The organism is Micromonospora sp. C41 (assembly GCF_018070485.1).
Classification (GTDB): domain Bacteria; phylum Actinomycetota; class Actinomycetes; order Mycobacteriales; family Micromonosporaceae; genus Micromonospora; species Micromonospora chalcea.
Map to the genome: position 1 here is coordinate 53,843 of NZ_JAGPXP010000006.1, position 222,517 is coordinate 276,359.

General features: G+C 72.2%; 218 protein-coding genes, 3 tRNA genes and 4 pseudogenes. 137 read left to right on the forward strand and 88 right to left on the reverse strand.

All coding sequences use genetic code 11. The features are described from left to right. The first annotated feature begins 90 nt into the window (after nt 1-90). Complete coding sequence (locus KBX43_RS08910; protein WP_043327037.1) at nt 91-360, forward strand: GlsB/YeaQ/YmgE family stress response membrane protein; 270 nt, start codon at nt 91-93, stop codon at nt 358-360. A gap of 72 nt (nt 361-432) precedes the next feature. Here the strand turns inward: KBX43_RS08910 and KBX43_RS08915 are convergent, their stop codons facing one another. The 4 genes from KBX43_RS08915 to KBX43_RS08930 all read right to left on the reverse strand — a co-directional run bounded on the left by KBX43_RS08915 (nt 433) and on the right by KBX43_RS08930 (nt 4,913). Continuing rightward, nucleotides 433-2,025 (reverse strand): DUF4139 domain-containing protein, encoded by a 1,593-nt coding sequence (locus tag KBX43_RS08915; protein WP_210884033.1) that lies wholly within the window; start codon nt 2,023-2,025, stop codon nt 433-435. A 36-nt stretch (nt 2,026-2,061) separates the two neighbouring features. Further along, nucleotides 2,062-2,901, reverse strand: coding sequence for a hypothetical protein (locus KBX43_RS08920; RefSeq protein ID WP_210884035.1), 840 nt, complete (start codon nt 2,899-2,901; stop codon nt 2,062-2,064). Beyond that, nucleotides 2,898-3,407, reverse strand: a complete 510-nt coding sequence (locus KBX43_RS08925) for a SigE family RNA polymerase sigma factor (protein ID WP_043327033.1) — start codon at nt 3,405-3,407, stop codon at nt 2,898-2,900. Before KBX43_RS08925 ends, KBX43_RS08920 begins: the two co-directional genes overlap by 4 nt. Nucleotides 3,408-3,494: 87 nt before the next feature. Then, nucleotides 3,495-4,913: a PLP-dependent aminotransferase family protein gene (locus KBX43_RS08930; protein ID WP_210884037.1), complete on the reverse strand. Its 1,419-nt coding sequence runs from the start codon at nt 4,911-4,913 to the stop codon at nt 3,495-3,497. 108 nt (nt 4,914-5,021) lie between these two features. On the opposite strand from KBX43_RS08930, the gene KBX43_RS08935 reads away from it, so the two are divergent. Beyond that, on the forward strand, nt 5,022-6,302 hold the full coding sequence (locus KBX43_RS08935; protein ID WP_069087845.1) for an MFS transporter: 1,281 nt from the start codon (nt 5,022-5,024) through the stop codon (nt 6,300-6,302). Nucleotides 6,303-6,406: 104 nt separating this feature from the next. After that, nucleotides 6,407-6,748: an STAS domain-containing protein gene (locus tag KBX43_RS08940; RefSeq protein ID WP_231915651.1), complete on the forward strand. Its 342-nt coding sequence runs from the start codon at nt 6,407-6,409 to the stop codon at nt 6,746-6,748. Here the strand turns inward: KBX43_RS08940 and KBX43_RS08945 are convergent. Further along, nucleotides 6,728-7,996 (reverse strand): PP2C family protein-serine/threonine phosphatase, encoded by a 1,269-nt coding sequence (locus KBX43_RS08945; RefSeq protein ID WP_210884039.1) that lies wholly within the window; start codon nt 7,994-7,996, stop codon nt 6,728-6,730. The genes KBX43_RS08940 and KBX43_RS08945 overlap by 21 nt on opposite strands. A 205-nt stretch (nt 7,997-8,201) precedes the next feature. On the opposite strand from KBX43_RS08945, the gene KBX43_RS08950 reads away from it, so the two are divergent. From KBX43_RS08950 to KBX43_RS08970, 5 genes are read left to right on the forward strand one after another with little or no spacing between them, the layout of a single operon-like run. Further along, a complete protein-coding gene (locus tag KBX43_RS08950) occupies nt 8,202-9,800 on the forward strand; it encodes an ABC transporter substrate-binding protein (protein ID WP_069087868.1) in 1,599 nt (532 codons plus the stop codon). Next, the gene (locus tag KBX43_RS08955; RefSeq protein ID WP_043327026.1) at nt 9,797-10,789 is read left to right on the forward strand and encodes an ABC transporter permease; all 993 of its coding nucleotides are present in this window, start codon (nt 9,797-9,799) and stop codon (nt 10,787-10,789) included. Before KBX43_RS08950 ends, KBX43_RS08955 begins: the two co-directional genes overlap by 4 nt. Next, a complete protein-coding gene (locus KBX43_RS08960; RefSeq protein WP_113972122.1) occupies nt 10,782-11,648 on the forward strand; it encodes an ABC transporter permease in 867 nt (288 codons plus the stop codon). The genes KBX43_RS08955 and KBX43_RS08960 overlap by 8 nt, the downstream gene beginning before the upstream one ends. Beyond that, nucleotides 11,645-12,613, forward strand: a complete 969-nt coding sequence (locus KBX43_RS08965) for an ABC transporter ATP-binding protein (RefSeq protein WP_210884041.1) — start codon at nt 11,645-11,647, stop codon at nt 12,611-12,613. Before KBX43_RS08960 ends, KBX43_RS08965 begins: the two co-directional genes overlap by 4 nt. Beyond that, nucleotides 12,610-13,320 carry an ABC transporter ATP-binding protein gene (locus KBX43_RS08970; RefSeq protein WP_069087848.1) on the forward strand — a complete coding sequence of 237 codons (711 nt, stop codon included), beginning with the start codon at nt 12,610-12,612 and terminating at the stop codon, nt 13,318-13,320. The genes KBX43_RS08965 and KBX43_RS08970 overlap by 4 nt, the downstream gene beginning before the upstream one ends. Before the next feature lie 7 nt (nt 13,321-13,327). Here the strand turns inward: KBX43_RS08970 and KBX43_RS08975 are convergent, their stop codons facing one another. Next, nucleotides 13,328-13,768, reverse strand: a complete 441-nt coding sequence (locus KBX43_RS08975) for a hypothetical protein (RefSeq protein ID WP_210884043.1) — start codon at nt 13,766-13,768, stop codon at nt 13,328-13,330. Nucleotides 13,769-13,807: 39 nt separating this feature from the next. After that, nucleotides 13,808-14,968, reverse strand: coding sequence for a peptidoglycan DD-metalloendopeptidase family protein (locus KBX43_RS08980; protein WP_210884044.1), 1,161 nt, complete (start codon nt 14,966-14,968; stop codon nt 13,808-13,810). Between the two features lie 493 nt (nt 14,969-15,461). Between KBX43_RS08980 and KBX43_RS31840 the strand changes: the two genes are divergently transcribed. From KBX43_RS31840 to KBX43_RS09015, 7 genes are all read left to right on the forward strand, one after another. Continuing rightward, nucleotides 15,462-18,326: an AAA family ATPase gene (locus KBX43_RS31840; RefSeq protein WP_282100946.1), complete on the forward strand. Its 2,865-nt coding sequence runs from the start codon at nt 15,462-15,464 to the stop codon at nt 18,324-18,326. Between the two features lie 151 nt (nt 18,327-18,477). Then, entirely contained in the window at nt 18,478-19,503 is a 1,026-nt protein-coding gene (locus tag KBX43_RS08990; RefSeq protein WP_124778776.1) for a hypothetical protein, read from the forward strand. Nucleotides 19,504-19,643: 140 nt separating this feature from the next. Beyond that, entirely contained in the window at nt 19,644-21,920 is a 2,277-nt protein-coding gene (locus KBX43_RS08995; protein ID WP_209959796.1) for a TOMM precursor leader peptide-binding protein, read from the forward strand. Nucleotides 21,921-21,955: 35 nt separating this feature from the next. After that, on the forward strand, nt 21,956-23,461 hold the full coding sequence (locus tag KBX43_RS09000; protein ID WP_210884046.1) for a SagB family peptide dehydrogenase: 1,506 nt from the start codon (nt 21,956-21,958) through the stop codon (nt 23,459-23,461). Next, complete coding sequence (locus KBX43_RS32035; RefSeq protein ID WP_064448581.1) at nt 23,458-24,267, forward strand: HlyD family efflux transporter periplasmic adaptor subunit; 810 nt, start codon at nt 23,458-23,460, stop codon at nt 24,265-24,267. Before KBX43_RS09000 ends, KBX43_RS32035 begins: the two co-directional genes overlap by 4 nt. Continuing rightward, the gene (locus KBX43_RS09010; protein ID WP_051611255.1) at nt 24,264-26,447 is read left to right on the forward strand and encodes an NHLP family bacteriocin export ABC transporter peptidase/permease/ATPase subunit; all 2,184 of its coding nucleotides are present in this window, start codon (nt 24,264-24,266) and stop codon (nt 26,445-26,447) included. Before KBX43_RS32035 ends, KBX43_RS09010 begins: the two co-directional genes overlap by 4 nt. Nucleotides 26,448-26,471: 24 nt before the next feature. Further along, the gene (locus KBX43_RS09015; RefSeq protein ID WP_210884049.1) at nt 26,472-29,504 is read left to right on the forward strand and encodes an ATP-binding cassette domain-containing protein; all 3,033 of its coding nucleotides are present in this window, start codon (nt 26,472-26,474) and stop codon (nt 29,502-29,504) included. Nucleotides 29,505-29,511: 7 nt separating this feature from the next. Here the strand turns inward: KBX43_RS09015 and KBX43_RS09020 are convergent, their stop codons facing one another. Next, on the reverse strand, nt 29,512-30,291 hold the full coding sequence (locus tag KBX43_RS09020) for a MerR family transcriptional regulator (protein WP_158629852.1): 780 nt from the start codon (nt 30,289-30,291) through the stop codon (nt 29,512-29,514). 334 nt (nt 30,292-30,625) lie between these two features. Here KBX43_RS09020 and KBX43_RS09025 point away from each other — a divergent pair, with 334 nt between their 5' ends. The 6 genes from KBX43_RS09025 to KBX43_RS09050 all read left to right on the forward strand — a co-directional run bounded on the left by KBX43_RS09025 (nt 30,626) and on the right by KBX43_RS09050 (nt 37,399). Next, nucleotides 30,626-30,988 carry a hypothetical protein gene (locus KBX43_RS09025; protein ID WP_124778775.1) on the forward strand — a complete coding sequence of 121 codons (363 nt, stop codon included), beginning with the start codon at nt 30,626-30,628 and terminating at the stop codon, nt 30,986-30,988. 144 nt (nt 30,989-31,132) lie between these two features. After that, nucleotides 31,133-31,507, forward strand: coding sequence for a hypothetical protein (locus KBX43_RS09030; RefSeq protein WP_043327003.1), 375 nt, complete (start codon nt 31,133-31,135; stop codon nt 31,505-31,507). 30 nt (nt 31,508-31,537) lie between these two features. Further along, on the forward strand, nt 31,538-32,704 hold the full coding sequence (locus tag KBX43_RS09035) for a YcaO-like family protein (protein ID WP_043327001.1): 1,167 nt from the start codon (nt 31,538-31,540) through the stop codon (nt 32,702-32,704). After that, on the forward strand, nt 32,697-34,094 hold the full coding sequence (locus tag KBX43_RS09040; protein ID WP_166455771.1) for a TfuA-like protein: 1,398 nt from the start codon (nt 32,697-32,699) through the stop codon (nt 34,092-34,094). The genes KBX43_RS09035 and KBX43_RS09040 overlap by 8 nt, the downstream gene beginning before the upstream one ends. 10 nt (nt 34,095-34,104) lie before the next feature. Continuing rightward, nucleotides 34,105-36,237, forward strand: coding sequence for a radical SAM protein (locus KBX43_RS09045; RefSeq protein ID WP_187692268.1), 2,133 nt, complete (start codon nt 34,105-34,107; stop codon nt 36,235-36,237). A gap of 94 nt (nt 36,238-36,331) precedes the next feature. Then, a complete protein-coding gene (locus KBX43_RS09050) occupies nt 36,332-37,399 on the forward strand; it encodes a DUF2855 family protein (protein ID WP_210884057.1) in 1,068 nt (355 codons plus the stop codon). Nucleotides 37,400-37,404: 5 nt separating this feature from the next. Here KBX43_RS09050 and KBX43_RS09055 read toward each other — a convergent pair whose 3' ends face one another. Beyond that, nucleotides 37,405-38,673 carry a GAF domain-containing protein gene (locus KBX43_RS09055; RefSeq protein ID WP_210884059.1) on the reverse strand — a complete coding sequence of 423 codons (1,269 nt, stop codon included), beginning with the start codon at nt 38,671-38,673 and terminating at the stop codon, nt 37,405-37,407. 154 nt (nt 38,674-38,827) lie between these two features. On the opposite strand from KBX43_RS09055, the gene KBX43_RS09060 reads away from it, so the two are divergent. Next, nucleotides 38,828-40,201, forward strand: coding sequence for a glycoside hydrolase family 6 protein (locus KBX43_RS09060; protein WP_210884064.1), 1,374 nt, complete (start codon nt 38,828-38,830; stop codon nt 40,199-40,201). Between the two features lie 194 nt (nt 40,202-40,395). Beyond that, on the forward strand, nt 40,396-40,593 hold the full coding sequence (locus KBX43_RS09065) for a hypothetical protein (RefSeq protein ID WP_069087860.1): 198 nt from the start codon (nt 40,396-40,398) through the stop codon (nt 40,591-40,593). Nucleotides 40,594-40,602: 9 nt separating this feature from the next. On the opposite strand, the gene KBX43_RS09070 is transcribed toward KBX43_RS09065, so the two are convergent. Both KBX43_RS09070 and KBX43_RS09075 read right to left on the reverse strand, forming a co-directional pair. Continuing rightward, nucleotides 40,603-41,256 carry an NADPH-dependent F420 reductase gene (locus tag KBX43_RS09070; RefSeq protein ID WP_210884065.1) on the reverse strand — a complete coding sequence of 218 codons (654 nt, stop codon included), beginning with the start codon at nt 41,254-41,256 and terminating at the stop codon, nt 40,603-40,605. 28 nt (nt 41,257-41,284) lie between these two features. Beyond that, complete coding sequence (locus tag KBX43_RS09075; RefSeq protein WP_210884070.1) at nt 41,285-41,971, reverse strand: SDR family NAD(P)-dependent oxidoreductase; 687 nt, start codon at nt 41,969-41,971, stop codon at nt 41,285-41,287. A gap of 111 nt (nt 41,972-42,082) precedes the next feature. On the opposite strand from KBX43_RS09075, the gene KBX43_RS09080 reads away from it, so the two are divergent. Next, the gene (locus tag KBX43_RS09080; RefSeq protein WP_104115840.1) at nt 42,083-42,703 is read left to right on the forward strand and encodes a TetR/AcrR family transcriptional regulator; all 621 of its coding nucleotides are present in this window, start codon (nt 42,083-42,085) and stop codon (nt 42,701-42,703) included. Between the two features lie 14 nt (nt 42,704-42,717). Continuing rightward, the gene (locus KBX43_RS09085) at nt 42,718-43,287 is read left to right on the forward strand and encodes a nucleotidyltransferase family protein (protein ID WP_210884072.1); all 570 of its coding nucleotides are present in this window, start codon (nt 42,718-42,720) and stop codon (nt 43,285-43,287) included. A 17-nt stretch (nt 43,288-43,304) separates the two neighbouring features. Here KBX43_RS09085 and KBX43_RS09090 read toward each other — a convergent pair whose 3' ends face one another. Continuing rightward, the gene (locus KBX43_RS09090) at nt 43,305-43,796 is read right to left on the reverse strand and encodes a DinB family protein (RefSeq protein WP_210884074.1); all 492 of its coding nucleotides are present in this window, start codon (nt 43,794-43,796) and stop codon (nt 43,305-43,307) included. A 699-nt stretch (nt 43,797-44,495) separates the two neighbouring features. Here KBX43_RS09090 and KBX43_RS09095 point away from each other — a divergent pair. From KBX43_RS09095 to KBX43_RS09130, 9 genes are all read left to right on the forward strand, one after another. Further along, nucleotides 44,496-44,792: a helix-turn-helix domain-containing protein gene (locus KBX43_RS09095; RefSeq protein WP_043326983.1), complete on the forward strand. Its 297-nt coding sequence runs from the start codon at nt 44,496-44,498 to the stop codon at nt 44,790-44,792. 393 nt (nt 44,793-45,185) lie between these two features. Next, a complete protein-coding gene (locus tag KBX43_RS09100) occupies nt 45,186-45,389 on the forward strand; it encodes a cold-shock protein (RefSeq protein ID WP_043326981.1) in 204 nt (67 codons plus the stop codon). A gap of 226 nt (nt 45,390-45,615) precedes the next feature. Next, a complete protein-coding gene (locus KBX43_RS09105) occupies nt 45,616-45,897 on the forward strand; it encodes a hypothetical protein (RefSeq protein WP_043326979.1) in 282 nt (93 codons plus the stop codon). 84 nt (nt 45,898-45,981) lie between these two features. After that, the gene (locus tag KBX43_RS31845) at nt 45,982-46,116 is read left to right on the forward strand and encodes a hypothetical protein (protein WP_255358612.1); all 135 of its coding nucleotides are present in this window, start codon (nt 45,982-45,984) and stop codon (nt 46,114-46,116) included. Beyond that, the gene (locus KBX43_RS09110) at nt 46,100-46,237 is read left to right on the forward strand and encodes a hypothetical protein (RefSeq protein WP_197494984.1); all 138 of its coding nucleotides are present in this window, start codon (nt 46,100-46,102) and stop codon (nt 46,235-46,237) included. The genes KBX43_RS31845 and KBX43_RS09110 overlap by 17 nt, the downstream gene beginning before the upstream one ends. A 347-nt stretch (nt 46,238-46,584) precedes the next feature. Further along, nucleotides 46,585-46,776: a hypothetical protein gene (locus KBX43_RS09115; protein WP_043326977.1), complete on the forward strand. Its 192-nt coding sequence runs from the start codon at nt 46,585-46,587 to the stop codon at nt 46,774-46,776. 281 nt (nt 46,777-47,057) lie between these two features. Beyond that, nucleotides 47,058-47,615, forward strand: coding sequence for a DUF5994 family protein (locus KBX43_RS09120; protein ID WP_051611247.1), 558 nt, complete (start codon nt 47,058-47,060; stop codon nt 47,613-47,615). 360 nt (nt 47,616-47,975) lie between these two features. Continuing rightward, the gene (locus KBX43_RS09125; protein ID WP_043326973.1) at nt 47,976-49,037 is read left to right on the forward strand and encodes an acyl-CoA desaturase; all 1,062 of its coding nucleotides are present in this window, start codon (nt 47,976-47,978) and stop codon (nt 49,035-49,037) included. A 135-nt stretch (nt 49,038-49,172) separates the two neighbouring features. Next, complete coding sequence (locus KBX43_RS09130; protein WP_043326971.1) at nt 49,173-49,601, forward strand: STAS domain-containing protein; 429 nt, start codon at nt 49,173-49,175, stop codon at nt 49,599-49,601. An 80-nt stretch (nt 49,602-49,681) separates the two neighbouring features. Here KBX43_RS09130 and KBX43_RS31850 read toward each other — a convergent pair whose 3' ends face one another. Continuing rightward, nucleotides 49,682-49,984 (reverse strand): lipopolysaccharide assembly protein LapA domain-containing protein, encoded by a 303-nt coding sequence (locus KBX43_RS31850; protein ID WP_197494980.1) that lies wholly within the window; start codon nt 49,982-49,984, stop codon nt 49,682-49,684. Between the two features lie 280 nt (nt 49,985-50,264). Between KBX43_RS31850 and KBX43_RS09140 the strand changes: the two genes are divergently transcribed. The 11 genes from KBX43_RS09140 to KBX43_RS09190 all read left to right on the forward strand — a co-directional run bounded on the left by KBX43_RS09140 (nt 50,265) and on the right by KBX43_RS09190 (nt 61,791). Further along, nucleotides 50,265-51,245 carry a GAF and ANTAR domain-containing protein gene (locus KBX43_RS09140; protein WP_158629851.1) on the forward strand — a complete coding sequence of 327 codons (981 nt, stop codon included), beginning with the start codon at nt 50,265-50,267 and terminating at the stop codon, nt 51,243-51,245. Between the two features lie 97 nt (nt 51,246-51,342). Further along, entirely contained in the window at nt 51,343-52,074 is a 732-nt protein-coding gene (locus KBX43_RS09145) for a GAF and ANTAR domain-containing protein (protein ID WP_043330684.1), read from the forward strand. 128 nt (nt 52,075-52,202) lie between these two features. Further along, on the forward strand, nt 52,203-53,003 hold the full coding sequence (locus tag KBX43_RS09150; RefSeq protein WP_082931161.1) for a SigB/SigF/SigG family RNA polymerase sigma factor: 801 nt from the start codon (nt 52,203-52,205) through the stop codon (nt 53,001-53,003). 51 nt (nt 53,004-53,054) lie between these two features. Then, entirely contained in the window at nt 53,055-53,228 is a 174-nt protein-coding gene (locus KBX43_RS09155; protein ID WP_176722769.1) for a hypothetical protein, read from the forward strand. Then, the gene (locus KBX43_RS09160) at nt 53,225-54,238 is read left to right on the forward strand and encodes a glycosyltransferase family 4 protein (RefSeq protein ID WP_064448566.1); all 1,014 of its coding nucleotides are present in this window, start codon (nt 53,225-53,227) and stop codon (nt 54,236-54,238) included. Before KBX43_RS09155 ends, KBX43_RS09160 begins: the two co-directional genes overlap by 4 nt. Before the next feature lie 119 nt (nt 54,239-54,357). Continuing rightward, nucleotides 54,358-55,494, forward strand: a complete 1,137-nt coding sequence (locus tag KBX43_RS09165) for a glycosyltransferase (protein ID WP_064448565.1) — start codon at nt 54,358-54,360, stop codon at nt 55,492-55,494. A 23-nt stretch (nt 55,495-55,517) separates the two neighbouring features. Continuing rightward, the gene (locus KBX43_RS09170; RefSeq protein ID WP_043330681.1) at nt 55,518-56,543 is read left to right on the forward strand and encodes a hypothetical protein; all 1,026 of its coding nucleotides are present in this window, start codon (nt 55,518-55,520) and stop codon (nt 56,541-56,543) included. Then, the gene (locus KBX43_RS09175) at nt 56,540-58,027 is read left to right on the forward strand and encodes a glycosylase (protein WP_210884076.1); all 1,488 of its coding nucleotides are present in this window, start codon (nt 56,540-56,542) and stop codon (nt 58,025-58,027) included. The genes KBX43_RS09170 and KBX43_RS09175 overlap by 4 nt, the downstream gene beginning before the upstream one ends. A gap of 237 nt (nt 58,028-58,264) precedes the next feature. Next, nucleotides 58,265-58,798: a SigE family RNA polymerase sigma factor gene (locus KBX43_RS09180; RefSeq protein WP_043330679.1), complete on the forward strand. Its 534-nt coding sequence runs from the start codon at nt 58,265-58,267 to the stop codon at nt 58,796-58,798. After that, nucleotides 58,785-60,017, forward strand: coding sequence for a hypothetical protein (locus tag KBX43_RS09185; RefSeq protein ID WP_210884078.1), 1,233 nt, complete (start codon nt 58,785-58,787; stop codon nt 60,015-60,017). The genes KBX43_RS09180 and KBX43_RS09185 overlap by 14 nt, the downstream gene beginning before the upstream one ends. 340 nt (nt 60,018-60,357) lie before the next feature. Beyond that, nucleotides 60,358-61,791, forward strand: a complete 1,434-nt coding sequence (locus KBX43_RS09190; RefSeq protein ID WP_210884080.1) for an alpha/beta hydrolase — start codon at nt 60,358-60,360, stop codon at nt 61,789-61,791. An 826-nt stretch (nt 61,792-62,617) separates the two neighbouring features. On the opposite strand, the gene KBX43_RS09195 is transcribed toward KBX43_RS09190, so the two are convergent. The 4 genes from KBX43_RS09195 to KBX43_RS09205 all read right to left on the reverse strand — a co-directional run bounded on the left by KBX43_RS09195 (nt 62,618) and on the right by KBX43_RS09205 (nt 64,914). After that, on the reverse strand, nt 62,618-63,265 hold the full coding sequence (locus KBX43_RS09195) for a nucleotidyl transferase AbiEii/AbiGii toxin family protein (RefSeq protein WP_210884082.1): 648 nt from the start codon (nt 63,263-63,265) through the stop codon (nt 62,618-62,620). Between the two features lie 2 nt (nt 63,266-63,267). Beyond that, nucleotides 63,268-63,834 (reverse strand): hypothetical protein, encoded by a 567-nt coding sequence (locus KBX43_RS09200; protein WP_064448560.1) that lies wholly within the window; start codon nt 63,832-63,834, stop codon nt 63,268-63,270. A 94-nt stretch (nt 63,835-63,928) separates the two neighbouring features. Further along, a complete protein-coding gene (locus tag KBX43_RS31440; RefSeq protein ID WP_082931159.1) occupies nt 63,929-64,237 on the reverse strand; it encodes a helicase (end) in 309 nt (102 codons plus the stop codon). Continuing rightward, entirely contained in the window at nt 64,234-64,914 is a 681-nt protein-coding gene (locus KBX43_RS09205; RefSeq protein ID WP_231915650.1) for a hypothetical protein, read from the reverse strand. Before KBX43_RS09205 ends, KBX43_RS31440 begins: the two co-directional genes overlap by 4 nt. Nucleotides 64,915-64,975: 61 nt before the next feature. Here KBX43_RS09205 and KBX43_RS09210 point away from each other — a divergent pair, with 61 nt between their 5' ends. From KBX43_RS09210 to KBX43_RS32215, 3 genes are all read left to right on the forward strand, one after another. After that, nucleotides 64,976-65,287, forward strand: a complete 312-nt coding sequence (locus KBX43_RS09210; protein WP_247677252.1) for a hypothetical protein — start codon at nt 64,976-64,978, stop codon at nt 65,285-65,287. A 6-nt stretch (nt 65,288-65,293) separates the two neighbouring features. After that, a complete protein-coding gene (locus KBX43_RS09215; protein ID WP_210884087.1) occupies nt 65,294-66,445 on the forward strand; it encodes a hypothetical protein in 1,152 nt (383 codons plus the stop codon). Nucleotides 66,446-67,086: 641 nt separating this feature from the next. Continuing rightward, nucleotides 67,087-67,206, forward strand: a complete 120-nt coding sequence (locus tag KBX43_RS32215) for an IS3 family transposase (RefSeq protein WP_223201434.1) — start codon at nt 67,087-67,089, stop codon at nt 67,204-67,206. On the opposite strand, the pseudogene KBX43_RS09220 reads toward KBX43_RS32215, so the two are convergent. After that, a pseudogene (locus KBX43_RS09220) lies at nt 67,192-70,023 on the reverse strand (LuxR C-terminal-related transcriptional regulator); the annotation flags it as partial. The gene KBX43_RS32215 and the pseudogene KBX43_RS09220 sit on opposite strands and share 15 nt — an antisense overlap. 110 nt (nt 70,024-70,133) lie before the next feature. Between KBX43_RS09220 and KBX43_RS32040 the strand changes: the two are divergent. Next, complete coding sequence (locus tag KBX43_RS32040; RefSeq protein ID WP_370446775.1) at nt 70,134-73,586, forward strand: M28 family peptidase; 3,453 nt, start codon at nt 70,134-70,136, stop codon at nt 73,584-73,586. 422 nt (nt 73,587-74,008) lie between these two features. On the opposite strand, the gene KBX43_RS09230 is transcribed toward KBX43_RS32040, so the two are convergent. Together KBX43_RS09230 and KBX43_RS09235 are read right to left on the reverse strand one after the other, a co-directional pair. Beyond that, nucleotides 74,009-74,458: a hypothetical protein gene (locus KBX43_RS09230; protein ID WP_124778772.1), complete on the reverse strand. Its 450-nt coding sequence runs from the start codon at nt 74,456-74,458 to the stop codon at nt 74,009-74,011. A gap of 5 nt (nt 74,459-74,463) precedes the next feature. Continuing rightward, a complete protein-coding gene (locus KBX43_RS09235; protein ID WP_091113588.1) occupies nt 74,464-74,811 on the reverse strand; it encodes a hypothetical protein in 348 nt (115 codons plus the stop codon). A gap of 351 nt (nt 74,812-75,162) precedes the next feature. Here KBX43_RS09235 and KBX43_RS09240 point away from each other — a divergent pair, with 351 nt between their 5' ends. The 7 genes from KBX43_RS09240 (at nt 75,163) to KBX43_RS09270 (ending at nt 83,862) form a co-directional block, all read left to right on the forward strand. Next, nucleotides 75,163-76,635: a helix-turn-helix transcriptional regulator gene (locus KBX43_RS09240; RefSeq protein ID WP_051611166.1), complete on the forward strand. Its 1,473-nt coding sequence runs from the start codon at nt 75,163-75,165 to the stop codon at nt 76,633-76,635. Further along, the gene (locus KBX43_RS09245) at nt 76,632-77,174 is read left to right on the forward strand and encodes a flavoprotein (protein WP_046569670.1); all 543 of its coding nucleotides are present in this window, start codon (nt 76,632-76,634) and stop codon (nt 77,172-77,174) included. The genes KBX43_RS09240 and KBX43_RS09245 overlap by 4 nt, the downstream gene beginning before the upstream one ends. A 432-nt stretch (nt 77,175-77,606) precedes the next feature. Continuing rightward, nucleotides 77,607-78,845, forward strand: a complete 1,239-nt coding sequence (gene fxlM / locus KBX43_RS09250; RefSeq protein WP_043330488.1) for a methyltransferase, FxLD system — start codon at nt 77,607-77,609, stop codon at nt 78,843-78,845. Between the two features lie 23 nt (nt 78,846-78,868). Then, entirely contained in the window at nt 78,869-79,006 is a 138-nt protein-coding gene (locus KBX43_RS09255) for an FxLD family lanthipeptide (RefSeq protein WP_082159628.1), read from the forward strand. Between the two features lie 68 nt (nt 79,007-79,074). Further along, nucleotides 79,075-81,816: a lantibiotic dehydratase gene (locus tag KBX43_RS09260; RefSeq protein ID WP_064448554.1), complete on the forward strand. Its 2,742-nt coding sequence runs from the start codon at nt 79,075-79,077 to the stop codon at nt 81,814-81,816. Continuing rightward, complete coding sequence (locus tag KBX43_RS09265; protein WP_043325490.1) at nt 81,813-82,889, forward strand: lanthionine synthetase C family protein; 1,077 nt, start codon at nt 81,813-81,815, stop codon at nt 82,887-82,889. The genes KBX43_RS09260 and KBX43_RS09265 overlap by 4 nt, the downstream gene beginning before the upstream one ends. A gap of 13 nt (nt 82,890-82,902) precedes the next feature. Beyond that, nucleotides 82,903-83,862: a thiopeptide-type bacteriocin biosynthesis protein gene (locus tag KBX43_RS09270; protein WP_210884092.1), complete on the forward strand. Its 960-nt coding sequence runs from the start codon at nt 82,903-82,905 to the stop codon at nt 83,860-83,862. A gap of 1,672 nt (nt 83,863-85,534) precedes the next feature. Here KBX43_RS09270 and KBX43_RS09275 read toward each other — a convergent pair. The 3 genes from KBX43_RS09275 to KBX43_RS09285 all read right to left on the reverse strand — a co-directional run bounded on the left by KBX43_RS09275 (nt 85,535) and on the right by KBX43_RS09285 (nt 89,861). Beyond that, entirely contained in the window at nt 85,535-86,416 is an 882-nt protein-coding gene (locus KBX43_RS09275) for a PfkB family carbohydrate kinase (protein ID WP_051611164.1), read from the reverse strand. Continuing rightward, the gene (locus KBX43_RS31455; RefSeq protein ID WP_046569661.1) at nt 86,413-87,918 is read right to left on the reverse strand and encodes a helix-turn-helix transcriptional regulator; all 1,506 of its coding nucleotides are present in this window, start codon (nt 87,916-87,918) and stop codon (nt 86,413-86,415) included. Before KBX43_RS31455 ends, KBX43_RS09275 begins: the two co-directional genes overlap by 4 nt. Nucleotides 87,919-88,547: 629 nt before the next feature. Next, nucleotides 88,548-89,861, reverse strand: coding sequence for a reverse transcriptase family protein (locus KBX43_RS09285; protein WP_128136113.1), 1,314 nt, complete (start codon nt 89,859-89,861; stop codon nt 88,548-88,550). Between the two features lie 285 nt (nt 89,862-90,146). Here KBX43_RS09285 and KBX43_RS09290 point away from each other — a divergent pair, with 285 nt between their 5' ends. From KBX43_RS09290 to KBX43_RS09315, 6 genes are all read left to right on the forward strand, one after another. Then, nucleotides 90,147-90,683: an RNA polymerase sigma factor gene (locus tag KBX43_RS09290; protein ID WP_091113549.1), complete on the forward strand. Its 537-nt coding sequence runs from the start codon at nt 90,147-90,149 to the stop codon at nt 90,681-90,683. Beyond that, complete coding sequence (locus KBX43_RS09295; RefSeq protein ID WP_091113552.1) at nt 90,680-91,465, forward strand: zf-HC2 domain-containing protein; 786 nt, start codon at nt 90,680-90,682, stop codon at nt 91,463-91,465. The genes KBX43_RS09290 and KBX43_RS09295 overlap by 4 nt, the downstream gene beginning before the upstream one ends. Then, nucleotides 91,462-92,217 (forward strand): ATP-binding cassette domain-containing protein, encoded by a 756-nt coding sequence (locus KBX43_RS09300; protein WP_091113556.1) that lies wholly within the window; start codon nt 91,462-91,464, stop codon nt 92,215-92,217. Before KBX43_RS09295 ends, KBX43_RS09300 begins: the two co-directional genes overlap by 4 nt. Continuing rightward, nucleotides 92,214-93,488, forward strand: coding sequence for a hypothetical protein (locus tag KBX43_RS09305; RefSeq protein ID WP_128136114.1), 1,275 nt, complete (start codon nt 92,214-92,216; stop codon nt 93,486-93,488). The genes KBX43_RS09300 and KBX43_RS09305 overlap by 4 nt, the downstream gene beginning before the upstream one ends. Further along, a complete protein-coding gene (locus tag KBX43_RS09310; protein WP_210884094.1) occupies nt 93,485-94,117 on the forward strand; it encodes a hypothetical protein in 633 nt (210 codons plus the stop codon). The genes KBX43_RS09305 and KBX43_RS09310 overlap by 4 nt, the downstream gene beginning before the upstream one ends. Nucleotides 94,118-94,272: 155 nt before the next feature. Continuing rightward, nucleotides 94,273-94,797 (forward strand): DUF5956 family protein, encoded by a 525-nt coding sequence (locus KBX43_RS09315; RefSeq protein WP_210884096.1) that lies wholly within the window; start codon nt 94,273-94,275, stop codon nt 94,795-94,797. Between the two features lie 320 nt (nt 94,798-95,117). Here KBX43_RS09315 and KBX43_RS09320 read toward each other — a convergent pair whose 3' ends face one another. From KBX43_RS09320 to KBX43_RS09330, 3 genes are all read right to left on the reverse strand, one after another. Then, nucleotides 95,118-96,179: a hypothetical protein gene (locus KBX43_RS09320; RefSeq protein WP_210884098.1), complete on the reverse strand. Its 1,062-nt coding sequence runs from the start codon at nt 96,177-96,179 to the stop codon at nt 95,118-95,120. Next, the gene (locus tag KBX43_RS09325; RefSeq protein WP_210884152.1) at nt 96,172-96,510 is read right to left on the reverse strand and encodes a PadR family transcriptional regulator; all 339 of its coding nucleotides are present in this window, start codon (nt 96,508-96,510) and stop codon (nt 96,172-96,174) included. Before KBX43_RS09325 ends, KBX43_RS09320 begins: the two co-directional genes overlap by 8 nt. 156 nt (nt 96,511-96,666) lie before the next feature. Further along, the gene (locus KBX43_RS09330) at nt 96,667-97,227 is read right to left on the reverse strand and encodes a hypothetical protein (protein WP_210884100.1); all 561 of its coding nucleotides are present in this window, start codon (nt 97,225-97,227) and stop codon (nt 96,667-96,669) included. Between the two features lie 541 nt (nt 97,228-97,768). On the opposite strand from KBX43_RS09330, the gene KBX43_RS09335 reads away from it, so the two are divergent. Next, the gene (locus KBX43_RS09335) at nt 97,769-98,959 is read left to right on the forward strand and encodes an IS110 family transposase (RefSeq protein WP_210884102.1); all 1,191 of its coding nucleotides are present in this window, start codon (nt 97,769-97,771) and stop codon (nt 98,957-98,959) included. Nucleotides 98,960-99,154: 195 nt separating this feature from the next. Then, nucleotides 99,155-99,230: transfer RNA gene (locus KBX43_RS09340), tRNA-Arg, on the forward strand. 374 nt (nt 99,231-99,604) lie between these two features. Here KBX43_RS09340 and KBX43_RS09345 read toward each other — a convergent pair. Further along, on the reverse strand, nt 99,605-100,177 hold the full coding sequence (locus tag KBX43_RS09345) for an Ltp family lipoprotein (protein WP_198033303.1): 573 nt from the start codon (nt 100,175-100,177) through the stop codon (nt 99,605-99,607). Between the two features lie 685 nt (nt 100,178-100,862). On the opposite strand from KBX43_RS09345, the gene KBX43_RS09350 reads away from it, so the two are divergent. Next, nucleotides 100,863-101,339 (forward strand): hypothetical protein, encoded by a 477-nt coding sequence (locus tag KBX43_RS09350; protein ID WP_043326959.1) that lies wholly within the window; start codon nt 100,863-100,865, stop codon nt 101,337-101,339. 108 nt (nt 101,340-101,447) lie between these two features. On the opposite strand, the gene KBX43_RS09355 is transcribed toward KBX43_RS09350, so the two are convergent. The 3 genes from KBX43_RS09355 to KBX43_RS09365 form a co-directional block, all read right to left on the reverse strand. Beyond that, nucleotides 101,448-101,621 carry a hypothetical protein gene (locus KBX43_RS09355; protein ID WP_013283846.1) on the reverse strand — a complete coding sequence of 58 codons (174 nt, stop codon included), beginning with the start codon at nt 101,619-101,621 and terminating at the stop codon, nt 101,448-101,450. Between the two features lie 288 nt (nt 101,622-101,909). Beyond that, on the reverse strand, nt 101,910-102,992 hold the full coding sequence (locus KBX43_RS09360) for a family 43 glycosylhydrolase (RefSeq protein ID WP_307851490.1): 1,083 nt from the start codon (nt 102,990-102,992) through the stop codon (nt 101,910-101,912). Nucleotides 102,993-103,063: 71 nt separating this feature from the next. After that, a complete protein-coding gene (locus KBX43_RS09365) occupies nt 103,064-103,825 on the reverse strand; it encodes a class I SAM-dependent methyltransferase (protein WP_210884111.1) in 762 nt (253 codons plus the stop codon). A 215-nt stretch (nt 103,826-104,040) separates the two neighbouring features. Here KBX43_RS09365 and KBX43_RS09370 point away from each other — a divergent pair, with 215 nt between their 5' ends. Together KBX43_RS09370 and KBX43_RS09375 are read left to right on the forward strand one after the other, a co-directional pair. Further along, nucleotides 104,041-104,817 (forward strand): HAD-IIB family hydrolase, encoded by a 777-nt coding sequence (locus KBX43_RS09370; protein ID WP_104115129.1) that lies wholly within the window; start codon nt 104,041-104,043, stop codon nt 104,815-104,817. A gap of 120 nt (nt 104,818-104,937) precedes the next feature. Then, entirely contained in the window at nt 104,938-106,725 is a 1,788-nt protein-coding gene (locus KBX43_RS09375) for an adenylyl cyclase (RefSeq protein ID WP_210884113.1), read from the forward strand. 44 nt (nt 106,726-106,769) lie between these two features. On the opposite strand, the gene KBX43_RS09380 is transcribed toward KBX43_RS09375, so the two are convergent. Next, nucleotides 106,770-107,360, reverse strand: coding sequence for a ClpP family protease (locus KBX43_RS09380; protein WP_043326952.1), 591 nt, complete (start codon nt 107,358-107,360; stop codon nt 106,770-106,772). 126 nt (nt 107,361-107,486) lie between these two features. Continuing rightward, nucleotides 107,487-108,128: a helix-turn-helix domain-containing protein gene (locus KBX43_RS09385; RefSeq protein WP_043330676.1), complete on the reverse strand. Its 642-nt coding sequence runs from the start codon at nt 108,126-108,128 to the stop codon at nt 107,487-107,489. A 156-nt stretch (nt 108,129-108,284) separates the two neighbouring features. Between KBX43_RS09385 and KBX43_RS09390 the strand changes: the two genes are divergently transcribed. Further along, nucleotides 108,285-109,298: a TrkA family potassium uptake protein gene (locus KBX43_RS09390; RefSeq protein ID WP_043326951.1), complete on the forward strand. Its 1,014-nt coding sequence runs from the start codon at nt 108,285-108,287 to the stop codon at nt 109,296-109,298. A 24-nt stretch (nt 109,299-109,322) separates the two neighbouring features. On the opposite strand, the gene KBX43_RS09395 is transcribed toward KBX43_RS09390, so the two are convergent. After that, the gene (locus tag KBX43_RS09395; RefSeq protein WP_174536704.1) at nt 109,323-109,805 is read right to left on the reverse strand and encodes a MarR family winged helix-turn-helix transcriptional regulator; all 483 of its coding nucleotides are present in this window, start codon (nt 109,803-109,805) and stop codon (nt 109,323-109,325) included. A gap of 86 nt (nt 109,806-109,891) precedes the next feature. Between KBX43_RS09395 and KBX43_RS09400 the strand changes: the two genes are divergently transcribed. After that, nucleotides 109,892-110,539 carry an FMN-dependent NADH-azoreductase gene (locus tag KBX43_RS09400; protein WP_104115126.1) on the forward strand — a complete coding sequence of 216 codons (648 nt, stop codon included), beginning with the start codon at nt 109,892-109,894 and terminating at the stop codon, nt 110,537-110,539. An 80-nt stretch (nt 110,540-110,619) separates the two neighbouring features. Here the strand turns inward: KBX43_RS09400 and KBX43_RS09405 are convergent, their stop codons facing one another. The 3 genes from KBX43_RS09405 to KBX43_RS09415 all read right to left on the reverse strand — a co-directional run bounded on the left by KBX43_RS09405 (nt 110,620) and on the right by KBX43_RS09415 (nt 115,028). Next, a complete protein-coding gene (locus tag KBX43_RS09405) occupies nt 110,620-111,654 on the reverse strand; it encodes a 2-oxoacid:ferredoxin oxidoreductase subunit beta (RefSeq protein ID WP_043326944.1) in 1,035 nt (344 codons plus the stop codon). Further along, on the reverse strand, nt 111,647-113,494 hold the full coding sequence (locus KBX43_RS09410; protein WP_113972096.1) for a 2-oxoacid:acceptor oxidoreductase subunit alpha: 1,848 nt from the start codon (nt 113,492-113,494) through the stop codon (nt 111,647-111,649). Before KBX43_RS09410 ends, KBX43_RS09405 begins: the two co-directional genes overlap by 8 nt. 196 nt (nt 113,495-113,690) lie before the next feature. Next, entirely contained in the window at nt 113,691-115,028 is a 1,338-nt protein-coding gene (locus tag KBX43_RS09415) for a hypothetical protein (RefSeq protein WP_247677287.1), read from the reverse strand. 188 nt (nt 115,029-115,216) lie between these two features. Here KBX43_RS09415 and KBX43_RS09420 point away from each other — a divergent pair, with 188 nt between their 5' ends. Further along, nucleotides 115,217-115,594 carry an NADH-quinone oxidoreductase subunit A gene (locus KBX43_RS09420; RefSeq protein ID WP_030501070.1) on the forward strand — a complete coding sequence of 126 codons (378 nt, stop codon included), beginning with the start codon at nt 115,217-115,219 and terminating at the stop codon, nt 115,592-115,594. A gap of 30 nt (nt 115,595-115,624) precedes the next feature. Here the strand turns inward: KBX43_RS09420 and folP are convergent, their stop codons facing one another. Continuing rightward, nucleotides 115,625-116,494: a dihydropteroate synthase gene (gene folP / locus KBX43_RS09425; protein ID WP_166455791.1), complete on the reverse strand. Its 870-nt coding sequence runs from the start codon at nt 116,492-116,494 to the stop codon at nt 115,625-115,627. Nucleotides 116,495-116,646: 152 nt separating this feature from the next. Here folP and KBX43_RS09430 point away from each other — a divergent pair, with 152 nt between their 5' ends. The 5 genes from KBX43_RS09430 (at nt 116,647) to KBX43_RS09450 (ending at nt 119,873) form a co-directional block, all read left to right on the forward strand. Further along, on the forward strand, nt 116,647-117,261 hold the full coding sequence (locus tag KBX43_RS09430) for a DivIVA domain-containing protein (RefSeq protein WP_104115122.1): 615 nt from the start codon (nt 116,647-116,649) through the stop codon (nt 117,259-117,261). Continuing rightward, nucleotides 117,258-117,758, forward strand: coding sequence for an SRPBCC family protein (locus KBX43_RS09435; protein ID WP_043326933.1), 501 nt, complete (start codon nt 117,258-117,260; stop codon nt 117,756-117,758). The genes KBX43_RS09430 and KBX43_RS09435 overlap by 4 nt, the downstream gene beginning before the upstream one ends. Nucleotides 117,759-117,809: 51 nt before the next feature. Beyond that, the gene (locus KBX43_RS09440) at nt 117,810-118,433 is read left to right on the forward strand and encodes a DNA-3-methyladenine glycosylase I (protein WP_051611548.1); all 624 of its coding nucleotides are present in this window, start codon (nt 117,810-117,812) and stop codon (nt 118,431-118,433) included. Next, nucleotides 118,430-119,053, forward strand: a complete 624-nt coding sequence (locus tag KBX43_RS09445) for a hypothetical protein (protein ID WP_043326931.1) — start codon at nt 118,430-118,432, stop codon at nt 119,051-119,053. Before KBX43_RS09440 ends, KBX43_RS09445 begins: the two co-directional genes overlap by 4 nt. A gap of 67 nt (nt 119,054-119,120) precedes the next feature. Next, nucleotides 119,121-119,873 carry an SDR family NAD(P)-dependent oxidoreductase gene (locus KBX43_RS09450; protein ID WP_043326929.1) on the forward strand — a complete coding sequence of 251 codons (753 nt, stop codon included), beginning with the start codon at nt 119,121-119,123 and terminating at the stop codon, nt 119,871-119,873. Between the two features lie 41 nt (nt 119,874-119,914). On the opposite strand, the gene KBX43_RS09455 is transcribed toward KBX43_RS09450, so the two are convergent. Both KBX43_RS09455 and KBX43_RS09460 read right to left on the reverse strand, forming a co-directional pair. Next, the gene (locus tag KBX43_RS09455; RefSeq protein WP_043326927.1) at nt 119,915-120,706 is read right to left on the reverse strand and encodes an enoyl-CoA hydratase/isomerase family protein; all 792 of its coding nucleotides are present in this window, start codon (nt 120,704-120,706) and stop codon (nt 119,915-119,917) included. A 4-nt stretch (nt 120,707-120,710) separates the two neighbouring features. Next, nucleotides 120,711-121,529, reverse strand: coding sequence for a PaaX family transcriptional regulator C-terminal domain-containing protein (locus tag KBX43_RS09460; protein WP_043326925.1), 819 nt, complete (start codon nt 121,527-121,529; stop codon nt 120,711-120,713). Nucleotides 121,530-121,719: 190 nt separating this feature from the next. Here KBX43_RS09460 and KBX43_RS09465 point away from each other — a divergent pair, with 190 nt between their 5' ends. Beyond that, nucleotides 121,720-121,887: a DUF3117 domain-containing protein gene (locus KBX43_RS09465; protein WP_013283866.1), complete on the forward strand. Its 168-nt coding sequence runs from the start codon at nt 121,720-121,722 to the stop codon at nt 121,885-121,887. 143 nt (nt 121,888-122,030) lie between these two features. Then, nucleotides 122,031-123,509: a M17 family metallopeptidase gene (locus tag KBX43_RS09470; protein ID WP_069087217.1), complete on the forward strand. Its 1,479-nt coding sequence runs from the start codon at nt 122,031-122,033 to the stop codon at nt 123,507-123,509. Nucleotides 123,510-123,531: 22 nt separating this feature from the next. On the opposite strand, the gene KBX43_RS09475 is transcribed toward KBX43_RS09470, so the two are convergent. Next, nucleotides 123,532-124,182 carry an O-methyltransferase gene (locus tag KBX43_RS09475; protein ID WP_255358665.1) on the reverse strand — a complete coding sequence of 217 codons (651 nt, stop codon included), beginning with the start codon at nt 124,180-124,182 and terminating at the stop codon, nt 123,532-123,534. 211 nt (nt 124,183-124,393) lie between these two features. On the opposite strand from KBX43_RS09475, the gene KBX43_RS09480 reads away from it, so the two are divergent. Both KBX43_RS09480 and KBX43_RS09485 read left to right on the forward strand, forming a co-directional pair. Further along, on the forward strand, nt 124,394-125,698 hold the full coding sequence (locus KBX43_RS09480; protein ID WP_176722725.1) for a S1C family serine protease: 1,305 nt from the start codon (nt 124,394-124,396) through the stop codon (nt 125,696-125,698). A gap of 73 nt (nt 125,699-125,771) precedes the next feature. Beyond that, complete coding sequence (locus KBX43_RS09485; RefSeq protein ID WP_043330672.1) at nt 125,772-126,182, forward strand: preprotein translocase subunit TatB; 411 nt, start codon at nt 125,772-125,774, stop codon at nt 126,180-126,182. A gap of 63 nt (nt 126,183-126,245) precedes the next feature. Here the strand turns inward: KBX43_RS09485 and KBX43_RS09490 are convergent, their stop codons facing one another. The 3 genes from KBX43_RS09490 to KBX43_RS09500 all read right to left on the reverse strand — a co-directional run bounded on the left by KBX43_RS09490 (nt 126,246) and on the right by KBX43_RS09500 (nt 129,354). Next, nucleotides 126,246-127,394: an Mrp/NBP35 family ATP-binding protein gene (locus tag KBX43_RS09490; protein ID WP_030501083.1), complete on the reverse strand. Its 1,149-nt coding sequence runs from the start codon at nt 127,392-127,394 to the stop codon at nt 126,246-126,248. 72 nt (nt 127,395-127,466) lie between these two features. After that, entirely contained in the window at nt 127,467-128,075 is a 609-nt protein-coding gene (locus tag KBX43_RS09495) for a DUF1003 domain-containing protein (RefSeq protein WP_064447572.1), read from the reverse strand. Further along, nucleotides 128,068-129,354: a magnesium transporter MgtE N-terminal domain-containing protein gene (locus KBX43_RS09500; RefSeq protein ID WP_064447753.1), complete on the reverse strand. Its 1,287-nt coding sequence runs from the start codon at nt 129,352-129,354 to the stop codon at nt 128,068-128,070. Before KBX43_RS09500 ends, KBX43_RS09495 begins: the two co-directional genes overlap by 8 nt. A gap of 33 nt (nt 129,355-129,387) precedes the next feature. Here KBX43_RS09500 and KBX43_RS09505 point away from each other — a divergent pair, with 33 nt between their 5' ends. Continuing rightward, nucleotides 129,388-130,257, forward strand: a complete 870-nt coding sequence (locus KBX43_RS09505; RefSeq protein WP_064447573.1) for a PhzF family phenazine biosynthesis protein — start codon at nt 129,388-129,390, stop codon at nt 130,255-130,257. Between the two features lie 112 nt (nt 130,258-130,369). After that, nucleotides 130,370-130,903, forward strand: coding sequence for a hypothetical protein (locus tag KBX43_RS09510; protein ID WP_187694423.1), 534 nt, complete (start codon nt 130,370-130,372; stop codon nt 130,901-130,903). 63 nt (nt 130,904-130,966) lie between these two features. Here KBX43_RS09510 and KBX43_RS09515 read toward each other — a convergent pair whose 3' ends face one another. Beyond that, nucleotides 130,967-131,662 carry an HAD family hydrolase gene (locus KBX43_RS09515; RefSeq protein WP_069087214.1) on the reverse strand — a complete coding sequence of 232 codons (696 nt, stop codon included), beginning with the start codon at nt 131,660-131,662 and terminating at the stop codon, nt 130,967-130,969. 106 nt (nt 131,663-131,768) lie between these two features. On the opposite strand from KBX43_RS09515, the gene KBX43_RS09520 reads away from it, so the two are divergent. Continuing rightward, nucleotides 131,769-132,761 (forward strand): DMT family transporter, encoded by a 993-nt coding sequence (locus KBX43_RS09520; protein WP_210884117.1) that lies wholly within the window; start codon nt 131,769-131,771, stop codon nt 132,759-132,761. A 66-nt stretch (nt 132,762-132,827) separates the two neighbouring features. Continuing rightward, nucleotides 132,828-134,963, forward strand: coding sequence for an APC family permease (locus KBX43_RS09525; RefSeq protein WP_223201249.1), 2,136 nt, complete (start codon nt 132,828-132,830; stop codon nt 134,961-134,963). A gap of 3 nt (nt 134,964-134,966) precedes the next feature. On the opposite strand, the gene KBX43_RS31460 is transcribed toward KBX43_RS09525, so the two are convergent. The 3 genes from KBX43_RS31460 to KBX43_RS09540 all read right to left on the reverse strand — a co-directional run bounded on the left by KBX43_RS31460 (nt 134,967) and on the right by KBX43_RS09540 (nt 136,850). After that, the gene (locus KBX43_RS31460; RefSeq protein ID WP_247677256.1) at nt 134,967-135,611 is read right to left on the reverse strand and encodes a hypothetical protein; all 645 of its coding nucleotides are present in this window, start codon (nt 135,609-135,611) and stop codon (nt 134,967-134,969) included. Between the two features lie 84 nt (nt 135,612-135,695). After that, nucleotides 135,696-135,983, reverse strand: coding sequence for a hypothetical protein (locus KBX43_RS09535; protein ID WP_043326906.1), 288 nt, complete (start codon nt 135,981-135,983; stop codon nt 135,696-135,698). Between the two features lie 42 nt (nt 135,984-136,025). Further along, nucleotides 136,026-136,850: an SDR family NAD(P)-dependent oxidoreductase gene (locus KBX43_RS09540; protein ID WP_166455797.1), complete on the reverse strand. Its 825-nt coding sequence runs from the start codon at nt 136,848-136,850 to the stop codon at nt 136,026-136,028. A gap of 124 nt (nt 136,851-136,974) precedes the next feature. Between KBX43_RS09540 and KBX43_RS09545 the strand changes: the two genes are divergently transcribed. Further along, entirely contained in the window at nt 136,975-137,931 is a 957-nt protein-coding gene (locus KBX43_RS09545) for a CoA ester lyase (RefSeq protein WP_043326903.1), read from the forward strand. A gap of 44 nt (nt 137,932-137,975) precedes the next feature. Here KBX43_RS09545 and KBX43_RS09550 read toward each other — a convergent pair whose 3' ends face one another. Continuing rightward, nucleotides 137,976-138,527, reverse strand: coding sequence for a DUF4190 domain-containing protein (locus KBX43_RS09550; RefSeq protein WP_043326901.1), 552 nt, complete (start codon nt 138,525-138,527; stop codon nt 137,976-137,978). Nucleotides 138,528-138,641: 114 nt separating this feature from the next. On the opposite strand from KBX43_RS09550, the gene KBX43_RS09555 reads away from it, so the two are divergent. Next, nucleotides 138,642-139,532, forward strand: a complete 891-nt coding sequence (locus KBX43_RS09555) for an SDR family NAD(P)-dependent oxidoreductase (RefSeq protein ID WP_036342954.1) — start codon at nt 138,642-138,644, stop codon at nt 139,530-139,532. A gap of 3 nt (nt 139,533-139,535) precedes the next feature. On the opposite strand, the gene KBX43_RS09560 is transcribed toward KBX43_RS09555, so the two are convergent. Further along, the gene (locus KBX43_RS09560) at nt 139,536-139,937 is read right to left on the reverse strand and encodes a DUF4190 domain-containing protein (RefSeq protein ID WP_043326898.1); all 402 of its coding nucleotides are present in this window, start codon (nt 139,935-139,937) and stop codon (nt 139,536-139,538) included. 177 nt (nt 139,938-140,114) lie between these two features. Here KBX43_RS09560 and KBX43_RS09565 point away from each other — a divergent pair, with 177 nt between their 5' ends. Further along, on the forward strand, nt 140,115-141,311 hold the full coding sequence (locus KBX43_RS09565; RefSeq protein WP_013283885.1) for an acyl-CoA dehydrogenase family protein: 1,197 nt from the start codon (nt 140,115-140,117) through the stop codon (nt 141,309-141,311). Between the two features lie 3 nt (nt 141,312-141,314). Here the strand turns inward: KBX43_RS09565 and KBX43_RS09570 are convergent, their stop codons facing one another. The 6 genes and pseudogenes from KBX43_RS09570 to KBX43_RS09595 form a co-directional block, all read right to left on the reverse strand. Beyond that, complete coding sequence (locus KBX43_RS09570) at nt 141,315-142,058, reverse strand: hypothetical protein (RefSeq protein WP_069087211.1); 744 nt, start codon at nt 142,056-142,058, stop codon at nt 141,315-141,317. 32 nt (nt 142,059-142,090) lie between these two features. Continuing rightward, nucleotides 142,091-142,513 carry a CoA-binding protein gene (locus tag KBX43_RS09575; RefSeq protein ID WP_043326894.1) on the reverse strand — a complete coding sequence of 141 codons (423 nt, stop codon included), beginning with the start codon at nt 142,511-142,513 and terminating at the stop codon, nt 142,091-142,093. Between the two features lie 136 nt (nt 142,514-142,649). Next, a pseudogene (locus tag KBX43_RS09580) lies at nt 142,650-142,772 on the reverse strand (IS3 family transposase); the annotation flags it as partial. 77 nt (nt 142,773-142,849) lie between these two features. Beyond that, a complete protein-coding gene (locus KBX43_RS09585; RefSeq protein ID WP_064447582.1) occupies nt 142,850-143,398 on the reverse strand; it encodes a hypothetical protein in 549 nt (182 codons plus the stop codon). Beyond that, a complete protein-coding gene (locus KBX43_RS09590; protein WP_043330670.1) occupies nt 143,395-144,492 on the reverse strand; it encodes a helix-turn-helix domain-containing protein in 1,098 nt (365 codons plus the stop codon). Before KBX43_RS09590 ends, KBX43_RS09585 begins: the two co-directional genes overlap by 4 nt. A gap of 77 nt (nt 144,493-144,569) precedes the next feature. Next, nucleotides 144,570-146,696, reverse strand: coding sequence for an intein-containing Rv2578c family radical SAM protein (locus tag KBX43_RS09595; RefSeq protein WP_307851492.1), 2,127 nt, complete (start codon nt 146,694-146,696; stop codon nt 144,570-144,572). Here KBX43_RS09595 and KBX43_RS09600 point away from each other — a divergent pair. After that, entirely contained in the window at nt 146,695-147,114 is a 420-nt protein-coding gene (locus KBX43_RS09600) for a thiol-disulfide oxidoreductase DCC family protein (RefSeq protein WP_043326890.1), read from the forward strand. The genes KBX43_RS09595 and KBX43_RS09600 overlap by 2 nt on opposite strands. Before the next feature lie 18 nt (nt 147,115-147,132). Here the strand turns inward: KBX43_RS09600 and KBX43_RS09605 are convergent, their stop codons facing one another. The 3 genes from KBX43_RS09605 to trxA form a co-directional block, all read right to left on the reverse strand. After that, nucleotides 147,133-148,041, reverse strand: a complete 909-nt coding sequence (locus KBX43_RS09605) for an HTTM domain-containing protein (protein WP_043326888.1) — start codon at nt 148,039-148,041, stop codon at nt 147,133-147,135. After that, on the reverse strand, nt 148,038-148,478 hold the full coding sequence (locus KBX43_RS09610) for a hypothetical protein (RefSeq protein WP_064447585.1): 441 nt from the start codon (nt 148,476-148,478) through the stop codon (nt 148,038-148,040). The genes KBX43_RS09605 and KBX43_RS09610 overlap by 4 nt, the downstream gene beginning before the upstream one ends. 140 nt (nt 148,479-148,618) lie before the next feature. Then, nucleotides 148,619-148,981, reverse strand: a complete 363-nt coding sequence (gene trxA, locus KBX43_RS09615; protein WP_018789069.1) for a thioredoxin — start codon at nt 148,979-148,981, stop codon at nt 148,619-148,621. Nucleotides 148,982-149,509: 528 nt separating this feature from the next. Between trxA and KBX43_RS09620 the strand changes: the two genes are divergently transcribed. The 11 genes from KBX43_RS09620 (at nt 149,510) to KBX43_RS09670 (ending at nt 157,751) form a co-directional block, all read left to right on the forward strand. Next, complete coding sequence (locus KBX43_RS09620; protein WP_338013367.1) at nt 149,510-150,043, forward strand: MaoC family dehydratase; 534 nt, start codon at nt 149,510-149,512, stop codon at nt 150,041-150,043. Between the two features lie 95 nt (nt 150,044-150,138). Further along, the gene (locus KBX43_RS09625) at nt 150,139-150,630 is read left to right on the forward strand and encodes a hypothetical protein (protein ID WP_043330668.1); all 492 of its coding nucleotides are present in this window, start codon (nt 150,139-150,141) and stop codon (nt 150,628-150,630) included. Between the two features lie 34 nt (nt 150,631-150,664). Beyond that, nucleotides 150,665-151,288 (forward strand): RNA methyltransferase, encoded by a 624-nt coding sequence (locus tag KBX43_RS09630; protein WP_043326883.1) that lies wholly within the window; start codon nt 150,665-150,667, stop codon nt 151,286-151,288. Nucleotides 151,289-151,387: 99 nt separating this feature from the next. Beyond that, entirely contained in the window at nt 151,388-152,074 is a 687-nt protein-coding gene (locus KBX43_RS09635) for a TFIIB-type zinc ribbon-containing protein (protein WP_307189064.1), read from the forward strand. Between the two features lie 117 nt (nt 152,075-152,191). Further along, the gene (locus KBX43_RS09640; RefSeq protein WP_013283898.1) at nt 152,192-152,350 is read left to right on the forward strand and encodes a hypothetical protein; all 159 of its coding nucleotides are present in this window, start codon (nt 152,192-152,194) and stop codon (nt 152,348-152,350) included. Between the two features lie 6 nt (nt 152,351-152,356). Next, the gene (locus KBX43_RS09645; RefSeq protein ID WP_043326880.1) at nt 152,357-153,211 is read left to right on the forward strand and encodes a PH domain-containing protein; all 855 of its coding nucleotides are present in this window, start codon (nt 152,357-152,359) and stop codon (nt 153,209-153,211) included. A 93-nt stretch (nt 153,212-153,304) separates the two neighbouring features. Then, the gene (locus KBX43_RS09650; protein ID WP_043326878.1) at nt 153,305-153,997 is read left to right on the forward strand and encodes a SigE family RNA polymerase sigma factor; all 693 of its coding nucleotides are present in this window, start codon (nt 153,305-153,307) and stop codon (nt 153,995-153,997) included. A 56-nt stretch (nt 153,998-154,053) separates the two neighbouring features. Then, nucleotides 154,054-155,271, forward strand: a complete 1,218-nt coding sequence (locus tag KBX43_RS09655; protein ID WP_223201248.1) for a hypothetical protein — start codon at nt 154,054-154,056, stop codon at nt 155,269-155,271. A gap of 10 nt (nt 155,272-155,281) precedes the next feature. Then, the gene (locus tag KBX43_RS09660; RefSeq protein ID WP_104113810.1) at nt 155,282-156,148 is read left to right on the forward strand and encodes a PHP domain-containing protein; all 867 of its coding nucleotides are present in this window, start codon (nt 155,282-155,284) and stop codon (nt 156,146-156,148) included. Between the two features lie 31 nt (nt 156,149-156,179). Further along, on the forward strand, nt 156,180-156,794 hold the full coding sequence (locus tag KBX43_RS09665) for a MarC family protein (protein WP_064447588.1): 615 nt from the start codon (nt 156,180-156,182) through the stop codon (nt 156,792-156,794). Between the two features lie 123 nt (nt 156,795-156,917). After that, entirely contained in the window at nt 156,918-157,751 is an 834-nt protein-coding gene (locus tag KBX43_RS09670; protein ID WP_223201448.1) for a PD-(D/E)XK nuclease family protein, read from the forward strand. 13 nt (nt 157,752-157,764) lie between these two features. Here KBX43_RS09670 and KBX43_RS09675 read toward each other — a convergent pair whose 3' ends face one another. Further along, nucleotides 157,765-158,616 (reverse strand): oxygenase MpaB family protein, encoded by an 852-nt coding sequence (locus KBX43_RS09675; RefSeq protein WP_166455805.1) that lies wholly within the window; start codon nt 158,614-158,616, stop codon nt 157,765-157,767. A gap of 73 nt (nt 158,617-158,689) precedes the next feature. Further along, a complete protein-coding gene (locus KBX43_RS09680; RefSeq protein WP_030501115.1) occupies nt 158,690-159,118 on the reverse strand; it encodes a Fur family transcriptional regulator in 429 nt (142 codons plus the stop codon). Nucleotides 159,119-159,278: 160 nt separating this feature from the next. Here KBX43_RS09680 and KBX43_RS09685 point away from each other — a divergent pair, with 160 nt between their 5' ends. Beyond that, nucleotides 159,279-159,761, forward strand: coding sequence for a DUF2231 domain-containing protein (locus KBX43_RS09685; protein ID WP_043330667.1), 483 nt, complete (start codon nt 159,279-159,281; stop codon nt 159,759-159,761). Nucleotides 159,762-159,771: 10 nt separating this feature from the next. On the opposite strand, the gene KBX43_RS32045 is transcribed toward KBX43_RS09685, so the two are convergent. Next, complete coding sequence (locus KBX43_RS32045; RefSeq protein ID WP_187693262.1) at nt 159,772-160,242, reverse strand: hypothetical protein; 471 nt, start codon at nt 160,240-160,242, stop codon at nt 159,772-159,774. A 483-nt stretch (nt 160,243-160,725) separates the two neighbouring features. On the opposite strand from KBX43_RS32045, the gene KBX43_RS09695 reads away from it, so the two are divergent. Then, nucleotides 160,726-160,902, forward strand: a complete 177-nt coding sequence (locus KBX43_RS09695; RefSeq protein ID WP_166455806.1) for a hypothetical protein — start codon at nt 160,726-160,728, stop codon at nt 160,900-160,902. Between the two features lie 13 nt (nt 160,903-160,915). On the opposite strand, the gene KBX43_RS09700 is transcribed toward KBX43_RS09695, so the two are convergent. Further along, nucleotides 160,916-161,323, reverse strand: coding sequence for a flagellar biosynthesis protein FlgA (locus tag KBX43_RS09700; protein ID WP_223201247.1), 408 nt, complete (start codon nt 161,321-161,323; stop codon nt 160,916-160,918). A gap of 285 nt (nt 161,324-161,608) precedes the next feature. Between KBX43_RS09700 and KBX43_RS31470 the strand changes: the two genes are divergently transcribed. Then, nucleotides 161,609-161,965: a hypothetical protein gene (locus KBX43_RS31470; protein ID WP_247677288.1), complete on the forward strand. Its 357-nt coding sequence runs from the start codon at nt 161,609-161,611 to the stop codon at nt 161,963-161,965. A gap of 14 nt (nt 161,966-161,979) precedes the next feature. On the opposite strand, the pseudogene KBX43_RS31475 reads toward KBX43_RS31470, so the two are convergent. Then, nucleotides 161,980-162,186 (reverse strand): annotated as a pseudogene (locus KBX43_RS31475) (FmdB family zinc ribbon protein); the annotation flags it as partial. Then, nucleotides 162,183-162,830: a 5-formyltetrahydrofolate cyclo-ligase gene (locus KBX43_RS09710; RefSeq protein ID WP_043326862.1), complete on the reverse strand. Its 648-nt coding sequence runs from the start codon at nt 162,828-162,830 to the stop codon at nt 162,183-162,185. The pseudogene KBX43_RS31475 and the gene KBX43_RS09710, both read right to left, overlap by 4 nt. Nucleotides 162,831-162,913: 83 nt before the next feature. On the opposite strand from KBX43_RS09710, the gene KBX43_RS09715 reads away from it, so the two are divergent. The 6 genes from KBX43_RS09715 (at nt 162,914) to KBX43_RS09740 (ending at nt 169,325) form a co-directional block, all read left to right on the forward strand. Further along, nucleotides 162,914-165,103, forward strand: a complete 2,190-nt coding sequence (locus tag KBX43_RS09715) for a diguanylate cyclase (RefSeq protein WP_199495934.1) — start codon at nt 162,914-162,916, stop codon at nt 165,101-165,103. A gap of 9 nt (nt 165,104-165,112) precedes the next feature. Then, the gene (locus tag KBX43_RS09720; protein WP_166455808.1) at nt 165,113-166,102 is read left to right on the forward strand and encodes a UTP--glucose-1-phosphate uridylyltransferase; all 990 of its coding nucleotides are present in this window, start codon (nt 165,113-165,115) and stop codon (nt 166,100-166,102) included. Then, complete coding sequence (glp, locus tag KBX43_RS09725) at nt 166,099-167,412, forward strand: gephyrin-like molybdotransferase Glp (RefSeq protein WP_043326858.1); 1,314 nt, start codon at nt 166,099-166,101, stop codon at nt 167,410-167,412. The genes KBX43_RS09720 and glp overlap by 4 nt, the downstream gene beginning before the upstream one ends. 52 nt (nt 167,413-167,464) lie before the next feature. Continuing rightward, entirely contained in the window at nt 167,465-168,106 is a 642-nt protein-coding gene (locus KBX43_RS09730; protein WP_210884118.1) for a GNAT family N-acetyltransferase, read from the forward strand. A gap of 169 nt (nt 168,107-168,275) precedes the next feature. Continuing rightward, nucleotides 168,276-169,058 (forward strand): hypothetical protein, encoded by a 783-nt coding sequence (locus KBX43_RS09735; protein ID WP_176722722.1) that lies wholly within the window; start codon nt 168,276-168,278, stop codon nt 169,056-169,058. Nucleotides 169,059-169,251: 193 nt separating this feature from the next. Continuing rightward, nucleotides 169,252-169,325, forward strand: a tRNA-Ala gene (locus KBX43_RS09740). Between the two features lie 57 nt (nt 169,326-169,382). Here the strand turns inward: KBX43_RS09740 and KBX43_RS09745 are convergent. The 6 genes from KBX43_RS09745 to KBX43_RS09770 all read right to left on the reverse strand — a co-directional run bounded on the left by KBX43_RS09745 (nt 169,383) and on the right by KBX43_RS09770 (nt 174,395). Continuing rightward, complete coding sequence (locus KBX43_RS09745) at nt 169,383-170,078, reverse strand: proteasome protein (protein WP_069087203.1); 696 nt, start codon at nt 170,076-170,078, stop codon at nt 169,383-169,385. A gap of 122 nt (nt 170,079-170,200) precedes the next feature. Further along, complete coding sequence (locus tag KBX43_RS09750) at nt 170,201-170,644, reverse strand: DUF3592 domain-containing protein (RefSeq protein ID WP_140946572.1); 444 nt, start codon at nt 170,642-170,644, stop codon at nt 170,201-170,203. Nucleotides 170,645-170,680: 36 nt separating this feature from the next. Then, a complete protein-coding gene (locus KBX43_RS09755) occupies nt 170,681-171,481 on the reverse strand; it encodes a methyltransferase domain-containing protein (protein ID WP_210884119.1) in 801 nt (266 codons plus the stop codon). A 52-nt stretch (nt 171,482-171,533) separates the two neighbouring features. Continuing rightward, nucleotides 171,534-171,917 carry a hypothetical protein gene (locus KBX43_RS09760; protein ID WP_210884121.1) on the reverse strand — a complete coding sequence of 128 codons (384 nt, stop codon included), beginning with the start codon at nt 171,915-171,917 and terminating at the stop codon, nt 171,534-171,536. A 33-nt stretch (nt 171,918-171,950) separates the two neighbouring features. Beyond that, complete coding sequence (gene rox, locus KBX43_RS09765; RefSeq protein ID WP_210884123.1) at nt 171,951-173,384, reverse strand: rifampin monooxygenase; 1,434 nt, start codon at nt 173,382-173,384, stop codon at nt 171,951-171,953. Nucleotides 173,385-173,456: 72 nt separating this feature from the next. Beyond that, nucleotides 173,457-174,395: a helix-turn-helix domain-containing protein gene (locus tag KBX43_RS09770; RefSeq protein ID WP_210871357.1), complete on the reverse strand. Its 939-nt coding sequence runs from the start codon at nt 174,393-174,395 to the stop codon at nt 173,457-173,459. Nucleotides 174,396-174,489: 94 nt separating this feature from the next. On the opposite strand from KBX43_RS09770, the gene KBX43_RS09775 reads away from it, so the two are divergent. Continuing rightward, nucleotides 174,490-175,497, forward strand: coding sequence for a saccharopine dehydrogenase NADP-binding domain-containing protein (locus tag KBX43_RS09775; protein ID WP_210884126.1), 1,008 nt, complete (start codon nt 174,490-174,492; stop codon nt 175,495-175,497). Nucleotides 175,498-175,552: 55 nt separating this feature from the next. Here the strand turns inward: KBX43_RS09775 and KBX43_RS09780 are convergent, their stop codons facing one another. After that, complete coding sequence (locus KBX43_RS09780) at nt 175,553-176,011, reverse strand: lamin tail domain-containing protein (RefSeq protein WP_064447599.1); 459 nt, start codon at nt 176,009-176,011, stop codon at nt 175,553-175,555. Between the two features lie 288 nt (nt 176,012-176,299). Between KBX43_RS09780 and KBX43_RS09785 the strand changes: the two genes are divergently transcribed. Both KBX43_RS09785 and KBX43_RS09790 read left to right on the forward strand, forming a co-directional pair. After that, on the forward strand, nt 176,300-178,435 hold the full coding sequence (locus tag KBX43_RS09785; RefSeq protein WP_210884128.1) for a cellulase family glycosylhydrolase: 2,136 nt from the start codon (nt 176,300-176,302) through the stop codon (nt 178,433-178,435). 110 nt (nt 178,436-178,545) lie between these two features. Then, entirely contained in the window at nt 178,546-179,415 is an 870-nt protein-coding gene (locus KBX43_RS09790; RefSeq protein ID WP_210884133.1) for an alpha/beta fold hydrolase, read from the forward strand. A 6-nt stretch (nt 179,416-179,421) separates the two neighbouring features. On the opposite strand, the gene KBX43_RS09795 is transcribed toward KBX43_RS09790, so the two are convergent. After that, a complete protein-coding gene (locus KBX43_RS09795; protein WP_210884135.1) occupies nt 179,422-179,886 on the reverse strand; it encodes a hypothetical protein in 465 nt (154 codons plus the stop codon). 103 nt (nt 179,887-179,989) lie between these two features. Between KBX43_RS09795 and KBX43_RS09800 the strand changes: the two genes are divergently transcribed. After that, nucleotides 179,990-180,445 (forward strand): hypothetical protein, encoded by a 456-nt coding sequence (locus KBX43_RS09800; RefSeq protein ID WP_210871349.1) that lies wholly within the window; start codon nt 179,990-179,992, stop codon nt 180,443-180,445. Nucleotides 180,446-180,670: 225 nt separating this feature from the next. Here KBX43_RS09800 and KBX43_RS09805 read toward each other — a convergent pair whose 3' ends face one another. The 4 genes from KBX43_RS09805 to KBX43_RS09820 all read right to left on the reverse strand — a co-directional run bounded on the left by KBX43_RS09805 (nt 180,671) and on the right by KBX43_RS09820 (nt 183,709). Then, nucleotides 180,671-180,862 (reverse strand): hypothetical protein, encoded by a 192-nt coding sequence (locus tag KBX43_RS09805; protein ID WP_043326835.1) that lies wholly within the window; start codon nt 180,860-180,862, stop codon nt 180,671-180,673. Nucleotides 180,863-180,979: 117 nt separating this feature from the next. Next, nucleotides 180,980-181,699 (reverse strand): VOC family protein, encoded by a 720-nt coding sequence (locus KBX43_RS09810; RefSeq protein ID WP_210884137.1) that lies wholly within the window; start codon nt 181,697-181,699, stop codon nt 180,980-180,982. Between the two features lie 129 nt (nt 181,700-181,828). Next, entirely contained in the window at nt 181,829-182,977 is a 1,149-nt protein-coding gene (locus KBX43_RS09815) for a hypothetical protein (RefSeq protein WP_210884140.1), read from the reverse strand. A 75-nt stretch (nt 182,978-183,052) separates the two neighbouring features. Next, entirely contained in the window at nt 183,053-183,709 is a 657-nt protein-coding gene (locus KBX43_RS09820; RefSeq protein ID WP_043326831.1) for a 4'-phosphopantetheinyl transferase, read from the reverse strand. Between the two features lie 129 nt (nt 183,710-183,838). On the opposite strand from KBX43_RS09820, the gene KBX43_RS09825 reads away from it, so the two are divergent. Next, nucleotides 183,839-184,108: a hypothetical protein gene (locus KBX43_RS09825; RefSeq protein ID WP_043326829.1), complete on the forward strand. Its 270-nt coding sequence runs from the start codon at nt 183,839-183,841 to the stop codon at nt 184,106-184,108. Nucleotides 184,109-184,159: 51 nt separating this feature from the next. Here the strand turns inward: KBX43_RS09825 and KBX43_RS09830 are convergent, their stop codons facing one another. The 3 genes from KBX43_RS09830 to KBX43_RS09840 form a co-directional block, all read right to left on the reverse strand. Further along, complete coding sequence (locus KBX43_RS09830; RefSeq protein WP_043326828.1) at nt 184,160-184,933, reverse strand: hypothetical protein; 774 nt, start codon at nt 184,931-184,933, stop codon at nt 184,160-184,162. A 2-nt stretch (nt 184,934-184,935) separates the two neighbouring features. Beyond that, complete coding sequence (locus tag KBX43_RS09835) at nt 184,936-186,231, reverse strand: VWA domain-containing protein (protein ID WP_043326826.1); 1,296 nt, start codon at nt 186,229-186,231, stop codon at nt 184,936-184,938. A gap of 286 nt (nt 186,232-186,517) precedes the next feature. Next, entirely contained in the window at nt 186,518-188,197 is a 1,680-nt protein-coding gene (locus KBX43_RS09840; RefSeq protein ID WP_043326824.1) for a dolichyl-phosphate-mannose--protein mannosyltransferase, read from the reverse strand. A gap of 92 nt (nt 188,198-188,289) precedes the next feature. Here KBX43_RS09840 and rsmI point away from each other — a divergent pair, with 92 nt between their 5' ends. Beyond that, nucleotides 188,290-189,129, forward strand: coding sequence for a 16S rRNA (cytidine(1402)-2'-O)-methyltransferase (gene rsmI, locus KBX43_RS09845; protein ID WP_064447607.1), 840 nt, complete (start codon nt 188,290-188,292; stop codon nt 189,127-189,129). Between the two features lie 60 nt (nt 189,130-189,189). On the opposite strand, the gene KBX43_RS09850 is transcribed toward rsmI, so the two are convergent. Further along, a complete protein-coding gene (locus KBX43_RS09850) occupies nt 189,190-190,017 on the reverse strand; it encodes a hypothetical protein (RefSeq protein ID WP_205796080.1) in 828 nt (275 codons plus the stop codon). Between the two features lie 127 nt (nt 190,018-190,144). Here KBX43_RS09850 and metG point away from each other — a divergent pair, with 127 nt between their 5' ends. Continuing rightward, on the forward strand, nt 190,145-191,947 hold the full coding sequence (gene metG / locus KBX43_RS09855; RefSeq protein ID WP_043330658.1) for a methionine--tRNA ligase: 1,803 nt from the start codon (nt 190,145-190,147) through the stop codon (nt 191,945-191,947). 57 nt (nt 191,948-192,004) lie between these two features. Here the strand turns inward: metG and KBX43_RS09860 are convergent, their stop codons facing one another. Then, on the reverse strand, nt 192,005-192,856 hold the full coding sequence (locus tag KBX43_RS09860; protein WP_043326820.1) for an alpha/beta fold hydrolase: 852 nt from the start codon (nt 192,854-192,856) through the stop codon (nt 192,005-192,007). Nucleotides 192,857-192,917: 61 nt separating this feature from the next. Further along, nucleotides 192,918-194,162 (reverse strand): hypothetical protein, encoded by a 1,245-nt coding sequence (locus KBX43_RS09865; protein WP_210884142.1) that lies wholly within the window; start codon nt 194,160-194,162, stop codon nt 192,918-192,920. Between the two features lie 81 nt (nt 194,163-194,243). Here KBX43_RS09865 and KBX43_RS09870 point away from each other — a divergent pair, with 81 nt between their 5' ends. The 6 genes from KBX43_RS09870 to KBX43_RS09895 all read left to right on the forward strand — a co-directional run bounded on the left by KBX43_RS09870 (nt 194,244) and on the right by KBX43_RS09895 (nt 200,136). Further along, complete coding sequence (locus KBX43_RS09870; protein WP_210884144.1) at nt 194,244-195,149, forward strand: TatD family hydrolase; 906 nt, start codon at nt 194,244-194,246, stop codon at nt 195,147-195,149. A gap of 79 nt (nt 195,150-195,228) precedes the next feature. Continuing rightward, entirely contained in the window at nt 195,229-196,098 is an 870-nt protein-coding gene (gene rsmA / locus KBX43_RS09875; protein WP_030501155.1) for a 16S rRNA (adenine(1518)-N(6)/adenine(1519)-N(6))-dimethyltransferase RsmA, read from the forward strand. 84 nt (nt 196,099-196,182) lie between these two features. Further along, on the forward strand, nt 196,183-197,136 hold the full coding sequence (locus KBX43_RS09880; protein WP_043326815.1) for a 4-(cytidine 5'-diphospho)-2-C-methyl-D-erythritol kinase: 954 nt from the start codon (nt 196,183-196,185) through the stop codon (nt 197,134-197,136). A 63-nt stretch (nt 197,137-197,199) separates the two neighbouring features. Then, complete coding sequence (locus tag KBX43_RS09885) at nt 197,200-198,999, forward strand: ABC-F family ATP-binding cassette domain-containing protein (protein ID WP_064447612.1); 1,800 nt, start codon at nt 197,200-197,202, stop codon at nt 198,997-198,999. Between the two features lie 97 nt (nt 199,000-199,096). Continuing rightward, nucleotides 199,097-199,552, forward strand: a complete 456-nt coding sequence (locus KBX43_RS09890; RefSeq protein ID WP_043326811.1) for a DUF4383 domain-containing protein — start codon at nt 199,097-199,099, stop codon at nt 199,550-199,552. A 116-nt stretch (nt 199,553-199,668) separates the two neighbouring features. Then, a complete protein-coding gene (locus KBX43_RS09895; RefSeq protein ID WP_043326810.1) occupies nt 199,669-200,136 on the forward strand; it encodes a DUF4383 domain-containing protein in 468 nt (155 codons plus the stop codon). 24 nt (nt 200,137-200,160) lie between these two features. Here KBX43_RS09895 and KBX43_RS09900 read toward each other — a convergent pair whose 3' ends face one another. Beyond that, entirely contained in the window at nt 200,161-200,829 is a 669-nt protein-coding gene (locus KBX43_RS09900; protein WP_043326808.1) for a TetR/AcrR family transcriptional regulator, read from the reverse strand. A gap of 78 nt (nt 200,830-200,907) precedes the next feature. Between KBX43_RS09900 and KBX43_RS09905 the strand changes: the two genes are divergently transcribed. From KBX43_RS09905 to KBX43_RS09945, 9 genes and pseudogenes are all read left to right on the forward strand, one after another. Then, a complete protein-coding gene (locus tag KBX43_RS09905) occupies nt 200,908-201,645 on the forward strand; it encodes a hypothetical protein (protein WP_051611235.1) in 738 nt (245 codons plus the stop codon). A gap of 47 nt (nt 201,646-201,692) precedes the next feature. After that, nucleotides 201,693-201,763: transfer RNA gene (locus tag KBX43_RS09910), tRNA-Gln, on the forward strand. A 33-nt stretch (nt 201,764-201,796) separates the two neighbouring features. Continuing rightward, nucleotides 201,797-203,362: pseudogene (glmU, locus tag KBX43_RS09915) on the forward strand (bifunctional UDP-N-acetylglucosamine diphosphorylase/glucosamine-1-phosphate N-acetyltransferase GlmU); the annotation flags it as partial. A 56-nt stretch (nt 203,363-203,418) separates the two neighbouring features. Beyond that, nucleotides 203,419-204,399 (forward strand): ribose-phosphate diphosphokinase, encoded by a 981-nt coding sequence (locus KBX43_RS09920; protein WP_030501163.1) that lies wholly within the window; start codon nt 203,419-203,421, stop codon nt 204,397-204,399. Between the two features lie 284 nt (nt 204,400-204,683). Beyond that, nucleotides 204,684-205,379 carry a 50S ribosomal protein L25/general stress protein Ctc gene (locus tag KBX43_RS09925; RefSeq protein WP_013283957.1) on the forward strand — a complete coding sequence of 232 codons (696 nt, stop codon included), beginning with the start codon at nt 204,684-204,686 and terminating at the stop codon, nt 205,377-205,379. Nucleotides 205,380-205,480: 101 nt separating this feature from the next. Then, a complete protein-coding gene (gene pth / locus KBX43_RS09930) occupies nt 205,481-206,071 on the forward strand; it encodes an aminoacyl-tRNA hydrolase (RefSeq protein ID WP_043326805.1) in 591 nt (196 codons plus the stop codon). A gap of 39 nt (nt 206,072-206,110) precedes the next feature. Then, nucleotides 206,111-206,944, forward strand: coding sequence for an inositol monophosphatase family protein (locus KBX43_RS09935; RefSeq protein ID WP_210884146.1), 834 nt, complete (start codon nt 206,111-206,113; stop codon nt 206,942-206,944). A 79-nt stretch (nt 206,945-207,023) separates the two neighbouring features. Further along, a complete protein-coding gene (cysD, locus tag KBX43_RS09940; protein ID WP_030501167.1) occupies nt 207,024-207,935 on the forward strand; it encodes a sulfate adenylyltransferase subunit CysD in 912 nt (303 codons plus the stop codon). Then, nucleotides 207,935-209,236, forward strand: coding sequence for a sulfate adenylyltransferase subunit 1 (locus KBX43_RS09945; RefSeq protein WP_030501168.1), 1,302 nt, complete (start codon nt 207,935-207,937; stop codon nt 209,234-209,236). Before cysD ends, KBX43_RS09945 begins: the two co-directional genes overlap by 1 nt. Before the next feature lie 100 nt (nt 209,237-209,336). On the opposite strand, the gene galK is transcribed toward KBX43_RS09945, so the two are convergent. Both galK and galE read right to left on the reverse strand, forming a co-directional pair. Then, nucleotides 209,337-210,491, reverse strand: a complete 1,155-nt coding sequence (galK, locus tag KBX43_RS09950; protein ID WP_210884148.1) for a galactokinase — start codon at nt 210,489-210,491, stop codon at nt 209,337-209,339. After that, on the reverse strand, nt 210,488-211,474 hold the full coding sequence (gene galE / locus KBX43_RS09955; protein WP_187693952.1) for a UDP-glucose 4-epimerase GalE: 987 nt from the start codon (nt 211,472-211,474) through the stop codon (nt 210,488-210,490). The genes galK and galE overlap by 4 nt, the downstream gene beginning before the upstream one ends. A 177-nt stretch (nt 211,475-211,651) precedes the next feature. On the opposite strand from galE, the gene KBX43_RS09960 reads away from it, so the two are divergent. The 6 genes from KBX43_RS09960 (at nt 211,652) to KBX43_RS09985 (ending at nt 216,218) form a co-directional block, all read left to right on the forward strand. Then, on the forward strand, nt 211,652-212,668 hold the full coding sequence (locus tag KBX43_RS09960) for a hemolysin family protein (protein WP_247677257.1): 1,017 nt from the start codon (nt 211,652-211,654) through the stop codon (nt 212,666-212,668). A 33-nt stretch (nt 212,669-212,701) separates the two neighbouring features. Continuing rightward, nucleotides 212,702-213,727, forward strand: coding sequence for a tryptophan--tRNA ligase (gene trpS, locus KBX43_RS09965; RefSeq protein ID WP_043326798.1), 1,026 nt, complete (start codon nt 212,702-212,704; stop codon nt 213,725-213,727). A gap of 17 nt (nt 213,728-213,744) precedes the next feature. Continuing rightward, nucleotides 213,745-214,332 carry a 2'-5' RNA ligase family protein gene (locus KBX43_RS09970; RefSeq protein WP_043326796.1) on the forward strand — a complete coding sequence of 196 codons (588 nt, stop codon included), beginning with the start codon at nt 213,745-213,747 and terminating at the stop codon, nt 214,330-214,332. Nucleotides 214,333-214,388: 56 nt separating this feature from the next. Continuing rightward, entirely contained in the window at nt 214,389-215,330 is a 942-nt protein-coding gene (locus KBX43_RS09975; protein WP_043326794.1) for a YhjD/YihY/BrkB family envelope integrity protein, read from the forward strand. Beyond that, nucleotides 215,327-215,701, forward strand: coding sequence for a GntR family transcriptional regulator (locus KBX43_RS09980; RefSeq protein WP_043326793.1), 375 nt, complete (start codon nt 215,327-215,329; stop codon nt 215,699-215,701). Before KBX43_RS09975 ends, KBX43_RS09980 begins: the two co-directional genes overlap by 4 nt. 73 nt (nt 215,702-215,774) lie before the next feature. Beyond that, on the forward strand, nt 215,775-216,218 hold the full coding sequence (locus KBX43_RS09985) for a hypothetical protein (RefSeq protein WP_043326791.1): 444 nt from the start codon (nt 215,775-215,777) through the stop codon (nt 216,216-216,218). Between the two features lie 6 nt (nt 216,219-216,224). On the opposite strand, the gene KBX43_RS09990 is transcribed toward KBX43_RS09985, so the two are convergent. The 3 genes from KBX43_RS09990 to KBX43_RS10000 all read right to left on the reverse strand — a co-directional run bounded on the left by KBX43_RS09990 (nt 216,225) and on the right by KBX43_RS10000 (nt 219,741). After that, complete coding sequence (locus KBX43_RS09990; protein WP_043326789.1) at nt 216,225-216,587, reverse strand: VOC family protein; 363 nt, start codon at nt 216,585-216,587, stop codon at nt 216,225-216,227. 162 nt (nt 216,588-216,749) lie between these two features. After that, the gene (locus tag KBX43_RS09995; RefSeq protein ID WP_043326786.1) at nt 216,750-218,384 is read right to left on the reverse strand and encodes a glycoside hydrolase family 13 protein; all 1,635 of its coding nucleotides are present in this window, start codon (nt 218,382-218,384) and stop codon (nt 216,750-216,752) included. A 277-nt stretch (nt 218,385-218,661) separates the two neighbouring features. Continuing rightward, on the reverse strand, nt 218,662-219,741 hold the full coding sequence (locus KBX43_RS10000; protein ID WP_043326785.1) for a LacI family DNA-binding transcriptional regulator: 1,080 nt from the start codon (nt 219,739-219,741) through the stop codon (nt 218,662-218,664). A 199-nt stretch (nt 219,742-219,940) separates the two neighbouring features. On the opposite strand from KBX43_RS10000, the gene KBX43_RS10005 reads away from it, so the two are divergent. Then, nucleotides 219,941-221,194 carry a maltose ABC transporter substrate-binding protein gene (locus tag KBX43_RS10005; protein WP_043326783.1) on the forward strand — a complete coding sequence of 418 codons (1,254 nt, stop codon included), beginning with the start codon at nt 219,941-219,943 and terminating at the stop codon, nt 221,192-221,194. After that, the coding region (locus tag KBX43_RS10010; RefSeq protein ID WP_210884150.1) for an ABC transporter permease subunit at nt 221,194-222,517 on the forward strand (1,324 nt) is incomplete at its 3' end. The genes KBX43_RS10005 and KBX43_RS10010, both read left to right, overlap by 1 nt.

Sequence of the window (222,517 nt, forward strand, 5' to 3'; positions counted from 1 at the left end):
CTGTGACGAAATCGGACCGTACGTTTGGCCGGACGGTTGATCGGGGCAACCAGCGAGGCGCCAACACATCCGAGGGAAGGGACGCCTCTCGTGGAGATCACGGGCTTCTTCACCGCGCTCATCATCGGCCTGGTCATCGGTGCGCTCGGGCGCCTGGTGGTGCCGGGCAAGCAGAACATCCCGATCTGGCTGACCCTGCTCATCGGTGTGGTCGCCGCGCTCGTCGGCACCCTGGTGGCCGGCGCGTTCGGCGTCGCCGACACTCCCGGCATCGACTGGATCGAGCTGGCGCTCCAGGTCGGCTTCGCGGCCATCGGCGTCGCGATCTTCGCCGGCCTGTACGGTCGTCGCCGCGTCTGACCGGACCGAAGGAAGGGCCCCTTCTTAACGCATTCTGCATAAGAAGGGGCCCTTCCTAACGCCTGCGTGCGGCTACTCCCGCCAGCCGGTCAGCTCGACGCCCTTGGCCAGCTCCACCCGGAAGCCCAGCGCGATCTCGCCGCTCTCGCCCGGCGCGAGCGACAGCCGCCAGGTCAGCTCGCCCAGCTCCGTACGCTCGGCGGGCGGCGGCGTCAGCGTCGTCTCGCGTACCACCACGGACTCGTCCCGGGACACCGGCAACTGGTCGCGCACCTCGACAGTCGCCGGGCGGGGCGTGTGGTTCGCGACAGTCATCTGGTACTCCACCTCCCGCCGCCGCGTCGACCCGAGCGTCGCCCTGCTCTCGGTACGCCGGTGCAGCTTCCGCTCCACCCGTACCCGGTCGTCTACCCCCAGCGCCAGCTCGGTCTCCTCGCCCGGCGCCCACATGGTCAACCGCGTCGCCGCGACGAAGTCCGCGCCGTGGAACACCGACGCCGGGCCGGGCAGCAGCGTGTGGTCGGACGTGTTGCGTACCGTCGCCCGCAGGTGCGCCTCGGCGGCACGTACCGGCACGCTGACGTGGTCCAGCCGGGCCGGCAGCTCCAGCGCCGCGACCGTCACCCGGTGCGCGCTGCCGTCGGCCGGCACCGCCACCGGCCGGGCGGGCCGGTAGGTCGCCGCCGTGACGCCCTGCTCGACCTCGGCCACGCTCTCCCGCACGGCCGGCCGGACCGCCGCCGATCGGGCCACGCCGGCCCGGCCCGCCGGCGGCGCCGCGCCGGGCGCCGGGGGTGGCAACGTCCCGTCGAACGACGCGGCCGACACGGCCATCGGCGGCTGCGGGCGGAGCCGGTCGAGATACCAGGGCGACAGTTCGGGTACGCCGCTCGCCGCCGCCGGGCGGGCGGTGGAGAGCAGGAGTTCGCACTCCGGCCAGTCCTCCCCGGTGCCCTGGCTGATCAGCCCGAACCAGGTGACGGTCATGGTGTCGCCGACCAGCCGCAGGTCGTAGGAGGGGGTCCAGCGGGCGCCGTCCACCAGGTAGGTCAGCTCCAGCTCCACCTCGGCGTCGTCGGCGTCCACCGAGACCGACACCTCGGCGGCCAGCCGGTCCGGCGTCCGCTTGCCGCGCGCCGCCGCCAGCTCGCGGTCGACGGCGGCCAGCTCCTCCGCCAGGTCGGTGCGCCGCCGGGCCAGCCCGCGCCGCCGGGCCCGGGACTCGGCGAGCTGACCGGACACCGACTCGGTGAAGGCCGCGACGTCGGCCGGGGCCGCGTCGCCGGCGGCCAGGGCCCGGGCGTACGTGCCGCCGGCGCGCTCGGCTAGCCGGGTGAGGAACTCGCCGCGCTGGGCCTCGATCGCGTCCGTGTCCTCGACCTCGGCCACCTCGTCGGCGAGTTCCCGCCGCCGCCGTTCCAGCTCGACGACCTGCGCGTCGGTGCTGCGGGCCTGCCGGTGGGCGGTCACGTCGACACCGAGCACGGTGGCCGGGCCGTGACCGCCCACCCGGATCGAGTCCCGCCGCAGGCCCAGCGGGAGCGGCGCGACGCGTACCCGATGTTCCCCTGCGGCGAGCCGGAGGCCACCCCGGCGGGTGACCCGCGCGCGGTCCGGGTAGACGGTCACACCGACGACTGGCGCATCGATCTCCACAGTGTTCACGGGCGCGAGGGTAGTTCAGCCGCGCCCACCTCGGGGCTACCCAAGGTGCAGCCGCTGGTCGACGGCGAGCGTCGCCAGTTCGCGCGCGGTGAACGGCAGCGGGGACGCGGATGTCTGCCTGTTGTACGCGCCCTGCGCCACGAAGACCACCATGCCGTCGGGGTGCCGGTAGGCCGCCCACTGGTCGAACCGGTCGTCCGCGCCGGGACGAACCACCACACCCACAGTCGCGTCGCCGACGGTCATCGGCTGGCACTCGCCCCCCATGCCCCCCATGCCCCAGAACGCGCGCGCCAGGCCACACGGTTCGGTCGGCAGCGGGTTCCCCGGTGTGTGCACCTCGGTGAGCAGGCGTCCCCTCCACGTCCCCTTCGCCACGTCGACCGAGGCCGTGTAGCTCCACAGCTCGGCGCCGTCGGCCCGTCCGATGAAGTTGGCCTCGTGCGTGCCCAGCGTCTCCTTCCCGGTCTTGCTGGAGACGGTCTTCTCAGTGGTGTAGCCGGCGGGCACCACTGTGACGAGCTGGTCGAGCAGCAGGACGGCCTTGTGGTACCGGGTGCCCGCCCGCGCGGTGCGGTCCTCCTGGGGCAGGCCGTCGGGCCCGGTCGGCATCGGCTCGGCGCTGTCGTCCGGCGACGGGGCGGTCTGCGGCAGCGCGGCGGGCGGGCGCCGGTCGCCGCCGTCCGGGGTGGCGAGGGCCACGACACCCGCGACGGCGAGTACCGCCGTCGCCGATCCGGCACACGCCCGGATGACCCGGCGCCGGTTGCGTGCCCGGCGGGCGGAGCGCAGCATGCCGTCCGTGCTCGGTCGCGGCGGCGCGGCGACGCCGAGCATCTCGTCGCGAAGCGCCTCGCGCAGCTGGTCTCCGTTCATCGTTGCCCCTTCTCGCTCGATGAGTGCATGGGTGACAGGAGGCCGCGCAACGTGTCCAGGCCCCGGGCGGACTGGCTCTTCACCGTTCCCGGCGAGCAGTTCAGCAGCGCCGCCACCTCGTCGACCGGCAGGTCCTCCCAGTAGCGGAGGACCAGGACGGCGCGCTGCCGGGGCGGTACGGCGGCGAGCGCCTGGAGCACCACGAGCCGGTCCTCGGACGGACTCGCGGGCGCCGGTGGATCGGCGTCGGGCGTGCCCACCCGTTCCCGCCGCCACCAGCCCCGCCGCCGTTCGTCGAGGAAGGACCGGACGATGATCTGGCGCACGTAGGAGTCGAGCGCGTCGTGCCGGTCGACCCGGTTCCAGACCAGGTACAGCTTGGTGAACCCGGTCTGGACCAGGTCCTCCGCGCGGTGCCAGTCACCGCAGAGCAGATACGCGGTGGCGCGCATGGCGCGGTGCCTCGCCGAGAAGTACTCCGCGAACGCCGTGTCGCGATCACTCATCCGGACCTCCGATCAGATTCGGGATAGTCACGCCAGGTGAGGCTCCCGGGGTTGCTCGAAGCCCGGAGGAATCCGCGTCGCCGACGGTCAGCCACGGAAGCTGCGCGCGAGCAACCGGAGCCCGTCGGGCACGTCGGCGGTGCCGACGGCGCCGTAGCCGAGCACCAGACCGGTCGGGCCGGGCGGGCCCGCCCGGTAACCGGCGATCTCGCGTACCGTGACGCCGGCCTCCGCCGCCCGGGCGACGACTTCCGGCAGGTCGACGCCGGTCTCCGGGCGCAGCCGCGCGCACAGGTGCAGGCCCGCCGTCGACGGCACCGGGTCGAGCCAGTCGGCGAGGTCGGATCGCAACGCGGCGTCGATCAGGTCGCGCCGCTCGGCGTACACCCGGGTCGCCTTGCGGATGTGCCGGGCCAGTTCGCCGGAGTCGATGAACCGGGCCAGCGCGGCCTGAGTGGTGTGGTCGCCGTGCCAGTCGGTGAGCTGCCGGGCGGCCAGCAGCGCCGGGCGAAGCGACGCCGGGGCGACCAGGAAACCGAGGCGCAGCATGGGCAGCAGGGTCTTGGAGAACGTGCCGACGTAGACGACCTTCCCGGCCCGGTCCAGCGTCTGCAACGGGTCCAGCGGGCGGGCCGAGAAGCGGAACTCGGTGTCGTAGTCGTCCTCCACGACCACCGCGTCCCGGGCCGCCGCCCAGTCCAGCAGCGCCGCCCGGCGGGCCGGGGACATCCGGACGCCCAGCGGGAACTGGTGGGACGGGGTGACGTAGACCAGCCGCGCGTCGCCTGGTAGCGCGCGAACGTCGAGGCCCTGGTCGTCGACGGGCACCGGCACGACCCGCGCGCCGTGGCCGGTGAACAGCCGCCGGGCGGGGGGATAGCCGGGCTCCTCCACCGCCACCCGGTCGCCCGGTTCGAGCACCACCCGGGCGATCAGGTCCAACGCCTGCTGGGCGCCGTGGGTGACGACGACGTCCTCGGGCGCGGCCCGTACCGCGCGGGCGAGTCCCACGTAACGGGCGACAGCGGTACGCAGGCCCTGGTGCCCGGCCGGGTCGGCGTATCCGCCCCGGATCGTCGCGGTGCGCAGTTCCCCGGCGACCAGCCGCCGCCAGGTGGCCAGCGGGAACAGCCCGGTGTCAGGGGTGCCGGCCCGGAAGTCGTGGCCCGGTCGGGGCGCGGCGGTGGGGGCCGGCGCGGCGGACGCCCAGAACCCCCGCGGGCGTACGCCGCCGGCCGGTGCCGGACGGGGCCGGGCGCGGGCGACCGGCTCGCCGGCGACGAACGTGCCCGCGCCGACCCGGGCGGTGAGCAGGCCCTCGGCGGTCAGCCGCTCGTAGGCGACGGCGACCGTGTTGCGGGAGACGTCGAGCCGCCGGGCCAGCTCGCGGCTGGGTGGCAACCGTTCGCCGGGCCGCAGCCGGCCGTCCAGGATCGCCTCCAGCAACTGCCTGTGGATCCGGGTGGCGCGGTCGCCGGGGCCGGCCAGGCTCACGTGTACGTCCACCGCGACGACCCTACATTGGCCCAATCGAATCGCCTGGAATCGGCGCTTCTGTGAGCCAATCCGCAGGTCTTGGATGGAGGAAGGAGCACGGCGAACGGGGGACGAGCAATGACCGATGTCGACACCGGCCGCCGGGTCCGGGTGCTGGCCCTGGCCCAGCTCGCCAACTCGGTGGGTGACGGCGCGTTCTACGCCTGCTCGGCGCTGTTCTTCATCCGGGTGGTCGGGTTGTCCCCGGCGCAGGTCGGGATCGCCCTCACCGTGGGCTGGTCGACGGGCATCCTCGCCGGGGTGCCCGCCGGCCAGCTGGCAGACCGCTACGGCGCGCGGCGGATGACAGTCGTCTTCGCCGTCGCCACCGCCGCCGCACTCAGCGGCTTCCTCGTGATCCGTTCCTTCCCGCTGTTCGTGCTGCTCGCATGTTGCTACGCCGCCTGCCAAGCCGGGCTCACCGCCAGCCGGCAGGCGCTGCTGGTCGGGCTGATCGAGCCCGCGCGGCGCACCGCGGTACGGGCCCGGTTGCAGTCGGTCTCGAACGCCGGCCTGGCCGCCGGGGCCGGGCTGGGCGCGCTCGTGCTCTGGGCGGACAGCCGCCCGGCGTACCTGTCCGCCTTCGCGCTCGACGCGGCGAGCTTCCTGGCCGCCGCCCTGCTGGTGCGCCGGCTGCCCGAGGCGGCGGCGCCGGTCCCGGCCGGACCCGAGCCGGGCCGGCTGGCCGTGCTGCGCGACCGCCCGTACGCGCTGATCACCCTGCTGAACGCGGTGATGTGCCTGAACATGCCGCTGCTCAGCCTGGCGTTGCCACTGTGGATCGCGGAACGGACCGACGCCCCGGCGCCGATGGGCGCGATCGTGCTCACCGTGAACATGCTGTGCGTGGTGCTGTGGCAGGTCCGGGTGGCCCGCCGGGTGACCGATCCGGGCACGGCGGCGCGGGCCAGCGGGCACGCCGGTTGGGTGCTGCTTGTCGCTTGCGGCGCGTACGCGGTCTCCGGGATGGTCGGCGGCGCGTGGGTGGCCTCGGCGGTGCTGCTGGGCGCGGCACTGGTGCAGGTGTTCGGCGAGATGGTGCAGGCGGCCAGCGGCTGGGAGGTCGGCTTCACCCTGGCCCGACCCGACCGGCAGGGGCAGTACCAGGGCTTCTTCGGCATGGCGCCGCAGCTCGCCCGGATGCTCGGCCCGGTGCTGCTGACCTCGCTGCTGCTCGGCTGGGGCACCCCGGGCTGGCTGGTGCTCGGCGGGCTGTTCGTGCTCGCCGGCCTGGCGATGCGGCCGGCGGTACGCCTCGCCGAGCGCCGCCGGGCCGCCGCCGAGGTGTGGATCCCCGCTCCGGTACCGGGCTCGACCGGCACTGAGGTGTCCTCCACCACGTCGCGGCGCGGCCGCTGAGCCGTCGCGCACCTACGGGAGGCGATCAGGGCGGATATCTGGCACGGTGGGTAGAAGTGTGGTGCCGTCGGTGGCGCGGTTGAGGGGGCGTGGTGGAGTTCTCGGTGACGACCCGGCAGGGGCGCGTCGGCCCGGTGATCGAGGTCGTCGGCGATCTGGACATGGCCAGTGCGCCTCAGTTGCGTGACCGGCTGCTCGAGGTGGTGGAGACCGGTGCGCGGACGGTGGTCGTCGACCTGACCCAGGTCGGATTCGTGGATTCCAGCGGCTTGGGCGCGCTGGTGCTCGTCTACAAGAACCTGCGGGAGCGCGACGGCTGGCTCGGTCTGGCCGTCGTACGCCAGTCGATCCGCAACGTCTTCTCGATCACCTCGGTGGACCGCGTCATCCCGCTCTTCGGCACGGTCCGCGAGGCCGAGGACGGCTCACCGACGGCGGTGCGCTGAGCGCTCCTCGTCCGGGCTGACGCGGGCGCTGTCCGCGCCGGCGGTGCTGCGGCGTGGCCCGTGGCCGCCGTACCAGTCGACGACGAGCAGTGTGGCGTCGTCGGCCAGAGCCGGCCCGGCGATCTCCAGCATCGCGTCGGACAGTGCCCGGACCGCCTCGCGGGGATGCAGGTGGGCGAGGCGGAGCAGGGCGGCGGCCAGGTCGAGGTCCGCGGCGTTGCGTTCGCGCATGCCGTCGGTGACCACCACCAGCCGGTCGCCGGGCAGCAGCGGTAGCTCCGCGCTGCGGTAGCTCTCGCCGGGGAACATCCCGAACGGGAAGTTGCCCGGCAGTTCCACGGGTACGACCCGGCCGTCCCGGACCAGCAGCGGCGGGACGTGCCCCGCGTTCAGCAGCTCGCAGCGCCCGGTGGTCAGGTCGATACGGCCCAGCACGGCGGTGACGTACGCGCCGCGTACGTTGGCGTGCTCCGCGACCGCCCGGTTGGCCTCCTCGGCCTGCGCGACGAGACCGAGGCCGCGCCGGCGGGTGTTGCGCAGGCTGCCCACGCCGAGGGTGGCGGTGAGCGCGCTCGCCACGCCGTGGCCCATCGCGTCGGTGACGCTGAGGTGCAGCAGGTCCCGGGCCAGGCTGTAGTCGAAGGTGTCGCCGCCGACGCTCGCGGCGGGTTCCAGCCAGCCGGAGAGAGCGAAGGCGCCGGCCTCGCAGGTGAACGAGGCGGGCAGCAGGCGGCGCTGGATCTCGGCGGAGAGGGTGAACGGGGTGGTGCGCTGTCCCCACTCGAACAGGTCGGTGTGCCTGCGGTTGGCGATGACCACGAACGCCAGCGCGTGCGCGGTACGGGCGACCCAGTTCACCACGTCGCCGTCCGGCTCGTCGGGCAGGTCGATCTCCAGCAGGCCGATCGCCTCACCGCGGTCGGTGACCGGCGCCAGCACGGTCCACGTGCCGTCGCCGGGGACGACCTCGGGGGCCTGCTGACGGAGTGCGCGTTCGTGGGGCCCGCCGTCGAACGGGAGGACCTCGGCCTCCTCCTCGCCGTGGCGTCGCCCGGCGCCGCCGCCGTCCGGCTGGTGGGTCAGCCGCACCAGCGCGCGACCGCTGAGGTCGGCGATCAGCAGCGAGACGCCGCGCGCGTTCAGCGCCGTGGCGATGACGCCGGTGACGGCCTCGACCGCCTGCACCGGGGCGGCGTCCTCCGCCGACTGCAACATCCCGGTCAGCACCGCCTGCTCGCTGTCCTCCACCCCTCGAGCATATTCAGCGGGCAGCGCGGCCGCCTTGTGAGCGAGACCGGGGGCCGGCGGGTCACCGCCATCGACCGGCCGGTATTGCATATAGTTGGCAACTACAGAAGAGTGGCGGTAGCGGGCGCTCGGGCACGCGATGATCGATCCTCGCCGGAGCGCCCGCCCGGCTGCCATCCGCAGACGAGTGTTCGAGGGGTTGCCGGTGGCGATCAGACCCAAGCCCGTACGCGTGGCAGCGGTGCTCGCCGCCGCCCTGCTCGTCGCCGCCGGCTGCTCGTCACCCACGGCGTCGACCGGCGGCCCGGGCAACTCCGGCACGCTCGTGGTCGCCACCGCGGGCGAGCCGGACACGCTCAACCCGGTGCTCAACTACGGCGTCGACGGCGCGTCGCTGATCTTCGACGGGCTGGTCGCCCGGGACGCCCGCAACGACCTGGTGCCCGCCCTGGCCCGCGAGCTGCCCACCGTCTCAGCGGACGGGAAGACAGTCACCGCGAAGCTGCGCGAAGGCGTGCTGTTCCACGACGGCAGCCCGCTGACCGCACAGGACGTGGTGTTCACCTACCAGGCGGTGCTCGACCCGGCCGTCGACTCCACGCTGCGGTCCGATCTGGACATGCTCGCCTCCGTCACCGCGCCCGACCCGGCGACGGTCGTGTTCACGCTGAAGTACGCGTACGCGCCGTTCCTGCAGCGGCTGGCGCTGGGGATCGTCCCGGCGAAGGCGTTCGCCGGGCAGGACATCAACAAGGCGACCTTCAACCGCAAGCCGGTCGGCACCGGCCCGTACCGGTTCACCTCCTGGACCCCGGGTGACCGGCTCGTGCTCGCGGCGAACGAGACGTACTGGGACGGCAAACCGGCGAACTCGGGCGTGGTGGTGGCGTTCGTCGCCGACGACAACGTCCGCGCCCAGCGGATGCGGGCCGGCGAGTTCGACGCGGCGGAGCTGGCGCCGAAGCTCGCCTCCGGCTTCGAGAGCCGCGACGGCTACCGGGTGCACAAGGTGCCGACCGCCGACTACCGGGGCGTCATGCTGCCGATGGGCAACCCGGTCACCGGCGACCCCGCGATCCGGAAGGCGCTGAACGTCGCGGTGGACCGGCAGGCCATGGTGACCGGCGTGCTCGGCGGCGCGGGGGAGCCCGCGTTCGGGCCGGTGCCGCCCACGTCGGAGTACGCCGAGCCGACGATCGCCGGCAAGCCCGGCGCCGACGTCGCCGCCGCCACGGCGGAGCTGGACGCCGCCGGGTGGAAGCCCGGCCCGGACGGCATCCGGGTCAAGGACGGGCGGCAGGCCGCGTTCACGATCCTGTACCCGGCCACCGACAGCCTGCGCAAGGAACTCGCACTGGCCGTCACCGCCGACGCGAAGAAGGTCGGCATCAAAGTCACGCCCGAGGGCCTGACCTGGGACGCGATCACGCCGCGGATGAAGCGCGACGCGCTGATCATGGGCTACGGCACGCCGTACGATCCGGACTTCGTCTCCTACAAGCTGTTCAGCTCGGCCTTCGCCGGGCAGGGCTTCTTCAACCCCGGCTCGTACCGCTCGGCGGTCACCGACGCCGCGTTGCAGGCCGGCCGGGACAACGCCGACCCGGCCGCCCGCAAGGCCGCGTACGCCACGTTCCAGAAGCAGCTCGCCGCCGACGTGCCGTGGGTGTTCCTCACCTACCTCCAGCACACCTACGTGCTGAAGGACGCCGTGACCGGGGTGACGCCGCGGGTCGAGCCGCACGAGCACGACGTCGCCAACAGCATCTGGTGGAACGTGCACACCTGGACGAGAGAATCGTGACCGGACGGCGGCGGCTGGCCGGGGCGGGCACAGTGGTCCGGCGGCGGCTGCTGGTCGCCGTGCCGGTGCTGGCCGCCACCAGCATGGGCATGTTCGCCCTCGGCGCCGCCTCCCCGATCGACCCGGCCCAGCAGTACGCGGGCGCGGCGGCGTTCACCACCAGCGAGGAGAACCTGGCGCAGATCCGCGCCAACTGGGGTGTCGACGACCCGCTGCCGGTGCAGTACGCCCGCTGGGTCGGCAACCTGCTGCGCGGCGACCTGGGCTGGTCCACGAGCCGGCACGAGCCGGTCACCTCGGTGCTGGCCTCCCGGGCCGGATGGACGCTGCTGCTCGTCGGCACCGCGCTGGCCCTGGTGCTGGTGGCGAGCGTGCTGCTGGGCACGCTGGCCGCGTACCGGCGTGGCGGCTGGTTCGACCGGGCGCTGCGCGCCGTCGCGTACGCCGTGCAGTCCATGCCGGTGTTCTGGATCGGCCTCGCGGCGATCGCCGTGTTCGCCCTCAGCCTCGGCTGGCTGCCCGCCGGCGGGCTCACCGACATCACCGCCACGAGCACCGACCCGGCCGACGTGGCCCGGCACCTGGTGCTGCCGGTGACGGTGCTGGCGATCTCCCAGGCCCCGTGGTTCGTCCTGTTCGTCCGTGACGCGGTCGCCGAGAGCCTGCGCGACGACCACGTCCTGGCCGCCCGCGCCCGGGGACTGCCCGGCCGGGTCGTCCTGTTCGGACACGCGCTGCGGACCGCGTTGCTGCCGTTCCTCACCCTGGTCGGCACGCACCTGCCCGAACTCGTCGGCGGCGCGGTCCTGGTGGAGACCGTGTTCTCCCTGCCCGGCCTCGGCGCGGTCACCGTCGAGGCGGCGCTGGGCGCCGACTTCCCGCTGCTCGCGGCCACGACCCTGGCCACCGCCGTCGTGGTGCTGACCGCGAACCTGCTCACCGACCTCGCCTACGCCGCCGCCGATCCCCGGGTACGCCTCGATGACTGACCTCGCCCTCCCCGCGCGCGTCCGGCGCCTGCGCCGCCCCGGCAGCGCGGGCACGACTGTCGCCGTCGTGGTGCTCGCCGGTGTGGTGGCCGCCGCGCTGCTCGCCCCGGTCCTGTGGCCGCTGGACCAGAGCGCCGTCGACCTCTCCCGTACCCGGCTCGCGCCGTCGGCCGACAACCTGGCCGGCACCGACGACCTCGGCCGCGACGTGGCGTTGCGCAGCCTCTACGGCCTGCGCGTCTCGCTGCTTGTCGGCGCGGTCGCGGCGCTCGTCGCGGCGGTCATCGGCGGGCTGGTCGGCGCGCTCGCCGGCAGCGTCGGCGGCTGGGTCGACCGGGCGCTCATGCGCGTCGTGGATACCGTCGCCGCGCTGCCGCACCTGCTGCTGGGCATCTTCATCGTGGCGATGCTGCGCCCCAGCCTGGGCGCGGTGATCGCGTCCATCGCGCTGACGCACTGGCTGTCCACCGCCCGGATCGTCCGCTCCGAGCTGCTCAGCCTGCGCAACCGGCCGTTCGTGGACGCCGCCATCTCCGGCGGCGCGAACCGGGCCCGGGTGCTCACCCGGCACCTGCTGCCGCACGTGCTGCCGCGCCTGGCGCTGGCGACCACGCTCATGGTGCCGCACGCCGTCTGGCACGAGACCGCGCTGTCCTTCCTCGGCCTCGGCCTGCCGCCGCACCTCGCCTCGATCGGTAACATGATCAACGACGGGCAGCGGTCGCTGCTCACCGGCGCCTGGTGGGCCAGCATCGTCCCCGGCCTCCTGCTCGTGGCGGCCACGCTGGCGCTCGCCGTGCTCACCGGCCGGTGGCGCGACCGCCTCGACCCGCGCGTACGGGCGGAGCTGCAGCTGTGACCGCCCCGGCGCTGCTGACCGTCGACGGGCTGACCGTCCGCTTCCGGCTGCGTGACGCGCTCGTGCACGCCGTCACCGACCTCAGCCTCACGCTGCGGCCCGGCGAACTGCTGGCGGTGGTCGGCGAGTCCGGGTGCGGCAAGTCCGTCCTCGCGCACGCCCTGCTCGGCCTGCTGCCGCGCAACGCCACAGTCACCGGGCACGCCCGCCTGCGCGCGCCGGGACGCGACGAGGTTGACCTGATCGGCGCGGGGGAGCGGCACCTCGCCCGGCACGTACGCGGCCGGGGCGTCGGGCTGGTCCCGCAGAGTCCCGCCACCGCGCTCACCCCGGTGCGTACCGGGCGGAAGCTGCTGGAGGAGACGCTGCGCGCGCACGGGCACACCCGTCGTGACGCGCCGGCCGCCGCCGACCGGATCGCCGCCGACGTCGGCCTCGACCCGGCCGACCTGGACCGGTACCCGCACGAGCTGTCCGGTGGCATGGCCCAGCGGCTCGCCACCGCGCTCGCGCTCGCGCCCGACCCGCCGGTGCTGCTCGCCGACGAACCCACCACCGGCCTGGACCGCCCGCTCGTCGACCACACGCTCGACCTGCTGCGCCGCCGCTGCGACACCGGCGCGGCCGTCCTGCTCATCACGCACGACCTGGCCGCCGCGCGCCGCGTCGCGGACACCGTGGCCGTGATGTACGCCAGCCGCATCGTCGAACACCGCCCGGCCGGGGCGCTGTTCGACGCCCCGGCTCACCCGTACACCGCCGGGCTGCTCGACGCGCTGCCCGACCGCGCGTTCGTGCCGGTACCCGGCCACCCGCCGGCGCTCACCGACCTGCCCGGCGGCTGCGCCTTCGCCCCGCGCTGCGCCCGCGCCACCGACACCTGCGCGACAGTGCCCCGCCTCGACGCCGAGGGCGCGGGCCGGGTCGCCTGCCACCATCCGCTGCGCGAGGAGGTACCGGCATGACGGTCACGGCTCCGGACGCCACCGACGCCGTCGCCCCGGGCGCCGCGCCGGCCGCCGGGCTCGCCGCGCACCAGGTCTCCGTCGCGTACGGCCGGCAGCGCGTCCTCGACCGGGTCGACCTGCGCATCGCCCCCGGCGAGACGGTCGGGCTACGTGGACCGTCGGGTAGCGGCAAGTCCACACTCGCCCGCGTCCTCGCCCTGCTGCACGCACCGGACAGCGGGCACCTCACGCTCGACGGGAGTCCCGTCCGGGGCGCCCGGCACCGGCTGCCCGCCTCCGTCCGCACGCGTGTCGCGATCCTGTTCCAGAGCCCGCGCGCTGCCACCGACCCGCGGCTCAGCCTCGCCGACATCGTCGCCGAGCCGCTACGTGCCACCGGCACGCCGCGCGAGCAGGCCGCCGCCCGTACGGCGGAACTGGCCGACCTGGTCGGGCTGACAACCGACCTGCTGACCCGCCGCCCGCACGCGGTCAGCGACGGGCAGCTGCAACGCGCCTGCCTCGCCCGGGCCCTGGTCCACCGGCCGGACTACCTGCTCTGCGACGAGGCCACCGCGATGCTCGACGCCTCCACCCAGGCGCACGTCGCCGCCGTCATCGGCGACTACCAGCGCCGGCAGGGCGCCGGGGTCCTGGTCATCACCCACGACCCGGCGCTCATGGCCCGCTGGGCCACCCGGGTGGTGGACCTGCCGGCGGCGTGACGTCGCGTCACTCCTGAACCGGGCGGCGTACGGTGCCCAGCGCCCCGGCGACGACGGTCCCGAACCCGACCGCCATGAGCGGCATCCCCATCTCGAACGGCAGCTCACCGACCCAGTTGATGCTGTCGCGCTCCGGCAGCGCGCCCAGGCTCACCGCGACCACCGCGCCGGCGAGGAACATCCCGGCCACCGCCGCGCCGACCGAGAGCTTGGCGCACGCCACGCTCCGCCCGGCCCAGAGGCCGGCCAGGACGGCAATCGCCAGGGCCACCACGACCAGCCAGGTCCAGCCGCCCTCGGTCTCCAGATAGGCCCAGCCCGAGTACGACCACTGGTGCATGCGGCTGGCGCGGAACCACGGGATCAGGTAGCCGAGCAGCGCGGTGGCGCTGCCGACCAGGAGCAGCACGTCGGGGGCCGGGCGGTACCAGCGAGGGGAGTCGTCCATGCGTCCGGAAGGTAGCAGTGCCATGATCCACGCGCAGGGTCAGCACCAGCCGTTTACCGGCCCGTTGACACCGGTGGAGAGGTAGGCGTCGGACACCCAGCTGCCGTCGCTGAGCCGGTCCCACAGCGCCGTGGTGCCGTAGCGGCCGGTGTGCGAGGTGCCGTTGGCGGAGCAGGAGACGGTGACGGTGGCGCCGTCGGCGACCGACCCGAGGACGCCGTACCCGGTGCCCGGTCCGGAGCGCCGGGTCAGCGTGCCGCCGCCGTTGGCGTCGACGACGCCCTGGTTGAAGCCGAGCGCGCCGTAGTTGTAGACGCCGCCGCCCGCGCCGACGTAGGCGGACCCGTGCCGCGCGCCGCCCTGGTACGCCGCCGCGCCGCTGACGAAGTCCCACTTGCCGATGCCGTGCCCGGCGATCGGGACGTACGCCGAGTTCTGTCGCAGTCCGAAGTGCACGTGCCGGCCGGTGGCGGAGCCGCCGCAGGTGACATCGGTGCCGGTGTTGCCCAGGAACGCGCCCTGGGCGACGCCCGCGCCGTTGACGGAGATGCTGTTCCACAGGTGGTAGTAGTCCGTCGAGTAGCCCCGGTCGTGGATGACCCGGATCCAGCCGGTGCACATCGTGTACGCGGTGCCGGCTCGGGCGGCGCGGACGACCTGGTCGCCGCCGGCGAGGTCGACCGAACTCCACGGCGCGGCGGCGCCGCCCCAGCCGTGCGGCCCGGAGGTGAGCGTCCACGTCTGCCCGACCGCGAACGGCAGCGCCATGCCGGTGCGGAAGTCGCTGCCCGCGTACGTCGGTGTGACAGGCGTGGTGAAGACGGCCTTCTCGGTCTCGCTCACCAGCGGCGACGCGGCGGCCAGGTCGCCGAACGCGGCCTCCCCGTCGAACGCGACGGTCCAGCCCCGGGCGTCGGCCCGGGCGAGGAAGACCGAGCCGGTGGGGTGCGCGTCGGCGGACCGGTCCGCCGGCAGCACCGCGGTGCCGAAGGCCCACCGCCCGTTCGAGCGGGTGACGCTGATCCGGGCCTGCTGCGCGTCCGCCGTACGGGCGGCGGCGTCGGCCGAGCCGAGAAGCTTCGCGGTCACGGCGTCGGCGACGGGGCCGGGTGCCGGGCGGGGAGCGGCGGTCGCGGGTGCCGGGGCTGCTGCCCAGGCGCCGATGGCCGCCAGGGCGCAGGAGAGCATGAGCCGTCGCATGGAGCCTCCTTATCGACATGTGTCACTGAATGGAGGCTATCGACGGTGGTGAAAGTTGTCTACGACTATCGATGCGACGGTGAAGGATCTATGCATCGGGGGTACCCGGAAGTGGATCTTCCGGGTGGCGGGGTTCCGAGGCCGGCGCTGTCGCGCGCGGCTCGACGGCGCGGCATCCGTTTCCGGTCGCCATTTCTGATCCGCCTTCAAAGATTGGCGGAAGTGACAATGCCGGCCGACGGTTGAGTAGAGATTTGACCGCTTCGGGTGGTTCGCGCGGCCGCACGTAATCGTAGTGATGTCGGTATCGTTCCGTCATTGTGGTGACCAGTCCCTTTCTGTGGGTTGTGGTGCGATGTCGGAAAGAATCGGCGTTCCGACATCCGGTGAAACAAAGGCCTGCCGTATTCGAGATCTTCGACATCTCCCGATGCTCCCGACGGTATAGTGCGACCATCCCCTATGGAGTGCCGGAAAGCGTCTGATCTGCGTGATGACACCTGGGCTGGAAAATGCGCCAACGGGCCCGTGCTTCGTCGGGCGGGGAGCACAGTTGGCGCGTATCGGAAAAGCCCAGGCCGCCGCGCTCGGCCACGGCCGGCAGATGGTCTGCGAAGTGGTCGGAGAGCCGGGCATCGGCAAGACCCGCTTCGTCCGCGAGGCCCTGGAACGATGCGCCCCCACGGTCCCGTGGGCCGTCGGGACGTGCGCGCCGGACGAGCGAGGAGTTCCCTTCCATGTGTTCCGGCACGCCCTCACGAAGGGCCAGCCACCCCGCCGCGGACTGCGTGCCGGGCGACCCGCACCGACCTGGGCGGAGCCCGCGGGCGCGGTGCCACCGGCGTCGGACGCCCGGCGGTTCCGGACCTACCAGGCGGCCCGCCGGCTGATCGGCCTGGCCGCCCGGGACGGACTGGTGCTGGTCCTCGACGACCTGCACTGGGCGGACGCCCCCTCCACCGGCCTGATCGCCCACCTCCTGAGGTATCCGGTGCCCGCGCCGCTGCTGCTCGTGCTCGTCTACCGCCCGCGCCAGATGGCGACCCCGATGCCGTTCGGCCCACCGGAATCCGACGAGAACGCCGATCCGGAACCGACGTCCCGTGACCGGATCGAACTCCGCCCGCTCGGCCTCGCCGAGGTCGCGCTCCTGCACCCCCACGTCGACCAGGCGGAGCTGCGAGCCCGGTACGACCTGACCGGCGGCAACCCCGGTTACCTGGCGGCGCTCCCGGCCGGCCCCGCTCCGGCCGGGAGCGACCCGCTCCGGGAGGCGCCTGGTGTTCGGCTGCCCGACGCGGCGGTGGCCGTGCTGCGCCGCGAGTGGGCCGACCTGCCGTCCGTCGAACTGGCCTGCCTGCGAGCCGGAGCGATAGTGGATGCGCCCTTCGCCCCGGACCTGCTGGCCGAGGTCGCGCAGGTGCCGGCGGCACTGGCGGTCGCGGCCGGCTGGCGGTTGGCCCGGCTCGACCTGATCCGCCGCGTCCCCGGCACCGGACGCTTCGCCTTCCGGCACCCGGTGCTGCGGATGGCGGTCGCCCAGGACACCGACCCGGCGTGGCGGGTGGACGCCTGCGCGCGAGCGCTCACCGCGCTCGTCGACCTGGGCGCGCCAGCCGCGGACCGGGCCCGCTACGCCGAGCGCCTGCTCGCCCTGCCGAACGGCCGCTGGGCCGGACGCTGCGTCGACGTGCTCTCCCGGGCCGCCCAGGAGATCCGGCGCGAGACACCGGACCTGGCCATCCGCTGGCTGCGGCTGGCGTTGCGGGCGCTGCGGCCGACGGCCGGTGAAGCCCAACGTCGCCGCGACGTGTCACTCGCGCTGGCCCAGGTCACCGGCGAGGCGGGCGACCTGGCCGAGAGCCGGGCACTGCTCCAGGAGATCGTGCCGCTGTTCCCCGCCGACCCGGAGGGACGACGGGCCCAGGCGGTAGCCCTGTGGGCGCGCGTGGAACGCCTGCTCGGCAACTACGCGGAGGCGGTGGCGATCAGCCGGCGCGAGCTGGCCGCGCTGCCGGCCGGCACCGGGCCCACCGGCGGCTACCGGCTCGCCACCGAGATCGGCGTCGCCGGCATCCTGGCCGGCCGCCCCGTGGCCGGGCTGCCCGACGCGCTCACCGCGGATCCCGGCGGCCCGGGCGTGGACCGGGCCGGCCTCCTGGCCGTACGCGGCCTGGCCGCCGTGCACGACGGCGCGCTCGACGACGCCCGTGGGCTGCTCGACGCCGGCGCCCGGATCGTCGACTCGCTGCCGGACCGGGACCTGCGGGACCACCCCGACTGCCTCACCGCGCTCGGCCTGACCGAGCTGTACCTCGAACGGCAGGCCGACGCGGTGCGGCACCTCGACCGCGGGCTGACGCTCGTCCGCGCCTCGCACCGCGACGACGGGTTGTGTCAGCTTCTGCTCGCGCGCACCGAGGTGGCGTACCACGCCGGCCGGCTGAGCACGGCCATCGGACTGGCCACCGAGGCCGGCATCGTCGCCCGGCGCATCGGCAGCCGCCACCTGCTGAGCTTCGCCCTGGCGTTCGAGGCGGAGGCGACCGCCTGGCGTGGCGGTCCTCGGGACGACGACCGGGCGGTGGCGCTGGCCCGCAGCGCCGTCGGAATCGCCACCGACCCCGCCACCTGGTGCGGTCGTACCGCCGCGACCGCGCTGGCGACGGCGGCGCTGCTGGCCGGTGATCCGGCGACCTGTGCCGAACTCGTGCGCTCGGCCGGCGGCGACAGCCGGCTCAGCCGCCTCCAGACCACCCTCCGTCCGATGTGGCACGAGCTGCTCTGCGCCGCCGCACTCGCCGCGGGCGAGGTGGACGACGCCGAGCAGCAGGCCCGGCAGGCGATGGCCGAGGCGGAGCAGGTGGGCCTGCCGGGGCAGCGGGGCTTCGCCGAGTCGGCGTACGGCGAGGTGCTGCTCGCCCGCGGCGAGGTCCCGGCGGCGCAGCTCCACCTGGAGGCCGCTGCCGACCTGTTCCGCTCCGGCGGCATGGCGCTGCGGCGCAGCCTCGCGCTGGCCTCCCTGGCCCGGGCGGCCGAAGCCGCGGACCAGCCCGGCCCGGCGGCGCGGGCCCGCCGCCGGGCGCTGGAACTGGCCGGGTGGTGCGGTACGGAACGGGTCGCCCTGCGACTGGCGCGTCCGGTCGGCCCGCGCGAGGCCGCCGCGCTGACCGACCGGGAATGGCACATCGCGCGGCTGGCGACGACCGGAGTCACCAGCCGGCTGATCGGGCGGCAGCTCAACATCAGCCCGCGCACGGTGGAAGCGCACCTGACCCGGATCTACCGCAAAGCGGGCGTCGCGTCCCGGTCGGGCCTGGTCGCCTGGGTCGCCCGGCTCGACGACACCGATCGGTGACCGCTGTCCGGGCCGGATGACATCGTTCCGTGCAACGCCCGCGGACCGGGTAGCACGAGGCCGCGCCGCCACCGGCCCGGGCCGACGGTCGCTCACATACTCGACTGCATCGGGCGCGATTCCCGCGCACCGGCTGTGGATGGAGGACGAGATGCTGGGCAGAAGATCCGTCAGGAGCCCGCGTACCCTCGCCGCGCCGGTGCCGGCGATGCCGTTCGCCGCCGCCGCTGCGGCGCTGCTGATGCTGACCGGCTGTGGCGGCGAACCGGTGGACGCGGCCACCCCCGCGCCCGAGGGCTCGGCCGGCTTCGGCCGGGACCGGGCCGCGCTGGTGCTCACCGCCTTCGACCAGGCCGACTCGGCCGCCTCGGTGGCCGGCGACATCGAGACGCTGCGGACCCAGGAGGTTCCGCCCTCGCTGGACCTCAGCGTCGCCGCGGTCCGCCGGGCCGCCTACAACCAGCAGGCGCAACCGTCGTTCCAGCACATCAACCCGGCGTTCGCGGTGCCGCCCGGCGACCCGGCGTGCTTCCTCGTCACGGCCACCCTCAAGCTGGCCGGCTCAGAGCTGGCCCCCACCGACGTCAGCCAGTTCGTGCTCGGCACGGACGGCCAGTGGAAGCTCAGCCACAACGTCCAGGTCACCCAGCCTGCGCTGGTGGCCGCCCGGAGCATCGACGGCCGGCCGGCCACCGAGGGCGGCACCGCCCTGGACGAGACCAGCCGCCGGGCGCTCGCCGCCGAGGTGTTCGCCCGCAGCATCGGGTCGACCACCGGCAACCGGTCCCTGATCGCGTCCAGCCCGCTGCTCGACGGCCAGTTCGCCGGCGGCTGGGAGGTCTACGGGCAGCAACTCGCCGGCGTCGGCGCGGAGGTCCGGCGAACCCTGGACCGGGCGGAGTGGTCGGACTGCGCGGTCACGACGCCGACCGGCACGCTGACCTTCCTGACCGTCCACGCCACCGACACGCTGCGCCCGGCGCCCGGCGGTCCGGCCACCGTCCGGATGGTGCCGCAGAGCCCGGACCTGATCGCCACCGGTCATCGCACGGCGGTGAGCGGAAAATCCATCCGGGTCAACCGGGTGGAGACCTTCCTGCTGCTCGTACCGGAGCAGACCACCGGCACGTCGGTGCTGGGACTCAACGACACCGCGTTGACGGTCACCGCCGGCTGACCGCGCACCGACCCCGCCGACGGCAGAAACCGGTGGCATCACTCGGGATCGGAGGCCGCGGACCGCGACGATGACAGCAGCCGTGATCGCCGGCGGGGCCGGTGGTACCCGCGGCCCGGCCACCAGGCTCGGGAGGAACCATGTGGCGTCCGCGCTTCCGATCGGACTACGTGCCGGTGCGGCTGCCCGACGGCCCGCTCGTGGTGCTGGGGGAGACCCGCAGCCTGCTCGTCGACGATCCGGTCGCCGCGGACCTGGCCGACCAGCTCGACGGCGCCGCGCCGCTGGCCGACGTGGTGGCCCGGCTGGCCACCCGGCACCCGGTCGCCGCCGTCGCCACCGCCCTCGCCCGGCTGCGTGACCACGGCCTGCTCACGTCCGGCCCGGCGCACACCTCGCCGGCCGAGGCCGCCGGCTGGGACGCCCGGGGCGTCCCGCCCGAGGCGGGGCGGCGGTGGATGGCCGGTGGCCCGGTCACCGTCGTGGACCTCGGGGCGCCCCGGGTGGCCGAGACCGCCGACGCGCTGCGCGCCCTCGGACTCGCCGTGACAGTGGTCGGGCCGGACGGACCGGACCCCGGCCCGGACGACGCCCAGGTGCTGGTGCTGCCGTCGTCGATGCTCGACCCCCGGCTGGCGTCGATGAACGACCGCCACCTGGCCGCCGGTCGCGCCTGGACCCTGGCCCGGCCGCACGGCAACGTCGTCTTCCTCGGCCCGCACCTGGTGCCGGGCCGTACCGGCTGCTGGGCCTGCCTGCGGCAACGCTGGCAGGAGAACGAGCAGGTGAACGCGTTCCTCGGCGGGCAGGACCTGGCCGGTCCGCTGCCGCAGCCCGGACGGGCGGTCCTGCCCGGACTGGCCACCACCGCCGCCGGCCTGCTCGCCGCCGAACTCGCCGTGCTCGCCGTGCGGGGTACGTCGCCCCGCCTCACCGGCCGGATGGTGGCCCTGGACACCCGGGACCTGAGCACGGAGAGCCACCAGCTCGTACGCCAACCGCAGTGCCCCGCGTGCGGCGACCCGGACCTCGTCCGCAAGGCCGAGCCCCGGATCGACCTGCCACCGAGCGGCGCCCAGCCCAGCCGGGCCGGAGACTCCCGTACCCGGGAACCCGCCGAGACGTACGCGGCACTCGCCCACCACGTCAGCCGGTACCTGGGCGTGGTGAGCCGGCTGACCCCGCTGGAGGCGACCGACAACGGCGTCACCCACACCTACTCCGCCGGGCACAACTTCGCCCAGCCCCGCGAGCTCGCCGGGCTGCGCCGCAACCTGCGCGGGCAGAGCGGCGGCAAGGGCCGGACCGACCTCCAGGCCCGGATGAGCGCGATCGGGGAGGCGGTGGAGCGCTACTGCGGGGTGTGGCGTGGCGACCGACCGGTGCACCGGGCGACCTACCGGCAGCTCGGTCCGGACCGCGCGGTGCACCTGCGCGAGCTGCTGCTGTTCTCGGACCGCCAGTACGCCGACCGGGACCGGCTCAACCGCGACCTCGGCCACCTGCACCGCGTTCCCCGCCCGTTGCCGGAAGACGTGGAGCTGGACTGGACGACGGGCTGGTCGCTGACCCGGCAGACGCCGCGCGAGCTGCCCGCCGCGTACTGCTGGTACGGCCACCCGGAGCTGACCGGGCTGGGGGTGTGCTCGGCCGACTCGAACGGCTGCGCGGCCGGCGGCAACCTGTCCGAGGCGATCCTGCAGGGCTTCTGCGAACTCGTGGAGCGGGACAGCGTCGCCCTGTGGTGGTACCACCGCTCCCGGATGCCCGGCGTGGACCTCGCCTCGTTCGCCGACCCGTGGACCACCGCCTGCGTCGACCACCACGCCACCGCCCTGAGCCGCGAGCTGTGGGCCCTCGATCTGACCGCCGACCTCGGCGTACCCACGTTCGCCGCGGTGTCCCGGCGGGCCGACGGCGGGACGGAGGACGTCCTGGTCGGCTTCGGCGCGCACCTGGACGCGCGGGTCGCGCTGACCCGCGCGCTCACCGAGGTGAACCAGTTCCTGCCCGCCGTGCCCGGACCCACCTCCGAGCGCAACCGGTACGGCGGCGACGACCCGGACACCGCGCGCTGGTTCGGCACGGTGCGGGTCGCCGAACAGCAGTGGCTGTCCCCGGATCCGACCCGGCCGCCGCGCACCGCCGCCGACCACCCGACGCTGACCACCGGCGACGTGGGCGACGACGTGCGCCGGTGCGTACGCCGGGCGGAGCGGGCCGGCCTGGAGGTGATCGTCGTCGACCAGTCCCGCCCGGACGTCGACCTGGCCGTGGTGAAGGTCGTCGTGCCGGGCCTGCGGCACTTCTGGCGCCGGCTCGGCCCCGGTCGGCTGTGGGACGTGCCGGGCCGCCTCGGCCGGGACCCGCTGGCCGCCGACGAGACGTCGGCCAACCCGCTGAACGTGTTCTTCTAGCCGGCGCTCCCGGCCCGCCGGTGAACGTGGAAGGGATGGTGGGGGATGACCACAGTTGCGGACCCGACCGGTCGGCGGCGGTCGTCGTGAACGGCGCCGGCGGCGGTCCTCCGGTCCAGGAGTCGTACCGGCTGCGCCGTGACGCGGAGCTGCGACTCGGTGAGGACGGCTCGCTGCTGCTGCAGCAGACCCGCTTCCGGCTCACCCTGGAGCGACCCGGCATGGGCCGGCGGGCGCTGCTGCTGCGCCTCGCCGCCGACTGGGTCGGCGACGTCGAGGTCGGCCGGCTGATCAGCGGCCTGGAGGGGGAGAGCCGGGTGCTGCCGGCGCAGTTGCTGCTGCGCCGGCTGCTCGCCCACTCCTGGCTGGAGCGCCGCGTCCAGGTCGACGACCGGGCGCTGCTCGACCTCGTGCCCACCGGGCTGGGCCGGGGCAGCCTGCCGGAGAGCCGCCCGCACACCCCGGGGGTCCGCTACCGGCTCTCCCGCTTCGCCACCCTCCAGCACGATCGGGGGATGCTGATGGCCGCGTCGTCGCTGAGCACCCTCACCGTCGGTTGCGCCGACGCCGCCGTCGGCGCGGTGCTGGCCGCCGCCGTGCCGGGCCTCGGACCCGACACGGTGGCCCGCATGCTCGGCGTGCCGCCGGAGGCCGCCGGGCGGGTGCTCGACGAGCTGGCCACCGCCCGGATCCTGGTCACCGACGCCGAGTACGAGGCGGAGCACGACGACGCGCCGCTCGCCTACTGGTCGCCGGAGGAGCTGCGGCTGCACCACCGCTCCCGGGCCGGCCGGCACGCGCTGCCGGTGGGCGGCACCTACCGGATGCGGGAACGCTTCGCGCCGCAGCCGCTGCGCCGCCCGTACGACGGGGGCCGGGCGGTCGAGCTGCCGCTGCCCGACCTGGCGACGATCGCCAAGGCGGATCCCGCGTTCAGCCAGGTCGTCGCGGACCGGCGCAGCGTGCGCGAACACGACGACACCTCGCCGCTGCCCCTGGAGCGGCTGGCCGAGTTCCTGTACCGGTCACAGCACACCACAGTCGTCGGCGAGGCCGGTGGACAGGAGGTGGGCCACCGGCCCTACCCGGGCGGCGGCGGTGTCTACGAGCTGGAGATCTATCCGCTTGTCGCGCGCTGCGCCGGGCTCGACCCCGGGCTCTACCACTACGACGGCGTCGGGCACCGGCTGGAGCCGGTCGCCGGCTGGGGCGCGGCCGCCGACCGGCTGCTGGCGTACGCCCGGGCGGCCGGCGCCATGCCCCGGCCGCCGCAGACGGTCCTGGTGGTCACCGCCCGGGTCCAGCGGCTGATGTGGAAGTACGAAGGGATGAGCTACGCCATGATTCTCAAGGACGCGGGTGTGCTGACCCAGCAGATGTACCTCGTCGCCACCGCCATGGGGCTGGCGCCGTGCGCCCTCGGCGCCGGGGACTCCCAGGCCTTCGCCGAGTTGTCCGGGCTCGATCCGCTCGTCGAACCGAGCGTGGCCGACTTCCTGCTCGGCTCGCGCCGTCCCGCCGACACGGGGGCCCGGCCGTGAAGTTCCGGCGGCAGGCGCTGCGTCAGCTGGAGGCGCCCGAGCAGCTCGACCGCGCGGTCCGGCTGACCACAGTGCCGAACTGGCTGGCCACCGTGGCGCTGGTCATCGTCGTGGTGGCCGCCGGGGTCTGGTCGGTGCGTACCGTGGTGCCCCGGACCGTCGAGGCCGCCGGGGTGCTGATCCACTCCAACGGGATCTCCGCCCTCGACGCGCTCGACAGCGGCCAGGTCACCAAGGTGTGGGCGTCGCCGCACCAGCGGGTCACGAAGGGCACGCCCCTCTACAGCCTGCGCACCATGGACGGCAAGGTGCGGGTGGAGAACGCGCCGGGTGACGCGTACGTCGTGGCCTGGCTGGTCTCGGAGGGCGAGATCGTCACCCCCGGCACGCACCTGGCCGACCTGGAACGGCTCGACACCGCCGGGGACGCGTTGCAGGCCGTCGTCTACGCTCCCGCCGTCGCCGCGCCCCTGCTGCAACCGGGCGTACCCGTCGAGGTGGCCGCCGCGGCGGCGCCCCGCAACGTGTTCGGCACCCTGGCCGGCCGGGTGACCACCATCGGCGCCTTCCCGGAGACCGAGGCCTCGCTGCGCGCCTTCCTGGGCACCGGGCCGGACGTCCGGCGGCTGCTCGCCCGGGGCAGCGTGGTCCGGGTGACAGTCACCCTGGAGCCCGACCCGGCGGCCCCGGGTGGCCTGCGCTGGACCAAGTCCCCGCCGCCGTTCCAGCTCAACTCGGCCAGCGAGGTCACCGCCTGGTTCACAGTGGACCAGGAACACCCGATCGACTGGTTGCTGGGACGATGAGCGCGCCCCCGACCGCCGCCACCGGAACGCCGGAGCCTCCCCGCATCCGGCGTCGACGGGTCCGTACGCCCACCCTGATCCAGATGGAGGCGGTGGAGTGCGGCGCCGCCGCGCTCGGCATCCTGCTCGCCCACCACGGCCGGCACGTACCCCTGGAGGAGCTGCGCCGGGTGTGCGGGGTGAGCCGGGACGGCTCCACAGCGGCCACTGTGCTCCGGGGCGCCCGCCGGTACGGGATGGTGGCGAAGGGCTTCCAGATGGACCTGGCCGGCCTGGCCACGGTGGCGCTGCCGGCGGTGCTGTTCTGGCGGTTCGAGCACTTCGTGGTGCTGGAGGGGCTCGGCCGCAAGGTCTTCATAAACGATCCGGCCACCGGCCCCCGCGCGGTGAGCTGGGAGGAGTTCGACGGCGCCTTCACCGGCATCGCGCTCACCATGGAGCCCGGCCCGGAGTTCCGGCCGGGCGGCACCCGCTACCGGCTGGTGCGGGCGCTGGCCGAACGGTGGCGCGGCCCGGGCTCGGCGATCGCGCAGATGCTGCTGCTCGGCCTGCTGATCGCCGTGGTCGGCTTGACCATCCCGGTGATGGCGAAGGTCTTCGTCGACCGGGTGCTGCTCCAGGAGGACCGGGCCGCGTTCGCCGGCCTGGTGGCGGCGGTGGCGGTGGCCACCGTGCTGACCTTCCTGGCCGGCCTGCTCCAGCAACGCCTGACCGTACGCGCGGAGACGGCGCTCGCCCTGAGCAGCGCGGCCCGGTTCTTCCGACATCTGCTGCGGCTGCCGCCGGCCTTCTTCGACCAGCGGCAGGCCGCCGACCTCAGCCAGCGGGTCCGGGGCAACGAGGTGGTCGCCGAGGTGCTCACCCGCCGCGCGGCCACCACGGTGGTGGACACCGGCCTGGTGCTGGCGTACGGGGCGCTGCTCTGCCAGTACGACCTGCTGCTCGGACTCTGCGCGGCGGTCCTCGCCGGGCTGAACGTGAGCGTGCTGCGTTACGTCGCCTCGACCCGGTCGACAGCCGTCGCCGGGCTCCAGGCGGACCGCAGCAAGCTGGTGACCACCGTCTACACCACGGTCCAGATGATCGAGACGGTGAAGGCCGGCGGCGAGGAGGAACGCGCCGTGGCCCGGTTCGCGGCGCGCCACGCCACAGTCGCCACCCGCCAGCAGCGGCTGGGGGTGCCCACCGCTGTGCTCTCCGTCCTGCCCGCGTTCCTCGCCTCCGGGACCACCGCCGTGCTGCTGGGGCTGGGCAGCCGGCAGGTGGTGGCGGAGGCGATGAGCGTCGGCGTGCTGGTCGGCATGCAGAGCCTGGCCGCCGCGATGAACCGGCCGTTGGGCAACCTGACCGCGCTGGGCTCGCGGCTGCAGGACATGAGCGCCGACCTCAACCGGCTGCGGGACGTGGAGCGGTACCCGCTGCCGTCGGCCGGGGACCGGCCCGCCGGGCCGTTGGCGCCGATGGAGGGGCACCTGCGCATCGAGGACGTGACCTTCGGCTACAACCCGCTGGGCCGGCCGCTGCTGGAGAACTTCAGCCTGGACCTGCCGCCGGGTGCCCGGGTGGCGCTCGTCGGGCGGTCGGGCAGCGGCAAGTCGACAGTGGGCCGGCTGGTGGCCGGGCTCTACCGCCCGTGGACCGGGCGGGTCACCGTGGACGGCCTCGAACGGCCGGGGACCGACGACGGCCTCTGGGCGGCCACGGTGGCCATGGTGGACCAGGACCAGCGGCTGTTCGAGGGCACGGTGCGCGACAACGTCACCATGTGGGACCTCACCGTCGCGGACGAGGACGTCGTCACCGCGCTGACCGACGCCTGCCTCTACGACGAGGTGGCGGCCCGGCCGGGCGGCCTGGCCAGCCCGGTACGGGAGAACGCCCGCAACTTCTCCGGCGGGCAGCGGCAGCGGCTCGAGATCGCCCGCGCGCTCGTCCGCAATCCCCGGGTTCTCGTGCTCGACGAGGCGACCAGCGCGCTGGACGCCGAGACCGAACGCCAGATCGACAGGCACCTGCGGCGGCGGGGGGCGACCTGCCTGATCGTGGCCCACCGCCTGTCCACGGTCCGCGACTGCGACCTGATCGTCGTGCTGGACGGCGGCCGGGAGGTGGAGCGCGGCACCCACGAGCAACTGGTCGCCCGCGACGGCGCGTACGCACGCCTGGTCCGGGACCACTGACCACGACGACCCGAGGAGACGCTGATGAGCGGCGCGGTGGAGAATCCCTCGCCCGGCAATCTGATCGGCTTCTGCGCCGACGGCGTACGCCAGGTCTGCCGCCTCGACGACACGGTGGCGGGCTGGCTGGTGACCGGCGGCGAGGCCGACCTGTTCGCGGTGCGCCGGGCCGGGACGAACCCGTCGCGCCGGCACCACGTGGCCCGGCTGCCGGCGGGTGGCCTGGTGCCGACGTCCACCGCGATCGGTGTGTGGCAGCTGATCCTGGTGCCGCTGCCCGGCACGGACCTGCGCGGACTGTCCCGGCCCCACCTGTCGCTGCTGGAGCGGCAGGTACGGCCCGGCCTCCCGGCGGACGAGGAGGTGTCGCCGCGGGCGCGGCGCGCCGCGGCGGAGCTGGTCGCGGCGGTGGACCTGGTGCTGGTGGCCGTCGCCGACGCGCTGCGCCGCGGGCAGGCGCCCCGGGAGGCGTCCACCCTGAGCGGGCGCGAGATCGTGTCGCTGGCGCAGGGGAGCGCCCTCGTCTCCACCGGCGGTGCCTGGTGGCTGCGCAGCGCCGGCGGGCAGTTGCGCCGCAACGACGGCGGTCCGGCGGAGATGTCGGGGGAGCGGGAGCTGTTGCTGGTCGCCGAGCGGGACTGGGTGGTGGCCGAGTCGCCGTGCGCGGTGGAGAGCCACGGCAGCTGGGACCTGCTGGTCAGCGGTCAGCTCCGGTCGGCGGTCGACCAGCACGTGGTGCGGCTGCTGCGGATGGTGGAGACCCGCGTCGAGGAGGCCGACGCGGCCCTGCTGAGCGGCGTGGAGCGGCGCCGGCAGATCGACGCCGAGGTGCTCGCCGCGGCGGCCCGCCGGTCGCTCGGGGTGATCGGCGCGGGCGGTTCGCTCCCGGTTCCGGACACCGAGGCCGGCTTCGACAGGTACGGGCGGGCGGCCTCGGTGGTCCGGGTGGTCACCGAGGGGATGGGCAGCCCGGTCAACGAGCCGGCCGACCGCAGCGGCGCGCCACTTGACGACCGGGTGGCGGTGCGTGCGGTGTCCCGGGCGTCCAGCCTGTTCCTGCGCGAGGTGCGGCTTCCGGACCGGTGGTGGCGGCGGGACCTGGGGCCGCTCGTGGGGTGGCGGACCGGCGACGACCCGTCCCGGGCCGTCGCGGTGCCGCTGGTGTTCCGCCGGGGCCGCTACCACCACGTCGACCCGGAGACCCGGGCGTACGGGCCGATCGACGCGACGGTCGCCGCGACGTTCGCCGCCGAGGCGACCCAGGTGCAGGCGCCGCTGCCGCAGGCCGCCCGGATGCGCCACCTGCTGCGGGCCGGGCTCGTCGGTGCGGCCCGCGACGTGCGCGGGCTGCTCGTCGCCGCCGCCTGCGTGGCGCTGCTGGGCCTGGGCGTGCCGCTGGCCACCGGCGAGGTGCTGGGCCAGTTGGCCCGGCAGGGCGAGGTGGACGGCCTGTTCGGTTTCCTCGCGCTGATGCTCAGCGCCGCTGTGGTCGCGGGACTGGTCGGCGTGGTGCAGAACCTGCGGTTGCTGCGGTTGGAGGGCCGGTTGCAGTCCGGCGCGCACCTGGCGCTCTGGGACCGGCTCATGCGGCTGCCCGCCCGGTTCTTCACCGGTCGCAGCAGTGGTGAGATCGCCAACTCGATGTTGGGGATCTCGTTCGTCGGCGAGGCGCTGAGCGCGCTGCTGCCGCAGCTCGTCTCCGCGGCCGCGACCGTCGCGGTGACCCTCGGCCTGCTCCTGGTGGTCGAGCCCGTGCTCGGGCTGTGGGGGGCGGGGATCGTCGCCGTCACCATGCTGGCCTTCGGCGCGTTCGCCGTCCTGATCGTCCGCCGGCAACGGATCGCGCTTCCGGCCGAGCACCGGGCGGCGGCGATGACCAACCAGTTGCTCGGGGGAATCGTCAAGATCAAGGTGGCGGCCGCCGAGGCCCGGGCGCACGCCCGCTGGTCGGAGGTGGCCGCGGTGGCCCGGGCGGCGCTGCAACGGGTCCGGCAGAGCCAGGCGGGCCTGGTCGCGTTCGCCACGGTGCTGCCGGTCGCCGGTCAACTGGTCCTGTTCGCCGTGCTGATGGGGCCGCTCGCCGGCCGGGTCACGCCGGCCGACTTCTTCGTCCTCAACGTCAGCTTCGCGATGCTGCTCGGCGCGCTGCTCGTGCTGGTGTCGGCCGGGGTCGAAGTGATCGCGGCGGTGCCCCGCCTGGGCGGCCTGCGGGACATCCTGCGCGCCGACCCCGAGGCCCGGCCGGACCGGGTGGACCCGGGCGAGCTGCGCGGTGAGGTCGCACTGCACCGGGTCACCTTCGCCTACCAGCCGGACGAGCCGCCGGTGCTCGTCGACATCGACCTGCACGTGCGCCCGGGTGAGTTCGTCGCCATCGTCGGGCCGAGCGGCTGCGGGAAGTCCACACTGCTCCGGTTGCTGCTCGGTTTCGAACGCCAGCAGCAGGGCGCGGTGCTCTACGACGGCCAGGACCTCGCCGAACTCGACGTGCACGCGGTCCGCCGGCAGTGCGGGGTGGTCCTGCAGGACGGCCAGCTCTTCGCCGGCTCGGTGCGGGACAACATCTGCGGCGCCGGCAGCTTCCCGCTGGACCAGGTCTGGGAGGCGGCGCGGATGGCCGGCCTCGCGGACGACCTGGAGGCGCTGCCGATGGGGATGAGCACCATGGTGCCGTTCGGCGGCGGGACGCTCTCCGTCGGGCAGCGTCAGCGGGTGCTGATCGCCCGCGCGCTGGCTCCCCGGCCCCGGATCATCTTCCTCGACGAGGCGACGAGCGCGCTCGACAACCGGACCCAGGAGGTGGTCACCAGGAGCACCGCGGACCTGGCCGCGACCCGGCTGGTGATCGCCCACCGGCTGTCCACGGTCCGCGCGGCGGACACCATCGTGGTGCTCGAAGCGGGGCGGATCGTCCAGCGGGGCACCTACGACGAGTTGATGGACCAGCCCGACGGGCTGTTCCACCGGCTGGCGCGACGGCAACTCGTGGACCAGCCGGAACGGTCCGACGCCGTGGTGGAGAGCCGGCAGCCGGACGGGCAGCCCGCGACGGGCTGAGGGCCGGTCAGCCGTTGTCGATGACCGCGCCGTCCTCCACGCACACGTCCGTGCCGAGGTGGTTCTCCAGCAGTTCCGCGACGTGCGCCTCGGCCTGGTTCTCCACGGCCAGCCGGAACGCCTCGGTGAGCACGCCGACCACGCCCTGGGTCAACAGCAGGGTCTCCCGGTCGAGGTCGGCCCAGGACGATCGGTTGCCGCTGCGCACCAGCTCCGGCGCGAGGGCCAGCAGCCGGGCGGTGACGGCGGCGACCAGATCGTCGGCGACCGGCCGGAGGCTGTCCAGCACCTCGCTGAGGGTCTGCAACGCCGGCACCGTGCCCACCCGTACCCGATGCAGGTCCAGGGCGGCGCGCAGCGGACGTGGCCGGGAGGTGCGGACGGTGCCGTCGTCGGCCCGTCCGATCACGCCGTGCCGGGTCAGCGCATGGGCCAGCGCGGGACGGTCGGCGGCCAGGCGCTGCAGCATCGCGGTCAGCCCGTCCGGCGCCTCGTCACCGGCCCGGACCCCGAGCATGGCCTCGATCGAGACCAGGTTGAAGCCCTGCCGCTGCAGGGCGAGGATCGCGTCCAGCCGGCGGACGTGGGAGTCGTCGTAGAGCGCGGCCCGGCCGTGCCGAACCGGTGGGGGCAGCAGCCGCCGGGCCTGGTGGGCGCGGATGTTGCGCGGCGACATGCCGACCTTGCGGGCGAGTTCGTCCACGCTGTACCCGGCCGGGCCGCCGGGTGTCGTCGTCACCTCGTCGATGGTCACGGTGGCCTCCGGCAGCACTCGGTGACGGAACACGGCAGCCGCCGGACCGCTGTCACGGTGGGCGATCCGACGATCGCAGCGTAGGTGCGGGCGCCGCGCGGGTGACAGGCGAGGAATTACTACTTGTTCACACTGATGACAATCATTAGAATCGCCAATCCGCGTCACGCCGTTGATTTCCATTACCCGGCTTTCGCCGCGGCGCGGACCGGTCGCGGCCGCATTCGATGAAATTCCCACTCGTCGGGCGGGCCGGAACGGCCGGTGGCCCACGATGAATCGGAACCGGCGGCCCGGACCCTCCCGCGCTGCCTGTCGCCGCCCCCGGTGTCGTCGTGGGCGGCCGACCGTCGAAGGGAGCAGGGGTGTGACAAATGTCGATCGAGCGGTCTTCGTGGCCGCGTACAGCCGGCTGGTCGCCGACGTCTGGGCCGACCCGGCCAAGGAGCAGGCGCTCGACCGGGACCCACGGGGGTTCCTCGCCGGCTACGGCCTTCACCTGCCCGAAGAGGTGCAGGTCCGGGTGGTCCGGGACGTCGCCGACGCCGATCCGGACCTCGAGGTGCAGGTCAAGTCGTGGGAGCTGGCGGAGTCCAGCGGCGCCTTCGTGCTCTTCGTGCCCTCGCTGCTGCCGGTGGCCGAGGCGGAGCTGGCCGAGGACGAGCTGGACAGCGTCGTTGCCGGCCTGGACTCCAGCTGCGCGTGCTGCTGCCCGTGCTGCTGCACCTGACACCGATGTCTGCCGCCCGCCGGCCGGCACGGCAGATTCTGATGGCAGTCAGCGGAAATCCTTGATTGCCGAACCTCGATCTTCCTAGCGTTCTCGCCACAGCAATTAACCGCCCGGCCCGCAGCCCCAGGAAAGGACCGAACGATGAGCAACGACGAGCAGGAATACGGCGCGAGATTCGTGACCAAGTACTCGGAACTGGTCACCGCGGTGTGGCGCAGCGACGAGGAACTGCAGCGGCTCCTCGCCGACCCGACCGGCTACGCGACGGCGGCCGGCCTGCCGGTCGCCCCCGGCGCCACCGTCGAGGTCGACCGCGCCCAGCCCGCCACGCTCTACACCAAGGAGCAGATCGTCGCCGACTGGTCCGGTACGCCCGGCCGGCACGTGCTGCACGTGCCCGAGGTGCCGCTGGTCGACCTCAACGAGCTGACCGAGGCCGAGCTGGAGACCGTCGCCGGCGGCGTGGCGCCGGCGGCCGACAACAACGTCAACATCATCGCCGTCCTCATCGTCTGAGTTCCCCTCCGCACCCCGCCGGGAGCCTCGATGACTGACACGACCGAGACCATCGCGTTCCGATCCGGCACCTACCGGACGGCCACTGTGGAGCAGACCTGGGCACGGGTCGGCGGCATGCTCGACCGGTTCCGGATCACCCGGGTCGCCGACATCACCCGGCTCGACGAGATCGGCCTACCGGTGCACGTCGCCTACCGGCCGGTCGGAGCCACCATGGCGGTGAGCGTCGGCACCGGCGCCACGGCGACGCAGTCCCGGGTCAGCGCGGTGATGGAGAGCATCGAGTCCTGGCATGCCGAGAACCTCCGGCCGGGGACCGCCGTCCGGTCCCCGGCCGAGGCGCTCGACCTGCCGTACGACGTCCGGTGGCTGCACCTGGCGGAGCGGTCGCCCCTGACCCCCGCCGTCGAACTCGACTGGGTGGCCGGCCGTGGGCTGGTGACCGGAGCGCCCTGCCTGGTGCCGCGCGCCACGATCGAACTCGACTTCACCGTCCGGCGGGGCTGGGACCGCGCCCTGTTCACCCCCAGCAGCAACGGGCTGGCCACCGGCAACACCTTCGCCGAGGCCAGCCTGCACGCCCTGCTGGAGGTCGTCGAGCGCGACTGCATCGCCCCGTACTGCACCTCGCCGCTCGCCGAGCGCACCTACACCGACCCGGGCACCGCCACGAACGCGATGACCCGCACCGTGCACGAGGCGCTGGTGCGGGCCGGCTGCTGGGTGGAGGTCTGCGACATCACGAACGCGGTCGGCGTGCCCTGCTACGCCGCCTCGATCTGGTCCCCCGACCTGCCGGTCACCTTCGGCGGCTTCGGCTGCCACGTGGATCCGGAGATCGCTGTCGGCCGGGCCATGTCGGAGGCGGCACAGTCGCGGCTGGTCATGGTCTCCGGGGCCCGGGACGACATCGACGCCACCGCGTACCACGACGTCGGCGCGCCGCCGGTGCCGCCACCCACCGTCGACCGGCCGGTCCGGCCGGTCCGCCGCGACCCCCCGCCCGCCGGGGACGTGACCCAGGTGCTGCGCGAGCTCGCGTCGCGGGTGCAGCGGATAACCGGCGTCGAGCCGTTCAGCGTCGACCTGACGCACGACGACATCGGCATCCCGGTGAGCAAGGTGTTCGCCCCCGGCCTGCGGATGTTCGACGAGCGGGCCCTGAGTACCCGACCAGGAGTGCCCCGTGACTGACGTCGTCTTCATCGGTCCGAGCCTGCCGGCCGACGAGGTCGGCCGGCTGCTGCCCGACGCGGTGGTGCTGCCGCCCGTCGCGCACGGCGACCTGCTCCGCCTGGACGTCGGCCCCGGCGACCGGGTCCTCGTCGTCGACGGGTTCTTCCTGCAACACCCGCCCGTACGCCACCGGGAGATCCTCGACCTGCTCGACCGCGGGGTGACAGTGGCCGGCGCGGCCAGCATGGGTGCGCTGCGCGCCGCCGAGCTGTGGCCGTTCGGCATGCGTGGCGTGGGCGAGGTGTTCCAGCTCTACCGCGACGGTGTCGTCACCGGCGACGACGAGGTGGCGGTGGTGCACGGGCCCGCCGAGGAGGGCCACCGCACGTTGAGCGAGCCGCTCGTGAACATCCGGGTCGAGCTGCGCCGCGCCGTCGCCGCCGGGGTGCTCGGCCAGGCCGAGGCCACGCTGTTGCTGGACGTCGCCCGGGACCTGCCGTTCCGGCGGCGGTCGTACCGCGCGCTGGAGCGCACCGCGCCACCCGGGGCCGCGGCCGTGGTGGACCGGTTCCTGACCTGGCGCCGGCACGACCCCTGGGACGCCAAGGGCGCCGATGCGCGGCTGCTGCTTTCGATGGCGGCGGCAGACGCGCCGGAGCTGTGCCCGGCGCACGCCGGCGACCAGCCGATCGACAACCTCCACACCCGCTTCCTCGACAGCTGGCGGTCGCGGTTCGCCGGGAAGCCGGTCGGTGGGCACTGGGTCAGCGACCGGGACGCCGCGGCGGTGCTGATGCTGCTGCACCCCGAGGCGCCGGCCTGGCACCGGCGTGGGGTGCTGGCCGGGCTGGCCGAGGTCGACATCGCCGACCCGGCGGTCGAGGAACGCGCCCACCAGGCGGCGTGCGAGCGCGGCCTGACCGGCACGGCGCCGGGTGGGTGGGACTGGCTCACCGACCGGGAACGGGGCATCGGCGACCGCGAGGCGGTGCTGCGGGTGCTGGTGCGGGCGTTCGGCACCACGCCGTACCGCAGCCTGGCGCTGTGGATGGTCGCGGCGCCGCTGCGTACCCCCGCGTTGCTCGCCGCGGCGCGGCAGGTCGCGGCGACCGCGGCGTCGCTGAACGAGACGCTCGTCCCGCGTACGACGGGACACCGCCGCCCGGGCGGCCGGCTCCACTTCCGCACCGAGGTGGTCGACGAGTGCTTCGCGCGGTTGTGGGGCTGCGACGCCGACGGGCTGGAGTCGGCGGCGTGGGACCGGGGCTTCGACGGCCTGGCGTCGTTCCGGTACGCCGCCGAGCCGCTCGTGGCGTACGTCAAGGCGTTCGGCGCCCCGCGACTGCCGGCGGTGGCGCAGGGCGCGCAGGAGGACATTCCGGCCGGTTGCACGGCCCGGGTCGGCTGAGGAGGCGTCGATGAGCGGAACGGTGAAGGCGGCACTGGTCTACCCCCCGCTGACCGACCCCACCTCGGGGTACCACTCCCTGAACTACCTCGACTCGTACGCCCGGGCACAGGGGCACCGGCCGGCGGAGATCATCGACGCCAACATCGAGGCGTTCCACCACTCGTACACGCCGTCGGCGTACGAGTGGCTGCGACGGGAGCTGTCCCGGTCCTCGACCGACGACCTCAGCGGCCCGGACGCGCTGATGGCCCGGGCGAACCACCTCGGCCTGCCCGACCCCGATCCGGAGCGGCTGCGCCGGTCGATCGGGGTGTTGCAGGATCCGAACCTGTTCTACGACTACCGGCACTACCAGGACGCGGTCGAAGGCGTGATCTCCTGGATGGACGCGCTCGGCGCGGTCGGGTTCCCCGGGCAGTTCCGCGCCGGCTTCCGGCTGCAGCCACCGCCGATGATCTCGATCGGCTCGGTGGCCGCGCTCACCGACGAGGCGCTGCTCGGTCGGCTCAACAAGCCCTTCCAGCCGTACTACGAGGACGTGCTGATCCCGCGGCTGGCCGCCGGTGGCCACCAGGTGATCGGGATCAGCGCCACCTATCAGTGGCAGCTTCCGTTCGCGCTCTGGATCGCCCGGCTCGTCCGCCGGGCCTGCCCGGACGTCTTCCTCGTCGCGGGCGGCACGGAGATCTCCGACGTCTGGAAGTGCGCCAGCAGACCCGAGTACGTCTTCCAGGTGCTCGCCGACTTCGACGCGATCGTGGTCGGGGAGGGGGAGACCGCGTACACGGAGATCCTGGACGCGGTGGCGGCCGGCACCCTGCCGGCCGGGCACCCCAACGTCCGCCTGCACCCCAAGTACGGCCGCCAGCGCCAGCTGCCCCTGCGCTACGAGCGTCTGGCGCAGGTGCCGGTCCCGGATTTCTCCGGTCTGCCCTGGGACCTCTACCTCAGCCCGGAACGGTTCGTCTACTACTCGCCGACCCGCGGCTGCTACTGGAACAAGTGCACGTTCTGCGACTACGGCCTGAACACCGACGGCCCGACGAGCCCGTGGCGGCAGGACACGGTCGGCAAGATGATCACGGACGTCACCGAGCTGTCGAAGTTCGCCAAGTTCATCTACTTCTCCGTGGACGTGCTCGCTCCCGCGACCATCCTGCGCTTCGCCGAGCAGGTCGTGGAGCGCGGGCTCGACTTCCGCTGGGGCGCCGAGATCCGGCTGGAGAAGTACTGGTCGGACGAGCGCTGCGAGCTGCTGCGGCGCAGCGGATGCGTGGCCGTGTCGGTCGGTTTCGAGTCCGGCAACCAGCGCATCCTCGACCTGATCGACAAGGGCACCAGACCGGAGCAGGTACGGCGCACCATGACCGCGATGACGAAGGCCAACATCGGCGTGCAGATGATGGGCTTCACCGGCTTTCCCACCGAGACCCGCGAGGAGGCGCTGGACAGCATCGCGTTCCTGCGCGACAACCCCGACCTGTGGACCCTCGGCGGGCTCGGCGACTTCATGCTGACCCCGGGCGCCATCGTCGCCAAGGAGCCGGACCGGTTCGGCATCACGAACGTACGGCCGGTGGAGGGTTCGGACATCGTCCGGATGCTCCGGTACGACGAGCCGGTGACCGAGGCGGCGCAGGCCGAGGTCGCCCGGGCCAAGGCCGACCTCAACCCGGGACACTTCCACCGTCCCTGGCTGGGCAGCACCGACACCCCGCACACGTTCTTCTACCACGACCGGTACGGCACCGCGGTACGTGGTGTGCTCGCCCACGACCGGGTGCGGCACGACACCGACGACCGGACCGAGTTCCTCGCCAACGGCGCGTTCGTGGACCGCGACGACGAGCAGGTCTGGGACGCGTACCGGCGGATCCGGTCCGACGAGCAGGAGGGCGTCCCCGGCGACCTGCCGGCGAACCGGCACCTGTTCCGCCGCACCGACGGCCAGGTGTTCGCGCTCAACCGCAGCAGCCGTCTGTTCCTGGACCTGTTCAGCACGCCGCTCACGCTCGCCGAGGCGCAGCGTCGGCTCTGGATCGTCGAACCGGCGGTCGCCGACCGGGTCTGGCGCACGTTCATCGGGCAGCGGTTGATCCGCCGGCACCAGCTCCCGGCCCCGGCCCGGCCGACGCGGTGACCCGAGCGCCGGTCGGGCCGGCGCACCCCGCCGAGTGGGATTTTGCACTCCCAGTGCACTTGTTTCCGGTTTCGCTGCTGCCTAGCGTCAGGCCATGGCTGACTCGTGGACGTTCGCTGTGGCCCGTGACGACCTCGCCCGCACCACGCTCGCCGACGGCGCGGCGCCCGCCCTCGCCGACGGGGAGGTGCTGCTGCGCGTGGACCGGGTCGGCCTGACCGCCAACAACGTGACGTACGCGGTGCTCGGCGAGGCGATGCGCTACTGGGAGTTCTTCCCGCCCGAGCCGCGCGGGCTCGACCGGCGGTGGGGACTGCCGCCGCTGTGGGGCTTCGCCGAGGTGGTTGCATCCACAGTGTCAGAAGTTGAGCCGGGCGTGCGGGTCTACGGCTACCTGCCGCCCGCCGGCCACCTCGTGGTACGCCCGGAGCGGGTGGACGGGACCGGCTTCCGGGACGCCAGCCCGCACCGGGTCGGGCTGCCCTCGCCGTACAACTCCTACCGGTCGACCACCGGCGACCCCGCGTACCGGGCGGAGCAGGAGGACCTGCTGATCCTGTTCCGGCCGCTGTTCTTCACCTCGTTCATGCTCGCCGACCAGGTCGTCGACAACGACTGGTACGGCGCGGAATCGCTTGTGCTGTCGTCGGCGTCGAGCAAGACGGCGTACGCCGCCGCGTTCGAGCTGCACGGCCGCGGCCATCGCCTGATCGGTCTCACCTCACCCGGCAACCTCGCCTTCACCAGGTCGCTCGGCTGCTACGACGATGTCCTCGCGTACGACGACATCGCGGCGCTCGACGTCGTGCCGACGGTCTACCTCGACCTGTCCGGCGCGCCCGCGCACCGGGCCGCCCTGCGGGCCCACCTCGGCGACCGGCTCGTCCGGGACATCGCCGTCGGCCTCACCCGGCAGACGCCGAACGCCGACGCCGCCGAGGAGGTCTTCTTCGCGCCGGTCCAGATGCGCAAGCGCAGCCGGGACTGGGGCCGCGACGGCCTCGACGCCCGGTTCGCCGACGCCTGGCAGCGGTTCTCGCAGGTGGTGAGCGGATGGCTCGACGTGCGGGCCGGCGCCGGCCCGGAGGCGCTGCGGGACGCCTGGCTCGACGTCCTCGCCGGCCGTACGCCGCCCCGGGTGGGCCACGTCGTGCAGCTCTGAGAGCGTCAGCGGTCGAGGTAGGCGGACAGGCCGCCGAGCTCCTCGTTGGCGATGAAGACCGAACGGACGTTGATGACGGCTTCCTCGACGTGCACCGGGCAGCCCCACGCCGAGTCGCCCCACGAGTCGGCGACCTTGATCTCGGCGGGCGCGGCGCAGCCGTCGCTGCCGCCGAGCTGACACCGCTCGGGGCGGGGAGTGGCGGCCTGCGCGGCGGCGGCGGCGCGCAGCCGGGCGGTGAGTTCCGCCGCCGCGGCGGCGCGCTGTTCCGCCTCGGCCCGTAGCTCCCGCTCCGCCCGCACCACCCGGGCCAGCTCGTCGTGGGCGGCTCGCGCGCGGGCGTCCGCTTCGGACTTCGCCTGTTCGATGTGGTGACGTTCGATGGCCAGGGCGGCGGTGCCGGTGAAGACCCGGGCGAGGGCCAGATCGGTGTCCCGCGGGACGCGCGGGGTGCGGTGGTACATGGCGAACGTGCCGAGCAGGCTGCCGTCGCGGGCCAGGATCGGCGTGGACCAGCAGGCGGCGAGCCCGGCCCGCTCGGCCAGATCGCGGAAGTCGGCCCAGAACGGGTCGGTGGCGATGTCGGTGACGACGACCGGCTCCCGCCGGTGCGCGGCGGTGCCGCACGATCCGACGCCCTCACCGGTGGCGATCCCGTCGATGGCCTCGTTGTAGAAGTCGGGCAGGCTGGGCGCGGCGCCGTGGCGCAGGTGCCGGCCGTCGGCGTCGGCGAGCAGGACGGAGACGAGCACCTCCTGCGGCGCGAGGTTCTCGATGCAGCGGGCCATCCCGTCGAGCACCTCGGTCAGGGGCGCCTGCCGGGCGATCTGCTCCAGCATGGCGCGGTGCTCGGCCATCAGCCGTTGCGCGTGCTTGACCTGCGTGGTCTCCACTCCGATCACGCGGATCCCGGTCACCGTGCCGGCGGCGTCACGGCGCGCCTCGTAGGTGAAGTCGAAGAACGCCTCCCGCGCTTGCGAGCCGGTGCCCAGCATGATCCGGGCGTCGTGACCGGTGTAGGACTCGCCCGTCCGGTAGACCTCGTCCAGCAGGGCGATGAAGCCCTGGCCGTCCAGTTCCGGCATCAACTCGGCGAGCGGAACTCCGGTACGTGCGCGTTCCTCACCGATGGCGGCGAAGAATGCCGGGTTCGCCGCCTCCACCACGTGCGTCGGCCCGGCGAGCGCCGCGAAGACGGCGATGGACTTGCCGAACAGCGTCCGCAGGTCCTCGTCCGCCGGCCTGGGCAGGTCCTGGCCTGGTAGCGCCGTCATGCCTGGTCTTCCTCCCCGCCGCTTCGTCGACCGTCGCAAGATTACGGGTCAGTGACCGACGTTCACATCTTGGCATCGACGTCCGCCTCCGTTACCGTCGTGGGAACGCTCCCACGAACTTAGATACGTCGATGTGATCAGGAGGAAACACGTCGTGGCTATCCTCTCCGCCCGCCGCAGGTCAGCGGCCATCAGCGTGGCGGCCGTAGCGGGTCTCGCCGCCGCCGGCGTCGGCCTCGCCGTCGGCGGCGCGTCCGCCGGCACCGTGTCCGGATCGCTCTACCGCGACCCGTCCTCGGCAGTCGTCCGCTGGGTCGCCGCCAACCCGGGCGACTCCCGCGCCGCCGTCATCCGCGACAAGATCGCCAGCCAGCCGCAGGCCCGCTGGTACGCCAACTTCAACCCGTCGACCATCCAGTCCGAGGTCTCCAGCTTCATCGGCGCCGCCAACGCGGCACAGCAGATCCCGGTGCTGTCGGTGTACGAGATCACCAACCGCGACTGCGGCGGCGCCAGCGCCGGCGGCGCGCCGGACCTCAACCAGTACCAGACCTGGGTGTCCAACTTCGCCCGCGGGCTCGGCAACCAGACCGTCCTGATCATCCTGGAGACCGACTCGCTGGCCCTGCAGACCTGCCTGAGCACCAGCGAGCTGAACGCCCGCAACCAGGCGCTCACCACGGCGACCCAGACCATCAAGTCGGCCAACCCCAACGCCAAGGTGTACCTCGACGGCGGCCACTCCACCTGGAACAGCGCCAACGACACGGCCAACCGGCTCCGCGCGGCCGGCGTGCAGTACGCCGACGGCTTCTTCACCAACGTGTCGAACTTCAACCCCACGTCCAGCGAGGCGAACTTCGGCCGGGCCGTCATCTCCGCCCTCAACGGCATGGGCATCTCCGGCAAGCGGCAGGTCATCGACACCAGCCGCAACGGCGGAGCGGCCGGGGACTGGTGCGCCGACGACAACACCGACCGGCGCATCGGGCAGTACCCCACGACGAACACCGGCGACGCCAACATCGATGCGTACCTCTGGGTGAAGCCGCCGGGTGAGGCGGACGGCTGCCGCTACACGGCCGGTTCGTTCCAGCCGGACCTGGCCTTCAGCCTGGCCAACGGCGCGCCCAACCCGCCGCCCACCACCGCGCCGCCGACGACGGCTCCGCCGACGACCGCGCCGCCGACGACCGCCCCGCCGACCACGGCGCCCCCGACCACGCCGCCGCCGGCCGGTAACGGCTGCTCCGCGTCGGTCGCGATCAACCAGTGGAACGGCGGCTTCACCGCGAGCGTGAACGTCACCGCCGGCTCGGCGAGCATCAACGGCTGGACCGTGACCATCGCGCTGCCCAGCGGCGCGGCGATCACCGGCACCTGGAACGCCCAGGCCAGCGGCACCAGCGGCACCGTCCGGTTCACGAACGTGGGCTACAACGGACAGGTCGGCGCCGGGCAGACGACCAACTTCGGCTTCCAGGGCACCGGCACCGGTCAGGGCGCGACGGCCACCTGCGCCGCCTGACCCGCACGACACCTGCGGGCCCGGCACGGAGGAACACTCCTCCGCGCCGGGCCCGTCCCCGTGCTCCTGGTCGACGCGGCTCGCCCAGGCGGCCGGCGAGGGTTAGGCTGTCGATGCGGGGTATCGACGGCTGATCGCCGACCCCCTGCCCTTCCCACGGTTTCCCAGCCGCGACGACTGAGTCGAGTGCTGCCGTGCAGATTCCCTTGGAGCACGACGTGCCCGACAAGACGTTCGCCCTGAACCCCTTCAGCATCGAGGGGGCCGAGGTCACCGACGAGGAGCGCAGTCCGGCCGCGGACATCAGCGCCGCCTCCATGACCCGCCTGCGCAGCCCGTTCGCCGCGGAGGAGCCCGCCCGCGAGCGGGGCCCGGAGTCCACCGCGCGCTGACGACGAGAGTCACGCCGGCGCGTGGCGCCGCGCTCTCCTCAGGTTGAGGGCCAGCTCCTCGCGGTTCTGGTGCGCGTGCCGGATCCACGCGGGCTGACCCGGGCCGGTGCGCCACGATTCGCTCAGCGGGCTGTTGTCCACGGTGTCGAAGCCGAACTGGTCGTACAGCCGCGTCACCAGAGCAACCGCCTCCGGGAAGTTGCTGGAGACGGAGAGCGCCAGCCGGTCACTGGCGCCGGCGGGCCGGGCGGAGGTGAGCAGGCGGGGCGCCTGGATGTGGGTGAACGCCTTGGCGACCTTCGACGTGGGGAGCTGCTCCTGACGCAGTTCGTGGACCGTCTTCTCGCCCGAGTCGAGGACCGGGATGTGCCCGTCACGCCAGACCATGTAGTTGTTCGTGTCCAGGACGATCTTGCCCGCGAGTTCCTCGGCCGGCATGTCGTTGACGACCTTCAGAGGTACGGCGACGACGGCGAAGTCGCCCGCCGCCGCGGCCTCCCTGGCGTACGCCGCCCGCGCCGACGGACCCAGCTCGGTGACGAGGCCCGCCAACGTCTCGGGCCTGCGCGAGTTGGCGATGACGACCGAGTACCCGGCCGCGATCGCCGCCCGTGCGATCTGGCTGCCGACCTCGCCCGCGCCGATGATGCCGATGGTTGTCATGGGTTCCCCTCCCGGCTGTCGGTCGCGGCTACCAGTTCAGGTGCCCGAACTCGTCCTGGAGCGTCCCGGTCGGGCCGTCCGTGGGCAGCGTCGCCAGACGTACGACGATCCGGGCGCTCTCGGCCGGTGACCTGCCACCGCCGAGCGCGGCGGTCATGTCGGTGGCGGTGAAGCCCGGCTCGACCGCGTTGAACTTGATGCCCGGCTGGGACCGGGCGTACTTGACGGTGATCATGGTGGCGGCAGCCTTGGACGCCGAGTAGAGCGGGAACCCCAGATCGAACTCCGGCCGGTCCGGGTTGTTCGTCGCCCAGAAGGAGCCCGCGCTGCTCGACACCGTGACCACGGTGGGGTTGGCGGATCTGCGCAGCAGGGGCAGTGCCGCCTCGGTGACCCGGATGATCCCGACCACGTTGGTGTCGAACACGCGCAGCGCGGTGGGTCCGTCGACGGGGCCTTCCTCGGCGACGCCCGCGTTGTTGACCAGGACGTCGAGCCGGCCGTGGGCCGCGTCGATGGTCGACAGGGCCTCGGTCACCGAGGCGTCGTCGGTCACGTCCAGGTGCAGGAACCGCGCGCCGAGCGTCGCCGCCGCCTCCTCGCCCTTGCGCTTGTCGCGCGCCCCGATGTAGACGATGTGCCCCAGGTCCAGAAGCTGCCCGGCGGTCGCGAAACCGATGCCCTTGTTCGCGCCGGTGATCAACGTGACGGTCATGCGTCTCCCTCGGTCTTTTGTACTGATCGGTTGTGACGTCACCGTAGCAAGGTTCTGTACCGATCGGTTGGTGCGCTGCGTCACTTCTGTACCGAGCGGTAGAGTGGGTGCATGGGCACTTCGACACCGGGACGGCCGCGAGCCTTCGACGAGCAGACGGTCCTCGACCGGGCCGCCGAGGTCTTCTGGCGGCACGGTTACGAAGGCGCGTCGCTCAGCTCCCTCACCAGCGCCATGGGCATCAACCGGCCGAGCCTGTACGCCACCTTCGGCAGCAAGGAGGAGCTGTTCCGGCGTGCCTTCGCCCGCTACCACGAGACCAACCTGGCCAACGCCCGCGCCGCACTAGAACAACCCACCGCGTACGCCGCCGTGGAGAGCTTCCTGCGCGCCAGCGCCGACGCGCTCACCGCCGACGACCACCCCGCCGGCTGCCTCTCCATCCAAGGAGGGCTCTCCTGTTCCCCGGAGAACACCCGCATCTCCGAGATGCTGGCCGCCGGCCGGGCCGCCACCGAGACCGCCCTGGAGGAACGGCTCTCCCGCGCGGCGAAGGAAGGCGACCTCCCGGAAGGCGTCGACAGCCGGGCACTCGCCCGGTTCGTGATGGCGCTCAGCGAGGGCCACGCCGTGCACGCCGCAGCCGGCGCGAGCCGCGAAGACCTCCAGGCCTCGGTCGACGTCGCGATGCGGGTGCTCAACCTCGTACCCGGCCCGGCGACCCCCACCTGATCTCAGGAGAACCGATGCGGGAGGACGAACTGCGGGACCTGGTGCGGCGCAGCCCCTGGCTGATCCGGGCGCTGGGCGTCGTTCGGGACTGCGGCCTCCCGGACGCCTGGATCGGCGCGGGCGTCATCCGCGACCTCGTCTGGGGCGAGCGGTACGGCCACGGGTTCGACCCCTCGTCGGTGCGCGACGTCGACGTGGTCTTCCTCGACCCGGCGGACCTGAGTCGTGACAACGACGACCGGGCCACCCGGCGACTGGTGGCGGGATGGTCGGATCCGCCGTGGGAGGCGAAGAACCAGGCCGCCGTGCACACCTGGTATCCCGCCAAGTTCGGCGGTGGCCCGGTGACACCGCTGCGCACCATCGCCGACGCGGTCGCCACCTGGCCCGAGTACGCCACCGCCGTGGCCGTACGCCTCGACACGTACGACGAGATCGCGGTGTGTGCGCCGCACGGCCTCGACGACCTGCTCGACGGCGTGTGGCGACGCAACCGGGCCCGGGTCAGCCCGGAGGTCTCCCGGCAGCGACTGGCCCGTCACCGCCCCGCCGAACGCTGGCCCGGCGTCCGCGTCGTGACCTGAGCCGGTGCTCGCCCGGCTCAGCGCGGGCCCAGCCCGGTTCGCCCGTCGACGAGTTCGCGCACGACATCCAGGTGGCCGGCATGTCGGGCGGTCTCCTCGATGACGTGCAGAACAATCCGACGCAGGTCAGTGGTCTGCGACGCCAGCGGCTCCTCCGGGTGCCGGCCGACTGGTTCCGCCGTCAACGGCGCCGCGGCGATGATCGCGTCGGAGATCCGGCACTGGTCGCGATAGAAGTCGAAGACCTGGTCCGGCGATCGAGACGTGCGCAGCGGTGTGTTCTCGTCCGGCCAGGGCAGTGGCTCCACCGAACCGCGAAAGACCTCCTGGAACCAGTGGCGCTCCGCGTGACCGAGGTGCTCCACCAGGCCGAGCGGCGACCAGCCGGAGGGCAGGACGGACGTCCGCAGCGCGGTCGGGTCCAGATCAGCCAGGATGGCTCGGACGCTGGCTCGCTGATATCCGAGGAACTCGCACAGCGTGGCCTTCTCTGTATCGATCTTCGTCACGCCGGCAGGCTAGCGGCCGACGCCGACACTTCCGGGACCGTTGTGGTCTTCGATGAGGTGCGCGGTGGGCTCAGCCGCCGGCGCGGCCCGCACGTGCCTGCTGGGACACACCGCTGACCCTGACGGCGGTCGACCAGAAAATCTGGGTCGGAACGACTAGACATCCTCTGCAGCGTGGAATAATCTTCTTCGAGTCGAGAGAGAAGATCCGTCAAGACGCAGACGGGGCCGCCCGGCCGTGAGGTCACGACGGACGGTGAGAAGCGGAATTCGTTCCGCCTGGAACGGCAGTAGGAGCACGTCAGCCCCAACGTGTGACGCACGATGGGGCACGCAGGTGGGGCCAAGGCTTGCTCAGGGCTCCAGCTGATGTTCGCCGCACGTGTCGGGGCCATGAAGTCGCGTGGGTTCCGGCGCCGGCGGACCGTACGACCGCAAGGGTGAGAAGTAGCAGAGGAAAGGGAGGGCCGTACACCGTTGGATCGCCCGCCAGCAGCTGTCATTCCAGGCTCGGCGGACACCGCAGTTTCCATCGAACGAGAGGTGGTCTCCGGTCACGCATATGCGATCCTCGCACCCGAAGCCTTCGATGGCTGGTGCGGATACGACAAGCCGACTTTCCTGTCGGTAGATGGTGTTCTGACCCGTTAACCCTGGGCCCCGGCGCTTATGCGCCGGGGCCCTCGATGTGGAGGTGACATGGGGCGAAACCCCGATGACATGTTCGGCGACGAGAACACTCCGGCCTACACCATCGGTCAGGCCGCAGAGATGCTCGGCACCACGCAGGACTTCCTGCGCCGCCTGGACGAGGCGAAACTGATCAACCCGCACCGCTCTGCCGGCGGGCACCGCCGCTACTCCCGCTACCAGTTGCGCCTGGCCGCCCGGGCCCGCGAGATGGTGGATCAGGGCACGGCGCTGGAAGCCGCCTGTCGGATCATCATCCTGGAAGACCAGCTCGAGGAAGCCCTGCGGCAGAACGAGAAGCAGTAGCGTGGGGCCACGGCGGCAGACTGGCCGGCCCGCTCCCGGCTCGGTCCTGGTAGCCCGTACTCCTGCTTGTCGCGCCTCTTCGCATCCCGGCGATCGGCCGGGATGTTGCTGTTCGTGACCTACGGCCCGAGGCGGGCCGTAGGCCGCCGGTGCCCGCGCGCGGCGGATCGGCGTGTGCCAGACCCACTCACCGCCATCGGCTCCACGACGGATCATGTGCTACGGTGGCCGGGTTGCAGTTTTGATTTCCGTAGACGTTTTCCGGCGCCTGATGGGGCATCTGAAACCCATCCAGGCGCTTTTCGTTTTTCGTGTCGTTTCGACGCGGGTGATCAACGCGGCGGCGTAAGGGTCCGCACCGTGCGGTCTCTAACAGCCTGCGAAGGAGCAGACATGACTACAGGCACCGTGAAGTGGTTTAACGCCGACAAGGGCTTCGGCTTCATCAGCCCGGACGACGGCGGCGCCGACGTCTTCGCCCACTTCTCCGCGATCTCGGCGAGCGGCTTCCGCAGCCTCGACGAGAACCAGAAGGTGGAGTTCGACGTCACCCAGGGCCAGAAGGGCCCGCAGGCGGAGAACATCCGCCCGCTCTGATCCACACCCGCCGAACGGCGGCCCGACTGATTCAGCGGGCCGCCGTTCGGCGTCTCATGCGCTCACCACGGCCAAGCATCGACCCTTGTCCCTCACGAGCCGGATACCGCACTGCCGCCGCCCTGACGGTCGAGGCACGTACGGTCGCGGTCCAGTTGGAGCACGCCATGGTCGGACTCGACGCCTTCCTCTGTGCACGGCGCTACATTCTGAAGGGTTGATGACAATGACGACGACCTACTCCGGCCCTGCGAGGCTGATCCTGGTCGACGGCGCCTGCATCTCCGGCATGGCTTCCCTCAGTACCAACCAGCGCGGAGGACTCAACGGCTGGGGCGGCACGTTCCGTCCGGACGAGATCACGACAGACCTTCGCAACGCAGACCAGGGGCTGCAATTGGAGCTGCCCTATGATCGGGTAGGGACAGTCGCCGTCACCCGCATACGCAAGCTACTCGCCACGCAGGTATTGATGTCGCTGGCAGGCCGCGGACCCGCACCATTCTGATGGTACGCCGTACGGCCGCCGCTACATCGCGGCTCGACGCGTGCGCGCACCTGGCTCTGTCGGCTCCGCCTCAAAATGACCCCCGTGCGCCAGATGACGGCCGAGATCACCTCGGGGCAGGAGCCGGCCGCCAGGCCGGCGGATGCGGTCACGGACGAGCAGTTGATCGCGATGCTGGCCGATCGGGCTCGCGGTGACGGATTTGAAGCTGACCGATGAGGGTGGACTGCTGCAGCAGATGACGAAGCGGGTCCTCGAATCGGCACTGGGCGGCGAGATCACCGACCACGTCGGCTACGACAAGCACGCGGGGCGGACCCGACCCGGCTGGCGATCGTGAGTCGCGATGTCCCGCAGCCGTGCTGGCCTCGACCGTCCCACCGGCCAGGGCTGTCCTGACGAGAGCTCAACCTGCTCGCCGACCCGCGCCCCCGGGCTCGTCCGCGCCCAGGCCGGCACCCCGGGTGCCGCACCCGGTGACCGGGGGTGTGGAAGCACGCCGCGAGGCGTACGGTGAAGATGTCACCCGAGTCCCCGGTGGCCGCCAAGCCGTCGCCACCACTCTGCCCGGTCGGTCCCGACCGTCACTCTCATCGTGGCAAGCCTGTGGTGCGATCCAGACAGTGCTTTCGCACGGCCGCCCGTGAGTGCGATCCTCTCGGACGGCTCCGCAGGGGAGAGCGTCCTATGACCATCGCCAGACAGCGGATCGTCAGTCTTCTCCGCCGACGCGGCCAGCGGATCAGGGCCGACTGGGTCGAGCGGGAACTGCCGGAGCAGATAGACCCGGAGAAGCACGCCGGGCTGCTCGCCATCCTGCGCCTCGACCCGGCCGATCTCGTCGACCCGCCTCGTACTCCGCTCGGACCGTCCGCCTGACCGCCGAGAGCGATCTGACCAACCGGCCGGCCCGTCGACGCCCCCTGCTCCCTTCCCCAGGAGCCCACCACCATCGAAAGAGGTCCGCGCATGGTCAGGTTCGGTCCCGTCCCCACCGGTGTGCAGTCCGGCCCCGAGATCAACGATCGGCCACGGCCTACGCCGGACGGCCGTGCCGGGAGCCCGGTGACCCTCGTGCACCGCGTCACCCCCTGCACCACCACCCGTTCGGACCTTCCCGGCGCCCGCCCGGACGCCGGCGTACCGGAGAGGCGGATCTGATGGTCCGCTCTGCCAAGGACCGCATGACGTGGGTCTGCACCGGTGAGCCGCCGGTGGCACGCCTGCGGCTGGCCGACTCGCCGTCCAGCCGGTCGATGCTCGACGGCGGCTGGTGGCCGACGTCACGAGAACCGGTTGTCGAGTTGTGCAGCCTCGTCACAGCGCTCACCGCCCGGCGTGGCGGCGTGATCGAACGGATCATGCTTCAGCCCGATGCCTGGGACCGGCACCCCGGCCGGATCGGCGTCGGTGGTGCCGTGGTGAGGGTGGGTTGGTTCACCAGTCTCGCGGCCGAGCTGGTGATTCTTACAGGCCCACGGGATCTGCGAGTCGACCTGGCCGTGGTCGCACCTGGGGCCACCCATGCCGTGGCGACGGCGACCATGCTCGCGGCTTCGCGTCCCGCCGACAGCACGCGCGCCACTGGTGAGACGTCCATACCGTCCCACCCCCGCCAGGGACGGTCGGCGCGAGCCGACGACGACGTCGCCGGCTGGGAGACCGAAGGCGGCCACGTTCAGCGCGATCGCCCACCCACCGCGCCGGCCCGGACCTGAACGCTCCGACTCTGCCGAAGCCACCACTGACCGAATCCCGCCCGGGCCCTTGCAGGTGACCATCAGATGCAGGCAGACGGGGGCGTCGATGGTGTTCGTGCCCACTGTGACGGCGCCGGTCCGGCCGGCGCGCGGCACCGATCCGGTACACGCCGGGAGTCGACGTGGTAACCCTGCTGGGTGAGACGATCCGTTTCCTACGTCGCCGACGAGGGTACTGACCTCAGGCTGCATCCGACGTCCTAGCCGGATCGCGGCGGTCGCCCGGACTCCCGCGGCCTGTCGTCCGCACCTCCCGCACACGCTTGCCGCACTCGGAGACGTGAACCTTCCTGTGCGGTGGGAGATCCGAGGAGTCCCATGTCGAGCTCGACTGCCTGTCCTCCCGTCACCGAATTCGCCGACACTTCACCTCCGCACCGGAAGCCCGCGGGCGGCAGTGACTTCGCCGTGCTCAACCGACGGGTCGTCCGGGCCGGTCTGCTCGAACGGCGTCCCACTTACTACGCCGTACGGATGGTCACGGTGGCATCGATGCTGGTGGCCGGATGGACAGCGTTGTGGTTGGTCGGAGCGTCCTGGTGGACCCTCGCCGTCGCCGCCTTCCTGGGTGTCGCGTTCTCGCATGCGGCTCTGGTGGCCCACGATCTGGCGCACCGGCAGGTGTTCCGCACCGGGAAGCTCAGCGAGCGGGCGGGCCGGATCGCGGCCAACATCGCGGTCGGGATGAGCTACGGCTGGTGGATGGAGAAGCACACCCGCCACCACAACAACCCCAACCATGACGATCTCGACCCGGATGTGGCGTCGGAGGTGCTGATCTGGGCCAGCGGGTCGGCCCGGGGGCGACGCGGGCTGAAGGGATACGTCACCCGTCACCAGGCCGGTCTGTTCTTCCCGCTGCTGACGCTGCTGAGCATCGGCCTGCGGGTGTCCAGCGTCAGGGCGTTGCTGGCCCCCGGGATGAAGCGCCGCGGTCTGGAGGCCGGCTTGATGGGCCTTCACCTCGCTGCCTACGTCGCCGCCCTGCTGTTGGTGCTCACCCCTTGGCAGGCACTGGCGTTCTTCGCCGTTCACCACGCGGTGTTCGGTGTCTACCTGGGGATGACGTTCGCGCCGAACCACAAGGGCATGCCGCATCCGGAGGGCACCGAGGACTACCTGCGCAAGCAGGTGCTGACCTCACGAAACGTGACCGGTGGCCGGCTGACCGACGCCGCGCTGGGCGGTCTGAACTATCAGATCGAGCATCACCTGTTCCCGGCGATGCCGACACCGAACCTTCGCCGGGCGCAACCGATGGTCGAGGCCTACTGCAGGGAGATCGGAGTCGCCTACGAGCAGGCCAGCCTGGTCCAGTCGTACCGGCAGGCGTTGCGGCACCTGCACGAGGTCGGTGCGCCGCTGCGCGACAACCGGTGAGGCGGAGGACCGCCGCGTCCCGCCCGGTCACATCGGCTGTCGGCATCGGGTCGCCGGGCGGTAGCATCAGGACACGGCCTGTTCAGGTCGTTGCCCCAGCCCTCGGCATCAGGTCGTTCATGCCGAGGTGAGGCTATGGCCCAGGTGTCCGGCGCGCATTTCGTCATCACCCTACTGATCTCGCCTCGACGTCCCAGCGCCCTGATCCGCCTGGCGGGTGAGATCGACATGGAGGCCGACCCGGCACTGTCGGGCGTGGTGGAGCGCCTGTCGATCATCGCGCCGACCGAGGTCGTCGTGGATCTGGCCGATGTCACCTTCGCCTCCTCCGCGCTGCCCAGTTTCCTCGCCCGGGCGCATATCGCGCTCGCGGCTGATTCCGCCCTCGTCGTCTGCCGGCCCGGGGGCAGCATCCTGCGGTTGCTGCGGATCACGAACATGGAAGAGCTGGTGACGCTGCGTCCTGACCTGCCGGTGGCCGAAGACTGGACGCCGAGCAGCGCCGCGTCGCTGATCGCCCCTTCTTCCGCGCCGACCGCGCCCGGCTCTACGTCACCATGCTGACCATCGGCTACCTGGTCAGCCGCGGCCTGGCCAAGGCCGGCAGCCGCTCCGCTCCCCACGCCTGATCCCGCGGACACGGCTCAGTCGTCCTGATCCGCTGCGCGGGGCGGCAGCGGGACTACCGTGATGCCGTTCACCGGCGGGGGAGTCGGACGATGCTCGGGCGCGCCGGCTTCCCGCATGCGACGGCGACCCAGCAATCTGAGTTGCACGATCCGGGCGGTGCCGGGGAGTGCGACGAGCAGGACCCCGGAGACCGCGGCCAGCAGCAGGGCCACCCCCATCGGCAGCGTGCCGTGCGCGCCGAGGAACGACACCTCGGCGGGTTGCCCGTTCTGCAGCACGAAGACGAGCAGCAGCAGGAGTACGACCGCGAACACCACGGCAGCGACCCACAGACCCCCGACCCGCGAGCGCTTCACCGCCGGTCGCGGGGGAATCGGGCGAGAGGCATCGGTGCCGCGGTGACCGTCGCGCGGGAAGAATCGAACATGACTGTTCCGGGGTGCGGTCATGAGAACCGCCGCCTTCCGAGGAGTATCCGGCCGGCCTGAGCGCGGTGGTGCGCCGGCGCGTCTGGTTGATTGCGGGCCTGTGACAGACCGTCGCGGTCCGACGTGCGGTGGACGGTGCCCTGCCGGGAGCGAGGGTAGGCCCCGCGACTTGACCGGTCGGGATGGCGTCGCGAACGGGGCGTCCGTCGGCGGCGGGCTGTCAGCCACCGGGGTCCCGAGCGACACTGCCAGCGTACGCTCCCTTGCCTCGATCGGCTCGGCGTCGTCGCGTCCGTTGCCGCCGGTAGCGCGGCGGCGTCATGCGGAGTACCGTTTGCCCTTCGCCCGGGTCCCTGGCGCTGTCCGTAACGTCCGCTTCGAGCGATCCGGGTCGGAGTCAGTGGTGGACACGGACAACCCCGGGCACGGCGATCCGACGACCTCCGATCGCCGGCTGCGGCTGTGGGCCGCTCTCGGCGCTGCCGCCCGAGGTGGCGCGGTCACGGTCGGTCATGTCTGCGCGGCTGCGGTCTCGGCCGCCGACGTCGACTCCGCGGCCGTCGCCGTCGTCCTCGATGCCACGCCGCGCGAACTGGTGCACGCGACGGATCGAAGCGCTGCGGATCTGGAAGACCTAAGCCTCACCCTCGGCGAGGGGCCGTGCGTGGACGCGACCACACACGGGCCTGTCCTTGCCGCCGATCTGACCCTGCCGGAATGCCGGAAGCGCTGGCCGGCGTTCGCGCCGGCCGCGGTGCGCGTCGGGGCCTGTGCGGTGTTCGCGTTGCCACTACGGGTGGGCGGGATCAACCTCGGTGTCCTGGACCTTTACCGGGCCCGCGCCGAGGACCTCGCGGCGGAGGAGCTGGCCGACGTGCTGATCCTGGCGGACACGGCATGCGCGGTGCTGCTGGACGGCGCGACGAGCCACGGCGCGGACCGGAACGATCGGTGGCCCGAGGGGACCGGCCTGCACCACCCCGAGGTGCACCAGGCTACCGGAATGATCATGGCCCAGCTGGAGGTGCCCGCGGCGGTGGCACTCGCCCGGATGCTGGCCCACGCGTACTCCCGGGACCGGCGGTTGCGGGACGTGGCGACCGACATCGTCGCCCGGCGCCTGCGTCTCGGCCCGGACCGGACACGGTGACCGGAAGGGGTGAACGGGGGATCGGCGCCAGGACGGGCGCCGCACGGACCGTCCCGTCGGGTGACCGGTGGAACCATTGATTGGCGAGGTGACCGACATGGCCGAAACCCAGCTGGCCGACGTTTTCGTGGAGATGGCCGACACTCTCGTCGACGACTTCGACGTGATCGAGTTCCTGCACGTGCTGACCGAGAGGTGCGTTGATCTGCTGGGTGTGTCGGCGGCCGGGCTGCTCCTGACCGACCAGCGGGACAGGCTGCAGGTGGTCGCCGCCTCCTCCGAACGCACCCGGCTGCTGGAGCTGTTCCAGCTTCAGACCGACCAGGGGCCCTGCCTCGACTGCTTCCGTACGGGCCGACCGGTGTCGGTCGCCGACCTGGGACTGACCACCGCACAGTGGCCGAGGTTCGCCGCCGCGGCGGCCGAGGTCGGCTTCGCCGCGGTGCACGCCCTGCCCATGCGCCTGCGCTCCGAGGTCATCGGCGCGCTTAACCTCTTCGATGTCCGGCCGGGAGCTGTCGACGAGGACAAGCTCCGCATCGGTCAGGCGCTCGCCGACGTGGCCACCATCGGGCTGCTGCAACAGCGCGCCATCCACCGGCGCGACATGCTCGCCGAGCAGCTGCAGACCGCCCTGAACAGCCGCGTTCTGATCGAACAGGCCAAGGGAGTCCTCGCCGAACGCCTCCAGGTGGACGTGGGTCAGGCCTTCGCGTTGCTGCGCGACGGCGCCCGCAGCCGCAACCGGCGGCTGTCCGACCTGTCCCAGGCGATCGTCGACGGCTCCGAGCAGATCACGCTGGGCCCGGTCGACCACGGGTCCGCCTGACGACCGGTTCGGCACCCGGAACCCGTTCGGGTGTCGGTCCTGGAGATGAAGGCGTACGGTGACGGTGTCGCCCGGGTCCCCGGTGGCGCCAGTCTTGCCGCCACCAGCCCGTTAGGGGCGTTGGAACAATGGTCACCTCCGCCGTGACACCCACAGCCACCTTCTCCCCTCCGACGCCGAACCCGGCCTCGGGGATCAATGAAGACATGTTGCGTCGACGCGCCGCCCTGACCGTCGACGATCCCGAGCGCGTACGGCTACGAAATCGGGTCATCGAGGCGAATCTGCCGATGGCGTGTCGGTTGGCCCGCCGGTACACCGGTCGCGGGGAGTCCTACGACGATCTGGCGCAGATCGGCGCGCTCGGCCTGATCAAGGCCGTCGACGGATACGACGGCGGTCGTGGCGTGCCGTTCGCCGCCTACGCCGTCCCGACCATCCTCGGCGGCATCCGGAAGCACTTCCGCGACTCGGCCTGGGCGATCCGGGTTCCGCGTCCGACCCAGGAACTGGGTGCACGGGTGCCCGAGGCCCGGGGCAGGCTGGCGCAGCAACACGGCCGCCAGCCGACCGATCGAGAGCTCGCCGACGACCTGGAGGTGACCGTCGCCCAGGTCCTGGCCGCCGTCGTCGCCCTCGGTGTCTATCGCCTGGCATCGCTGAACGAGCCACGACTCGCGGCCGACCGCATCGAACGCCACGCGCGCAGCGGCACCGTCGATGCGGGCTACGCGGCCGTCGACGACCACCTCACCCTCGGGCCGCTCCTCGCGGCGCTTCCCCCACGCGAACTCCGGATCCTGACCATGAGGTTCACCGGTGACCTGACCCAGGCGCAGATCGCCGCCCGGGTCGGGCTGTCCCAGATGCACGTCTCCCGGCTGCTGAAGCGCTCGCTGGCTCAACTGAGAACAGGGCTCCTCCGCTGACCCGGCGCCGGCACGCGGAACCACTCCGAACAGCTTCTCGAGAGGCAGATGATGGGGATCGCCAGAAACCGGATCGTCGCGGCGCTGCGCGAGCGCGGTCAGCACGCCAGGGCCGACTGGGTCGAGCGCGACCTACCGGAGCGGGTGGACCCCGCTAAGCACGTGGGGCTGCTCGCGACCCTGCGTCTCGATCCGGCCGACCTCGCCGACTCGCCGTCCCCGTGAGGGTCGCCCTGCTCGGGCCGGTCGCCTGGCGGACACCCCCGCACCACTACGGCCCCTGGGAGCAGGTGACCGGGCTGCTCGCGGAGGGGTTGGTCACCCGTGGCGTGGAGGTGACCCTGTTCGCGACGCTGGACTCCGTCACCTCCGCCGCCCTCGACGGTGTGTGCCCCCGCGGGTACGCCGACGACCCGGCCATGGACGGCCGGGTGTGGGAGGCGATGCACGTCTCCCACGCGATGGCCCGTTCGTCGGAGTTCGACCTGGTGCACAGCCACCTCGACTGGCTGCCGCTCGCCTTCGCCGAACACTGCCGCGCGCCGCTGCTCACCACCGTGCACGGTTTCTCCGGTGCGGGCATCCTCCCCGCGTACGCCCGGGCCCGCTCGTCCTACGTCTCGATCTCCGACGCCGACCGGAACGCGGACCTCGACTACGTCGCCACGGTGCACCACGGTGTCGACCTGACCGGGCTGCCGTTCACCCGCGACGCCGGCCCGGGACTGGCCGCCTTCGGCCGGATCCACCCCGACAAGGGCACCCACACCGCCATCGAGATCGCCCGCCGCGCCGGACGGCCGCTGACCATCTGCGGCATCGTTCAGGACGAGCGGTACTTCGCCGAGCAGGTGGCCCCCCACATCGACGGCGACCGGGTCGTCTTCCTCGGCTCGGTCGGCCCTCGGCGGCGTGCGGAGGTGCTGGGCGCGAGCGCCGCGCTGCTGCACCCGATCGCCTTCGACGAGCCGTTCGGGCTCTCGGTGGTGGAGTCGATGGCCTGCGGCACGCCGGTCGTCGCGTACGCGCGCGGGTCGATGCCGGAGGTCGTCGACGAAGGGGTGACGGGGTTCCTCGTGCGGACCGCCGAGCAGGCCGTCGACGCCGTCGGCCGGGCTGCCGCGCTGGACCGGGCCACCTGTCGGACCCGGGCCGGGCAACGCTTCGGCGCGGACCGCATGGTGACCGACTACCTGACCGTCTACGACCGCCTCACCCGTCGGTCGCACCGCTGAACCCCCGGCCACCACCGCCCGATCCGTTCCGCCGGCCACACACGCTGGCCGGCGTGCGCCGACACCGCGTGAGGCCGCCCCCACTCCGAGGCGGCCGACAACCGGAAGGCCCGACACCCATGCCCAGCTACGGCTTCCTCAGCACGCACCCACCGACCCGATGCGGACTGGCCACCTTCAACTCCGCCCTCGCCACCCACCTGACCGCCGACGGCACGCGCGGCGGCATCGTCCGGGTCACCGACCACGGCGACGACCTGCGGGCCGGACCCGGGGTCGTGCACACCTGGTCGGCCCGTACGCAGACCGGCTGGCGGGACGCCGCGGCCGTCCTCAACACCTTCGACGTGGCCGTCGTGCAGCACGAGTACGGCATCTACCCCGGCGCCGACGGCGAGGACGTCCTGCCGCTGCTGCGCCGGCTCACCGTGCCGAGCATCGTGGTCCTGCACACCGTGCTCCGCCGGCCCTCGCCCAGGCAGAAGTCCCTGCTGGAGCAGATCGTCACCGCCGCGGGAGCGGTCGTCACCATGACCCGCACGGCTCACGACCGGCTGCTCGTCGGCTACGCCGTACGTCCGGACAAGGTCACGGTCATCCCGCACGGCGCCGCCGAACACGTCCACGTGCCCGCCGACCGCCGTACCCGCCCGCACCTGCTGACCTGGGGACTGCTCGGCCCGGGCAAGGGCGTCGAGTGGTCGTTGCGGGCCCTCGCGCGGTTGCAGGACCTCGAACCGACCCCCACCTACACGATTGCCGGCCGGACCCATCCGAAGGTGGTCGAGCACCAGGGGGAGGCGTACCGGGCGGGACTGCACCAGCTCGGCGCCCAGCTGGGCATCGCCCACGCCGTGGACTACCAGAACGTCTACCACGACCAACCCGCGCTCGCCCGGTTGATCCGCTCCGCCGACGTGGTCGTGCTGCCCTACGACTCCCGCGAACAGGTCACCTCCGGCGTGCTCATCGAGGCGGTGGCCGCCGGGGTGCCCGTCGTGGCCACGGCCTTCCCGCATGCCGTCGAGCTGCTCAACGGCGGGCCCGGTCTGGTCGTACCCCACCAGGATTCGGCGGCGCTGGCCGCCGCGATCCGGCGGATCCTGACCGAGCCCGGCCTGGCCGCCCGGCTGGCGGGCCGCGTCCGGCCGCCGGCCGCGGACCTGCGCTGGCCGGCGGTGGCGGCCAGCTACGGCACGCTCGCCGAGCGGCTCGTCGCCGCCCGCCTCTCCGCGGTCAGCGCGGCGTCGGCGTGACCGCGACCACCGATCTGTCCAACATGTCAGGCAGCGGTGGCCGGCATCCGACGCCCCGGCCGAGCTTCGCGCACCTGAGCCGTTTGAGTGACGACACCGGCCTGTTCGAGCACGCCCGACACGCCATCGTCCGCCGCGAACACGGCTACTGCACCGATGACGCCGCGCGCGGGCTGGTCGTCACCAGCCGGGAGCCGGAGCCGACCCCGGAGGTGCTCGGGCTGGCGGAGCGCTACCTCGCGTTCCTCACCCACGCGCAGGACACCCGGGGCGCCTTCCGCAATCGGCTCGGCCACGACCGGCGGTGGACCGACGCCCCCGGGCTCGGCGACTGGTGGGGGCGGGCGCTGTGGGGGCTCGGCACCGCCGCCGCCCGCAGCCCCGCGCCCTGGATCCGGGAGGAGGCACTCGTCGCCTTCGGCCGGGGCGCCAGACGGCGCTCCCCGGCCCCGCACGCGATGGCCTTCGCCGGGCTCGGTGCCATCGAGGTGCTGCGCCGCCACCCGGGCCACGCCGATGCGGCCACACTGCTCATGGACGCGGCCGCCACGATCGGCGCCCCCGGCCCCGACCCGCTCTGGCCCTGGCCGCAGCCGTGCCTGACCTATGCCAACGCGGCCCTCGCGGAGGTCGTCATCGCGGCCAGTCAGCTACGCCACGACGGCCCGCCCCTCGACGACGGCCTGCGGATGCTGACCTGGCTGCGCGACGTCCAGCTCCGTGATGGACACCTGTCGGTCGTACCCGCCGGCGGGTGGCAGCGCGGCGCGGCGCGGCTGCGCCACGACCAGCAGGCGATCGAGGTAGCCGCGTTCGCCGACGCCTGCGCCACCGCCGCCGCCGTCACCGGCGACCCCGGCTGGGAGACCGGCGTCCGGCAGGCGGTGGGGTGGTTCCTCGGCGACAACGACGTCGGTACGCGGATGTGGGATCCGGCGACCGGCGGCGGCTACGACGGGCTGACCCCGCACGGACCCAACCTCAACCAGGGCGCCGAATCGACCCTCGCGCTGATCTCCACCGTGCAGCACGCCCGGCGGTGGTCGTGACCGACACCCTGGCCGTCCGGCACGGCGCCATCCTGGCCCCGGATCCACGCCGGGTCGTCGTCAAGCTCTTCGTCCCGGGTGAGGACGCCGCCCTGGTACGCAGCCGAGCGCGGGCGCTCATCGACCGCGTCGCGCACCTCGACGACGAGGAGACCGGCCGGCTGCTGAGGGAGACCTTCGACCGGTTCGGCACCCGGCACCGCGATCTGGACGCCACGTTCCACCACCACTACGACCTCGTCCGGCACCGCATCGCCCGGGGCCGGGACCTTTCCCCCACCACCCGGCTCCTGATCGGCGCCTACTTCAGCCACGAGTACGCGGTCGAGGCGGCGGCCCTGTGCAACCCGTCGATGGTTGCCCATCCGGACCAGACCGGCCTGATCGCCGGGCAACTGCGCGTCGCGATCAGCCTGCGCCAGATCGGCGAGGGGCACCTGTCGTCCATCGGGTTCGCCACCGCGGTCCTCGGACCCGGACTCCGGCTCACCGTCGCCGACCGGTCCGGGCCGCCGGTCGTCGGACAGCGGACGGCCGTACGACACCGCCGGGACCTCCTCGCCGCCGGCCTGACCGAGGTGGACTGCGACAACGAAATCACCGCCACCGTGCTGCACGCCCTGCCCGAACGCTACGACGAGGCGACCTTCGACCGGGTGATCGGCGATCTGCCACCGGACCTGCTCTCCCGCAGCACCGGACCGGACACCCTCGAACAGGTACGCCGCACCAACGCCGCCAGTTACGCCACGATCTTCCCCGCCGACACCGCCCTGCATCAACGAGTCCTCTGGCCGGCCGTTCCGGCGGAGGGCAACGGCATGGAGGACGCCCGGTTCGTCAGGTTCACCGGCGAGTCCGGACCCTTGTACCGGGCGACCTACACCGCCTACGACGGACGGCGCATCGCCACCCGCACGCTTGCCAGCGTGGACCTGCGCCGATTCGACAGCACCCCGATGCGCGGGCCGGGCGTCCGCAACAAGGGCGTCGCGCTGTTCCCCCGTACCGTGGCCGGACGGCACCTCGCCCTGTGCCGCGCGGACGGCGAGACCATCGGCCTGACCAGCCTGGACGGTGAGAACCGGTGGCGGAGGCCGGTGCCGCTGCACGCCCCCCGGGACAGCTGGGAACTGATCCAGGTCGGCAACTGCGGATCGCCCATCGAGACCGACGCCGGCTGGCTCGTGCTCACCCACGGCGTCGGCCCGATGCGCCGGTACGCCATCGGCGCGCTCCTGCTCGACCTGCGCCGGCCGGAACGGGTGATCGCGCGGCTGCCCGGCGCGCTCCTGTCACCCGACGAGGCCGAGCAGGACGGTTACGTCCCCAACGTCGTCTACTCCTGCGGCGCGCTCGTGCACGACGGCGAGCTGTGGCTGCCGTACGGGGCCGGCGACAACCGGGTCGGGTTCGCCACCGTGCCGGTGGCCACGCTCCTCGCCGCGATGGTGGAATCCGCTCCGGGCGGCCGGGACGGATGAGCGGCCGCCGGTACGACGATCCGGACGGTCGGTGTCGGCCGAATCCTGCTCGGGTGTGGACGGCCTGGACCGGCGGGCGACCACTACCTGCTCGACCGCGACGATGATCTCTTCAGAGCGCGTCGGCGCGACCGTAGAACCCGCTCGATCATCCTGTTGATCCGCCAACTTCTTCGAGCGGTGCAACTTTCCGGGTGGGCGGTTCCGTTCTACCTCCGTCACGAGGAGGCAGCGCACTTGATAGCCGAAGACGAGCAAGCATTCCGCGAGTTCGTGACGTCAGAAATGGCGTCACTGCGCAAGCTGGCGTACGTGACCTGCGGCGACTGGCACGCGGCGGAGGACGCCGTGGCCAATGCTCTGGTCAAACTCTATCCCCGCTGGCGGAAGCTGGACCGGCCCGATCTCTACGTCAAGACCATGGTCTACCGGGCCGCGGTCGACGAGACCCGTCGGCCGTGGCGGCGCGAGCGGTCGGCCGGTGACGCCATGCCGGACATCGCGCTGCGCGACCCCGCCGGTGCGAGCGACGAGCGGATGCGCCTGCGGGCGGCGCTCGACTCGGTGCCACCCCGGCAGCGAGCCGCGGTCGTGCTCCGGCACTACCTGGATCTGAGCCTGGAGGACACCGCCAGCGTCCTGAACTGCACGGTGGGCACGGCCAAGAGTCAGGTGTCCCGTGGCCTGGCGAAGCTGCGCGAGTCACTCGGCGGCGACCGTACCGATCTCAACGGACCATCGATAAAGGAGTGGACCCATGCGGTTGCATGATCTCGTGGACGCGGTAACGGGCGATGAGCCGCCGATGTCCCGCACCGTCGACGACATCATCACGGCAGGGCGGCGGGCGCAGCGCCGCCGTCGGGCCGGATTCGCGTCAGCCGGCGCGGCGGGCCTCGTCGTGGCCGTGGTCGCCGGTGCGTTCGTGGTACCGGCTCTGGGTGCGCAGCAGAGCCCCCCGGCCGCGCCGTTCGTTGCCCGTGCGGCGGCGTCCGAGCCGGCCGGGGCCGAGTGGCCCGACGCCGCGTCGTTCACCTTCACCTTCACCGGGTACGACGCCGGCACGCTGCATGTGCAGGACCCGATCGTCGCGTCCACCGCGTACCAGATCGCTCCCGTCTACTCCGACGGTCACACCTCGAACGACAAGCCCATGACCCGCCAGGAGGTGGAGGAGCAGGGCGACGCGTTCTTGCGGAACAAGGAAAACGGGAAGCCGGCCCTCTTGGCGTACCTGACCGTCTACCGGCCCGGTGCCTTCGACCCGGCCGGGATCAAGGACGGCGCGAACGTCACCGTGGCCGGGCGCAGGGCCGTGCAGGCGACGCTGCCGGTCGGCCTTGACCCGCAACGCCCGGTGGATGGCGGCAACAAGCTCTTCGCCTGGGAGTACGCCGACAACGCCTGGGCGGCTGTCACGTCGTACTCCGGCGACAAGGCCACGCCGAGCTTCGAGGAGCTGGGCGGCCTGGTCGAAGGCCTGAAGCCCAGCAGGCCGACGCCGGCCCTGGTGCCCTTCACGGTGGGCTACCTGCCGGACGGTTACGTGCCGTTGCAGATCGGCACCCACGCCACGGCGGGCCTCGGCGGCATCGCCGCGGCCCGCGGCGGCGACTACGGCGGCGCGACGTACACCAGGTCCGCCGCGCCCACCACTGGGCTGACCGCACCGTACGAGGCGAGCGAGGGTGGCATCAAAGACGGGTTCCACATCTCGGTCATCCCGAGCAGCAGCGCGAACCAGACGCCGGAGCCCGGTGTGACGAAGTGCTACGACGTACCCGACCGGCCCGGGTGGGACGGCCCGCAGGTCGACATCTGGTGCCAGTTCCGGAGCGCCGACGGCGCAGTCGTAGTCGAGGTCAGCCCCGATAGTGCCGGTAACACGCTGCCGCGGGTCGAGCTGGAGAAGATCGCCAAGGGGATCACGGTCGCCGACGTCGAGGACGAGTCGACCTGGACTCCGGCCGCGACCGCCCTGCGGCCATGACGGCCAGCGCCGGCACCACGACGGTGCTGTTCCGCAGGGCCGTTTCAGCGGCTCCTGTCGCGAAGAATGAAGGCTTGGGATGAGACGCAGAGCAAAGGCCGGTCTGATTGCCACGGCAACAGCGGCTCTGTGCGTACAGGTGGTGCCTGTCGCCGAGGCGAACACCGCGCCGAAGTCCGACGCGGTGCCGGTCGGACTGGCGGAGTTCTACGCGCAGCGTCCTGCGTGGGGACCCTGCCCCCGCCCGCCGGTGCCACCGAGGCGGTCACCGGATCCTTCGGCGTCCGCGCTTCCCCGTGCCGGGAGCGCGTCCCCGGCGGTGGAATGCACGACTGTGCGGGTGCCGTTGGACTACCGGCGGCCGGACGGCCCCCGGGAGACCGTCGAGCTCTCCCGGCGTCTGGCGAGCGATCAGCCGAACCGGCTCGGCGTACTGGTCGAGGTCCCCGGTGGGCCGGGCGGGCAGGGAATCTACGCGCCGGAGGACCCGGCGTACGAGGCGCTGTCAACGCGGTACGACATCATCGGGTACAACCCGCGCGGTGTCGGGCAGTCACAGCCTCTGCTGTGCGAGGGCACGAGCGTGCAGTTGTCCGGCAGGACACGCTTCACCGACGCGCAGATGCGGGCGTACACCGAGGAGTTCCGCAGGCGTGATCAGCAATGTGAACGCGCGGACGGTGCCCGGCGTCCCTACTTCACCACCGCCAACAACGCCAGAGATCTCGACATCGTCCGCGCGGTCCTGGGTGAGCGTCAGCTGAACCTGATGGGGAAGTCCTACGGCACGTACGTGACGGCCGTCTACGGCACGCTTTTTCCGAAGCGACTGAACCGCAACGTCCTGGACTCCGCGATCCACCCGCAATGGATATGGCGGGAGGCGTGGAAGCAACAGGCAATCGCCCAACGTAGGACCGCCGACGCCTGGATGACGTGGGTGGCCGAGCGCAACGGAATCTACGGGCTGGGAACCACCCGGTCGCAGGTGCGCGCCACGATCGAACGGACCCGGGCGAAGCTGGAGCAACGCCCGATCGACCAGGGTGATTTCGTGTACGACGGCACCGAGTTCGACGGCCTCATCGGGGCCACCAACGAGGTGGCGTACTGGGACTTCTTCGCAGCGACGGCGAGCCGGCTGCGTCAGCAGGTCGAGACACCCTCGGACGTGCCGGGTGACCTGGGCCGGGCGTTGGCTCTTCAGCAAGAGATCCAGGCCGACCCGCTGCCGACCAGCAATGGCGTCTGGGAGGCAGTCAACTGCGAGGCCGAATGGCCCGCCGACCTCAAGGTGTACTACGCGGACATGCGCTACTTCTCCGAGCACTTCCCCTACGGCTGGGGTGCTTCGGCGGTTTCTCCGCGTGAGTGCACCTTCGGCTCGGTGGAGCGGGTCGAGCCGCTGGTGAAGCTGCGCCGCAGCGGCTACCCGACAGGGCTGGTCGTGCAGGAGGAGTTCGACCCGCAGACGCCGTACGAGGGCGGTCGGGCGATGGCGGACCTGCTCGGGCACCGGCTCCTCAGCGTTCCCCGCGATGGCTACCACGTCGTCCACGGCACCAACGCCTGCGTCGACGCCGCCATCGACGACTACCTGCTGAACGGAAAGCTGCCGAAACGGGGAGCGGAGTGCGAGGGAACGCCGGTCCCCGAGGTTCCGACGGATGGTTCGGCGCGGGTGGGTGAGGGCGACCGCCCGTCCCTCGACGAGCAGACGACTCTCTTGTCCGGCCCTCGTCCGCTTCAGGCTGGTGGTCGTGCGCCCTCCTGATGTCGACGCGTGAGGGCTTGACATCCGCGCTGTTTTGGCCGACGCCTCCGCAGTTCCTTGGTACGTCACGGCTGGCCAGGTGGTGGATCTGTTCCACGGCGCGCAGACCCGCGGGCACGGCGACCTGGAGGTCGCCGTGCCCGCAGCGCACTTTGCGCCCGCGCCACGGTGGATACCGCCGGAGTACGCGCGCTGGTTGATCACCTTGAGGTGGTGGGGGCCCGCTGTTCCCGCCCGTGCGTAACGTCGGCCCGGCCGAGGATCTGGCCGGTGACGGTGTCCCGGGCCTCGAGTCCGATGCGGTAACCGCCATCGGCCAGGCTGCCGGTCGCGCAGCCAGCCCGGCCGGTCGCGGGACAACCCAACGGGCCGGGCATTTCGGCGATTACACACTCCGATCTCTCGGTGTTGATGGGCGGACCGCGCGAGCAAGGAAAGAAACCATCGGCAAGCCATCCTCGCTCTCGCCCGGCGACGCGCGTTGACGTTGTCCGGGCACTCATCCGCGACCCCAAGAATTCACTCGACCGGCACGGTGATCCGCGCCGCAGCCTGAACCAGGCTGCTCGCCGCCGACGCAACCCCACCCGCGCCAGCCGGCCCACCCTGCCCGCCGAGATCAATTGAAGTCACATGGAGACTTCTCAAGCGGATGCCAACCCGGGTCAACCGGTGCCGACGCGGGTCACCGCGACCGACCGCCGGTCGCAACCCGGGGTTCGTGTGCTCCGCGGGTGGTCCTGGGCTGGGCGAACGACGGTCCGAGGAACGTAGGTGGTGGGTACTGCGGGTGCAGGCTCAACGTTGCCGTGAGTCGGAAGCCGAGTCACCCTTCCTCGTAGTCGAGCAGTTCGCGGCGCCACTCGGCGAATCGGCTTAAGAGATCGTCCAGCACTGGGCCGGTGACGCCGTACTGGGTGAAGTCGTCGGGATCGAGTTGGGTGGCTTGTCCGAGGGCGTCGGCGAAGATGCGCGGGTCGAACCCACGGTCGGCGCGCTGCGCGAGGGCGAGGAGGGCGTCGCGGGTGTAGCGGCCGGATCGGAGCGTGGCGTCGATGTCGATGAAGTCGCGGGCGAACGCTCGTCCGTAGAGGGCGCTCATCTTGTTCGCGACCGCGTCGTCGGGGTGGAGGACGGGTCCGATCGCCATGAGGATCGGTTCGTTGGCGCGCCAGTCCACGCCGAGTTCGACCTTGGAAACCCGCGCGCCATCGGTGACTGTGAGCCGGGCGAAGGTGTCGTACTGCCGCTCGGTCTCGACGGTGAGGCCGTCGTCTCGGTAGGCGTGTACGACGGCGGCGACTGCGGCGGTGAATTCGTCGCGGCGGTCCCAGGCGGTGAACAGGTCGACGTCCTCGCTGGGCCGCTCCAGGAGCCCAGCGGCCTGGACCGCGTAACCGCCGGCCAGCGCGAAGCCGTATCGGTCGGCCGCCGCGAGCCCGGTACGGGCGAGGCGTTCGTGGAAGGGGTCCACCGCTATGCCGCGTTGCTGCGTGTGGCGGCGAGTTCGGGGAAGGCGTCCTCCCAGCGTTGGCGGAGCTGGGATGGCAGCCAGAGAGTGGGCCAGAGTCGCCGGAGGAGGTCGGCATCGAGCCAGGTGTGCAGGTCCTCGACGGTGCTGGCTTCGGTGAGCACCACCTTGTACATGCTGGCCAGGCGTGCGGGCCGGTTCAGGTCGTACTCGGCATGCCCGGACCAGTCGAGGTGACGCGGAAGCGTCACGGAGCCGTCGGTCGGGCCGTGCAGATCGGCGAGGGTTTCGGCCACCACGTAGGGCTTCCGGTCGCCGTAGGGCTGGTAGTCCGCTGGCGGCTGGGGTGACATCCTGCGCCGGCTGAGGTTCGTCGCCCGCCGGACTTCCGGTCGTAGCGCCTGACGGATCGTCTCCCGGCTGTACCCGGTGACGCGCTGCAGATCCACCGGCCGCCATCCGGCCGCGTGAAACGCCCGCAGCTGCTCGTCCCGCTCGGTCAGCGCGGCGGCCCGCGTCGCCTCATACCGGGAGACAACCGCCTGCAGCTCATCCTCGGAGAACCGGCCCATGGCCTTTAGCCTACCAGGCTAGGCCCAGCACGCTTGGCGTACGTCATTCTTCGGAAGCCGGCGGACCAGTCATGATGATCGCGAGGGGATGTACTCATGTTCTGGTGAAGCCGAGGGCCCGGTATCCGGGCATGCGGCGTGGGAGTGAGGCGGCGAGGATGGGAGTGGCCGGGTCGTGGTAGTCGTGGACCTCGGCGAGGTCCTTGCCGGGCGCGGCGCGGATGACGCGGCCGGCGCATTGGACGAGTAGGCCGTCGTAGGAGATCGGGCCGGCGAGGAAGAGGGTGTCGAGGGCGGGGGCGTCGAAGCCCTCACCGATGAACGGCGTGGTGCCGATGACGAGCAGGCCGGCCTTGGCGCCGTCGAGCCGGTCAACGACTGTCCGCCGTTCGCGGGTGCTCATCGCGCCTTGGAGCACAAGCGCCGGTCGTACGAGCGGAGGTCCATCGACCCGCGCAGCACCATCGCCTCCCGCAGCAGGACCGTGCCGACGGCCCGCGCGGTGGCCGCGGCAACAGCACCGGTGAAGAAGACCCACACGTGGGCACCACGGCCTGACTGGGAGACCTCCAACGCGGCCGGCACCGCGCTGGCTCGCGCCGCCTTCACGTACGCGAGGGCGTCGAGCATCGCCGTCGGCCCGTCGAAGTCGGCCACGACGAAGTGGCAGGTGTTGCCGGGCATCAGCGGGTATAGGCCCATGAACACGTCGCCGACCAGATGCGCCGCGACGACCTCCGTCGTGCGGGGCAGGTAGGTGGCACCGCGCCGGTCCATACCCTTACGCCAGCCACCGGCGACTGCGGGCATCCACCCGGCAGCGCCGGTACGGGCGTTGTCCCACCGCACGGCGTACACGTCGGCCCGGGCCCGGAACCGGTCGGCGAACAACGCCAGCTTGTCCCGGGTCGGCGAAGCCATGGTGACCAGCCCTGGCGGCTCAACCGGCGCGGACAACTGCTCCGGCGCCGCAGTCGTGTCCTGGCCGCGCAGCTCCAGCAGACGTCCCAGTCGGGCGTTCTCTGCCCGTAACCGCTCCACCTCCCGCCGAAGATCGACGAACTCGGCCACCGAACCCATGCCGACCATCCTCGCGCATCGGGCGTCGAACATCCCGGCACCGGTCCGCTATCCTCCGCCGATGGCATCGAAGGACAACGCCGCGCTGGAGGCGATGATCGAGGAAGCCACCGCCGACACGGACGGTCATGAGGACGAGCGCGCCGGCCTGTTCGCCATGATCGAGGAGCATCTGGCGGTGCCGTTCACCACCACCGTCCTCGGCGTCGAGGCCACCGTACGGAAGGTCGAGCTGGCGGCGGACAACATCGTCGCGGTCTGCGCCCGAGGTCGCCACCGGCAGAGGATCGATCTCCTCGACCTGCCGTTGCCCACCCCCGCGCCGGACGGCGCCGCGTGGATCGACGCCTACCGGCACTGGGCCGGACGGTAGGCCACGGTGAGCGAGTACCAGTACTACGAGTTCACCGCCGTCGACCGGCCCCTCACCGGCCGGGAGCGGGCCGAGCTTCGGTCGCTGTCGACCCGGGCCGACATCACCGCCACCAGCTTCGTCAACACCTACGAGTGGGGCGACTTCAAGGGCGACCCGCGCACGCTGATGGAGCGGTACTTCGACGCGCACCTGTACCTGACGAACTGGGGCACCCGCCAGCTCATGCTGCGGCTACCGAAACACGTGCTCGACCCCGCCACCGTCTCCCAGTACTGCCAAGGGGACAGCGCATCCGCGTGGACCACCGGCAAGCACGTCATCATCGACCTGCACGACGAGGACGAGGACGGCACCGACGAGTGGGACCTCGACGGCCACGGCCTCCTCGCCTCCGTCATCCCGGTCCGGGCCCGCCTCGCCGCCGGCGACCTGCGCCTGCTCTACCTGGCCTGGCTGCGCTGCGTACAGTCCGCCGAGATCGCCGACGACGAGCCTGAACCGCCCGTCCCCGCCCGGCTGGGGACCCTCGACGCGTCCCTCACCGCCGTCGCCGAGTTCCTACGCATCGACCCCGACCTGATCGCGGCCGCGGCGGCCGGACCGGCGCCGGCCACCTCCGGCGAACCGACCGCTGCGCAACTACGCACCTGGGTCGTCGGGCTGCCCGCTCGGGACAAGGACGCCATCCTGACCGACCTGATCACCGGCGGCGACAGCCACCCGCGCAACCGACTGCTGCGCCGCTACCGCGACGCACACTGCACTGATACGCCCACCCCGGCAGCCGCCCGTACCGCCGGGGAACTGCTCTCCACCGCCGCGGGGTTGCGCGCCGAACGGGAACGACGGGACGCTGAGCAACGCGAACGCGACCGGATCCGCCGCGAACGGTCCGCCGCAGCAGCCCGGCAACGGCACCTCGACACCCTCGCAGTCGACCAACCTGCCGCCTGGCAGCGAGTCGACGAGCTCATCGCCACGAAGAAACCCCGCGAGTACGACACCGCCGTGCAACTCCTCATCGACCTGCGCGAACTCGGCGAACGCGACGGGGACAGTTCGTCGTTCCAGCGCCGGCTGGCCGAGCTCCGGGCGGCGCATGCCCGCAAGCCCAGTTTGCTCGAACGCCTCAACCTCGCAGGCCTCGACACCTGACGCATGGTTCCCCGCTGACCGTCGCCAAGGTGCGACGAGGATCGTGGAGGGCCGGTGCGGCGTGCCAGCGTGACACCCCAGACAGTCGACGCCGGCCACTTCATCCTGCCCGCCAAGATCAACCAGAGTCACCTGGAGACTCCTCCAGCGGATGCCGACCGGGGTGAACCGGCGCCAACGTGGGTCACCATGGCCGACCGCCGGTCGCAAACCGGGGTTTGTGTGCTCCAGGTGTGCTCCTGGGCTGCGAGAACGGCGGTCCGGGGAGCGTGGGTGAACGGGGGCCACTCCCTGCCACCCCAGGTGAACCCCAGGTCGCTAGACTGTGCCCTCGCGCCCTCGTAGCTCAGGGGATAGAGCATCGGTTTCCTAAGACCGTCATCTATGCATGTCGGTAGGCCGACTGCCTGCGATTCAGCCGTTCATTACCTCTGTTTGTTGGTCGCATTGGATAGCTGCTGCGCTCCGTTGCTGGCGGTTACAGTAGCAAACCGGCCGCCTCTGTTGCTTTTTGTGTCAACTTTCTCGATTCTAAATCCTCGTCACGGCATTTTGCGACTTGACGTAGCGAGGATGCTGTCCGGGGAAGCACGTGCGATCCTCGCCCAACCCGCTCCTTTACGCCGCACGCCGAGTTACGCCTGGGCACCGGAGTCGGAAGTGGGCGCAAACGCGTTGCCAGGCTGATGCGCCAGGCCGGGCTGCAGGGCTTCTGCCGGCGCTGCCGTCAGGGCTGCAAGGTGCGCGAGTTGGACGCGTGAGTGGATGCCGAGCTTCCGGTAGACGCGGGTGAGGTTTGCTTCGACTGTTTTGACACTGATGGTGAGGGCGGTGGCGATGTCGCGGTTGGTCGCTCCGCTGGCGGCGAGCTCGACGCAGCGCTGTTCGGCGGAGGTGAGGCAGGGGAGCGTACTGCTGTGCGCGGGGACGGGCTCCAGTTGGTGGAGGGTGCGGGTGGCGGCTTCGATCCAGGGGTGTGCCTGGTGCGTGCTGAAGAGGTCGGCGGCGCTCTGCGCCGCGGTGCGGGCGCTGGCGCGTCGGCGTCCGCGTCGTTCGGTGTGGCTGAGGGCCAGGAGGGTTCGACCGTGTTCGATGGGCAGGTGGCGGAGGTGGTCGGCTGCTGCGGTGAGGAGGTCGGCGGCCGCATCGTAGTTGCCCAGGGTGGCTTCCAGGAGTGCCTGGGAGCGGTCGAGCACGGGGAGGACGCAGCTTCTATCTAGATCAGTCGCGGTGCGACGGGTATCGGTCAGCAGTTTGCGGGCTTGGTCGAGGTAGCCGAGGGAGATGAGGGCTTGGGCGAGGTCGGCGTGCCAGCGCAGGACGGACGGGTCGCGGACCTGCTGGCGCTTCTCAAGCGTACGGACCTCTTCCAGCGCCTCCAGGGCTTCTTTCGGACGCCCGGTGACCAGGAGAAGATGTCCGAGGACGAAGAGGTTTCGGGAGAGGAAGACTTTGTTGTCCTCCCGGCGGGAGGTGTCCGCCCCGCGGCGTGCGTGAGCGAGGGCGGAGTCGGTGCACGAGGCGGTGCCCTCGACCAGGGCGGAGGTGTAGCACGTTGGGGCGGGGTCCAAGGCGGCTCTGTCGGTAAGCGACAGGGCGCGGCCGGCGTAGTCGAGGGCCAGTCCGCACCGTCCGGCGCGGATCTCGACTTCGGCGAGGCTGCGCAGGACATCCACGGTGGCTTCGGCGTCTCCGGTCCGCTCGGCTTCGACGAGCAGAGGCAGCAGTGCGCTGCGGGCTTCGTCCAGACGGTCGTCGAAGATGGCGTGCCGGGCGGAGAGCTGTTCGGGCCTGGCGTTGACGGGGATGTGAGTGCTGCGTGGCAGGGACAGGGCGTGGCCGAGCGTGGTCTCGGCTTGGGGGCGGCCGAGGATGCGTTGGATGCGGGCCTGCATCGTGAGGGCCATGGCGGTGGTGGCGGTGTCGCCAGCGCTCCGGGCGAGGCTGGCGGCCCGGGCAGCCTGGGCGCACGCCCGGTCGGGATCGCCGTTGACGTTGGCCCAGATCGCCTGGCGGACGAGGATCTGCGCGGTCAGGTCCGGATGTCCGGCCGCTTCGTGAAGTGCGTCGGCGAACAGCTTGTCGCCGTTGTGCAGGTGCTGTCCGCCTGAGTCGATCAGGGAGATGAGGGCGTTGACGCGGTTGGCGGGGCTGCTGTCGTGGTGCAGGACGAGGCGGACGGCAGCCTGGCCGCGGGGCAGGTCGCCGTTGTGGGCGGCGTCGCGTACGGCGGTCAGCGCCCGTTCGGTGAGCAGGTCGGCGTCGGTCTCCGGGGTACGTTCGGCGGCGAGCAGGGAGAGCTCGGCCGCTAGTGCGGGTTCTCCGCGCAGCCGGGCGCGGGCGGCGGCGCGGTCGGCGCAGTCGGCCGACTGCGGGTCGTTGGTGTCGGCCGCCAGCGTGGTGTGACGGTCGCGGCGGATGCTGTCGCGGCTGGCTTCGGCCAGGCGGGCGTGCAGGAGCCTGCGTGTGGCGACCGGCGGTCGGGCCGCGAGTTCGGCACCGATCGCGGAGGCGGCGAACCGGATCTTCCCGTCGACCTGCCCGATGTTGATCAGTCCGGCTGCCTCGGCCTCTGCGAGAAGGTTGTCGGCGGGCGGGCCGGCGAGGCGGCTCAGCAGTTCGCGGTCGGGCCGGTCGTCGAGTGCGGCGACCGTCAACAGTTCCTGAACTTCGGCCGACACAGTGCCCAGCCATTCGTTCACCAGTCGGCGGGCGGCCGGCGGCAGGACCAGGTCGTCTACGAGACCCTGAGCGGCCGGCAGGTCGGTGGCGCGGCTGCGGGCCCCGGCGAATGCGAGGGCTAGGGCCGGGTTCCCTCCGCTGCGGATGTGGGTCTGCGTGACCTCGTAGGGGGTTAGCCGGTACGGCGACAGCAGGGTTGCGACCTGATCGGGTGTCAGCGCCGGGATGCGTACCGCACAGGGGTCCTCGCCGCACCAGTGGCCTTCGCTCCCCGGGCGCCAGATTCGCTCTGCGGCTATGACGGGAAGGTCGGGAGCCAGGCGCAGTGCCCAACGCAAGACGGCCGCGCTGGCCGTATCCAGCCACTGGGCGTTGTCCACCACCAGTGTCAGAGGCGGGGTGTCCAGCAGCAGGGTGGCGGTCAACCGGCGCAGCCGTAGAGCGGTCCCGGCGGGATCGGCAGAGCCCGGCACTCCGACGGCCTTGTCGATTCCGGTCGCGAGTTCCCGCGCGGCCGGCAGCGGTTGGAGGGCCAGTGCGAGTTCGAGCAGTCCGGTGTAGGGGACCTGGGCGTCCTGTGGGCTCGGAGCCAGCCTTAGGACAGGCATGCCCAGCTGCTGCCCGAGTACACCGGCCGCAGCGGTCTTGCCGATCCCGGGCGGACCGAACAGCACCACCCGACGGGCGCCGCGCACGACGCCCGGTACCACCGGCAGCATGGTGCCGGTGGCCCCCTGATGCGCATTCACTGCCGTCGCAGAATCTGGCACCGGATCATAGTGCGCCCGACGGTCCTTCGCGCACCAGAGCAAGGGGTTGCCCTGATTTCGGCCAGCCTCCGCCGTTCCTAGTGTCATCGCCAAAGCCGAGCTGTCACCGGTTGCCGGAGATCCCATCAACACGGGCCCTGCTGCCACACCCCTCAACCCATCTCGGCGGGAGGATTGCGATGTATCGAAGAACTGCCATGGCGGCCGCTGTCGCGGTTGCGCTTACCCTGGGCACCGTGACCGGGGTGGCCACCCAGTCGACCGCAGCCACCCCGCCCCCTACACCCACGGTTGCGCAGAGCCCGCTGTCGCTGGCGATCTCCGCGGCCGACCGGGCCGCCGACGGCGGTCACGACGCGCTGGCGAAAGGCCCCTTCGAGCAGTACGACCGGCGCATGGTGATCCCGTGGGTCGACGGGCTGTTCTCCATCGCCTACACACGCACCTACCGGGGCCTGCCGGTGGTCGGCGGCGACGCCGCCGTGCTCGCCGACGGCAAGGGCGCGATCCGGGCGATCTCGGCCGCCACCAAGACGAAGATCAACGTGTCGGTGGTGCCGACGGTCGCCGTCGACCGTGCCGAGCAGACCGCCAAGAGCCTGCTCGCGAAGGTCGACCGGGTCGAGTCGCGCACCCTGGTGGTGCACGTCAAGGACAGCACCGCCCGCCTCGCGTGGGAGGTCGTCGTCGCCGGGCGCACCGCCTCGGCGCCCAGCCACCTGCATGTCTTCGTGGACGCGCGCACCGGCCAGGTGCTGGCCAAGCAGGAGGACGCCGCGGCCGGTTCCGGCACCGGCAAGTGGAACGGGCCCAGCCCGTTGTCGATCACCACGTCGCAGTCGGGCAGCACGTACTACCTGCGCGACACCACGCGCACCGGCCTGAACTGCCAGGACTACAGCACCAGTACCGTCTTCTCCGGCGCGGACGACAGCTGGGGCAACGGGGTGGGCACCAGCAAGGAGACCGGCTGCGTCGACGCACTGTACTCGGCGCAGAAGGAATGGGACATGCTGTCGGCCTGGCTGGGCCGCAACGGGCACAACGGCAACGGTGGCAGCTGGCCGATCAAGGTCGGCCTGAACGAGCAGAACGCCTACTGGGACGGCTCCACGATCACGATCGGCAAGAACTCGGCAGGCAACTGGATCTCGTCGATGGACGTGGTCGGCCACGAGTTCGGCCACGGCCTCGACCAGAACACCCCCGGCGGCACCAGCTCCGAAGCCGGCCTCGGCGAAGCCACCGGCGACATCTTCGGCGCCCTGACCGAGGCATACGCCAACCAGTCCGCCACCTACGACGACCCGGACTACCTGGTCGGTGAGGAGATCGACCTCGTCGGCAGCGGCCCGATCCGCAACATGTACAACCCTTCGCTGGTCGGTGGCCACCCGAACTGCTACTCCTCGTCGATCCCGAACACCGAGGTACACGCGGCCGCCGGCCCGCTCAACCACTGGTTCTACCTGCTCGCCGAGGGCAGCGCGCCGGGCGGCGGCAAGCCGAACAGCCCCATCTGCTCGGGCGGCCCGTCGTCGGTCACCGGCGTCGGCATCCAGTCCGCCGGAAAGATCTTCTACGGCGGCATGCTGCTCAAGACCTCCGGCATGACCCACAAGAAGTACCGCACCGCGACCCTGACCGCCGCGAAGAACCTGGACTCCTCGTGCGTCCTGTTCAACCGGACCAAGGACGCGTGGAACGCGGTCGCGGTCCCGGCCCAGACCGGCGACCCGACCTGCACCGCGACCAGCACCGACTTCTCGATGTCGATCAGCCCCACCTCGGGCGGCGTCAACGCGGGCTCCTCGGTGACCGCGACGGTCAACACCGCCACCGTCTCCGGCAGCGCGCAGACCGTGTCGCTGACCTCCTCGGGTGCCCCGTCGGGGGTCACCGTGTCGTTCAGCCCGTCGTCGGTCACCTCGGGCGGCAGCTCCACGATGACGGTGGCGACCACGTCCGGCGCGGCCGCGGGCACGTACACCATCACCGTGACCGGCACCGGGTCGGTCACCCACACGGCCCAGTACACGCTGACGGTCAACGGCGGCACCCCCGGTGGCACCGCGCCGGACATCGACGTCGCCAACGTGCAGGCGCACCTGACACAGCTCAGCACCATCGCCACCAACAACGGCGGCACCCGCCGCTCGACCGGCCAGGGCTACCTGCAGTCGGTGGCGTACGTCAAGGGCAAGCTGCAGGCCGCCGGCTTCACCGTCACCGAGCAGCCCTGCACCTCCGGCTGCACCAGCGGTGCAGGCCCGAACCTGATCGCCGAGTGGCCGGGCGGTAACGCGAGCAACGTCTACATGTTCGGCGCCCACCTGGACGGCGTCTCGGCCGGTCCGGGCATGAACGACAACGGCTCCGGCTCGGCGGCGCTGCTCGAGGTCGCCCTCGCGCTGGCCGCGCAGAACCCGACCATGCTGAACAAGGTCCGCTTCGGCTGGTGGACCGACGAGGAACAGGGCCTCAACGGCTCCAAGTTCTACGTCAACTCGCTGACCAGTACCCAGCGAACGGCGATCAAGGCCTACTACAACTTCGACATGATCGCGTCGAAGAACGGCGGCTACTTCATCAACAACATCACCTCGACCGCGTCGCAGCCGATGAAGGCGTACTGGGACTCCCTCAGCCTGCAGCCGGAGGAGAACGTCGAGGGCCAGGGCCGTTCCGACGACTACTCGTTCCAGAACGCGGGCATCCCGACCTCCGGTTACGCGATGGGCGCCAGCGCCACCAAGACGTCGGCCCAGGCGTCGAAGTGGGGCGGCACGGCCGGTCAGTCCTACGACTCCTGCTACCACTCCTCGTGCGACACCCTCAGCAACATCGACGCCACCGCGCTGAACCGGGCTGCCGACGGCATCGCCTACACGCTGTGGAACCGGGCGGTCGGCACCTCGACGCCGACCAACGACTTCTCGATCTCGGCCAGCCCCGCGTCGGGCACCGTGAACGCGGGGTCCAGCACCACGACCACCGTCGGCACCGCCACCACCTCGGGCAGCGCCCAGACGGTTACCCTGACCGCCAGCGGCGCCCCCACGGGCGTAACGGTCTCGTTCAGCCCGTCGTCGGTCACCTCCGGCAGCTCGTCGACCGCCACCATCGCGGTCGGCTCGTCGGTGGCCGGCGGCACCTACACCATCACCATCACCGGCGCGGGTTCGGTGTCGCACAGCACCACGTACACGCTGACCGTGACCGGCGGGCCGGGCGGCTGCACCGCCGCCCAGCTGATCCTCAACGGCGGTTTCGAAAGCGGCACCTCGCCGTGGACCGGCTCCACCGGCGTGATCGGCACCTCTATCGGGCAGGTGCCGCGCAGCGGCACCCGGTACGCGTGGCTCGGCGGAAACGGCTACACCGCGACCGAGGCCATCAGCCAGACCGTCACCATCCCGTCGGGCTGCACCAGTGCGGTACTGACCTACTGGCTGCACATCGACACGAGCGAGTACTGGGCGCTCGCCTACGACGTGTTCACGATCAAGGCCAACGGCACCACCGTGGCGTCGCTGTCCAACATGAACGCTGCCACGGGCTACACGCAGCGCACCGTCAACCTCGGCGCGTACGCCGGCCAGACGGTCACGCTGACCTTCACCGGCACCGAGGACGCCTACCTGCAGACCAGCTTCGTGCTGGACGACGTGACCCTGCAGATCGGCTGAGTTCAACGGCAGGGTGGGGCGCTCGCCCCACCCTGCCGCAGGTCCTGCGCCCCTGTTCCGCTGCCGGACCGGACCTTAGCCTGAATCCGTGGATTGGATTCTGGGTGCGTTGTCGGGTTGATCTAGCCGATTGGGGGTGTGATGGATCCGCTGGCCCTGGTCTCCGTAGAACGCCAAGTAACCCGGCTCCGCCTTGACCTGGCGAGAGGCGAAGTCCATCGCCTCCGGGCGCAGATCTGCCCAACCTCGCGGGAAGCGGCCGTACCGGTCGTAGAACCTCCGCAACAGCGCGAACCCGGCCGTATCTCGCCATGCTTGGACGCAACCAGGTCCAGCTCAGCAGGGACAAGGGTCCAGTGCTCGACCAGCTCGCCGATGCTCAGAGGAGATCGACTCACAGCGGTCAACCACCGTGGCAGCGATCAGGGACCGCGCAGACCCCCAAAAAGATCAACTATTTGGCCCCTGGTCGCAAGATCGGCGTGGTTGGTCGTGAAGGGCCCGTCGGCGTGTGACCAGGTCCAGCGAAGCCGTCGGTGGGTCAGCCACGCACTAGCCTGGCCGGCGAGGTCGCGGTGCCGGCGCTGGGTCCTGTTGGTGTCGCCGCCGTCGGTGGTGAAGGCGAGCAGGGCGTAGCCGCCGGGGATGCCGGCGTGGGGCTCGCCGGGGTGCCGGCTGCCGTCGACGGGGAGGTGCACGCTGGCCAGGGCCGGTGCGCCCTGTCCGGGCAGGGTTTGCAGCATGTGGACGCGGCCGTGGTCGACCAGGTGCCATCGGCCGTCCAGGGGCAGCCTGAGCACGGTGCGGGCGTGGGCGAACAGTTCGTAGGCGTCGACGGGGTCCTGCACGACGAGGGTGGTGGTCGCGGTCATCGTGGTCACCGGGCCCAGATCGCCAGGGCTGCGGTGGTGGCGGCGCCGGCGTACCCGGCGAGCAGCAGCGGCACGGCGCGGGAGATGGCGGTGTACTTGGCCCGTACGGCGCGGGAGAGCCACCACAACTCGCGGGCGCGTGCGAGGGGGGCGGTCTGGGCTCCCGGGTCGGTGTCGCCACCGACAACGCGGACCAGGACGTCCTGGGCGGTGTCGGTGTCGGCGTAGGCGACGAACCCGAAGTCCCCACCCCGAAATCCCGGTACGCGAAACCCGCGTCCGGCACCGGTGGGGCTACTGAACCGCCGAAAGCCCTTGCGGCAGGGCTGGCGCCGCGCGCCCTTTATGGGCATCACCGAACGCTCTTCCGCGCTCGTCGAAGAGGGCCGATGCCCACCGAACTCGCACATCGTGTCCGGGGTGTCTGTCGGTGACGGCGGCAGGCTGAGGTTGCCGTGCCCGTTGGGCCGGGAGTGGGGATGGCTGAAGTGTGTTCCGCCGTGATCGTGGCTGACGTTCGAGGTGCCAACCCCGCTCCCCCCGCCGGTTTTTTCGACACAGGCGCCCTCTCTGCCAGGCCAGCACGCCATTCGCACCAGCTCCACGCCCAGGTCGCGTGCGATCCGCTAACGTCGAATCGCCGTGCGTCGGGGCGCCGCAACAGTCGGCTCGACGCAGGTCGATGCGAACGGAAAGGCGAGCCCATGATTGATCGCCAGGATCTTCAACAGGCCAGGGACGATCTCGGCCGTAAGCTCGCCGCCCTGCGTAGGTCGAGGGGACTCATTCAGGAAGCCCTCGCACGCCAGGTGCACACGACGCGCAGCACCCTGGGAATGGTCGAGCGGGGCCGGCAGGTCGTGGACCGGATCTTCTGGCTGCAGTGCGACACCCTGCTGGACGCCCAGGGCGAGCTACTCGCCGCCTACGACGCCTACCGACACCTCCAGTCCCGGTTCCAGGCACAGCAGGCCGAGGCGGCACAGCGGGCGCGGTGGGGAGCGGTACCCGAGGCGGTGATGGCAGCCGGCGAGGCCACAGGCGAAAGGTACGGCGAAGTCGGCGACAATCGACGCCCGCCGGACCGGTTCCACGGCGAGCGCCCGGAGGCGGGCCGCACCACACGAACCGGGCAGGTCTCAGTCGTCAACGCGGTAGCAGGCCGTGGCGAGGAAGCCGACCACGATGCCAGGTCGCGACTGCTGGCCGAGCTGCGCCGGCACCTGCTCGCACCTGCCGCACCGAAACAGCCGGTCGAGCCTCTCACGCTTTCGGAGGTCCGTCAGCGGGTGGCCCATCTCCATAGCCTTTACCAGCGTGGCAACTATGCCGAGGCGGTCCGGGCGTTGCCCGACACGTTCGAGCAGGCGAACCTGTTGACCCGGACCTGCACCGGCACGCAGCGCGCCCTGGCCGTCGGGTCGCTGGCGGCGGCGAATCTCGCCGCCGCCAAACTCACCGTGAAACTCGGCGATCCCAGCCTTGCCTGGGTGGCGGCGGACCGTGCCGCTCGTGTCGCCGCCGAGCAGGCCGAGGATGTTGCGCTCGTCGCTGCGGCGGCGTTCTCGGTGGGTACTGCGCTGCTGGCGATGCCGGACCGCGTCGGCGATGCCGAGGAGGTGGTGCTGGCCGCTCTCGATGGTGTGACGGACACGAGGGACTCCGCGTCGACGGGTCCGCGTGTCCTGTCGGCCCACGGGGCGTTGACTCTGCTCGCGGCGCTGATCGCCGCCCGGCAGGCCCAGCCCGCCGCTGTCGAGCGGCACCTCGACGACGCGAACGCCCTGGCCCGGCGGCTCGGCGCCGATCGTAACGACCTGTGGACCGGGTTCGGTCCGACGAACGTGATGATCCACCGCATCAGCATCGCCGCCCGAACGGACCAGCCTCAGCTGGCGATCCACCTTGGAGAACAGCTCGACACCTCGTCGCTGCCGGCGGCCCTGGTGAGCCGCCGCGCCCGGGTCCACCTCGACCTCGCCGCCGCCTACGCCTGCTCGCCCGGCAACGATCCCGCAGCCGTGCTGCACCTGCTCGAAGCCGAACGCATCGCGCCGCAGACGGTGCACGTGCACGGCCGGACGCGCCATCTGATCGGCGACCTGCTCACCCGTGAGCGGCGCGCCGTCACCCCCGGCCTGCGGGCACTCGCCGAACGCGCCGGAATCGCCGCGTGACGTCCGGATCCGCGAATGCCCGTCTGCTCTACCTGGTGGTCTGTGCCGCGCCACCGGCCCGCCGCATCGTCGAGCTGGTCGAGGCGGTGCGGCGCGACGGCTGGGATGTGTACGTCATCGCGACCGAAACCGCGCACACCTGGCTTCCCAACGATCGGCTGGCCGCCGTTACGGGCAGGCCCGTCAGCTACCGGCAGCGGCATCCTGACGAACCGAGCGTCCTGCCACGCGCCGATGCCGTCGCGGTCGTTCCGGCGACGTTCAACACCATCAACAAGTGGGCCACCGGCATCAACGACAGTCTGGCCCTCGGCATCCTCAACGAAGCTCTCGGCGCAGGCATGCCGATCATCGTCTCCCCGTACGTCAAACCCACCCTCGCCCGCCACCCCGCGTTCGACGCCCACCTGCGGCTCCTCGCCGACCACGGCGTACGCCTCACCGCCACCGAGGCGCTGCGACCAGCTCACGACGATCAGCCCTTCCGCTGGAACGTGATCCTCGACGAACTCCACAGGCTGTCCGCCCGCCTGTCGTAGTCGGCCCCCGAGAGGCGCTGGGGCCGGTCTGACCGTGTCGAAATCCCGTGTCGAGGGTGTTCGACACGGTCAGACCGGCGTTGAGTGGTGGACATGACCGCTCGGCGCCCGCCGCTCAGGGGTCCCCGGCACCGCCCAACCCGAGGGGAGTTGATCCGTGTGACCCTGTACCGCAGTTTCTCGCCGCTGCCGAGGAATCCGGGACCGCTGGTGGCCGGGACGGCTCGGACCTCACGTTGACTGCGGCTTGATCGAACCCGGGCCGCCTTGCGTCGCCTTGCCGGTTGGGCACCCGGTGAGTTCGGCCTGCGTCCTGCCCAGCAGGGGAACAGTCCTCGGGCGTCTGAGGCCGTGTTCGTCCTTGGCGGATAACGGAAAGTGCGGGCCGTCCGCAACGGCGGCGGTCCTGACGAACAGGAGAGTGACGCGCACATGAGCGTCGACACGATGAGCAGCGACGACCTCCGTGACGCGATGGTCGACCAGCTGGTCGCTGACCATGCGGCCAAGGGGCTGACGATGCGGCCCGAGGTCGAGGCGGCACTGCGGGTGGTTCCCCGCGAGCTGTACACGCCGGGTGTCCCGATGGAGGAGGCGTACCGCAGCGACACCGCGGTCGTCACCAAGCGGCTCGGTGATGAGACCGTCAGTTCGGTGTCCGCGCCGTGGCTGATCGCGGAGATGCTCGGGCAGGCGGCTGACGCCCTCACCGGTGGCCTGCACGGCCGGCACGTGCTGGAGATCGGATCGGGCGGCTACAACGCGTCGCTGCTGCGCGAGCTGGTCGGGCCGTCGGGTTCGGTCACGACCGTGGACATCGACCCGGAGGTGACCGAGCGGGCGGTGGCGTGTCTGGCGGTGGCAGGTTACGGCGATGTCAGCGTGGTGTGCGCGGACGCGGAGCAGCCGATCGACCTGGGGCGCTGCTACGACCTGATCATCGTGACGGCCGGGGCGTGGGACATCCCCGCGGCGTGGATCGCGCAGCTCGCCGAGGACGGCGTGCTGGTGGTGCCGCTACGGACGTTCGGGATGACCCGGTCGTGGGCGCTGCGCCGGGTCGGTGACCGGCTGGTCAGCCACAGCCAGCGCCTCTGCGGGTTCGTGGCGATGCGGGGCACCGGAGCCCACGAGATGCGGTATGTCGACATCGCCGCCGGTGTCCACCTGCGGCTGGATGAGGGCCAGCAGGTCGACCCGGAATCGGTCGGTGGGCTGCTGTCGCAGCCGCAGGAGCAGGCATGGGCAGGGGTGGGCCTGCCGCCTCGTAGCGTCCTGGCCGACCTGGACCTGTGGCTGGCGGCCCGCCTCGCCGATGAGGTCGACCAGTTCGTGGTGCTCTCGGCGCAGCAGGAGGCCGTCGACGCCGGCATCGTCGCCCCTGCCTGGCGGTTCGGTACGCCCGCCGCCCTGCACGAGGGGACGTTCTCCTACCGGTCGACGCTGCGCTGGACCGACGACACGTTCGACCTCGGCGCCTGCGCTCACGGGCCCGACGCCGCCGCGGCGGCGGGACGGATGGCCGGGCACATGCGCGCGTGGGTGGACGCTGGCGAGCCCTCTCCGGTGCTGCACGTCCTACCCGCAGGTACTCCCGACGGCGCCCTGCCGGCCGGGACGGTGCTGGACAAGCGACACAGTCGCCTCGTCCTCACCTTCACCTCCGCATAGGAAGGAACACGCGAGTGGAGACCATGGAACTCGAGGAGTTCGACCTGGACATCACCCTGGTGGACGCCGGCCCCGCTGCCAGCGGGTACGCCACCAGCACCGACGACGGCTGCGGCTCGGGCAACACGGGCTCGAACGCCTGTTCCGGCGGCAGCAAGTAACCGTCCCTGACGATCCACCCCGGGCCCGGCGTCTCCAGCGCCGGGCCCCCGTCTTCGAGGGTGCGTTCATGTTCCCCACGGCCGGTGCGGCGCTGATCAGAGTTGCCGCCTACCCCAGCGGTCTGACCCTGCCCGCGTGGCCCGACCTGACGACGGATCAGCCCGAGCAGTGGCGGCAGTGGCTGGCCGCAGTGTGGGCGCTGCCGGGATTCGCCACCGCCGTCGCCGCTGCCACACCCCAGTTGGCCGAACAGATCACCCGGACCGTGGCCAGTGCGCCGACCACCGACCGCCGGTTCGGGCGCATGGTCGACTCGACGGTCCGGTACCTGCTGAGGTGGACCACCCGGGCGACACCGTTCGGCACCTTCGCCGGGGTGGCTCCGGTCGAGTTCGGCGCCCGCGCATCGGTTCGGTGGGGCGAGGCGCATCAGGTGGTGACCCGCCCTGACGGGACGTTCGTCGCCGAGCACACCGGGCGCGCCGAGCAGGACCTGGCGGCGCTGCGCGACGTCGCGGTGGTGACGAACTCGGTGGGGTACCAGCGCGGCGAGGTGTGGGTGCTGCCCTGCCTGCGCGGCGACGGCGACCGCAGGTGGGACATAGAGATCCGTCTGACCAGGCCGGTGCGGGCGGCGATCCGCGCGGCGCGTTCCCCGGTCATGTTCGGTGACCTCGCCGCCCGGGTCGCCGGGCCGCTGCCCGCCGCTACCGGGGCGGCCGAACGGATGTTGGCGTCGCTCGTCCAGGCGGGTGTCCTGCTGTCGGCGCTGCGGCCGGCGACGACTGTCACCGACCCGGCCTCCCACCTGGCCCGTCACGTCCCGATGCCCGATCCCGGCGACCGGGTCGCGGTCGACCTGCGTGTCGACGCCTCGGTGACGCTGCCACCGGCGGTGCTCCACGAGGCGGCCCGTGCCGCGTCGACGCTGGTGGCGGTGGCAGCGCCCCTGCCGGGATGGGCGGAATACCACGGCGCGTTCATTCAGCGGTGGGGCCCGGGCGCGGCCGTGCCGTTACGCGACGTCCTGAACGTTCTGGGCTTTCCCGCCGGATACCGGGGTTCCACCCGGCGTGTACCTGCGGTGTTCACCGCCCGCGACCGGCTCCTCGCGCAGCTCGCCCAGCAGTCGGCGCTGAACGACTGTACGGAGGTGATCCTCGACGACGAGCTGACAGGCCGCCTACGAGGAGATGACGACCGGCCGCCGATCCCACACACCGAACTACGGTTCACCCTCGCCGCCGCGACCCCACAGGACCTGGACCGAGGCGCGTTCACGTTGACGGTGGTCAGCGGAGCCCGCCACGCCGGGGTCGCCGCCGGCCGGTTCCTGCACCTGCTTTCTCCCGCCGAGCTGGCGTCGTTCCAGCACGTCTACCGGAACCTGCCGACCGCCCTGCCCGGCGCGGACACGGTGCAACTGTCCGGCCCGCCGCTGGATGCCCGCTTGGCCGCGGTCGCCCGGACACCTGCGGTGCTGCCCGTCCTGCCCGTCGGCGACTTCCACCCGGACCCGCCGTGGACGCTCGCGGACCTCGCGGTGACCGGCGACGGCCAGCGGCTGTGGCTGGTGTCGCGGACCTCCGGGCGACCGGTCGAGCCGCTGCTGCTCAACAGCGTGCTGCTACCCGACCTCCAGCAGCCCCTGATGCGGTTCCTGACCGAGATCTGGACGGCGTGGACGGCTCCGTGCAGCCGATTCGACTGGGGGCACGCGCGTAGCCTGCCGTTCCTGCCACGCCTGCGACGCGGACGCAGCATCGTGCACCCCGCCCGCTGGACCATCGACCGGACCGCGCTCCCCGCCCGCACCCTGGCATGGTCCCACTGGCGCGACGCCTGGCAGCGATACCGTGAACAGCACCGGCTCCCGGACGAGGTCCTGGTCGGCGCCGACGACGTGCAGGTACGTCTGGACCTGAACGACAACACCCACCTGGCAGTGCTGCGCCGGCACGTCGACCGGCACGCCCGCACCACCCTCACCGAGGCTCCCGGCCCGGCCGGCTGGATCGGCGGCCGACCCGCCGAACTCCTCCTCACCCTCGCGCACACCCGTCCGGCCACCCACCCGAGCCGACCAGCGCGGGCCGTGACCGCACAACAGCATCGGCCCGGCCAGTCACCGTGGTTGGAGGCCCGCCTGTACGGCCGGGCCGACGACATCCTCACCGACCTCGCCCACCGGACCGGCAACCTCCCGGCGGCGGGCTGGTGGTTCCTCCGGTACCCGGACCCCGAGCCCCACCTGCGGCTACGCATCCCACTCCAGGACACCACCTTCGCTGCCACCGCCGCATGCCTCGCCGAATGGGCGCAACAACTGGAGCACAAACGCGTCCTGCACGACTACAGCCTGCGCACCTACCGGCCCGAGACCCGCCACGGCACCGGCCCCACCCTCACCGCCGCCGAAGCGGTCTTCGCCGCTGACTCCCGCGCCACCCTGCAGCGGCTGACCGGCGACCGCCAGGCCAGCACCGCCGCCACGATGATCGCCATCGCGGACGCCTTCACCGGCGACGGGCCGCGTTGGCTCGCCGAACACGTCCCCCACCACCGCGGCCCCCGACTCGAACCCGTCCAGCTCGACCTCGCCCGCACCCCCTACCGCGACGACGACCTGGACAAGGCACTGGCCACCTACCGGACACTGGCCCACGCCGACAACCTCGACCTCGACCAGGTACTGACCGACATTCTGCACCTGCACCACGCCCGCATGATCGGCGTCGACCCCGCCTCCGAACGGCACTGCCTCCGCCTGGCCCGCGCCGTCGCCCGCACCCGCCAGGCGACGCCGTGACCGCAGCACAGTCCCTCGCCGAAGGGGCGGCCGGCGTCGCCCTTCTACACCTGGAAACCGGCAACCGGCCCGCCGCCCACGCGGCACTGCGGGCCGCCACCGCCAACGGCGTCAGCATCGCCGCAGGCGCCAGCCTCTTCTACGGCGCACCCGCACTCGCCTTCGTCCTCGCCACCCCCAACCAACCCGGCCTCACCCGAGCACGATCGATCGCCGCCACCGGGACCGCCACGGTCACCCGCCGACGGCTGCACGCCGCCCACCGCCGCATCGACTCCCACCAGCGGCCCCACTACGCCGAGTACGACCTCATCCGCGGCCTGACCGGCCTCGGCGTCGCCCTGCACCGCCTCGGCGACCACGACCTGCTCCGCCAGGTACTCACCTACCTGGTCCGGCTCACCGAACCGGTCAACGACCTCCCCGGCTGGTGGTGCGCGAACGGACCCGACCGACACCAGCCACCACCACCAGGAGGCCACGCCAACCACGGGATCGCCCACGGCATCACCGGCCCACTCGCGCTACTCGCCCTCACCCACCGCGCCGGCATCACCGTCGACGGACACACCGAGGCGATCCTGCGGATATGCCGATGGCTGGACACCTGGCAGCAGCACACCGCCGACACCATCTGGTGGCCGCAGACCCTCACCCTCGACGACCTGCACCACGGCGCACCCGCACAACAACACCCACTACGCCCCTCCTGGTGCTACGGCACCCCCGGAATCGCCCGCGCCCAACAACTGGCCGCCCTCGCCCTGCACGACACCGCCCGGCAGCTCCTCGCCGAGACGGCGTTCACCACCTGCGTGAACGACCCCGCACAGATCCGCCGTCTCACCGACCGCAGCCTCTGCCACGGCACCGCCGGCCTCCTCGCCACCGGCCGGCGCATCGCCGCCGACGCACTCACCCCGACACCCCTCGCCCCACTGACCCGCCTCCACCTGCACGCCACCCCCGCCGCGGACGAACCCACCGGACTACTTGACGGCACAGCCGGTCACGCCCTGGCCGCAGCCTCCACAACCTCAACCTCGTGGGACGCCTGCCTCCTACTCAGCTGACGAAAGGCCCGCCATGAAGGAGACCCCCTGGCAACAGGTGAACATCACCTACCCTGGCCAGAGCCGCCACGAACGCGAACAACACGCGATACCCCACCTCCACCGCGTCCTACCCGCCGCCGAGACCGCCGGCCTCATCACCTCCTGGTGGTTCATCCGCAAAGGACCGTGGCGCATCCGCTACCTGCCCACCACGCCCGACACCGACCCCGGCCCGGTACACGACCTGCTCACCGGAACGCGCGCCTGGACCAGCGACATCTACGAACCCGAGATCCACGCCTTCGGCGGCCCCGACGCGATGGACACCGCACACACCCTGTTCCACCACGACAGCCGCCACCTCCTCACCTACCTTCACCATCAGCCGGCAGACCGACGGGAACGCTCCCTCATCCTGTGCACGGCACTCATGCGCGCCACCGGACTCGACCTCAACGAACAAGGCGACGTATGGGCGCGAGTCGCCCGACACCGCCTGGAACACCGCACCTGGCCCCCCGCCGCCGACCCCGCCACCTGGGAAGCCTTCACCGGCAAGGTCCGTCACCTGCAACTCGGCACCACCCGCACCACCAGCGACTGGCAGACCGCCTTCGAGAACGCCGGCACAGCCCTCCGCCACCTACGCGACACAGGAAAACTCACCCGTGGGCTACGCGCCGTGATCGCAGAGCACGTGATCTTCCACTGGAACCGGATCGGGATACCCGCCACAACCCAGGCCGTCCTCGCCCAAGCAGCCGCGGAAGCCATCTTCGGCCGTGCCCCCGTGCCCCCGTGCCGCCAGGCGAGCAGTGGCCACGCCCGGTCGAACCCGTACCACCATCTGCGGTACCGCCAACAGAGGTCGATGCGCCCAGTCGCGCGGCGCTTGCAAGTTCAAGACACAGCAGACTCCTCACAGAGGGGGCTAGTGCCCAATGGTCGTGAAGCGCTGGCGGGGCCGGACACATCGTCCGGCCCCAAGTAAAGTGCTGGTGCGTGATGGTTGAACCGCTTCGGTCGATCCTGGCCTTGGCGTCCGAAGTGTGCAGTCGGGCCAGTTATCGCCGACCTTTCGTCACGATTGCCCTAACTGCTAGAAGGATCAACGGGACCAGTATCGGTGTAGGCACGGAAATGGCGTCGGGAATTTCATTCACCGAAGCGGCAACCCATGTAACCGCTGCGGCGATTGCGGCTACCAGTAGCCCGGATAGGGTTAGGGCGTGTCGAGCCGTTCGCTTCGAAGGCAGAAACTTTATCTCAATGGCGAATCGCCACCAGGTTGCGAAGAAATTCCCTTCCGTTGATCTTTCTGTTCGGTGATGCGCCCAGACGCGTGCCTTGTCCGACGGTTCGGACTCGATGGGGTCAGTGTGATCGGCCAGGTTGAGCTCTTGGTCAATCTGCTGGGACGGGCAACGCCCCTGGTTCACTGCATAACCCCAATCGTGCAAGCGAACAAGCTTCACTTCCTTCCTGCGTGTTGGATCGGGTGCGGTCGCTGTGCATAAAGACTGACCGACATGGGTCGTAGGACGAGACTCCTAGGCCCATTGTCATGGTCTCAACGTGCATCGCAAGACCCGTCGCACATGGTGTGCGATGTTCCAGCTTGGAGGGACGGTTGACTAGCAGCCCTGAACCCGTGAGTCTGTTGACGGGCGCCCATTGGTAACGCGAAGTGTCTTAAATTTTCCTGGGAACTGTCAGCAGCGATAAAGAGTACCGGGCATGGGAGAAGGGGATATATATGCCAGCGAAGGGGTCTGTTGAAGCGGGCAATGGCGGCGTTCCGAAACGGCGTGAGTCCGATGGCGGCATCACCCCTCCGGCAGTTGCGTCTGGAGGTGCGAGTGGGAGCAGCGGGCCGCTAACCCGTGTAACCGTCAATTTTACTCAAAGGTCAATGTTGGCGCTCGATAGTGCCGTCCGGAAGTCGGGAGATACCAGAACGGACACCATCAACCGCGCAATTCAAGTATATGATCTAGTGCAAGATGTCCTAAAGCGCGGCGATGGCCGAAGCCTGCTGATCAAGTATCCGAATGGCGAATGCGAGCGCCTGCTAATGATGTGACTAGCCGCTCGGCTCTTAACGCATTCGGGCAGATGTTGGACTTGAATGGCACCAATTCTTCCCAAGGGTAGAGCAGGAGCAGTCACCGCCGGGTATAGAAAGTAGGCAGGGCTGACCATCTCGCGGCGGCGGCCATTGGCGACACGGCTGCTGGGGAAAGTCCATTCCGTCTGTCCGTTGTAGTCGTGGCCGCGCGCAGCGCTGCATTATCCTGCCTTGGAGGCCCTCTTGCCGGCGAGACCCCTTGCGGCATCGTTGTAAACCCCTGTGCTCGTAATCGACGGAGCGTCGCTCGTCGACTTTGCCGGCTTCGTCTACGAGTTCTCGCAGCTGCTCTGTCACGCAACCCGAGCGGAAGCCTCGATGCCTTCAGCGACATCCTCTTCGAGCAGGACCCTGGGAGGCTGGCCGTTCTGCTGACCGCAGTCGGTGTGCCAGGCATGCCGCTGCCAGAGGCCTTGTCGGATACGCACTCGAGTTCGAACCGATCGTCCCTCGCGATCTTGTGGAGACTCGGATCAGTGCGGGCGTCTGGCAACCATGAAGGCCAGCGATGTCACCGTCGTCCCGACCTAGTCGCCTAGCGTCTGTCGACCTGCACGAAGGTTGTTGCGGCGGCGACGCCTTTGGCGACTGCGTGGGGTAGCGGCACGTTGTGAGCGAGTCGTGCGGCGAGGGTGCCGAGGAAGGCGTCACCGGCCCCGCTGGTGTTGATGGCCTTGACGTGTGATGCGGGGACGAGTGCGGTGTGGTCGGCATCGCTGTAGGCGGCGCCGCGAGCGCCAGCGGTCACCACCACCGCTCGTGGGCCCAGCTTGCGGAGTTCCTGCGCTGCGATCGACGGATTGGCATGGTGGCGGCCCAGTATCGCTGCCGCTTCGGCCTCGTTCGAAACGAACAGGTCGAGTGGGGCCAGGGCGGTCAGACCGAGCGAGGGATGTGGCACGAGGTTGCCGATGAGCGTCTCTGCGTGGTGATGCCGGAAGACGGCGTCAACGGCATCGGGCTGGAGATCGAGCTGGGTTACCACGATCGGAGCTCGTAGCTGCTGAAGTGCGTTGCGCACATGCTCGCTGGCGAGCTCAGTCTCTGTGGAGTGTGCGAGGACGATGTAGTTCTCGCCGTCGGGGGTGATCTCGATGATCGCGGTACCGGTCGGAGCCGATGGCACGACTTGAAGGAAGGACATGTCGATGGCCGCGTTGGTGAGGGCTCGGCTCAGGGAGGCGCCCCATTCGTCGTCGCCGACGTTGGTGATCAGGCTGGCGCGGACGCCCGCTTGTCGTGCGGCCAAAGCCTGGTTGAGGCTCTTGCCGCCCGGTGTGGTCGTCGCGGGTGACGAGGCGAACGTCGTCCGGCCAGCGACGGGCCGTTGGGGGATCCGCACGGTGATGTCGATGTTGGCGCGGCCGACGAAGGCGACATGCGGCGTACGGACCTGATCGGGTAGTTGGTGACTCATCCGCTGGTGGCCAGCTGGTCGAGGAGCTGTCGCACTTCCGGCTGGCTGGAGAAGGGTTCGAGTCGCCGGGCCAGGGTGGTGACGTTTCGGCGGACCCGAACCGAGCCCGTCGTGGTAGCCGTGGTCAACGCTTCAGCCGCGACGGTGGCGGCCTGGCCTGGTTCCGAAGCCGCCAGGTAGGCGTGCGCCGTGCGGGAGAGGTACACGCCCCGTTCGCGTCGGTAGCGGTCGGGCCACGTGTTGACGGCGTTGGTGAAGCTGTCGATGGCCCGACGCGGTTGGTTGAGGCGGAGCCATCCCTCGCCCTCCTGCGCCGCAAGGTACGGCCGGGTGCAGAACGAACCGAGGGCACTGCTTCCCCCGCTCGGCGGCCTGGCGGTCGCCACGAGTGTGTGGGCACGCTCGACCGCGGCCTGGAAAGCGGAGGCGTCCTGCGCGATGGCGCTGCCGTGCGCCTGCTGGATGGCGGCGAAGGCGTGCAGGAGCGGGGGCGTGTCGGGCAGGCGGGAAGCGGCACGGGCCAGCCCGACGACACAGTCCTCGTCCCCGGTTCCCACCATCCGCTGTGCCTTACGGGTCAGGACGTACGCCCAGAACTCCTGATCGTCGGCTTCCTGCGCCATGCTTCCCGCGCGGTCCAGCCAGCGGTCGCCCGCGGCCCGGTCGCCGAGATCGTCGCTGAGCCAACCCGCGAACTCGCTCCACCGTGCCTCGGTGCTGAGAAGCCGGTTACGAAGCTGTCCACGTGTCTGCCGACGCAGGGCGGCGATCAGCGCGATCTGCTGTTCGACGGTCGACAGGATGGTGAGGCCACCCAGCAGGTCGTCCGCTTGTACGAGGAGCGCGCGAAGCTCCGCGAAGTGATCGACAACGGCAGGGTCGACGGACCGTGGGTGAGAAACGCCTGTGGTGGTGACAACCGGCACGGCGGTGAGGCCAGCGGCCAGTTCCAGCAGAGCCCTCCGGCTTACCCGCAATGACATCGCCTGCCCATCGGACATGACCGCAAGCGTAACCGCGTCACCATCGTGAAAGTCCGTCTCACCTGCCACCGCGGCACCGGCGACCCGCGCGAGTGGTGCCGTCAGGCCGTTCGGACCACCGGCCGTCAGATCCGTGGCGGCGAGGTCGCGCAACGACTCCCGTGCCGGATCCGTCACCGGGACACCGTGAGTGCCAGCCGGTAGTGAGCGGTCCTCGACTTCGCCCCACCGCATGCGTTGTGCCGCTTCGACTTTCTCCTGATCAAGCTGCTGCTTCAGGCGCCGATAGTCGTCGTAGTCGGCCAGCAACTCTCCACCAGCGGCTAGGGCCGCTTCACAGCGCTGCCAGAAGATCCGGTCCGGGCATTGCTGCCCGCGCTCGACGCCCGCGATCGTGGTCCGGGAAACCGGCACCCGCCTCGCCAATGCCAACTGGGTCAGCCCACGCACGTTGCGCCAGGCGGCAAGCCTTGCACCCAGTGCCCGCTTCGCATCGTCTACCCGCTGCGGATCGATCATGACGCCCGTCCCTTCACAACCCCGTACGGACACGACGGCTGCATTGACGCAAAGCGACGTTACCGTAACCGATCTCCGCCAGAACCGGCCAGCGCCTCAACAACCCCGGCGCCGACGTCCTTGTCCGCGCCGAGCAACGTCTATCGGCGGGCGACCCGAGACCCGACTCCGGACCTTCGATGATGTGCGCGGTGTGTGCTCGAGAGCGGATGCCACCGTGGGGCAACCGGTGCCACCGGATGCCACGGCGGGTCAACGGGCCGGGTCGCTGCCGGGGTCCGTGTGCTCGGGGTGTGGTCATCGGTCGGCCCTGACCAGGGCGACGACGTGGGTGAACGTGGGCCACTCCCTGCCACCCCGGGTGAACCGGCAGGCCGCTAGACTGGGCACTCGCGCCCTCGTAGCTCAGGGGATAGAGCATCGGTTTCCTAAGACGACGCTCTATCTGTACCCGGAGGCTGACTACCTGCCGGTTCCTATTCTTCTTGCATATTAATGGGTCGCACGCGGTCCTTGCTGTGCTCGCTTGCTGAAGATCAGCAGAATAGGCGTAAGTCCTGCTCAGGTCCTGCCTCGGTCGGTTCGACGCGTCCTTGCCAAATCTCGCGAAGTTGCCGCGCCGCGTCAGTCTACGGTGCCGCGAGTGCCTGGGCCAGTAGCGCGGTGAGTTTGGCTGCGCGTGCCGGGTGGTGATGACCGACCCAGGCAACTCGCCCGATGAGGTATTGGGCGAAGTCGGGGTGGCCGGTCCTGTTCTGCGCGGCGAGGCCGGTGCGGGCGGCGTTGTGGAGGATGGCGCGGAGCCGGTCGTAGTCGTCGCGTGGTGTGGCGGGGTGGTGGTTGACGACGAGTCCGGCGAGGAGTTGCCGGTCGGCTCGGCCACGGACACGGGTCTTACCTGTGTGGACTTCGAAGCCCTCGTCGCGGGCGATGTGGGTGACGGCGGCGATCAGGTCGTGGATGCGGCGGGTGGTGAGGTCGCCGGAGAAGGCGAGGTCGTCGGCGTAGCGGGTGTAGGTGATCTCGAAGGCGTCGGCGAGGCCGGTGAGGCGTCGGTCGAGTCGGTAGGCACACAGGTTCGCCAGCGCGGGTGAGGTGGGCGCGCCTTGGGGCAGGTGACCGGTGCGCAGCGCGGCGAGCCGCGCCGCCCGCTCCGGTAGGTCGGTGGGTGCGCGGCGCAGGACGGGGTTCGGGGTGCGGGTGGTGCAGAGTCCGGTGAGGGTGTGGGCGACGGGTTCGGGGTAGCCGGCGGTGCGGAACAGTCCGTAGGCGCGGGTGGCGGGGATGTGGGTGAAGAAGGCGAGCAGGTCGATCCGGACGACGACCGGCTGTGCGGTGTGGGCGGCGGCGAAGGTGTGGGCGGAGCGGCCGGGTACGAAGCCGTGGGCGGCGGGGTGGACCGGGATGGGGCCGAGGACCTCGGTGAGGAGCCGGCGTTGCAGGGCGCGCAGCCGGGACTTCGGTGCCTCGATGAGCCGGCCACCCGCGGTCCAGCGGTAGTGGTAGTGGTGCAGCCGGTGGGCGGTGGCGCGTCGGTTCATGGCGCGTCGGTCGGCGTACCAGTCGAGGTACTCAATGCTCAGGTCGAGCGTCGCGGCCAGGTCGCCGACCGTGTCGATGACCGGATTGTGCCAGGGACGGCGGACGGTGCGGGTCGGCGTCACTGGGCGCGTGTGGAGGACGATCGGCCGCTGGTGCTGGCGGGCGGCGGCGACTGCCGCGCGCAGCGGGTCGAGGGTGCTCAGGAACGTGGCGAGCTCGCGTGGCCGGTCGGTGGGTGGGCGTGGGTAGGCGGCCAGCACCGCGTCGGCGACCGGCCACAGCCAGCGGCGTCGCACGCCGAGGACGAGCCCACCCTGGTCGACGAGATCGGCACGGCGCCAGCCCTTGCCGGCGAGGAACGCGTCGGCGAGCGCGGTGGCCAGGGCGTGATTGGTGGTCACGATCGGGCCGATGGTGGCAGCGTGTCCCGACGATGCCCGGTCGTGCGGGTGCACAGGCTCGCGGAGCGTGCCGACGCACCTGTGGTGTGCTGCCGAGGTGAGTGTCGCGTCCCCGGGGTTGCCCCGGAGAGACCGTGACCGGACCCCGCGTGGGGGAGCGGCCTGGTCAGCTCGGGACACGCTGCCATGGGAGCAGCGTAGAGAACGCAGACCGTCATGGGTGTCCGCGATGGGTGTGGCGCGGTGGAGAGAACCGTTTCGCCGGGTGATGCGTCCTAACCTTGCGTGATGGACGTGGACGACGAGGAGCTGTTGCGTCTCGTCGGGAAGGGTGACCGTGGGGCGTTCGACGTGCTGTATGCGCGTAACGCGCCGTGGTTGGTGCTGCGTCTGCGCCGCCGGTGCCGGGATCCGGAGTTGGTCCGGGAGGTGGTGCAGGAGACGTTCCTGACGGTGTGGCGGGCCGCGGCCGGCTACCGCGGGGACGGTGCGGCGGTGGGCTGGCTGTGGTCGGTGGCCGCCGGTCGGTTGATCGACGCGCGGCGTCGCGCGTTGGCCCGTCCGCAGAGTGTGGGGGTGCCGGGCGACGACGTGTTGGCGTGGTCTCCGTCGGCGGAGGACGAGGTCTTGGCGGGCGCGTACGACGCCGAGTTGGAGCGTGCGCTGCATCGGCTGGCTCCGGAGTTGCGGGCGGTGTTGCAGGCGACGGTGCTGGACGGTCTGACGGTGCGGGAGGCCGCGGTGTTGCTGGGTGTGCCGGAGGGCACGGTGAAGACCCGGGCGATGCGGGCGCGCCGCGAGTTGAGGGCGGCCCTGTCATGACCGGGTTTCACGTTGACGCCGGGGTGCTGGCGGCGTACGTCGAGGGACGTCTCGCTGACGTGGACGCGTGGTCGGTGGAGGCGCACCTCGACCGCTGTGCGGCCTGCCGGACGAGCATCGCCTCGGACGCGTCGACGGCTTCTGTGGTGGAGGCGGTCGCGGTGTCGCTGGGCGGCCGGTTGCCGCGGCAGGGGCGGGTGCGACGGGCGACCGGGTGGCGGCGGATCAGGGTGTTGGTGGGTGCGGGGCCCGCAGCGCGGGCGGCGTGGTTGCTGTCGGTGGCGGTCACCGGGGTGCTCACCGCGGGGTTGGCGGTCAGCCCGACGGTGGTTCCGCCGTGGTTGCTCCTGCTGATCGCGCCGGCACTGCCCGCTGTCGGTACGGCCCTGTCGTACGGGCCGCGAACGGATCCGCTGCATGAGCTGATCGCGGGGACACCGCAGGGCGGCCTGCGGATCGTGCTGTGGCGCACGCTGGCGGTCCTCGCGGTCGCCGCGCCCGTCGCGGTCCTGGCCGGCGCGGTGACGGGTATCGGTACGCCGGGGTGGTGGCTGCTTCCCTGTGTCGCGTTGACCGCACTGACGTTGGCGCTCGGCTCGTTGGTCGAGCCCGCGTACGCCGCGCTGGTGGTGGCGGGGGCGTGGGCGGTGGTGGTGCTGGCGCCGCCGGTCGGCGGTCTGGCGGTCCTGGTGTCGGCCGGCCCGGGCTGGCTGGGCGTCACCGCGGCGGCCGCGGCGGTGGTGTACGTGCGTCGGGAACGCGTGGGAAGGCAACCGGCATGACGACGGTGAGCGTCGACGGCCTGCGGGTCAGCTACGGCAAGCGGATCGTCCTCGACGACCTGGACCTCGATCTCGGTGTGGGGGTGCACGGGTTGCTCGGCCCGAACGGCGCCGGGAAGACCACCCTGATGCGGGTCCTGGCCACGGTCCTGCGCCCCGATCGAGGCGAGGTGCGGCTGCTGGGCCACCACCTCGGCGACCCATCGGCGTTGCGGCAGGCGCGCCGCCAGTTGGGTTACCTGCCGCAGGCATTCGGGTTCTACCCGCGCTTCACCGTGCGGGAGTTCGTTGAGTACTTCGCCTGGCTCAAGGAGATGCCGCCGGCGCGGATTCCACTGGCGGTGGACCGGGTGATCGAGCGGGTCGGTCTGCTGGAGCGCGCCGACGACCGGATGAAGCACCTCTCCGGCGGGATGCTGCGCCGCGCTGGCATCGCCCAGGCCATCGTGAACGACCCTCGGCTGCTGCTGTTGGACGAGCCGACCGCCGGTCTGGACCCGGAGCAGCGGGTGCAGTTCCGGGCGCTGCTGCGGGAGCTGGGCCTGGATGCCGTGGTCCTGGTCAGCACGCACCTGGTCGAGGACGTCGTGGCGGCGTGCACCCGGGTCAACCTGGTCGACAGGGGACGGCTGGTCTTCACCGGCCTCCCCGACGAGCTGATCGCCGCCGGTGGGGACGGCGACAGCGGCGACTCCCCGATTGAGCGCGGTTACACGGCGGTGCTGCGTGGCGCGCGGACGGCACCGCGGTGAGGCGCGCGCTGAGGGTGGAGCTACGCCGGGGTACTGCACCACTTGCTGCGGTGGCGATGTTCGGTGCCGGAGTGTGGATGCTGGCCGTGCACCCGGACGACTGGGCCGGCCGGTGGGCGGGCCTTGCCAACTACCTGCGGGTGTCGCTGCTGATCCTGTGCGCTCTCATGATCGCTGCCGGGGCGTGGCAGTCCGGCAGGGAACGGCGGCGCGACATCGACGAGCTGATCGCCTCCACCCCCCGCCCGGGCTGGCAACCACTGGTGATGGCCTGGTTCGCCGTCACCGTGGCCGGTGTCGCCGGGCTGCTGGTCGCGTTCGCCGGGGCGGCGGTGCTGGTCGCCCGGGTCGCGACCTACGCCGGCGGAGGCTGGTGGTGGACGTTGACCGTCGGTGTCCTCGCCCTGGCCGCCGCCGCCGCGATTGGCGTCCTCGTCGGGCGGCTCGTACCGCTTCGGGTGGCGGCCCCGATCGCCGGCCTCGCCACCTACCTGGGCCTGGCCATCATCACCTACTGGGACGGCACGCCCGGCGCGTGGCTCTCGCCCGTCTACGGCGGCTGGGCGGTGTACTCGCGCGTCCCCGGCCGGATCACCGCGTTGCAGGCAGCCTGGCTGGTGGCCCTGACGGTCCTGCTGCTCGCCGCCGCCGCACGGCAGCAGCGAGCAGCCCTGCTGGCCGGCGGACTCGCCGTCGCCGTCGCCGTGCCGATCACCACCGGCCCGGGCACCCACCGCCTCCCGGCCGACCCGGCCGCGGTCGAGCTAGTGTGCACGAGCAGCGGCCCGCAGATGTGCCTCTCCCGGATCAACGCGTTCCTGATCGACGACGTCGCCACAGTCGTGCAGCCGATCCTGGGACGTCTCGACGGGATACCCGGAGCACCCCGGCGGGCAGCCGACCAGGCCGCGCAGCCGGCCGGTCAGTCCATCGAACGGGACGACGGCACGGTCTGGCTCAACCTCGACTACCAGTCCACCGCCCTGGGCGGCCTGGCCAGCCGCAAGAACCTGCGGGCGGACTTCCGGCAGGTGACCCGGACCAGATGCGAGGACCCCTCCGGGACACGCAACATCGACATGCGGGTGTACCGGACCGACACCCTGGCCACCGACTGGATGCTCGACGAGGCAGCCACCCCGGACGACGTGCCCCTCACCGTGCTCCGCGCACTGCCGGAGCCGGCGCAGCGTTCCTGGTTCGCCGCCTACCTCGACGCCGCCCACCGATGCGACATCCCGGCGCTGATTCGCCTCGGCGAGCAGCCGTGACCAGCCGCCTGCTCACGCTTCATCTGCGCTCCCGCGGCGCGACCACGTTCGTGGTCGATGTCGGCGTCATCGCGCTGCTCGCCTGGGCCGCCGGAACATGGCTCGCCAGCCGGCCCTACTTCGACGGGCCCGCCGCCCGCGTCCCCGTGGTCGCACTCGCACCGCTGCTGGCCGCACTCCTGCTCGGCCCCACCCTCGCCGGCGCCGACGAGGACCTCGAACGCAGCACACCCCTGCCGTGGCGGGCCTGGCGAGCCGGTCACCTACTCGTCGCCGCCTTCGTCACCGCCACGGTGCTCAGCCTTGCCGGACTGCGGGCACCCGACACGTACGGTGCACATGCACTGGTGCGCAATGCTCTCGGTTGTATCGGACTGGTCGCCGGCGGGGCGGTGCTGCTCGGCGCGCGGCTGGCGTGGCTGCCCGCCTTCGTCTACGTGTGCGCCGTCTACGCCGCCGCTCCGCGTCAGACCGGCACCGCCGTTGCTGCGTGGGCCTGGCCGATTCAACCCTCAACCTCCACAACGTCCTGGCTCGCCGCTGCCACGATCTTCGTCATCGGTGTCGCCGCATACCTGCACCGAGGGTCCCGTGCCTCGGCTGGCCGCCGCCACCGTCCGAGACGCTGATCGGGGGCCCCGCCTTGCGTCAGCACGGAGTCTGAGCCGCCAGGACATGACCACCGAGGTTCTCGCCGCCGTACGAAGGCAGCCCGTCGCCGTTACGGAACTGGCCTCATCGGACGTCGGCCGTGGTGGCGCAGGCACGGCCGTACGCTGCGAAAATGGACACCGGATACGCCTGGGGCATCGACCAACCGCCTGATCCCGCTGTGGCCAGGGCCGCCGACACGGACGCGGATGGCTTGACACCGGAGCAGCTGCCGGAGGTACGCGAACTGACCGCGCGGGGCTGGCAGTTGGCCCCCGATGCTCCGATGCTGGTCTTCCTTCCCGCGGTGTGGCCCCCGCAGCTGCGCACCTGGGTGCCGGACCGGGCAAGCCGCTACGAGACCTGGACTGAGCTGGACCCGAAGACGTACGAGGTGCTGCGGGAGCGGACCGTGCGGTCAAGCTGGGAGTCCCGCAACGAGGTCGAGAACGACAACGATGCCCTGCTGGCCGACGCGGGCATCACCGGCCGGCCTCGGGGCCGGCTGTGGCTGCTGAAGCCGCCGCCCGGGTTCGCCTCGATCGACGACTTCCTCGCCGAACTCAGCCGGCGCGCTGATACCGCCGGCATCGACGGGGCGTGCAGCCCGGAATACGTACGGCTCACCCGGAACGTGCTGCGAGAAGTGACCGCCTGAGGAACCGTGGGCACGACGGTACCTGCGATTCTGACGGCTGACCGGCACTACCACCCCGTCCTGACTAGACGCAGGACGCTGGGCATGACCAAGACTGTCTTCTGCCCCGCAGACCGGCCGATCCTTGCCGCAGGCAAATACCACCATCGGCGGGAGGCGCGTCGAGGGCATCGGCGACGGCGCCACCGCCAAGCACGCCGACGGGCTACGCGCGAAGTTCGAACGACTCGTGGCCCCACCAGATCGTGGTCGAACCCGAATCAGGCAATCGGGCGGTTGGACAGCGGGAAGTTTGGCTCAGCTTTCGGTGACCTCAGCGGTCACGTTGCTGTGCTCGCGGGTCGAAGCTGGTTGATTCGGGCTGCCGCAGCAATCACGCTGAGGATGCCGGTCAGCGCGAGCGCGATGACGGTGGCCGCCAGTGGGTTAGCGATCTGGTTGGCCAGCGGGTACATGTGATCGGCCGCGAACAGCACGTTGGCGCTGCCCGGATCGGGGAGCGTGCTCAGCACGTTGTCCAGGGTGTTCACCGTGCAGGCCAGGAGGGCCGGTAGGCCGAGCAGCAGGATCAGCCGCCGTGCCGGCCGTGAGGTGCGGGCGATCCGGTGAGCCATCCAGGTCATCGCCTGCCACACCACGATCAGTCCGATGAGAAACCCGGTGACCGCGCCGGCGAGCACGCCGCGAGGCTCGACCGGGTAGGCGCCGACCGTGACACCAGTCTGGTTGTCGTATCCGGACACGCGCAACAGCACCCCGTCTCGAGAGGCCCAGAAGACTCCGCGCGCGCTGTTCACGTCGTCCTGGCTGCTGGCTCCGACCTGGTTGAGGGCGCCGGTGCGCCAGCCCGCGCTCGTCAGTTGCTGGTGAACGTCGGCCAGGACGGCCGATGTGTCGGTGACCTGCTCGTAGATCCGGCTCCGGCCCATCGGCGCCGGCCGCCCGCCGCCCCAGCCCTCCATCGCGAAATCCTGGAACTCGCCGTACGTGCGGTAGGCGTAGGCCATGTCGAGGAGGTTGCCGCCCGGGAGCTCGTAAGCGGACGAGGCCGGGCGGCCGACCAACTCGTCGCTGAAGGCGGCAAGGTCGGGTTCCTCGGGGTTGGCGAGCGCCCAGACGGCGAGGGCGCCGGCCCCGCTGAGCACCACGGCCGCCCAGATCGCGACGAGGCCGGTCGCGAGCCGGCCGATCCAGGTGGGCGGCACGAACCGGTACCGCAGACCGTTCACCAACAGGTGGGCCGCCTCGCCGCGCGATGGCCGGACCTGCCCCGGTTCGGCCGCGTCGAGCAGAGTGGTGAGGATTTCCGGTCCGCGTTCGCGCCGGTAGAAGCCGGGGTACGCCCAGAGCAGACGACGGTAGGCGCGCTCCAGGTCACGCATGCCGAACACCCCCGGTGAAGCCGAACGCCTCGCGCAGCCGGGACGTGGCCACCTGGGCGTTCGACTCAAGCCGTGCCACCGCGGCTTCGAGCGCCGCCCGGCCGTCGTCGGACAGCACGTAGTAGCGACGCAGCCGCCCACCCACGGCCTCTTCCCGGTCGACGGCGATCAGGCCCTCCGCACTGAGCCGGTCCAGCGCCGCGTACAGCGTCCCGGCCTTCAGCTTCACCCGCCCGTCCGACAGCTGATCGACGGCCTGGATGATCCCGTAGCCGTGCAGCGGGGTGGCGCGCACCAGCGCGGTCAGGATGAAAAACGTCGGTTCCTGCATCGCCATGACCGGAACTATAGACCATCTTTATATACAGCTCACCTGAATGTAGACGACTGCCGGCGTGTCGGCCCCTCGCGGCGACACGTGCGGCTTCGGCAGATGGCTGGGGCGATAAGGCAGAGAGGGTGGCGCAATCGGGTTGGGCGTTGGGTCTCACTCGCGGGTCAGCCCCGGTGGCAGCGCGTCTTCGTCGAGTCGGACCTGACGGGCGTTGGCCAGGGGGTCACGTTCGAGGGTGCGGATCAGTTGTTCCGGGCCGCCGAGGCAGGTCCAGGTGTCGTCCCAGAGGGCAGAGACCAGCCATGACCGGTCGGCCGGGAAGAACAGGTCGGGTAGCGCGCCGTGCGGATGGCGGATGTGCCCACCGGTGCGCCAGGTGAGGGCTTGCTCGGGGCCGGCCTCGACCAGCACGTACGGCCAGTTCCAGTAGAGGAACACCCTCCGAGCGTGCGGGAAGACGACGTCGTGGGCGCCGGTGTCGAGGTATGCCAACCACCACGGCTGGTCGGGGGTGTGCGCGCCGAGGTCCTCGACCAGGGCGTGCTCGTAGGCGGCGGCGGTGACTTCGTCGGTCTGGTACGTGGCGGCATAGGCGTCGAAGACCGGCGGGATGGCGGTGGTGATCGAGACGCCGGCAGTCGTGTTACCAGCGATCCAACCCACGTCGGCGGCGGTCCCGATGCGCCAGTCCCGCCCGTCCTTGCTGATCTGCACACCGCTATTCAAGCCGCTGCAACGACGGCTGGCGTGGGAATCAGCCTGGTCGCGGGATCGGCGGCCGGTGGACCGGCGACCATGGGCAGCCATGCTGTACGCCTGCCCAGCGCTCGATGGAGCGCTGATGCTCGCAGGTCTCGCACATCGTGTCCGAGGCGCAGGCTGGCGACGGCGGGAGGCTGGGGTCGCCGTGCCCGCAGGGGCCGGGAGTGGGTATGGCTGTGTGTGTTCCGCCGTGATCGTGGCTGAACTTCGAGGTGCCGCCCGCTCTCGCCTTGCGGACGGGCTGGTTGAACGGGCGCGGCCCTGGTGGCCGTAGACCCTGATGCCCGGAGGCGGTGGGTATGGCTGCGTGTGTTTCGCCCAGATCGCTTGGCTCACGGTAGGAGATGCCACCCGCCGCTTCGTCGTCTGCGAGATTCGGTAGACCGCTGATGGAGACCCGCGACCTGCGTTCGCATCGTTAGAAGATGCCGGCAAACCCGAATCCCAGACGAGGCACATTCGAGCAAACCGACCGACGAAGGAGAGCACGACGGTGGCGAAGCTGTGGATCGGCGTGGACATCGGCAAGACCCACCACCATGTAGCCGCCGTCGACGGCGACGGCCAGCTCGTCTACTCCCGCCGGGTCGCCAACGACGAAACCGCCCTCCTGGCGGTCATGGCGGAGGTGTCGACGCACGGCCGGCCGGTGTGCTGGGCGGTCGACGTCACCACCGGCCTGTCCGCCCTGCTGTTGACCCTGCTGTGGCGGCGGCAGGTCCAGGTCCGCTACGTCTCCGGCACCGTCGCGTTCCACATGGCCGCGGCGTTCGCCGGAGAGAACAAGACCGACGCCCGCGACGCGGTCGTCATCGCCCAGACCATCCGTATGCGCCCCGACATTCCGATCCTGGAACCCTCCGACCGGCTCCTCGCCGAACTCACCGTCCTGACCAGCTACCGCGCCGACCTCGTCGGGCAGCGTGTCGCCACCCTGTTCCGGTTGCAGGAGCTGCTCACCGGGATCAGCCCTGCCCTGGAGCGGGCGGTGGACCTGAACCGCAAAGCCCCGATGATGGTCCTCGCCTGCTGGCAGACACCGGCCGCGATCCGCCATGCCGGCGTCGACCGGATCACCGCCCTGCTCCGGCGCGGGCACGTCAAGAACGCAGTCCAAGTCGCCGAGGCGATGGTCGCCGCCGCCCGGCAGCAAACCGTCACCCTGCCCGGCCAGCGTGCCGCCGCCGTGGTCGTCGGGCAGATGGCCACCGAGATCCTCGCCATCGACCAACGCATCGCCGCCGTCGACGACCTCATCGCCGAACAGCTCGACCAGCACCCCCTCGCGCCGATCATCGGGAGCCTGCCCGGCATGGGCCCACTACTGACCGCCGAACTACTCGTCCACACCGCCGGCATGACCGAATACGACAGCCCCACCAAACTCGCCGCCCACGCCGGCCTGGCACCCGTCTCCCGCGACTCCGGAACGGTCTCCGGCAACCATCGGCAGCCCCGCCGCTACCACCGCAGGTTGCGGCACATTCTCTGGATGGCCGCATTCACCGCTGCTCGAGAATGCCCCACATCGCGCTCCTACTACGAAAAGAAACGCGCCGAAGGCAAGAACCACCGTCAAGCCATACTCGCCCTCGCGCGACGACGTGTCGACGTTCTCTGGGCACTCATCCGCGACCGCAAAACCTTCATCCGACCGGCACTAGCGATCCGCGCGGCTGCCTGAACCAGACTGCTCCCCGTCGGCGAGACCGTGATCCCGCCGGCTACTCCACCGTGCCCGCCAAGATCAACCGGAGTCACATTGAGACTCCGGGTGTGGTCCTGGGCTGGGCGAACGGGGTTCTGGGGAACGTGGGTGAACGCGGGCCACTCCCTGCCACCCCAGGTGAACCCCCAGGTCGCTAGACTAGGCCCTCGCGCCCTCGTAGCTCAGGGGATAGAGCATCGGTTTCCTAAACCGTGTGTCGCAGGTTCGAATCCTGCCGGGGGCACCAGGTCAGGTGTTTGATCAACGATCACTGTGCCGCCTTCCGGAGCTTGCGTGCCCGATCGCCTCGCCGAGATCTGCTGCAGCAACGCGGTTGTGTGAGCGGGACTGACAGCAGCGGCCACCCTCGCTCGTCGCTGACCCGTTCGAAGAACTGCAACAGGTCGTCCTTGCTGACCCCGAATTCCGCACAGACGCCAACGGCCGCCACTAGATGAACCTGGCCTTGAACTGGCCGGAGGCGCGAGGCAGGCGCCGGATGCGGGGCGCTCCTACGACCGACTGACATGGTCTGCGGTCGACCGTAGGTGACACGGCGAGCCATGCCAGAGCCTGCCACCCGCCATGGACAAAGCCGCAACAGGCACCCGCATGCCCTTCTCACATCACCTGATCGACACCGTAGACGGCCTGTGCGTGCGTGTACCCCTCGAATTCCAACTGCTTGATCAGGCCCGAACGAGAGAACGGCTGGGTGTCGAGGTAGTCCTTCGCCATCTTGGCAGCCTGTTTCTTGTAGTCAACCTTCAGAGAATCCACGGCCTGGGTTGCGATCTTCCTCGGGTAGCCCTCGAACTCCAACTGCTTGATCAGGCCGGAGCGGGAGAACGCTTGATATTGCAGGTAGTCGGAGGCGGCCCTGATGGCGTTCTCCTGCTCTACGGACACCTTCGGCTCGGTCGGCGCCTTGGTGGTGGCCTTCGGCTTCGGCTTCGGTGTTGTTGTCGTAGGAGCTGCGGTGGTGGGTGTTGGGGTAGTGGGTGCTGCGGTGGTGATCTCCACCGACGGTGCTGCTGTAGGGCTTTCTGCCGGGACGGACGCGGCAGCGGTCGCCTCCGCGGCGGCGCTCCTTGCGGGGGGTGAGTCGCCACCGCCGACTGCCGCAGCGATGGTCACTCCGCCGCAGCAGAGCACCAAGACACCGCCGACGGCCGCTGCGATGATGAGCCGCACGGGGCGCTTCTTCGGAGGCTGCTGCAAATGCGTAGCTGGGTAACCGGGGGGCGGCGGAGCGCTGTAGCTCACTGATGGGACCCTTCGGGAGACTGTGCGTAACCGCGTATACGGCGAGTCTGCTCAGCCGGGCCATCTATAACCATCCCCGCTTCAGCCGATGATCTCCTCAGCCGTTGCTGGTGGAATGTCGTCCGACCGCTGACGCGTTCTGCTGCATGAGTTGGCCGGCGCGGGACGTGCGGTTGCGATTGCCGTACGTCACTTCGTTCCCGACGGGACGGCAGCGTCCACCCGTGTAGAGGACGCGCGAAGGGGCTCCGTCTCGGAATCGTTGCCGGTCAGTGCGGAAGCGGGTGAAAACCCTGCCGGCGGTGCCTGCATTCACTCATTTCCCGACCGTTCGTCGCGGTTCTGATCATGGCCGGGGCGGCGGGGCACGCTCTGTTCGGCCGTCCCGGCTCACGTGCTCACCCGGGGTTCCAGCGGCGAGTAGGCGACTCTCCCGGGCCAAAACGAGCAAGGTGACAGTGCCCGTCGCGAGGTGCCAGGTGAGGTGGGCGGCCAGATAGCCGATGCGCACACGGTCAAGTCCGAGCCCGGCGACAAGAGTTGCGCATGCTGACCATCCGGCGAGGTGATCGGGGCCGGTACGACGACGCCTGGAGCGGTAGGTTGCACGTCGATGTTTCTCGTCTTCTTCGCACTTGTGCTGCTCGCTCTGGCCTGGCCGGTGTTCGCGGCCGCTGCCCTCGTGTTCGTGGTGGTCGCACTGTTGGCGCTCCGTCGCGACCCGCACCTCCGGGGCAGGGCATGGGCGCTGAGGCGGGCGGGATGGTTCCTGGCCGCCGGTGCGGCGTTCACCGGGGCCGCCGCTTACGGTCGCGGGTTGGCGGCGACGACCTTCGGGATCCTGGATCCCGATGACGCTTGCATGCTGCGGCGGCCGGAAGGCTACAGCCACCGCATCGGCGCGTCGGCTGACGGGTCGTCGAGCATGTGGCCGCTGCGCGACACCACGTGCGGCCCCGACCTGGTGCCCGGTTACGTCAATCCCCTGGTGGCCGGGTCGGCAGGGCTGTTCGTGGTGCTCCTGGCGGTCCTGATCCTGGCGGAGGTCAGGTCCCGGCGGCTGCCGGACGGCGACGCAGCCCGCCGGTGACAGTGGCCGCGACGCGGCGCGCCGGCGACATTGGACGACGAACCGGCGACGAGGCGGTGACGGGGACGGCCCCGCGTCCGGCCGGAGCTCGGGCGCGGGGCCGGCGGGTCAGCGGACCAGCGCTGCCACCAGCGTCCCGATGCAGGCGACGACGGCGGCGATGATCGGACTGAGCGTCTTGATGTACGCCAGGATGAGCCGGTGCCGGTCGGTCGGCTCGGCAACGGTTTCGTCCTCGTCCTCTGGTGTCTCGAAGTCTGACCCGTGAGGGATTACAGTCAACGTGACTCCTTCCGTTGCAGCGGTGGAGTCGAATGCGGCGTCCGGTGGCAGCCGGGCGCCGCCCTCTGTGCGAGGCGACGCTGTGCCGTTCGACGGTTCGAGCATCCTCCCGCCGGACAGCTAGCACAAGAGTGGGCAATTCACTGTCGGGTACCTGACAAGCAGATGCATCGCATCGAGAAAATTTCGGTGCCACCTCTTGCCAAATGCAATTTTCCGTGAACGAGTTCTACCGAACGTGACCAATCCGAAGCTTACGGTGAGCAGTCGTGTCGGCAAGCGCGCCGACTACGAGACGAGGAAGCCGGTGGAGGGGCGGGTCAGGACGCCGGTCATCGGGAAGCGGGTGGAGCCGTTCCACCAGTGCCACACGACGCGCTCGGTGCCGTCGGCGGCGTCGAAGACGTCCATCCCGCCGGGGCCCTGGTGGTTGCCGGGGAGGTCGCGGATCGGATTGAGTCCGGCGCTGCCGGTGTAGCCGAAGAAGGGCCGGGACACGCCTTCGCGGATGGGGGTGCAGCGGGAGCCGGGCAGGGGAGTCGCGCCGCAGCGGGCGATGCCGGTGGAGTAGCGCGCGCTGTCCCAGTTGTTGCCCGAGTACATCAGGTACCAGTCGCCGTCGGCGGCCTTCCACATCGCCGGGTTCTCGACTACGTGCGTACCGCCGCTGATCTTGGCGGTGTCCCAGGTGATGTCGGTGCTCTTGAGCATGTCCCGGCGGGTGTCCCAGATCGCGCGGCCCTCACTGTCGGTGCGGACCGTGGAGATGCCGGTCTCGGCGCCGGAGGCGATGGCGTCGTCCCGGTAGGTCACGTACAGGTTCCCGCCGGCCACGAAGGGGTTCGCATCGAGTGCCCACCGCCCGGCGTCCGGGCACGCCCACTCGCCCTGGTTCTGGAAGGGGCCGCGGGCGCTGTCGGAGACGGCCCGTCCGATGCACTTCTGGCCGGAGCCCTTGCGGGAGGCGGTGTAGAACATGAAGAACCGGTTGCCGAAGCGGGCGACGCCGGGTGCCCAGACCGCGCCGCCGGGCTCGGCCCAGGCGCCCGGGCCGGACGGCAGCGCGTCGTGCGAGGCGCAATCGGCCATGCCGACGCTGCTGCCGGAGCCATGGACGAGGACGGGTACGTACAGCCTGCCGGTCGCGCCGCAGCGCGCGCCGGTCCCGGCGCCGACTGTGGTGCCGTAGGTGACGTAGGTGCCGTCCTTCGCCAGCAGGGTGTCCGGGTCGGCCAGCGGGAAGGTGGACGAACTCGCCAGCGTGGACAGGTCGCTGCCGGGCGCGGCCGTGGCGGGTGTTGCCGCTGTGGTGGTCATCAGGGCGGTCGTCACGAGCGCGACGAGCGCCTCGCGCAGTCGTAAAATTCTCACCGCTCAGCCTCCATCGATGAAGGTAATTGTCGACGCGAGGCTATCGACGGTGAGTGATCGAAGTCAATGAATCAATGCGACGCGAGGTGCGTGGGTCGGGCCGGGAGCCGGTAGATCGACACGTGGGAGCGCGATTCGGCGGTGAACTCCGCGCCGGACCAGTCCGCGTACCGATGCTCCAGGGTGAAGCCGGCCAACTCGCCCATCAGGTCCAGCTCGGACGGCCAGACGTAGCGGTGCGGGCTGCGGAAGACGCGCGCCTCGCGGCCGTCGCCGAACTCGAAGTGGTGCGAGACGAGGTGTTGCCGCAGCACGTCGTAGGTGTCCACGCCGACGTATCCGGGCTCGGTAGCGAAGACCGCCGCCCGCTGGCCGGGCGGCAGTACGCGCAGCTCCGGCGCCTCCAGCTCGATCACGAACCGGCCGCCGGGCTTGAGGTGGCGGGCGGCGTTGCGGAAGCACGCCACCTGTTCGGCCTGTTCGAGCAGGTTGGAGATGGTGTTGTAGACGAGGTAGACCAGGCTGTACTCCCCGGGTGAGGTGGCGGTGGCCATGTCGCCGATCACCACCGGGATCGTCGCCGCATCGGCCTTCGTCCGCAGTCGCTCCACCATCGGTACGGAGAGTTCGATGCCGCTGACCCGCACGCCGCGTCCGGCCAGGGGGACTGCCACCCGGCCCGTGCCGATGGCGAACTCCAGCACCGGCCCGTCGCCGGCGAGCGCGGCGAGCCGGTCCACGGCCGGGTCGAGCACCTCCGGCGCGAACATCCCCGTGCCCGGTGTGTCGTACCGCTCGGCGGTCTCGGCGTTCCAGATCTCGTCCTGGCGCATCCGCTCACCATGGCGATCGGCGCCGGACGCTGTCGACCGCATTTCACCGTCGAGCCCGGTTCCGGAAGGCCCGAACCCGCTGCGGAGCCGCTGTTACGCTCCGTCATGAGGGCCGCGTGGTCTGGTGAGCCCTCCGGTCCGGGCCCTCCAGGTCGGTGCCAGGGTGCGTCGGTACCCTGCTAGTTCTGGCCTGTCCGCGACGACATGAGGTATTCGTGAACGATCTTCGAGTGGTGGCGTTCGACCTGGACGACACCCTGGCGATTTCCAAGTCCCAGATCGATCGTCGGATGGCGGAGCTGCTCGGCCACCTGCTCACCGAGGTGGACGTACTCATCATCTCCGGTGGTCGGTTCGAGCAGTTCCAGTCGCAGGTGCTGGCCCACCTCGACCTCACCGAGCAGCAGCGCGAGCGGCTGCACCTGATGCCCACCTGCGGTACCCGGTACTACCGCTGGTCCGACGGGGACTGGCGGCAGGTCTACGCCGAGGATCTGAGCGAGGCCGACAAGGCGCGTGTCGTTGCCGCGCTGACCGAGTCGGCGCAGGCGCTGGGTCTGTGGGAGGCGAAGACCTGGGGCGACATCATCGAGGACCGGGGCAGTCAGATCACGTTCTCCGCGCTGGGTCAGTCCGCCCCGCCGGCGGAGAAGTACGGCTGGGACCCGGACGGCGACAAGAAGCGGCGGCTGCGGGACGCGGTCGCGGCGAAGCTGCCCGACCTGGAGGTCCGTGGCGGCGGCTCGACCTCGATCGACGTCACCCGCAAGGGTGTGGACAAGGCGTACGGCATGCGGAAGCTGCTGGAGCACCTGGACCTGACCATCGACAACGTGCTCTTCGTGGGGGACCGGCTGGACGTGGGCGGCAACGACTACCCGGTCAAGGCCATGGACATCCGCTGCCACGCGGTCACCCGGTGGGAGGACACCGCCGACTACGTGGAGCGGCTCGTCGACGACCTGGTGAAGCAGCGCGCCGGGCGCGCCTGACCGACGTGCGACGCAGAGCCCACCGGTTCCGGAACCGGTGGGCTCTGGCGGTATCGACGGTGATGAGGTAGGAACAGCCGAGAGAGCGCTCTCCCGTCCCATCACCGAACAGGCAGGCAGATGCGATCACCCGACCCCTCCCGCCGCCGTTTCCTCACGCTCACCGCCTCCGCGGCCTCGCTCACCGCCCTCGGCCTCCCGGCCGGCGCCGCCGCCGCGTCCCCGGCCGCGCGCCCGGCACGCGAGCCCGACTTCGGCCCCAACGTCTTCGTGTACGACCCCGGCACGCCGGTGGAGGAGATCCAGTCCACGCTGGACCGGTTGTTCACCGCCCAGGAACGCAACGAGATGGGCTTCGACAGGTACGCCGTGCTGTTCAAGCCCGGCCGCTACGAGGTGGACGCCCGGCTCGGTTACTACACGACTGTCGCCGGTCTCGGCGCCCACCCGGACGACGTGGAGATCCACGGCGCGGTCCGGGTGGTCGGGCAGCCCGACCCGAACTCGCCGGCCGGCATCTCCGCGCTGACCAACTTCTGGCGTTCGGCGGAGAACCTCGCGGTCACCCCGACCGACTGGTCGAATCAGTGGGCCGTCTCCCAGGCGTCGCCGATGCGCCGGGTGCACGTCAAGGGTGTGCTGTGGTTGGAACCCGGCAACGGCGGCTACTCCAGCGGCGGCTACATCGCCGACTCCAAGGTGGACGGCATCACCATCAACGGCTCCCAGCAGCAGTGGCTCACCCGCGACAGCGAGCTCGGCGGCGAGTGGACCAACGGCGTGTGGAACCAGGTCTTCTCCGGCGTGATCGGCGCGCCCGCGCATGGCTTCCCCGACCCGCCGTACACCACGCTGCCGACCAGCCCGGTGACCCGGGAGAAGCCGTACCTGTTCGTCGACGCCCGGGGCGCCTGGCGAGTCGCCGTACCGCGTCTGCGCCGGAACACCGCCGGCACCACCTGGGCCACCGGCGGCGCGCCGGTGCCGTCGCTGCCGCTGTCCGCGTTTTTCCTGGCCCGGCCCACCGACTCGGCGAAGCGGATCAACGCGGAACTGGCCCGGGGCCGGCACCTGCTGCTCACCCCCGGCGTCTACCACCTGGACCGGGCCCTGCGGGTACGCCGACCGGACACCGTCGTGCTCGGCCTCGGCATGCCGAGCCTGGTGCCGGATCGCGGGGACGCGGCGCTGCGGATCGAGGACGTGGACGGGGTCCGCATCGCCGGGGTGCTGGTGGACGCCGGGCCGGTCGAGTCGCCGGTGCTGGTCGAGGTCGGTACGCGGCACTGCCACCGGTCGCACGCCACGAACCCGATCTCGCTGCAGGACGTCTTCTTCCGCATCGGCGGCCCGTACGCCGGGCGGGCGGTGACCAGCCTCGTGGTGCACAGCCGGCACACGCTGATCGACAACATCTGGGCCTGGCGCGGCGACCACGGCCGGGCCGGCACGATCGGCTGGACCGTGAACACCGCCGCCACCGGCGTGATCGTCAACGGCGACGACGTGACCGCGTACGGGCTCTTCGTCGAGCACTACCAGCGCTGGCAGACGATCTGGAACGGCGAGCGCGGCCGGACCGTGTTCTACCAGAGCGAGCTGCCCTACGACCCGCCCAGCCAGGCGGCCTGGCGCAGCCCGACCGGCAACGGCTGGGCCTCGTACAAGGTGGCCGATCACGTCCGCACGCACGAGGCGTGGGGACTGGGCGTCTACTCGTACTTCAACCAGGGCGTGGACATCCGCTGTGACAGGGGGATCGAGGCGCCGCGCCGGGCCGGGGTGCGGTTCCACGACGCGATCACCGTGTTCCTCGACGGCAGCGGCGGGATCGAGCGCACGATAAACGACGTCGGGACCCCGGTCGTCGGCTCGTACGGCACCAGCACGGTAATCAGCTACCCGTGACGTCAGCGGCGGCCCGGCCGGGTGATCCGGCCGGGCCGCCCGGCTCACCCGGCGAGCTGGTCGACGCGGGAGAGCACCTGGTCGATCAGGCCGTACTCGCGGGCCTCCTCGGCGGTGAACCAGCGGTCCCGGTCCCAGTCGCGCTGGATCTCCTCCAGCGTGCGCCCGCTGTGCCGGGCGATGAGCTCCTGCATGGTCCGCTTCACGTGCAGCATGTTCTCGGCCTGGATGGTGATGTCGGAGGCTGTGCCGCCCATCCCGCCGGAGGGCTGGTGCATCAGGATCCGGGTGTGCGGCAGCGCGAACCGCTTGCCGGCCGTCCCGGCGCAGAGCAGGAACTGCCCCATCGAGCCGGCGATCCCGAGCGCCAGCGTCGCGACGTCGTTCTTGACGTACCGCATGGTGTCGTAGATGGCCATGCCGGCGCTCACCGAGCCGCCGGGCGAGTTGATGTAGAGGAAGATGTCCCGCTCCGCGTCCTCGGCCGCGAGGAGCAGGATCTGCGCGCAGATCTGATTCGCCGACGCCTCGGTGACCTCGGTGCCGAGGAAGATGATCCGTTCCTTCAGCAACCGCTCGAAGACCCGGTCGTCGAACACCGCCTGCCGATCGTCGAGCATCCAGATGCCACCCATCACCGCGCACCTCCGTACCGCCGGTGGGCGGTGGACCGCCCGGGAACCCGGCGGTCTCCAGCGTCCGCCGGGCGCACGGTCGCGGCCCAGGCTTTCTGCCCGGGGCAGATCCGCCCTCGGCAGAAGCTACGCGGCGACCGGCCGCCGCCGGCCCGCGCGGGCCCGCCGCCGGGCCAGCGTGACGGAGGTACGCGGACGGGGGCGGGCGGTCGGGGCGGAGGGAGCCGGCCAGATCCGGATGCCGCCACCGAACCCGATCGGCGTGGCGGCGCCGAGGGGCGCGCCGAGCGGCGCCGGCCCGGGGCCCAGGGGCCGCAGCGTGCCGCCGAGCAGCGGCGTGGCGGTGACCGGCCGACGGGCGACGTGCGGCCGGAGCGAGACGGCGGGCCGGCGGGACACGGGCGGCCGGGACGACACGGCCGGACGGCGCGTGACGGACAGCCGGGGCGGGCCGACCCGCAGCTGCGGCCCGGTGCGTGCGACCGGCACCCGGTCGAACCGGGCCGCCGAGACTCCGGGGACGACCGGCGTCGGCCGCTCGCGGCGCAGCTCGTCACGGGCTTCTTCGAGCAGGTCGGCGAGGTGGATCCCGAGCGCCCGGCAGATCGCGGCGAGCACCTCGGAGGAGGCCTCCTTGCGTCCGCGCTCGACCTCGGAGAGGTAGGGCAGGGAGACGCCGGCGGCCTGGGCCACCTCGCGCAGCGTGCGGCCCTGGCGCAGGCGGATGCGCCGGAGCACCCCGCCGATCACCCGTCGCAGCAACGACATGCCGGCCTCCTCGCGGTCGGGCGCCCCGGACTTACCCATCATGCCCTCTCCACGCCTCCGGCAGCGGCCCCGACGGGTTCCGATCGTCACCCGGCGGGCCGCGTCCCCGCGTACCCGTTATCTTGTGGGCGTGCAGGTGGCGGAGCAGGACCGACGGTGATCCATTTTCCCGCGCAGCGGCGAGGGCCGCTGAGCGCGCTGAGCCTGCGCCTGCTCGCCGCTCTCGGCCTGGTCTTCGCCACGGTGTTCGTGGTGTGGCTCGACCGCGACGGCTACCGCGACGTCGACGACAGCGGCCTGAGCCTGCTCGACTGCTTCTACTACGTGGTGGTCTCGCTCTCCACCACCGGGTACGGCGACATCACGCCGGTCAGCTCGTCGGCTCGACTGGCGAACGTCCTGTTCGTCACCCCCGCCCGGGTGCTTTTCCTGATCATCCTGGTCGGCACCACCCTGGAAGTCCTGACCGAGCAGTACCGCACCGGGCGTCGCCTGTCGCGGTGGAGGAGAACCGTGAAGGACCACGTCATCATCTGCGGCTACGGCACCAAGGGCCGCAGCGCGGTCTCCGCCCTGCTGGAGAACGGCACGGACAAGTCCAAGATCGTGGTGGTCGAGCGCAGTGGCCCGGCGCTTCGGCAGGCCACCTCGAACGGCCTGGTGACGATCGAGGGCTCGGCGACCCGCTCGTCGGTGCTGGAGCAGGCGCACGTGCGTACCGCCAAGTCGGTCATCATCGCGACCGACAGCGACGACGCCTCGGTGCTGGTGGCGCTCACGGTCCGGCAGCTCACCGCCGGTCAGGTGCGGATCATCGCGGCGGTACGCGAGGCGGAGAACGCGCCGCTGCTCAAGCAGAGCGGCGCGCACCACGTGATCGTCTCGTCGGCCACGGCCGGGCGGCTGCTCGGCCTGTCCACCTCGGCCCCGCCCCTGATCGACGTGGTGGAGGACCTGCTCACCCCGGGGCAGGGCATGGCGCTGGCGATGCGGTCGGCCGAGCGCGACGAGGTGGGCCGTTCTCCGCGTGAGCTGGAGTCGCTGGTCATCGCGCTGGTCCGCCGGGGCAAGGTGGTCACGCTCAACGACCGTGCCGGCGCGGTGATCGAGACCGGCGACATGCTGGTCCACGTCCGCGACGACCGGCCGCAGGCCACCACGGCGCTCTGACCCGGCCCCGCTGAGCGCCGGCGGTCAGCAGGCGCCCGGGCCGCCCTCCGCCATCACTTCGCCGCAGGTCGACGACCGGCCCTGGGTGGCCCGTCGCAGCAGGTCGTAGAGCAGGTCCCGCTCGCCGGGCGCCAGCGCGCCGAGAACTTCCTCCTCGGCTCCGGCGAGCGCGCACTCGGCCTCGCGCAGTCGCTTCGTGCCCGCCTCGGTGAGGCGTACCTCGTGCCGGCGGCGGTCCTCCGGGGAGCGGCGGCGCTCGGCCAGGCCGTCCGCCTCCAGGTCGTTGAGCAGCCCGACCACGTTCGTGCTGTCGAGCTGGAGCGTGCCGGCGAGCGCCTGCTGGCTGATGCCGCCGGAGTCGCGCAGCACGGTGAGCGCCACCAGGTGGCGGGGGCGCAGGCCCAGCGGGGCCAGCACCGACTCCGAGCGCAGCCGCATCCGCCGGGCCAGGTGGTCGAGCAGGGGCCCGGAGCGGCGCTCGGACTCCTCGACCGGTGCGGCGGACATGTGACCCAGTTTACGCGCTCCGAGGAACATCGACCTGCTATAAATAGTTGGTTCTACACGAACGATCGTCGGAGGAGGAATCACCAATGGCACACCTACTGCACATCGACTCCAGCATCACCGGGGAGCGGTCGATCAGCCGGCGGCTCACCGCCCGCGCGGCCGCCGCCTGGCGCGCCGCCCACCCGGACGGCACCGTCACCTACCGGGACCTGGGACAGAACCCGCTGCCGCACCTGAACACCGCGAGCGGCCTCGCGCGCATGGTGCCGCCGGACCAGCACACCCCCGATCAGGCGGCGTCCTGGCGGCTGACCGAGGAGGTCGTGGCCGAGGTGAAGCAGGCCGACACGGTCCTGCTCGGGCTCCCGCTCTACAACTACGGCGCGCCCAGCAGCGTGAAGTCCTGGGTCGACCACCTGATCGCCCCCGGCATCGCCTACGACCCGGTGACGAACGCCGGGCTGCTCGGCGACCGCCAGTTCGTCGTCCTGGTCAGCCGCGGCGGCGGGTACGGCCCGGGCACCCCGCGCGAGGGCTGGGACCACGCCGAGCCGTGGCTGCCGCACGGCCTGTCCCTGACCGGCCTGGAGCCGCGGTTCATCTGCGCCGAGCTGACCCTGGCCCCGGTCAACCCGGCGATGGCCGAGCTGATCCCGCTGTTCGAGCAGAGCCTCGCCGCGGCCGAGCGGGCCGTCGACGACCTGTGGGTGCCCGCCTCGGCGGCCGCCTGACCGGGCTGCGTCACACGCGAGAGGGCGGGCCGCTCCACGGGGGAACGGCCCGCCCTCTCGCGTGACGCGTCAGCGGCGGATCAGAGGATCGTCCAGGTGTCGCCGCTGCCGAGCAGCGCGGCGAGCTGCTGCTCCGGGGTCTTGTCCACGCTCGCCTTGGCGGCCGCGACCTGCTCCTGCACCACGCTGTCGTAGGAGGGGCGGCCCACCGACCGGAACACGCCGATCGGGGTGTTGCTCAGATCCAGGCCGGGCAGCCGGGACAGCGCGAACGCGTACGCCGGGTCGGCCACGCCCGCGTCGTGCACCACGATCTCCTCGGCCGGCGTGTTCGCGGTCTCCCGGACCTCCAGGCCGAAGCCGCCCGGCGGGTGGACGACGCAGAACTGCCCGTCCTTGCCGAACGTGATCGGCTGCCCGTGCTCCAACCGGATCAGGAAGTCGTCCCGGGTGGCCGGCTCCTTCAGCGTGTCGAACGCGCCGTCGTTGAAGATGTTGCAGTTCTGGTAGATCTCCACGAACGCGGAGCCCTCGTGCTGGGCGGCGGCCCGCAGCACCGACTGGAGGTGCTTGCGGTCCGAGTCGATCGTCCGGGCCACGAACGTGGCCTCGGCGCCGAGCGCCAGCGACAGCGGGTTGAACGGCGCGTCCGCCGAACCGACCGGCGTCGACTTGGTGATCTTGCCGACTTCGGAGGTCGGCGAGTACTGGCCCTTGGTCAACCCGTAGATCCGGTTGTTGAACAGCAGGATCTTCAGGTTGACGTTGCGGCGCAGCGCGTGGATCAGGTGGTTGCCGCCGATGGAGAGCGCGTCGCCGTCACCGGTGACCACCCAGACCGACAGGTCCGGCCGGGACACCGACAGGCCGGTGGCGATCGCCGGGGCACGTCCGTGAATCGAGTGCATCCCGTACGTGTTCATGTAGTACGGGAAGCGCGACGAGCAGCCGATGCCCGAGACGAAGACGATGTTCTCCCGGGGGATGTTCAGCTCCGGCATGAAGCCCTGCACGGCCGCCAGGATGGCGTAGTCGCCGCAGCCGGGGCACCAGCGCACCTCCTGGTCGGACTTGAAGTCCTTGGCGGTGAGCTTGAGGGCGACGGGCTCAGACATTCTTCAGGACCTCTTCCAGCATCGTCTCCAGCTCGGCGGCGGTGAACGGCAGACCGCGGACCTGGTTGTAGCCGATCGCGTCGACCAGGTACTTCGCCCGGATCACGTGGGCGAGCTGGCCGAGGTTCATCTCCGGCACGACCACCTTGTCGTACCGGGCCAGCACCTCGCCGAGGTTGGCCGGCATCGGGGCCAGGTGCCGCAGGTGCGCCTGGGCCACCGAGTGCCCGCGCTGGCGCAGGCCACGGCAGGCCGCGCCGATCGGGCCGTACGTGGAGCCCCAGCCCAGCACCAGCACCCGGGCGTCGCCGTCCGGGTCCTCCACCTCGACGGCCGGCACCGGGATGGTCTCGATCCGGGCCGCGCGGGTCCGCACCATGAAGTCGTGGTTGGCCGGGTCGTACGAGATGTCGCCGGTCTTGTCGGCCTTCTCCAGGCCGCCGATCCGGTGCTCCAGACCGGCCGTGCCGGGCACCGCCCACGGGCGGGCCAGCGTCTGCGGGTCGCGCAGGTACGGCAGGAAGGTGGTGCCGTCCTCGCCGTTGGGCTTCGTGGCGAACTCGACCCGCAGGTCGGGCAGCGACTCCACGTCCGGCAGCAGCCACGGCTCGGAGCCGTTGGCGACGTAGTTGTCCGACAGCAGGATCACCGGCGTGCGGTAGGTCAGCGCGATCCGGGCCGCCTCCAGCGCCGCGTGGAAGCAGTCCGACGGCGACTTCGGCGCGATCACCGCGACCGGCGCCTCGCCGTGCCGGCCGTACAGGGCCATGTTCAGGTCGGCCTGCTCGGTCTTGGTCGGCATGCCGGTGGACGGCCCGGCCCGCTGCACGTCGACGATGACCAGCGGCAGCTCCAGCGCCACCGCGAGGGAGATCGTCTCGCTCTTCAGCGCCACACCGGGACCGCTCGTCGTGGTGACGCCGAGCGAGCCGCCGTACGACGCGCCGAGCGCCGCACCGACCGCGGCGATCTCGTCCTCGGCCTGCATGGTGACCACGCCGAACTTCTTGTGCTTGCTCAGCTCGTGCAGGATGTCCGAGGCCGGCGTGATCGGGTACGCGCCGAGGAACACCGGCAGCCCGGAGCGCACCCCGGCGGCCACCAGGCCCAGCGACAGCGCCGCGTTGCCGGTGATGTTCCGGTAGGTGCCGGGCAGCATCTTGGCCGGCTTGACCTCGTACCGGACGGAGAAGTCCTCGGTGGTCTCGCCGAAGTTCCAGCCGGCCCGGAACGCGGCCACGTTCGCCGCCACCAGCTCGGGGCGGGCCGCGAACTTGCGCTCCAGGAAGCGCAGCGTGGACTCGTACGGGCGGGAGTACATCCAGCTCAGCAGCCCGAGCGCGAACATGTTCTTGGCGCGCTCGGCGTCCTTCTTGGAGACGTCGTGCTCGGCCAGCGCGCCGATCGTCATCGAGGTGAGCGCCACCGGGTGCACCGCGTACCCGTCGAGCGAGTCGTCGTCCAGCGGGCTGGTCGCGTAGCCGACCTTCGCCAGGTTGCGCCGGGTGAACTCGTCGGTGTTGACGATGATGTCCGCCCCGCGCGGCAGGTCGGCCAGGTTGGCCTTGAGCGCGGCCGGGTTCATCGCCACCAGCACGTTCGGCGCGTCACCCGGGGTCAGGATGTCGTAGTCGGCGAAGTGCACCTGGAAGCTGGAGACGCCGGGAAGGGTGCCGGCGGGGGCGCGGATCTCGGCCGGGAAGTTGGGCAACGTGGAGATGTCGTTGCCCAGCTGCGCCGTCTCCGACGTGAACCGGTCGCCGGTGAGCTGCATGCCGTCGCCGGAGTCCCCGGCGAACCGGATGACCACCCGGTCCAGTTGACGGATCTGCTTGGTCACACCCGCACCTCGCTTCGCTGAGCGCCGTCGCCCCTGCCGGCCCGGCCCGCTCCGATTCTCACGTCAGAGCCTACGTCGCCACGTTAGGGCCACCTTGGTCGAGGTCCGACGTATGGGACTGGTTCGGGCCGCTGTATGCCCCGCTTTGCAGCGTTTAGTACCTGGGTCCGTAACCCAGATCACCACGTATTCATGATCACCGGTCGGTTGCCGGCCGCTCCGGCACCGTGATGTCACTGCGGCGGCGCAGCGAGCGGGTCGCCAGCGTCAGCGCGAGCACGACCAGGAGGCCGGACACGGCGATCAGCGCGATCGCGGTCCGCCGGGTCGAGGCGTCGTCGTCGGCCGGCCCGCCACCGGCGGCGAGCACGCCCTGCGAGGCGGTCGGACCCGGCACGCCCACCGGCGGGGTGGCGTCCGCCGCGGCGGCGCTGATCCGAAAGCTCATCTGCACCTGCCGGTCCCGCCCGCTGCGCGGGTCCAGCCGGCCGATCACCGCGCCGGCCAGCGGGGCACGGCGCTGCGCCTCGGCCGAGGCGGCGAGCGTCAACCGCAGGGTCGCGGTCCGGCCGGCCGGCAGGACGCCCAGCTCGCACCGGGTCCGGTCGGGCGTCACCGCGGCGCAGCCGCTCCCGGTGTCGCCGACCGTGACACCGGCCGGCAGGAGCACCTCGACACGGCCCGCGGCGTCGACAGCGCCGGTGTTGCCGAGCCGGACGGTGAGCGTGCTGGGCGCGCCGCTGATGTCGAACAGCACCTCGTCGGCGCGCAGCGAGATCCCGGGCACCGGCGGCCCGGGCGGGAAGAGCACCGGGAAGCCCTCGTCGTCGTACGCCGCTCCGCTGACCCCCGGCGCGACGGCGGTGACCTGCACGGAACCGGTCAGCGGCATGGTCCGCCAGGCGTCGCCGTCGACCCGTACCCGGATGGTCGCGCTGAACCGGGCGCCCGGCTCGGCGTCCCACCCGACGCAGCTGTGGTTGGCGCCGCCGGTCGGCTGGCAGCCCGGCGTGCCCGCGTCGGTCAGCCCGGGCGGCAGCGTGTAGGCGAGCGTGATCCGCTCCGCCCGGCCGCCGGTGTTCGTCACCGTCACCCGCAGCGTGGCCACCGTGCTGTCGGCGTTCCAGTAGTCGGGGGTGAGCACCACGTCCTCGGTGTTCACCCGTACCCCGAGCGGCCCGCCCGGCGGCTGGGCCGAGGGCGGCGGCGGGGGCTGGACCGGCGGCACGACCGGCGGCGGCGCGCTGGTGGTGTTCGGGGCCGCGCTGGTCGGCGCCGGTTCGACGGGCGGGCTGCTGACCGGCGGGGCCGGCGCGGTGGTGACCGGCGGCGGAGGCGTGCTCGGGGGTGGCGGCGCCTCGGTGGGCGGCGGTGCGGGCGAGCTGGTTCCCGGGTCCGCGGTGGGGACCGGTTCGGTCGGCTCGCCGGCCGGATCGGCGGGTTCGATCACCCGGGCCAGGCCGGCCGGACCTCCGGCGGCGGCCGTGGCTCCGGCCGGCGCCACCGCCACCGCCGCCGCGACCAACGCGGGCACCAGCAGTGCGAGGGTACGACGGAGCGCGGCCCGCCGAACGGGTCGAACGCGCAGGCGGGCCATCTGTCCTCCGGGGCGGGTCAAGGTGTCCCATTATTCGGTGACGCTTGCCATCAGGCACTAGTCCTGCCAGGAAACGAATTCGTAACGTGTCCGGGACATCTGGACGGGACCGGTACGCTCCGCTCGTGACCGGATATCTCGGCTCGTACGCCACGCTCGGTCTGCTGCTGCTCGCCGCCGTGCTCTTCTTCGTGACGGCGTTCTCCGCGAACCGGGTGTTACGTCCGAGCCGCCCGGCCGAGCCGTGGGGCAAGCGGGCCACGTACGAGTGCGGCATCGACCCGGTCGGCGGCGACTGGGCCCAGATGCAGATCCGCTACTACGTCTACGCCTACCTGTACGTGCTCTTCGCGGTCGAGGCGGTCTTCCTGTTCCCCTGGGCGCTGGTGTTCGACCGGCCCGGCTTCGGCGCCACCACCGTGGTCGAGATGGGCGTCTTCGTGGCGATCGTCGCGCTCGGCATCCTCTACGCCTGGCGGCGCGGCGTCCTGCGCTGGACCTGACCCGTCAGGCGCCGCGCGTCACCTGACCTCCTAGGCCAGCCCGCGCCGGGTCGCCGCCGGCGGCCGGTCGCCCCGGATCGAGGCCACCATGTCCAGCACCCGGCGGGTCTCGCGGACCTGGTGGGCGCGGAACACCCGGGCGCCGAGCCAGGCCGAGACCGCGGTGGCGGCGAGCGTCCCCTCCAGCCGCTCGGGCACCGGCAGGTCGAGCGTCTCGCCGATGAAGTCCTTGTTCGACAGGGCCACCAGCAGCGGCCAGCCGGTGTCGGTCAGCTCCGCCAGCCGCCGGGTGATCTCCAGCGAGTGCCGGGTGTTCTTGCCGAAGTCGTGCGCCGGGTCGATCAGGATGCCGTCCCGGCGTACGCCCAGCCCGGCCGCGCGTTCGGCCAGCCCGGTCACCGTGGCGAGCACGTCGGCCACCACGTCGTCGAAGTGGGCCCGGTGCGGCCGGGTACGCGGCGCGAGCCCGCCGGCGTGCGAGCAGACCAGCCCGGCGCCGGTCGCCGCGGCGACCCGGGCCAGCGCCGGATCCGCCCCCGACCAGGTGTCGTTGAGCAGGTCCGCGCCGGCCGCCACCGCCTCCACCGCCACCTCGGCCCGCCAGGTGTCGATGGAGACGACCACCTCGGGGAAGGCGGACCGGACCGCGGCGATGGTGTCCACCGTCCGCCGGATCTCCTCGGCCACGTCCACCTCGTCGCCCGGGCCGGCCTTCACCCCGCCGATGTCGATGATCTCAGCGCCCTCGTCGACCGCGCGCTCCACCGCGCGCAGCGCGCTGTCCTGGGCGAACGTGGCGCCCCGGTCGAAGAACGAGTCGGGCGTGCGGTTGACGATCGCCATCACCACCAGCTCACCGGGGCCGAACGTCCGTCCGCCCAGCCGCAACGCCCCGGTCATGCCCGCCTCCTCGTCGCCCGCGCTCGCCGGCCGGTCCGACGCTATCCGGTCCCGTGCGCGCCACCCCTGCCGGTCCCGTGCGTCGGACGCATTTACCGACCGGACGTCCCGGAGGGCTCGCCCGATCCCGGCCCGCATGCCACGATCTGTGCATGGGTGAGGTTCTGCTCCTCTTGGTCGTCGCGCTGACAGTCGCGGCGGTGGTGTTCGGCGTGACGGTGCTGGTCTCCGGCAAGGATCCGGGCCTGACACCGGCCGAGCCGGACGGGCGGGCCGTGCCCCTGCCGGGCAGCCGTCCGCTCGACGAGTCGGACGTGACAGGCGTCCGCTTCGACACGGCGCTGCGCGGCTACCGGATGGCCCAGGTCGACTCCGCGCTGCGCCGCGCGGCGTACGACATCGGCTACAAGTCCGAGCTGATCAGCGTGTTGGAGGCGGAGAACGCGGCCCTGCGCGACGGCCGCACCGAGGACGCCGACGCGCTGCGCCGGGCGCGCGAGGAGGCCGCCGCGACCCGGCCCGAGACCGAGCAGGCGGTCGACCCGTCCGACCCGGAGCCGGTGGTGATCGACCTGTCCGCGCCCGAGCAGCCGTCCCGTACCGACGCCGACGGACAGCCGGGAGGCACCCCGGCCGAGCCGGGCGTGGCGGAGGCCCCCGCCGCCGCGGCGACCGAGGACACCGTCTCCCCGGCGAACGGGATCGCTGCCGGCTCGGCCGACGACGACCGGGAGCGCGGTTCGGTGGTCCGGTCGGAGTCCGCGTGACCGGCGCCGGCCGCCCGGCCGACGACTTCACCGAGGCGTCCCGGCGCGGCGCCGGCGAGGTCACCGCCACCGTGATCGTCGACGCGCCGGCCGATCGCGTCTTCGCCGCGCTCACCGCCTGGGAACGCCAGTCGGACTGGATCCCGCTGACCCGGGTCCGGGTGGTCGAGGGTGACGGCGGCGAGGGCAGCCTGGTCGAGGCGGTCACCGCGCTCGGCCCGGCCGTGCTCCGGGACGAGATGCGTGTGGTCCGGGTCGACGCCCCGTACGAGGTCGGCGTGGTGCACTGCGGCAAGCTGCTGCGCGGCCCCGGCGTGCTGCGCTGCACCCCGATGGACCGCGACCGCACCCAGGTGGTCTGGCACGAGTGGTTCCACCTGCCGGGTGGCCCGGCCGGGCGGGTGGCCTGGCCGGTGCTCTGGCCCGGCTCGAAGTTCAGCCTGACCCAGGCGTTGAAGAAGTTCGCCCGGCTGGTCGAGCAGGGCCGGCTGCCCTGACCGGCGGTCGGCGCGGCGGGGCTGTCGGTGGCCCGGCCTATCGTGGACGCCGTGACTGACCTGGTGAACGGCCCCGACGGGCTGCCGCGCTGCGCGTGGGGAGCGAGCACCCCCGACTACGCCGTCTACCACGACGAGGAGTGGGGCCGGCCGCTGCGCGGCGACGACGCGCTCTACGAGCGGCTGACGCTGGAGGCGTTCCAGTCCGGCCTGTCCTGGCTGACCATCCTGCGCAAGCGGCAGGCGTTCCGGGACGCCTTCGCCGGGTTCCGGATCGAGTCGGTGGCCCGCTACGGCGAGTCCGACGTGGCCCGGCTGATGGCCGACGCGGGGATCGTCCGAAACCGGGCCAAGATCGAGGCGGCGATCGCCAACGCCCGGGCCGCGTCGGAGCTGCCCGAGGGCCTCTCCGCGCTGCTCTGGTCGTTCGCGCCGCCGCCCCGGGCGGCGCGCCCCCGGTCCTTCGCCGAGGTGCCGGCCACCAGCCCGGAGTCCGCCGCGATGGCCAAGGCGCTCAAGAAGCGGGGCTTCCGGTTCGTCGGCCCCACCACCGCCTACGCGCTGATGCAGGCCACCGGCATGGTCGACGACCACCTGGCCGACTGTCACGTGAGCGGTGACCGGCCGGGGTGTGACCGAGCGCGCCACCTCCGGCGTGATGGGATTGGGACATGACCGACACCGAGCCGCGTACGAGCGGGACGACCGACGGTGAGACCACTACCGGCGCCTGGGCGGTGCTGCTGCCCGCCGAGCGCTTCGAGGCCGAGCGGCTGGTGCACCACGACGTGCTGGAGCTGACCGGGCCGGCCGCAGCGGCCCGCCCGCGCCCCGGCGACCGGGTGGCGGTGCTGGTCGACGAGCCGCTGCGGCTGGTCGCGCTCGGCCGGGTCGCGCTCGCGGCGTCCGGGACCCGGGAGGACCCGGACGATCCGCAGTCCGACCTGGCGGCCGGGCCGCTCGTGGTCGCGTACACCCGGCGGGCGCTGGACGAGCCGGTTCCGGTCGACGGCCCGGCGCCGGACGGACCGGTGGTCGCGCTCGACCCGGCCCGCTGGCGGGCGCTGGCCGACCGGCTCGGCCCGCCGCCGGCCCGCAGCACCTGGCTGGTCAGCCTGGACCTGCCGATCGAGGCGGCGTCGCGGGCCGAGGCGGTCCGGATCTTCTGGTCCTACGTGCAGGAGCTGGGCCCGCGGGAGCTGCCGGCGTTCGTCTCGCCCTACGGCGACGAGCTGGCCATGCAGGCGTTCGTGCTCGGCGTCGAGGCCAACCAGGATCCGGAAGAGGACGACTGACCCCCCGTCCCGGGCGGTAGCGTCCGGGACGAGGGCCGGCGCCGGCCGGCGTGGTCAAGGGGGTGCCATGCGGTTCCGGGACAGGGTCGTGCTGGTGACCGGCGGAGCGTCCGGCCTGGGTGAGGCGACGGCGCGCCGGTTCGCCGCCGAGGGCGGCAAGCTGGTGATCGCGGACATCAACACCGAGGGCGCCGAACGGGTGGCGTCGAGCCTGCCGGACGCGCTCGCGGTGACCATGGACACCGGCGACGCCACCTCCGTCGAGCGCGGCATCGCCGAGGCGGTCGCGCGGTACGGCAGGCTCGACGTGATCTTCAACAACGCCGGCATCGACGGGCAGCAGCAGGCGCTGCACGAGATGGACCTGGCGAACTGGGAGAAGGTCCGCCGGATCAACGGCGACGGCGTGTTCTACGTGCTGCGGTACGGCATCGACGCGATGCTGCGCTCCGGCGGCGGCGCGATCGTCAACACCTCGTCCACGGCCGGGCTGACCGCGCAGGACAACATCTCGCCGTACACGTTCACCAAGGCCGGCATCGTCGGGCTGACCCGGTCCGCGGCCGTCGAGTACGCCGCCCGGGGCGTACGCGTCAACGCGGTCGCCCCGACAGTGGTGATGACCCCGCTCGTGGAGCACTTCATCGCGAACGCGCCGGACCCGGAACAGATGCGCCGGCAGATGGAGTCGTTCAACCCGAAGCCCGGCATCCCGACCGCCGACGACGTGGCGGGCGTGGTGCTCTTCCTCGCCTCCGACGACGCGGCCTGGGTCACCGGGCACACGATCCCCATCGACGGCGGCTACGTGGCCCGCTGAGCGGGCGCGCGAGGGGTGCCCGGCGCCCGCCCCGGCCCGGTTCAGCGGCCCTCGAAGACCGGCTTCTGCTTGTTGACGAACGCCTTGGTGGCGGCGTGGTGGTCGGCGGTGGCGCCGCAGATCGCCTGCGCCTGCGCCTCGGCGGCCAGCGCGTCGGCGAGCGTGCCGGCGTCGGCGATGGAGAGCTGGCGCTTGATCGCCCCGTACGCGACGGTCGGGCCGGCGGCGAGCCGCGCGGCCAGCTCCTGCGCGGCCGGGAGCACCTGCTCGTCGTCGTCCACCAGCCGGTTCAGCAGGCCCAGCCGGCAGGCGTCGTCGGCGCTCACCGGCTCGGCGAGCATCAGCAGCTCGACGGCCTTGGCGTGGCCGACCAGCCGGGGCAGCGTCCAGGACGCGCCGGTGTCGGCGGCCAGCCCCACCCCGGCGAAGGCCATCAGGAAACGGGTCTTCGGGCCGCCGATGCGGAAGTCGGCGAGCAGGGCCAGTGAGGCGCCCGCCCCGGCGGCCATGCCGCGCACCGCGGCGACCACCGGCTTGGGCAGGTTGGCCAGCCGGGCGGCGATCGGGTTGTAGTGCGCCCGGACCGTGCCCAGCGGGTCGGCGTCGGCCGAGTCCAGCGTCTGCACGTGCTCGCGCAGGTCCTGCCCGGCGCTGAACGAGCCGCCCGCGCCGGTCAGCACCACGGCCCGGCAGGAGCGGTCGGTCTCCAGCTCGGCCAGGGTGTCCCGGAGCGCCTCCTTGAGCGCCACGTCGAGCGAGTTCATCGCCGTCGGGCGGTTCAGCGTCAGGGTGACGACGGCGTCGGTGCGGTCGACGAGCAGCGGCTCGGTCACGTTTCTAACGACCCTTCTGTCGTGCCAGGCGGTTGCTCGCGTCGAGGCACTGCTCGACGTACCGGTCGGCGGCCGGCCGGAGCCGGGCGGCGTGCCGGTCGAAGAAGCTGGCCGCGCTGGTGCCCGGCCACCGCTCGGGTAGCAGCGCCGGTGGCAGCTGCGGGTCCCGGAACAGGAACGTACGCCACGCGTGCACGAGCCGGAACCGGGCCGCGTACGCGTCCTCGTCGCTGCTGCGCACCGTGACGCCGGACAGGAGCGGCTTCTGCTCGGCGACGAAACGCTCGTACGCCCGGCCGATCTCGGCCAGGTCCCAGGCGCGGCGGACCACGCCCATCGCGCCGGGCGTGCCGGAGGTGTGTGCGGCGGTGAAGCGCTCGTAGCGCACGCCCGCCTCGTCGAGCAGCAGGTCGACGTCCTCGCCGGCACGGGTGGCGACCCAGGTGCAGTCGTCGAGCGTGCCGTAGCCGAGGAAGCTGAGGTTGGCGGCGAGCCGCTGCCGGTCGCGGCGGGACGCGGGCGGGGTGAGCACCAGGAGGTCGAACCGTCCGTCCCAACTGTGCCGTCCGGTCCGGTAGATCCGCGACGCCGCCTCGTCGAGTCGACGTGCCGCCTTCGGGGTGATCGAATACCCGGGTCCGGAGGCGAGCCGGAGTGGTTCCAGCCAGCCCTGGCGGACCATCCGGCTGACCGCGGTGCGCACCGCCGGTGGGGCGATCCCGAGCGGGGCGAGCAGCTTGACCAGGGCGGCGACGGGTGCGCGGCCACCTCGGGCCCGGAGGTGGTCGCCGTACAGGTCGAAGAGTGCCGACCGTGCCTGCATGACCGCACATTGTGACAGGCCTATCCAAGATAAGCTAGATGCTGTTACATCAATGCTGCTTCGGTTTGGGTCCGGCGGTGTTCATCAGGGAAAATCGTTGGTCGAGCCTCCCGTGATGGTTGCGGTTGGCGTTGGCGAAGTGGCTGTGGGGCAACTCACCGACCCTGGTGTAGGTCTGAGGGGAGACAACATGGCGGCGATGAAGCCGCGGACGGGCGACGGTCCGCTGGAAGTCACCAAGGAGGGCCGGGGCATCGTCATGCGTGTCCCGCTGGAGGGTGGTGGCCGGCTCGTCGTCGAGATGACTCCCGACGAGGCCACCGCGCTGGGTGACGCGCTGAAGGCGGCAGCGGGCTGATTCGAGGAGTGTCCGCGTGGCGTCCGCCGCGCGGGCGGTTCGTCATACCCTGAGCCACCGGCACCGCCGGTGGCTCAGGGCCTTCCTCTGCGGGTGAGCGATGAAACGTCCCCGTTGAAACCATTTCGGAGGTACGGTCCAGCGTGCTGGTCATTCGTCTGGTGAGTGGGCCCGCGGGGTCCGACGCTCTCGTCCTGCCCGTCCGTCCCGGGAAGCCCGACTCCGCGGACTCGTCCGGCTCTCCGGCCGAACTGGTCCCGACCGCCGTCGCGCCCGGCGACGACGTCCGGGCCGAGGCCGCCGCCCTGCTGCCCGCCACCCGGCTCACCGGCGCCGCCGGTGAGGTACGCGAGCACCTGCGTCCCGGCGGCGCTCCGGCACGGCTATGGCTGCTCGGCGTCGGGTCCGGCGACGAGCGCGACTGGCGCACCGCGGGCGCCGCGCTGGCCCGCGCGGCGAAGGATGAGACGCAGATCACCATCGCGCTTCCCGGCGAGGCGACCGAGGCGCTGCGCGGCCTGGCCGAGGGCCTGCTGCTCGGCTCGTACCGCTTCCGCCTCACCGAGTCCGGCGGACGCCCGGCCCTGGCCGAGGCGCTGGTGCTCGTCGACGACCCGGAGGCGCTCGCGGGCACGCTCGACGCCGCCCGGACCACCGCCGAGATGACCCGCCTGGCCCGGGACCTCACGAACACGCCCTCGTCCACCAAGAACCCGGAGTGGTTCGCCGAGCAGGTGGCCGGCGCCGCATCCGGCCGGACCGGCCTGCACCTGCGGGTACGCGGTCCGCAGGAGCTGGCGGCCGAGGGCTTCGGCGGCATCCTGGCCGTCGGCGGCGGCTCCGCCAGCGGCCCCCGCCTGGTCGAGCTGGACTGGCGGCCCGACGGCGCGCGCACCCACGTGGTCCTCGTCGGCAAGGGCATCACGTTCGACACCGGCGGCATCTCGATCAAACCGGTGCCCGCCATGAAGCTCATGCGCAAGGACATGGCCGGCGCCGCCGCGGTGATCGCCGCGACGCTCGGCGCCGCCGAACTGGGGCTTCCGGTACGGGTCACCACGCTGGCCCCGCTCGCCGAGAACATGGTCAGCGGGTCGGCGTTCCGCCCCGGCGACGTGATCCGGCACTACGGCGGGCTGACCAGCGAGAGCACCAACTCCGACGCGGAGGGCCGGCTGGTCCTCGCCGACGCGATGGCGTACGCGGTCCGCGAGCTGAAGCCCGACCTGCTGATCGACCTGGCCACGCTGACCGGCGCGAACGCGGTGGCCCTCGGCAAGCGGCACGCGGCGCTCTACAGCGAGAACGACGCCCTGGCCGGCGACCTGCTCGACGCGATCACCGCGGCCGGTGAGCGGGCCTGGCGGATGCCGCTCGCCGACGACTACGTCGAACACCTGGCCAGCGACGTCGCCGACCTGCACAGCTCACCGGCGCAGGGCGCCGGCTCGGTGGTGGCCGCGCTGTACCTGCGGGAGTTCACCGGTGACCTGCGGGACCGGTGGGCGCACCTGGACATGTCCGCGCCGTCGTGGTCCGACGACACGCACGGCGAACTGGTCAAGGGCGCCACCGGCTGGGGCGTACGCGGGTTGCTGCGCTGGCTGGCGACGCTGGGCTGAATCAGGCGTGCCGGGGCATGATTCAGCTCTTCACGGCGGCGAGCAGGCCGTGGCCGACCGGCAGCAGCGCGGGCACCCAGTTCTCCGACTCGCGGATCGCCTTGATGGCCTCCCGCACGGTGACCGTCTCGACGTCCCGCGCGGCCGGATCGCCGACCCGGCCGGCCGCGAGCGCGCCGTTGAGCGCGAGCACCCCGCCGGGGCGCAGCAGCCGCAGCGCCGCGTCCACGTACGCGGCGAAGCCGGTGGCCGCCGCGTCCACGAAGACCAGGTCGTAGGCGCCGTCCGCGAGGCGGGGCAGCACGTCGAGGGCCCGGCCGGTGATGATCCGGGTACGCCCCGACGGGAAACCCGCCTCCTGGAACAGCCGCCGGGCGATGCGCTGGTACTCCACCTCGACGTCGATCGTGGTGAGCACCCCGTCCGGGCGCATGCCGCGCAGCAGCCAGATGCCGCTCACCCCGGTGCCGGTGCCGATCTCCACCACCGCCCGGGCGTTGCCGGCGGCGGCGAGCAGCCGCAGGGCGGCTCCCGACCCGGGCGTGACCGCCTCCAGGCCCACCTCGTGGGCGAGGGCGCGGGCCGTGCGCAGCACGAGGTCCTCGGTGACGTACGACTCGGCGAAGTGAAGCGCCTGGGCCGTCGAACTGCCGTGACCGGCGACCGTGGCGATGGGACACCTCCGGGGGCGGACTGGTGCGAGGGGCGGTATGCACTGTGAGCGTAGAGGCGGGCCGGTACCCGCGCAGCCGCGAGTCCGCTGTGAAGCGGTCACGGAGGGCAACCCCTGACTCCATTCGCGTCATCCGTGTAATCCTGGATGCGTCCCGCGCGTCACGGTCGTCCGGCTCCGCCGGTCTCCGGCGCGGGGCGAGGGGGACGGAGTGGGAGGCACCGACGTGACCGACGGCTGGGACTGGCGCCGGCCCGGCGGATCACCGGCACCGGGTGGACCGGCGCCGGGACGACCCGCGCAGGACGCCCCGGGTCAGGCGACGTCGCCGTGGTGGTCGGACGCGCTCGCCGACCCGTGGCGGGACCCGTACGCGCCGGCCGCCGTGGTCGTACCGGCGGCGCCGACACCGGGCGCGGGTGAGCCGGAGCCGGTCACCGATCCGGACCTGCCGACCCGGCCGGGGCTGCGCCAGATGGTGCTGATTTCCCTGGTCACCGCGTTGCTGGCCGGTTCCCTGGGCAGCGCCCTGACGTACGCCCTCCTGCGCGGCGGTGACGTGCCGACGCTCGGCGCGCAGTCGGGGCAGGCCCCGGCGCTGGCCCAGCGCAAGCCCGAGTCGCTCGCGGGCGTCGCCGAGCGGGTCCTGCCCAGCGTGGTCACCATCCGGGTGGTCAGTCTCGGCGGCACCAGTGAGGGCTCCGGCTTCGTGGTCAGCGCCGAGGGGCACATCGTCACGAACGACCACGTGGTCGCCGACGGCCCCGGAAAGGCGACGGTCGTGTTCAACGACGGCAGCACCGCCGCGGGCACCGTGGTGGGGCAGGACCCGGAGTCGGACATCGCAGTGATCAAGGTCTCCCGCTCCGGGCTGACGCCGGTGCAGTTCGGCGACTCCGACGCGCTCGCTGTCGGTGACCCGGTGCTCGCGATCGGCTCGCCGCTGTCGCTCGCCAACACCGTCACCGCCGGCATCGTGAGCGCGCTGGACCGGACGATGCAGGCCGGCGAGCCGGGCGGGCCGACCCGCTACTACGCGGCGATCCAGACCGACGCCGCGGTCAACCACGGCAACTCCGGCGGCCCGCTCGTGGACGGCGCCGGCCGGGTGGTCGGGGTGAACTCGACGATCAAGTCACTGGTGGCCGACGGGCAGGAGGCCGGCAACATCGGTCTCGCCTTCGCCATCCCGATCAACCAGGCGAAGCGGATCACCGAGGACATCATCGGCACCGGCAAGGCCCGGCGTACGGTGATCGGCGCCCAGGTCGGCGGCACCGGCGCCACCGGCGGCGGGGTACGCCTCAACGCGGTCGAGCCGGCCGGTCCGGCGGCGGCCGCCGGGCTGCGTACCGGGGACGTGGTGCTGCGGCTGGACGGCCATCCGATGACCGACCCGACCGATCTGGTGGCGCTGGTGCGCAAGTACGCGCCCGGTTCGGTGGTGACTGTCGAGTACCGGCGGGGGTCGGCGCGGCAGAACGCCTCGGTGACGCTCGCCGCCGACGCGAAGTGAGCACCGGTCACCCCCTCCCGGATGGTCACCTGACGTGCGTAGTCTTGCCGTGGACACGGACGAGGAGGCCGCGGTGTTCGAGAACCTGAACTGGTGGGAGATCGGCGTCCTGCTGCTCCTGGCGCTGTTGATCTTCGGGGACCGGCTGCCCAACGTCATCAACGACGGTCTCCGGATGGTCCGCAACCTGCGCAGCATGGCGCGCAACGCCACCGGCGACCTGAGCCGCGAGCTGGGTACGGACATCCAGCTGGAGGACCTGCACCCCAAGGCGTTCATCCGCAAGCACCTGCTCAGCGAGGACGACGAGCAGGCGATCCGCAAGCCGCTGCAGAGCATGTACGACAACCTGCGCTCGGACGTCACCGGCGTGCACGACGAGCTGAAGGACGTCGCGAAGGCCGCCGACCTGCGTACCCCCAGCGTCGCGACCAGCACCCCCACCCCGCCGGCCCCCCGCCCGTCCTACGACGACGCCACCTGAGCCGGAAAAGGGACCGCCCCCTCTCGCGTGCGGCGGGAAGGGGCGGTTGGGGAGCGGTGGGAGCTAGCGGCCGGCGGGCTTCAGGCCCAGGGGCTTGCCGAGCAGGGACTCGCGACGTACGGCCAGGCGGTCGGCGACCTGGAACAGGGCCTTCGCGGCGGGAGCGTCCGGCTGCGCCAGCACGATCGGCTGACCGGCGTCGCCGCCCTCGCGTACCCGGGTGTCCAGCGGGATCTGCCCCAGCACCGGCACCTGCGCTCCGATGGTCCGGGTCAGCGACTCGGCCACCGCCGCGCCGCCACCGGCCCCGAAGACCTCCATCCGGGAGCCGTCCGGCATCTCCAGCCACGACATGTTCTCGATGACGCCGACCACCCGCTGGTGGGTCTGCAACGCGATCGCGCCGGCCCGCTCGGCCACCTCCGCGGCGGCCGCCTGCGGCGTGGTGACCACCAGGATCTCCGCGTTCGGCAGCAACTGGGCCACCGAGATCGCGATGTCGCCGGTGCCCGGCGGCAGGTCGAGCAGGAGGACGTCCAGGTCGCCCCAGTAGACGTCGGCGAGGAACTGCTGGAGCGCCCGGTGCAGCATCGGCCCGCGCCAGACCACGGCGGCGTTGCCGGGGGTGAACATGCCGATCGAGATGACCTTCACGCCGTGCGACTGCGGCGGCATGATCATGTCTTCGACGCGGGTCGGCGCGCCGTCGGCGCCGAGCATCCGGGGCACCGAGTGGCCGTAGATGTCCGCGTCCACCACACCCACCGACAGGCCCCGCGACGCCAGCGCGGCGGCCAGGTTGACGGTCACGCTCGACTTGCCGACACCGCCCTTGCCGCTGGCCACCGCGTAGACGCGGGTCCGCGAGCCGGGCTGGGCGAACGGGATCACCGGCTCGGCAGTGGCGCCACCGCCGCGCAGCTTCGACTGCAGCTCCTGGCGCTGCTCCGGGCTCATCACCCCGAAGACGATCTCCACGCCGCTCACGCCGGGCACCGCGCCCACGGCGGCGGTGATGTCGCTGCGCAGCTTGTCCTTCAGCGGGCAGCCGGCCACGGTGAGCAGCAGCTCCACCCGGACCACGCCGTCGTCGTCCCGCTCGGCGGACTGGACCATGCCGAGTTCGGTGATCGGCCGGCGGATCTCCGGGTCGTTGACGGTGGCCAGGGCGGCCTGGATCGCGTCGGAGACGGTGCTGACGGGTGCTGACATGCCCGCAATGCTACGTCGCGGGTCATCGGCCACCGCCGCTGGCGGGGGCGGTGTGAGCGATTCGATGGCCGGTCAGCCCTCGTAGCGACCGTCCCGCGCGAAGTCGCCGTCCAGCTCGTCCCGGGGCTCGTCCAGCCGATCGGCGCCGGCCGTCCGGCGGGCCTCCCGCTCCTGCTGCCGCCGCTCCAGCTTGCGCCGCCGCTCGGCCGCCTCGTCCAGTTCCTCGCCCAGCCGGGTCAGCTCCGAGCGGAGGAAGTCCCGGGTCGCCACGTCACCCATCGCGATCCGCAGCGCGGCGATCTCCCGCGCCAGGTACTCCGTGTCCGCCTTCTGCAGCGTGGCCCGCCGCCGGTCCTCGTCCAGCGCGATCCGGTCCCGGTCCGCCTGCCGGTTCTGCGCGAGCAGGATCAACGGCGCCGCGTAGGACGCCTGCAGGGACAGGATCAAGGTCAAGAACGTGAAGGTGTACGGGTCGAAGCGCAGGTTCGCCGGGGCCAGCGTGTTCCACAGGAACCAGGCCACCAGGATCAGCGTCATGTAGACGAGGAAGTTCGCCGTGCCCATGCCCCGGGCGATGCCCTCGGCCCAGCGGCCGAACGTCTCCGCGTCGACCCGGGGCAGGCGCAGGTTCCGCGGGGCGCGCGGCTGGTCCAGCCGGTCGCCCCGGCGCTGATCACTCATCGTCGCCGTCCAGGATGCCGTCGTCGGTGGTGGACGAGGGGGATGCCGCGTCCCGGTCCCGCCAGTCCCGCGGCAGGGAATGGTCGAGCACGTCGTCCACCGTCACCGCGCCGACCAGGCGGTTGGCCCGGTCCACCACCGGCATGCCGACCATGTCGTACGTGGCCATCCGGCGGGTGATCTCGGGCAACGGCGTCGACGTCCGCAGCGGGTCGATGTCGTTCACCACGATCCCGCCGAGCAGATCCGCCGGCGGTTCCCGCAGCAGCCGCTGGAAGTGCACCATGCCCAGGTAGCGGCCGGTGGGCGTGGTCAGCGGGGCGCGGGTCACGAAGACCTGGGCGGCCACCGCCGGCGAGAGCTGCGCCTCCCGGATCCGGGCCAGCGCCTCGGCCACCGTGGCGTCCGGCGGCAGGATCACCGGCTCCGAGGTCATCACGCTGCCGGCGGTGCCGGAGGCGTAGCGCAGCAACTGGCGTACCGGGTCGGCCTCGTCCGGCTCCATCAGATCGAGCAGCACGTCCTGCTCCGGCGGGGGCAGCTCGTTGAGCAGGTCGGCGGCGTCGTCCGGCTCCATCTCCTCCAGCACGTCGGCGGCGCGCTGGCGGTCCAGCGCGGCCAGGATCTCCACCTGGTCGTGCTCGGGCAGCTCGCTGAGCACATCGGCCAGGCGCTCGTCGTCGAGCGCTGCGGCCACCTCGTTGCGCCGGGCGTCGGGCAGGTCCTGGAGGGCGTTGGCGAGGTCGGCGGGGCGCATGTCCTCCAGGACGGCGAGCAGGTTCGCCGTACCCCGGTTGTCGCCGACCGCGCCCAGGCCGTGCACCCGGTCCCACTCGACCTGGTGGAGGTGGCCGCGCCGGGTGAGCCGGCCGGTGTGCTCGCGGACGGCGACCCGGCTCAGTGTCCACTCGCCGCCGCGGCTGCACTCCATGGCCACGTCCACCACGGAGCCGGCCCGGCCGCCCTCGACCTGGACCCGGCGGTCGAGCAGTTCCTGGAGCACCAGCAGCTCGTTCGGGCGCTTCTCGAAGCGGCGCAGGTTGAGCGTGCCGCTGCCGAGCACCACCCCGTCGGGATCGATGGAGGTGATCCGGTTGATGGACAGGAAGATGCGTCGTCGCATCGGCATCTCCGCGACCAGGCCGACCACCTCCGGCGGTCGCTGGGTCGCGCGCATCCGCGCCACCGCGTCCCGGACGCGGCCGACCTGATCGCCGTTCGGGTCGAAAACGGCGACTCCGGCGAGTCGAGCGAGGTAGACCCGGTTCGGCGTGCTCACGGGCACCAGCCTAAGGGCCTACTCTCTAACAGCATGTCGACCTTGGGCTACGAGATCGTGGACGTCTTCACCGACCGCCCCTTCGCCGGCAACCCGCTGGCCGTGGTGTTCGGCGCGGAAGGGCTGGCCACCGAGCAGATGCAGGCGCTCGCGCTGGAGTTCAACCTGTCCGAGACGGTCTTCGTGCTCCCGCCGACACAGGTCGGCGCCACCTACCGGGCGCGGATCTTCACCCCCGCCGACGAACTGCCCTTCGCCGGGCACCCGAGCGTCGGCGCCGCGGTGACCGCGAGCCGGCGTGGCGTCTTCGGCGCGGGCCGGGTCACCCAGGAGTGCGGCGCCGGCGTCCTGCCGATCGAGGTGACTGCCACCGGCGCGACGCTCACCGGCGGCACGCCCACGCTCGGCCCGGAACTCGACCCGGAACCGCTGCTGGAGATGGTCGGCCTCACCGGCCCCGACCACGTCGGCCCGCCGCCGCGCGTCGCCGGGTGCGGCCTGGAGTTCCCCTACCTTCCGGTACGCCCGGACGCGGTGGCCCGGGCACGGTTGAACACGGCGGCGGCGGAGCGGTACGGCGTTGAGCACGTCAGCCTCTTCTCCTGGGACGCCGATTCGCAAACCGCGCACGCCCGGGTCTTCGTGCCGGGGCTCGGCGTGCCCGAGGACCCGGCGACCGGCTCGGCCGCTCTCGGGCTGGGCGTGTGGCTGGTCGCGAGCGGGCTGCTGCCCGGCGAGGGGCGCGCGGAGTACACCGTCCGGCAGGGCATCGAGATCCACCGCCCCTCCACGCTGACCTGCACGGTGACCGCCTCCGGCGGGCTGGCGCTGGGAGCGACCGTCTCCGGCCAGGTGATGCCGGTGGCCCGAGGCGAGATCACCGTCCCCCCGTTCATCGGCTGACCCCACCCCACCCCATCCCACCTTGTTGATCAAGGAGTTCGTGTCGGCGAACGGGCCTCTGGAGGACACGAACTCCTTGGTCAACCGGCCGGGGCGGGAGGGACGGGCCGGGATGGGGGAGGATGGCGGGGTGAGTGACGAGGTGGACGAGCGGGTGACTCCTCCGCTGGTGGACGAGGCGGTGAAGAAGGCCGCTGTCTGCTGGGTGAGCAGTGGCGGCGGTCCGGCGTACGCGCTGTGGTGCCTCCCGCTGGACGGCACGCTGCTGGTGGTCACCGGCCCCGGTGAGCAGGCCGCCCCCGGGCTGGCCGACAGCGAGACCGCCGAGGTCACGTTGCGCGGCGACCACGGCGGACGGATCGTCACCTGGTCGGCGCGGGTGACCCGGCTGCGACCCGGCACCGAGGAGTGGGACACCGCCGCGCCGCTGGTCGCGGCGAAGCGGCTCAACGCCTCAGGGGCCGCCGCCGAGCTGGTGGAGCGATGGGTGGCGCAGGGATGCGCGCTCAACCGGCTCGCGCCCGTCGGCGCCGTCGTGACCGGCGCCGGCCTGCCGGACAGCTCGCTGAGTGAGCAGCCCCGGCCGGCCCCCGTGGTGCGGGCCGTCCGCAAGCCGTTCCGCCTGCACCGCGTCCGCCGCCGCTGACCGCGAACCGCCGGGGCGTCAGGCGGCAGCCCGATCCGACCCGGCCACGTTCGACGCGCCCGGTCAGGCGACGGGGACCGGGTCGAGCAGGTCGAGCACGTCCGTCAGCGAGGTCAGCGACGGCCCGTCGAAGCCGTGGTCGGCGTTGAGGACCACATGGCCGGCCAGATCCGGCGCGGCCAGCCGGACCGCGCTCAGCCCGGCCCGTTCCGCGCCGGTCAGTTCCTGGCTGTCGCCGTCGCCGACGTAGAGGCAGTCGGCCGGCGCCTGGCCGAGCCGGTAACACGCGGCGAGGTAGAGCTCCGGGTCCGGTTTGCAGCGCCCGAGGCGTACCGAGAAGATCTGGGCGTCGAGCAGCGGCGCGACCGGGAGCTGCGGCAGGAACGCCGGCAGCTCGTGCGTGCAGTCGCTGACCAGCCCGGTGCCGACGCCCCGGCGACGCAGCGCGGCCAGCACCGGGACCGCCTCGGCGCGCAGCCGGGTGTCGGCGCGTACGGCAAGGTGCCGGGAGGCGACGGCGGCGCGTACCGCCGCGTCGGACGGGTGGACGCCGAGCCGGGCGCACACCCGGCGCATGGTGGACTCGGCGTTACCGAAGGAGCCGCTGGCCCGTTCGTAGAAGCTGCTGTCCAGCACCTCCATCAGGGCCTCGGGGGAGCAGCCGAGCAGTTCGGCGGTGGCGATGTGGGCGGCTCCACGCCGCGCGCCGTGGGTCAGGGTGCCGAAGAAATCGAACAGCACGGCCTGGAATCTGGGCATGAGGGAACGCCTCCGGACGTCGAGGGGGGAGATCGCCGGGACGCATGATCGTAACGGAGTGCTGACTTTCCGTGTCGGTCGGGTGTTCGTGTGAGGATTACCGCTCGTGCCGACCGTTCCGCATCGCCCGCCGCTCGACGTGTTGACGGTGGGCGCGCTCGCCCTGGCTGTCGCCTCGGTGTCGTCCTCGGCGCCGCTCGTGGCGTTCGCCGCCGCCTCGGCGCTCGCTGTCGCGTTATGGCGTACCGCGTTGTCGGCTGCGGTCCTCGGGCCGGTGGCGCTGACCCGTCGACGGGCCGAGCTGCGCGCCCTGACGGTCGGGCCGGGCCGGCGTGAGGGCCTCTACTGCGTACTCGCCGGGGTCGCGCTGGCTGCCCACTTCGCCACCTGGATGCCGAGCGCGCAGCTCACCTCGGTCGCGGCCGCTACCGCGCTCGGCGCGACGCAGCCGGTCTGGCAGGGCCTGATCGCCCGCTGGCAGGGGCGGCGGCTGCCGGCGGCGGTGTGGGCCGGCATCGCGGTGGCCGTGCTCGGCGCGGCGCTCGCCACCGGCGCGGACTTCGGCGTCTCGGGCCGGGCGTTCGCCGGTGACCTGCTCGCGGTGGTCGGCGGCCTGTTCGCGGCCGTCTACACCGCCTTCGGTGAGCGGGCCCGGGCCAGCATCAGCACCACCACCTACACCACCGTCTGCTACGGCGTGTGCGCGCTGGTCCTGCTGGTGGTGTGCCTGGTCGGAGGGGTACGCCTGCACGGCTTCGAGGGCACGACCTGGCTGGCGATCCTCGGCCTGGTGGCCGGCGCCCAACTGCTCGGCCACTCGATGTTCAACTACGCCCTGCACCGGGTCTCCGCGACCACTGTGAGCGTGCTGATCCTGCTGGAGGCGCCCGGCGCGGCAGTGATCGGCTGGGTGTGGCTGGGCCAGCTGCCCCGGCCGCTGGCCCTGCCCGGCCTGGCGTTGCTGCTGGCCGGCGTGGCGGTGGTGGTGCTCGGCGGGGCGCGGGCCGGTCGCCGTGCCACGCCGGTCGCGGCGCCCGCCGACCCGGACCCGCTGGGCGACGCGGAGCGGGCGCGGCGACCCGGCGACGCGCCCGACTGAGCCGGTCGGGGCGAAGTCGCGCCGTTCCGGCCCCTGGACGGTCCCGTTTGCACGAAAGTGCTCAGGGTGGGGGCGGAGCGGGACGACGCGGCACAGGCGGGCACGGTCGTCACGCCCTCGGCCGAGTTCCCGCCGCTCGGCGACGAGGAACGGGCGGCCCTCGGCCGGATCGGCGAGCGGTGGCGCGGCCCGCGCCGCGCCGACGACCTGCCGGTCGACCCGACGCTGGGCCGGCACGACCACCATCCGGCGCCCACCCGCTTCGGCCGGCTGGCGCCGATCGACATGTTCACCGTGGCGCAGCCGGGGGAACTGGTCGCCACCGGCGCGGCGGACCTGCCCGGCAACCGGGCCGGCCGGTCGGTCGCCCGGGTCCGCCGGACCCTGATCGGTCCGCCGTTGTCCAGCGCGTCGGTGCTCTACGAGCGGATGCGCAAGCTGGTCGCGCTGCCGGTGCTCTCCTCGGATCTGCTCAGCTCCGTCGCGTACGGGCCGGAGGCGATGCTCGCGGTGCTGGTGCTGGCCGGGAGCGCCGCGCTCGGGCTGGCCCTGCCGCTGGCCGCCGTGCTGGTGGTGCTGATGGTCGCGGTCGGCCTGTCCTACCGGCAGACCATCCCGGCCTATCCGCACGGCGCCGGCTCGTACATCGTCGCGGGGGACAACCTCGGGCGTACGCCGGGACTCGCCGCCGCGGCCGGGCTGATGCTCGACTACGTGCTGACCGTGTCGGTGTCGATCGCGGCCGGGGTGCACGCGGTCACGTCGGCGCTGCCCGGCCTCGGCCGGTGGACAGTGCCGCTCGGGGTGCTGGTGATCGCCGTGCTGCTCGCCGGCAACCTGCGCGGCGTACGCACCGCCGGGAACATCTTCGTGCTGCCCACGTACGCGTTCGTGGTGGTGCTGCTCGTGGTGCTGGCGGTCGGGTACGCGAAGGCCGCCTCGCGGGGTTTCGCGCCGCTGCCGCCGCCCTCGGCGCCCGCGGCCGAGGGGCTGGGCCTGCTGCTGGTGCTGCGGGCGTTCTCCTCCGGGGCGGTGTCGATGACCGGCATCGAGGCGGTCTCGAACGCGGTGCCCGCGTTCCGCCCGACGGAGTGGCGCAACGCCCGCACCACGCTGGGCTGGATGGTCGCCATGCTGGTGACGCTGTTCGCCGGCCTGATCGGGCTGATCCACCTCGACGGCCTGGCGCCCCGCGCGGACGAGACGCTGCTGTCCCAGCTCGGCCGGGTCACGTTCCCCAGCGGTCCCGGGTACGCGATCCTGCAGGCCACGACCGCGCTGATCCTGCTGCTCGCGGCGAACACGGCGTTCAACGACTTTCCCCGGCTGCTGTTCTTCATGGCCCGGGACGGGCACGCGCCGCGCCGGTTCCTGCACATGGGCGACCGGCTGGCGTTCAGCAACGGGCTGGTGGCGCTGGCGCTGACCGCGGCGGTGGTGTTCGTCGCGTTCGGCGGGCACACCGAGCGGCTGATCCCGCTCTACGCGGTGGGCGTCTTCCTCGCCTTCACGCTGTCCCAGACCGGCATGGTGGTGCACTGGCGGCGCCGCCGGGGGCCGGGCTGGCGTCGCCGGCTAGCGGTCAACGCGGTCGGCGCGACGCTGTCCGGCCTGGTGCTGCTGACCGCGGCGGTAGCCAAGTTCGCCGAGGGCGCCTGGGTGGTGGTGCTCGCGGTGCCGCTGCTGGTGCTGCTGTTCCGCCGGATCCACGGGCACTACGACCGGCTGCACCGCGCGCTGGCGCTGCACTCGCCGCCGTCCGCGCCGCCCGCCGAGTGCGACGAGCTGCCCCAGCAGGTACGCCACCTGGTGGTGGTGCCGGTGGCCCGGCTGAACCGGGCGTCGCTGCGCGCGCTGGCGTACGCGACCTCGCTCGGGCGGCCGACGCTCGCCGTGCACCTCGCTCCGGCGCAGGACGAGGCGGACCGGTTCCGGGACCAGTGGCGGGCCTGGGGCGACCACCTGAAGCTGGAGACGATCGTGTCGCCGTACCGGTCGGTGATCGGCCCGCTGGCGCACTACCTGGAGGCGCTGCACGCCGCGAGCCCGGACCTGACGCTCACCGTGATCGTGCCGGAGGTGGTGCTGCGCCGACGTCGGTACCGGCTGCTGCACAGCCGCGCCGAGCAGCGGCTGCGGACCGCGCTGCGGGCGCTGCCCGGCGTGGTGGTGACGAGCGTCCCGGTGCACGTGTCGCGGTGACGCTCAGAGGTATCCGGCGAAGTGGTCGGCGACCAGCGCTGCGACCGCCTCGGCGTCCCGGCCGAGGTCCACCTCGATCACGCGTACCCCGAGCGCCCGGGCAGCGGCGACCGCGTCGGCGGCGACCAACTCGTCGCGCGCGATCCGATGACGCCACGCCCGCTCCGGGTCGCTCACACCGGGATGCCGGGCCGTCGCCCGCGGCAGCCGTTCCACCTGGTACGCCCGGAACTCCGGCGTCGGCACCAGCACCACCATCTGCCCTGTCGACTCGACGATCGGGGCAACCAGTTCGGGCCGCAGCCCCCAGCCCTCGGCCACCACCCGGCGGCCGCTCACCAGCGCGCTCAGGTCGTCCAGCACCCACTCGAAGCGGCGCGGAAACCCGGCGAGGGTCTCGGCCGCCATCCGCTTGGGGTCGGTCGTCACCCAGGTGGCCTCCGCGTCCGGGCCGTCCGGCGGCTCACCCCGTCGGATCCGGTCGGCGATCCGCCGGTCGTCGTGCCCTCGCGCGTCGTGGCGGTCGTAGAGGTACGCGGTCAGCCCGTACCGCAGTGCCAACGTGACCGCGAGTGTCGTCTTGCCGGCCCACTGCGCGCCGCCGATCCAGAGTGCGCGGCGGGCGGTGGCCAGAGGATCGAAGTCCATGCCCCGACACTGCGCCTCGCCAGCCCCAAGATCAAGTCTTGTTCTCGGCGTCCCCGCGTGATGAAGTGAGTGAGAAGGCGCAGCTCAGACGTCGCGTACCTCAAGCACGCGGGTGGCGGGCGCGGCATCGCCCAGCTCGGCGCGCAGCGCGACGCGGTCCGGGTCGACCAGGAACGCGTCCAGCCCGGCGCGGGCGGCGAACCGGATCACGTGCACCTCGGTCTCCCCGTCGCCGGTACGCAGCCGCCGTTGCAACTCGCCGCCGTGCCGGCCGAGCAGCGCCAGCACCGCGTCCTCGTACCGCCGCCCGGCGTCCGCGTCGGCGCTCAGGTCGACCAGCGCGACCAGCAGGACCTCGTTTCCCGTCGTCATGGCGTCGAGTGTCCCAGCGGACCGGCGGTCGTGGTGACCCGCTCAGGCGTCGACGCCGACGGCCTTCGCGCTGGCCGTCCAGAGCCGCGCGGCCAGCGCCGGGTCGGCCGCCTTGGGCCGGGGCCGGTGCGGCTTGCGGTCGGCGTAGTAGCCGCCGTTCGTCAGCCGGGACGGATCCTGGCAAGCGAGCCAGACCAGCGTCTCGGCTCCCTTCTCCGGGCTGCGGAACGGCAGCAGCCGCATGCCGAGCGCCACGATCCGGCTCTCGTTGCCGAAGCGGGTCCGCACCACGCCCGGGTGGAACACGTGCGCGGGCACCTCCGGCCAGCGCCGGGCCGCCTCGGCGGTGAACAGGATGTTCGCCTGCTTGCTGGTGCCGTACGCGCGGAACGGCCGGTACGAGCGCAGCGCGGAGTTGAGGTCGTCGGGGTCGAGCACGCCGCTGCGGTGCGCGTCCGAGCCGGTGACCACCATCCGCCCGATCCGGTCTCGCAGCAGGTTGCTGAGCAGGAACGGGGCGAGGTGGTTGGCCTGCATGCTCAGCTCGAAACCGTCGACCGTGGTGATCGGCTCCAGCACGATCGCGCCGGCGTTGTTGGCGAGCACGTCGATCCGGTCGTAGCGCTCGCGCAGGCGTTCGGCGAGCCCGCGTACGTCGTCGAGCACCGCGAAGTCGGCGCGGAACAGCTCCGGCTGCTCGCCGCAGCACTCGCGGACCCGCTCGCCCGCGGCGCGCAGCCGGGCCGGGTCCCGGCCGACCAGCACCACCTGGTCACCGCGGCGCGCCAACTCCTCCGCGGCGGCCAGGCCGATGCCGGAGCTCGCCCCGGTCAGCACCACGATCCGACGCTCAGTGAGATCTTCCACAGGTCCATTCACCCCGGTCACGGCACGAGGTTACCGTGGCGTCACCACGCCCTTTGGGATCGTTAAGTTCTCGAAATCCACCGCTGCGCCGGCGCCTGCGCCGGACGCTGGAAGGAGCGCACCCATGACCGCTGTCGGTCGTCCCCGCCGATCCTGCCTGGCGGTGCCCGGCTCCAGCGTCAAGATGCTCGGCAAGGCCCAGGGCCTTCCCGCCGACCAGGTCTTCCTGGACCTGGAGGACGCGGTCGCCCCGCTGGCCAAGCCGGACGCGCGCAAGAACATCGTGGCGACGCTGAACGAGGGCGACTGGGCGGGCAAGACCCGCGTGGTCCGGGTGAACGACCTGACCACGCCGTGGACCTACCGGGACGTCATCGAGGTGGTCGAGGGCGCCGGGGCGAACCTGGACTGCATCATGCTGCCGAAGGTGCAGAACGCCGAGCAGGTGCACTGGCTGGACCTGCTGCTCACCCAGATCGAGAAGACGCTCGGCCTGGAGGTGGGCCGGATCGGCATCGAGGCGCAGATCGAGAACGCGGCCGGGCTGGTTAACGTGGACGCCATCGCGGGCGCCTCGCCCCGGGTCGAGACGATCATCTTCGGCCCGGCCGACTTCATGGCCTCGATCAACATGAAGTCCCTGGTGGTCGGCGCGCTGATCCCGGACTACCCGGGCGACCCGTACCACTACATCCTGATGCGCATCCTGATGGCCGCGCGGATGCACGACAAGCAGGCCATCGACGGCCCGTTCCTGCAGATCCGCGACGTGGACGCGTTCCGCGAGGTGGCGAAGCGCTCGGCGGCGCTGGGCTTCGACGGCAAGTGGGTGCTGCACCCCGGCCAGATCGACGCGGCGAACGAGGTCTACTCGCCGGCGCAGGCCGACTACGACCACGCCGAGCTGATCCTCGACGCGTACGACTACTACACCTCGGAGGCGGGCGGGAAGCTCGGCGCGGTGATGCTCGGCGACGAGATGATCGACGAGGCGTCCCGCAAGATGGCCCTGGTGATCGCCGCCAAGGGCCGCGCCGCCGGTATGTCCCGTACGTCCTCGTTCACGCCGCCCTCGGCCTGATCGCGCGTCGGGCCGCCCCCGCGCCCGGGGGCGGCCCGGTGGCGTCAGTAGCTGCTGCTGGCGCTGGACGCGCCGATCGCGATCACGATCATCACGATGTAGAAGATGATGCCGGCGACCAGCAGAGCGGTCAGGATCCAGCCCACGATGATGGCCGCCGTGGCCATGCCCTCGCCCTGCTCACCGGTCTCCCGGATCTGCTTGCGCGCGACGTGGCCCATGATCGCGCCGATCGGCGCGGTGATGCACGAGGCGAAGCCGACGAGCGACAGGACCAGCGCCACGATGGCCATCGTGTTGGTGCGGGCCGGCGGCATCGCGTAGCCGGGATAGGCCCCCGGCGGCGGGTAGGTGCCCGGGGGCGGGTAGCCGGGCATCGCGGCGGCGTACGGGTCGCCGCCGGGTGGGGCGTACGGGGACTTCGCGCCCGCGTACGGGTCGGCGACCGGCGCGTAGGGATCGGCGACCGGCGCGTACGGGTCGGCCGGGCCCGGCTGGTTCGGGATCGCGGGCATGATCGGGTCGGCCGGCGGCGCCGAGTGCGGCCCGGCCGCCGAGGGGTCCTGCCAACCACCGGGCGGTGGGGGATAGCTCATCTGATCATCTCCAGGTACGTGGTCGGCTCAGGGTAGCCACCGGCTCGCGACACGGAGCACCCTCTTTCCGGGCGCGCGTTGCCCGGCGGGTCGGTACCGGGCAGGATCCTCGGCATGGCACTTGACGCGCGTGGGGGTCGGTCGCGACGGGACATGAGCCGGCCGGGGTCGGTGCGGCGCCCGCGTGGCGGCGAGCCGGTCGGCGCCGCCGACTCCGAACGGCCGGCGCCGCTGCCGGAACCGGCCACCATGCGGCTGGACGGCCGGGTCGCGCTGGTCACCGGCGCGGGCAGCGCCGACGGCATCGGGTACGCGACCGCGCGCCGGCTGTCCGACCTGGGCGCCCGGGTGGCGATCGTCTCCACCACCCGGCGCATCCACGAGCGCGCGGGCGAGCTGGGCGTCACCGGCTTCGTCGCCGACCTCACCGACGAGTCGGAGGTGGGCGCGCTCGCCGACGCGGTGGCCGAGCAGCTCGGCGACGTCGAGGTGCTGGTGAACAACGCGGGCCTGGCCAGCCGGGCCAGCCCGGAGGTGCTGCGGCCGGTGGCCCAGCTGACGTACGACGAGTGGCGCGGCGAGATCGACAGGAACCTGACCACCGCGTTCCTGTGCAGCCGGGCGTTCATCGGTGGCATGGCCGAGCGGGGCTGGGGCCGGATCGTCAACCTGGCCGCCACCGCCGGGCCGGTCAACGCGCTGCCCACCGAGGCGGCCTACGCGGCGGCCAAGGCCGGCGTGGTCGGGCTGACCCGGGCGCTGGCGATGGAGATGATCGCCGACGGGGTGACTGTGAACGCGGTGGCGCCGGGCATCATCCACACCGCGGCGTCCACCATGGCCGAGATCAAGCAGGGCCTGGGTACGCCGGTCGGGCGTCCCGGCACGCCGGACGAGGTGGCCGCCGCGATCGCGTTCCTCTGCTCGCCGGCCGCGTCGTACATCACCGGGCAGATGCTCGTGGTCGACGGTGGCAACAGCGTCCGGGAGGCGCAGTTCCGCTGAGCCTCAGTAGGTGCCGTTGTCGGAGTTGGCCCAGATCGCCAGCCCGATCCAGCCGCAGCAGGCCACCAGGCCGATCGCGGTGAAGATGTAGCTGAGGATCAGTCCCCAGGTGGCGAGCTGGTCGCCGTCCTCGCCGGTCTGCCGGATCTGCCGCTTCGCCAGGTGGCCGCAGACGATGCCAGCGGGCGCGAAGACGAACGCGAAGACCAGTGACAGGATGGCGAGCACGTTCGTGCCGCCGGGGCGTGGCCCCGGCCCGGGTGGGCCGTACTGGCCGTAGGGCGGCTGCGGGGCGTACGGGGGCTGCTGGCCCCACTGCGGATGCTGCTGGCCGTACTGCGGCTGCCCGTACGGCTGGCCGTGCGGCGGCGGCTCGTACGGTGAGGGTGGCTGCTCGTCAGTCACGCGCGCCCCTTTTCCCCAGGTGAACGGGCCCTCTCTCTTGCGGACGCTACCCGTAGCGGTGAACCTTTTCACAGCGGTTGTAGGGACTGGTCACCTTGGCTGCGCCGGTCCCGGGGCCGATACTGACCGAGCGTTCAGTTACCCCTGAGTAATGCGCCGACGACCCCGGAGGCTGAGATGGCCCGACTCGCCCAGACGCCCGGACTGACCGACGTGCAGCGGTCGATCCTGGAAACTGTCCGGGAGTTCGCCGACAAAGAGATCATTCCGCACGCGCAGCGGCTGGAGCACGCCGACGAGTACCCGAGCGACATCCTCGACGGCATGCGCGAGATGGGGCTGTTCGGCCTCACCATCGACGAGGAGTACGGCGGGCTGGGCGAGTCCCTGCTGACCTACGCGCTCGTGGTCGAGGAGCTGTCCCGGGGCTGGATGTCGATCTCCGGCATCGTCAACACGCACTTCATCGTGGCGTACCTGATCTCGCAGCACGGCTCCGCCGACCAGAAGGCCCGGCTGCTGCCCCGGATGGCCACCGGCGAGGTGCGCGGCGCCTTCTCGATGTCCGAGCCCGAGTGCGGCTCGGACGTCTCGGCGATCAAATCGAAGGCCGTCCGCGACGGCGACAACTACGTCCTCAACGGCCAGAAGATGTGGCTGACCAACGGCGCGTACTCGTCGGTGGTGGCCACCCTGGTCAAGACCGACACCGGGGCCGACTCGGTCTACGGCAACATGAGCACCTTCCTGCTGGAGAAGGAGCCCGGCTTCGGTGAGACCGCGCCCGGCCTCACCATCCCCGGCAAGATCGACAAGATGGGCTACAAGGGCGTCGAGACCACCGAGATGGTGCTCGACGGCGTCACCGTGCCCGCCTCCGCCGTGCTCGGCGGCGAGGAGAAGGTCGGCCGCGGCTTCTACCAGATGATGGACGGCATCGAGGTCGGCCGGGTCAACGTCGCGGCCCGCGCCTGCGGCATCTCGATCCGGGCGTTCGAGCTGGCCGTCGCGTACGCCCAGCAGCGCCACACCTTCGGCCAGCCGCTCGCCCGGCACCAGGCCGTCGCGTTCAAGCTCGCCGAGATGGGTACGAAGATCGAGGCCGCGCACGCGCTCATGGTCAACGCGGCCCGGCTCAAGGACGCCGGCCAGCGCAACGACGTCGAGGCCGGCATGGCCAAGCTGCTCGCCTCCGAGTACTGCGCCGAGGTGGTCCAGGAGGCGTTCCGGATCCACGGCGGCTACGGCTACTCCAAGGAGTACGAGATCGAGCGCCTGATGCGCGAGGCGCCGTTCCTGCTGATCGGCGAGGGCACCTCGGAGATTCAGAAGACGATCATCTCGCGCGGCCTGCTCAAGCAGTACAAGCAGTAGCGTTCAGCGTTCCGCCACGCCGGGGGCCGGCTCCGGGGGTGTCACCGGCAACCCCACCGCCAGCGCCTCCGGCGTGGTCCGGAACGCCTCGATCGCGGCGATGAGCCGTTCGTCCGGCACGGCCAGGTCGCGTCCGCCGACCACCGTCCGGGGCAGCCGCTCCGGTTCCAGCCGGAGGTGCACACCGCCGGCGCGCTCGCCGGAGCGCCGGACGCCCCGGATCTCCGACCACGGGTACCAGTCCCCGCCGTACCGGAGCCCGCCGCCGGTCAACGCCAGCCGGCCGGTGAACCGCGTCTCCGCGTAGACCACCCAGCCCAGGCCGAGAGCCACCGCGGCCAGCACCGGCGGTCGCCCCGCCTCGACCTGCGGCCAGCGCTCGGTCAGGACCGAGAAACCGCCGAGGGCCACCACGACACCCGCTGTCACGTCCGCGGTCAGCCCCAGCCATCCCGCCGCCGACCGCCGGGCGACCAGCCCCGGTTCGGCGCCGTGCGGCCCGGCCACCCGGGGCCGCCAGATCAGCCGGCCGTTCCGCCGTGGCCGCCAGTACCGCTGCGCCAGGTGCCCCAGCATCACCAGCCACACCACGCCACGAGCCGCGTCGAGGTGCGACGGATCCAGCGCGAGGAGAACCCGGCCGCTCACCGCGGCCACCGCCGTACCGGCCAGGAGCGCGAACAACCGGCGGGACCACAACCCGTCGCGGTCGGGCACCGCCGCAGCCATCGGGCCGGGACCGGACATGCCCGGAAGGGTACGCGCCGCGTGCCGCGCCGTCAGTCGGCCGTCGGGCCGGAGGTACGGGTCAGTCCGGCGGCGGCCCGCTCCACGATGAGGCACCTGTCCTCGACGTAGTCGAGGCCCGCCTCCTCGGCGATCCGGCGCGCCTCGTCCGAGAAGATGCCGAGCTGCAACCACACCGCCGGGGCGCCGATCGCCACCGCCTGCCGGACCACGTCGACCGCGTCCCGCGCCGGGCGGAACACGTCGACCAGGTCGACCGGGTGCGGGATGTCGGCCAGCGTCGGATACGCCTTCTCGCCGAACAACTCGTCCACAGTCGGGTTGACCGGGATGATCCGCCAGCCGTGCCGCTGCATCTCCAGCGGTACGCGGTGCGCGGCCTTGCCCAAATCGCGGGAGGCGCCCACGACGGCGATCACGGCGGAGTCGGCGAGGATCTGCTGAGCGGAACGCATCCCCCGAGCCTAGCCCCGCCGGCGCGGGTCCTCCCCGCTAGAGGTAATGCTCAGCAGCGTTGTGGGTCTGCACCGGCAGGTGACAGGTGTAGTCACGCGGCCTGACTGGCCGGTGGGTGCATGATGGCCTCGAATTCAACGGGGTCAACCCGGACAGCGACCGCTGGCGTCGGCGGCGGTGATAGGTCCGTTCGATCCAGGTCACGATCGCGATCCGTAGTTGTTGGCGGGTGGCCCATGATCGGCGGTTCAGGACGTTGTTCTACAAGGAGTCCGAAGCCGCCGCGTCGCGCGAGTCGCTACCCTCCCGTTAGGTCAAGAAGCTTTCAGTAGTGACTATAGGAGGTTGTGCTTACGGGCGAAGGCGGGAAACTCAGCTCCCGAGCAGGGCAGACGAGCATCGGTTGCTCTGAGTGCCTCAATGAGGTTCCCCGCAGCCGTAAGGGTTTGTTTGCCGTCCCGGCAGGCCCCCGCGAGAAGCCAGATGGTGCCGTGCACCCGGGCGCCGTGGGCGCGGGCGACCTGCGTCGCGTTCCTGTCGTCCGTGATGGCCACCCCATCCCGCAGTTCGGCGGCAGCGAGGACGGACGCCTCCCCAAGGTCGCGCTCACCCGAGCCGAGCCGCGCGGCCCATTTGGTGAAGCACCGCACCTCATCGAGGGTGTCTAACTGGGCAGTGGTCAGCCAATCCGCCTCGCAAGCGACGGCCAGTTCACGATGATCCGCAGATCCCGCCCGCAACTCCTCCCGAACCACCTGAGTCGTCCAACAATCGGCATCGAGCAGCAGGTCCTGCAAGACGTCCAGCCGGTCAGCGAGAGTGAAGTGGCTGAGAACCATCGTGTCGAGTACAAGGACGGGGTTGGCTTGCGCCGACAGGCTCACGGCGCGATCTCCAGGTCGTCCTCCTGCGGCAGATCCTCGTCGGCGATGTGGCCATGCATCAACTCCAGAGCCCTCGCCCGGGTGATGCGCCTGTTCCGCCACGCGTCCATCACGGCCTGTGCGTAGGCGGGCGGTACCCGCACCGACACAAGGTCGGGCTGCGGCGCCCAGCCCAATGCCTCCATGAACTCCACATGCGTGGGCCGAACCTGGCTCCAGGATCTACGCGTCTCTGCGTCGATGGTCCCTGCCTGCTCAGCCTGCCGCAACGCCAGCAACCAAGAGGTACGGTATCGAGCCGCATAGCTCACGATCTGGTCCCGGCTCACCGTCCCGGGGGCTCCGGCTGCGGCAATCGCTTGCACGGGCAGCAGCAGTTCTGCGGCGAAGGCATCAATCACCGCCTCCCGTTCTGCACGCGAGGCACTCACGCCGAGGTCGGCAGAATACTCATCACCAATGATGAGATGCCCCAACTCGTGTGCAGCGGTAGCCCGACGGCGGCCAGGGTCGCCCGTAGTGCTTACGACAGCAACCGCGATGTCGCCCTCGACGAGCGATGCTCCGTCGCCTGGAAGGTCGGTGACCAGTACCCACTGACCTGCGCGCTCACAGACGTCCATGATGCTGCCGATCGGTGCATCGCCGAGCCCGAACCGCTGTCGCAGCCACCGGGCTGTCTGACGCGCATCATCCTCGGATTCCACTGAGTGCGGGTAGCGAAGCAGCGGACGGGTAAGCAATACGCCAAGATCCAGCAACTGCTGGACGTTGCGCAGCCACTCAACCATGGCGATTTCGAGGCGTTCCGACGATCGTGCTGCCTGAGTGTCCGTTTCCTCGGTCAACGGGGCCGCTCGTCGGGACAACACCGCCGGCGGCGGCTGAATCAAGTACTCCATCGACACTCTTAGTGCCCTGGAAAGCCGAGCCAGCTCCATGCCGTCCAAACGGCGGCTGCCAGCCTCAACCTTGGCCAGCATTGTGCGGTCCAGCCCCACCATCGCCGCGAGATCCTGCTGCGAGATCCCCAGCGACAACCGGGCTCGCCGTACCTGCTCACCGACGAGGGGCCAGACCCAACCATCAGCCATGGTGCGATAATCGCACACTTGGCGCTGGAGTGGGTCAACACACGGAAGTTCAGGGGTCAACCTCAGGGGCATTACCGCTAGAGCAGGGAGAGCTGTTCGGCGGCAGGCGCGGGCGGCGGGGTCTCCGGCAGCCGCCTGTTGTCGCCGGTCTCGCCCCGGTGCAGCCCGTGCCGGCGTGCCGCCATCCGCACCCGCGCGGTCACCTCCCGCTGGTACGCCTGCGGCGCGTACGAGCCGGCCTGGTAGAGCCGCCGGTAGCGGGGCACCAGGTGGGGGAACTCCCGGGCCAGCCAGCGGGCGTACCACTCCCGGGCGCCGGGCCGCAGGTGCAGCGGCAACGGCGTCACACTTGCCGCGCCGGAGGCGGCGACGGCCGCGACGGTGGCGTCGATCGACTCCTCGTCGTCGCTGAGGCCCGGCAGGATCGGCGCCATCAGCACACCCACCTCGAAGCCGGCGTCGGCGAGCTGACGGACCGCGTCCAGGCGGCGGCGCGGGCTCGGCGTGCCCGGCTCGGCCGCCCGCCAGAGCGCCTCGTCCACGAATCCCACCGAGTACGACACCCCGACCCGGGTCACCTCCGCCGCCTCGCGCAGCAGCGGCAGGTCACGCAGCAGCAGCGTGCCCTTGGTCAGGATCGAGAACGGGTTCGCGAAGTCACGCAGCGCCTCGATGATCGGCGGCATCAGGCGATAGCGGCCCTCGGCCCGCTGGTAACAGTCCACGTTGGTGCCCATGGCGACGTGCGCGCCGCGCCAGCGTGGGGCGGCCAGCTCGCGGCGGACCAACTCGCCCGCGTTGACCTTGACGATCACCTTGCGGTCGAAGTCGGCGCCCGCGTCCAGGTCGAGGTAGGTGTGCGTGTTGCGGGCGAAGCAGTTGTGGCTGACCACGCCGTTGGCGATGAAGTCGCCGGTGCCGGTGGTGATGTCCCACAGCGGAAGCTCCAGGCCGAGATCCTCGACGGTGGTCACCTGGAGGTGCGCCGCGCACTTGAGCGCCATGCCCTCGATCGAGCGCCGGGCGGTGACGGCCGGGTCGGTGAGGTGGAAGAAGCGCAGCCGCTCGGGCAGCCCGCCGGTCAGCCGGAGCTGACGCGCCGCGCCCGGCATGCCCGGCACGTCGAGCGCCCACCGGAAGCCGAAACGCTCCAGCGCGCCGGACGTGCGGGCCTGGCTCCCGTCGTCCGCGACGCTGATCCGGAACACGCCCCGGTGGCAGGTGCCGGTGGCGTCGAACATGCCGGCCAGGTAGCCCAGCGACCAGTCGTCTGTCGTCTCGCCCGGCGGGCGCAGCAGGCCGGTGACGACCTCGGCCGGGCCGGACGTGCGTACCACTGTGGTCGTCGGCCGGCGGCCGACCCGGGTGACTGTGGCCCGCTCGACGGTGACCCCCGCGTCGGCCAGGTAGCGTTCGGCCCGCTCCAGCGCCTCCGCCTCGGCGGTGGCCAGCCGGAACCGGGCACCGCCCCGGTCGTCGTCGCGGAGCAGGGCGTGCAGGTAACCCCGGTGGTAGTCGGCCGAGCGCTTCGGCGCCACCGCGAACCGGCCGGTGCCCAGCAGGCGGTTGCGGGTGGTCAGGTGGGGACGGCGACCGCCGCCCCGCATGCTCCCGGTGACGTGTTTCCAGCCGCGTTCGGTCAGGAACCGGTGGTCGCCGCTGGCGACGAGCGTGGTGCCGTCGGCCAGGGTGACCCGGTAGGCGCGCTTCACAGTGGACCACTTGTCGAGCACCGTGGTGACGACGTAGTGGCGGTAGGCGCCGCGCCGCCGGGTGCCGTAGATCCGGTCGCCGGGCTCCAGCTCGCTGATCGCCCTGGTGCGCCCGTCGGCCATCAGGATCGGCGTGTCCCCGCCCAGGCAGTAGACGCAGGCGTGTGAGCAGCCCCGGTAGGGGTTGATCGTCCACTCGAACGGCACACGCGACTGGCCGGGCACCCGATTGATGATCGACTTGGCGCGTACCTCGTAGAACGTCATGTCGGCGAAGTCCGGGGTGTCGAAGGTGCGGGCGACGGCGCCGGGCAGCGCCAGCGGCAGGGGTGGAGCCGCCGGCGCCGCCCGATCGGGAGTCCCCTCGTCCGGGGGAGCGGAGAGGTTGTCCCAGCGCATGGAGCTCATTCGAACATGTGTACGAACAAAGCGCAAGTGACGCTGCGGACACCGCGCGCCGCCGTGCCCCGGGGCGGGGCAGGATGGGGGCATGGAGACGTCGACCTTCGTCTACGACGGCGACTGCGCCTTCTGCACCCGGTGCGCGCAGTTCATCGAGCGTCGGATCCCGACCGGCGCCCGGGTGGTCCCGTGGCAGTTCGCCGACCTGGCGGCGCTGGGCCTGACGGAGGCCGAGTGCGAGGAGGCGGTCCAGTGGGTGGGCGCCGACGGCTCCCGCGCCGCCGGGCCGGACGCCATCGCCCGGCTGCTCGGCGACAGCGGCCCGCTCTGGCGGTTCGCCGGGGCCGGACTGCGCCTTCCCCCGGTACGCGCCGCGGCCTGGCCCGCGTACCGCTGGGTGGCCCGCAACCGGCACCGGCTGCCGGGCGGCACGGCCGCGTGCGCGCTGCCGCAGGAGGCCCGGGAACGGCTGTACGGCCCGACCGGACGCCCGGGCCCGACCGCCTGACCGGCCGGGTGGCCGTGGTCAGGCGGGCGCGGTCGAGGACGGGTCGGGGGCCGGTGCCGGCGAGAGGGGCGCCGTCGCGGGCGCCGTCGGCGCGGCGGGCGGCGGACGGCCGAGCAGACGCCGGACGAACACCACCGGACGGACCTTCTCCAGCGCCAGGAAGCTGGTCATCGCCACCAGGTGCGGCGCGAACGAGATGGTGATCGTCGCGATGGTCACCAGGTGGAACGAGTAGAAGAAGCCGACGGTCATCGTCCGCCACCGCGCCGGCAGCACGAACACCAGCGGGCTGAGCAGCTCGAACGCCAGGATGCCGAACTGCGCCACGATCAGCAGGTGCGGCACCTGCGCGATCAGGTCGGCGAGGTCGGTGCCGCGCCGGATGATCGCGCGGGCCAGCACCGAACCGTTCGCCCAGTCCAGGCCGCCGAAGCGGAACTTGGCCCAGGCGGCGAGGAAGTACGTGCAGATGACCGAGATCTGGGTGACCCGCAGCGCCCAGCCGCCCGCCTCGGTACGGGTCGGGTCGCCGTGCCGGGCGCGGCCGGCGGTGGGCAGCACGGCCAGCGCCACCAGGAGCGCGAAGCGGTCGTGGTCGACCTTGCCGTAGCTCATCGCCACGATCATCCACTCGAAGTACAGCGCGAAGACCGTCCAGCCGAGCAGCCGGTGCGCCCGGCCGGTGGCGGCGAGCAGCGCGGTGACCAGCAGCGCCCAGAACACCACGCCGACCAGGGCGGGGGTGGGGGTGGGCAGCGGGAGCAGCCGGCCGACGAGCAGCGGCTGGTAGAGGTCGCCGGGTACGTCGACCCGGGTGCGTACCCAGGGTGTGAACACCACCAGGTCGGCGGCGACGAAGAGGTAGACCAGGGTGCGGAACGCGGCGATCCGGCCGCGCGGGACCGCCTCGGTCAGCCAGGCGGTCATCCGCCGGTCTCCCAGCGCACGGCCGTCTCGTCGGTCCACCTGCCGGTCGGGCGGCCGCCCTGGATGTCGAACCAGCGGACCACGATGCGCACCTCGACCAGGTCGGGGGCGTCGGGGTGGCGTTCGGCGTACGCGTCGGCGACGGTCCGCAGCAGGCTCGGATCGGCGGCGTAGCGGTTCTGCTGGCCCTCGATCTCGGCGCGGCGGATGCCGGTGGCGTCCTGGCCGAGCGGGACCACCGCGCCGGTGCGGTCCACGCCCTCGACCCGGGTGTCCGGGGCGGGCGCGTTCGGCGGGTCGGAGGTGGAGTACATCCGGAACGGCCCGAACGGGAAGTCGTCGTCGGTGCCGCGCACGGTGCCCAGGAGCAGCAGCGCCAGGCCGAGCAGGGTGGCGCCCACTCGGACCGCGCGCCCGCGGGCGGTCAAGGTCTCCATCGCATGGTGACGATACGGGAGTGAAGCGGCCGAAAGTGTCCCTCAGTCGGCCATTCCTCACTGTCCGTCCCGGCGGTGCGGCGGGCGTGGAAACGCCGCCGGCCGGCCCCTGGCGGGGTCGTCCGGCGGCGTCGGGTACGTCAGTGGTTGTGCTCGGCCAGCTTCTTGCGGACGTCGTCCATGTCCAGCGCCTGGACCTGCTCGATCAGGTTCTCCAGCGCGGACTCCGGCAGCGCGCCCGGCTGGGCGAACACGATCACGCCGTCACGGATCGCCATGATCGTCGGGATGGAGCTGATGTTGAACTTCGCCGCCAGCTCCTGCTGCGCCTCGGTGTCGACCTTGCCGAAGGCGATGTCCGGGTGCTTCTCCGAGGACCGCTCGTAGACCGGGGCGAAGCGCTTGCACGGGCCGCACCAGTCCGCCCAGAAGTCGAGCAGGACGATCCCGTCCTGGCCGGTCACCTCGTCAAAGTTGGCCGTGGTCAGCTCAACCGTTGCCATTGCTCTCTCCGATCACCGCGGATTGTCGTACGCCCGGTGGAACCAGGGTCAGTCCGTCCGAATTCCCGGCACGGTGGGGGCGAAACGCACAGCGCCCGGACGGTGACCCTGGGCACATCGAACTCTATCTGTGCGGGCCGCTCGTGCGGAACGCAAATGCATGCCGCACTTGCGTGACGGGACGTGATGGGAGCGTTTCCAAGGAGATCACGCACAGTTCTGGCTACGAATCAGTAACTTCGGGCTTGACGAGCATCTATCCAGCCTGCGGAGATCGCTTACCGACAGTGCGTCGGTGACTTTCCGTAGTGTTACGAAAAGGTAAATGTGACCTCCGTCTCTGTTGATGTGGTGCGCCGTACGGCAGAATTCTTCGCATCAGAGCGTGGGCGGCGGGTGCCGGGGAGGGCCCCGCCGCTCATTGCGTCCGGACCTCGGTGGCCCTCGGTGTGACATTTCCGCCGCGTGAGCGCCCCGCACCTCGCCTTAACAAGCGATAAGGCATGCTGTGCCGAACTCCATCGCCGCCTGTCGAAGGGGACAAGGATGCAGTTCGGCCGCTACTACGAGGAGTTCGAGGTCGGCGCGGTCTACCGGCACTGGCCGGGCAAGACGGTCACCGAGTACGACGACCACCTCTTCTGCCTGCTCACCATGAACCACCACCCGCTGCACATGGACGCGCACTACGCCGAGTCCGCCTCGCAGTTCAAGCGCAACGTGGTGGTCGGCAACTACATCTACTCGCTGCTGCTCGGCATGTCCGTGCCGGACGTCAGCGGCAAGGCGATCGCCAACCTGGAGATCGAGTCGCTGCGGCACGTCGCGCCGACGTTCCACGGCGACACCATCTACGGCGAGACGACGGTCCTGGACAAGCGGGAGTCGGCCTCCAAGCCCGACCGGGGCGTGGTCGCCGTCGAGACCCGCGGCTACAACCAGGACGGCACGCTGGTCTGCGTGTTCCGCCGCAAGGTCATGGTCCCCAAGAAGGAGTACGCGGCCGCCGCCGTCCCGGACGGCGTCGACCCGGAGCGTCCCAGCTTCCCCGAGCCGCGCTGACCCGCGTCCGTCCGGCTCACCGGGCCTCGTTCTCCGTTCGGCGGGGACGGGGCCCGGATCTCGTCCGGAGGCATATGCTCGGGCTGGAGGTGCCCATGAGCCACTCCGAAGCCGTAGAGCCGCCTTCCGCCGGTCGCCGCGCCGCGCCGCTCACCACCGCCGCGTACTCCGCGACGGAGTGGGACCTGCTCACCGACCTGCCCGGCCGCGTGCTGGTCGCCGCCGCGGCGCCCGGGCCCGGGCGTCCGCCGCGCGGTGTCGCCGCCGGCCTCGCCGGTCTGGACGCGGTGGCCGCCGGACGCGCCTTCGACAGTGATCTCGTCCGCGCCGTGGTGGCCGCCATCTACGCCCGCCACGACGGCGCGACCGAGCGGGACGAGCGCCTGACCGACCTGGTCGACCTGCTGGCCGCCGCCCGGGCCGCGGTACGGGTGCTGCGCCGCCGCGCCGATCCGGCCGACTCGGCGGCGTACCGGCAGTGGGTGGAGTCGGTCGCCGCCCGCGTGTGCCGCGCCGGGCAGACCACGCCGAGTCCCGCCGACCGGCGTTTCCTCGACCGGCTGGGCGGCGCGCTCGACCTGCGCTGACTGTGAGGCTGGCCGGGCCGTACCCTCGGCAACCGTGACCGACGACCAGCTCGACGTGGGTGTGGGGCCGTGGCCCGGTGACCCGCCGGACGACCCGCGCTACGACCCGGAGCTGCTCGTCGCCGGTGACCGGCGCAACGTGGTGGACCGGTACCGCTACTGGCGGCGCGAGGCGGTCGTGGCCGATCTGGACCGGCGGCGGCACGAGTTCCACGTGGCGATCGAGAACTGGCAGCACGACTTCAACATCGGGACCGTGGTCCGCAACGCCAACGCCTTCCTCGCCGCCGAGGTGCACATCGTCGGGCGGCGGCGGTGGAACCGCCGGGGCGCCATGGTGACCGACCGCTACCAGCACGTCCGGCACCATCCGACGATCGAGGAGTTCGTCGCCTGGGCGCGGGACGAGAGCCTGCCGGTGGTCGGGATCGACAACCTGCCCGGCTCACGGCCGATGGAGACCGCCGTGCTGCCGCGCCGCTGCGTGCTCCTCTTCGGTCAGGAGGGACCCGGCCTGTCCCCGGTGGCGCGGTCGGCCTGCGACGCGCTCTTCTCGATCGCCCAGTACGGCTCGACCCGGTCCATCAACGCGGGCGTGGCCAGCGGCATCGCCATGCACGCCTGGATCCGGTCGTACGCCGGGCCGCCGCCGGACTGACGCCGCGGTTCCACCACCGGACGGAAATCCCACGCCGGTCGGCCCGCCCCGCTTGACGCCCCGCCGTGCGGGGGCGACGGTGAGGGTGTGACTGTCGCGGTGAGTTGTCCGAGATGCGCCGGGCCGGTACGCGAGCCGGACCTGATGCACGCCGAGCACCGGTGCCTGCGCTGCGGCCCGGTCGCGCCGCTGCACGTGCCCGAGCGCATCAACGACGAGATCATGGCCAGCGTGGTCGAGCGGATGGCGGCCGACCCCGACCCGACCGGCCGGCTCCGGATGCCGCTGTGGTGCCCGTGGCCGCTCCCACCGGGTTGGACGCTCACCGGCGTGGCCTGGGCGGGCGACGAACGCGCTGGAGTCCGGGCCACGCTGGTCGCCTGCGCCGGACCGGCCCCGCTGGACGGTGGACCGGCCGACCTGATCTTCGTCGCCGAGGAACCCGGCATCGGTCTCGGTTCCCGCTTCGCGGGACTGCCCGGCCCCGATCCCGGTCCCCAGGTGGAGGAGGCGTTGACCGATCCCGGCCCTGGTCATCCCGAGCGGCTGCCGCACGCGAAGATCCGCGTTGGCGGCCATCCGACTCCACTGTGGCTCGTACGCTCCGAAACGGATCGAAGCGCGTACGCCGGCGAGGCTCGGGGAATGTGGCTCCATGCGATAGCCTGGCCGGCGAGTGCGGGTCACCTCCTCGCGGAAGAAGTCGTGCTGCACGACCTCACCGAGTGGACACCGCCCGAACTCGTGTACGGCGCACCGTCTCCGTACCTGCACGGACGGGCCTGACCGCCCGCACCGGTGAGTCGGAGAGCGGACGCAGATATTCACGGTAAGACACCATGCTGATACTCTGGGTGCCGCTGCGGTAAACGGACCCGGCGCCGCGCGAGAGGATGGCCCGCTATGGTCAAGAAGGTCCTCACCTGGGCCGGCATCGCATTCTTGATCTTCTTCGTTGCGTACCGGCCCAACTCCGCCGCCGACGTCTTCAAGTCTCTCGGCGGCGGCATCATGGACATCGCGCAGGGCTTCGGCGACTTCTTCACCAACCTCGTCGCCTAGCCGCCCATGGGAAGCCCCTCCGGTCCACCCTTCGACCCGGACGACCCCGACCGGGCACGCCGGGAGCGCGACACCGAGCCGATCCCCCGGATCGACCCGGACGAGCCGCCCAGCGCCTACGGCCCCGGCCCGTACGCGGACGCGGACGACGCCGGCTACGGCAGCGCGTACACCGGTGAGGGGCGGTCCGGCCGGGCCTGGGCACGGGATCCGGACGGCTTCCCGGACCAGCCGATCTCCGAGGAGGAGCTGGCCGGGCTGCGGTCCGACGCCACCGGCATGGCACCCCGCCGGGTGCTGCCGTTGGAGGACGAGCCCAGCTCGCTCGTGGCGCGTTACCTCTTCCCCACCGAGCGCTACCGGGGCGAGTGGAAGCGGCACTGGATCCACCTCACCACCCCGATCATCGTCGGCGTGGCGGCCACGTTCGTGCTCGGCTACCTCTCCGGCTTCCTCGCCGGGCGGGACGTCGGCGCGCTGACCACCGTCGCCGTGCTGCTCTGGTTCGGCGTGATGGGCTGGGTCGCCTGGAAGGTCGCCGACTGGTGGTACGACCGGTTCATCCTCACCAACAAGCGGGTGATGGTGGTCAACGGGATCATCACCCGCCAGGTCGCGATGATGCCGCTCACCCGGGTCACCGACATGAAGTACGAGCAGAGCCCGACCGGCCGCGCGCTCAACTACGGCACGTTCGTGCTGGAGTCCGCCGGCCAGGAACAGGCACTCCGGGTGATCAAGAACTTGCCCAACCCGAACGAGCTCTACCTGCGCGTGGTCGAGGAGATGTACGAGCCGCAGGCGGTCGAGGCACGGCTGGGCAAGGAGGCCGACGAGGCGAAGGCCGACGACGGAGCTTGAAAGTTTTCGTCCGAACATCGGATGAACTGCACACCTTCCGCCATCGACCTGACCGACCGGGCCGTGGCATCCTGCCAGGCAGGACGGGGGGAGATGAGCGTGGTGAGCAGAGATCCGCTGGAGGAGGAGTTCCGCGAATTCGTCGCGGCCCGGTCCGGCGCGCTGCTGCGCACCGCCTACCTGCTCGCCGGTGACTGGGCCACCGCCGAGGACCTGCTCCAGACCGCGCTCACGAAGACCTACCTGGCCTGGAAGCGGCTCGGCGGGATCGAGGCCATCGAGCCGTACGCCCGCCGGGTCCTGGTCAACACGTCCACCAGCTGGTGGCGGCGCCGCTGGCACGGCGAGCGCCCCACCGAGGTGCTGCCGGAGCACGCCGGCGTCGACGAGATCGAGCAGCAACTCGACCGGGACGCGCTCTGGCGGCACCTGCAGGCGCTGCCCGCCCGGCAGCGGGCCGTACTGGTGCTGCGCTTCTACGAGGACATGTCCGAGGCGCAGACCGCCGCGCTGCTGGAGATCTCCCCGGGCACCGTCAAGAGCCAGACCTCCCGGGCGCTCAACACGCTGCGTCGCCGCCTGGGCTCCGAGGCGGCCCTGAGCCTGCCCGAGCCCGCGTCTCCGCCGCCCGCCCCGGCCGGCCGGCCGGGGCCGCCCGCGCGCGGAAACGAGCAGTCCGTGCCCCGGACCCCGGCGCCGCGACCCGCAGCCCGGGTGCCGCAGCCGGTACCGCCACCGGCGGCCCCGGTCCGCCCCGCCGTTCCGATCCCGGCGGAGAGCCGATGACCGGCATCCGGCACGACTGTGACAACCGGACCGGTGGCCCGGAGCGTCCATTGGCCGTGAGCGACGACGAGCTGGAACGGGCGCTGCGGGAGACGCTGTCCCGCCGCGTCGCCACGTCCCGGCCGCTACCAGTCGACCCGGCCGGAGAGGTGCTGCGCCGGGCACGCCGCACCGGCCGGCGGCGTACGCTCACCGGCCTGGCCCTGGCCGGCGTCGCCACCGTGTTCGTCACCACCGGCGTGGCCCAGTTCAGCGCCTCCGGCGGCGACGGCGGCACCCCCACGGTCGTGCTCGGCGACCCGCCCGGGCTCACCCCGTCCCCGCTGGCCTCGGGGCCCCCGATCACCCGCTTCGGGCCGGTCCGCGCCGAACTCGACCTGCTCGTCGGCGACCGGCTGGACACCAGCGGCGGCGAACGGCGGCAGCTGACCGGGGTCAGCGGCGTCGAACGGGCGCAGCGCGTCCACGACCGCGAGGGCTGGCTGATGACCTCGGCCGCCACCGCCGCCGGTCGTACCCTCTGGTGGGTGCCGGCCAACGGCACCGCGCCGCAGGTCATGCTCGCCGCCGCGGAGGCGGTCGCGATCTCCCCGGACGGGCGGCAGGTCGCCTGGCGGGACGGCCCCGAGGTGATCGCCGCCGGGGTGGTCGCCGGGCAGCTCATCGCGCCGGTCCGGACCCCCGCGCCCGACGGCGCCGTGCCGGTCGGGTTCGCCGGCGACGCCGTGCTGATCCAGCAGCCCGGCGAGGGCGGGGTGAGCGTCTGGGAACGCGCGCTCGGTGGGCAGCCGGCGCCCGCGAACCCGGACGTGCGCGCCGTCTACGGCACCCGGCCCGACGGCCGCCTGGTCGGCCTGATCACCGCCGACCGGCCCGGGCAGCACTGCCTGGCCCTGCTCGACCCGGCCCGCGACCTCGCGCCGGTGCGTACCGGATGCGGGGTGAAGCTGGCCGCCGACGGACTCGGCGGGGTGTCCGCCGACGGCCGGTGGCTGCTCGCGAACGGCAACGCCCGCTCCGCCCTGCTGGTCGACCTGGCCGACCCGGGCGCCTCCCCGGCCGCGCACCCGGCCGGCCCGGTGCTGGCCGGCGACGTGGCCTGGACCCACGCGGGCGTGGCGCTGCACGTGGACGCGACCGGAGGGCTGGTCCGGGTCAAGCCGGAGCGGGTGCTGGCCGGGGACCGGCCCACGGCGTCGCCTGTCGAAGGGCTGGCGCCGGGGGACCGGCCGGTGGTGGTGGCCGACGTCCCCGCCGCTCCGGAAGGCGCGTAGCGTCGGGCGGGTGAGCGATCCGGCCCGCATCGACCTGCACACCCACTCCACCGCCAGCGACGGCACGCTGACCCCGCCCGAGCTGGTCCGGGCCGCCGCCGACGCCGGGCTCGACGTGGTGGCGCTCACCGACCACGACACCACCGCCGGCTGGGCGCCGGCTGTCGCCGCGCTGCCGCCCGGCCTCACCCTGATCCGCGGCGCGGAGATCTCCTGCCGCTGGTTCGGCGTCGAGCCGGCGATCCCGCTGCACCTGCTCGCGTACCTCTTCGACCCGGCCGAGCCGGAACTGGCCGCGGAGCTGGCCCGGGTCCGGCAGGCCCGCGAGGAACGCGGCGAGCGGATCGTGCGGCTGCTCCAGGCCGACGGCATCCAGGTGAGCTGGACGGAGATCCTGGCCGGCGCGGACGGCGGCACCGTGGGCCGCCCGCACATCGCGCAGGCGCTGATCCGGGCCGGACTGGTCGCCACCACGAGCGAGGCGTTCGGGCCGGACTGGCTCGGCGAGCGGTACCGGCTGCCCAAGGACGACATCGAGGTGTTCCGCGCGGTGGCGCTGGTGCGGGCGGCCGGCGGCGTGCCCGTCTTCGCCCACCCGAGAGCCAGCCGGCGCGGCCGGATCGTGCCGGACGAGCTGATCGCGGACCTGGCCGTGGCCGGCCTGGCCGGCCTGGAGGCCGACCACGAGGACCACGACGCGGCCGAGCGGGAGCACGTCCGCCGGCTCGCCGCCGAGCTTGGGCTGCTGGTCACCGGCTCGTCCGACTTCCACGGCACGCACAAGACCGTCCGGCTCGGCGCGCACACCACCGGACCCGAGGCGTACGAGCGGATCGTCGCGCTGGCCCGCGGGGTGACCCCTGTCGCTTCGAGCTGAAGCGCTCCGGCGGCACGGCTACCGTGTCCGCGTGGATCTCAAGCTCTTCGGCGAGGTCTTCGTGACCCTGCTGGTGATCGTCGACCCGCCCGGAATGATGCCCATCTTCCTCGCGCTCACCGGGCCGTTGACGGCGCGCGACCGGAACCGGGCCGCCTGGCAGGCCGTGGCGCTGGCGCTCGGGGTCATCGTGATCTTCGCGGTGGCGGGGCAGACGATCCTGGCGTACCTGCACGTCGACCTGCCCGCACTCCAGGCCGCGGGCGGCCTGCTGCTGATCCTGGTCGCGCTGGAACTGCTGACCGGCAAGTCGGACGACCCGAGCCAGCAGGTCACCTCCAACATCGCGCTGGTGCCGCTCGGCACCCCGCTGCTGGCCGGGCCGGGTGCCATCGTGGCCACCATGCTCTTCGTCCAGCAGGCCGGCGGCGGCGTCGACTACCTGGCCATCGGGCTGGCCATCGTCGCCGTGATGGTCACCGTCTGGGTGGTGCTGCGCTTCTCCGGCGGGATCGTCAAGGTGCTGCGCCCCGGCGGCATCGAGGTGCTGACCCGCATCGCCGGCCTGCTGCTGGCCGCCATCGCCGTGCAGCTCATCGCCGACGCGATCGCCGCGTTCGTGACCCAGTACCTCAACAACGCCTGAGCGCTTCGTCCGCTGTCGTACCGGGGTGGCAGGATCTCAGGGGTGCGACGACAGTCAGCAGCCAGTGGCTCCCGGGCTCCCCGACCGCGCGCCGAGCAGTCCGAGCAGCTCGGCTTCGAGGGCATGCCGGAGCGCCTGTTCGTCTGCACACCGAGCAAACTCGGCGCGTACGCGGACTGTCCCCGCCGCTACCGCTACGCCTACGTGGACCGGCCCGCGCCGCCCAAGGGCCCGCCGTGGGCGCACAACTCGCTCGGCGCGAGCGTCCACACCGCGCTGAAGAACTGGTACGCGCTGGCCCCCGACCGCCGCCGCCCCGAGGTGCTCGGCACGCTGCTCAAGGGCACCTGGGTCCGCGAGGGCTACCGCGACGACGAGCAGGAACGCGACGCCTTCCGGCGGGCGCTGACCTGGCTGGAGAGCTACGTGGCGGGCCTCGACCCGGCCGACGAGCCGGTCGGCGTGGAACGGGTCGTCGCGGTGAAGACCGCGGTGCTCGCGTTCAACGGCCGCACCGACCGGATCGACTCGCGTCCCGGCCCGGACGGGCGGCCCGAACTGGTCATCGTCGACTACAAGACCGGCCGCACCGGCCTCGACACCGACGACGCGCGCGGCTCGCAGGCGCTCGCGCTCTACGCGTACGCGGCCGAGCGGGTGTTCCGCAAGCCGTGCCGCCGGGTCGAGCTGCACCACCTGCCCACCGGCACCGTCGCCGCGCACGAGCACACGCCGGAGTCCCTGCACCGGCAGCTCACCCGCGCCGAGGACACCGCCCGCGACATCATGGCCGCCGAACGCGCGGTGGCCGACGGCACCGACCCCGACGCGGCGTTCCCCACCGAGCCGGGGCCGCGGTGCGGCTGGTGCGACTACCGGCGTACCTGCCCGACCGGCGCGCAGACCCCCGGCAAGGAGCCCTGGTCCGCCGTCGAGCGATTCGCCGACCAGGACTGAGCGCGCGTCGCCGTCAGGCCGCGGTCAGGCGGGCGGCGCGTTCCTTGGCGGCCTGCTGCAACGGGCCCTCCCGGTAGCGCCGGGGCACGGCGGCCAGCGCCAGCCGCAGCGCCCGCGCGCTCAGGTCCGCCGACAGCGCGGTGGTGGGCAGGCCCAGCCCACCGTAGAGCCGCAACGCCCACGGCGGCAGCATCCCCAGCGCGGTGGCGGCGATCCCCAGGTACGCCCAGCGCGGCGGCCCCAGGTTCAGGCCGACCCGCGCCGGCAGGCTGACCTTCCACGGGATCGGCGGCGCGGTCAGGAACAGCGCCGTCTCGGCCGCCTCCCGGGTCATCCGCAACTGCGGGCGTACGTCCCGGTAGTAGTCGGCCACCTCGGCGGCGGTGCCCGGCACGTCGTCCGGGTCCAGCCCCACCAGGGCCGCCGACCGGCGCTGCTCGGTGTAGTAGCCGTCCACCTCGTCGTCGGTGAGCGCCAGACCGGCACGCCGGGCGGTGCTCACGAACGACTCGATCTCGGTGACGTGCACCCAGCGCAGCAGCTCCGGCTCGTCGACGCGGAACTCCTCGCCGGTGAACGGGTCGGTGGCGCGCATCCGGGCGTGCCGCGCACGCACCCGCCGCCCGGCCGCCTGCGCCTCGGCCGTGGTGCCGTAGATCGTCGTCCCCACGTACGTCGCCGTGCGGACCAGCCGGCCCCAGGCGTCCGAACGGTAGTTGCTGTTCTGCGCGACGCCCGCCATCGCACGCGGATGCAGCGCCTGGAGGTAGAGCGAGCGCAGGCCGGCGACGATCAGGATCGGTTCCTCGTGCACCTTCCACGTGACCGAACCCGGACCGAACAGGCCGAGGTCGTCAGTGTCCACCGATCAAGAGTGCCACGGTCTTCGCCGGTCACCCCCGGGTCGGTGTCCTCGGTGCGGCGCCCTCGATGCTCGCTCAGTCGTCGGCGGAGCGGCGCGACTGGCAGGCCGGGCAGAGACCCCAGAAGGTCACCTCGGCCTCGTCCAGCTCGAAGCCGTGCGCCACGTTCGGGTCGAGGCACGGCGCGCTGCCCACCGCGCAGTCGACGTCGGCGATCTCGCCGCAGCCCCGGCACACCACGTGGTGGTGGTTGTCGCCGACCCGAGCCTCGTACCGCGCGGGGCTGCCGGCCGGCTCGATCCGGCGGGACAGCCCGGCTCGGGACAGCGCGCCGAGCACGTCGTAGACGGCCTGGGTGGAAACGGAGTCGATCCGCTGACGGACCCGGCGGGTGATCTCGTCGACCTCCAGGTGCCCACCGGCGGAGAGCACGTCCAGCACGGCGAGACGCGGTCGCGTGACCCGTAGGCCCCTCGACCGGAGCAGTTCCTCACCCGTGGACATGAATCCATGACAGCACGCAGGTGACAGGCCGACAAGCGAGCGTGCTCGCGGGTGGCCGGGGCCACAGGTGAACCGGCGGGGCCGCGTCTGCGTGTGTGGGGTTACACAGCCTCGCGACGTACGCTGTGCGCGCCTAACCACCCACTCGCCGGAGGTGTCGGTGTTCAGGGAATTCAACGGTCTGCCGCTGCACGTGCTCGTCATTCACGCGGTGGTGGTGCTCGTGCCGCTGCTGGCGCTGTTCGCCATCGCGTACGGATTGCTGCCGCGCTGGCGGCACCGGCTGGACTGGGCGGTCGCCGCGCTGGCCGTGATCACCCCGGCGGTCGCCTGGGTCGCGACCGAGTCCGGCGAGGAGCTGGAGGGGATCCTGCGCGCGAAGGGCTACCCGCCGGACCGGCTCCAGCAGATCAGTGAGCACGCCGAGTACGGCGACACCCTGTTCTGGTTCTCGCTCGGTCTCGGCGCCGCGGCGCTGCTGCTGGTGCTGTCGGCGAGCAGGTTCGCCCGCGCCCGGAACCTGCCCCGCTGGCTGCCGATCGTGCTCACCGTCGCGGTGGCGGTGCTGGCGGGCTTCGCGCTCGTGTACGTCTACCTGACCGGTGACAGCGGCGCCAAGATGGTGTGGGACGGCATCGTCTGAGCGTTGCCGCTCAGAACAGCAGCCGCGAGCAGAGCAGGCAGGTGAGCAGCACCAGCACCACGGCGACGACTGCCCCGACGCCGTAGGTGAGCCGCTGCGCGCGCTGCTCCGCCTGATCCATCGCGGCCATGTCCTGCGGCGGAAGCCGGCGGGGCGGCGCCGGCTGGACGTGCACCGGTGGCCGCCAGCCGGGCGGCGGAGGCGTGCTCGGCGGCGGTCCGGCGTAGCCACCGGCAGCCGGGTCACCGGCGGACCGGCCCGGCCAGGGCCCGCCGGCCACCGTCCAGCCGCCGGTCGACTCCGGCTTGGCCCACGGGCTCTCGGTGGCCGCCTCGCGCGACCACGGGCTGTTCGGCCCGGACGCCCCGGAGGTGTCGGCGGCGGTGACTCCCGTTCCGGCGGCGCCGGCCCCGGTCGGCTGGCTCCCGGCTTCGCCGGGTCCGGGCGCGTCCCACCCGGCGTGGTCGGCGGGGTGGCTCACGGGTCCGTGGTCGGCCGGGCGGCCCACGGGTCCAGAATCGGCGGGGTCGCCCACAGGCCCTGGGTCGCCCACAGGCCCTGGGTCGCCCACAGGCCCTGGGTCGGCCTGGCCGGAGCCCGACCCGCCCGGGCGGGACGCCCCGGCGTCGTTCTCCTCGCCCGTGGCCTGTTGCTCCGGGCGTCGCCAGGTCTCGTCGTCGGGGCTGCCACCGCTCGGCGTCGTCACGCCGTCCGACGCTACCAACGCCCCGGCCGGTCGGCCGCCCGACACCGACACCTCGGCGCGTACCTCTTGCGCGGCGGGGCTCCGACCCGCTGCCGGGCCCGACGAGATCGAGTGGCCGTTCAGGGTCGCGCCCGGTCTGTGTCTGGCTGTTCGGGATCACGGTGCAGTCCGCGCCGGGCTGTTCCCGATCGCAGCCGTGGCGGCGCCGGACGTCGCGGGGTCGAGGTGGCCGCCGTTCCGGCGGTATCGTTGCTGCTCGTGACCGACCCCGGCATCCGGGCACCGCGCGGCGACGACGACCGCGTGGTCGACCTCAGCGAAGACTTCGTGGTGCTGCCCGAACAGACCACCGACGACACCGACCGCGGCTGGGGCGAGCGCCCCGGCGGCAACGACGACTGGCTGCTCGCCGAGCGCCCGCCGCACTGGGACTGACCGCGGCTCCGCGTCACCCGCGTACGACCACGGCGAAGCGGCTGCCCTCCGGCAACCCGACCGCCCGGCGCGCCTGCTCGGGCGGCAGCGCCAGGTAGAGCGCGGAGGACCCGTCGACCGCCCCGGCGGCACCGACCACGTCGAGCACCAGCGCACGCGGCGCCAGCAGCGTAGGGTCAGCCGACCCGCCGGCGGGCACCACCATCAGATCGACCCGGGCACCTGGACGCAGCACCGCGAGGGCGGCCGGCTCGGCCAGCCGGATCGGCACACCGACCGCACCGGCCGGCAACGCGCGTGGCCCGTCGGGCGGCGGACCGGCCGGCGTCGTCGAGGCGGCCGGGGGAGCCCCGGGTTGGCAGGACGGAGGTGTCTGGAGCACCGCCGCGGCCAGTCCCAGCAGCACCGCGACGAGTGCCACCCGCAGTAGCGTCCGGCGTCGCGGCAATCCGCGCCAGCGGACCGGACGCAACGTCGCCTCGCCACCCGCCACCGCTGCCTCCCGCTGTCAGCCGACCATCCGACCCGCAGGCTAGGGCCGAGCCATCGTCGCCCGCGGCCCCACCGCATGCCCCTGTGGATAACCCGCCGTCCTGTGCACAACCGCTGCCCGGGCGGGGTTCGGCGCCACCACTTCGGGGAGGTGGTCACATCCGGAGTGGCCGGGGCCGCCAGTTCGGGGAAGTGGCGCTATCCGGGCGAGCTGATGCAGCAACCTCGCCGAGGTGGTGAGCAGCGCGCGAGTGGTCGGGAGCGGGCGCTCCATCGTGCGGGGCGGCCATACGCAACGTGGCCGCCCCGGAAACGGGACGGCCACGAGCGCGAAAGCGTTGGTCAGGAGGAACTGGACGCCGCCGGCGCCTTGCTCGCCGTCGACCCGGAACCCGAACCAGAGCCGGAACCCGAACCGGACGACGACCCCGAAGAAGAGGACGACGACGAACCGGACGAGGTCGAACCAGACGACGTCGAACCGGACGACGAGGACGACTCGGATTTGGCCGGCTTGTTCGCGGCGCTGCTCCCGTTGTCGGACCCGGACGTACGGGAGTCCGTGCGGTAGAAGCCGGAGCCCTTGAACACGATGCCCACCGAGTTGAAGAGCTTTCGCAGCCGCCCCTCACACGCCGGGCACTCGGTCAGCGGGTCGTCCGAGAAGGACTGCACCGCCTCGAGCTGGTGGCCGCACGCGGTGCAGGCGTACTGGTACGTGGGCACGTTCTCCTCCGGATCTTGGCACGGCCTGTTGGCACTCGTGGTATTCGAGTGCCAATGGTGCGTCATGACCCCCGGGTTCGTCCAGCGGAAGCGCCCGGGCCCACACCCGGGACGGCCACCAACCCGTCCGCCGGAGTGATCACACAGTGCACCGGGCGGTCGTGCGGCTGGGCGGGGACCGCCTCGACCAGCTCGCCGTCGTGCAGGAGAGCCACCGTCGGCACGGTGGCGGGCACCCGGGCGAGCGCCCGGTCGTACGAGCCGCCGCCGCGGCCCAGCCGGATGCCCCGGCGGTCCACCGCTACCGCCGGCACCACTACGAGTCCCGCCGCGGCCACTGCGGCGCGGCCCCGGGTCGGCGCGGTCGGCTCGCGCATGCCCCGGCCGGCGGCGCGCAGCGACTCCCGCCCGGTGTAGGGGGCCCAGTCCAGGTCCAGGTCGTCGCAGAGCACCGGCAGCAGCAGCTCGGCGTCGGGCGGCAGCGCGGCCCGCAGCACCTCGGGCAGGTCGTCCCCGCCGGGCTCGGAGGCGACCGGCACGTACGCGCTCATCCTGGCCGGTCGCAGCCGGCGTACCAGGGTCACCAGCTCGGCCTGGACGGCGGCCGCCGCGACCGCGCGCTCGGGCGCGGACAGCGACCGGCGGGCGGCGAGCAGCGCGACGCGCATCTTCTGCTTCGCATCGTGCGCTTCATCCGAAAATTCCGGCACGCAACACTCCTGACGCAACGCTTGCCTAATGGTCGCTCTGTGTCAGCATCGCACCAAGGGGCGCGGAACTTCCGGGGGGAAGCTTGACGCTACGCGGGCGGTTGACGGCAGCCTTCCTCGCGGTGGTGCTCGGCCCCGTCCTGCTCGGCGCGCTCTTCGTCGGGGCGACGTTGAGCGCCGTCGACCGGAGCCGCGCCACCGAGCGACTGGGTCTGGCCGCGGCCGGTGTGCGTACCTCGATCGACGCGCTCTGCCAGCAACTGCGCGCGGCGGCCGACGCGGTCGCGCTGGTGGCCGACCCGGTCGCCCGGCCGCGTGCGGCCGACCAGGTGGTCGGCCGGGGGCTCGCCGCCGGCGTGCTGATCGCCGACGCCGCCGGCCGCACCAGCTACGCCACGGCGGGCGGTCCGCCCGGGCGCTGGCAGGACTGCGCCGGTGCCCCCGCCACCCCGATCGGCGCGCTCTCCGCCCAGGTGCGGCTGCGCGACCCGGCCGGCGCCGACCTCGGCGCGGTCGCCGCCGCGCAGCCCGTCGACCGGGCCTTCGTGGCGCGGCTCGCCGCCGTCACCGGCGTCGCGGTCACCCTCCTCGACGCCCCCGGGCAGATCACCCACACGACCGAAGAGCAGGGGGTACGCGCAGCGGTGCTGGCCGCCGCCGGCAAGGCGCGCGGGAACGGCGTGGCCGGGACGGGCGACGGCCGGTACGTGCGCCGGGTGGGCCCGATGCCCGGTCAACCGCTGCCGCTGGTGCTCTCGATTCCCGGCGAGCGCCCACCCGGCCTGTACGGCGCGCTGATCGCGGCGGTGGCGCTGGCCGCCCTGCTGGCCGTGCTGACCGCGTGGCGGCTCGCCCGGGTGACCACCCGGCCGCTGGGCGAGCTGGCCGGGGCGGTGGACCGGGTGGCGCAGGGCGACCTGAGCGCCCGGGTCCCGGTGCGCAGCCGGGACGAGATCGGGCGGCTGGCCAGCGCGTTCAACCGGATGGCCCGGGAGACCGGCAGTTACGTGGCGGCGCTGACCAGCAGCCGGGACCAGCTGCGCAACCACCTCGCCGTGCTCGGCGACACGCTCGCCAGCACGCACGACCTGCAACGCATCCTGCGGGTGATCCTGGACAGCGCGATCGCCGCCACCGGCGCCCGGGCCGGCGCGGTGCTGCTCGTCGACGCCGAGGGCGTGCTCGTCGGCCGGTGCGTCGAAGGGCTGACCGGACGCTGGCCCACGAGCGACCCGGCCGACCCGGCGACGCTGCGGGTCGCGGTCGGCGCCGGGGTGCTCGGCGCGGTCGCCGCCACCGGTGAGCCGCTGCGCGGCCGGTGGACCCCACCCGACGCCCCGACCGGGGAGCCGTCCTGCGAGACGTACGTGGCGGTGCCGTTCGCCACGCCCGGCGGCGCCGAGTCGCGCGGCCCGGACCGGCCCGGCCACCCGCCCGCCGACGGCGACCCGCCCGGCTCGGCCTGCGCCGCGCTCGGCGTGCTCGTGCTCTACGACCGGCTCGGCGGTCCCGAGTTCCACGACGACGACGTGGTGACGCTGCGGACGTTCGCCGGGCACGCGGCGGTCGCGGTGGAGAACGTCCGGGTGCACGAGGAGGCGCAGCGGCTCTCCCTCACCGACCCGCTGACCGGGTTGTGGAACTACCGCTACCTGCGCGAGTCGATCCGCCGGGAGGTGGAGCGGGCGAACCGGTTCGGCCGGATGCTCAGCGTGCTCGCGCTCGACCTCGACCGGTTCAAGCGCGTCAACGACACCTGGGGGCACGCCGCCGGGGACGCCGTGCTGGTCGAGTTCGCGCGCCGGGTACGCGGCGTGATCCGCGAGGTGGACCTCGCGTTCCGGCAGGGCGGCGAGGAGTTCGTGGTGCTGCTGCCGGAGACCGACGCGCGGGGCGCCACGATCGTCGCCGAGCGGCTCGGCGCGGTCGTACGGGACCAGCCGGTGACTGTCGAGGGAAGCACCGACGAACCGGTGCACGTGCCGGTGACCGTCTCCATCGGCATCGCCGTCTACCCGGACCACGCCGCCGACGGCCAGCAGGTGCTCGACGCCGCCGACGACGCGCTGTACGCGGCGAAGGCCGCCGGACGCGACGGCTACCGGCTGGCCCCCGCGCCCGATCCGGTTCCCACCCAGGAGATCCCGGTGGTGGCCGTGACCGTCAGCCCGCCGGACGGGCTGCCCCGGGCGGGCACGGCGGACGCGCCGGGCACCGTCCAGGGCGGCGCGTCTTCCGGTCCTCACCCGCCGCGGCAGAGCCGTGGCCGATAGTCTCGCGACATGTCGGAGCACTCAGCGAACCCCTCAGCGACCCGCGGTCGCTCCCGCGCGGTCAAGGCCGTGATCCCGGCCGCCGGCCTGGCCACCCGGTTCCTGCCGGCCACCAAGGCGGTTCCCAAGGAACTGCTGCCGGTCGTCGACCGGCCGGTGCTGCAGTACATCGTCGAGGAGGCCGCGCAGGCCGGCATCGACGACATCCTGCTGATCACCGGTCGCGGCAAGACCTCGATGGTCGACCACTTCGACCGCCGGCCCGACCTGGAGGAACGGCTCGCCAAGAAGCCCGAGCTGCTGGCCGAGGTCAAGCGCACCGAGGAACTCGCAGCGATCTACACGGTCCGCCAGCCGGAGCAGCTCGGCCTCGGCCACGCCGTCGGGTACGCCGAGTCGCACGTCGGCGACGCGCCCTTCGCGGTGCTGCTCGGCGACGAGTTCGTCAAGCCGTCCGAGCCGCTGCTGCCGGCCATGCTGGAGCTCCAGGCCCGCACCGGTGGCGTGGTGCTCGCCTTCTTCGAGGTCGACCCGGCCGAGACCAGCCGTTACGGCATCGCGTCGGTCGAGCCCGCCGAGTCGGAGTACGGCGACATCGCCGAGGTCGTCAAGGTCACCGGCATGGTGGAGAAGCCCAGTCCGTCCGACGCGCCCAGCAACCTGGCGGTCCTCGGGCGGTACGTGCTCCCGGGGAAGATCTTCGACGCGATCCGGCGTACCGACCCGGGCAGCGGCGGCGAGATCCAGCTGACCGACGCGATGGAGCTGCTGCGTACCGAGGGGGTGCCGGTGCACGCCATCGTCTACCGGGGCACCCGCTACGACACCGGCATGCCGCTGGGCTATCTGCAGACCGTGGTGCAGATCGCGGCCGAGCGGGAGGACCTGGGCGCCGAGTTCCGCAAGTGGCTGGCCGAGTTCGTCAACAACGGCGACGAGACGGTCACCGCGGCGATCCTCAACGGCATGCGTGACGTGTCCGGCGGTGCCGATACATGACCGCGACGGCCGACGCCGAGGCGGCCGCGAACGAGTTGACGCCGCTCGCCGACTACCTGGGCAGTGTGCTGCGCAGGTTACGCGCGCTGCCTCCACTCGACCTCGACCTGACCCAGGCGTACGGCAACGTGCTCGCCGAGGACGTGGTCGCCCCGCACTCGTACCCCGCCTTCGACCAGGCGGCGGTGGACGGGTACGCCGCGCGCTGGGAGGACATCTCCGGTGGGAGTCGGGGGCCGGGCTACGTCCCGGCCCCCTCCGGTATGCCCGGCGGCCGCAGCATCCGGCTCAACGTCGTCGGTGACCTGGGCGCGGCGAGCTGGCGGCCGGTTCGGCTCACCCCCGGATCGTGCTTCTCGGTCGCGGCGGGCGCGCCGCTGCCGATCGGCGCCGACGTGGTCGTCCCGGTGGAGTGGACCGACCAGGGCATGGCCGCCGTCGAGATCTTCCGCGCCCCCAAACGGGGGTACGGGCTGCGCCGCGCCGGGGAGGAACTGGTCGCCGGCACACTGCTCGCCCGCGCCGGCGCGTACGTCTCACCGGCGCTGGTGGCGGTGTTCGCCGCCACCGGCATCGGGCACGTCGTGGTGCGGCCCAGTCCGCGCGTGGTCATCGTGGCCACCGGCGACGAACTGGTCGACGTGGGCCGGGGCAGCCAGCCCGGGCAGGTGGTCGACACCAACTCGCACGCGCTCACCGCTGCGGCGGCCGAGGCGGGCGGGCTCGCGTACCGGGTGGGGATCTGCGACGACGACCCGGAGGCGCTGCGCGGCCTGCTGGACGACCAGACGCTGCGGGCCGACCTGATCATCACCACCGGCGGCACCGGTACCGGCCCGGGCGACATGGTCCGCCGCATCCTGTCCCGCCGCGAGGGCGGCCGGGCCGGACCGGTCACCTTCACAGAGGTGGCCCTCTATCCGGGAACGGCTCTCGGGTTCGGTACGGTCGGCGCCGAGGAGGTGCCGGTGGTGTGTCTTCCCGGTGAGCCCGGCGCGGCGCTGATCGGCTTCGAGGTGCTGGCCCGCCCGGCGATCCAGCTGCTGGCCGGCGCCGAGCCGGTGTTCCGGCCGAGCGTCCGCGCGCACCTGCTGGAGACGGTCTCGTCCCCGGTGGGGCTGCGCGAGTTCCGGCCCGCGCACGTGGCCGAGCGGCGTGGCGGCGGGTACACGGTGCAGCCGCTCGCCGGTGGCCCGTACACGCTCTCCGGCCTGTCCGACGCGAACGGTCTGCTGGTGCTGGGCGAGCGGGTCACCACCGCCGCCGCGGGGTCCACCGTCGACGTGCTCCTGCTGGACCGGCGCCGGTGAGCGCGAGGAGTGAGCTTGCGAGCCCCGCAGTCGCGAGCGAAAGGCAAGCCCGGTGAGGTTCTGGCGGGCTCCGGGGTGGCCGGCGGTGCTCGTGGACGGCCCGGTGGTGCTGCGGCCGTACCGGCGATCGGACGCCGGCGCCTGGTCGGAGATCCGGCGCGCGAACCGCGAGTGGCTGGCGCCGTGGGAGTCGCACGTGCCCGGCGGCTGGTACGAGACCAACTCGCCGGCGGCGTTCCGGCTGGTCCACGCGGACCAGCGCAAGTCCGCGCGCAGCGGCGAGGGCATGCCGTTCGCGGTGTGCCTGCGTGAGGACGGCCGGGAGCGCCTGGTCGGTCACGTCAACATCGGCAGCATCGTGCGGCGGGCGTTCTGTTCCGGGTACGTGGGGTACTGGGTGGACTTCCGGGTGGCCGGCCGGGGCGTGATCCCGACCGCTGTCGCGCTCGCCGTGGACCACGCCTTCGGACCCGGTGGCCTGCACCGGATCGAGGTGAACATCCGGCCGGAGAACATGCCGTCCCGCCGGGTCGTGGAGAAGCTCGGCTTCCGCGAGGAGGCCTATCACGTGCGCTACATGCACATCGACGGCGCGTGGCGCGACCACATCGGATACGCGATGACCGGCGAGGAAGTAGTCGCCGAGGGCGGCTTGCTGGCGCGGTGGCACCGCGTACGTGACAACCGCCGCTGACGCGCCCGCACGGCGCGGCGCACTGTGAACTGGGTCGACGGCCCGTAACCTCAAGTAACTGCAAGCTGCGGCAAGCGCTGCCCGCCCGCATGAAGTGCGCCGTAAACGACGGTCGACGGAACAAGTTGCGGCGGGCGGCGCTCGCCGGAGAACTTTGGTGACGGGAGGGGTGAGGGTGCCCACGTCGGTGCTCCTCGCCGTCCTCGCCGCCGCCGGTCTGCTCGCCCTCGCTCCGGCGCTGGTCCGCCGGTACGACGCCACCGAGCGGCTGGTGGCGGAGCGGGCGCAGTCGACGGCGCGGGTGCTCCAGCGCCAGCGTCGACGGCGCACCGTGCCCGGGCGACGGCCGCTGCACCCGCCCCGCTCCCTCGTGGTGACCCTCAGTGAAGACTCCGACACGGGTAGTCTCGCCCGCCCGGTCTCCGCGCCACCGCTGCGCCGCCGTTCCGGCCGGCTCCGGCCCGTCTCCGCCGTCCCGGCCCAGTCCCGCCGACGGAACTCGCCCCGGCGGCGGCACACCCCGGCGATCTACCGCCGGCGCCGGGTGCTCGCCGCGCTGCTGCTGCTCAACCTGGTGGAACTGGGCGGCGTGGTACTTGTCGGACCCGGGTTCTGGATCAGCGTCTCGGTCACCGGCACGCTGCTCGTGGCGTACGTCGTACACCTGCGGCAGCGTGCCCTCGCCGAACGTCGGCGGCGGCGCGCGGACGCCCGGGAGGCGGCCTGGCTGGCCGCCCGCCAGGCCGAGGTGCGCCGCGAGCAGGCCCGGCGCGCGGCGGCCCGGCGGGAGGCGCAGCGCCGGCTGGCCGCCCAGCGCGAGGCGGTCCGGCGTACGGCGATGGGGCTGGACCGTCCCGCGGACCTGCCGCCCGCGGCGAGCGGCGGCTCGGTGTCCTACCGGCGGGCGGGTGGCCTGCGCGGACGCCCCTACCAGTCCGGCCGAGGCGCCTGACGCCCTCGCCTGGCGCGGCCCTCGTCGCCCGCGGCGGGCAATCTTGGAAGAAATGGGTCGCTCTGGGGGCCGCTTTCTTCCAAGATCTACGTGGGCGGTGGGGCGGTTCGCGTCGTGGGGGCGCTACCTGTTAGCCTTGTCGCCGGCCCACCCGGTGAAAGCTGGGTGGGACCGACGCCGGTTCGCCGGCGGAGGGGCTGTGGCGCAGACCGGTAGCGCACCTCGTTCGCATCGAGGGGGTCAGGGGTTCAAATCCCCTCAGCTCCACCCAGTTCAAAGGCCGTTTCCCGTGATGGGAGACGGCCTTTTTCGAACCCGCTCGCGTCAGTCGAACAGCTGGTCGAGCGCTTTCTGTTCGAGGTCACGCCAGCGCTGGACGTCCTTCAGCGCCTTGGCGATCTCCTTCTCGTCGAGATGGTGGGCGCCTTCCTCCCGGATGCACGCGACGCTGAACGGCCTGCCGACCGACGGCGAGGTCTGCTCCAGCGCCTCCAGCACCCGTACCACGCCCACCACGCCGTACTCGACGGTGCGCGTCGTCATCCGGAAGTGGGACAGCAGCGCGCCGGCCTGCTGAGCCATCGGCGCGCCGGAGCCGATGGCGTGGAAGCCAACGTCCTCGTAGCGGCCGATGAGCCCGTTCGGGTTGATCTCCACGATCCACGGCCCGCCCTGGCTGAAGCCGGCCGCGAGCAGGTAGGCCGACACCCCGCCGCCGGAGCCCTCGCCGGGCACGTCCGGGATGTAGTTCTCGTAGTGCTTCTTGAAGACGGGCAGGACGCGCTCCTGCAGCTCGCCGCCGATGTCCGGCGCTTCGAGGATGGCGGTGGCCGAGTCCTGGAGGAGGGGGCGCAGGTCGTTCAGCACTCCTCGCGCGCCGCTGCCGCCCCAGGCGGCGCAGTCGCCGAGCGGGTGCAGCTTCTGCGCGGGGAAGCTCAGACCGCGGTCGCTCTCGGTGATCTGGGAGTCCGCGCCGATCACCACCCCGTCGCTGCAGACAACGGCGAGTACGACGGTCATGGGGTCCTCCTGTGCAGGGGTGCGGGGTTGGGGCGCGAGGTACCCGGCATCCCGCCTGCCTACACCCGGCAGGGACGTCCGTGTGGCGGCTGGCACCGGTCACAAGCCGGCGGTGCCCAGAATCAGACTGGGCGGTCCCGGTGAAGGCGCCAACCGGCAAACCCAGCGCCCGACAGCAGGGCGGTGGCGGCTACGAGGTTGAATACCGCGACGCGCTGCGCGCCGTGGTTCTCGGCGTCCTCCACCCCCGGCGCGAGGTCGTCGGGGTTGTAGCGGATGCGTACTCGATCGCCCTCGTCGAGCTCGGGGCTGCAGCTCGTGCACTCCGCGCTCAGGGGTTCGCCGCTACGAGGTGTGAACTCCACGGTGACCTTGCTGGCGCGTCCATGACGGTCGACGTCGACGACTGTGGCGTCTGTGGTGAGGCCGCGGTTCGCGAGGCCAATCGCGGTCGTGCCGTTATAGAAGGCGGCGCAGCACATGAAGGCGGAAGAAGCGGTGAGGATGATCAACGCGCCAATCAGCTTGCGTTGTCGCGGGTGAAGTTGTTCCCAACTTTCGTCCACGTCGCGATGCTAAGCACCGACGTCAACGGTGATGCGCTACGACGACGGCTCGTGGAAGTAGACGGTGGCCGCGGTGAGGAAGAACGTGACCGCGTACGTGAACCGGCCTGCCTCGACCGCGTCGTCGAACTGCTCCTCGAACGCGCGAGCTTCGGCGGGGTCGAGTACGCCGCGCTGAGCCGCCGTACCGGCCCAACTGCGCAGGCCGAGAACGTTGTCGGCGGCGTTCGGGTTCCGAACCAGCAGCGTCCGGGGCTCGACGGTGACCTCGGCCAGGCCGAGCGTGGCGAGAATGCCGGCGTGCTGGTGAGCCAGGGTGCCGTTGCGGAGCATGACGTCGGCCCGGAATCTCAGCACGCGCCGGGCCAGATCCTGGTCGGCGATGTCGAGTACCTGCGTGTCGTAGTCGGGGTCGGCGAGAACTATCCGGCCACCCGGGCGGACGACCCTGGCGAGCTCCCTGATCGCGGCGCGGGGATCGGCGAGGTGCTGCACGGTGCGGTCGGCCCAGGCACCGTCGATCGAGTCGTCGAGGAACGGCAGCCGGTGGGCGTCGGCGACGGCGCACCGGGTCAGGCCACGGGCTCGCATGGCGACGGCCATGGTCAGGGAACGATCCACCGTCAGCACGGTGACGTCGTGATCGTCCCTCAGGCGGACCGCGCTCGCCCCGGTGCCCGCACCGACGTCGAGGTAGCGCCGGCCGGGCGACGGGCGGAGCAAGTCGCGTACCCGCTGCTGGTATGCCTGGTAGAAGGGCTCGCCGCTCAGGCGGTCGAGCACGCCCACCCACGATTTCGGGTCCGGCTGCCGGTCGACATCGGTGAATCCGTGCACGGACTGGAGCCTATTGCGCTGCTGTCGGTTGAACCCGCAGCGCCGACGCGCGTCAGCGGGGCCGCTTGTCCTCGACGTGGACGACGGTCAGCTCATGGCCGTCTCGATCTCGCTTGTGGCGCCCGTACAGACCGACAGCAAGGTCGCTGTCGTCCGAGACCTCGTCCGGGCCGACGTAGGTCAACACGTCGTTGTGATGGCCGTAGACCGCCCAGCCGGGGCCGGGATCGAGCGTGACGGTACCGAAGTCCGCAGACGGCGAGCCGACGTGGACGGGGCCGTACTCGCGCAGGATCTCGACGGCCTGTGCGGCGAGGTCGACGCCCGGCGCGGGGTCCGGCAGGACGACGCACGTGCCGTGCGCGAACACGACCCAGGACTTGCCGTCTCCCAGGATGATGCGACGCCAGGTGTCGGCCAGGTTGTCGTCGGACATGAAGCTGATCATTGCCGAGTCCGTGCGCCGTCGCTACCCGCGAACCGTCCCGCCGCCGAACCATCTGGTCAGCGCGCCCTCCAACGTCCGCTGGCCGTCGCCCACCCAGACCACGTGACCGTCCGGCCGCAGCAGCGCCGCCGGCACGTCCAGCTCGTCGCCGGTGCCGGCGACGAGCCCGACCCGGTCGGCCCAGCCGTCCACCGACAGCTTCCCGGTCCCGTCCAGCAACAACCCGCCGCCGGTACGCATCAGCTCGTACAGGCGTCCCTGCGGCAGCGGTACGTCGCGCAGCCGCCGCCCGAGCAGAGGATGACCCTCGCCGACGTCGTACCTGACGCTGATCGCGGTGACCTTCTCGATCAGGAAGCGGTTGACCTCGTCGAAGTCCATGAGCTGCGTCAGCACCTGCCGCACCGCCTGCGGTCCGGGCTCGTTCGTGGTCAGCAGCATCTGCGCGCGCGTGTTCGTCAGCACGTCGGCGGCCACCGGGCGCCGCTCGGACTCGTAGGTGTCGAGCAGGTCGTCCGGCGCCCACCCGTTCACCTCCGCCGCCAGCTTCCAGCCCAGGTTGAACGCGTCCTGGATGCCGAGGTTGAGCCCCTGCCCGCCCAGCGGCGGGTGGACGTGCGCGGCGTCGCCGGCCAGGAACACCCGCCCGACCCGGTAGTGCTCGGCCAGGCGGGTCGCGTCGCCGAAGCGGGACAGCCAGCGGGGCGAGTGCACGCCGAAGTCGGTGCCCGCGTACGCGGTCAGTTGCCGTTTGAAGTCCTCCAGCGTCGGCGGTGCCGAGGTCACGTCGGCCGCCGGCACGACCACCCGGAACACGCCGGGCGTGCCCGACGGGCCGAGCCCGAACCGCTTCTCGGTGCGGCGTACCTCGGTCATGATCGTGGTGACCTCGTCCGGGGAGGCGGTCACCTCCATCTCGCCCAGCAGCGTGTCGACTGTCGACGGCTCGCCGGGGAATCCGACGCCGAGCAGCTTCCGGACGGTGCTGCGCCCACCGTCGCAGCCGACGACGAACCGCGCCCGCAGCGGCGGCGCGCTCGCGGAGTCGAGGTGGACGGTCACGCCGTCGTCGTCCTGCTCCAGCCCGGTCACCGCACTGCCGCGCCGGATCTCGGCCCCGACCTCGGCCGCGTGGTCGGCGAGCAGCCGGTCGGTGAGCGTCTGCGGGATGCCGAGCACGTACGGGTGGGCGGTGTCCAGATCGGCGGGGGCGGGCTTGTCGATGCCGGCGAAGAAGCCCCGGATCGGGTGCTTGCCGCCGTTGTCGAGGAACCGCTCCAGCAGCCCCCGCTGGTCCATCACCTCGATGCTGCGGACGTGCAGCCCGAGCGAGCGCACGTACGGCGGCGGTTCGGGGTCCCGCTCCAGCACGAGCACGCCGACGCCCTGGAGGCGCAACTCGCTCGCCAGCATCATGCCGGTCGGCCCGCCGCCGACCACGATCACGTCGAACACAGCTTCCCCCGTGCCGATTGTCAGGCGACCGTCCCCTCGGGCGGCACGAACCGACCATAGCCGTTGTGCCGGTCAGCCTCGGCGGAACGTCCGGCGGTAGGTGTCCGGCGGCACGCCAACTGTGCGGTGGAAGTGCCGGCGCAGCGTCGTCGCCGTACCCATGCCTGACGCCTCGGCGACGGCGTCGATGCTGTCGTCGGTGTTCTCCAGCAGTTCCTGCGCCCGCCGGATGCGCTGGGTGGCCAGCCACTGCGACGGTGTGGCGCCGGTCGCGGCGGTGAAGTGCCGGACCAGGTTGCGGGTGCTCATGTTCGCCTGGCGGGCCAGGTCGGCGACGGTGAGCGGGCGGTCCAGCCGCGCCATCGCCCATGGGAGCAGCGCGGCGAGCGGGTGGTCCTCGCGGGCCGGGACCGGGGTGGTGACGTACTGGGCCTGGCCGCCGGCGCGGTGCGGCGGCACGACCAGGCGGCGGGCGACCGCGTTGGCGACTGTGGAGCCGTGGTCGCGGCGGATCAGGTGCAGGCAGAGGTCGATCGCGGCGGCCTTGCCGGCGGAGGCGAGCACGGTGCCGTTGTCGACGTAGAGCACGTCCGGGTCGACGTGCACGCGGGGGTAGCGGGCGGCGAGCGCCTCGGTGTGCGCCCAGTGGGTGGTGGCGCGCAGCCCGTCGAGGATGCCGGCGGCGGCGAGCACGAACGCGCCGGTGCAGAGGGAAACCATCCGGGCGCCCGCGGCGTGGGCGGCGCGGACCGCGTCGACCAGGTCGGACGGCGGGTCGGCGTCGGTGTCCTCGATCGCCGGGACGATCACCGTGTCGGCGCGGGCCAGGTGGTCCAGTCCGTGGTCGGGCGTGATGGCGAACCGGCCGACGCCGATCGGGCCGGGGCCGCAGACCACCAGGTCGTACCAGGGGTCGGCCAGCCCGGTCGGGTCACGGACGAAGATCTCGCAGGCCGCGGCCAGCTCGAAGTGCAGCATCCCGTCGGTGGCGGCGAGCGCGATGGTGGCCATGTCCGAAACTGTACGGGCATTGGCGTTTGCGACACTGGCCCCGCCCCGGCCAGCCCGGCGAGGATCATTCCAGTCGATCTTCTGAGGGGGCGTCATGCGGGTGGCGGTGTTCGGGGCGTACGGGCACACCGGGCGGTTCGTGGCGGCGGAGCTGCGCGAGCGGGGGTACGAGCCGCTGCCGCTCGGGCGCGACGCCGGAAAGCTGGCGGCCGCGTTCCCGGCGGGGGAGCACCGGGTGGCGTCGGTGGACGATCCGGGCTCGCTGGACCAGGCGCTGGCCGGGGCGGCGGCGGTGGTCAACTGCGCCGGGCCGTTCGCCTCGACCGCGGGCCCGCTGATCGAGGCCGCGCTACGCGCCGGGATTCCCTACGTCGACGTGGCGGCCGAGATCGAGGCGAACCGGGACACGTTCGCGCACCACGCCGAGCGTGCCGAGGCGGCCGGCGTCGCTGTGGTGCCCGCCATGGCGTTCTTCGGCGGACTCGGTGACCTGCTGGTCACCGCCGCGATGGGGGACTGGACGGCGGCCGACGAGGCGCACGTCGCGTACGGGCTGAGCAGCTGGCACCCGACGGCCGGGACGGTCGCCTCCGGCGTCGTGTCGCGCGAGCGCCGCGACGGCCGCCGGGTCCGCTTCACCGGCGGGCGACTGGTGTACGCCGACGGCGACCTGCCCCGGCTGGACTGGGAGTTCCCGGCGCCGCTGGGCGTGCGGCCGGTGCTCGGCGAGTTCACCATGGCCGACGTGGTGACCGTGCCGAGTCACCTGGACATCCCGGAGGTGTGCACGTACATGACCGCCGACGCGGCCCGCGACCTGGCGGCGGGGGACGCTCCGGCCGCTGTGGACGAGCGGGGCCGGTCCGCGCAGACGTTCACCGTCGACGTGGTCGTGCGTGCCGGTGACGTCCGGCGGCGGGTGGTAGCCCACGGGCGGGACATCTACGCGATCAGCGCGCCGCTCGCGGTCGAGGCGGTGCACCGTTTGCTCACCGGGCGTACCCGGGCCAAGGGTGTCGCCTCGGCCGGCCGGATCTTCGACGCGCCGGACTTCCTGCGCGCGCTGTCGGACCACCTCACCGTGCGGTCGCTCGCGGCGTGACGGACGGAGACGGCCGGCCCCCCGGATCGGGTGGGCCGGCCGTTTCGCGGCGTGGTCAGCAGCTGGTGTAGCCGCGGCCGCCCTTGCCCCAGCTGCAGCTGTCGACCAGGCTGCCGGAGGGGTTGCGCAGGTAGGCGGTGTCGCCGTCGTTGTTCCAGACGTACGCGGCGCTGCCCCAGTAGCGGTGGGTGCCCTTGTTGGTGCCCTTGCCGGTGTGGATGACGATGCTGTTCCCGGCGGCCACCTTGAAGTCGCCGGTGAACGAGTAGACGTGGCCGGCCTTGTCGCGCACGTAGTAGCCCTTGAGGTTCTGGACCGTCTTGCGCTTGTTGGTCAGCTGGACGTACTCGGCGTTCAGGCTCGCGTTCGAGCGGGTGTCCTTGCCGGGGGAGTCGTAGTACACCTTGGTGATCATGAAAGGCGGCGTGGCGGCCTGGGCCGGAGCGGCGGCGGCGAACGTGCCGGCGAGGGCGATGGTGATCGCCGACGCGATGCCGAGAAGCCTTCTGCGCACGATGTCCCCTTGAGGTCAGAGCGGTGTTGGCGGGCGAGAGCGTAGCGAGGATTCCCAGCCGAATTTGTTCCCGCGAGGCGTGTCCGCCCGCCTTCGGTCCGGCCGTCGGATCGATGTGGCCGGTCGTCGAACCGGCCCGGTCGGTGGGGTGAGGCCGGGACGCCGGAACGGTTACGCATCCACATACGCCGATTGACAATGTTTGGAATCCAAACTTATTCTCGCGCTGGGCGGGTGCGCGCCCCGCCCTCCCCGTCCACGCGCCCACCCCACCACGAAGGAACCACCATGTTCCGCTCTTTCCGTACCGCCCGATTGCGGGTCGGCCTGGTCGCGGCGACCGCCGCCACACTCGTGGCCGGCACCGCACTGCTGGCGACGAACGCCCAGGCGGCGGCCGGCTGCCGCGTCACCTACACCACCGCCAGCCAGTGGCCCGGCGGCTTCACCGCGAACGTCGACGTGACGAACCTCGGTGACCCGGTCAACGGCTGGAACCTGCGCTGGACGTTCCCGTCCGGCCAGCGGGTCACCCAGGCGTGGAGCGCCACGGTCACCTCCTCCGGCGCCGACGTCACCGCCACGAACGTCGGCTACAACGGCGCGATCGCCACGAACGGCACCGTCTCGTTCGGCTTCAACGGCTCCTGGACCGGCGCCAACACCGCGCCCACCGCGTTCACGCTCAACGGCGTGGCCTGCACCGGCGGCGTCGGCGGAACCACCCCGCCGCCGACCACCACGCCCCCGCCGACCACGCCCCCGCCGACCACGCCCCCGCCGACCACGCCGCCCCCGACCACCCCGCCGCCCACGACCCCGCCGCCCGCCGGCAACGCGATGGCCGCCGTCGCCGCCATGCAACCCGGCTGGAACCTCGGCAACTCCTTCGACGCGGTCGGCGCCGACGAGACCGCCTGGGGCAACCCGCGGGTCACCGAGGCGCTGCTGGACAACGTCCGCGCGCAGGGCTTCAACAGCATCCGCATCCCGGTGACCTGGAGCAACCACCACGGCGCCGCGCCGAACTACACGATCGACTCCGCCTGGCTCAACCGGGTACGCGAGGTGGTCGGCTGGGCGCTCGCCGACGGCTTCTACGTGGTGCTCAACATCCACCACGACTCGTGGCAGTGGATCAACACGATGCCCACCGACCGCACAGGCGTGCTGAACCGCTACAACGCGCTCTGGACCCAGATCGCCGCCGCGTTCAAGGACTCCTCGCCGAAGCTCACCTTCGAGAGCGTCAACGAGCCGCAGTTCACCGGCAGCTCCGGCGACGCGCAGAACGCCACGCTGCTCAACGAGCTGAACACGTCGTTCCACCGCATCGTCCGCCAGTCCGGCGGAAACAACGCCACCCGGTTGCTCGTCCTGCCGACCCTGCACACCTCCGCCGAGCAGGCCCGGGTGGACGAGCTGGTCAGCACGTTCAACACGCTCAACGACCCGAACCTGATCGCCACCGTGCACTTCTACGGGTACTGGCCGTTCAGCGTGAACGTCGCCGGCGGCACCAAGTTCGACGCGACGGTCCAGCAGGACCTGACCGACCAGTTCGACCGCGTCTACAACGCCTTCGTCACCCGCAACATCCCGGTGATCATCGGCGAGTACGGGCTGCTCGGCTTCGACCGGCACACCGGCACCATCGAGCAGGGCGAGAAGCTGAAGTTCTTCGAGTTCCTCGGCCACTACGCGCGCAGCCGCAAGCTGACCACCCAGCTCTGGGACAACGGCCAGCACTTCGACCGCACGTCGTTCGTGTGGAAGGACCCCGAGCTGTTCGCGCAGATCAAGTCGAGCTGGACCACCCGCTCCGGCACCGCGTCCAGCGACCAGGTGTACGTGCCGCGCACCGGCACGATCACCGCCAAGAGCCTGACGCTCAACCTGAACGGCACCACGTTCCAGGGGCTGCGCCAGGGCACCACCGACCTGGTCAACGGCACCGACTACACGGTCTCCGGCAGCACGCTGACGCTCACCGCGTCGGCGCTCACCCGGCTGGTCGGCTCCCGCGCGTACGGCGTGAACGCCAACCTCCAGGCACGCTTCTCCGCGGGCGTGCCGTGGCGGATCAGCATCATCACGTACGACCCGCCGGTGCTCTCCAACGCGACCGGCACCACCGCCGCGTTCACGCTCCCGGCGCAGTTCCGCGGCGACCAGCTCGCCACCATGGAGGCCCAGTACGCGGACGGCAGCAACGCCGGCCCGCACAACTGGACCTCGTACAAGGAGTTCGACGTGACGTTCGCGCCGAACTACACCGGCAACACGATCGCGCTGAAGCCGGAGTTCTTCGCCGAGGTCAACGACGGTCAGCGGGTCACCCTGACGTTCCACTTCTGGAGCGGCACGAAGCTGACCTACTACGTGACGAAGTCCGGCAGTACCGTCACCGGCACGGTGAGCTGACGGCGACGGCACGGCTCGCGGCGGTGGGCGTCGACACCGCCGCGAGCCGGTCCCGGCGGAGTTCCCCGCCGGACCGATGAGTTCCCGGGCCGGCGACGGTCGACAGAGGCATGAACACGCTTACTCTGCAGACGCCCGAGGTCGACCTCGTCTACGACATTCGCACGCCGAGCGCCGCCGACGCCGGACACCGCCCGCTGTTCATGATCGGCCAGCCCATGTGCGCCGACGGCTTCGCCACGCTGGCCTCGTACTTCCCGGACCGGACCGTCGTCACGTACGACCCGCGCGGGCTCGGGCGCAGCGTCCGCAAGGACGGCCGCGGCGACGACGTGCCCGAGGTCCAGGCCCGGGACGTACGCGACATCATCGACGCCCTCGGCACGGGACCCGTGGACATGTTCGCCAGCAGCGGCGGCGCGGTGACCGCGCTCGCCCTGGTGGCCGCGTACCCGGACGTGGTGGCCACGCTCGTGGCGCACGAGCCGCCGCTGGTGCAGGTGCTTCCCGACGCCGAGGCCGCCCGGCGGGCCATGGCCGCCTGCCAGGAGGCGTACCAGAAGAGCGGCTGGGGCGCGGGTATGGCGGCGTTCATCGCCATGACGTCGTGGCGGGGCGAGTTCACCGACGAGTACTTCGCCCAGCCGCTGCCCGACCCCGCCGCGTTCGGCATGCCGACCGAGGACGACGGCAGCCGGGACGACCCGCTGCTCTCCGACCGCGCCGCGGCGGTCACCCGCTTCCGGCCGGACGTGGACGCGCTGCGCGCAGCGCGTACCCGGGTCGTCGTCGCGGTGGGCGAGGAGTCGGCGGACACCTTCACCGGACGCACGTCGGTGGCCGCAGCCGAGCTGCTCGGCGGCAAGGCCGCGGTCTTCCCCAGCCACCACGGCGGATTCCTGGGTGAGGAGATGGGCCACGCCGGGCAGCCGGAGGCGTTCGCGCGCCGGCTGCGGGAGATCCTCGACGGCGCCACCTGACCGGACTCAGGCGCGGCGCACGTCGGTGACCATGACCGGGTAGGGGCCGGCCGGCATGTCGGCGCCCGCCTGGTCGGCCGGCACCACGTTCTCCATCCGCAGCCGCAGGGTGGCCGGGTCGGCGGTGTCCACCGTGATCCGCCACTGCCATCCGTCGCCGTACCCGGCGCTCAGCTCGACCGCCGCCGCGCCGCCTGCCGTGCCGGTCAGCGTCATCGGCGTCGGCTGCTGGTGCCACGAGTCGCCCCACCAGGCGACGAGCGAGCCCGGCTGCTCGCCGGCGGCGATCACCAGCAGACCGTCCTGCGGCCCGTCGCCCGGATGGGCCCACGAGTACGACACGGTGGTCAGGTGGCCACCGGCGGCGGTCGCGACGGTGGCGGTGGCCGGCGACTCGGCGAGCGGATCGGCGGGCATCAGACGGAAACCGCTGGTGCCGGCCCAGGACCCGGTGACGTCAGTGAGAACCATCGCCCCAGGATAGGAACCACCCCCGACACCGCCCGCCGATGCGGATCACGCGGCGCGCCACCGGGCCCGGTCCTCGCCGGCCTTGCGCGTGCACCGCATCAGCGTGCCCTTGGCGGTACGGCCGGTCGCGCCGACCGGCGAGCAGAAAGCGCCAGGGTGGACGGCGCCCTGGACGGTGCCGGTGGACGGCCTGGTGGTCCGGGGCGCGCTCGTGGTCCGCTTCGGTGTCGGCTTGGGCGTGGTCCGCTTCGGCTTCGGCCGGGGCGCCGGACGCGCGGTCGCGGTCTGCGGCGACGGCTCGGCGGCCCGCGTCGTCGGCGGAGCGGACGGCGAGTCGGTCGGTGCGGCGACGTTCGAGGGCGAGCCGGACGAGTGGGCGGCAGGGGGCGGATCGGCGCTGCGCGCGGTCGCGGTCGAGGCGGCGCTGATCGACGCGGGCTTCTCGTCCGTCGCGCCGCCGACGGCGGCGATCCCGCCGCCGCAGCAGCACAGCACCAGCACGCCGCCGGACACGAGCACGGCTTTCGTGCCGCCGGAAAGCCGGCGCCACCAGGACTGATTCGGTATCGGCCATGATCTCTGCGGTGATGGCTTGGTCACGCAACTCAGTCTGCTTGCGTCATCAATGATTGCGATTGGTCAACTGGTGCGTTTCGCATCGACGCTCGGCGACCCGTGCCGCCGATCCGTCGAGACACACAAGCCGATCATCGTGGATGACCGGACGCCGAGAGATCTTGGAAGATTTCGGCCCCTATGGCAGCCGTTTGCTTCCAAGATCTGGCTAGGCGGTGAAGTTGTCGTCGGCGTCGCGGGCGTCCTCCTGGATATGCTCGCCGGGGCGCTTGCCGCGGATCTCGTCCAGTTCCCGCACCCGGTCGGCCTCGGCGTGTTCGTCCTGGTTCAGGTCACCCAGGCGGGCCCGGGCCGGACCGGCCAGGTTCTCCAGGTCGTTGTTCGCCCGTTCGACGCTCATGCCGCCTCCCCGGATCGTCGCGTGGCGGCCCTCGCCGCCTGCCACGTCGCGTCCCCGCTGACCCGCACGGCAAACCGCCGCCACCGGATCGGCGTCAGCCCGCATCCGGCCGGCCGGTCATGCGGTCGGCAGGGCCGTGAGCAGCTCCTCGGCGTGCCGCAGCGTGTCGGCCAGCCGGACGCGCGACTCGTCGTCCAGTGGGACCGACCGGGCCTGCCGTACCCGTTCCCGGGCGGCCTCCGGCTCCCCGAGTTGCAGCGCCATCTCGGCCCGGTAGACCAGCGCCTCCACCAGGACGGCGGGGTCGTCGGCCGCGTCGGGCCGGGCCAGCGCGCCGTCGAGGATGCGCGCGGCCTGAGCGGGATTGCCGCGCGAGTCGCCCTGCACCACGGCGTTGCCGAGCGTACGGGCGAGCCCGCCCCGGTCGTCGTCGGCGTCCGGCGTCGAGGCCCGGGCCACGAACCGGATCCAGTTGCCGCCCGGATCGACGATGCTGAACCCGGAATGCCCGTCCTGGTTGCGGCGGGGCCGGGGCCGGGTCATCCGGGGTACACCGGCGACCAGCACCTTGCCGTACGTGGCGCGCATGCCGTCGGCGAAGGCGCGGTGCAGGACGGTCAGGTCGTCGACCACCACCAGGCAGGAGCCGTACGAGTCGGCGGGGTCGAACCCGGGCATCCCGAAGAAGTGCAGGTTGAGGTCCTCCCGGCGCAGGGCCAGGTACGGGTTGGGGCGCTCCTGCCGGTGCGTCACCTCGAAGCCGAGCGCCTGGTAGAAGGGCGCCACGTCGTCAAGTGAGCGGCAGGGCAGCAGCGGGATGGTCGTCTCGTTCGCCATGCTCCGAGCCTGGCCACCGGGAGCGCCCACGCGCACATGGAAAGGCCCGAACGGCCGACGGGCATTGTCCGAACGGGCACCGGGGGCCGGTCCGAGACGGACCGGCCCCGGTGCGGGGTCAGGCGCGGGTCAGGGCTTCCAGGACCCGGCGGTACGGAAGCGGTGCTTGTACTCGACGACGCCGTTCTGGTCCTTGACGTCGAAGATGAGCTGACCGCTGCGCTTGGAGCCGGCGGGCAGGTTGTTGCCCGAGGTCATCAGCTTGCCGCACCCCGAGAAGGCGCCACCGATGCCGTTCTCCTCGGTGCCGTCCTCGGCCACCCAGGAGAAGTAGAACGGGTTGATCGAACCGGTGCCCTTGGTGATCTCGGCGGTCACGTCGGCGATCAGGAACATGCCCTTCTTCGGGCCGGGCATGATCTCGTTGCAGGCGGAGTTCCGGGTCCGGAAGTTGCCGACGGTGATCTCGATGGTGCCGTCGGTGTCGTTGACGATCAGCTTGTCGCCGGCCGGCATGTTGAAGGTCTTGTCGTCGGTGGTGCCCGGCTGCGGCGTGCCGGTGGGGCCGCCGGTCGGGGTCTGCTCGTCCGGGACGCCGTAGGTGACGCCCGGCGTGGGCAGCGAGTCAACCGCCTCCTGGGCCTTGTTCACGCCGCTGTAGACGGCGAAGATGCCGCCACCGCAGCAGAGCAGCAGCAGGAGCGCCGCGACGATGCCGATCGTGATCCAGACGTTCTTGTTCGACTTCTTGGCCGGCGGTCCGAACGGCGCTCCCGGCTGATACGGCGCGTCGGCGGGCGGGTACGGCTGCCCACCGCCCGGCGACGGGTAGCCCCCCGGCTGCTGATACGCCGCGCCCGGCTGCTGGTACTCACTGCCCGGGGGCGGGTACGCCGCGCCCGGGGGCTGGTACTCACTGCCGGGCGGCGGGTACGGCGCGCCCGAGGTCGGCGGCGCCGGCGGGAACGCCTGGGTGGGAGCGGGCGGCGGGTACTGCTCACCCGGCCCCGGCTGCGGCGGGTACGGCGCCCCGGAGGCCGGCGGATACGGCGCTCCCGACACCGGCGGCTGCGGCGGCCCCGACACCGGCGGCTGCGGCGTGCCCGGAGGCGGCGGGTAGGGCGCGCCCGAGATCGGGGCCGTCGGCGCGTCCGGGGCGGGCGGCGGCTCGTAGGGGTCGCTCGGCGGCATCGGCGCGGTGGGGAACGCCTGCGTCGGCGGTTCCGGCGGCTGCTGGTTCGGGTCCGGTGACCCGGACGGAGGCTGAGGTTGGCTCACCGTACTCCTTGGGGCGCCTTCGGGATTTCAGTCGGAACGACGGTACAAGCCGGGGTCAACCCGGCCGACAGGGCGTCATCGATGTGGCAGGACGGCGGCGGTGCGGACCAGATCGTCGTCCACCGCGAACCGTCCGGTCACGCGCGACGGCGGGTCGGCCACCGGAGCGGCGGCGAGCCGGGCCGGCTCGATCTCGGCGTGGAACGTGCCCGCCTGCGGGTCGAGCGTGACGCGCGCGTCGGCGAAACCCAGCCAGGTCCCGACGAGCGGGTGCCAGACCTTGTAGACGGTCTCCTTGGCGCTGAACAACACGGTCGGCCAGGGCATCCCGGCCGGCAGCCGGGCCAGGTCCGCCTCCTCGTCGGGGCGGCACACCTTCCGCCGTACCCCGGGGGAGAGCGGGCGGTGCCGCTCGGCGTCGATGCCGACGGCGCGCACGTCGGCGGCGCGGGCGGCGGCGGCCGCGCAGTAGTCCCGGGTGTGGGTGATCGCGCCGACGACGCCGGGCGGCCAGACCGGGGCCCGGTCCGCGCCGGCCGGCACCGGCGTGCCGGTCAGGCCGAGCGTGGCGAGTGCCCGGCGGGCGCAGACCCGGCCGGCGGTGAAGTCGCGGCGGCGGTGGAGCACCGCGCGCTCGCCCAGGGCGGCTCGTTCGGCCGGGAGCAGCTCGCCGGACCAGTCGGCCGGGCCGGCCACCGACACGGCGACCACGGCCGGCAGCAGATCACGCACGTGCGACGGATGACGGAGGCACGCGGTGAACGTACCGTAACGCTGGGGCGTGCGGTGGCGCTGAAGGTGTGTTGCGGGGAGGCAACCGGCCCATCACGACCACGATTCCGAACAGGGAAGGAGCGGCGGATGACGCGTGGCGCGGAGGCACCGGGGAGGCGGGACGGCGAGCACGTGCCGGTGACCCCCGACTGGACCTGCGGCTCGTGCGGTGACGAATGGCCCTGCGCCACGAAACGTCACCACCTGCTGAGCGAGTACCAGGTGGATCGGGCGTCGTTGAGCGTCTATCTCGGCTCCTGCCTGGCCGCGGCCACGCAGGATCTGCGCTCCGTGCCGGTCACCGCGCTCCAGGACCGGTTCATCGGCTGGGTGCCGCGCGGCTCGAGGACGATCTGAGCTCCCGGTGGCCGTCGTGTCGGGTTCACGACGGCCACCGGGAGTGGTCCTTCAGCCGCGGCGGGGCCGCCGGGTGAGCGCGAAGCCGACCACGCCGGCCACGGCGGCGAGCACGCCGCCCACGCCGGTCCACACCCAGCGCGAGCCCGCGTCGGGGAGCCAGCCGGTCAGGTCGGTCTCCTCCTCGGCCACCGGCTCGGGGGTCGGCTCGGCGGCCAGCACCGTGCCGGCCCTGGTGTTCGGCACCAGCGGCGCGGCCAGCTCGCCGTCGTCGCCGGACGCGCCGCCCTCGTCGGTGGCGCCGACGAGCATCTCCACCTCGACCGGCAGGCCGAGGTCGGGCTCGGGCAGGTCGGTGACGGAGAGCCGGACGTAGTAGGTGCCGGGCAGCGGGTCGCCCGACCACGGCTCGGCCCACGGCCGTACCCGGCGCAGCGTGCAGCCGAGCGCCACGCTCGTGGCCGCCGCGTCCGCTGTCGGCGTCTGCGCGCCGGCCGTGCACGCCTGCCGGCGGCGCAGCCCGTCGAAGACGTCGACGGTCCAGGTGGACGCGCCGGTGCGTCGCTTCGGGAACGTGACGGTGGCGGTGATCTCGTGCACCTGCCCGGCGTCGGCCCGGAACGACCAGTACAGGTGGTCGCCGGTCGACGCGCCCACCTGCACCGGCTGCCCGGCGGTGACGGTGGTGGCGGTGAGGAACGAGGTGCCGGCCTTGGTCACAGTGGTCGCGCCCGGTGACGGACTGGGCGCGGCCAGGGCCGCCGCCGGGGTGAGCGCGAGACCGACGGCGGTGGTCGCCGCCGCGGCGCGGATCAGCGTACGCATGCTCAGTTCACCCTCCACGTGTGCACCCACCAGCGGGTGAGCAGTCCGGCGACCAGCCCGGTGAGCAGTCCGGCCAGCGTGAGCAGGAGCAGCAGCACCCAGCCGCGGCCGAGGTCCGGCCCGTCCGGGGCGGGGGAGGCGGCGACCACGTCGACCGTGAGCTCCACCGGCATACCCGGCTGGGTCTGCGTGCCGGGCTTGGCCGCGAAGGAGTTGCTGACCACCAGGCAGACGGTTCGCACGGCCTGCTCCGCGCCGGGGCTCGGCTCCGGGCTCGGGCCGTCGTCGTCCTCCTCCTCGGCGGCCGACCAGCGCAGTCCGGCGGAGACCACGTCGGTGCGCCCGCTTCCGGCGTCGACGCCGCGGACCAGTTCCCGCCCGTCCGGCGCGGTGGCGCGCAGCAGCACGCCGTAGTCCGGGTTGACCGGCCGGTCCAGCGCGACGCTCACCGAGGCGCGCAGCTCCTGGCCGGGCCGCACCGGCACCCGGTACCAGCGGTGCTCGGAGAACGCCTCCCGGTCGCTGTAGACGCCGGGGGCGAGCAGCGGCGCGCCCTGGCACGCCGCGCCGCCGCCGACCACCGCCGGGGTGGCCGTGTACGTGTCCCGGGCCCGGTCGACGAGCTGCTTGATCCGGCCGGTCAGCTCGTCGGCGCTCTGCGCCGCCGTGTAGGTGCCGCCGGTCGCGCCGGCGATGCAGAGCAACTGCTTGCGTACCTTCTCGTCCGGGGCGAGGCCGAGCGTGTCCACGACGAGCCGGGTGCCCTGGGCGGCCAGCTCGCGCGCCACCTCGCACGGGTCGGGCGGGGCGCAGGTGTCCTCACCGTCGGTGATCAGCACGATCCGGCGGGCGGTGCTGCCGGTGCCCAGGTCCTGCGCGGCGGAGCGCAGCGCCAGCCCGACCGGTGTGAAACCGGTCGGTCGCAGCCCGGCGACGGCGGCCTTGGCCTGGGTACGGTCCACCGGGCCGACCGGCACGATCTGCTGGGTGTCCAGGCAGCCCTGCTTCTTGTCCTTGCCCTGGTAGGTGGCGCCGAGCACCCGGATGCCGAGCTGTGTCTCGTCCGGCAGGGCGTCGACCACCTCGTTGAACGCCTGCTGCGCGACGGAGATCCGGCTGCGCCCGTCGATGTCCCGGGCCCGCATCGAGCCACTGACGTCGAGGACCAGCTCCACCTTGGGTGGCTCGGCGACGGGCTCGGAGGTCTCGTCGTCGGCCCCGGCGGGGCTCGGTCCGATCAGCGCGGCGGCCGTCAGCAGTCCGAAGAGGACAATCGTCGATCGTCTCTTGTTGATCACCGGGCGAAGTGTAGTGAGATCCACTTTGGAAGATCATCCGGGTCCGGCGTCCCTCCGCTCCTGCCTGGCGCCGGAGATCGAACCCGTTATGTTCCCGCAGGATGACCCACTGTTAGATGCCGGAGGTGAACCTTTCGGCAGTGGCGTGCCCGTCGCAAATCTGACCGGCCCGCACCCGTTGTGCCCGTGCCGGAGTGTGGTTAAGCTCTGTCTTGCGCGCCCCAATCGCCCGCTTCCCCCGTGGCAGGCGATCGGGGCGCGCTTCTTTGTGCCGGCGCCCGCGCCTCTAGATCCAGCGGCCGTCCAGCCACATCCGCGCCGACCACTCCGCGTACGGCAGCACCCGGCCCACGAAGATCGGGTAGAAGTACGCGAAACAGAGCGCCACCAGCAACACATAGGCGCCCGCGATGATCCCGCCCACCATCCGCCGATCCCGCAGCTGCTGCGGATCGGGCGGCGCGGCCGTAGCGGTCGTCGCGGTTACCGGCGCCGGAGTGGTGATCGCGCCGAGCACATAGACCACCGCCAGCACCAGGAACGGCACCGCGGGCGCGGCGTAGAAGGAGAACATCGTCCGGCCGTCGAGCGCGAACCAGAACCACGGCAGCAGGCCGGCGGCGATGCTGAGCAGGATCGCGCCCGCCCGCCAGTCCCGCCGGGCCAGGCCGAGCCAGGCGGTCGCGGCGATCGCCGGCAGGAACGACCACCACAGCAGCGGCGTGCCCAGCAGCAGCACCTCCGACGCGCAGCTCGGCGCGCCACAACTGCCGTCCCCGGACCAGTGGAACGCCACCGGGCGGCCGAGCAGCAGCCACTGCCACGGCCAGGACTGGTACTTGTGCGGGTCGTCGAGCTGGGTGTGGAAGCCGTACGAGGCCTTGTGGTATTCCCACAGGTTGTTCAGCGCCCCGATGAACGGGGTGTCGCTCAGCTCCGGGTTGTTCGGGTAGCGCTCGGCCAGGCGGTAGTAGCCCTCGTCGCTGAGCAGCCAGCCCGACCAGGTCGCGACGTAGGTGACCACCATCAGCACGCCGGCCGCGAGCAGCCAGGGCAGCTCGTCCAGCACCGCGTCACGCCACGGACGGCGAACCCCTGCCGAACGGCGGACGCCCACCTCCCAGAACAGCACCAGCAGCGCGAACGCCGGCACGAAGTAGATCGCGCTCCACTTGACCGAGCAGGCACAGCCGAGCAGCACCCCGGCCGCCAGCCGCCACCACGGCCAGTTCCGCCAACCGGACGGAGGCCGCCCGGCCCGCCCCGGCCGGGTCGGGTCGAGCCCGGCCTCCAGGGCCCGCGTCCAGCGCCGCCGCCGGGCGTCCCGGTCGAGCACCAGCGCGCCGAACGCGGCCAGCACGAACAGCAGCAGGAAGATGTCGAGGATGGCCGTGCGGGACAGCACCAGGTGGAACCCGTCGAGCGCGAGCAGCAGGCCCGCCGCGCAGCCCAGCACCGTGGACCGGAACATCCGCCGGCCGATGCGGACCAGCAGCAGCACCGACAGCGTGCCGGCCACCGCCGCGCCGAACCGCCAGCCGAACTCCGGCGACGTCGTGATCAGGTGGCCCGGCACCGAGACGCCGCTGTCCGCGTCCTGGTAGCCGAAGGCCCACTCGCCGATCCCGATCATCCACTTGCCCAGCGGTGGATGCACCACGTACGAGGGGCCGTTGTCCTTGTAGTTCCACTCGACGCCACGGTCGATCAACCCGTACGCGTCCTTGGCGTAGTAGGTCTCGTCGAAGACCTTGCCGGGCGGGAAACTGAGCCCCACGAAGCGCAGGATCGCCGCGATCGCCACCACCACGGCTGTGGCCAGCCACGCCTGCCCCCGACCGATGCGGTCGTCGACGGTGGCGAGCCGCCGCCGCACGGCGGCGGGCAGCCCGCCCCCGCTGCCGTCGCCGCGCTCGGCGGTGGAAGGGTCCGGGTTCGCGCTCTGTGCTGTCGACGCACTCGTCACCCGGCGATCGTAGGCTGCGAGGGTGCCCGGTGGCGTCCATCGTCTCCGAAATTGGTACGACCATCGATGAGGGAGCACGCGCCGTGGGGGAAATGTCCGAGGTCGGACGGCTGGTGTTGCTCGGCGCGCCGCTGGGCAACCCGGCCGACGCGTCCGCCCGGTTCCGGGAGGTGCTGGCCGTCGCCGACGTGGTCGCCGCCGAGGACACCCGGCGGCTCACCCGGCTCGCCCGCGACCTCGACGTGACGGTGCCCGGCCGGATCGTCTCCTACTTCGAGGGCAACGAGGAGCGGCGCACCCCGGAGCTGGCCGAGGTGCTCGTCGCCGGCTACACGGTCGCGCTGGTCACCGACGGAGGCATGCCGAGCGTCTCCGACCCCGGATACCGGCTGGTCCGGGCCGCCCTGGACGCGGGCGTGCCGGTCACCGCCGCGCCCGGGCCGAGCGCCGTCACCACCGCGCTGGCGCTGTCCGGGCTGCCCTGCGACAGGTTCTGCTTCGAGGGCTTCCTGCCCCGTACCCCCGGCGCCCGCCGCTCCCGCCTGCGGGCGCTCGCCGCCGAGGACCGCACGCTGGTGTTCTTCGAGGCGCCGCACCGCATCGCCGGCGCGCTGGCCGACCTGGCCGAGGCGTTCGGCGCCGACCGGCCCGCCGCGCTCTGCCGCGAGCTGACCAAGACGTACGAGGAGGTGGTCCGCCGTCCGCTCGGCGAGCTGGCCGAGTGGGCCGCCGACGGCGATCCCCGGGGTGAGATCACGCTCGTCGTGGCGGGCGCGCCGGCCACGCCCGCGGTCCGGCCCGACGACGACACGCTGCGCGCCGCGGTGGCCGAGCGCGAGGCGGCCGGGCTGTCCCGGCGCGACGCGATCACCGAGGTCGCCACCGCGTACGGGCTGCGACGGCGCGAGGTGTACGCGGTGGTGCACAGCTGAAAGGAAGGGCCCCTTCTTAACGCCTGCGGTAGAGGAAGGGCCCCCTTTTAACACCTCACCTCACCAGGCGGCGGCCAGGAACCCGACGGTGATCAGCGCCGGCCCGGCCAGCGCCAGGCCGACCGCCCAGCGCCGCTGCCGCTCGTCCGCGAGCCGGGTCGCGCCGGTCCACCGGGCGATCCCGGCGGCGCACCCGGCCACCAGCGCCAGCCCGAGCAGCCAGCGCAGGTGCTGTCCGGGGCCGGTGTCCGCGTAGGCGGTCGATCCGTCCGGCCCGGTCATCCGGGCCGGCAGCAGGGTGCCGGTGGCGGTCCGCCCGGCCGGTACGCCACTGACCCGTACGCCGTGGGCCTGGAACCGGTCGCCGTCGGCCAGGAAGATCCCCCGGCAACGCTGGGTGAGCCCGCCGCCCGCGCACTCGGTGATCATCACGGTGCCGCCTGTCGAATGCCCCGCGGCCAGCCAGAACGGCCCCGCGCTCACCCAGGCGAAGAACGCGGCGAGCAGGCTCAACGCCAGCAGCACGGCGAGGCCGACGGGCGGGGTCGGCGGGAGGACCGGGCGGGCCGGCGCCCGCCGGCCCGGTGGCCGGGCGGGGAGCGGGTGCGGCTCGTCGCGCAGCGGCGTGCCGTCCCAGTGCACCTCCTCGATCGGCGCCCAGCCGCCCGCCTGCGCGGCCCTGCGCTGCCAGCGGGGCTGCCGCACCGGCACCCGGCTCGGCACCGCGTCCACCGGCGCGCCGGTGGTCGGCTCCACCTCGACCGGCGGGTCCGCCGGGTCGAGCCGGGGCTGCGGCGCGACGGGCGCGCCCGCCGGGGCGGGTCGCGCCCGCCGGGTGGTGGCCGCCGACGGCTCCGGCGCCGCTGGTCTGTTGGTCACGATGTTCATTTCACACCGGTACGCCCGGCTTGCGGTGAAGCTCACGCCGCGTGTCGGCGACAAATCGGACGTACGGCCGGCGCCTGCCGCCCATTGGTTCGCGGCCCGCCCACCGCAATCACTAGGCTTGCTGCTCATGAGTCACGTTCTCGCCGCGGTCGCCTGGCCCTACGCCAACGGCCCGCGCCACATCGGCCACGTATCCGGATTCGGCGTTCCCTCCGACGTCTTCGCCCGGTACATGCGGATGGCCGGCCACGACGTGCTCATGGTCTCCGGCACCGACGAACACGGCACCCCGATCCAGGTGCAGGCCGACGCCGAGGGAGTCACCCCGCGCGAACTGGCCGACCGCTACAACCGGGTGATCGCCGAGGACCTGCGGGCGCTGGGCCTGTCGTACGACCTGTTCACCCGCACCACCACGCGCAACCACTACGCGGTGGTGCAGGAGCTGTTCACCGGCCTGTACCGCAACGGCTACATCGTCCCGAAGGTCACCACCGGCGCGATCTCCCCGTCCACCGGCCGGACGCTGCCCGACCGCTACATCGAGGGCACCTGCCCGATCTGCGGCTACGACAGCGCGCGCGGCGACCAGTGCGACAACTGCGGCAACCAGCTCGACCCGATCGACCTGATCGACCCCAAGTCGAAGATCAACGGGGAGACGCCGGAGTTCGTCGAGACCGAGCACTTCTTCCTCGACCTGCCCGCCCTGGCCGACGCGCTGCGGCAGTGGCTGGACAACCGCGAGGGCTGGCGCCCCAACGTGCTGCGGTTCTCCCGCAACCTGCTCGACGACCTCCAGCCCCGGGCCATCACCCGCGACCTGGAGTGGGGCGTGCCGATCCCGCTGGACGACTGGCGCGACCGGCCGGACAAGCGGATCTACGTGTGGTTCGACGCGGTCATCGGCTACCTGTCCGCGTCCATCGAGTGGGCCCGCCGCACCGGCGACCCGGAGGCCTGGCGCAAGTGGTGGTCGGCGGACGGGGAAGGGAAGGACGCCCGCTCCTACTACTTCATGGGCAAGGACAACATCGTCTTCCACTCGGTGATCTGGCCGGCGCTGCTCGGCGGCTACTCCGGTGAGGGGGCCCGCGACGGCGAGCCGGGCGAGCTGGGCCGGCTCAACCTGCCCACCGAGGTCGTCTCCAGCGAATACCTCACCATGGAGGGCCGGAAGTTCTCCTCCTCCCGCAAGGTGGTCATCTACGTCCGGGACTTCCTGGAGCGCTACGACGCCGACGCGCTGCGCTACTTCATCGCGGTGGCCGGCCCGGAGAGCAACGACACCGACTTCACCTGGGCCGAGTTCCTGCGCCGCAACAACGACGAACTGGTCGCCGGCTGGGGCAACCTGGTCAACCGGTCGGTGTCGATGGCGGCGAAGAACTTCGGCGCCGTCCCGCCGGTCGACCCGGCCGGGCTCACCGAGGCCGACCAGGCGCTGCTGGACACCGCGAAGGCGGGCTTCGCCACCGTCGGCGACCTGATCGCCCGGCACCGGCAGAAGCAGGCCATCGGCGAGGCCATGAAGGTCGTCGCCGAGGCCAACAAGTACCTCTCCGAGCAGGCGCCCTGGAAGCTCAAGGGCGAGGACGACAAGCCCCGCATGGGCACCATCCTGCACGTCGCGCTCCAGGTGGTCAGCGACGCCAACACGCTGCTCACCCCGTTCCTGCCGCACTCCGCCCAGAAGATCCACGAGCTGCTCGGCGGCACCGGCACGCACGCCCCGATGCCGGTGATCGAGGAGGTCGACGACCTCGACGGCGGGCCGTCGTACCCGGTGCTGACCGGTGACTACACGGTCGGGGCGCGCTGGGAGTCCGTACCCCTGGAGGTGGGCCGGCCGCTCGCGGCGCCGAAGCCGGTGTTCCGCAAGCTCGACCCGTCCATCGTCGAGGAGGAGCTGGCCCGGCTGGCCGGCTGAGCACGCGCGCGAACCGCGGCCCCGGGGATCTCCCCGGGGCCGCGATCGTCCGCCGGGTCAGGCGGTCGCCATGCTCGGCTTGCCGATGAACTCCATGATGGCCTTGTTGACCTCGGTGGGATGGGTCCACGGCGTGCCGTGCGGCGCACCCTTCAACGTGACCAGCTTGGCGTCGGACAGCATGTTCACCAGCCGCTGGCCCGTCACCGGGAACGGCAGCACGTTGTCCTTGTCGCCCTGGATGATCAGCACCGGCACGTCGATGTTCGGCAGGTCACCGCGGAAGTCGGTCTGCCAGGCGTCCACCGAGTCGTGGGTGCCCTTGGCCGACGCCTGCGCGCCGATCTGCCAGTGCGCGTGGTACGCCTCGTCGCTGACCAGCTTCCCCCGGTTCTCGCTGGCGTTGAAGAACGCGTCGCAGAACTGGGTCAGGTAGGCGAACCGGTCCTGGATGATCGCCTTCTGGAACCCCTCGAACATGCTCTTGTCGACGCCCTCCGGGTCGTCGGGCGTCTTCAGCAGGTACGGCGCCAACGGGGCCAGCAGGACCGCCCGGTCCACCCGGTCCGACCCGTACGCGCCCAGGTAGCGGGTCACCTCACCGGTGCCCATCGAGTGCCCGACCAGGATCGCGTTGCGCAGGTCCAGCTCGGTCATCAACACGTCCAGGTCGGCGGCGAACGTGTCGTAGTCGTAGCCCATGGCCGGCTGCGCGGAGTTGCCGAACCCACGCCGGTCGTACGTGATCACCCGGTACCCGGCGTTCAGCAGCGGACCGCTCATCTTCTCCCAGGTCGCCCCGTTGAACGGGAAACCGTGGATCAGCACGATCGGCTGACCGGAACCGTGATCCTCGTAGTACAGGTCGATGGGTGCGGAGTTCTCCGTACCGACGGTGACGAAAGGCATGTCGGGATTCCCCCTCAGCGCGGGCTTCTCGGACCCCAACGGCTTCCCGACCTGCCCCCGTCTATGCGTGCCGGGCCGGATAGTGCAGGTCCACCACCCGGTCGTCGGTCAGCTCGCCGCCCGGCGCCCAGACCTCGTACACGCCGCGTTCCAGACACTGAGCGCCGGTCGCGGCCACCGCGTCCGGATCCGGGCGGCGCAGCCGCAACCGCAGCCAGCCACCCTCCTCCCGCAGCACCAGGCACGGCGTCCCGCGCCAGGTCGCCGTGCGCAGCCGCCGGGCCGCCGCGTCCACCGGGTAGCGGGCCGCCCGGGTCATCGCCAGCACCCGGAACCCGCCCGGCTGGTCGGCCACCGCCTCGTACTCCGAACCCGCGTACGTGCCGACGAGCCGGGTCGAGCGCGGCGCCTCGCCGGTCGGCACGTACTCCTGATCGGCGGCCAGGCCGGGCACCGCGGCGAGCAGGTGCCGCCACTGCGGACCCGCCAGGCGCAGCCAGCCCCGCTGCTCCGCCTGGTAGGTGTAGAGCACCACCTCCACCCCCTCGGCCGGGTAGGCCAGCAGCGTGGCGTTCGCCGGCATCGGCAGGTCGGCGAACTCCCGGGTGACGAACTCCGGCACGAGCTGCGCGCTGCTCGGCACGAACCCGGTGCCCAGCACCGGCGGCCCGAGCCGGTCCCGGGGCGGCAACGCCATGAGCCCGCGGTGCGCCTCGCCCACCGGCACGTCGTAGTCGGCCGGGTCGGCGGCCCGCCAGCGCAGCGCGTACGCCACGTCACCGCCCTCGGAGTCGCCCCGCAGCACCGCCATCCCGGCCGGTGTCCGCAGGTGCGCCACGTCGTGCTCCCGGTAGCAGAAGCCGTGCGGCAGCCAGCCGCGCACGTAGCCGGCGAGCTGCCGGGCGGAGAGCACCTTCACCATTCGGGTGCCCGGCCGGATCACCGCCGAGGCCCGCACCGCGGCCAGCGTCGGGTCACCCGCCGCCCCCGGCTGCTGGCTGAGCCGGTGTACATACGCCCAACCCCGGTCCCGGTGCACCGGCATCAGCAGCGGCGCGTCCGTCTCGTCGGCCGTCCCGGGGCCCCCGTGCACCGCGTCCACCTCGGTCGCGTGCACGAACCGGCGCCACGGATAGCCGCCCCCGGGCCGGGGACACCACTCGAAGCCAGGTGCCTCGTCGGCGCTGAACAGCTCGTACGCCGCGCCCCGGGCGATCTCCTCGGCCGGGTGCACCCGGCCGGCGTACGTCACGCGCAACCCGGCCCGGTCGGAGGCGGGCCCACCGGCATGGTCGGTGACTGTCACTCCGGGACGCTAAGCCCGCCAGATGTGGGGCGTGTGAACGGCCGGTGGCGGTCCGGGAACGCCGGCCCGCGCCGGTGTGTGATGCTGGCCGCGATGACCGAGCAGACCGAGACCCGCAAGCAGCGCGCCGCCCGCCGGGCCGGGGAGTTCCCGCCCGCACCCGAGCCGCTGCCCGTACCCGTGCCGGACAGCCACACCCACCTCGACATCACCGTCGGCGAGTTCGGCACACCGCCGGGCGGCGCCTCCGGCGACGACCCGGTGGCCGCCGCGATCGCCGTCGCCGCCCGGGCCGGCGTGGACCGGCTCGTGCAGGTCGGCGTGGACGTCGACTCGTCCCGGTGGGGCGCCGACGTCGCCGACCGGTACGCAGCGGTGCTCGCCACCGTCGCGCTGCACCCGAACGAGGCGCCCCGGCTGGCCGACCTGGACGAGGCGCTGCGCGAGATCGATACGCTCGCCGGCCGGGACCGGGTCCGGGGCGTCGGCGAGACCGGGATGGACTTCTTCCGTACCGGCGAGGAGGGGCGGGCCGCGCAGGAGGAGAGCTTCCGGGCACACATCGCCATCGCGAAGCGGCACGGCAAGGCGCTGGTCATCCACGACCGCGACGCGCACGTCGACGTGCTGCGCGTCGTCGACGACGAGGGCGCCCCGGACACCGTGGTCATGCACTGCTTCTCCGGCGACGCCGACTTCGCCCGCGAGTGCGTCCGGCGCGGCTTCCTGCTCAGCTTCGCCGGCACCGTCACGTTCGGCAGCGCCGCCGCGCTGCGCGAGGCCGCCGCCGTCACCCCGCCGGAGCAGATGCTGGTGGAGACCGACGCGCCGTACCTGACCCCGATGCCGCACCGGGGACGGCCCAACGCCTCGTACCTGATCCCGCTGACCGTCCGCTTCCTCGCCGAGACCACCGGCGCCGACCTGGACACCCTCTGCGCCGCCATCTCCACCAACGGTGAGCGCGCGTTCGGCCCGTGGCGTTAAGAAGGGGCCCCTCCATATCGCGAGGCGTTAAGAAGGGGCCCTTCCTTCCCCTCGGGCGGGGGCGCTTACGCTACGGGGCGTGACCGGACTCCTCGGCCCGGCGGAGATCCGGGAACTCGCCGCGCGCCTCGGCGTCACGCCGACAAAGAAGCTCGGCCAGAACTTCGTGCACGACCCGAACACCGTGCGCCGCATCGTCACCACCGCCGGGCTGACCCCGGACGACGTGGCACTGGAGGTCGGCCCCGGCCTCGGCTCGCTCACGCTCGCCCTGCTCCCGGTCGCCGCGCACGTGCACGCCGTGGAACTCGACCCGGCGCTCGCCGCCGCGCTGCCGGAGACCGCCGCCCGCTTCGCCGGCGAGGCCGCCGGGCGGCTCACCGTCCACCCGGCCGACGCGCTGCGGGTCACCGCCGCCGACCTGGCCGACCCGGCGCCGACCGCGCTGGTGGCGAACCTGCCCTACAACGTCGCCGTGCCGGTCGTGCTGCACCTGCTCGCCGAGCTGCCCACACTGCGGCACGGCCTGGTGATGGTGCAGAAGGAGGTCGCCGACCGGCTCGTCGCCGGTCCCGGCTCCAAGGTGTACGGCATCCCGTCGGTCAAACTCGCCTGGTACGCCCGCTCCCGGGCCGCCGGCAAGGTCCCGCCGAACGTGTTCTGGCCGGTGCCGAACGTCGACTCCGGCCTGGTCGCGTTCACCAGGCGCGAACCGCCCCGGCCGGACGTACCCCGGAAGGCCGTCTTCGCCGTCGTCGACGCCGCGTTCGCGCAGCGCCGCAAGACGCTGCGCGCCGCCCTGGCCGGCTGGGCCGGCGGCGCGGACCGGGCCGCCGCGGCGCTCGCCGCGGCCGGCGTGGACCCGTCCGCACGCGGCGAATCGCTCACCGTGGAGCAGTTCGCCGCCATCGCCGCGTCGGCCCCCGACGGCTCCGCCGCCGAGCAGTAGGCTGGCGCCGTTGCCCGACCCCGCCGAGGAGCTGACCGTGCAGAAGCCGTTCGACATCCGCCCGCGTCCAGGGGAGCGCACCCGGTGACCGAGGCATGGCGACCGGAGGACGAGGACGGGCAGCGGCGCGGGGCCAGCGGCCCGGTCAAGGTGCGGGTGCCCGCCAAGGTCAACCTGCATCTCGGGGTGGGACCGCTGCGGCGTGACGGCTACCACGAGCTGAACACCGTCTACCACGCGATCTCCATCTACGACGAGCTGACCGCCCGGCGCGGCGACACGCTCACCCTCACCATGGAGGGCGAGGGTGCCGGGGAGCTGGCGCTGGACGACACCAACCTGGCGCTGCGCGCCGCGCACGCGCTCGCCGGCTACGCGGGCGTCGCCCCGCACGCCCGGCTGCACCTGCGCAAGCAGATCCCGCTCGCGGGCGGGCTCGCCGGCGGCAGCGCCGACGCCGCCGCCGCGCTCGTCGCCTGCGACACGCTCTGGGGCACCGGGCTGTCCCGCGACGAACTGGCCGGCATCGCCGCCGACCTCGGCTCCGACGTGCCGTTCCTCATCCACGGCGGCACCGCGCTCGGCACCGGCCGCGGCGAGACGGTCAGCCCGGTGCTCGCCCGCCCCACCTCCTGGCACTGGGTGGTGGCGATCGCCGACGGCGGCCTGTCCACCCCGGCCGCCTACCGGGAACTGGACCGGCTACGCGACGCCGGAGCCGCCGGCACCCCGCTGGGCAGCACCGACGCGCTGCTCGCCGCGCTGCGCCAACGCGACCCACGGGTCCTCGCCGCCACGCTCGGCAACGACCTCCAGGCCGCCGCGCTGACCATGCGCCCGTCGCTGGCCGAGACGCTCAAGGCCGGCGAGGCCGCCGGCGCGCTCGCCGGCATCGTCTCCGGCTCCGGACCCACCTGCGTCTTCCTCGCCGCCGGCGAGTCCGACGCGGGGCGGATCGCCGCCGAGCTGACCGCCGCCGGGGTGTGCCGGGAGGCCCGCGTCGCGCACGGACCGGTCGCCGGCGCCCGCGTGGTCTGACGCCCCGTACCCTTGACTCAGGCGTCCCGGGCCCCGGGACGCCTGAGTCGTGAAAGGTGGGGAATGGCCAACATCGTCAACCTGGACCGGGTGTCCAAGGGGTACGGCGCCGCCGGGCCGCTGCTCACCGACGTCTCGCTCGGCCTCGACGACGCCGACCGGGTCGGCGTGGTGGGCCTCAACGGCGCCGGCAAGTCGACGCTGCTGCGGCTGCTCACCCGCACCGAGGAACCCGACGACGGCCGCGTCACCCACCGCCGCGACCTGCGCGTCGCCTGGCTGCCGCAGCGCCTGGACCTGGCCCCCGACCTCACCGTGCGGGACGTCGTGCTCGGCACCGCCTGGCTCGGCGAGAGCATGGGCGCCGAGCACGAGTGGGCCGGCGACGCGGGCGTGCGCGCCATCCTCGACGGCCTCGGCATGCCCCACCTCGGCCTGGACACGCCGGTCGGCCCGATGTCCGGCGGGGAACGCCGCCGGGTCGCGCTCGCCGCGCTGCTGGTCCGCGACGCCGACCTGCTCGTCCTCGACGAGCCCACCAACCACCTCGACGTCGGTGGCGTCGACTGGCTGGCCCGCCACCTCGTCACCCGCAAGGGCGCGCTCGTCGTGGTCACCCACGACCGCTGGTTCCTCGACGCCGTCTGCACCACCACCTGGGAGGTCGCCGACCAGACCGTCCGGGCGTACGAGGGCGGCTTCGCCGCGTGGACGCTGGCCCGCGTCGAGCGGCAGCGCGTGGCCGCCGCCACCGAGGCCCGCCGGCAGAACCTGCTCCGCAAGGAGATCGCCTGGCTGCGCCGCGGTGCCCCGGCGCGCACCTCGAAGCCCAAGTTCCGCATCGACGCGGCGAACGCGCTCATCGCCGACGTCCCGGAACCCCGCGACACCATGTCGCTGCAACGGCTCGCCACCGCCCGGCTCGGCAAGCAGGTGTACGACCTCGAACACGTGCGGCTGCACGCCGGCCCGAAGGAGATCCTGCACGACACCACCTGGCAGGTCGGGCCCGGCGACCGGGTCGCGATCCTCGGCCGCAACGGCGCCGGCAAGACCACCCTGCTGCGGATGCTCGCCGGGGTGACCGGCCCCGACGGCGGGCGCTTCGCCGCCGGGCAGACCGTCCGGCCCGCGTTCCTCTCCCAGGAACTCGCCGAACTCCCCGGCCACCTGCGCGTGCTGGAAGCCGTCGAAGAGGTGGCCCGGCGCGTGCAGTTCGGCGACCGGGAGATCAGCGCCGCCCAGCTCGCAGAGATCTTCGGCTTCGACGACCGGCGGCTCTGGACCCCGGTGAGCGACCTGTCCGGCGGGGAACGCCGCCGCCTGCAGATGCTGCGGCTGCTCGCCGGGGAACCCAACGTGCTCCTGCTCGACGAGCCCACCAACGACCTGGACACCGACACGCTCGCCGCGCTGGAGGACCTGCTCGACTCCTGGCCCGGCACGATCGTGGTGGCCAGCCACGACCGCTACCTGATCGAGCGGGTCACCGACGTCGCGTACGGCATGTTCGGCGACGGCCGGCTGGTGCACCTGCCCGGCGGCGTCGACGAGTACCTGGCGCGCGCCGCCGCGGCCGGCGGCCCGGCGCCCGCCGACCTCACCCCGGCCACCGCGGCGCCGGAACGCGAGGGCATGTCCGCCGCCGAGGTACGCACCGCGAAGAAGGAACTCAACCGGCTGGAACGGCAGATCGCCAAGCTGGAACAGAAGGAGGCGGCCCTGCACGAGCAGCTCGCCGCGAACGCCACCGACTACGCCCGGGTCGCCGAGCTGGACGCACAGCTCAAGGAGGTACGGGCCGAGCGGGACCGCACCGAGGAGACCTGGCTGGCTCTGGCCGAGGAGCTGCCGGGCGGCTGACCTGCCGCCGGGGTGGGGGGTGTGCGGCGTCACTGACCGGCGTACGGGACAATCACCGGTGGAACCCTCGTCCGAACGGTCTTTTGGAGACGCAGAGATGGCCCACACCCCCGTCAACCACCCCGCGCGGCCGATCTACCGGGCGATCGGCGGGATCGTTGGTCTGTACTTCGTCGTCTTCGGCGGCCTCGGCGTCATCGCCAGCGCCGGTGGCGATTTCTTCGCCCAGGACGACACCAAGGTTCTCGGCCAGGGCACCAACATGGCGTTCTCGCTGGTGTCGGTGCTCGTCGGCGTCGTGATCCTGGTCGGCACCGCGATCGGCCGCAACCTCGACGTGGCGATCAACCAGTGGCTGGCCTACACCCTGATGGTGATCGGCCTGGGCTCGCTGGCGTTCCTGCAGACCGACGTCAACATCTTCAACTTCTCGATCATGACCGACGTCGTGGTCCTGACCCTGGCGCTGGTGCTCCTGATGGCCGGCATGTACAGCAAGGTCGGCTCCGACGAGGAGCACGAGGCCTGGCAGAAGGCCCGCCTGGTGCTCTGACCCCTCCTCGTACGAAGGCCCGGCGCGCCGCGCGCCGGGCCTTCGGTGTTTTCCGGACGCGAACGGACAACCCAGGCGACAATTGCCCCGAATCAGTCGCACGACTGGAGGGCACCATGGCGCACTTCCCGGTGAACCACCCCGCGCGGCCCCTCTACCGGGTGCTGTCCGGGCTCATCGGCCTCTACATCCTCGTCTTCGGCGTCTACGGCGTCTTCCTGACCTGGGGTGAAGGGCTGTTCGGCCGGGGCAGCAACTGGGCGCTGGGCCTGCGCACCAACCTGGCCTTCTCGCTGGTCTCGGTCGTCTTCGGCGCGGTCCTGCTGGTCGGCGCGTCCCGCCGCACCAATCTCGGCCACTACATGAACCTCACCGCCGGCGTGGTCTTCCTGGTCACCGGCATCCTGATGATGTCGGTGCTGCAGACCTCGGCGAACTTCCTCAACTTCTCGATGTCCACGGTCATCGTGTCGCTGCTGTTCGGGCTGATCCTGCTCGCCACCGGCCTGTACGACAAGGTCGGCACCGCCGAGCACGCCGAGGAGGAACGGCAGCGCCGCTACCACCCGATCGGCGAGCGCTGACGCGGCTGTTGCGCTGACGCGGCGTCAGCCCCGGGGGATCGGCCCGGGCTTCGACTCCAGGTGCGACAACCCGTTCCAGGCCAGGTTCACCAGGTGCGCCGCCACCGTCTCCTTGCGCGGCTTGCGCACCTCCAGCCACCAGCGCCCGGTCAACGCCACCATGCCCACGAGCGCCTGGGAGTAGAGCTCGGCGAGCTTCGGGTCGTACCCCCGGATGGAGAACTCGCCCGCCAGGATGTGCTCCACCTGGTGCGCCACGTCGTTCATCACGCTGCTGAAATTGCCGGTCGCCGACATCAGCGGCGACTCCCGGACCAGCACCCGGAACCCGCTGGTCTCCTCCTCGATGTAGGTCAGCAGCGTCAACGCGGCCTGCTCCAGCAGCTCCCGCGGATTGCCCGCGGTCAGCGCCGTGGTGATCCGGTCCAGCAGGGCCCGGACCTCCCGGTCCACCACCACCGCGTAGAGCCCTTCCTTGCCGCCGAAGTGCTCGTAGACCACCGGCTTGGACACCTTGGCGCGCGCCGCCACCTCCTCGATGGAGGTCGCGTCGAAGCCGCGCTCGGCGAAGATCTGCCGGGCGATCGAGATCAACTGCTCGCGCCGCTGCGTCGCGGACATCCGCACCCGGGACGGCTTCGCCGCCGGCGCGGGCCGCCGCCGGGCGCGGTCACTGCCGGGAACGTCGGTCACCCGCCCCATCCTGCCAGGCGAGGCGTACGCGGTCCGACCGGACGCCTCGTTGTCGTACGTACGTTCTACCCTCCGAGGGTGGCTCTCGGTGATCATTCGAACGCGCACGGCTCGTACCGTGGTCGAAAGCCGGAACTGCACGCCCAGGCGCTGGCTCTGCGGCGCGCCGGTTGTCCCGTCGGGGAGATCGCCGCGCGGCTCGACGTCTCCAAGTCGACGGCTTATCTCTGGACTCGGCACCTGCCGCTCGACCCGGCGTTGGTGCGGCGGCGTCGTCAGGCCGCGCAGCGGGCCCGATCTGATGCGCAGTGGGGCGCGCACCGGGCGGCACGCGACGCGGCCAGGGCGGAGACGGTCGCCGCGTCCGCCGAGTGGGTGCGAGGGCTGGGCTTGCGCGAACTGCTGCTGATCGGGGCGGCCATCTACTGGTGCGAAGGCGGCAAGGCCAAGCCGTGGCGCCCGCACGACTGCAGGATCAAGTTCGTCAACAGCGATCCGATGCTCGTGGCCCTGTTCCTGCGCTTCCTGGATGCCGTCGAGGTGCCGCCGGAGGATCGACGCTTCCGGGTCAGCATCCATGAGACGGCTGACGACGCGGCGGCGGTCCGGTGGTGGGCGGCGCGGGTGGGTGTGCCCGCTGATCGCTTTCAGGCCACCACCATCAAGAGGCATCGTCCACAGACGACACGGAAGAACGTCGGAACCGACTATCACGGCTGCCTGACCATCCATGTGGTGGGCGGGAGCCGGCTCTACTGGAGGATCGAGGGGATCATGAAAGGAATGAGCAATGAAGATCCACCACGTGACCGGTAAGGTGTAGGCAGCCGGCGGGCAGCTTGCCTTTTGCCCGTTTTCGACCATCCCGGGTCGTCTAATGGCAGGACGTCAGGTTTTGGTCCTGATTATAGGGGTTCGAATCCTCTCCCGGGAGCTTCTGCTGTTTGCCCTCCCACGGGTGGTTAGCATGACCGCGAGACTGTCGCCGTCCCGACGGGAGAGCCACGTCGTGTCCCAGCCCCACCTCCGCACCGTTGTCGTGCTCGCCGCCGGTGAGGGCAAGCGGATGAAGTCGTCCCTGCCCAAGGTGCTGCACCCACTGCTCGGCCGTACCCTGCTCGGTCACGTCCTCGCCGCGGCCGGGCCGCTGCGCGCGGACCGCACCGTCGTGGTGGTCGGCCACGGCGCCGACCAGGTCCGGGCGCACCTGACCGACGTGGCCCCGGCGGCGACGCCGGTGCTCCAGGAGCGCCAGCTCGGCACCGGGCACGCGGTCCGCATCGCGCTGGACGCGGTGCCGGACGCGACCGGCACCGTCGTGGTGATCAACGGGGATGTGCCGCTGCTGCGGCCGGAGACGGTTCGGGCGCTCGTCGAGGCGCACGAGGAAGCCGCCGCGGCGGCGACGGTGCTGGCGGCCGAGGTGCCGGACCCGACCGGCCTGGGCCGGATCGTGCGGGACGTGCAGGGGCACCTGGAGCAGATCGTGGAGGAGCGGGACGCCTCGCCCCAGCAGCGCGCGCTGCGGGAGATCAACGCGGGCATCTACGCGTTCGACGCGGCCCGGCTCCGGGAGGCGCTGGGCAAGCTCTCCACCGACAACGACCAGGGCGAGGAGTACCTGACCGACGTCTTCGCGCTGCTGCGCGACGCCGGGGAGCCGGTGGCGGTGCACTGCGCCGCCGACCACGTGGAGACGCTCGGCTGCAACGACCGGGTGGAGCTGTCCGCGCTGCGGCGGCTGCTGCGGGACCGGGTGAACGAGGGCTGGATGCGTACCGGGGTCAGCATCCTCGACCCGCACACGACGTGGATCGACGTGACGGTGACCGTGGAACGGGATGCGGTGATCGACCAGAACACGCAGCTCCAGGGCGCCACGGTGGTCGGCGCGGGCGCGCTCGTCGGCCCGGACACCACGCTCGTGGACACGGTGGTGGGCGCGGGCGCGAGCGTGGTGCGCTCCCACGCGCTCGGCGCCGAGGTGGGGCCGGAGGCCAGCGTGGGGCCGTACGCGTACCTGCGGCCGGAGTCGCGGCTGGGCCGCAAGGCGAAGGTCGGCACGTTCGTGGAGACCAAGAAGACGTCGATCGGTGAGGGCTCGAAGGTGCCGCACCTGTCGTACGTGGGGGACGCGACGATCGGCGACCACAGCAACATCGGCGCGGCCACCGTCTTCGTCAACTACGACGGGGTACGCAAGCACCACACCACCATCGGCAGCCACGCGCGTACCGGAGCGGACAACATGTTCGTGGCGCCGGTGCGGGTCGGCGACGGCGCGTACACGGCTGCGGGTTCGGTGATCACCGGGGACGTGCCGCCGGGCGCGATGGCGGTGGCGCGGGGCCAGCAGCGCAACGTGGAGGGCTGGGTGCTGCGCAAGCGGGCCGGCACGGAGGCCGCGGAGGCGGCGCGGCGGGCCGGTGAGGATGCGCCGGAGTCGGGCGCAGCCGCAAGGGAAGGTGACTGACTCCACGGGGATCGGCGGGCCGTGGGTGGATCGCTGAACCGGGGGCATACTGCAACCGAACACTCCCCGGCCTCACCGCCGCCGGGCACCACCGACATACGGGAGCAGACGGGCCCATGGGCAGCATCGTCGCCGAAAACCGCAAGAGCCTGATGCTCTTCTCCGGGAGGGGTTTTCCGGAGCTGGCCAAGGAGATCGGTGAGGTGCTCGGCGTCGCGCCGACGCCGGCCGACGCGTACGACTTCGCCAACGGCGAGATCTTCGTCCGGTACAAGGACTCGGTTCGTGGTTCGGACGCCTTCGTGGTGCAGTCCGTGACGCACGGCGTGAACACCTGGGTCATGGAGACCCTGATCATGGTCGACGCGCTGAAGCGCGGTTCGGCCAAGCGGATCACCGTGGTGCTGCCGTTCTACCCGTACGCGCGGCAGGACAAGAAGCACCGCGGCCGGGAGCCGATCTCGGCGCGGCTGATCGCCGACCTGCTCAAGACGGCCGGCGCGAACCGCATCCTGACCGTCGACCTGCACACCGCGCAGATTCAGGGCTTCTTCGACGGCCCGGTGGACCACCTGTTCGCCATGGACGTGCTGGCCGAGTACGTGGAGCACAAGTACGCGGGCCGCCCGATGACGGTGGTGGCGCCGGATTCGGGCCGGGTACGTGTGGCGGAGCGCTGGACCGACCGGCTGGGCGGCTGCCCGCTGGCGTTCATCCACAAGACCCGCGATCCGCTCAAGCCGAACCAGGTCGTGGCGAACCGGGTGGTCGGTGAGGTCGAGGGCCGGGTGTGCCTGATCGTGGACGACATGATCGACACCGGCGGCACGATCACCAAGGCGGCGGACATCCTCAAGGAGCAGGGCGCGGCGGAGATCGTGGTCGCCTCGACCCACGCGCTGCTGTCCGACCCGGCGACGGAGCGGCTGAAGAACAGCCCGATCAGCGAGGTCGTGGTGACGAACACGCTGCCGCTGCCGTCGGAGAAGCAGTTGGACAAGCTGACCGTGCTGTCGATCGCCCCGCTGCTGGCGCGGGCGATCCGGGAGGTCTTCGACGACGGTTCGGTGACCACCCTGTTCGGTGGCCTGAGCTGAGGAGTGCCGGTCCGGTCGCCGGTGTTCCGGCGGCCGGGCCGATGCCCTGCGGAACCGGCGGCGCGGTGATATGGGGGACTGCCGGAGAGCCGGGAATTCCCTCGGGTAGACTGGTGCGGTTGCCACGGCGAGGGTGCCCGGCGGGCTGCTGACAAGCACCGCACGGAGGCGCCGTCATCGACGCGGTGCTCCGGGCGGTCGTTCATGACCCTAGCCCCAGCGAGCCCCTCGCCCCAGCACCGCCAGACGACAAGCCGCCGCAGCGAAGCATCAGGAGTTTCCCCGTGTCCGAGGTAAAGATCAGCGCCGAGCCCCGTACCGAGTTCGGCAAGGGTGGTGCCCGTCGTACCCGCCGGGCCGGCAAGGTGCCCGCCGTGCTGTACGGCCACGGCGAGAAGCCCAAGCACATCGCGCTTCCGGCGCGGGAGTTCGCTGCCGCGATCCGTAAGGGCGGCGCGAACCAGCTCTTCGCGATCGAGGTCAGCGACGGCACCCAGGTGCTGGCGCTGCCGAAGGCGATCCAGCGTGACCCGATCAAGGACACCTTCGAGCACGTGGACCTGCTGCTGGTCCGCCGGGGCGAGAAGGTCACCGTCGAGGTCCCGGTCCAGCTGACCGGTGAGGCCGCCAAGGACACGCTGATCGTGCACGACCACGACACGCTGTCGGTGACCGCCGACGCGACCAAGGTGCCGGACCACCTGGAGGCGTCGATCGAGGGCGCCGAGCCGGGCACCACGATCACCGCCGCCGACGTCGAGCTGCCGGCCGGCGTCGAGCTGGCCACCGACGAGGAGACCGCTGTCGCCTCGGTGACCGCCGCTCCGACCGCCGAGCAGCTCGAGGCCACCCTCCCCGAGGTCGAGGAGGCCACCGAGGAGGCCGAGGCCGAGGTCGGCGAGGAGACCGCCGAGGGTGCCGAGGGCGCTCCGGCCGCCGAGGGCGAGGAGGCCCCGGCCGAGGCGAAGACCGAGGCCTGACCGGTCCGCAAGGCTGTGCGACAGGCGTCCCCGGTTCCCGGGGGCGCCTGTCGGCGTATCGGGACGGCTGGTCGGGGAAGGCGAGCGGGAAGGGGCGTCGGGTGACGGACGAGGCGGGGCCGTGGCTGGTGGTCGGCCTGGGCAACCCCGGCCGGGAGTACGCGGGCAACCGGCACAACGTCGGGTTCATGGTGGCCGACCTGCTGGCGGCCCGGGTGGGCGCGAAGTTCGGGCGGCACAAGCGCGCGATGGCCGAGGCCGCGGAGGGGCGGCTGGGGTTCGGCGGGCCGAAGCTGGTGCTGCTCAAGCCGTTGACGTACATGAACCTCTCCGGCGGCCCGGTGGCCGGGTTGGCGCAGTTCCACAAGATCCCGCCGGCGCACGTGATCGCGGTGCACGACGAGCTGGACATCCCGTACGGGCAGGTGCGGGTGAAGTGCGGCGGCGGCGAGGGCGGCCACAACGGTCTGCGTTCGATGTCGAAGTCGCTCGGCACGAAGGACTACGTGCGGGTGCGGTTCGGCATCGGCCGGCCGCCGGGCCGGCAGGACCCGGCTGACTACGTACTCTCGGATTTCTCCCCGTCGGAGCGCAAGGAGCTGGAGTTCCTGGTGGACCGCGCGGCGGACGTGGTGGAGTCGGTGGTTCTCAAGGGCGTGGAGCCGACGCAGAACCTGTACCACGGGGGCTGAGCAGTGGCCGGGGACCGAAGGGCGGGCGACGGGAGCATCATGGGCAGTCCTCCGATGATCGACGGCGGCTTCGCCCGGTGGCTGGCGTCGCGAGCCGGTCAGGCGCTGACGGCGTTGCGGACGGAGATGGGGTTCGCCGACGCGGGCGCGCTCCGGTCGGCCGGGGACAAGGTCTCGCACGATCTGATCCGCACCGAGCTGGCGAAGTGGCGGCCGGCGGACGCGGTGCTGTCGGAGGAGGACGAGGGTTCGCGGCTGGCCTGGACGGCGGAGGTGACGGACGCGGCGTTGTCGCGCCTGAACGCCGACCGGGTCTGGATCGTCGATCCGCTGGACGGCACCCGGGAGTACGCGGAGGAGGGGCGCTCGGACTGGGCGGTGCACGTGGCGCTCTGGTCGCGTCACGCGTCGACGCCGCACGGTCTGGTCGCGGGCGCGGTGGGCCTGCCGGCCCAGCACCGGGTGCTCGGCACGGACCATCCGCCGGCGTATCCGCCGATGACAGTGGAGGCGGCCGTGGGCGGCGGCCGGCGGGTCATCCGGTTGGCGGCCAGTCGTAGCCGTCCGCCGGTTTTCCTGTCCGATCTGGCAGAGGACGTCGGCGCTCATCTGGTCCCGATGGGCTCGGCGGGCGCGAAGATCGCCGCCGTGGTCACCGGCGAGGTCGACGCGTACATCCACGCGGGCGGTCAGTACGAGTGGGATTCGGCCGCTCCGGTCGCTGTGGCGACGGCCACCGGTCTGCATGCTTCCCGGATCGACGGTTCTGCGCTGAAATACAACGGGGCCGACCCGCGTCTACCGGATCTGCTGGTCTGCCGCAAGGATCTCGCGAGTCGGTTGCTTGCAGCGTTGCAGCGGCATTCCGGGTAACCTGAGCGTTCTTCTTCACGAGTCCGACCTGAAAGGTCTGGAATCCGATGTACGGATCCGTGCGAATCGAGTTCGTGTCATGACGTCCCCCGCCGCGTACCAGGTGTCGCACCTCGACGCCCTTGAGGCGGAGAGCATCTTCGTGATGCGCGAGGTGGTCGCCGAGATGGAGCGGCCGGTGCTGCTCTTCTCCGGCGGCAAGGACTCGATCGTGATGCTCCGGTTGGCCCAGAAGGCGTTCGCGCCGGCCAACATCCCCTTCCCGGTGATGCACGTGGACACCGGGCACAACTTCCCCGAGGTGCTCGACTACCGCGACCAGCGGGTGGCCGAGCTGGGCCTGCAGCTGATCGTGGCGAGCGTGCCGGAGGCGCTGAACAAGGGCCTGGTCCGCGAGTCCGCCGACGGCATGCGCAACCGGATCCAGACGCCGGTGCTGCTGGAGGCGGTGGAGAAGCACCGCTTCGACGCGCTGTTCGGCGGCGCCCGGCGCGACGAGGAGAAGGCGCGGGCCAAGGAGCGGGTGTTCAGCTTCCGCGACGAGTTCGGCCAGTGGGACCCGAAGAACCAGCGTCCGGAGCTGTGGGCGCTGTACAACGGCCGGCACCACCCGGGCGAGTCGATCCGGGTGTTCCCGCTGTCGAACTGGACCGAGCTGGACGTGTGGCACTACATCGCGCGGGAGCGGATTCCGCTGCCGTCGATCTACTACGCGCACGAGCGCGAGGTGATCGAGCGCGACGGCATGCTCTACGCGGTGAACGAGTTCTTCCGGGCCCGCGCCGGTGAGCAGCCGTTCAAGGCCCAGGTGCGGTACCGGACCGTGGGTGACGCCTCCTGCACCGCGGCGGTCCGGTCGGACGCCGACACGGTGGAGAAGGTGATCGAGGAGGTGGCCGCCACGCGGATCACCGAGCGCGGCGCGACCCGTGGTGACGACCGGGTCAGCGAGGCCGCCATGGAGGACCGCAAGCGAGAGGGCTACTTCTGATGAGCGTCGAGACCCTGGCGCCGGCCGAGAGCGACACCGCGCGGCCGATGGACCTGCTGCGGTTCGCCACCGCGGGCAGCGTCGACGACGGCAAGTCGACGCTCATCGGCCGTCTGCTCTACGACACCAAGTCGCTGTTCACCGACCAGCTCGCCGCCGTCGAGGCGGTCAGCGCGGCGCGTGGCGACGAGTACACCAACCTGGCGCTCCTCACCGACGGCCTGCGCGCCGAGCGGGAGCAGGGCATCACCATCGACGTGGCGTACCGCTACTTCGCCACGCCGCGGCGCAAGTTCATCATCGCCGACACCCCCGGGCACATCCAGTACACCCGGAACATGGTCACCGGCGCCTCCACCGCCGACCTGGCGCTGATCCTGGTGGACGCGCGTAAGGGCCTGGTGGAGCAGTCCCGCCGGCACGCGTTCCTCTGCTCGCTGCTGCGGGTGCCGCACCTGGTTCTCTGTGTCAACAAGATGGACCTGGTCGACTGGTCGCAGGAGGTCTACGAGCGGATCGCCGACGAGTTCACCGCGTTCGCGGCGAAGCTCGACGTGCCGGACCTGACTGTGGTGCCGGTCTCCGCGCTCAAGGGCGACAACATCGTCACCCGCTCGGAGAACATGCCCTGGTACGAGGGTCCGTCGCTGCTGCACCACCTGGAGCGGGTGCACATCGCCTCCGACCGCAACCTGGTCGACGTGCGGTTCCCGGTGCAGTACGTGATCCGGCCGCAGTCCACCACCGTCACCGACTACCGGGGCTACGCCGGGCAGGTGGCCTCCGGTGTGCTCAAGCCGGGCGACGAGATCATGGTGCTGCCGTCCGGCTTCACCAGCCGGATCGCGGCGGTGGAGACCGCCGACGGCCCGGTGGACGAGGCGTTCCCGCCGATGTCGGTGACGGTCCGGCTGACCGACGAGCTGGACATCTCCCGCGGCGACATGATCTGCCGGCCGAACAACGCCCCGATGGCCGTGCAGGACATCGAGGCGATGGTCTGCTGGATGGACGAGACCCGCCCGTTGCAGGTCGGCGGCAGGTACGCGATCAAGCACACCACCCGCTCGGCGCGGGCGATCGTGCGGGGCCTGCACTACCGGCTGGACATCAACTCGCTGCACCGGGACGAGACGGTGGGCGAGTTGAAGCTCAACGAGATCGGCCGGGTCCGGCTGCGCACCACGGTGCCGCTGCTCGCCGACGAGTACCGCCGCAACCGCACCACCGGCGGCTTCGTGATCATCGACGAGGCCACCAACCGTACGGTCGGCGCCGGCATGATCGTCGAGGCCGGCTGACCCCCTGCTTCGTAAGGAAGGGCCCCTTGTTAACAGCGCGCTGTTAACAAGGGGCCCTTCCTCTACCGCAGGCGTTAATAAGGGGCCCTTCCTTACACCCTCAGCCCAGGCGGGTGACGCCGTCGGCCGGGAGGACGGTGAGCGTGCCGGGGGCGGTGAAGCCGCGCTTCGCGTACGCCTCGGTGACGGCGGCGGCCACCGGGTCGGCGGCCTCGGCGTCGACCAGGGCGAGCACGCAGCCGCCGAAACCGCCGCCGGTCATCCGCGCGCCGTACGCCCCGGCGGACAGCGCCGCCTCGACCGCGGTGTCGATCTCCGGCACGGTGATCTCGAAGTCGTCGCGCATGGAGGCGTGCGAGGCGGTCAGCAGCGGACCGGTGTCGCGGACCCGGCCGGCGCGCAGCAGCGCGACGGTGTCGAGCACCCGCTGGTTCTCGGTGACGACGTGCCGGACCCGGCGGCGGGTCTCGTCGTCGTCGAGGCGGGCCAGCGCGGCGTCGAGGTCGGCCACGTCGACGTCGCGCAGCGCGGTCACCCCGAGCGTCGCGGCGGCCCGCTCGCAGCTGCGGCGCCGGGCCGCGTACTCGCCGTCCGCGTGCCGGTGCGGCGCCCGGCTGTCGATCACCAGCACGGCCAGCCCGGCGGCGTCCAGGTCGAACGGGATCTGCTCGACCTCCTCGGTGCGGCAGTCGAGGAACAGGGCGTGCCCGGCCCGGCCGCGGATCACGGCGGACTGGTCCATGATCCCGGTGGGCGCGCCGACGTAGTCGTTCTCGGCCCGCTGGGCCAGCCGGGGCCACGCCTGCGCGGGCAGGTCGAGGCCGCCGAGGTCGACCAGCGCGGCCAGCACCGCCGACTCGATCGCGGCCGACGAGGAGAGCCCGGAGCCGACCGGCACGTCGGAGGCGACGGCGAGCCGCGCGCCCGGCACGTCGTGGCCGGCGGCGCGCAGCGCCCACACCACCCCGGCCACGTAGGCGGCCCAGCCGTCGACGCCGCCGGGCTCGTCGGCCTCCGCCGCGCCGAACTCGACCGGCTCGTCGTCCAGCTCCGACCAGACCGTCCAGCGTCCGTCCGGGGCGGGCGCGGCGGCGACCACGGTACGCAGCGGCAGCGCGAAGGGCAGCACGAAGCCGTCGTTGTAGTCGGTGTGCTCGCCGATCAGGTTGACCCGTCCGGGTGCCGCCCAGCGGCCGGCCGGCTCGGCGCCGTACCGCTGCCGGAAGCCGGCGGTGGCGCGGTCGGCGACGGTCATGAGGGCTGCCCCGCGACGTGGGCCCGGTAGAACGCCCAGGCGTCGCCGACCATGTCGTGCAGGGTGGGCTTGGCCGGCGTCCAGCCCAGCTCGTCGCGGGCCAGCGCGGAGGACGCGACCAGCTCGGCCGGGTCGCCCTCGCGGCGGGGGGCCACCTCGACCGGCACCGGGTGGCCGGTGACCTCGCGGACCACGTCGACCACCTGCCGGTTGGTGAAGCCGTTGCCGTTGCCCAGGTTGTAGATGCGGTGCCGGCCCGGGGTGGCCGCGTCGAGCGCGAGCAGGTGGGCGCGGGCCAGGTCCTCCACGTGGATGTAGTCGCGTACGCAGGTGCCGTCGACAGTGGGGTAGTCGTCGCCGAAGAGCTGGAGCTTCTCCCGCCGCCCGGCGGCCACGTCGAGCGCGATCGGGATGAGGTGCGTCTCCGGGGCGTGCCGTTCGCCGATGGCCAGCCCGTCGCGCAGGTACGCCCCGGCGACGTTGAAGTAGCGCAGCGAGACGGCGGCCAGGTCGTGCGCGATCGCCTCGGAGGTGAGCGCCATGTCGACGGCCAGCTTGGTCGCGCCGTAGGTGCTGGTGGGGGCCTTGACGGCGGTTTCCGGGATGGGTAGTTCGGTGGGGTTGCCGTAGACGGCGGCGGTGGAGGAGAAGACCATCCGGGGCACCCGGGCGGCGCGGACCGCGTCGATGAGCGCGATCGAGCCGACGGTGTTGGTGTGCCAGTACAGCTCGGGCCGGATCATCGACTCGCCGGCGGCGATGAGGGCCGCGAAGTGCAGCACGCCGTCGTACCCGGCGTCGGGGGTGAGCACCCGGGCGGCCTCGTGCACCGGCAGGTCGACGTGGGTCGCCTCGGGGGCGAGGGCTTCCCGGTGACCGGTGCGCAGGTCGTCCAGCACGGTCACCTGGTGGCCGTGGTCGAGCAGCATCCGGGTCACCACGCTGCCGATGTAGCCGGCGCCGCCGGTGACGAGCAGTTTCACGTCGGTCGTCCTCCTGCCTGGGCCGCGTCCCGCGGCCTTCCCGCGATCACCCTACGGCCGGGGGCGGTGTCGCGGCTGTCGAGTTGAGCCCGCCTCCATTCCATCACAATCCTTCATGACTGAACAGATCCGAACATCGGCCCGAGCGTACGGTGGCCGCTGTCTACCATCCTTCTCATGCGGGAGGGTGGTGGTCCCGGGCCCCGGCGGCGTCCGCCGGGGCGGCTCCGACGCGAACCCGGCCCGCTGGCCCGCACCGTGGCCCGCCTCGTGGTGCGGGCCGCCGACGGCGCCACCCGCCTGGTGACCGACCTGCTCGGCGCCAGCCCGGTCGCCGGCCGGGAGCGGATCAGCGAGGCCGAGCTGCGGGACCTGGTCGCGGCGAACACGCTGCTCGACGCCGACGAGCGCCGGATCATCGACGAGGTGCTGCTGGCCGGCGCCCGGCTCGTCCGCGAGGTCATGGTGCCCCGCACCGAGGTGGTCTTCCTCAGCGCGGCGCTGCCGCTGGCCCAGGCGCGGCGACTGGTCCGGGACGACCCGCACACCCGCTACCCGGTGGTCGACGGCACCCACGACGACGTGGTCGGCATGGTGCACCTGCGGGACGTGCTGCTGCGCCCGGAACCCGACCGGCCGCTGGTGGTCGGCGAGCTGACCCGCGAGGTGAAACGCCTGCCGGACAGCAAGCGCGTGCTCGCGGCGCTGACCGAGATGCGCCGGGAGGGCCACCACCTGGCCGTGGTCATCGACGAGTACGGCGGCACCGCCGGCATCGTCACCTGCGAGGACCTGGTCGAGGAACTGGTCGGGGAGATCCGCGACGAGGAGCACGGCCCGCCCGAACCGGAATCCACCGGGCTGCCCGCCGTCGTGGACGGCCGGCTCAACCTGACCGACTTCGCCGAACGTACCGGGGTGCCGCTGCCCGCCGGCCCGTACGAGACGGTGGGCGGGTTCGTGATGGCCGCGCTGGGCCGGCTGCCGGTGGCCGGGGACGAGGTGCCGGTGGCGCTCGACCCGGACGGCGGATCGGTCCCCGCCGATCCGGCCGGCTGGCTGCTGCGGGTGCTGGCGCTCGACGGCCGGCGGGTGTCCCGCCTGGCGGTCTCCGCCGCGCGGCTGCCCGAGCCCCGGCGTGAGGTGAACGGTCCGCTTCCGCCCGTACCCGCCCGATCCACCGGCCCGTCATGACGGACGCCGGGGCTTGCTGACAGAATTGCCGCCATGTCCGACGTACCCGCCCGCCCGCGCGTCTTCTCCGGCATCCAGCCGACGGCCGACTCGTTCCACCTCGGCAACTACCTGGGCGCGCTGCGGCACTGGGTGGCGTTGCAGGACAGCCACGACGCCTACTACTGCGTGGTCGACCTGCACGCGATCACCGCCGGGCACGACCCCAAGGTGCTCAAGCACCGCAGCCGGGTGGCCGCCGCGCAGCTGTTCGCGCTCGGCCTCGACCCGGAGCGCAGCACGCTGTTCGTCCAGTCGCAGGTGCCCGAGCACCCGCAGCTGGCCTGGGTGCTCGGCTGCATCACCGGGTTCGGCGAGGCCGGCCGGATGACCCAGTTCAAGGACAAGTCGCAGAAGCAGGGCAGCGAGCGGGCCAGCGTCGGCCTGTTCACGTACCCGATCCTGCAGGCCGCCGACATCCTGCTCTACCAGGCGAACGCGGTGCCGGTGGGCGAGGACCAGCGGCAGCACCTGGAGCTGTCCCGCGACCTGGCGCAGCGGTTCAACTCGCTGTTCGGGCGCACCTTCACGGTGCCCGCGCCGCACATCGTGAAGGACACCGCGAAGATCACCGACCTGCAGGACCCGACGGCGAAGATGTCGAAGTCGTCGTCCTCCCCGGCCGGCATCATCGACCTGCTGGAGGACCCGGCCCGCTCGGCCAAGAAGATCCGCTCGGCGGTCACCGACACCGGCCGCGAGATCGTCTTCGACGCCGAGGGCAAGCCGGGCATCAGCAACCTGCTCACCATCTACTCGGCGCTGTCCGGCCGGTCCATCGACGACCTGGTGGCCGCGTACGACGGCAAGGGCTACGGCGACCTCAAGAAGGACCTGGCCGAGGTGGTGCGCGAGTTCGTCACCCCGATCCAGGAACGCACGAACGGCTACCTGAACGACCCGGCCCAACTGGACAAGCTGCTCGCGCGGGGCGCGGAGAAGGCCCGCGTGGTGGCCGACGCGACGCTGCGTGCGGCGTACGAGCGGGTCGGTTTCTTCCCGCCGGTGCGGTTCGAGTAGCGGCCCGGGCGGAACGGGTGACGCAGCCGGAGGCCGGAGGGGTGGCGCGCGACGTGGCGGGCAATGACGCGGCGCCGGGCGGCGCGGACACGATCCAGATCGGGATCGCCGTCGACATCCCCGAGCCGTGGGGCGGGATGCTCACCCGCCGCCGGGTCGAGGCCGGCGACCCGGCGGCCGTCCCCGCGCACGTCACCCTGCTCGGGCCCACCGAGATTCCGGTACGCGCGCTGCCCGCCGTCGAGGAGCACCTGGACCGGGTCGCCGCCGCGCACCTGCCGTTCACGCTGCACCTGCGCGGCACCGGCACGTTCCGCCCGGTCACCCAGGTGGTCTTCGTGGCGGTGGCGGCCGGGATCAGCGAGTGCGAACTGCTGGCCGCCGCCATCAACTCCGCTCCCGAGCTGCGCCGCGAGCTGCGTTTCCCGTACCACCCGCACGTCACAGTGGCACAGGACGTGCCACCCGAGGTGCTCGACAAGGCGTACGAGGATCTGGCCGACTTCTCCGCGCTGTTCCAGGTGGAGGCGTTCACGCTGTTCTCGCACAGCGGGGCTACCCGGTGGCAGCCCCGGCGCGACTTCCGGCTCGGCGGGGCGAGCTGAACATTCGACCGGCCGGGGCTCCTCCGCCACGGGCGGAGATCAGCGAGGATGACGGGGTGAACGTCTTCGGCCGGATCGAGGCGGCGGTCGGGCGCCGCATCGACGCGGCCCGGGGCCGGTCGTCGGTCTTCGACCACGTGTGGCGGGCCGGGACGCTCTACGCCGACCTGCTCGCCGGGCGGCTCGCCGCCGCCATCGCGTACTACGGCTTCTTCGCCGTGTTCGCGCTCGCGCTCGTCGCGTACTGGGTCTTCGGCGCGGTGCTGCGCGACAACGAGGAGGTCAGCCGCGCGGCCGCCCACTTCCTCGAAGAGAACCTGCCCTTTCTCGACCCGGCGCAGATCGCCGAGAGCAGCAACACCGTCGGCGTGGTCGGCCTGGTCATCCTGGTGTTCACCGGCATCGGCTGGGTGGAGGCGATCCGCTCCTCGCAGCGGCTGATGTACGGCTTCAACCAGCAGCCCGGCAACCTGGTGATGCGGCGGCTGGTCGACCTGGGCGTGCTGGTCGCGGTCTTCGTGCTGCTGTTCGTCTCGGTCGCCGCCGTGGACGCGCTGGAGTCGCTGCTGCGTTTCCTGCTGCGCAGCACCGGCTCGGTGGGCCTGACCACGGTCAGCGCGGTGCTGAGCGTGCTCGTCAACGCCGTGCTGGCCGCCGCGCTGCTGCTCGCAGTGCCCCGGCTGCGGATGAGCCGGCGCCGGCTGCGACCGGCGGTGCTCGCCGTCGCGATCGGCATCACCCTGCTCAACACGGTGGGGCGTTACTACGTGGTACGCACCGAGCGGAACCCGGCGTACACGGTGGTCGCCACCGCCGTGGGCCTGCTGCTCTACCTCTACCTGCTCAACCAGTTGGTGCTCTTCGGCGCGGCGCTCGCCGCCACCAGCCCGTACGGCCGGGTGGTGGACCTGGCCGAAGGCGGCGCCCGGGAGGTGGACGTGGAGGCGGACGTGCTCGACGAGGAAACCGAACCGGGAACGCCGGGAGGGGCGGGATGAGCGCGCGGATCCGGATCGACGCCGCGTCGGCGGTGCCGCCGTACGAGCAGGTGCGCGCGCAGTTCGCGGCGCGGATCGGCGACGGGCGGCTGCCGGTGGGGACCCGGCTGCCCGCGGTCCGGCAGCTCGCGGCGGACCTGGGGCTGGCGGTGAACACGGTGGCGCGGGCCTACCGGGAGCTGGAGGCCGCCGGGCTGGTCCAGACGCGCGGCCGGCACGGCACGGTGGTCGCGCCGGGGCGGGACGACGCCGTCGACCGGTTGCAGCAGGCCGCCGCCGGGTACGCCGCCGAGGCGCGCCGCCTGGGCGTCCCGCCGGAGCGGGCGGTCGCCCTGGTCCGCGCGGCGCTGGACGCCGGCACGCGTGGCTGAGCGTGGTCCCCTGAGCGGGGAGAGTCGAGCCGATGCGTTCCCCGGGCGGATCCCGTCCGACGATGATGGGCCGGTGGGCGCACTCGTGACACTCGACCTGCCGGACGACTCGCCGATGCTCGGCCTGCCGTGGATCATCACGTTCGGCCCGCTCGGCGCGGACGACGAGTGGGAGCCGGTGGTCTGCGGCCCGTACGAGCGGGCGCACGCGCTGGCGCTGGCCGAGGCGGTGGTGGCCGAGGAGCAGTTGATGGCGGTGGTGGAGCCGCTGCTGCCCGCGCTCACGCCGGAGGAGATCCGGGGTGAGATCGCCGCCGCGCAGATCGCCGCCGAGGACGAGGCGGCCGAGATCGACCAGGCGGACCTGTACGGCGACTTCGAGGACGTCATCGACGAGGAGCTGGAACGGGCCGCCGAGCGCGAGCCGGAGCCCGAGCCGGCGAAGGCGCCCGACCGGGAGGAGATCCGGGCCGGGTTCGCCCGGATCGCCGCGCTGCTCACCGCCAAGGGCGGCTGAGGACGCTCAGCGCGGCGGCCCGTCGAGCACGCAGAACTCGTTGTCCTCCGGGTCGACGAGCACCACGAAGCCCTCCGCGCCGGTCTGCCCGACGTCGGCGCGCCGGGCGCCGAGCCCGATCAGTCGCTCGACCTCCGCCGTCTGCCCCTCGTCGGCGACCAGGTCCAGGTGGAGCCGGTTCTTGCCGCGCTTCGGGGTGCCGCTGCCCTGCAACCAGACGGTCGGGCCGGGCCGGCCGGGCGGCGGGTAGAGCTTCGCGTTGCCGTCGTCGCCCTGCGAGACGGTGTAGCCGAGGGCGGCGGACCAGAACCGGGCCATCCGGTCCAGGTCGCTGACATCGAGGGTGTACTGCGCCACGCGTGCGGTCATCCCCCGGTGGTACCCCGGGCTGCCGGGATGGACACCGGCCCCCCGGGAGCGGACTCCCGAGGGGCCGGGACCACCTCACCCCCCACCACAAGGGGTCGGCAGCCCAGCCGCCCGTCGGCGCGGAGCACAACGGACGGCCAGGTCGTTGGCGGGTTACCCGGCTCAGCGCCGTTCGAACCACGCAGCCGCGTCCACCGGCAGGACGTGCCCGTCGCCCCGCTCGGTGAGGTCGGCGCTCGCGACGAGCGGGCGGCCGTGGCCGCTCACCGTCACGTCGGCGCCGCTGATGTTGACCACACAGGTCAGCTCGGCGTCCCCGGCGGCGCGGCGGAACGCGAGTACGCCGGGCTCGGTCTCCAGCCAGGTGATGCCGCCGACCCCGGCGAGCGCCGGGTGCTCGTGCCGGATCCGCAGCGCGGTCCGGTACAGCTCCAGCGTCGAGCCGGGCGCACCGGCCTGGGCGGCCACCGACAGCTCCCGCCAGGTCGCCGGCGCCGGCAGCCAGCTCAGCTCGCTGCCGTCGGGCCCGAAGCCGTACGGGGGCAGGTCGCCGCCCCACGGGATCGGCACCCGGCAGCCGTCGCGGCTCTCCCCGGTACGCCGGAACGCCGGGTCCTGGCGCAGCTCGTCGGGGAGGTCCAGCACCTCCGGCAGGCCCAGTTCCTCGCCCTGGTAGACGTACGCGCAGCCGGGCAGCGCGAACATCAGCAGCGCGGCGGCGCGGGCGCGGCGCAGGCCGACCTCGCCGTCGCCGTACCGGGTGACGTGCCGCTGCCGGTCGTGGTTGGACAGCACCCAGGTGGTCGGCGCGCCCACGATCGTGGACTCGGCCAGCGCCGTGTCGATCACCTTGCGGAACGAGTCGGCCGACCAGGTGGCGTCGAGGAAGTCGAAGCTGAACGCCTGGTGCAGCTCGTCCGGGCCGATGTAGCGGGCCAGCCGCTGCGGGGTCTCGGCCCACGCCTCGGCCACCGCCATCCGGCCGCCCGGGTAGCTGTCCAGGATCGGCCGCCAGGCGCGGTAGATGTCGTGCACCTCGTCCTGGTCGAAGTACGGCAGCCGGCCCTTGCCCAGCAGCTCGGACTGGCGCCGGCCGGTGGTCATCGAGTTGAAACCGACGTCCGGCAGGCCCTCGGCCTTGATCATTCCGTGGGCCACGTCGATCCGGAAGCCGTCCACGCCCCGGTCCAGCCAGAAGCGCAGGACGTCCTCGAACTCGGCCCGCACCTCGGGGTGGCGCCAGTTCAGGTCGGGCTGGGCCGGGTCGAACAGGTGCAGGTACCACTGGCCGTCGACCACGCGCGTCCAGGCCGGGCCGCCGAAGATGCTCTCCCAGTCGTTCGGGGGCAGCTCGCCCTGCTCGCCCTTGCCGTCGGCGAACAGGTAGCGCTCACGCTCCGGCGAACCGGGGCCGGCGGCGAGCGCGGCGGCGAACCACGGGTGCGCGCTGGAGGTGTGGTTGGGGACCATGTCGACGATGATCCGCAGGCCGAGCGCGTGCGCGTCGGTGATCATCTCGTCGAAGTCGGTCAGGTTGCCGAACAGCGGGTCGACGTCGCGGTAGTCGGCCACGTCGTAGCCGGCGTCGACCTGCGGCGAGGTGTAGAACGGCGTCAGCCAGAGCGCGTCCACGCCGAGGTCGCGCAGGTAGGGAAGGCGCTGCCGGATGCCCTGGAGGTCACCGACCCCGTCGGCGTTCGCGTCGGCGAAGCTGCGGACGTACACCTGGTAGACGACCGCGGACCGCCACCAGTCGTCGTCGGCGGTCCGTGGCGTGGGGGTGGTGGCGGAGGTCATCGCTGTCGATTCCCGTTCTGTGGTGGCGCAGGGTGTCAGAGCAGAATGCCGCCACAGGCCTGCAAGAGTCAAGCATTCCTTGCGCAAGAAATGACAGCCATCACCCGCGCCGACCCTGCCCCCGTCTCCCGAATCCCGGGACGCCCACCCACCCCCACTGCCGCCGATCCGGTCGATCATGAGGTTGACGGCAGTCTCTGCCCGCTTTGTCCCCGCCAACTTCATGATCGCCGCGCCCTGAGCCGGGCGAGAGGGAGGGGGAGGGGAGTGCGGGGCGTCAGGCGGGGATGGGGAGGGAGGGGGAGGACGGGCTGGCGGGGCGCTGGCGCTTCGGGGGGTCGGCGGGGCGGGTCACCGCGGTCGAGCCGCGTACCACCAACTCGGGCCGGAACAGGTACTCGGAGTTCGGGGAGGGGTGGCCGTTGATCTCGTCGACCAGGGCCCGCACCGCCGCCACCGCCATGGCGGCCACCGGCTGGCGCACTGTGGTCAGCGGCGGGTCGGTGAACGCCATCAGCGGGGAGTCGTCGTACCCGACCACGGAGACGTCGTCGGGCACCGACAGCCCGCGCTGGCGGGCGGCCCGGATCGCGCCGAGCGCCATCAGGTCCGAGCCGCAGACCAGTCCGGTCACGCCGCGTTCGATGAGCCGGCCGGCGGCGGCCTCGCCGCCCTCGACGCCGAACAGTGACAGCTCGGTCAGCTCGGTCAGCTCGTCGGAGGTGATGTCGGTGAGGCGCCCCATCGCGGCCTTGTAGCCGGCGACCTTGCGCTGCACCGGCACGAACCGGTCCGGGCCGGTGATCAGGCCGATCCGGCGGTGCCCGAGCGCGACCAGGTGGGCGACCGCCAGTTCGGCGGACTCCCGGTCGTCGCAGGAGACGAACGGCGCGGGGATGCCCGGCGCGTACCCGTTGATCATGACGATCGGCAGCGGCCGGGCCAGCAGCGTGCGGTAGCGGTCGTGGTCCGCGGCGGTGTCGGCGTGCAGGCCGGAGACGAAGACGATGCCGGAGACCTGCCGGTCCAGCAGCATCTCCACGTACTCGTCCTCGCGGACGCCGCCCGGGGTCTGCGTGCAGAGCACCGGTGTGTAGCCGGTGGGGGCGAGCGCGGACTCGATGATCTGGGCGAACGCCGGGAAGATCGGATTGTCCAGCTCCGGCACGACCAGGCCGACCAGTCCGGCGCTGCGCTTGCGCAACCGGGCCGGACGTTCGTACCCGAGCACATCGAGGGCGGTGAGGACGGCCTGCCGGGTCTCGGGGGCCACGCCGGGGCGGTCGTTGAGCACCCGCGACACCGTGGCCTCGCTGACTTCGGCCTGTTGGGCGATGTCGGACAGTCGAGCGCGCATGTGCGGCACTTTAGCCCAACGGCAAAGTCTTGCGTACACTTCTGCAAGCCCTTCCATTCTCTGCAACCTCTTGCTAACGTCCCCGCAACATGCGAGAGCAGCGGCGCAGCACCCCTGTGCCGGTCAGCAAGAAATTTCAGAGGTTTCCACTGGCGGGCCGCCCTTCCCCCGGCGGGCCGCCATGACGACAGGAGTACCGATGCGCATCCGTACCGCGGGTGTGGTCGCCGTCCTCGGCCTGGCGCTCGCCGCCTCCGGCTGTGGTGACAGCGGCAGCGACGACAAGCCGGCCGCCGGCGAGTCCGCCAAGGCGACCGGCGGCAAGCTGGTCATCTGGGCCGACGACAAGCGCACGGCCGCCCTCAAGCCGTTCGCCGAGGAGTTCGGCAAGGAGAACGGCGTGACCGTCGAGGTCCAGGCCGTCTCCAAGGACCTGCAGACCAACTTCGTCACCGCCTCGCAGCAGGGCAGCGGCCCGGACGTCGTGGTCGGCGCGCACGACTGGATCGGCAACCTGGTCCAGAACGGCGCCATCGACCCGGTGCAGCTCCCGGCCGAGCAGAAGAGCGGCTTCAACGAGACCGCGATCAAGGCCGTCACGTTCAACGGCCAGCTCTACGGCGTGCCCTACGCCACCGAGAACGTCGCGCTGATCCGCAACACCGAGCTGGCCCCCGAGGCGCCGAAGACGATCGAGGACCTGGTCGCCACCGGCAAGAAGCTCAAGGCCGAGAAGAAGGCCAGCGAGATCCTGTGCCTGCAGTCCGGCCAGAACGGCGACGCCTACCACATCTACCCGCTCTACACCTCCGGCGGCGGCTACCTGTTCGGCACCACGGCGAACGGCGACTACGACCCGAAGGACCTGGGCGTGGGCAAGCCGGAGTCGATCGCTGCCTTCCAGAAGATCGCCAAGCTGGGTGAGAAGGGCGAGGGTGCGCTGAAGCGCTCCATCACCGGCGAGAACTCCATCGCCACCTTCACCGGCAAGAAGTGCGCGTTCCTGGTCTCCGGCCCGTGGGCAGTGGCCGACGCCAAGAAGGCCAACATCTCCTACGACATCTCCCCGGTCCCCGGCTTCGCCGGTGGCCAGGAGGCCCAGCCGTTCGTCGGCGTCCAGGCGTTCTACGTGGCCGCCAAGGGCAAGAACAAGGCCCTGGCCCAGGAGTTCGTCACCAACTACGTGACCAAGCCCGAGCTGGCCGTCGCGCTGTACAAGGCCGAGCCGCGCCCGCCGGCGCTGACCGCCGCCTTCGACCAGGTCAAGGGCGAGGACCCGGACCTGGCCAAGTTCTCCGAGGCCGGCAAGAACGGCCAGGTGCTCCCGGCGATCCCGGCCATGGCCGCGATCTGGGACCCGTTCGGCAAGGCGGAGGCCGCCATCATCGGCGGCGCCGACCCGGCCAAGACGATCACGGCCGCCGGCAAGACCATCCAGGGTCAGATCAAGTAATGAGCGCGCCGCTGTCCGGCCCGGGGTCTGCACCGCAGGCCCCGGGCCGGGAGCCCGCACGCCCCGGGCTCCCGCGCACGTCCCGTACCGCGCGGCAACACGCGCCGATCACCGCGACCGGCCTCGTCGTCAAGGTGGTCCTGCTCGGCCTGGTGGCCGGGATCGCGATCTGGGCGGCCTTCCCGCTCATCGAGGCCGAACACTGGATCGGGCTGGGCATCCTGGTGGCCACCACCGCCGGCCTGTTCTACCTCTACCTGAGCCGCCGGCACATTCCGGCCAAGTACCTGGTCCCCGGCACGCTCTTCCTGATCGCCTTCCAGGTCTTCCCGGTGCTCTACACCGCGAGCACCGCGTTCACGAACTTCGGCGACGGCCACCGCGGCAGCAAGGACGACGCGATCGTCGCCGTGCAGACCTCCTCGGTGAAGCAGGTCCCCGGCTCGACCGAGTACAACCTCACCATCGCCACGAAGGGCGACCCGGCGAGCGGCCCCCTGGTCTTCCTGCTCAGCGACCCGAAGACCAAGGACGTCTTCGCCGGCGACGCGGACGGGCTGCGCAAGCTGGACGCCGCCGACGTCGAGGTGAGCAGCCTCAGCGGCAAGATCACCGCCGCGGACGGCTACACCCTGCTGAACATCGGGCAGGCCAGCAGCCGCAGCGACGCCGTCACCGCGCTCATCGTGCCCACCGACGAGGGCGCCATCCGCTCCAACGGCCTCACCCGGGCCTACGAGGGCAAGGCGATCCGGGCGTACGACGCCGGCTGCGACTGCGTCAAGGACAGCGAGACGGGCAAGACGTGGACCGCCGACGAGGAGTCCGGCTCCTTCGTCGCCGCCGACGGCGAGCGTCTCGCCCAGGGCTGGAAGGTCGACGTCGGGCTGAAGAACTTCAGCACCGTGCTCACCGACCCGAACATCTCCGGCCCGTTCTTCGGCACGCTGGCCTGGAACTTCGCGTTCGCGATCGGCTCCACCGGCCTGACGTTCCTGCTCGGCATGGCCATCGCGCTCGCGCTGCACTCACCCCGGATGCGGGGTACCAACTTCTACCGGGTGCTGCTGATCCTGCCGTACGCCATGCCGTCGTTCGCCATGCTGCTGATCTGGCGGGACATGTTCAACACCGACTTCGGCCTGCTCAACAACCTGTTCGGGCTGGACGTCGACTGGTTCGGCGGCAACTGGTCGGCCCGGATCGCGGTGCTGCTGGTGCAGCTCTGGCTCGGCTACCCGTACATGTTCCTGGTGGCCACCGGCGCGTTGCAGGCCATTCCGCGGGAGCTGACCGAGGCGACCTCGGTCGACGGCGCGTCGC

Coding starts and splice junctions, on each gene's coding strand:
- KBX43_RS08920 (WP_210884035.1), bottom strand. CDS start 2,901: ATGAACGGAGACCAGCTGCGCGAGGCGCTTCGCGACGAGATGCTCGGC.
- KBX43_RS08925 (WP_043327033.1), bottom strand. CDS start 3,407: ATGAGTGATCGCGACACGGCGTTCGCGGAGTACTTCTCGGCGAGGCAC.
- KBX43_RS08935 (WP_069087845.1), top strand. CDS start 5,022: ATGACCGATGTCGACACCGGCCGCCGGGTCCGGGTGCTGGCCCTGGCC.
- KBX43_RS08960 (WP_113972122.1), top strand. CDS start 10,782: ATGACTGACCTCGCCCTCCCCGCGCGCGTCCGGCGCCTGCGCCGCCCC.
- KBX43_RS08970 (WP_069087848.1), top strand. CDS start 12,610: ATGACGGTCACGGCTCCGGACGCCACCGACGCCGTCGCCCCGGGCGCC.
- KBX43_RS08975 (WP_210884043.1), bottom strand. CDS start 13,768: ATGGACGACTCCCCTCGCTGGTACCGCCCGGCCCCCGACGTGCTGCTC.
- KBX43_RS08980 (WP_210884044.1), bottom strand. CDS start 14,968: ATGCGACGGCTCATGCTCTCCTGCGCCCTGGCGGCCATCGGCGCCTGG.
- KBX43_RS31840 (WP_282100946.1), top strand. CDS start 15,462: ATGACACCTGGGCTGGAAAATGCGCCAACGGGCCCGTGCTTCGTCGGG.
- KBX43_RS08990 (WP_124778776.1), top strand. CDS start 18,478: ATGCTGGGCAGAAGATCCGTCAGGAGCCCGCGTACCCTCGCCGCGCCG.
- KBX43_RS08995 (WP_209959796.1), top strand. CDS start 19,644: ATGTGGCGTCCGCGCTTCCGATCGGACTACGTGCCGGTGCGGCTGCCC.
- KBX43_RS09000 (WP_210884046.1), top strand. CDS start 21,956: ATGGTGGGGGATGACCACAGTTGCGGACCCGACCGGTCGGCGGCGGTC.
- KBX43_RS09010 (WP_051611255.1), top strand. CDS start 24,264: ATGAGCGCGCCCCCGACCGCCGCCACCGGAACGCCGGAGCCTCCCCGC.
- KBX43_RS09015 (WP_210884049.1), top strand. CDS start 26,472: ATGAGCGGCGCGGTGGAGAATCCCTCGCCCGGCAATCTGATCGGCTTC.
- KBX43_RS09030 (WP_043327003.1), top strand. CDS start 31,133: ATGAGCAACGACGAGCAGGAATACGGCGCGAGATTCGTGACCAAGTAC.
- KBX43_RS09035 (WP_043327001.1), top strand. CDS start 31,538: ATGACTGACACGACCGAGACCATCGCGTTCCGATCCGGCACCTACCGG.
- KBX43_RS09045 (WP_187692268.1), top strand. CDS start 34,105: ATGAGCGGAACGGTGAAGGCGGCACTGGTCTACCCCCCGCTGACCGAC.
- KBX43_RS09050 (WP_210884057.1), top strand. CDS start 36,332: ATGGCTGACTCGTGGACGTTCGCTGTGGCCCGTGACGACCTCGCCCGC.
- KBX43_RS09055 (WP_210884059.1), bottom strand. CDS start 38,673: ATGACGGCGCTACCAGGCCAGGACCTGCCCAGGCCGGCGGACGAGGAC.
- KBX43_RS09070 (WP_210884065.1), bottom strand. CDS start 41,256: ATGACAACCATCGGCATCATCGGCGCGGGCGAGGTCGGCAGCCAGATC.
- KBX43_RS09075 (WP_210884070.1), bottom strand. CDS start 41,971: ATGACCGTCACGTTGATCACCGGCGCGAACAAGGGCATCGGTTTCGCG.
- KBX43_RS09080 (WP_104115840.1), top strand. CDS start 42,083: ATGGGCACTTCGACACCGGGACGGCCGCGAGCCTTCGACGAGCAGACG.
- KBX43_RS09085 (WP_210884072.1), top strand. CDS start 42,718: ATGCGGGAGGACGAACTGCGGGACCTGGTGCGGCGCAGCCCCTGGCTG.
- KBX43_RS09095 (WP_043326983.1), top strand. CDS start 44,496: ATGGGGCGAAACCCCGATGACATGTTCGGCGACGAGAACACTCCGGCC.
- KBX43_RS09100 (WP_043326981.1), top strand. CDS start 45,186: ATGACTACAGGCACCGTGAAGTGGTTTAACGCCGACAAGGGCTTCGGC.
- KBX43_RS09105 (WP_043326979.1), top strand. CDS start 45,616: ATGACGACGACCTACTCCGGCCCTGCGAGGCTGATCCTGGTCGACGGC.
- KBX43_RS09115 (WP_043326977.1), top strand. CDS start 46,585: ATGACCATCGCCAGACAGCGGATCGTCAGTCTTCTCCGCCGACGCGGC.
- KBX43_RS09120 (WP_051611247.1), top strand. CDS start 47,058: ATGGTCCGCTCTGCCAAGGACCGCATGACGTGGGTCTGCACCGGTGAG.
- KBX43_RS09125 (WP_043326973.1), top strand. CDS start 47,976: ATGTCGAGCTCGACTGCCTGTCCTCCCGTCACCGAATTCGCCGACACT.
- KBX43_RS09130 (WP_043326971.1), top strand. CDS start 49,173: ATGGCCCAGGTGTCCGGCGCGCATTTCGTCATCACCCTACTGATCTCG.
- KBX43_RS09145 (WP_043330684.1), top strand. CDS start 51,343: ATGGCCGAAACCCAGCTGGCCGACGTTTTCGTGGAGATGGCCGACACT.
- KBX43_RS09150 (WP_082931161.1), top strand. CDS start 52,203: ATGGTCACCTCCGCCGTGACACCCACAGCCACCTTCTCCCCTCCGACG.
- KBX43_RS09155 (WP_176722769.1), top strand. CDS start 53,055: ATGGGGATCGCCAGAAACCGGATCGTCGCGGCGCTGCGCGAGCGCGGT.
- KBX43_RS09165 (WP_064448565.1), top strand. CDS start 54,358: ATGCCCAGCTACGGCTTCCTCAGCACGCACCCACCGACCCGATGCGGA.
- KBX43_RS09170 (WP_043330681.1), top strand. CDS start 55,518: ATGTCAGGCAGCGGTGGCCGGCATCCGACGCCCCGGCCGAGCTTCGCG.
- KBX43_RS09185 (WP_210884078.1), top strand. CDS start 58,785: ATGCGGTTGCATGATCTCGTGGACGCGGTAACGGGCGATGAGCCGCCG.
- KBX43_RS09200 (WP_064448560.1), bottom strand. CDS start 63,834: ATGGGCCGGTTCTCCGAGGATGAGCTGCAGGCGGTTGTCTCCCGGTAT.
- KBX43_RS31440 (WP_082931159.1), bottom strand. CDS start 64,237: ATGAGCACCCGCGAACGGCGGACAGTCGTTGACCGGCTCGACGGCGCC.
- KBX43_RS09205 (WP_231915650.1), bottom strand. CDS start 64,914: ATGGGTTCGGTGGCCGAGTTCGTCGATCTTCGGCGGGAGGTGGAGCGG.
- KBX43_RS09210 (WP_247677252.1), top strand. CDS start 64,976: ATGGCATCGAAGGACAACGCCGCGCTGGAGGCGATGATCGAGGAAGCC.
- KBX43_RS09230 (WP_124778772.1), bottom strand. CDS start 74,458: ATGACCGCGACCACCACCCTCGTCGTGCAGGACCCCGTCGACGCCTAC.
- KBX43_RS09235 (WP_091113588.1), bottom strand. CDS start 74,811: ATGCCCATAAAGGGCGCGCGGCGCCAGCCCTGCCGCAAGGGCTTTCGG.
- KBX43_RS09240 (WP_051611166.1), top strand. CDS start 75,163: ATGATTGATCGCCAGGATCTTCAACAGGCCAGGGACGATCTCGGCCGT.
- fxlM (WP_043330488.1), top strand. CDS start 77,607: ATGAGCGTCGACACGATGAGCAGCGACGACCTCCGTGACGCGATGGTC.
- KBX43_RS09255 (WP_082159628.1), top strand. CDS start 78,869: ATGGAACTCGAGGAGTTCGACCTGGACATCACCCTGGTGGACGCCGGC.
- KBX43_RS09260 (WP_064448554.1), top strand. CDS start 79,075: ATGTTCCCCACGGCCGGTGCGGCGCTGATCAGAGTTGCCGCCTACCCC.
- KBX43_RS09270 (WP_210884092.1), top strand. CDS start 82,903: ATGAAGGAGACCCCCTGGCAACAGGTGAACATCACCTACCCTGGCCAG.
- KBX43_RS09275 (WP_051611164.1), bottom strand. CDS start 86,416: ATGAGTCACCAACTACCCGATCAGGTCCGTACGCCGCATGTCGCCTTC.
- KBX43_RS31455 (WP_046569661.1), bottom strand. CDS start 87,918: ATGATCGATCCGCAGCGGGTAGACGATGCGAAGCGGGCACTGGGTGCA.
- KBX43_RS09295 (WP_091113552.1), top strand. CDS start 90,680: ATGACCGGGTTTCACGTTGACGCCGGGGTGCTGGCGGCGTACGTCGAG.
- KBX43_RS09300 (WP_091113556.1), top strand. CDS start 91,462: ATGACGACGGTGAGCGTCGACGGCCTGCGGGTCAGCTACGGCAAGCGG.
- KBX43_RS09315 (WP_210884096.1), top strand. CDS start 94,273: ATGGACACCGGATACGCCTGGGGCATCGACCAACCGCCTGATCCCGCT.
- KBX43_RS09320 (WP_210884098.1), bottom strand. CDS start 96,179: ATGCGTGACCTGGAGCGCGCCTACCGTCGTCTGCTCTGGGCGTACCCC.
- KBX43_RS09325 (WP_210884152.1), bottom strand. CDS start 96,510: ATGCAGGAACCGACGTTTTTCATCCTGACCGCGCTGGTGCGCGCCACC.
- KBX43_RS09350 (WP_043326959.1), top strand. CDS start 100,863: ATGTTTCTCGTCTTCTTCGCACTTGTGCTGCTCGCTCTGGCCTGGCCG.
- KBX43_RS09365 (WP_210884111.1), bottom strand. CDS start 103,825: ATGCGCCAGGACGAGATCTGGAACGCCGAGACCGCCGAGCGGTACGAC.
- KBX43_RS09375 (WP_210884113.1), top strand. CDS start 104,938: ATGCGATCACCCGACCCCTCCCGCCGCCGTTTCCTCACGCTCACCGCC.
- KBX43_RS09380 (WP_043326952.1), bottom strand. CDS start 107,360: ATGGGTGGCATCTGGATGCTCGACGATCGGCAGGCGGTGTTCGACGAC.
- KBX43_RS09385 (WP_043330676.1), bottom strand. CDS start 108,128: ATGTCGTTGCTGCGACGGGTGATCGGCGGGGTGCTCCGGCGCATCCGC.
- KBX43_RS09395 (WP_174536704.1), bottom strand. CDS start 109,805: ATGTCCGCCGCACCGGTCGAGGAGTCCGAGCGCCGCTCCGGGCCCCTG.
- KBX43_RS09400 (WP_104115126.1), top strand. CDS start 109,892: ATGGCACACCTACTGCACATCGACTCCAGCATCACCGGGGAGCGGTCG.
- KBX43_RS09405 (WP_043326944.1), bottom strand. CDS start 111,654: ATGTCTGAGCCCGTCGCCCTCAAGCTCACCGCCAAGGACTTCAAGTCC.
- folP (WP_166455791.1), bottom strand. CDS start 116,494: ATGACCGGGGCGTTGCGGCTGGGCGGACGGACGTTCGGCCCCGGTGAG.
- KBX43_RS09430 (WP_104115122.1), top strand. CDS start 116,647: ATGGGTGAGGTTCTGCTCCTCTTGGTCGTCGCGCTGACAGTCGCGGCG.
- KBX43_RS09445 (WP_043326931.1), top strand. CDS start 118,430: ATGACCGACACCGAGCCGCGTACGAGCGGGACGACCGACGGTGAGACC.
- KBX43_RS09450 (WP_043326929.1), top strand. CDS start 119,121: ATGCGGTTCCGGGACAGGGTCGTGCTGGTGACCGGCGGAGCGTCCGGC.
- KBX43_RS09460 (WP_043326925.1), bottom strand. CDS start 121,529: ATGCAGGCACGGTCGGCACTCTTCGACCTGTACGGCGACCACCTCCGG.
- KBX43_RS09465 (WP_013283866.1), top strand. CDS start 121,720: ATGGCGGCGATGAAGCCGCGGACGGGCGACGGTCCGCTGGAAGTCACC.
- KBX43_RS09490 (WP_030501083.1), bottom strand. CDS start 127,394: ATGTCAGCACCCGTCAGCACCGTCTCCGACGCGATCCAGGCCGCCCTG.
- KBX43_RS09495 (WP_064447572.1), bottom strand. CDS start 128,075: ATGAGTGATCAGCGCCGGGGCGACCGGCTGGACCAGCCGCGCGCCCCG.
- KBX43_RS09505 (WP_064447573.1), top strand. CDS start 129,388: ATGTCGACCTTGGGCTACGAGATCGTGGACGTCTTCACCGACCGCCCC.
- KBX43_RS09510 (WP_187694423.1), top strand. CDS start 130,370: ATGGGGGAGGATGGCGGGGTGAGTGACGAGGTGGACGAGCGGGTGACT.
- KBX43_RS09515 (WP_069087214.1), bottom strand. CDS start 131,662: ATGCCCAGATTCCAGGCCGTGCTGTTCGATTTCTTCGGCACCCTGACC.
- KBX43_RS31460 (WP_247677256.1), bottom strand. CDS start 135,611: ATGGACTTCGATCCTCTGGCCACCGCCCGCCGCGCACTCTGGATCGGC.
- KBX43_RS09535 (WP_043326906.1), bottom strand. CDS start 135,983: ATGACGACGGGAAACGAGGTCCTGCTGGTCGCGCTGGTCGACCTGAGC.
- KBX43_RS09545 (WP_043326903.1), top strand. CDS start 136,975: ATGACCGCTGTCGGTCGTCCCCGCCGATCCTGCCTGGCGGTGCCCGGC.
- KBX43_RS09550 (WP_043326901.1), bottom strand. CDS start 138,527: ATGAGCTATCCCCCACCGCCCGGTGGTTGGCAGGACCCCTCGGCGGCC.
- KBX43_RS09555 (WP_036342954.1), top strand. CDS start 138,642: ATGGCACTTGACGCGCGTGGGGGTCGGTCGCGACGGGACATGAGCCGG.
- KBX43_RS09565 (WP_013283885.1), top strand. CDS start 140,115: ATGGCCCGACTCGCCCAGACGCCCGGACTGACCGACGTGCAGCGGTCG.
- KBX43_RS09570 (WP_069087211.1), bottom strand. CDS start 142,058: ATGTCCGGTCCCGGCCCGATGGCTGCGGCGGTGCCCGACCGCGACGGG.
- KBX43_RS09575 (WP_043326894.1), bottom strand. CDS start 142,513: ATGCGTTCCGCTCAGCAGATCCTCGCCGACTCCGCCGTGATCGCCGTC.
- KBX43_RS09590 (WP_043330670.1), bottom strand. CDS start 144,492: ATGGCTGATGGTTGGGTCTGGCCCCTCGTCGGTGAGCAGGTACGGCGA.
- KBX43_RS09600 (WP_043326890.1), top strand. CDS start 146,695: ATGGAGACGTCGACCTTCGTCTACGACGGCGACTGCGCCTTCTGCACC.
- KBX43_RS09595 (WP_307851492.1), bottom strand. CDS start 146,696: ATGCCCCCATCCTGCCCCGCCCCGGGGCACGGCGGCGCGCGGTGTCCG.
- KBX43_RS09605 (WP_043326888.1), bottom strand. CDS start 148,041: ATGACCGCCTGGCTGACCGAGGCGGTCCCGCGCGGCCGGATCGCCGCG.
- KBX43_RS09610 (WP_064447585.1), bottom strand. CDS start 148,478: ATGGAGACCTTGACCGCCCGCGGGCGCGCGGTCCGAGTGGGCGCCACC.
- trxA (WP_018789069.1), bottom strand. CDS start 148,981: ATGGCAACGGTTGAGCTGACCACGGCCAACTTTGACGAGGTGACCGGC.
- KBX43_RS09625 (WP_043330668.1), top strand. CDS start 150,139: ATGAGCCACTCCGAAGCCGTAGAGCCGCCTTCCGCCGGTCGCCGCGCC.
- KBX43_RS09640 (WP_013283898.1), top strand. CDS start 152,192: ATGGTCAAGAAGGTCCTCACCTGGGCCGGCATCGCATTCTTGATCTTC.
- KBX43_RS09645 (WP_043326880.1), top strand. CDS start 152,357: ATGGGAAGCCCCTCCGGTCCACCCTTCGACCCGGACGACCCCGACCGG.
- KBX43_RS09650 (WP_043326878.1), top strand. CDS start 153,305: ATGAGCGTGGTGAGCAGAGATCCGCTGGAGGAGGAGTTCCGCGAATTC.
- KBX43_RS09670 (WP_223201448.1), top strand. CDS start 156,918: ATGCCGGAGCGCCTGTTCGTCTGCACACCGAGCAAACTCGGCGCGTAC.
- KBX43_RS09680 (WP_030501115.1), bottom strand. CDS start 159,118: ATGTCCACGGGTGAGGAACTGCTCCGGTCGAGGGGCCTACGGGTCACG.
- KBX43_RS31470 (WP_247677288.1), top strand. CDS start 161,609: ATGCAGCAACCTCGCCGAGGTGGTGAGCAGCGCGCGAGTGGTCGGGAG.
- KBX43_RS09720 (WP_166455808.1), top strand. CDS start 165,113: ATGTCGGAGCACTCAGCGAACCCCTCAGCGACCCGCGGTCGCTCCCGC.
- glp (WP_043326858.1), top strand. CDS start 166,099: ATGACCGCGACGGCCGACGCCGAGGCGGCCGCGAACGAGTTGACGCCG.
- KBX43_RS09745 (WP_069087203.1), bottom strand. CDS start 170,078: ATGACCGTCGTACTCGCCGTTGTCTGCAGCGACGGGGTGGTGATCGGC.
- KBX43_RS09760 (WP_210884121.1), bottom strand. CDS start 171,917: ATGTCCGACGACAACCTGGCCGACACCTGGCGTCGCATCATCCTGGGA.
- KBX43_RS09770 (WP_210871357.1), bottom strand. CDS start 174,395: ATGGCCACCATCGCGCTCGCCGCCACCGACGGGATGCTGCACTTCGAG.
- KBX43_RS09775 (WP_210884126.1), top strand. CDS start 174,490: ATGCGGGTGGCGGTGTTCGGGGCGTACGGGCACACCGGGCGGTTCGTG.
- KBX43_RS09785 (WP_210884128.1), top strand. CDS start 176,300: ATGTTCCGCTCTTTCCGTACCGCCCGATTGCGGGTCGGCCTGGTCGCG.
- KBX43_RS09790 (WP_210884133.1), top strand. CDS start 178,546: ATGAACACGCTTACTCTGCAGACGCCCGAGGTCGACCTCGTCTACGAC.
- KBX43_RS09795 (WP_210884135.1), bottom strand. CDS start 179,886: ATGGTTCTCACTGACGTCACCGGGTCCTGGGCCGGCACCAGCGGTTTC.
- KBX43_RS09805 (WP_043326835.1), bottom strand. CDS start 180,862: ATGAGCGTCGAACGGGCGAACAACGACCTGGAGAACCTGGCCGGTCCG.
- KBX43_RS09810 (WP_210884137.1), bottom strand. CDS start 181,699: ATGGCGAACGAGACGACCATCCCGCTGCTGCCCTGCCGCTCACTTGAC.
- KBX43_RS09825 (WP_043326829.1), top strand. CDS start 183,839: ATGACGCGTGGCGCGGAGGCACCGGGGAGGCGGGACGGCGAGCACGTG.
- KBX43_RS09830 (WP_043326828.1), bottom strand. CDS start 184,933: ATGCGTACGCTGATCCGCGCCGCGGCGGCGACCACCGCCGTCGGTCTC.
- rsmI (WP_064447607.1), top strand. CDS start 188,290: ATGTCCGAGGTCGGACGGCTGGTGTTGCTCGGCGCGCCGCTGGGCAAC.
- KBX43_RS09850 (WP_205796080.1), bottom strand. CDS start 190,017: ATGAACATCGTGACCAACAGACCAGCGGCGCCGGAGCCGTCGGCGGCC.
- metG (WP_043330658.1), top strand. CDS start 190,145: ATGAGTCACGTTCTCGCCGCGGTCGCCTGGCCCTACGCCAACGGCCCG.
- KBX43_RS09860 (WP_043326820.1), bottom strand. CDS start 192,856: ATGCCTTTCGTCACCGTCGGTACGGAGAACTCCGCACCCATCGACCTG.
- KBX43_RS09870 (WP_210884144.1), top strand. CDS start 194,244: ATGCTGGCCGCGATGACCGAGCAGACCGAGACCCGCAAGCAGCGCGCC.
- KBX43_RS09885 (WP_064447612.1), top strand. CDS start 197,200: ATGGCCAACATCGTCAACCTGGACCGGGTGTCCAAGGGGTACGGCGCC.
- KBX43_RS09890 (WP_043326811.1), top strand. CDS start 199,097: ATGGCCCACACCCCCGTCAACCACCCCGCGCGGCCGATCTACCGGGCG.
- KBX43_RS09895 (WP_043326810.1), top strand. CDS start 199,669: ATGGCGCACTTCCCGGTGAACCACCCCGCGCGGCCCCTCTACCGGGTG.
- KBX43_RS09920 (WP_030501163.1), top strand. CDS start 203,419: ATGGGCAGCATCGTCGCCGAAAACCGCAAGAGCCTGATGCTCTTCTCC.
- KBX43_RS09935 (WP_210884146.1), top strand. CDS start 206,111: ATGGGCAGTCCTCCGATGATCGACGGCGGCTTCGCCCGGTGGCTGGCG.
- cysD (WP_030501167.1), top strand. CDS start 207,024: ATGACGTCCCCCGCCGCGTACCAGGTGTCGCACCTCGACGCCCTTGAG.
- KBX43_RS09945 (WP_030501168.1), top strand. CDS start 207,935: ATGAGCGTCGAGACCCTGGCGCCGGCCGAGAGCGACACCGCGCGGCCG.
- galK (WP_210884148.1), bottom strand. CDS start 210,491: ATGACCGTCGCCGACCGCGCCACCGCCGGCTTCCGGCAGCGGTACGGC.
- KBX43_RS09960 (WP_247677257.1), top strand. CDS start 211,652: ATGCGGGAGGGTGGTGGTCCCGGGCCCCGGCGGCGTCCGCCGGGGCGG.
- trpS (WP_043326798.1), top strand. CDS start 212,702: ATGTCCGACGTACCCGCCCGCCCGCGCGTCTTCTCCGGCATCCAGCCG.
- KBX43_RS09980 (WP_043326793.1), top strand. CDS start 215,327: ATGAGCGCGCGGATCCGGATCGACGCCGCGTCGGCGGTGCCGCCGTAC.
- KBX43_RS09990 (WP_043326789.1), bottom strand. CDS start 216,587: ATGACCGCACGCGTGGCGCAGTACACCCTCGATGTCAGCGACCTGGAC.
- KBX43_RS09995 (WP_043326786.1), bottom strand. CDS start 218,384: ATGACCTCCGCCACCACCCCCACGCCACGGACCGCCGACGACGACTGG.
- KBX43_RS10000 (WP_043326785.1), bottom strand. CDS start 219,741: ATGCGCGCTCGACTGTCCGACATCGCCCAACAGGCCGAAGTCAGCGAG.
- KBX43_RS10005 (WP_043326783.1), top strand. CDS start 219,941: ATGCGCATCCGTACCGCGGGTGTGGTCGCCGTCCTCGGCCTGGCGCTC.